The organism is Cytobacillus sp. FSL W8-0315 (assembly GCF_038002905.1).
GTDB classification, from domain to species: Bacteria; Bacillota; Bacilli; order Bacillales; family Cytobacillaceae; genus Cytobacillus; species Cytobacillus pseudoceanisediminis.
On sequence record NZ_JBBOOC010000001.1, the window covers coordinates 57672 to 288357 of the forward strand.

The window sequence follows — 230686 nt, forward strand, 5'->3', positions numbered from 1 at the left end:
ATCTTTTAGAATAGAATATACATAGGTATCGTGTGCTTCCCCATTTTGCTGCATATAACCTCTTAGAATACCCTCTTTTTGAAACCCGGCTTTAGTCAGCAATTTATTAGATGCCTCATTATCCATAAATACAACTGCCCCAATACGAGTAAGATCCAATTCTTGAAATCCATATTGAATAACTTTCGACACAGCTTCGAAAGTATACCCTTTTCTCCAATGTTCAGGATGTATTTCATATCCTATTTCTGCACGCTTATGTTTATGGGACAATGCATTGAAGCCAACAGTCCCGATTATTCCTTTCTTTCCTTTTAATTCAATTCCCCAGCGCATTCCTTTTTTCTCCCTGTAGCTATTTGCAAAAAAGTCAACAAATGCTTCAGCTTGTTCCCTCTTTTCTAATGTTTCCTGCCCATAGTAACGAGTTACATTGTCATTAGAAAAACAAGCGTATATACTCTCGGCATCTTCTTTCACTATTTCTCTCAGCTTTAATCTTCTAGTCTCTAATGTCGGTATCACTTTTCTCTCCCCTTAACTCCTATAGCTATACTCTTTCTTGAAAATATCTGAAGAATATTTCCATCAGGATCTGATATAAAAATGGCATGGAAACCCTTCTCCCTATTGGTCATCACCTTGAAATTTTCTGTTTGCAGCAGTCGATAATAGTAAAATATCTTTAAAGGCTGATGGTTTTTAACTGCTGATGAAAATTCATTTATTATATTGTCATTGTATGGCTGTTTATTAGCATCTGGAGAAGTATTTTTCTTTAATGAAGTTCTTGCTCGGTGAAGGGCTGTTTTAATTGATTCATTACTGACTCTCAGCATTGCGGCGATTTCCTCAGAAGTATATTGGAACACATCTTTTAACGTTATTAGCATAGCCTGACGGAGTGGAAGTGTACTATATAAGATTTCTAATAGACTGTCCCACTCCGTAAAATCCCAACTTTTCTCAAATAACTCATGAGGATCGATCAGCATTTCACTTTTCTTGCGCTTTTCATCAATAAAAATATTTTTGGCAATGGTGTACAAAAAGGTTATGTTAATCACCCGGTCTGGCTCTTTTTCTTTTATTTTGAAAAATTTAATCAGTGTCTCCTGGGTTAAATCCTCGGCCAGCCATTCTGAGGATGATAAGGATAAACAATATTTATACAGCCTCAAAGAAATCTCCTCAATAGTTAAAGATTCTGTAATCATTATATCCCCCCAAAAATTTTCATTATTGTGTAACTTTTCTTTCATTATAATCGTTTGTATAGGAACAAAAAATAAGGAGTGTGATTTTGCATGTTTAAGGTAGGCAGTGTTTTTATTCCGGTAACAGATTTGGAAAGATCTAAAAAATGGTATGAAGTAAACCTTGGTCTAACGAAGGTAGATGAGTGGCAAGAAAATGGGGCTGATCATGGTGTGGGTTATGTTTTTGAGAATGACGTCACAGGTCTTGCTTTAATAAAAACAGAAAAACCTCAGCCAACAGAATTTACTGTCAAAGGAAAAAATAAAAACGTATATTATAATTTCGAAGTAGATAATATCCAGCAAGCTTACGATCGGTTGAAACAAAATGGAGTGGAAACAACAGACATCCATGATTATGGGATTATGAAAGGGTTTGATTTCTTTGACCCTGATGGGAATACCTTCAGTGTGGTAAGCGAAGAAATGAATTCGCCCTATCATAAAGACAATTTGTAAACTTAAATAGTGGAAGCAGCGAATGGTGTGCTTCCACTAACCTGGCCTTTTAGCATGCGAGGATACCTCCTGCTCCATTAACCATGAAGTCTTATACCTTCAGCTTTACATCGCAGTTGATAAAAGAACTGGACGATTTCTTTCTCGCAAAGAATAGACTGCTTCATTTTTTCTAAAGCCCTTTTCCCCACCCGCCTATCTACCAAGGCGAATATTTTAATCAGCATGTTGTTGGATTTTATTGATTCTTCAATAGGCAGCAGAAAGTATTCCTCTACGGCATCAAAGAAATCATACTGAGCAAAAATCCCTTCGTCTAATACCCATTCATGTGCTTCATCCCAAATCACTGATTCCTGGCTCCAATCGGTATAAGGGATATGTTTCTCTCTTTTTATTTCATAAGTTCTTCTGTTTATAGCGGTCTCAGAAGTAATGGTACACATATTGATGACTTCCTTTTTATCAACCGTAATAAAGGCTCTCCCCAATTGATCGTGAGCCCTCCTGTAATTGGTCACTGTAAACTGCAGCCTTTCTTTCAGAGAATCACATTTAAAACTGTCTAATCTTTTCTTTACCTTGCTCCATTGCTGATTCTGCAACATTTAATCCCCCTAAATATTTTCCATTACCAAAATCCCTTCAGATTAATTATCTTAAAGGGTCATTCAATTAACAACCTTTTTATTCCATCTCCAGTAAGCAAGACAAAACCAAAAAGAATTCCTAAATCCCCTTTAGCCAACAACAATTCTAATGTTACACTAGAATTAATGGAATAATTTTGAAATGAGGTTAAGGTGATGGAGGAAGTTATTTTAGAAATTAGTGATTTGAGAAAGAACTATGGTCCGAAGTCCGTGCTGAATGGTGTATCTTTTCAGGTGAAAAGCGGGGAAATCATCGGGTATATCGGCCCGAACGGCGCTGGGAAAAGCACCACTGTCAAAATCATGCTTGGCATTGAAGATGATTATTCAGGACAAGTCAAAATCTTTGGCCAGGATATTTCAGATGGGAATATTGAATATAAAAGAAAGATCGGATATGTGCCGGAAATCGCTGAAGTATACGATAATTTGACCGGCCAGGAATACTTAACCTTTGTTGGCGAATTGTATGGCCTTGATACGGACCTCGCCAGTGATAAGGCAAAAAGCCTGATGGAACTATTCGGCATAGGGGAAGTCTACCATTCCCGGATAGCCTCCTATTCAAAAGGAATGCGTCAAAAGCTCCTCATTATCTCGAGCTTACTGCATAATCCGGAACTTCTGTTCTTTGATGAACCCATCAATGGTCTGGATGCGAACAGTGTTATGATATTCAAAGAAATCATGGCGCAGCTTGCCGAACAGGGAAAAACGATCTTTTATTCTTCTCATATTATGGATGTGGTTGAAAAGATAAGCAGCCGCATTATTCTTCTGCATGACGGCAGAATTGCTGCTGATGGCACCTTTGAAGAGTTACGACAGCAAAATACGGAAGGTTCACTTGAACAGATCTTCAACCAGCTTACGGGATTCAGTGAACATAAGGAACTTGGTGCCAGATTTGTTTCAGTAGTAAGGGAGATGTAGGGATGCAGGACTATCGCACTCTTAAACTATTGGATTGTTTTGAGCGGATTTTCAGCGGCTTTGGCGTAGACTACAAGATAATGAGAAGACTCCTGCAAGTAAAGCTGACGATGGATGGACGGCGTGTGCCCACCATTTTCTCGCAGAATGCAAAAAAGGAAAACAAGGAAAAAAACAATCAGTACATAAAATCTTTATGGATTTATGTATTGTTTGGGCTGTTTTTGATTCCATTTGTGCTTATGGGGGACAATTACCTATTCCAGATGAGCCTCTTTTATGGGATTTTCACCTTTTTCGTTATGACCTCCATGATTTCCGATTTCTCTTCGGTTTTACTGGATATTCGTGATCGTAACATCCTGTTTCCAAAGCCAGTCGACCGAAAAACGATCAGCACGGCAAAAATGGTGCATGTTACGATTTATCTTTCTTTCCTTACCATTGCGCTTGCTGGAATCCCTTTGATAGTGGGACTTATCAAAAATGGGCTCTTATTTTTCCTTATTGCTGCGGTAAACATCATCCTGATTGACCTATTGGTTGTTGGTTTAACCGCACTGATCTATTTAACGATCCTGCGATTTTTTGATGGGGAAAAATTAAAAGATATCATCAACTATGTCCAAATTGGGCTTTCCCTTATGATCATGGTTGGCTATCAATTGCTTATTCGCTCTTTTGAGTTAATTGACTTAACGGTCTCGCTTCAGCCAAAGTGGTGGCAGGTGTTCATCTTTCCAATGTGGTTTGGGGCAAATATCGAAATGATGATGAAGGGCACCTTCCAGCCGTTTTATCTCATTTTTTCAGCATTAGGACTCATTGTTCCGATCCTGTCCATCTGGATTTATATGAAATTTTCCAGCACCTTCGAGCAAAACCTGCAAAAGCTTGCTTATCATGGAAAATCCAAAGAAAAGAAACGAAGTAAAGTAGGGCAATTCCTTCTCAACATCATTTGCCGCTCACCTGAAGAAAGAGCAGTTTTCAGATTTGCCGGCAGCATGATGAGAAATGAACGGGATTTTAAGCTAAAAGCCTATCCGTCTCTGGGTTTTTCTATCGTGATTCCGTTTATTATTATCATGAATACTCTTCGAGAAGATTTTGTACAGGTATCTGACAGCAAGTCCTATTTAACGATTTACTTTAGCTTAATCATCATTCCGACCATCATGATTCTTCTAAAGTATTCAGGGAAATATAAGGGTGCCTTTATTTACCGGGTTGCCCCCCTCAAACAGCTAAAGCCGGTTTTCAGCGGTACCATCAAGGCATTTCTCTTTAAGTTATATTTGCCAGTTTACTTGCTTCTAAGTGCACTATTCCTTTTCCTGTTCGGGGCAAAAATTCTGCCTGATCTTGTCGCTGTATTTATCAGTGCCTGTCTATATGCGGTCATTTGTTTTATGGTCCTAAAGAAAGCTCTTCCCTTTTCGGAGTCTTTTGATGAGTACAATCAAAACGGCAATAGTGCCATTATTTTCGGATTAATGCTGATTGTAGCCTTATTTGCCGGACTTCATTTCGCCAGCACATTATTGCCATATGGAATCTATCTGTATTTGGGGGTTTCGATTATTTGCCTGGGTATTTTTTGGAAGCTGTCTTTCAATATTAGTTGGGAACAGATTGTTGAATAACCCGATTGGCGTTTAACAAAGGATGGTCATTTTGATATCGGGATAACCGCATAAATTCTCCTTCGCAGATTTTAATCTGAATATGTTATATGCTTTAGCTGCCAATATTGGCAGCTCTTTTTTTGCCTCTTTTAGTAGTGTCACCTGATGTTTTACGAATTCCAGTCTTCTTGCAATAAAAATAGACATCCCGCAAAAGGATGCCTGCTAATATAAAAGCATTTTAAGATTTTATTATCTGGACCAAACTAACTTGATAAACGACATCCCAATCATTCTCGCCCCCATAACCAGGCCACCTCCATATTGCCTAAGTTAATAGCTACAACTATAGCTGTTGGGATCGTTTGTGTTTTTCCTGGGATATTTCCGGTAACATTCATAACAACTGGCCCAAAAATCAGCAGCCATTTAATTTATTTAAGGCCTTTAAACCCATACTCTTCAAAAATACTCATTGATTTTTCATTCTGAAGATAATCATAGAATAAATTGGCTTCCTTTGGATGACTTGTATCCTTAACCACTCCCAAAGGATAAATAATGGCATCGTGAGTGTTTTCATCTGCCGTGTCCACGATGTTAACTTTTTCAGATACTAATGCATCCGTTTTATAAACAATTCCAGCATCCACATTATTTGTCTCTACATATGTAAGTACTTGCCGAACATCTTTGGCATACACCACTTTTTCTTCTATGTTTTTCCAAATACCCGTATCTTCTAAAGACTCCTTCGCATATTTCCCTGCAGGAACAGATTCTGGAGTGCCGATAGACACTTTATCTGCTTCAGCAAGATCATTAAATGATTTAATTCCAAATGCTGAATCTTTCGGCACCACTAGTACAAGTTCATTCCCAACTAAATCGATTCCATTCTTTTCCTCGATGAGCCCGTCCTGTACTAATTTATCAAATTTATCCTCTGCTGCTGAAAAGAAAAGATCAACAGGTGCTCCCTGCGAAATTTGCTGCTGAAGAGAGCCTGATGCTCCAAAGTTAAAGTTTACAAGTACATTCGGATGTTCTTTTTCGAAGCTTGCTTCAATATCTATTAAGGCATCCTGGAGGCTTGCTGCTGCCGAAATAGTCAATTCCACTTTCTCTTCGGTTCCTTCCTGCTTCTCCTCTCCTGATTTTTTAGTTTGGTCATTATTTGAACATCCAGCCAATGATAAAAAAAGGACTATTAATGAAAAAAATAACAGGTACTGCTTTTTCATTATAAATCTCCCTTCCCAATTTGTTATTTCTGATTATAACTAATTATAACTGCTAATGCCCTGGTTATCGTCAGATACTCTGGGCAAATACAGTGAAAAAATCAGCCTGCAAGGCGATAAGATCTTTTTACCGGAAGCTTCAACAGCTATATTCTATAAACAGCTGAAAGAAACCGGCTAGTATCCATTATGAAAGAAATTCAATCTTCCACAGTTTCAGTCAGAAGTAAGTTATTAGGGGATTATAATACTTTCCAGACAGGAGTATGAAACATACTAAAAAGGAAGGCACAATGCCTTCCTTTTAATATTTTTGAACCAGCAGTGCTTGCTTAAATGAATCCCGCTAATACAGCTTATTACTGTCCTCTGCAGCTCCTATCGCCTCAGATAATTCCGTTAATGAATGGTATAAAACATTGCTGTTTTCCGTTAATATAATGAAATTCATATTATTATAGAATCGGAATCCAACACCCGTTAGCTAAATAAGAAAAAGCTGGCTCCTTCAGCCAAGATTTCATTTGCACAACAAGCTCATACATAACTTAATAATCGATGGTGATAATAACAAACGAGGTGAAATTTGTGGTTCATAAAATATTGCTTTCATTCATTCACATGTTTTTGCTAATGAATCTAATCGTAGTAAATGCACAAACCAGGCCGAATATTGAACTTCTTGATATTGAAAAAAATGAGATAACAAAGACAGTCCCAACAAATCCTAAGGTACAATTCGAAGCTGAAAAAATAATTAAAGAAATTGATAATGTTGTTAAAAAGTTAAAACCAATTCCAGACAAAGGCTACATGATTAAAATCCCCTTAGAGCCGTCTCATCGAGTAGAAAACAAATGGATATATGCTTTGATTGATGAAATGATCATTATCATTCCAAAAAACGAAAAGCCATATTTACTCTTATTTGATGATGAAAATAAATCTTACTTTTTCACCTTTGACTCAAAAATTGATCCGTTACTAAAAACATTAGATTTTTCTCTTTAACAACCCCTTATCGGTCTTTGTAACATTTTCAACAAATCTGCCTATTTAGTTAAAAAAAGCAGGTCGCAGAAATAGCTCTCTTTAACAAAATTAATAATTCATCTATTTTATTTAAAAATAAATGATTTCGATGTTAAAAATCCATCTAGAAGAACAGTTGTCCCAGAAACCCTGCAAATAGGACTGATATGATAAAAACAGGTATTGAAATGAATATTTTATTTCGTAATTTAATAACCTCGAATCGTCTATATAACTTACTTACAGCGGTAAAAAGAATAAACAGGATAGGCACACTTATACATATGGCGATTAAATCAACACGAGTAAATGGTTTACTGATATATTTATCAAAGTTGATGTTAATAACAAAGAGTGTGGAAAATAAAAAGAATTGATAAAAACAAAATCTAAAATAAATCATAGGTTATTACCTCTATTATGTATTTTTTAATCTGGATCCTTATTAACCTGTATATTAAGGCAGTTCCAAAAAAATAGCGTTAATCCCCTCCTGGATCAACGCCTCAATCATTAAGAGCGCACTACTGCCCCTTTATCTTTTCACTTAGATATTCACCGAAAGTGATTTTTCCCATTTTTCGAGCAGGATTGGTATTTTTCCCATCACAGAAAGATTTATATAGTTTACCAGTTAGAGATAAGCTTAAAACTTTATTTGGTTCATTATTTAGTTTGATTTTCAGTTCAGCCATTTCTCTTAATGTCATTACATCTGGTCCGCCAAAATCCTCCGCTCTTCCTTGTGGTTCTTTATCCACCAAACCTATTAGATGCTCAGCGAATTCACCCGCATCTACACTTTGGCACTTAAATTTATCCGGGACAATATATCTTTTAAGAAAGGATTTGGATAGAAATAAATGATCAATAAAATGGTGGAACTGAGTTGCGCGTACAATTGTATGAGAGATAGAGCTGTTTTTCAGCAATTCTTCTGCTTCTAATTTTAGCTTATAATAGTTAAATGGTATTTCATCAATCCCAACAATTGACGGATAAATAAAATGTTTTACGTGCTGTGCTTTTTTTAATAGCTCCTTAAAGCCTGAAACCTCAACACTTTTTGAATTCTTCATTGGACTTGTTGCTGCGTGAAGGATGACATCTGCATCTTTTACTGCTTCTTCTAACCCTTCACCTGACGATAAATCGCTATAAATCCACTTGAAATCTTCAATTCCATCAGGTTTTCTTCTAGAAGTTAATTTTACTTTATAACCAGACTCCTTTAGTTGATTAAGTAAAGCTGAACCTAGTTGGCCTGTGGAACCGGTGACCAGTATTTTCAAGTACAACACTCCCATTCTAATGGGTTTCCTTTATATTGTATTATTCAGATATTTGGTGCTATATTCAACTAAACTGCCAGTTTTTAAATAAAGAAAAAGCCGCCGTAATGGCAGCGAAATACAAAACCTGTTCATTAAACTGTAGTCTTCAGGAAGTCAGGCCCCCAAATTTCTGCAATGAATCTAAACCCTCAGCGAGCCCCGGAAACCCCTTGCCCCATAGTACGAATCGGCTCCATTGTGATACACAAAAACAGTGTCGTAGCGCCGGTCACAAAAGATCGCCCCGCCAAGTTTTCTGATATTCTCAGGCGTTTGCACCCAGCTAGAGGTTTTCTTATCGACATGTTCAAGCTCCTGAAGCTCCCGGTATTGCTCTTCGGTTAAAAGCTCAATGCCCATGGCAGCTGCCATATCCATAGCACTGTTTTCCGGCTTGTGTTTCTTCCGTGCCTCCAGCGCTTCACGATCGTAACAAACACTTCTCCTGCCTTTTGGACTTTCAGCTGAACAATCATAAAATACGTATTCGCCGGTCTCTTGATCATGGCGTACAACATCCGGTTCGCCTTCAGTTGCTTCCATTTCATTGAGTGACCACAATTTTTCAGGATTAGCCTCGAGCTTAGCTTGTACATCAGCCCACTCCACACCTTCATGACGGTGCATGTTTTTCTCAAAACGCGCTTTCAGAGTTTCCAGCAGTTCTTCACGCTGTTCTGGTGACAGCTCCATATTTCCCATTGTCAAATTAACTCCTCCTAGTTTTTACTCCATTATAATATAATTATGACCCTTAAGGGCGATTTGATAAAAGTGGAACAGCATTAACTTTTCATAAGCCACCTTCGGACTCGCTCAAGTTGATTTCCCGCTTCTCTGTCCGAACCTCCTTCACCTTCGGACTCGCTCACGTTGATTTCTCCCTTTTCTGTCCGAACCTGCTCCACCTTCGGACTCACTCACCGTTGATTTCTCCCCTTTCTGTCCGAACCTGCTCCACCTTCGGACTCCTTCACGTTGGTTTCCCGCTTCTCTGTCCGAACCTCCTTCACCTTCGGACTCGCTCACGTTGATTTCTCCCCTTTCTGTCCGAACCTGCTCCACCTTCGGACTCCTTCACGTTGGTTTCCCGCTTCTCTGTCCGAACCTGCTCCATCATCCTCTCTTTATGGAATAACACAAAGAAACAAAAAAAAACACTAACAAATATGCTGCCATTTGTTAGTGTTTTCCAATCTATTATGAAGCTTGTTGCTCAAATCTTTCTTCTGCTGGAGGGTTAAATTGCCCTTCCCACTTGGCAATAACAATAGCCGCAAGTGAGTTCCCCACCACGTTAACAGCTGTTCGGCCCATATCAAGGATACGGTCGATGCCGGCAATAAAGGCAAGGCCTTCTGCAGGTAATCCAATTGTGCTGAAAGTAGCCAGCAGCACGACAAAGGATACGCCTGGCACGCCCGCCATTCCTTTGGATGTCACCATCAGTACTAACATTAACGTAATTTGCTGTCCTATGCTTAATTCTATGCCAAACATCTGTGCAATAAATAAAGAGGCAATTGCCTGGTATAAAACGGATCCATCCAGGTTAAAAGAATAGCCTGTCGGAATAACGAATGACGAAATATGTTTCGGGCTTCCCGCTTTCTCCATTTTGTCCATGATTCTCGGAAGCACTGTTTCAGAACTTGCAGTTGAGAATGCCAAAATCAATTCTTCTTTAATCATCTTCAATAATTTAAAGATGCTGAACCCGACAACTTTGGCCATTATCCCCAACACAACAAGAACAAAGAAGATCATGGCTCCATATACAGTAAGTGCCAGCTTGCCCAATGGAATCAATGAGGCAAAACCATACTTGGAAATCGTTACACCAATTAAGGCAAATACTCCGATTGGTGCATACTTCATAAATAGGTTTGTCACATAGAACATGGCCTTTGCCGTGCCTTCGAAAAATCTCAGTACTGGCTTTCCCTTTTCCCCAATTGCTGCAATTCCAAGGCCAAATACAACAGCAAAGAAGATAATCGCCAGCATATCGCCTTCAACCATGGCTTGTACAGGATTAGTAGGTACGATATGCAAAAATGTATCTGCTATCGACTTGCCTTCCTGCTCTTTATTGGTTTCAACATAGCTCGAAATGTCACTTTGCTGCAGGCTGTCCATATTCAGGCCGGCACCAGGCTGAATAACATTACCTGCAATGAGGCCCACCACAATAGCAACCAAAGTCATGCCAATAAAGTAAGTCAATGATTTACCGCCAAGCTTCCCGACGGCTTTTAAATCACCCACACCAGCAATGGCAACAATAATTGTTGATAGTACAATAGGAACAACAATCATTTTAATTAAGCGGATAAAAAGATCGCCAAAGGGCTGCAGCACACTTTGCGCCGTTTCACTTCCATAGAAAATACCGCCAATAGCGATTCCTAAAATAAGACCGATGAAAATTTGAGTGGCTAAACTTAATTTAATTTTTTTCATCAATTACCCTACCTTCTTGTTTAGTTTTATACGTGCTGCGCAGGCAAGGGAAACAAAGATGAGATCCTGATAAAAAAGAAAATCGACAAAAATGCTGGGTTTTGTCAATTCACACTATTTCATATTCTCTTATGTTTCCTTAAACGCTGACGAGGTTAGCTTTCGGGTTAGGACTGCGGAAACAGTAAGCCCTTCCATAGTAGGATTCACCCCAAGCGGAAACTCCGCTGTAAATATTGGGTCCCCCGTTCTTAAAATAAGATTAAGCATAAATCACTATATCATTATATTATTTCAAGATATTTTTTGTAAATAGTTAAGTTTTCCCGGCAGTAAACTAAATGGCCTCTTTAATACACCAAAAAAAAGCTGAAATTCAATGAATTTTCAGCTCTATGACTTGTTATGGGAAATCAATATTAATAGCAATAATAAATATAAGGACTATCACGGATAATGCTGTATTTACTGACCACCACCTTATTTCTGCTTTTGTCAGTACACGGTCAATGATGAAAAAAAAGACAGCAGAAACAAGACTAAGTTCTTTTAATACTGAACCGAATAAACAATGGAATAAAAAGGAGGCAATTTCACGATTAGTGTTTGCAATGAAAATCTTCTGGCTCAACCAATCACTGAACATCGAAGTGATTACTCCATAGGCAGCGACAAACATAAGATTTAAATAATATAAATTAACAAATGCATTCATATCAAAGCCTGTTAGCACTGAGAAAATCAGTGCAAATAACACACTGCTAAGAATGGATGTTAAGATCTTTCTCCTCAAAATAATGGACATTTCCCACTTCATCCTTTATAGAGGCTAAATAATAGAAAGTAAATTTATAAATTGAATATAAGCAAAACAAAAAAAGGCATTTGGCTCCGCCTGCGCCAAATACAATGATAGCCACACATGCTATCCCCGCTAAATCTAAATTAGCACCCTTGTATTAAGAAAATTGAACGGGCTTGTAAACTTTTATTAAAATTCAAGGTGATAACACTCACGGTTAGCTTCATAATAATACCTCAATCAATATGCAATAAAAAATCCATGGCTTTGCTAAATGCTTCTTGTTCTGATTCTGCATCATATCTGGAGGAATATGGATCACTGAATCCATGTTTCCCTTTAAATTTATGTACTTTAATTTTCTTTTTTTCTAAAGCTAATAGTAACTCATCAACATTAAAAGACTGCTCTTCTTGTGGAAAGAATAGCATTATGGGACACTGGGGTGTTAACTCTAAATAGTCCCTGATCCTTGAGCCATAGTATCCCACTATACCATCAACACAATCTCCCTCACTGCACAGCCAGGCAACAGTTGCACCTATACTAAATCCAATGATATATATTTTTTCGTATTCATCTTTAACATCCAATAATAGATCTTTTATTTTTTGGGCAGCTCTGTCGAAACCTGCATGTTCCATAAAATGGCGATAAGCGGCTTCCTCATGAGAATATTCAAAAGGTATCTCTCGCTCTAATAAATGGGGGCATGTCACATCAAAACCCTGCTTTGATAATAATTCGCAAAAACTTTTTATATGTTGATTAATTCCATAGATTTCGTGGATTACGAGTATTAAAGAATTAGAATTACTCTGTCTTATCATGATTATGACCCTTTTTCTCCATATTTCTTCTCCCATTCACCGATCCATTTTTACACCTTATTCCATAAGAAAAAGTATTCTATATTTAAATGTTTTATTCCTTCAACATCTAACACCCTATAAATCAGAAAAGCCGCCTATACGGCAGCTAGACTTTAAAAATGCACCATTATGAAATTAAACAAAAGCTTCATATTCAGCTTTAAGGTTATTGATGATCGTCTGAACAGGCAGGATTTCTTTAATTTCATGGACTCTTGCCCCCGCAAATACAAGGCCATTCTCGCAGTCCCCATCCATGGAAGTAATCAAGGAATCCATTGTACAAAAGCGATAAGAGCAGTTTTTCAGGCAATCGATACAGTTCTTTATTTTCACCTTTTTATTGTCAGCTATCTGCTCTGTAAAGTGGTTCTTAATGGCACGGCCTTCCAGCCCTACGGTGGTTTTCACCATGACGATATCTTCCTGTTTGGCCCGGACATACTTTTCTTTAAAAGATAATGGTGCATCACATTCGCGGCTTGCGACAAATCTTGTTCCCATCTGAACACCCGAAGCACCGATACGAATGGCATGAGCGATATCTCTTCCTGTCATGATTCCTCCGGCAGCAATGACAGGAATCTTAACTGCTTCCACGACTTCCTGTAAAATATCGAATAGTGGTCTTTCGGTCCCTAAATGTCCTCCCGCTTCATTGCCCTCTACAACAACGGCAGAAGCACCAAGCCGTTCTGACATTTTGGCCAGCCTTGCAGATGACACAATCGAGATGACCGGTATACCAGATTCTCTGCCCCAGCTGTACATATCTCTTGATATTCCAGCACCTGAAATAATGAAATCAACCTTTTCCTCAATGGCTGTTTTCATTTTTTCAGCAAAATCATTCATGGCAAAAAGAACATTCACCCCAATATAGCCCTCACCCTTGATAGATGCCTTAGCCTTTCTTATATGCAATCTTAAATCTTCGATGCTAATTCCTGTTCCAGAAATAGTTCCAATCCCCCCGGCATTCGCAACAGCTGACGACAGACCACTTAAAGAAATACCTACGCCCATACCACCTTGCATGACTGGAAATTCAGGCTTCATATGACCAATTCTTAATTGCGGAAATCTCAAAAGAATACCCCATTTCATCGTCGAATTATTTCTTCTCCATTATTGTGTGAATGGGGTTAATTGAATAGTGATAAATATAATACCTGATACTAAAATCAAGTGGTAATTTAGCGATCGTCACACAAAGTTCAAGAAAGAACAAAGATGGGGGCTTAATTCTTTTTATCGTATAACTGATATACCAGAAAATCATCACAACTTATCTTTTTCTTTTGCAGTTACTATACTATAAGAAATATTGAGTTTATCCCAAACCCAAGCATGAAAGATTTCGTCTAATTCTTTTTCCAAGGCCATATCATCCAGACTCGCTTCAAGGCCTAATTTCTCAAAAGTGAATGTCTCTGTCGCCTTAGCCCCCTCATACCGGGCACTGCTAAATGAGAAAGTAACTGTTCTGCCCATCGTGTTTCCCCCTATATTAAATCATCAAGTATTCTTTTTATCAGCACTTACTCGCATGAAAAGCTTTTACCTGCGTTTTTGAAATATAAAATGCAATAGGTAAGCTGATCCTAAGAAAGTAATAATGAAAAATACTTTAACTATAGAAAATTGCTCTATTAAAAGGGCGTGCGTTGAACGATCCGATGAGAAGATAGACCACCAGCTTGGTTAGGGAAATAGAAAAGATACTATAACCCAGGTGCAAAATAACACTAGAAACCAATGGAATCTCATAAGTTCTCCCTCTTACACAGTTAATCCAAAAACTAATTCAAAATCCTTACACCATTAGGATCCACTAATGGGTTTGATGAGAAATCCTTTATAACAGCTTCCCTGATTGTAACTGTCTCACCAATTATTGACTTAATAGAATTGACAGGCTTTCCAAACAAAATGGAAAGGTCACCTTCTAACCCTTTTTTCATTATTTCTAATCTTAATTCCCCTATTTTTATGTTATCAGTCACCGAATCTACTAAATCTTTGTTTGTCTGAAGTTCAATCCTAAAAGAATAAGGGGTTGTAATAAACGTTCTTCGTTCCCCCCTATCAACATTCCAATTCAAATTAACTGCATTTTGACATATAAACTCTTGTTCTTTTTCATTTACCAAAAAGCCTATATGGTCAAATATACTCTTCTTTCCATATCCAAAAGTGACATTTATGCACCCTTTTCTTGCTTCAATTATCCGAAAAAGGATATCTTTTTCCCGAAAGTCATCCCATACCAATGGAGGATCAAAGTTCTGGAAATCCCCCTGGTATTTTCCGATACGCTGATATATCCGAAATCCATTATTTGTGTAAAACCTCTCTGTCTCTTCTACATGCGGAGTCCAAAAATGATAATGAAAAAGCACCGAAGTCACCTCTTTATTAAGTTCACTCCCTTACATATTCAATACAAAAGAAAATATTTCCTTTATAGGAGGTTCCCTGACTTTTCACGGCGTGCTGAAACAGGTTTTCCAAGATGGATAGTTAATGATTCAAAGGTGGTATGGATTCTGCTTGTTCATTTTTCATGGAAATATGAAGCTCTTTCTTAGAGTTGATGGAGGCAAAAAATATATCCCCGAACATAGAGACGCCCATTCTGGCCAATTCCCGTTCAAGCCAGGCTCTATCCAAGCCCAACTGATTAAGGACAGTGGTGTAAACTTCTCCTTCAACGACTACTGGAAAGGCAATTTGATCGGAGTGTTCAGTAATTTTTAAATCTCCCAGGGTGACAGGCATCATTGAAGGTTTCAATTGAACACTTAGCATACCGCTCCCTTCCAGTACTCCCAATTCTACATTTTGGACATCGAAGATATTTTTCTCCCTCAGCATTTGAAGAATGTTGTCGATTGAATAATTAGTCCGCTTTAAATTGGCACGAAGCAATTTACCCTTATTAATTACAATCACCGGTTCGAAAGTAATCATTTTTCCAATCTTTCTGTTCGATATTTTTACTTTCCCAATGATTCGCTGAAAGACGCCTATGGCAATAATGGCAAAGCCTGTTTCCAGATGCCTGATAGACGGATCTGCTATATCCGCCCCAGCCACTGCACCCAGTGTAAGAATCACCAGGTAGTCGAAGATTGGAAGCTCCCCAATCGAACGTCTCCCCATATAAAGAGTAATAAAAAGAAATAGAGGCAGAATGGTAATAATTCTTCCTAAAATAAGAAGACAATGATAAAAAAATTCTCCCATATTTTACTCCTCCCGTTGGTTGGTTGGTTGTTCTTATCTTTTCGGTCTCAGGTGGAGATTATACGGCAGATAGGCGCATTCGAAAGGAAGTTGACCACTGCAGCATAACTTTATAAAATGAAATCATCCCAAATTGGAGGTTTTTTGTTTGTTGAACTTATGTTTAGAGCTGGAGGAGTAACACGTTCTTCATGGCTGCATGCATGAGAAAGTGCCATTTATATCGAACTTTATAAATAAGAACGGGAGATTATAAATGGATATTTTAATTCGGCAGGAATTCCCTGCAGACTATCATTCGACGGAAGAAATGATCAGAGAAGCTTTTTTAAATGAAGAATACAGCGACAAGACAGAACATTTCCTTGTTAAAAGGATTAGAAATTCAGATGCTTTTATTCCGGAGCTTTCTTTAGTAGCTTTAACTCAGGCTAAGGAGGTTGTGGGTCACATACTTTTATCAAAAATCACCATAGCTGATGGCGAGAAGGCTGCAGATTCTCTGGCACTTGCCCCCGTTTCGGTTGCTCCCGGTTATCAAGGAAAAGGCATCGGCAGTCAATTGATTCGTTCTGCACTTAACAAGGCAAAAGAGGGCGGATTTCAATCCGTAATCGTTCTAGGTCATAAAGATTACTATCCAAAGTTCGGCTTTAAGCCAGCCAGCCTTTGGAATATCCAGGCCCCGTTTGAAGTGCCTGACGAAGTGTTCATGGCTCTGGAATTGACGGAGAATGCTCTTGAAAAAGCTGCCGGTGTTGTCCATTATTCAAAAGCTTTTTCAGAATAAGAGGCCTGGATGAAAAAAAGAGCAGCCGATCCACATACTGGATCTTCAGCTCTTGTACCTATTTGTTGATAAAGACATTGCAATGGACCTATTCTGTAAGTTCCCAAGCAGGATTCCAAACTACTTCCCACAAATGTCCATCTGGGTCTTGGAAGTATCCAGAATATCCACCCCAAAAGGTGTCGTGAGCTTGAACCGCAATAACAGCCCCTGCACTCTCAGCCTGTTTCATTACCGTATCTACCTCTTCTTTACTCCCAACATTATGCCCAATCGTAAATTCAGTTGGGCTAATCGCTGTCTGGTTCATGCTTGTATCATGAGCAATATCTTTACGTTTCCAAAGTGCCAGTTTTAACCCTGATTGCAAATCAAAAAACGCCACAGCACCATGCTCGAATTCTCTCCCTACTATCCCCTGTGTTGGAAGTCCAAGACCCTTTTCATAGAAATGTAAGGACCTTTCTAGATCATCTACACCTAATGTAATAACTGAAATCCGCGGTTTCATATAAGACCTCCAATAAACTCGTATAAAATAAAACTTTCAAATCTTTGCAAAGAAAAGATCATAAAGCATAATCATTCCTTTATATCGTAAATCAATTGATCGAATAACTCCCCATCCACATAAAGCAAAATGGCCCATTCTCCCTTTTTAGGAATTTTAACAGATGATGGTGTATGCGCATCTGCCCCGTTGTTTGGACCGTAAGCATGGATGGTCCATCCCATTCCATTCGTTAAAATTTGATGGACAGTTTGCGATTCTTTATGAAATCCAACAATCGTCAGATCTGCATCTTCAACTCCCCAAAGATGCCACATCCACTTTTGGCCGTTTAGACTTGGCATGCCAGCGCCTATCACACCGGACTTGTTTTCATTTCCGATAATGCCCCTGTCACCGAACTCCACAGCTTTTCTCTCCCAATCAATAGTGTCAAAATCGCTCTCTTGCACAAAATCTGGTATGTCCTCTGGGAAAGTAATAGGGGCGTCTTTTGCTTTTTCAGCCACACTGACAACTACATCCCCATAGGCTTTGCCATCCAGGTACACTTCATACTTCCACAAGCCTTCGTAAGGAACTGTAAATGTGGTTGTAAAACGCTGCAAACTTGGGTAGCCGGATGATGGTTCTGTTATTTCTTGATGAGGCAAAACTTGTATTCTTTCACCAGTTTCTTTATGAAGGGCAGAAATGGAAAGTTCTTTTCCTTTATAAGTATCAAAAGGCTCTGCGAAACTAAAAATATAGCCATAAGGCGTTCCTGCTTTCAGATTAGGATCGGGTAATATGCTAAATTTTATATTTTGATTCACCTTATATTCATGCCGTATTTCCCATTCATTATTCATGCCTCCATTTATCTTTTCGGGATCGTTCCTGACAAAAAACTCGGTTGAAACGAAGAAGGCCAAGAGACAGATGGCAAAAGTGGAAATAGTGAATATAACGAATTTATTGGGTTTGGCTGGCTTCACTATTCTATCTGTATGGACTGCTTTTCTAATATTCATTTTTTGAAATTCCGTAAAGTGGCCACCTTTGTGAGTCGTCGAGTCCATCGCCCTCCGCAGCTGCTTAAGCTTGCTCTCCATTATATCCCCACCTCTCCATCATTTTTTTCAGCTTCATCCTGCCTCTGCTCAATCTCGTTTTGATCGTATTGTGGTTCACGCCTAATATTCCTTGGATCTCTTCAATTGAGCATTCTTCATAGTAATAAAGCGTAACGACTTCCCGGTACTTCACAGGCAAAGACAATACACACAAGGAAAGAAATTCTTCCTCGCTGCGCTTCAGCAGATCTTTTTCCGGCGACATTTCCTTAGATGAAAAAAGAGCAAACATGCTTGAATTCATCAACACTTTTCGAAACGCATAACTCTTCAAGACATCCTTTGATTTATTAATAGCCAATCGATAAATCCATGATTTAAAGGAGATCACTTCATCGATTTTGTCATAATTTCTGTAGCACGCGATGAATACATCCTGAACAATATCTTCAGCCAGCTTCCAGTCCTTCACATAGTTATAAGCCAGCTTTGTGAGCCGTTCACCATACTCATCCATAATAAACTCCAGCCAAGCATCACGATTTTCTAATGGGCCTTCATCCCTGACCTTTCTCACACACTTCCCACCCCATTTTCACTTTAATGCTAAGACGAATGATTTAGATATAGGTTTCATTTTTTCCATATCTTTTAGAAAAAAGGCCCTTACCCTTTTGCGGATAAGTGCCGGTTTCGTTCCTGTCTATAATAACAATTGCCCGTATTTTTCCCGTCCTCATCTAATAACTTCCTTTCATTCTTCCTCCAAATTTCCATATGATAAAACCTTTTTGATTAACAAGGCCGAATAACATGGAGGACTATTCTTTAATGACTGATTTGTATCTTCTCACCTTACCCATCCAATCACTTGCATCCCGCCATTTAACCTTTTTAGCTGAAATCCAAGTAACTTCTCCATTATAGTCATTAGGTGTCCAATCAGAAGTGTCTGCCCAATATAAGGTACCGTCTTTCAGTATTAGGGTGGCATCATAGATGATTGAATCATAATTTTCCGGACTTGGTTTAAGTTGAAAATGTGTTACTTGTTCAAACAATATTTCTATTGCCGACGGATTATTAAATTGTCTATGAAAAAGCATTTGCATTTTGGTATCAAGCCCTAGTCCAACACTCATTGACCGGTTATGATCTACATAACTGTCAGTCCACATCATCAGCTCTTTCAAGCAGCTATCGTGGAAATAACCAAATAACTCTAGAAGTCCTTTGATATCATCATTTCCTTTTATTTCAACCCACTCCATATTTGCCTCCTCTTAGACAAATTCATAAATATAAGAAAGGTTCGTCATATTATTTTCAATTCCTTCTTTAGCTCACTGCCCTGTTTATTCAAAAAGAAAAAGCCACCTGGATTGGCAGCTTTCGTTTGCTACTCATTTTTCTTCATTGAAGCCAAATAAGCAATTGCAATGAGAACTGCAATGATTGAAGTGATTACAGAATATCGGAAAATAGTAAAAAAGAACTCAGGAAAAGGTGTTATAACACTTGAAGTCATACCATCAACATCAGTTGTGCTTTCTATCCGCTTCATAAAGGCCACTAATAAGAAAAAGGAGACAATAAATGAATATATCCCTGTTTTCACTATTATTTTCTCCATAAAATCCCTCCTAATTTTCCATGACTTACTTTTTCAATTACAGTTACCTGGAAGCAAGGAATCACGAGTTCATAAAATTATTGAAATCCTCCTGAGTCTTTATTTTCTCCCATCAAATAATTTGAGCTCTCTCCTGGTTTTGCATTAGGATTGAATGGGATATGAGGATTATTATTGTTTTTCTTGCGTTTCCAATCAATAAATAAAGCAAATAGTATAATTCCAACAATAAAAATCACTAACCACCACATGGAATCAATCCCCCTTGTTAGAAAGGCCGCCTTTATTGATATACACTTATTTAGCTAAGAAAAGATAAAGAAGCAGCGCAGTCATAATATTTGGCAGACCAATTAAAACGGAGCCGATGCTTGTTCTTTTTCGTTTCTGTCTTTCGTCTGGAGAATCAGGTGCTTCTAGGCCTGCCCTTATTCGGTGGGGGCCAGGTATTGAACCTGACATAAGAACAGACATGGCCAAAAAAAATAAGCCAATTGCTCCTGTCACTAAGTAAGCCTTACTTAATTCCCCAAAACCAAATGATAGTAAAACACCAGTTATTGACAAAACCATTCCGATAATTAGATACTTCAAACCAAACCTCCTTTTTCCTAACTATATACGGTTGAAGCCTTGGATTGTTTCAATTTTAATTTTATTCAGTCTTTTTTGCCGAGGACAATATAGACAGTTGCGAAATGATAAAACCTATGTAACATGCCAGATTCGGCTCCCTCTGAAAAAAAACTTGACCACAATTGATCAAGTTTATGTCAACACACACACCTAGACGATGTTTGTTTAACATTTTATTGGCTTATTCCAGCATACTACGCGACAGTCATCTTTGCATGGTATTTTCTCCTTATGCCAAACAATTTTGCGTCCATCGTTACAGCATTTTTCTTCTTTACGCCAAACTATTCGGTAGCCATTTTTGCAGTGTTCATTATGCTTATGCTGGCAAATGGTTTTGCAGTGCTTCTCGAAACATTCTTTCTTTTTGCAGCAGCAATCATGATGGCAAGTATGATGTTTACACTTGTCATATCTGCATCCACAATCATGATGGCAAGCATGATGATTGCATCTGTTCTGTTTATTTCTGCAATCATAATGGCAATCATGGGGTTTGCACTTATCCTGTCTACATCGATCATAATAGTAACCATGATGATCGTACTGGTCCTGCATATATCCATCATGATGATAGTAGTCATTCTGATTATAGCTATAACCACTATGATAAATTGTTCTTCCTTCAGAATGCCAAGATGAACTCAACATAATCCACTCCTTTCTTGATAGATTACTATATCTTTATTCAAATTTATTACCTTTGCTTGTGTAATTATCTATTAAACATATTTATTATTTAATGACCAAATACAAATCTGCCCCGTCTGGCCGAAGAAAAAAAAGGAGCTGCTATCCCTACTGGATTTGCAACTCTTTCACTCGTTTAAAATAAGTACAAAGGAGATGGAGGCAACCTGCTCGTTAGTGCCAAAAATTACTTCATATACTTTGCAACCAACAAATAACACCTTTCTCTTGTAAGACTTGCTTGTGTAGCCACATATTCCAATGGCTCCATCGAACCGCCTTTGTATTTCAGAGAAGACTTTTTCGCAGCTTCATCTCTTTGTTGGATCCAGATCCGCTGTTCTTCTCTTAACTGGTCCATCTGCCCTTTATCAAGCTGATCTTCTAGCAGACCATAAATTTTGTTTAATTCCTCATCCCAATTTCTATATCTTTCCGCCTCTTGCTCCACCAATTCTGCGGTGGTTGTCTTGGCTTCTTCATATCTGTCCGCTTCTTCCATTTTGTTTAGTTTCTTTAGATATTCATCCTTATTACTTTCATGATTTTCATTTTGATTACTGGACTCCACTGACTCTCCATCATTTGAGGCTGCAGATGAATTGTCTGTATTTTCTTGTTCATTGAGCTGTGTGTTGTCACTGCTGCCAGAAGAGTTTTCTTCCTCATTTTCCTCTGAATCTGCAGAATCCCTATCAGTTGAGCCGCCATCTTCATTTTGAGCCGAGCTGTTATTAGCTGGCTGGCTGCTCGATTCTTCAGATGAGTCTCCACAAGCAGCCAGTACACCTGATAATGCTACTGTTATCAGTACCGTCAAAAACTTCTTGTTTTTTTCCATATTCCAACTTCCTTTTTATATTTAGTAACGAAATTTATACTATTAAATTTTTGAACAAATCCTTCAGTATCGAGCATAATTAGATGATCTATGTCTTCGAAAATGATTATTTCTGCCCTCCCTCCTTCTAAATTAATCTTATCATTTTCTTCATAGAAAATTATCCCAATTCCATTATTTTCTGTTTTTCAGCGAAGAAAAAAGAGCTCCGGTTGGGAACTCCTTCTTAAATAGAATTAATATAATCCTCAATCACTTTACGATCTGGAGGGCTTATATTTGAGGGAATATCATGAACATGATAAAAGCGTAAATCATTAACCTCTTCGTTATCGATTGTAAGTTCTCCATCATAGTCGGTGCAGATATAGGAGGCAATGACATTATATACTTCATCACCGTGAGGATATTTATAGTAAAATTCATCTCCTGAATAGATATTAAACAACCGCAGATCATTTGCTGTTAACCCAGTTTCTTCAAGCAGCTCTCTCTTAGCCACCTCTTCCAATGTCTCTCCGGGCTCCAGAGAACCTCCCGCCAATCCCCAGCAGTTATTATCCTTCCTTAATTGTAATAACAGCCTATTATTCTTATCCAAAACGATTACACTCGCTCCAGTAATAACAAGAGGACGGCTTCCAACTATTTTTCTTAACTCCATGACATACCCCATAGTAATCTCCTAAATATAAGATTTCCCTATATAATTCGATATTTGGAAGATAAATCCTTTTGAAAGATATTAATGGGATTTTATGTTAATATGTAGATATATGTTATTTAACTAACAGACAGTTATTAAGATTAATCGAAAGGAGGATTTTATGAACACTCAAAATAAACACACCACAAAAGCAATAGGAATTTCATTGTTAATAACTATATTTGCCTTTTTCAATGTGGATATTCCTAAACCTTATACAGTAATTTATTTACTCTTCGTATCTGTTGCTTCATTCATAAGCATTTATTTAATTTCAATGATTACTGCAAAAGCATACCAAAAGTTTGTTAAGCACATTGGCTGTAATTAAAATCCTTTTAACCTAATGCCATAATTGTGAAGGAATGAGAGCATATTGCTATTCCTCTGCATTTAATTTCCTTGCTTCCCCAGACCAAACAAGTGCTTTTTTCTCCATTTCCTTCACAAATGCCTTTTTTGCTTGGCTATACTCACTTGTGTCATCAAACCTTTTTGCTAATTCTTCCTTGAATTTAGTGTACCTTGCTGCTTCAGCAGGATGGGACCGCAGATAATCTCTAAATATTAGGTGCCGTTCTATTTGGGGGTTATCAAATTGATAGAAATGCAAATGATGAGATCGGTTTTCCCCGCCTTTTCGAAATAATCGTCTTCCTGTAATTCCCCATTCGCCAGCAGCCTCATATCCTAGGTTTTTCATTTCTTCATTAAAACTGTCTATCTTTTCGATGTCCTTCACAATAAATATCATATCGATTACAGGCTTTGCCTTCATCCCCTGGACCGCAGTACTGCCAAAATGTTCACATTTTATGATGTCATCTTTAAAGATGGTTTTGAGAAACTGTGCCTCTACTTCATACATTAAAGCCCAATTATCGCTAAATTCCGTAAGCCGAATCTTCATTTGGAGACCTCCATTATAAAACTTACATTGGGTAATTCATCCACAATTAGTTGTTGCTCCAAACCCTTTCAACCACACCCATTCCTGCCCATTAAATTCCATTCTGCATCTACTCTAATTAATTGATTAACTTCAAACCTGCTTTCATATGTAAATCAGCCTCTGTATTTGTTGCTTCCTGGCAGTTTTTATAAAACATTCCAGGCTTTAATGGCCTCTTCTCGATTACTGCCTTTGTTTTTTGGGTCTGCAAAATAATCTCTGGTGAACTGATTATATTCGAATTGAGACCCTATTTGTTTTTTATAAGACGGATTCTTTTTTCTTTCTTCCTCTTCATACCAAGCATGAACCACATCACGATATGTTTTGCCTGCATTTTCTTTAAAATAATTTTGAATATAAGTCGAAAAATGAAATTTAGGGATAATTGATTTGAAGAAGGCTCTTACAGTCTGGCTGCAGCGGTGATTTTCTGTGATGACAGTATCTAAATTTAATTCTGACAAAACATCTTTAGAAGGGGACTTTTTTTTCTTTGCTGGCTTGTTTATTTCTCCTGTCTGAAGAAATGCTGCTATTCTATCCGTAATCTCCATTTTAGAGCCAGCAGCACTCATTCCATTCTCTCTGCAAAAAACTCGCAGCTCTTCTTTTAACCAATAATAGCTGAGGAAATCTTTTACTTCCAAATCCTTTCTTAGTTCCGGCCTCAAGTATTCTACCTCCATTTTAAGATAATAATATTATAAAACACATGTTCGTAAATGTAAATTTTACCAATATATTTTGGCTATTCCAATCTTTTTAGATATTCCTATTCTTGCCGCCCAAATGATTTGTGATATAACAAGATTAGAAGACTTTTAGAATGAAGGATGTGTTACAGGTTGAATGAACGTCATCATCTAATACTTTGGTTTATGATCATCCTGGTGCCGATTATTGTCTTTATGAATACGAACAATTGGGAAAATGCATTTCTGACTTTTTTGGGAGAGGTGATTTTCTATCTCGTTTACGGATTGTTTTGGTTTCGCCGTGATCAGAAAAGTCAGGCGGATTCCGAAATCTGGCTGATCAGCAAACTTTCAGATGAGCAATTAGAGGATTTCTCCATCTCTCTATTATCCAAACTTGGTTATATAGTTACAAAACCGATTGATGAGAATCCGGATATAAGTTTTTTACTTGCCTCTCCATCGGGGTATCAAGTGATTGTTAAAGTCAAAAGCCATAAAAGAGAAGTCGGAATACGCCTAGTCCAAAAAACTTTAAGGCAAATGGATATTTTTGATGCTGCTGAATGCTGGGTCATCACAAATGAGCGTTTCACCCGTCAAGCAATTGAATTTGCCGAAGCAAACAATATGCGTTTATATGACAGGCAACAGTTTATAAAATGGATTCTAAAAGCGAAAAAAGGGGAAAAAATACGGGGGCAGCATTCTTGATGTTCAGGAAATTCCTGTATACCTCTACTTTCATGAATGCCTATCTTTCACAAATTAAATATCCCAATTTCACAGTAAGAAATTGGGAATCTATTGTTAATAAGGAATATCTCTATACTATAAATTCAATTCACCTATATGAATCATGTATCGGATGAAACAAGTCTTCCGCTGCATTTCTGACAACTGAAAAATGTTCCACATTGTAATGGCCGTGAAGAGTATCATTATGATGCTTGATAATTTGTTCTGCACTTAAAGCATCGCTGTCCGTTGTTGAATGTCCATCACCTACTAATGTTACATCCAATCCACTAATAGTTGCGGTTCTAACTGCACTGTCTATACAGTGCTGGGTTTTACACCCCATTATAACAACATGCTTGACCTTTTGAGATTTAAGGTGATCCAGCAGTCCTGTTCCATGGAAGGAATTCGTCGCAGCTTTATCAAAGAACTTCGTTTCCGCAGGCACATTAATTTCTTCGTGAACCTGAAATCCTTTGCCTTTCCCTTCAGCAACATCTAAATCCCTAACAAAGACAACTGGAATACTGGATTGCTTTGCCTTTTCGATCACTAAATTGATATTCCCAATAAGCCGCTCTTTATTAAAAACTTTACTTTCTTTTATATTCCCATCAATTAACTCCTGTTGGGCATCAATAATTAATAATGTTTGATTCAAATGATTTTCCCCTTTCAATACCTATAAAGTTATTTGAGATCTGTTCCCCATAGTATTTTCATGCCAATATATTGATTGTCATAATAACATTGTCCGAAAATGTTATCTAAATTTTTAGACATTTTTGATTTTAACATATTAATCAGTTCAATAAAATATGTTTAAGTTCCTTATTCGAATGCTTTACTGTGAAACCTGGACGTTCATTCAATCATCTTTAAGAAAAAAGTCCGCCTGAGTGAGGCGGACCTAAATAATTGACCCTGAAAGATCACGTAATATTTCACATTCAAGCTTAATAAGCTCGCGCAAACCAAACCGTATGCTTCGCTTCTTTACCACAATGGATGCATGTGTCCTTAGTTGCCGGCGGATTGAACGGAATGTTCCTTGTTGTGAATTTTGTTTTTTCTTTGACACTTTCTTCACAGGCGTCTTCTCCGCACCAGCCAGCCAATATCCAGCCAGGAATGGTTTCATTTAATTCGGATTCTGCTATGTGCTGTTCTAACTGGTCCATTGTATCAATATGTGTGTGTGAATTCTCCGAGCGGAACGCTTTTGCATTTTCGAATAGACGATTCTGCATGGTTTCAAGCTCTTTTTTAATGCTGTCAATAATGGCTTCAAGCGGTACCGCAACTTTGTCTCCAAGATCACGGGCCTTCATTAAACATTGATTTTGGTCTAAATCACGTGGACCGAGTTCTATGCGGACAGGTACACCTTTCAGTTCCCACTCATTAAATTTATAGCCTGGTGATTGATCAGAATCATCTAGGCGGACGCGGATTCCTTCTGCCTTTAATGCTGCAAAGATTTCATCTAACTTCTCCATAATGGCCGGGTTCTTTTTCCATGGCCCGACTGGAATCAGTACAACTTGAGTCGGTGCTATTTTTGGAGGCAGCACAAGGCCTTGCTCATCTCCATGAACCATGATGACGGAGCCAATTAACCTTGTAGACGTACCCCAGGATGTTGTATGGACAAAGGTGTGTTTATTTTCTTTATTCAAATATTTGATATCGAAAGCTTCGGCAAATTTTGTACCTAAGTAATGGGAGGTACCTGCCTGCACCGCTTTTCCATCTTTCATCATCGCTTCAATGGAAAAAGTATCAACCGCACCGGCAAAGCGTTCTGATGGTGTTTTTTGGCCATCATAAACTGGAATCGCAAGTAATCCTTCTACAACCTCTTTATAAATGGAAAGCATTTGCATTGTTTCCTTACGCGCATCTTCTTCATCCACATGAGCCGTATGGCCTTCCTGCCATAAAAATTCAGAAGTGCGGATAAATGGAAGAGTCTTCTTCTCCCACCGGAATACATTTGCCCATTGATTTATTAATACAGGCAGATCCCGATAACTCTTAATCCAATCTGAATACAAATGTCCAATCATTGTTTCAGAAGTTGGGCGCAGTGCCAGACGTTCCTCCAGTTTCTCACCTGCCGCTTCTGTTATCCATGGAAGCTCTGGCGAGAATCCTTCAATATGATCCTTTTCCTTCTGAAAGAAGGATTCTGGAATTAACATGGGGAAATATGCATTGCGATGACCGGTTTCTTTAAAACGCTTATCCATCTCTTCCTGAATATGTTCCCATATTTCATAGCCATCCGGCTTAAAGGCAATACAGCCGCGAACTGGGGTGTAATCAAATAAATCGGCTTTTTGAATCGTATCAAGATACCATTTTGAAAAGTTGTTTGGCTTTTGTTGAGACATCTTCTTTTCCTCCTTGGAAAATGAAATTTGTTTAAAAAATAAAAAAGCATAAAGAGTCCTTCAAAAGGACGTCTTTACGCTAATAGACGTGGTACCACCTTAGTTCGACTTTAATTTAAAATCTAAAGTCCTCTAAACGTTTGTAACGAAACGACCCGGTTAGCTTTACTAACAATCTCCGTGGCAGGGTTCAATAAGGAGGGGTGATATAGCTTTCAGCCCAGGCTATATTTTCTGTTTCACAATCCTTATTTACTTGATCACATCATTGATTTCATATATATAAGTTAATATATCAACTTGTCACAGGCAATTCAATATTTACAGTAGTTTATTTTCCATTTTAAACAGCCTGCCCCAAAAGACTTTAAAAAAGACCCTCAGCTGATCAATTTTAAATGTTATGATAAACAAGTATGTTAACTATACATTTTTTAAGTTAACATTCAAACGTAAACGAACCATTTCAATTGGGGGGATTTTATGTATAAGCTGCGAGGCCATCATCTTTTTTGCCTTCTGGGATATCGGGGAATGGGCTACTCTCAGGAATACGTGGAAAATATGACACGTTTGCACCAAGCCTTGAGAGACAACCCCAGGACATGGATACAGCTTGTAAAAGGGCCAGATCAACTGTGTAAAAAGTATCCCAACTCAGGTGAATACCACTGTGAACACAACGATATTTATGAAAGAGATGCCGTTATTTTAGAAAAACTTGGACTTAAGATCGGGCAAATCCTGTATTGGAAGGACATTGAGTCGAACATTCAAAAATATGCCCTTCCCTCAGATATTCAAACTGTTTGCGAAACGTGTTCCTGGCGTTCATACGGCGTTTGTGAAGAAGGTATTCAAGATATTCTTGAAGGGAAGGGCTTAAGGGAAGTAAAGTGACCCTCCCCTGTTAAATACCCATTCTTAAACTTGCTTGAGAACTGTTTTAAATCTGCAACAACCATTAAATTATTATCCTGTTTATACAGGAATTAATCGAGTCCTTTCAGAATATATGTAAAAAAAAGGTAATGGAGGGATTAACATGGCATTTGTGGCTATTTTGACGGTTGGACGGCTGAAGCACTCAGAAGAACATCCTGCCTCCCGGGAGTTTTTTGAAGCGGGAATTGAAGTCATGCGAGAGGCTGCTAAAACAGGGCACCTCATAAAAGAATTCTCACCAACTAGAGCTAAGTTCCCTGAAGAAACGATTAAAGGAGAGGGTACCCCCATTCTCACCTTAACAGTATGGACAAACCTTCAATCTTTATATCAGTTTACCTATTCTGGCCTGCATAGGCAGGCATTGCAGGACAGGAATAAGTGGTTTGGGCCTCTTCCAGAGAGACAGCCAAATTATGTGGTGTGGTGGACGGATATGTTATCGGATGTATCCTGGAAGGAAGCTTTCAATAGATATGATTTTTATATCCAGCATGGACCTGATTCTTTTGCATTTGACTTTAGACATGCATTTGATCAATTTGGGAAACCGATCCTGCTTAAATAGCTGGGGTTAATTCTCCTGCACAGCGTTTTTCCTATCAGCACTTTACTGCGGCCTCACCTTATACATTAAATGAATTTCATTAGCCATATAATCGGAACTAAAATGAAGTCCCTTCTTTAGCCACCACATGATGATGCCTACCAATGAGGCTGTTTTAATATCTATAGAAACATATTCGCCGGGCAATTCCTTCTGTGTATTCTTTCTTCTTATTTCTACTAACTGTTTTAATAATACGAATAGTTTTTCCTCGAATTGATTCATCTTGAATAAGATCAGCAAATACTTTCTGTGGATATATAAATAATCAAGCAATTGGGTCAGCTGCTGCTTTTCTGATAGATCTTCCGATTGTATCAATGCTGCAATTTTATCAGATAGCCCGCTTAAAATTTCTCCGGTAATTTGCGTTAGAAAATCTTGAATATCCTGATAGTGCAAGTAAAATGTTGTCCGGTTTAATCCTGCTTCGGCCGCAACTTTCTGAACGGTCAGTTTTGAAATATCGGATTCCTCTGATAGCAGGGAAAAAGCTGCTGTTTTGAACATTTCCTTTGAACGGATTGTACGGGGATCTTCCTTTTTCGGCGCAGACATTCTAACCCTCCTTTATAGATTTTCATGGACTTTCTCAACAGCCCCTATTCATGCTGTCGATTAGTGAACACACACAAGAAAACTGTTCATGGTCAAGAATAGATGGTTTTGTTACTATGAATTTTATCGACAACATGTTGAGAATACAAGTTCAGAACGAAGGAGTTTATGAATGAGCAATGAAATAACAGAAAGCAATAAAAAAATATTATTAATCGTTCTGATTGCCGGCTGTTTCTTATCCACCTTGAATCAGACTTTATTAAATGTGGCATTGAGCAGTTTCATGGAGGAATTCAACGTAAAAGCAGCAACGGTCCAATGGTTATCAACCGGATTTATGCTTGTAAATGGGGTATTAGTCCCCATCACAGCATTTCTGATGCAGCGGTTTACAACAAGGCAGCTGTTCATTAGTTCAATGTTCTTTTTACTCATCGGATCTGTCATTAGCGCCTGTGCACTGAACTTTGGCATGCTGCTGGCAGGGAGGATGATTCAGGCAATCGGCGCCGGAATTATCATGCCCCTGATGATGACCGTCATTCTATATTTATACCCCGCCGAGCATCGCGGAAGTGTAATGGGGAAAATTGGCTTTGCAGTAATCTTTGCACCGGCCATTGCTCCTACCCTATCCGGTTTTATTATTGAATTTGTTTCATGGAGATGGCTGTTTATTGGGTTAATTCCCTTTTTAATCATCGTCATCGTTCTGGCTTTCAAATATTTGATGAATGTATCGGAAACATCAAAAGCGAGATTGGATCTCCCAAGTGTTATTTTGTCCACGATTGGCTTTGGATGCATTTTATTCGGATTTAGTGCCGCGGGAAGCAAAGGATGGCAAAATCCTATAGTCCTTACAACGATCATTGCAGGAATATTCTTTACAGCTCTATTCTGCTTGCGGCAGATGAAATCAAAGGAGCCTTTACTGAATTTATCTGTATTTAAGTACAAAATCTTCACTCTCACATCGCTTATCAATGTCCTAATTACGATGATTATGTATGCGGATTTAATCCTTCTGCCTATTTACCTGCAGGACGGGCGCGAGTTCACGGCTTTCGAAGCAGGATTGCTTTTATTGCCCGGAGCTATCATCAACGCGTTCTTATCTCCAGTTACTGGAAGAATGTATGATAAATACGGTGCAAAACCACTCTTTATTACAGGATTAGTATTTGTAAATATTTCCATGTGGGGAGTAATCGATTTGAACGAATCGACTACTTATATGTATTTAATGGTCCGCACCATTATTTTGAGAATAGGACTAAGCTTTATTACTATGCCTTTAAATACAGCAGGATTGAATGCTCTGCCAAGAGAGCTGGGATCTCACGGTTCAGCCGTTAACAACACCATTCGCCAATTGTCAGGTGCGATTGGAACTTCAGTTGTCATCACTTTATATACGATCCAGGCAACATCATATGCTTCGGAGTTGTCCAAAGAAAACATGACAGCAGGCAAACTGGAGAGCTTAGCTTCGATCTTTGGTTCAAGTTCTGCCTATGTCTTTATGTTAGTCCTATCCCTTGCAACACTGATTTTAGTTTTCTTTGTGCCTAAAAAATCGCCAAAAAACACCCATGATAAAGGATTGGCTCAACAAAGCCAGAGTTAATAACACGAGCATACCTAAGATTTCTTGGGTATGCTTTGCTATTTCTCGATTATAAAAAATGGGTGCTTAAGCGCAGTCTCTTGATTTTTAGTCTGTATAATTGGACCCTTCTTCCAAAAGTAAATCTGCCAGCCCCTCTTCTGATACTACGTTAATGCCATTCCTTTTAAGCAAGGCCGACGTGACTCCATCTCCAGGAATTTTGTTGCCCTTAAACTCGCCGTTATAAATCATTGAACTTCCACAGGAGGGACTATATTCTTTTAGCACGACTGCAGTAACTTGCAGCTCTTGGGCCTTTTTTAACGTGATATAGGCTCCTTCTATGTACAAATCGGTAACATCTCTGCCTGATTTTTCAATTACCTTAGCTTTGCCATCAAGAACATCTGCTCCGTCACCGTCTATTATCTCAGCAGGTTCTCTTGGTGTTGAAAAACCTCCAAGCAACTCAGGACAAACAGTAATTGCCTTCTTCTGCTCCAGCATTTGACGGATTTTTTGATTTAAGCAATGAGTGCCGTTATATCTTACTTCCAACCCTGCTAAACAAGAACTGACTAATATCATTAGTGACACCTCAATCTAATAGTTATTCTTCCACTAAGCGAAAATAAAAAAGAGTCCTTAATTGTCTAACCGGACTTTACTGCAATTATTGTTAGTAACTATACACATCGAATTGCCATAAAGGCAGGGAATTACCGGTTCTTCCTAAACAAATCTATTAAATAGTAAAGCTGTGAAATTATAAATGATAGCAGTAATACAATTATGGTTCCAAATATATAAACCGCTTCTTCTGCCGGATTGCCTCCACCCATAAATACGGATCCAAACATAAAAAAGAGTAAGACACTTACGATTGCAAATAAGAAAAAAATACTAATATACTTTGACATAGACTCCCCCATAAAATCCATTCTTTCTTTAATTTCATTCGTTTCTTCTTTAGTATTTCCTTCTTTCATTGCCTTGTTATGCTTTTTATTTGTTCTTAAACATACTATTCATTTCCAATAAGAAAAGTTTAAGTTAAAGAAAACAAAAAAGGAACGGAAAAAATCCATTCCTTCATGAAAAGATGCTGCTCTTATTTAATGTTTTTATTTAGTGAATTTCGGTTTAAAATCACCCTTATAAGGTTCATGTTCAACAAACACAGTTATATCTTTGCCATCTTTGTCTTTACCCGTTCTTTTATAAGTAAATTTATTCTTATTAAGTTCGGTAAGTTCAAGCGCTGCACCATACTTATTAGCCCCAATTGAAACATGGGCTCTTATTTTATTTTCGTTCACAATATCGAAGTAGCCAAAATCACCGCGGCTTTTCCCTGTTTCAAGATTGAAAAATTCGTATTGATTCGTTTTGTCATCAAACTTTGCCAGACTTATAAACATCGTATTATACTTTGTTACATCATTGCCGTCTTCATCTAATACCTTTGTTCCGTTCCAGAGGGTACTGCCTAAAATTTTATCTCCATCTATATCTTTAACGATATCCCCCGTAACAGCGTCCAGCTGCTTGTTGGGATCAGTAAAAGAAAGCTCATTTTCTTTATAGGGAATATGTTCAACAAATACCTCTACGTCGTTGCCTTTAGCATCTTTCCCTATTCTTTTATAAGTAAAAATATCTTTATTTAGTTTTGTCATTTCGACAACAGCTTGATAATTCATTGATTCTGAAATTAATATTCTTTTCTTCCCATCATTGGTAATAAAGAAGGTTCCCTTGTCGCCACGGCTTTCGCCTGTCTCCGCATCGAAAAATTCATATCTTCCTGATTTCACATCATATTTCGCAAGACCTATGAAGTTTGCATTCTCTTTTGTTAAGTCGTTCTTATTTTTGTCATACACTCTTGTACCTTGCCAATTTGTGCCGCTGAGAATGTTAGCCATTTCCTGTCCTTTGGTTAATTTATGATCCTTTTTAGTCTCTTTAACCACTTGTTCTTGCTTCTGCTTACTATGATTTTCCTGGGCATTTGCACCAGCGCTGCACCCCGTTGCTACTAATGTAAATCCAAGAAGTATGGATGTTATTGCTTTTGCTTTTTTGTTCATTTATATCGTCTCCTCATTCTCATTTTTGCCTATTTTGCTCCTGCTCTTAACAAAATCTGTTCAATCTCTTTAAACCCTTTCTCACGTGCATGCTGCAGAGGAGTAACATTCTTTCTATCCGGAGTATTCACATCCGCCCCGTGATCGATTAGTAATTGCACAGTTTGCTGCTGTTTTACATTTCCATTATTCAAAATAATTGCTTCTAATAAAGCTGTCCAGCCGAGATCATTTACATGACTTACATCAATATCAGTCTTGTTGAGAAGTTCCTTGATGGCATCTATATGGCCATGTTCTGCAGCAGGGATCAATGCAGTTCCACCATACCGGTTAATTATCACCGGATCCGCACCTGCTTCGATCGTAAGCTTAAGAATTTCAACGTATCCTTCTGCGCCTGCATATAAGAAAGGGTTGTTTTTCATGTTATCCTGAATATTGACGTCAGCCCCCGCTTTAATCAGGATTTTGGCGGTTTCGACATCATTATTGTAAGTTGCAATCATAGTAGCAGTTCGTCCGTCTGAGTCCTTTTTATTTAGATCAGCACCTTCCTCAATCAATCTCTTTATTGTTTCTGTTTCCCTGCGCTCTGCAGCTTGAAGCAATGGTTCACTCATATCCATATCTTCCCGTACCTCTTTTTCCTGTGTTTTTGTATCTGCATTATTATCTGAGACACAGCCTTGAAGGAGAATAACGCCTCCAATCACTATTGTTAGCCACCTCCTCATCTACTTCACCTGCCTATCTTCTTTAAATAAAATGACTCAGACTAGTTACTGCTTCTATTATGTTAGTATCAAAATGTGAACTCCCTCTAAAAAAATTCTTAAAGAAAGTTAAACTTAATCTTAAAATTTCTTCATATATAAAAAAAATAGCCGTCACCTTTGTGACGGATCAAATTAAACACAGATTAATTTAAACATTGAATCGATAACCGGCTCCCCAAACGGTTTCCAGGAATTTCGGCTGTGCAGGGTCTCCTTCAATTTTCCCTCGTATTTTTCTAATATGAACGGTGACTGTTGAAACATCTGCAGCTGACTCCAGCCCCCAAATCTTTTCATAAAGCTGTTCTTTGCTCAATACTTGATTTGGATGCATTAGAAGAAATACTAATAAATCAAATTCCTTTGTTGTAAACGGAGTTTCTTCTCCGTCAATATAAACTTTACGTGCTGACTTATCAATTGTGATCCCATGTACGAAAATTGTATTTGTTTGAGTCTGTTTTCCTGCTAAACGTTCATATCGCTCTAAATGTGCTTTCACTCTGGCTACCAGTTCACTCGGACTAAAAGGCTTGGTAATATAATCGTCTGCCCCTAAGCCGAGACCCCGAATTTTATCGATATCTTCCTTTTTGGCTGACACAAACAAGATAGGAATGTTTTTAACTGCGCGTATTTGTTTACATATTTCAAACCCATTTACTCCTGGAAGCATGATGTCCAAAATAATTAAATCATAGTGTTCTTGAAGAGCCTTTTGGAGTCCTTCCTCACCAGAATGTTGAATATCGACACGAAACTTATTTATTTCTAAATAATCTCTTTGCAATTCTGCAATACTAATGTCATCTTCAATAAGCAATATTTTTTTCATATTTTTTCACCTTTCTTTAGGGAAAAGAATACACTTGTACCTTTACCCATCTCGCTTGAAGCCCAGATTTCCCCTCTATGCTCCAAAATTATTTGTTTCGCGATCGCAAGTCCTAAGCCGCTTCCGCCTGTCTCGGAACTTCTTGATTGTTCTGCACGGTAAAAACGTTCAAAAATATTTGGCAAGGCAGAAGGTTCTATCCCTTGCCCATTGTCTTCGACTTTAACAATTACATCGCCTAATCGATCATGAAGAGAAATAGAAATCTTCTTCCTGTCTTTATTCATATATTTAACACAATTACTTATTAAGTTGGCCAATACTCGTTTCAATTTCTCTCTATCCACTTTCACGAAGATTGGTTTATTCAAAAGATGAAGCTCCAAATGGATTCCTTGCTGAAGTAAATCCAAATAAAGTTCTTCTGCATAGTCTTTCATATATTTATCCAGTTCGACAGTTTCGAAATGGAATGGTTCTTTTTTCAAATCCAGCTTGGAAAATAAGAAAAGCTCATCAATTAATGAATCCATGTCTTTTGCTTTAAAGTGAACAGTCGACAAATACTTTTCCATCTTCTGAGGGGTATTGGCTACACCATCTTTTATCCCCTCAACATATCCAATAATCGATGTGATAGGTGTCTTCAAATCATGCGAAATATTGGCCAGAAGCTCTTTTCGATTTTCTTCATACCGAAGCTGGAGGTCTATCGATTCTTTTAGTTTAATTCTCATTTCCTCAAATGCTCTATTTAATTGTCCGATTTCATCATTTGAAACAGCTCCGATTTCAAAATTTAAATCTCCTGATTTTATTCTTTCAGCACCTTCTTTAAGAACTGAGATAGGTTTAATAATGCTTCGTGAGACTAAATAATTTAATATACCAATAATCATAATAAACAGAAACAGTAAAAGTCCTGATAAAATAGGAAACAATTCTCTAATGACCTCAGCATAGGAACTGGCCTTCCTTAATACGAAAACACTTCCTTCACTTTTATCCGGAAAATAAAAATCAAACTTTACATAGGTAAAAAAATAGTCGTTGAGTTTAATCGTATCTCGAGTATTGATATTTGTTTCTTCAAAACCTGGAAGGGATTTAACCAATGCCTGTTTGTCAAGAGCATGGGAAGCGTACTCAACTTTTGTGCCTTTTCTAACAACAATGTCGATATCCTCTTTCTCAATCTTTTTAAGCTCCTTTTCATTTAGGAGCTGTTTCGGATTATTTTTAGCAAAAAGCTTTAAATCGAGAAACACACTTTCTTCAACTGTTGTCAAAGGTTTTTGTATATATGTTTTTTTGTAAAGATGCTCTATAGATCTTACATCACCTGTTATGGCAAAAATAATTAAAAAACCTGCTGCCAATAATAAAGTGATCGAAAAAAGAATCACTCCAATATAAGACAGCAGAAACCTCATTTTAATGGACATCTGTTTCACTCACTCTGTTATAAAAATTTTCATTAGATCATACCTTATTCTTAGCATTCAAGATAATTTTATAAACCCTATTATCCAGATTAAGAAATTAAAAGAACTATATCACATAAATCTTAAAACTTTCTAAAATATGTATGAAATATTTCTAAACAGCTTAGCAAAAGTGATTTCCATAGAATTATGCCCGAAATGTTTTCCCCAGATGTTCTCCTAGTCCATAGTAGTGCCTGAAATTATAAATGAGGGGACTCCATTCATGAGGGTTCACATGATGATCATCCTTAAGGATGGATGTATGCGCATGGACCTTTAATGCCGTTACTTCCACAATGGCAAAGTGAGAGTCATGTTCCGGAACTCGAATGTGCTCCACCCTGCTCTCGATCTGAAGTGGACATTCCAGGATTCTAAAGGGCTTTACAATTTCTGCTTCCTTCTTCGTAAGGGAGGCTGCAGAGAATTTATCTTTTTCAAAGCGGAATGAATTAACCCGTTTGTATTCCGGTACTGGGCACTTGCCAGTCAGTGGCGCTAATGCCTCTACATTCTCCCAAAGGCCAGGGCCAGGAACGTTTACGACACATTCGGGATGATTGCGAAGATTTTCCAAAGCCTTTCCCCCCTCCCCGATTCCAAGGACAATGCATTCCCCTAATGCCCATGACGAGGATAAGGGGCTGATGTTGGATGTCCCATCCTCATTAAGTGTTGTTAACGATATCACCGGAGTTCCATAGTATAAGATTTTAGGCTGAATCGACTTGGTGATTATTTGGTTTTCTTCCTTTTTCATTGCAGTTTCCTCCTGAACTTTTTTACAAATATCATTGTAAGGGGTAGATATTTCAATTATCATCGAAATATGGATTACATGGAGGAATAAGATATGAATATGAATTCAAATGTAGCAAAAGTCGCTTCTCTGGTCAGTGAACCAAGTCGGGCAGCCATACTGACCGCCTTATTGGATGGCCGGTATCACACTGTAAATGAACTGGCCCATATGGCACGGATTAAACCGCAAACGGCCAGCTTTCATCTCAAAAAAATGCTGGATGCTCAAGTGGTGTCAGCAGAAAAACAGGGAAGGCACCGGTATTATGGCATCATGAATCAAGAGGTTGCCCAAGTGATGGAATCCTTTCTATCCATTGCCCCTGCTGCAGAAATTAAATCTTTTAAACATGCCTCTGAAGATAAAGCGATCCGCTTTGCCAGGACGTGCTATGATCATCTCGCTGGAAATTTAGGAGTGCAAATAACTGAATCACTAAAAAGAAAAGGATTTATTGCTGAAGAAAATGACACATTCAGTGTTACGGAAGATGGAATAGCATTCTTTCACTCTATGCAAATCGACCTGACCTCTTTGAAAAAGAAGCGTCGTTCTTTTTCCCACAAATGTCTCGACTGGAGCGAAAGACGCCATCATCTTGCAGGCGCACTGGGGAATGCCATCCTGGAAAAATTCCTAGAGCGAAATTGGATACAGCGCATCCCCAAAACACGTGCCATCAAAATAACCCCTCAGGGAATGAAGGGCTTCAAGGAAAACTTTGCTATTGATTTGGATAGAAAATAAGAATGGTTCTCACACATTCTAGGTGTGAGAACCATTAGCAGTCCTATTGTCACACTTAATTTACAGCAGCAACGTTCTTTTTTAGCCGGACTATGATTTCAACCAAGCCACTGAAAATTGTAAGCAACAATTCGGAAGACCCTTTACTATTTGGATGGGAAATGGGCAGCTTTCCCACTGAAGCCAATAGCTTTTCAGATTCAATGAACAGATCTGACCAAGCGTTATATAAGGCAAAGAGGAGGGAAGAAACAGAGTGGTTATCGCAGATGAAGACTAACAACTTTACTAAAAAATAAAGAAGGCAAGCTTTGACATATCTCTCAAAACTCGCCCTCCATTTATGCTACATCTCTAAATCCGTAAATGCATACGGCAATAAATCCTTTAATGTCAATTCTAATATTTCTTTTTTCTCATTTGTTAAATAAACCGGCATTTCCGGCAAACAGAATTCGGCTAAAACTTGTCTGCAGATGCTGCAAGGCGGAAGAAAATCTGCCGTATCTCCTGCTACAGCTATAGCCTGGAAATCACCTTTTTTGTAACCATTCGCAATTGCAGTGAAAATAGCTGTTCTCTCGGCACAGTTCGTCGCACCAAACGATACATTCTCCACATTCACTCCATTAATGACAGTGCCGTCTTTCAGTAATAAAGCGGCTCCAACCGGAAATTTGGAATACGGAGCATAAGCTCTTTCCCTCATACTGCGTGCACTTTCCATCAATTGCTCTTTATTCATAGTTACCCATCCTTTTCAAAGAAGAATGAACTTTTCACAGTCCCCTTAGGCCAATGTAAAATTGGCAGGATTTTTAATATATATTTTTTGAAATGTTTGTCAATAAAGACTTGATATTTTCATACATGAATAGAGGAAGGGGCTCAATATATCATATTCCATAATGAATCATATATTTTCTGCCTTCATATGCCTCTTTAATCTTTTGTGCTAGTTCATAAAGTTCAAGGGAGTTTTCATACAAGTTCAATGAAATAACCACATCATAGAATAATGATAATGATTCTGGCGGAATGATCGTGATGCCGCTAAATGCCAATCCAAACTCTGGGCGGTCAAGTGAATGAAAATAGGTTTTTACAATAAGTAATCTCTCATATATAGTATCAATTATTTCATCATCAACAGAAATACAATCATATTTTACCGGTTCATACGCATTTCCAATTCTACTATTATTTATATCTTCAATTATGCCAAATTCGTGGACAGGCACTGTGTTTAACTCCTAAAGCAAAGGGTGCCCCATCTAATTCCTTGGATTCCCGCATGTAGCTTATTTTATTTTTACCAATTCCTTATCAACAGAAATAACCTCTTCTTCAGCATAAATCACATATGCACACCCGCTCTCATATTTCTGTGAACTGAATTCACCCAGTATCTGGACAGGGCCTTTTTTCAAATGGTAAATAAGCTGATGATCATTCTCTTCACTATCAAATGCTGTTAAATCATTTACCAAAAAGCCGTTAATGGCTTGTTTATATATGTTAATCATATTTATTCTCCTATGCATATAAATCTATTTGACAAGCACCAAGGGGGGGATGGATATGCACTGGAGAAAATACTTTATTCTGTTTATTCCAGCCCTTTTGATATTTATAACCTCCATTATTGTGGTTCCAGATTATAAATTTTATCTCGTATCAATAGTTCCCTTCGTTTTTGGATGAGCTACTACTCATGGGTTTATTTAGAGGAAAGGCAAAAGAAGCAGTAATTTCTTTTTCTTCCGCTTTACAGCCCATCATCAACATATTTCACTTCTATAATTCTTACATCTCTTTCCATGAACAGCGAGCCAGAATTAAATAAAAAAATGAAAATGATTAAAATGAAAATAAAAAAGATTCCACCCTTATATTCCTGGGATTCATTTATGCTGCTCATTTTTTCCCGATATTTTCGCTGGACTTTTCTTCTTTTCTCTTCAGCGTTCACTTTGAATCCCCTCACAAAGTTGTTCCAATCTAACACAAAACACGGACATCCTTTAATTTCCATTTTAACACAAAAAAGAAATACCTTTAATTGAGGATTCTGAATTTTCTTTGCATATAAAAAAAGCCGCCTGCACTGGCAGCTGATTTCATAATAGTAACTCCATCTCAGAATCCTTATCAATAAAACCCATTTTCTTATAAAGATGATAGCCATCCTGTGAAGAATGCAGCCAAATACGTCCTACCCCCAAACTCCTGCAATTATTAATACATTCGTTTAAAAGTGAACGACCTAGCCCATATCCTCTATATTCCGGTTTAGTATACATATTCATTATATATGCTTCTAATCCGCTTATATTTTCCCCATGCGGTGGTCTTTCAAAAAACACTAAGCCGCTTATGGCAACAACTGTCCCCCTAACATCAGCTACCCAAGCAGAATAACCGCCCTTAGACAGCTTTTCTTGAAAATATCTCCTGTTTGCATCAAATACTATTGCTCTGTTTCCTTCAATAACGTCTCCTACCGCCTTTAGGAGCTCTATTCTTAATCCAGTAATTGCATCAACATCCTTAAGTGCAGCTTTTCTGATATTCCAATCCATTTTACCCTCTCCCAGCTTTTTATTCTTCTCATCCAGAACAGTTTACCAAATCAATCCATAATGTCTTCTCCTCCTTTAGACCCAAAAGTAATTACTCACGCCTTTTTGGTTTTACACATTTTTTTTATAGGGGTAGAATTGTTGTGCACTGAGATTCTGAATATATTTAACCGATTATTCACAAAATCTATAGGAAGACAAGCAGATTGGACTGAACAGCATGTGGAAAATTTACAAAATGGATATTAGAAGTATTTTTACTAATTGGGTTGCGGCAGTATTAATCGGAGGCTTGACGTTACTGCCTTCTTTATATGCCTGGTTTAACATCGAGGCTTCTTGGGATCCCTATAGTCAAACGGATCAGCTTCCAGTAGGAATCGTGAATGAAGATGCCGGAGCAGTGGTTCGTGATAAGGACATACATATTGGAGATGACATCGTCAAGGAATTAAAGAAGAACGATGATATGGACTGGCACTTTGATAACCGTAAAGACGCGATGGATAAGGTGGAATACGGCGACTATTTTGCTGTCATTGTGATTCCGGATAATTTCTCCCAGAAGCTGGGAACCGTCATTGAAAACCAGCCCGAAAAAGCGAAAATCGAGTATTATGTGAATGAAAAAATCAATGCCATTGCACCTAAAATCACAGAAAAAGGTGCAGGCGGGATAGTCGATACGGTTACAAGCAATTTCATCTCAACCGTTAACGGCACTATTTTTGAGAAGTTTAATGAATTGGGTCTGGAGATTGAAAAAGACCTTCCGGATATAAAGCGGTTCGAAGAGTATGTTTTTCAAATGGAGGAAAAGCTTCCTGAAATCCATTCCTTATTAAGCAGCTCCCTGTCAGATGCAGAAAATGCCCAAAAAATGATTGATAAGGCACAAGCACTCGTTCCTGATGCCAAACGCGCAACAGGAAACGGTCTGCAGACCATTAATGAAACGATGAAATTTATAAATGAGGCTGAGAATCGCCTGAATGCAATGGAGCCCCAGATTCAGGAGAATCTGGAGAAGGTCCAGAATATGGCGGTAAAGGTGAACGATTTTATCTCCTCGGTTCAATCCTCTGATTTGAACCTGAACCAGGGAAAGGAAATAGGCAATCAAATCAATGAGCAGATAGCAGGTTCGCTTCAGAATATCGAGACTATCGAAACAGCGCTAAAGCAGCTGCAGGAATCCAATAAGGAACAAGGCACAAGCCAAAATCAGGAACAAATCAATCAGGCTCTGGAACAAATAGCCTTATTAAAACAGGAACTGCAGACTATCCAGGAAAACGGACAAAAGATCAATGCCTTTCTTTCAGACAAGCAGAAGGAAGCAGATGATTTAATCACCCGGCTTCAGGAAAATTCAGCTGTAACCGCAGGCAGGATCGACGCATTCGTTAAAGAATATAATGAAAACATCCGGCCAGCCATCAAACAGGAAGTGGCCAGCGCCAAGGAAACATTGAGTAATGCCCGGAATATCCTGACTGAAATACAATCCGCCATGCCTGAGATCGAAAAAATCCTTGCGAATACAGAGGGGAACTTAGGTGAAGGAGAAAAAACGCTTAAGCACATTATCGGAGAGTTTCCATATATAAGCGAAAAGATTAATCAATTAGCCGATCGGATTCGGGACATCAAGGGCGAGACAGACATCAACGAGATCATTGAGCTGCTGCAAAATGATCCCGAAGCAGAGAAGGGTTTCTTCGAGGAACCTGTTCAGCTTAATAAAAACAGCCTATTCCCAATCCAAAATTACGGAACAGGAATGACTCCCTTTTATACCGTACTTGCGATATGGGTAGGTGCCCTTCTATTAATTTCCCTTTTGGCTACAGATGTTCATCATCATGAAGAATTTACGGGAAAACAAATCTATTTCGGCAAACTGCTGACCTTCCTAAGCATTGGATTTGCACAGACCCTCGTAGTGACAATAGGGAATATCTTAATTCTCGGAGTGGATGCAGCTGAACCAGTATGGTTTATCCTGTTTGGACTGATAAGCAGTTTAGTGTTTATATTAATTGTTTATACATTAGTATCTGTATTTGGCGATGTAGGAAAAGCCATGGCGATTGTCTTGCTGGTGCTTCAGATTGCAGGTGCTGGCGGAACCTATCCGACCGCCTTGCTTCCTGAATTTTTCCAAACCATCCACCCCTTCCTGCCCTTCTCTTATGCCATTGATTTAATGAGAGAAGCTGTTGGAGGCATTGTTTGGGAAAGAGTTTACAGAGACCTTCTGGTCCTGACGCTATTCGGTTTCATTGCACTATTAATTGGAACCTTCCTGAAAGAGCCATTAAGCAGAAAAACAAAAGCGCTAATGAAAAAATCAAAGGAATCGGGGTTGTTTCATTAGGATTTAAAAGTTTTATTAACCCTCTTGACCTTTTCCAAAATGTGTAATAAAATCAGTAAAAATATAAATATGAGCTATGATAAGGATACGAATCTTTCTTTGTTTTCTTTCCAGAGATCAGGGCCATTTGGCTGCAAGCCCTGAAGAAAAGGGAATGATTTACCGCCTTGGAGCTATTATGGGGAATTGATCTATACCAGAGTATCCATAATCGGGGAATCCGTTATCTTTTTGAGCATAAAGCAGTCTTTCGGCATGCTTTATGGAATTAGGGTGGAACCACGGCCGCACTCGTCCCTTTTGCTGGGATGAGTGCGGCTTTTTATTTTAATTAAAACTATATAATTAGCGTTGATAAGGACATGAATCATTCTTTATTTTCTTTCCAGAGATCAGGGTCACCGGCTGCAAGCCCTGAAGAAAAGGGAATGATTTACCGCCTTGGAGCTATTATGGGGAAATGATCTATATCAGAGTATCCATAATCGGGGAATCCGTTATCTTTTTGAGCATAAAGCAGTCTTTCGGCATGCTTTATGGAATTAGGGTGGAACCACGGCCGCACTCGTCCCTTTTGCTGGGATGAGTGCGGCTTTTTATTTTAATTAAAACTATATAATTAGCGTTGATAAGGACATGAATCATTCTTTATTTTCTTTCCAGAGATCAGGGTCACCGGCTGCAAGCCCTGAAGAAAAGGGAATGATTTACCGCCTTGGAGCTATTATGGGGAAATGATCTATATCAGAGTATCCATAATCGGGGAATCCGTTATCTTTTTGAGCATAAAACAGTCTTTCGATTGCTTTATGGAATTAGGGTGGCACCACGACCACACTCGTCCCTATGTTTGGGAGGAGTGTGGTCTTTTTTTTATAACTAAAAATCAGGAGGAATTGAAATGGAAGCAGAAAAAATAAATCATAGAAAGTTAGGTCAAGAGCTGGAGCTTTTCACATCCATGGAGGAAGCCCCAGGAATGCCTTTTTTCCTGCCAAATGGAATGGTGATGCGAAATGAACTTGAAAGTTATTGGAGACGAAAACACCAGCGGGCAGGCTATCAGGAAATTAAGACACCGATTATGATGAAACAGGAACTTTGGGAACAATCCGGCCATTGGAATCATTATCATGAAAATATGTATTTCTCAAATGTGGATGAGCAAAATTATGCGATAAAGCCCATGAACTGCCCGGGTGCGATATTGGTTTTCAATAGCAAACGGAGAAGCTACCGGGAATTGCCTATCCGCTATGCGGAGCTGGGATTAGTCCACAGACACGAACTCTCGGGTTCTTTGAATGGACTGTTAAGAGTCCGGTCGTTCACTCAAGATGACGCCCATTTATTTGTGATGGCTGATCAGATTGAGGCCGAGATTGATAAAATACTTGTCCTAATTGATGAGTTCTACTCCCATTTCGGTTTTGACTATAAAGTTGAACTTTCAACACGCCCGGAGGAATACATGGGATCACAAGAAATGTGGGAACGTGCTGAAGGAGCTTTGGAATCTGTTTTGAAAAACAAAGGAGTAAACTATCAGATTAATCCTGGTGATGGGGCGTTTTACGGGCCGAAAATTGACTTTCATATATTGGATTCGCTCGGCAGAAGCTGGCAATGCGGTACTGTCCAGCTGGATTTTCAAATGCCGCAAAAGTTTAATTGTGCATATGTTGGTGAAGATAACAAACTTCACCTTCCCATTATGATTCACAGGGCAATTTTTGGTTCAGTTGAACGTTTCATGGCTATTCTAATTGAACATTTTGCAGGCGATTTCCCACTGTGGCTGTCACCCGTTCAAGCAAAGATCATTCCAATCTCTGACTCGCATGCTGAATATGCAGACTATGTGAAATCACAATTGGAAGAAGCAGGCATCCGTGCTGAAGCCGACTTTAGAACAGAGAAAATGGGACTCAAGATCAGGGAAGCCGCAAAACAGAAAGTTCCCTACATGCTGGTGATTGGTGATAAAGAAATGGAGCAGCAATCCCTGTCACTGAGAAAACGTAAAGAGGGAAATATCGGTGTGATGAGCATTGAGGAAGTAATTGAGCGGTTTATTAATGAAACAAACGGCGGCAGATAAATCTTTCAAGCTCAGAAGGAATTTATTCCTTTTGGGCTTTCCTCTTTTACAAATAATCTATCTCTCCGAATTTTCTCCAGTTAACAATATCTTAATTTTCAAAATAATGTTATTATTTAAATGTAATAATTTTACACTTAGGGGAGGATTATTTTGAAAACCACTGCAATTGAGAAAGCCATTATTAATGAGACAACAATCAATTCACCACTCAATCTGGTATGGCTCGCTTGGACAATCTCTGATAGGGTATCTGAATGGTTTGCACCTGAAGCGAAAGTAGAAGCTAAGGAAGGCGGAGCTTATGAGCTTTATTTTATTCCCGGAAATAGTACGGGCATGAATACGAAGGGATGTAAAATTACTAAGCTTATTACTGAAAATGAGCTTGAGTTCACATGGAAAGGCCCAGACCAATTTGAGGATTTAATGAATAATGAGGATGAATTAACAACTGTTCATGTAAGTTTCCAGGCAATCCATGAAAATTCATCAAAGGTGATTGTTGAACATAGAGGATTTAAGAATCATGAAGATTGGATTGAAGCAATAAACTGGCATCAAATGGCCTGGTCAGGTGTACTGGACAGTTTAAAATCAGCTCTTGAAAAGGGCGAAGGAAACCTCTGCTGCCAGCCTTGAAAGCAAATACCTGCGGACACTCTTTTTTAAAACCGCAGCCAATTTTCTTCCAATTAATCCCTCTTCGGTATCTTTACTTACATATGTATGTTACAATGAAAGGTGAATCAAACCCTTAGGGTCAACTTGACTTTTCTTAGTCACCCCTTCGAAAGGGGGATAAAATTGGAGAAAATAAGCGTATTCCTGGATGATTATCGGAAAGCGCCTGATGGTCATGTATTAGTTGAGACCATTGATGAGTGTATCCATTTGCTTCAGACCTTTGAAATTGACCACTTGTCTTTAGACCATGATTTAGTAAGTAAATCGAGAAATGGTCTTATGCTCGTTCATTTAATGGTTCAAAAACAGTTATTTGCGGATCGCATAACTGTTCACTCTGCCAATTCCGCAGGCGGGAAAGCTATGTATCATTATTTAAAACAAGCACAGCAGGATTTTGAAATGCCCACTGATATTAAAGTAATCTTAAGGCCACTGCCCCTAAACTTCATTCCGCCAAATCATCTGCAAAAATAGTAGAATTCACCATACCTATTCCCCTTGATCACAGGATATATATATGTCACCAGTATATGGGAAGCAGAGTTTATTAACTGCTTCCTTTTTTCATGACTTTAAAAATGATATGAATAACTGGAACCAGGCAAAAATAAATCCGCTTCTCCATATAGAGGAGCGGATTTAGCTTTAAGATTTTACTCCTATACGTTCAAATATGCCCAGGCATATTGTGCATATAGCTCTGCGCCTGTCGATAAGGCGTCTTCGTCAATATTGAATTTGCCGTGGTGATGAGCCCATTCGGTGTCTTTCTCTGGATTGCCGCTGCCGACTAGGGCGAAGCTGCCAGGTGCTTTGTCCAGGTAAAAACTGAAATCCTCCGCCCCCATTGTTGGATTTTCATTATATAGAAAATCTTCCCCGAAAGCTTCAGAAGCAACTTTTTGCACAAGGTTTGCACTGTATTCCTCATTAATTACCGCTTGGGAACCCCGAATGTATTCCACTTTTGCACCAGCACCATAGATCGATGCCGTCTTCTCAGCATAATTCTCAAGCTGTTTTTCAATATGATCCCTTGTTTCAGGATCGAAGCAGCGGACTGTTCCCTCGATGACTGCATTTTCAGCGATGATGTTAAACCTTGTGCCCACCATCATTTTTCCAATGGTGAGTACGGCAGGCTGCTGGGCATCAATGGTTCTGGACACAACACTCTGGACATTCATGACAAAGGATGAGGCCACTATAGCAGCATCAATGCAGTCATGCGGCATCGCCCCGTGCCCGCCTTTTCCTTTGAATGTCACCTTGAATATATCAGCTGATGCGAAGGATGGCCCAGGTGTACAGGACACTTTATGCGTCGGCATTTGCGACCAGATGTGGATGCCAAAGACATTGTCCACACCTTCCATCGCTCCCTGTTCCACCATCATCTTCGCCCCTTCCGCTACTTCTTCGGCTGGCTGGAACAGCAGGCGGACATTCCCCGGCAATTCTTCTTTTATCTCATTTAATGCCTTGGCGGCAATCAGCAGCATCGCGGTATGGGCATCATGTCCGCATGCATGCATTTTTCCATTTTCCAGGGAGGCATAAGGCAGATCCTTATTCAATTCCTCCACCTGCAGCGCATCCATGTCTCCCCTTAAAGCTACCGTCTTTCCGGGCTTCCCGCCTGCTATTTCAGCAATAACACCTGTTGGTTCCGTTCTTTTAAAGGGAATGCCCAGTCTATCAAGGTACTCACAAATAAATTGGGTGGTTTTAAACTCCTCCCATGACACCTCTGGTTCACGATGCAATTTTCTTCGCAGCTTCGTTAATTCATCACTATATGCTCCAATTAATTCTTTTAGCCCATTATGAATCATCTCTTACTCCGCCTCCGTTAACTCTATTGCTGCCTCAAACAGGATTTGAACAGCTTCGGCAATATGCCTGGAATCCGACCATTCTTCCGGACAATGGCTCAGGCCATTTTTACTTGGAATAAACAGCATCCCAGTACTTGTGTAATCAGCGAAAACCATTGCATCGTGCCCGGCGCCGCTATTCATGGGGCATGAAGTGAAACCCAGTTCACTGCTTTTCTTCTTTAACAGACTCACAATCTCTTTATTCATCTCTTTTGGCTGAATATATAAAAGCTGTTCAACCGTTATTTCTACTCCGCTATCACGATAGATCTCTGCTAATTCTTTCACTTTTTGAATAACATTCTGGACATGTTCTTCCTTGCCGGAGCGAATGTCTACAGAAAAGACCGTTTGATCCGGAATTACATTGGCTCCATTTGGATAGACCTGCAATTGCCCAGTGGTTACTACCGTTCCTTCTCCTTCAGCCGCCGCCAACTCGGGAAATTGGGCTATCATCCCGGCGGCCGCAACCAGCGCATCAGACCGCCTGTCCATTGGAGTGGTCCCGGCATGCCCGGCCTGTCCTTTTACGGTTACTTCCAATTGCGTTAAGCCGACAATCGCTTCGACTACCCCTATTGGGATATTCTTTTCTTCTAAGATAGGTCCCTGTTCAATGTGCAATTCCAGATAAGCCTTTACTGACTGCTGGTCTCTTGTTTTCGGAAGAGACGGATCGAGCCCGATTTTCTTCATGGCTTCAACGGTCGTAATGCCATCGTTATCCTTCAATGATTTAAAGTCTTCCTCAGCCAGCAAACCGACCATTCCGCGTGAACCCATTAAGCCGCCGCCAAATCTGGAGCCTTCCTCTTCGATAAGGGCGATAACCTCCAGAGGATATTTTGGCGTTAATCCGTTCTCAGTGAAAAGTGCAGCGACTTCAAGTCCTGCTACAACTCCGGCAGGCCCATCATAGGATCCCCCATTCGGGACGGAATCAAAGTGAGAACCGATTAGAACACTTGGTGCATCTTTTAGGGACCCTTCAAGCTTTCCAAAGATATTGCCCAATCCATCTTCACGGACAGCCAAGCCCGCTTCCTTCATTTTCCCCTTAATATACTGCCGTGCAAGAAAATCCTCCTGACTATACGTCAGCCGGGTTGTTCCTTTGCCTGGAGTCGCTGTATAAGTGCTTAATGTGTCAATATGGTTTTCGATTCGCCCCTGTACTTTTTCCAGATTCACATTTTTCCCTGTTTGAACTTCACTCATTTCGATCCAATCCCTTTCTTATAATAGTCCGACAAAAATTCCGGCTAATACCACCGACACAATCGTCACCGTGATGAATCCCCCGACAAGCATAGGCGGAAGCATGTTGCTGGTCAGCATTTCCCTCTCTTTTTCATCTTCTGTCAATGATTTAATCACTTCATTTGTAATAATGTAGTCAGCCGGGAAACCATATAGTGCCGTCAGCGAAACCGCGAAAGCCATTTCCTTGCTCACCTTTAAAATTTTCCCTGCGATGAATGAGAAGATATACATTCCTATTACGCCTAGAATAATGCTTCCTGCCAGCGGATAAATAATCTCAAGCATCATCCCGGGTGTAGCCTGCTTTAAGCCGTCAAAAATAAAGAGCATCAGGGCCATGATCGCAAAGCCAAAACCATTTGCTTTCTGCAGTACCTGCTTCTCAAGAAAGCCAATACTTGTGGCAATAACCCCGAACAATAGACAAAGTACAAATGGACTGACACTCGCAACTGGAGCCAGCAGTGTTGATGTCAGATAAGCAAGGTAGGATACTGCCGCCAATCTTAAAAATTTGAAGAAATCTGTATTATATTTCTCCGGCATATTTCTAAAAAGCTTAAGCTCAGGTTTTGGAGCTGCCTCTGCTGCTGCAGCCGTCTCTTCACTCGCCATGCCCTGTGTCTTATAAGCAAGCTTTCCGCTTCGGTACTGCTGTAAAAGCCGCTTTCCTTCTTTTTTCAGGACAATGGAGGTGAGCGGATATCCAGCAAATCCCTGCATAACATAAATCACGATTGCAAAGACAGATAAAGAAGCCAGTCCCGCTTCTTTCGCTCCTTCGGACATAATCAGGGCAGATACAACGCCTCCAACCAATGGCGGAATGGCGACAACCACCGTTTTAAATCCAAAGATAAAGGTACCGATTCCAAGTAATATCGCGATAATTCCCAAAATCCCTGACAAAGCAATCACAATCGTCTTCCACTGATTTTTCAATTCCTGAATCGATAGCAAAGTCCCCATATTGGTAATCAATAAGTACATCATCATCGTAGCCACAACCGGCGGAACTCCTGCCAAAGCTACGATGTCCTGCGGAAAAAAAGTCCAATAGCCGGCAAGGAACAGTACGGCACAGACGAAAATGGACGGCACCCATGCCTTCGTGCGAACCGCAACCAAATCTCCAATAAATAAAATAAACAAAAGAATTACTAACGCTAACAGCTGTGACATAAACCCTTCCCCCCTCTATGTTGAATACCTATTCATTCGTGTTGCGAAAAATATATATTGTTAGAATAATAATACAATTATACTTTTCAGTCAATTTAAATTATTGAAAATTTTATGTAAGCGATGTCATTCCAGTTTTTGTATGGAGCTTAATTCTTTATATAGTTTGGTAAAATAATATTATTATTTTATAAGTTCATGAGAGCTGGAGAAAAATAAAAACTCGTCAATATGACGAGTTTTCTGGATTAGAATTTAATTAATACATCCCCAATGTTATTCCATTCATATATAAGAAGATTCAATTCAGCACCTGCAATAGTAATCTTTTCTGTTTTATATAATTCTGCACCATAATACTCATAGAAATGGCGGGTTTTATTATCTTCAAGTACCTCAACAAAAATTCTATTAAAGCCAAGTTCTTCAAATTGCAGGAAAACCTTCCTTAATAGCCTCTTGCCAACTCCCTTACCTTGATATTCCTCTAGGAGGTAAATGGCAGTTAAGTCACCGGATTCCGGAACATGATTACTTTCTCTCTTGCCGCAATCAGCAAATCCGATGATTTTACCATTGCTATTTTCCGCAACAAATACATAATTTCCCTTTTTTATAATATTTTCATTCCATAATTCCGTACGCCTGTCATAGGATAGCTTCTTCAAAAATTCATCAGGAATGATATTTTTATAGGTTGTTCTCCAGCTATCAACATGTACCTTCGCAATACCCTTTGAATCAGCTAAAACAGCTTTTCTTATGTTCATGAGCTTCACCTCTGAAAAAGGATAAGGTTTATATTCCATAGAAACACAAATAATCCCTTTCCCAATTCAGCAAAAAAAAGGAGCAGCAGCTGCTCCCTTTCCTGATATTAGTTTCTAGGATCAACATAATCCGGATAATCGGTAATAATGGCGTCAACATCCATTTCGAACAGGAAGTCGGCGGCATCCTGGCTGCGCACTGTCCATGATCCAATTTGCATGCCAAGAGAGTGAACCTGATTCACTAATTCTTTTGTGACAATTCCATAGCTTGGATTAAACCAATCTGCATAGGCTGAAAATTCCTGTAAAGCTTCCGCTGTAGTATCCGCACGATTAGATGTCAGTACACCAATGGGAACATTAGGCAGAAGCTGATCCATTGTTTTCATGGATTCAAAGTTAAAAGATTGGATAATGATTTTTTCATTTTGCGGTTTATCAAGATTTCGTTCTTTTATTTTATCCGCCACTTGTTCTTCAATGCCAGGGTAAAGCTCTGGAGCCTTCAATTCTATTAATATTCCAACCTTACCATGGTAGCGATCCAGAATCTCTTCAAATGTCGGGATTGGTTCCCCGGCAAATTGTTCCCCTTTCCAGCTGCCGGCATCGAGACTTCTTAAATAGTCAAACGTTAAATCCCCCACTTTTCCGGTTCCATCTGTTGTACGATCCACAGATGTATCGTGAATTACCACTAATTCGCCATCCTTGCTTCTTTGAACATCAATTTCGATATAATCAGCTTTCATGTCTACAGCCAGATCAAAGCCGGCTACTGTATTCTCCGGTGCATACCCTGTGGCACCGCGATGCGCTATATTATCCACTTGTTTCCTTTCTCCTGTTGTCGGTTCTGCTGCGAACGCCTGGCTGATTGGGCTGAACAGCAGTGACAAAGCCACCCCTGTACCAATTAATAATTTTTTGTTCATGCTCTCCATCTCCTATCTAAATATGTATTCAACCATATTCTAAAAAAGAGATGTTGATCTAGTGTGTTGATGTCTTTATAGATAAATAAAGATAGTATGAAAAAAAACCAGCCTTTCTCCCTAGTTTTTTTTACAATTACACTTATACAATTTAGTGAAAATGCTTTATCAGTCAATTTTACCTGTATCCAGGAAATAGTATTTGATGTTTGGGGATGGTTGAAAACCAGCATGGCTATTATCAGCATCCAATGTTTAATACACAGCAAACTGCAAAAATGGAAAACATTTCTTCCAGAAAAGGAACGACGTGCATCATACATTATCCATATACAGGGCAGCCTGCAATATAGTCAAGGCGGAGGGGAAATGTCCTCCACTCACTTTTTGCTGCTTATTCCCCATAAAAATTAACAGTAACGATTCGAAAAAGAATACATAACATAATTTAGTTTTTAATATTAAATGGTTAAGACTCATCCATTCATAAAAATAGCCTGAAAATTATCAGTTAGGGTTTCAGTCTTGTTTTCCAAAAAATTTGGAGGTGATTAAAATACCTAAGACATTAGTCATTCCAAGAGGTGGATACAAACCTATACTTAATGTAATGAATACAGAAATTGCTGTTAATGAATTAAAAAAGCATTTTGAAGCCAGGCTTTCAGAGAACTTAAACCTGATAAAGGTATCACCACCTTTATTAGTAAGTGAAGGCAATGGAATAAACGATAACTTAAGCGGAAGCGAACGAGTTGTTTCATTTGATGCTTTAGATATTAAAGATCATCAAATTGAAATCGTTCAATCTTTAGCAAAGTGGAAAAGAGTCGCTTTAGGCAGATATGGGTTTACTATTGGTGAGGGACTTTACACAAATATGAATGCCGTTAGAAGAGATGAGGTATTAGACAACCTTCACTCAATGTATGTGGATCAATGGGACTGGGAAAAAATAATCTCAAAAGATCAGCGAAATCTGAAAACACTCAAAGCCGAGGTAAGGAATATCTATCAGGCAATGAAGTCGACGGAAAAACACATGTATGAGTTTCACCCCGCCCTTAAGCCGGTATTGCCAGAGGATATTTATTTTATCACAGCACAGGAGCTGGAGGACCTCTATCCCCACCTGACCCCAAAGGAGCGAGAGGATTCCGTTTCAAAGGAATACGGCGCTGTTTTTCTAATGCAAATCGGTGGAGCTCTGCGGTCTGGAACAAAGCACGACAGCCGTTCTCCAGACTATGATGACTGGTCATTTAACGGAGATATTTTATTTTGGAGCCCACTGCTGGAAAGGTCTATTGAAATCTCTTCTATGGGTATCCGGGTAGATGAAAATACGCTGCTAAAACAATTAAAGCTTGAAAATAATGAGGAACGAATCTTACTGGAGTTTCATAAATCTCTTCTTAATGGAGAACTTCCTTATACACTTGGAGGAGGTATAGGGCAGTCCAGATTATGCATGTTTTTATTAAAGAAAGCACATATTGGGGAAGTCCAGGCTTCAGTTTGGAATGTAGAAATACTAAGATACTGCCAAGAAAATAATATTAACCTGCTGTGAATTACCCCTTTTTGATTTATAAACAATACTGCTGATAGCTTCCTGCCAAGTTATCAGCTCTTTATTTTCCTCCAAATGTCTAGTGTAGGCTTGACTACACAGTATCCCATATTAAAAGATGAAAATTCCCTGCTTTTCATACGAAAAGTCAGGGAGTAGTTTTATGAAAGACTGGGAGGAATTTGATCCTGCCTCATAACTGAAGGCGGTGTATTATATATATATGGAGGAGCTGGCTTAAGCTTAGGTTTTTTTGCAAATGGCTGCGGATTTTTAACATATTGGAATGTTCCCTGGCCATCCATGCTTGGCCCGCTTGCCCAGCGCCCCTTGGCACTTTGATCGCCATCTGAAAAATTGAATAAAACATATGAGACTTCCTGTTTTTCTAAGTGTTTAGGGAATGTACTCGGAACCACGATATTTTCTTTTGATTCCAATTCCCGAATCGCTGCGATCCACTGATTTTGGTGCATAGTGTCCCTTGCAAGGAGCCAGGCCAGCATGTCTCTTACACCTGGATCAGTAGTTTCATTATAAAGTCTGGCTACCTGAAGACGCCCTTGGGATTCTGCTGTAAGATTCGCCCGGAAATCAGCTAATAGGTTTCCGCTCGCAATAATATAATCCGCTGTCCACCTATTGCCGACACTATCAGCAGGCATTGCCCCCAATCCAGAAACGATTACATGCTGAGGGTTCATCCCTCCTAAAATTGCTTCCAAAACAGGATCTTTGGCTGCCTCCTCCTGTGCCCCCACCGGTGCTCCATCAAGCAATCTTGCTATCATCGTTGAAAGCATTTCGATATGTGCCAATTCTTCTGTCCCTGTGTCCATTAAAAGATCGCGGTATTTCCCATCCCCCCGGGTATTCCAGCCTTGAAACAGATATTGCATCGCTACAGAAATTTCGCCGAATTGGCCACCAAGTACCTCTTGAAGTTTCTTCGCATAAACAGGATCAGGTCTTTCAGGTTTGGCATGATATTGTAATTCTTTGATGTGATAAAACATATAAGCCCTCCCTAATTTTTCTCATACCATATAACTTTATGAATGCCTGCTTTCGTTTATGCTCAGTACCTTGGATTAATGAAAAAGGAATATATAGAGACGCGCAGTGGTTACTACATGGTGATGCTTAACTTTAGAGCTAGTTATGAAAGCAGCGCTAAAGTGAACTCATAAATTGCTTGGCTGCCTATTTATATACAAAATAATGAAAATGCTTGGTAAGACTCAATTGAGTCAAATAGTACCTTTCGCTATAAACCGATGAAAATTCGGATTTAATATCCATCATCCTAACACCATGAAGATACTCCTCCCCCATAACTCTTTCCACTCAAGGACTTTCCATTCACCTAGTTTAAGTCCCGCTGTTGAAACAGTAGAACTCCTCCAATAGTGCCCCCATCATATTTATCAATTCGGATATGTTCTAAATCGAAACTATCAATTTCATGTCTATTTTTCTCAGATTTCGAATATAAAATCTGGCGGGAGGAGGAGGAAAACATAATCTTTGTCCTTCCCCAATCATTCAAGCTTCATCATCCAAAGCCTTTATTGCCATCTCCGCTGCCTCTGCAATCAGAGCGTTATCATATTCGGCATCCTTTGAATCCCGGCTGGAAAGGATCGTCATGATAATCGGCTCCCTGTTCGGCGGCCAGACAATCGCAATGTCATTACGTGTTCCGAAGCCTGCTGCACCGCTCTTATCAGCTACTTCCCAGCCGCTTGGCACACCAGCACGGATTAATGGATCCCCAGTAACGTTACCCCGCATCCACTCGGTTAAAATGTTCCGCTTTTCTTCAGTCAGAAAATCGCCAATTAAAACTTTCTGAAGGCTTGCTGCAAGTGCTTCAGGTGTACTTGTATCCCGAATGTCCCCTGGCTCTGCCTCGTTCAAATCCGTCTCGAACCGCTCAGGCTTTGTAACAGTATCCCCCATTTCTTTCAAAGCTGCTTCGAATCCTTCAGGCCCTCCTAATTCCTCTAAAATTAAGTTGCCTGCTGTATTGTCGCTAAACCGGATTGCCGCTTCACAGAGTTCCCTTAAAGTCATGCCAGTCTTTACATGCTTTTCTGTAACAGGAGAATATGTCACCAGGTCATCACTTGTGTATGTAATGATTTCATTCATTTCCTCCAGTGATTTTCTCTGCAGCAATATTGCAGCTGCCAGCGGCTTGAATGTAGATGCGTAGGCAAATCTCTCATTAGACCTGTAAGTAATTGTCTTTTTCGTTCCTGTGTCATATGCATACACACCAAGCCGTGCGTCAAATTCCTTCTCCAGCTTTTTGAATTTTTGTTTTGTATTTACAGAAGTTTCTTTGGAGTTTTCTGCCGCACTGACATCTGATTGATAACTGCCATTTGCACAGCCAGTCAGGGCAAGAAGCAGAACCAAACTGACTAGCCGGACTGCTTTTAACCTATTCTTACTAAAAACAGAATGATATTGTTTCCTCATATTATTACCTCTCTCCATAAAAATTTTAAGCTTTTTACTTTTAAACAACGCATATAGACTACAAGTGTAATACAATACTACATTTGTAGTCTTGTTTTGTCAACCGCTAGAAACCCATGATATTATGGTGTTTCACAAGATCACCATGATTTGATAAAGTAAAAATAGAATGCTAGCAGGATTGGTATTCATTTTATCCAGGGAATTAAAACTAGATGTAAAATTTTAGAAGGAAGGTCTGAGGATGATAACAAGCTCACAGTTCTTATCTGTTTTTTTGGAATGTCTGCTGGTGTCTTCTTTTGCAATCGGAGTCATTCTTCTGTTAAAAAGACTTTTAAAGAAACATTTAACAGCCCAAGCTCACTATAATCTTTGGTTTCTAGTATTGCTTGCTCTGCCACTGCCTCTTATTCCATTACAATTCATGCCATTTGCGGATTCATTATCCTTTTGGAATAGCAATAGCAGCCTTCAATCCCAAACTGCGCCATCTGCAGAGGTTCCATTAAGGCAAAATAATTGGATGGAGGACATAACCGTCTCGGTGGAACGCTATGATTTAACATTATTAAATAATGCTTTATTCTTTATTTGGATTTCAGGAGTGGCTATTTTAACTGTATTTACGCTGCTCGCAATGCTTAAGATCAGTAAAATAAAGAAACACACAAACAGCCTGAGAAATAACGGGCTTTTATCATTATTCGAGGACTGCAAACACAAACTGAAGATTACTGGATGTATTATTGTCGGAGAGTCATCTCTCGTTAAAACCCCAATGACGTTTGGCCTTTTAAAGACTTATGTGGTGCTTCCCCGCCATTTTGACGAGTGGCTTTCTGAAAAGGATATAGAATATATCTTTTTACATGAACTGAGCCACTATAAAAATAAAGATTTTTCAGTCAATTATTTTATGGTGATTCTTCAAGTTTTATATTGGTTTAATCCTCTAGTTTGGCTTGCGTTTAGGAGAATGAGGCTGGATCGCGAAATCGCCTGTGATGCTAAGGTTTTAAATTCTTTGGATGAGAAGGCTTATATGGAGTATGGAAACAGCATTATTCATTTTGCCCATAAAGCCTCAAGGGCAGTGACTGTCGATTTGGCAAACCATTTAAACGGGTCAAAGAAACAGATCAAAACGAGAATCGAAAAAATTGCCTGTTTTAAACCGGAATCAAAACTGCTGAGATGGAAAAGTGCGGCAGTACTCCTTTTTGCGGGGATATTTATTGCAGGCCAAGCTCCATTTATCTCTGTAATGGCTCATGAAAATAGCAGCTATAAATTTAAGGATGATAACATTATTTATGAGGATTTAGGCAATTATTTTGCAGGGTTTGATGGAAGCTTTGTGTTGTATGATAAAGAAGCAGACCAATATCTTATTCATAATCGGAATAAAAGCACATTAAGGGTTTCACCAAATTCCACTTATAAGATTTATAGTGCTCTGCTTGGTTTAGAATCAGGCACCATAACGGTTGAAAACTCGTCGGCCAAATGGAACGGACTTAAGTATCCTATTGATTCCTGGAATGCGGATCAGGATTTAACTTCTGCAATAAGAAATTCTGTTACATGGTATTTTCAATCGTTAGACCAGCAGGTGCAGCCCGGTACTATTCAAACCTTCTTAGACCGAATCAAGTACGGGAATCGTGATCTAACTGGTGGAATAGACGAATATTGGCTGGAATCTTCCCTTAAAATTTCTCCAGTGGAACAAGTTCAGCTGCTTAAAAAATTTTATGCAAATCAATTTGGATTTAAAGAAAAGAATATCCAAACAGTGAAGGATTCCATTAAACTAGAGAGAAAAGAGGGAGCCCTCCTTTCAGGAAAAACAGGTACAGGCACTGTAAATGGAGAAAACATCAATGGATGGTTCATTGGATATGTTGAGTCAGGGCAGGACACATACTTTTTTGCAACGAATATACAGAATGAAGATGACTCTAATGGAAGTAAAGCAGCTGAAATTACATTATCCATTTTGAAGCAGAAAGGCATTTATTAATTGCTTCATCTCATTAAAGAAGGAGGGCGGTAATATGACTGATAGGATTCCCAGCATCTCAGAATCCGAGTGGGAAGTCATGACTGTTCTTTGGCACGGCGCACCCAAAACGGCTAATGAAGTCATTCTATCCTTACAAGAGAGTACAGACTGGAAGCCCAAAACAATCCGTACTCTTCTGGATAGGCTTGTCCATAAGAATGTAGTCGGCGTAAATAAAAACCAGAGAATCTATACCTTTTTCCCGCTCTATTCACAGGATGAATGCCAGCGGGCTGAAGCTCAATCCTTTATCAAGCGAATCTATGGCGGAACGGTGAAATCCATGCTAGTCCAATTCATCCAGGAAGACTCCCTGTCTGATGAGGAAATTAACGAACTGCGGACGATTTTGGCAAAGAAACAAGAGAAGGATCAATAACCTACATGCGTGGCCCTCTACAATGGCTGGGGTTTTTAGCTTCTTCTATCCTTGCTGGAACCTAAATACCTGTTACCGGATTACCTTAACAATAATACTAAAAAAGAAGAAGAGCATTGTGCAAATCCATTGCTCTCCTTCTTCTTTATACTTTGTAATTCATGCTTACTATTTCATTCGGTCTTTACCTGTTCACTTTGTATGTTTATTGCTAAATCGCAGCCTTCCTTTTGAATGCCTGTTTCAGATCAATCCCAAACACTAGGCCATTACCCTATAACTCTCCACAATTGGGCGGTGTATCCTTTTCCCCCTCAGCGAAATCACAGCCTTCAGCAACTGATTCAAGTCCGTATTCAGTATTGCTTATTTCATATAAATCCTGAGCATTTTTTTGGATATTCTCGAGCTGCTTTTCTTTCTTTTCTCTCATGTCTTTCCTCCAATGTTTTTATTTAAAAGTTTTATCTTAGATGAGCAATATTATTCGTGTTGAGGAGATTCATGGGAGCAGCACTTCTAATGAGCAATAACGCCATATTCATGCAAAAACCACTGTAGTAACGGAAGCTTGAAAAATAAAGTCAGTTTCCCTGCACCTTGAAACATAAGAAAAGCCAATTCCGCAATGGGAATTGGCTTTTCTTTTTATTGATGCTTTAGGAGAATTCAAAGCTCAATTTGTTTAATTATCTTAGCTGGATTTCCGCCAACTACTACATTATCAGGCACATCTTTCGTAACAACTGCACCTGAAGCGATAACAACATTGTCCCCAATTGTTACACCTGGATTGATTACGGCACTTCCGCCAATCAATACATTGTTTCCAAACATGATCGGCTTTGCGTATTCTCTGCCTGAATTGCGATCAGCAGGATGAAGCGGGTGTGTTGCCGTATAAATTTGCACTCCGGGTGCAAGCATGCAATTATCTCCAAAACGAACTTCACTGACATCTAAAATAGTGCAGTCGAAGTTCGCGAAAAAGTTTTCTCCTACATGCGTATTATAACCGTAATCAAATCTGATATTTGGCTCCATATAAACGTTTTTCCCGGTTGAACCGAGCAGTTCCTTTAATAATTTTGTCCTTTTTTCTCCTTCAGTCTCCAGAGTTTGATTATAAATTCTGACCTTTCCCCTTGCTTCTTCGCGCTCCTTTAGTAATACCGGATCAGCAGGATCATACATTTCTCCAGCCAGCATTTTCTCTTTTTCTGTTTTCATTTTAATGGCCTACTTTCAAATTTATCTATTTGTGCTAAAGGTAACATCCTCAGAGCTATTAATCTCTTTCTTATTCAGCAGGCGGTTCAGTTTTTCAGAACTTAAGAACATTGCTGCAGCAAGAAGAACAATACATAACGGGAAAATCCCAATTGTTGAATGAGAGGCAATGAAGCCTAGAACAGGCGGCAGAAAGGTACTGCCTGTATATGCAACAGCCATTTGATAACCCATGATGGTCTGGGAATGCTTCTTCCCAAAACGCGCTGGCGTTTCGTGCAGCATACACGGAAAGATTGGTGCCAATCCTAATCCAACCAAAACAAAGCCTGCAAGCGCGAAAACGGATGTAAATGGCAGGAAAAGAAGGATGGCACCAGCAAGTGCAAGAATTTGCCCCATCCGAATGAGAGTACGATTATTCACTTTAAACGTAATGAAACCAGTAATAAATCTGCCAATTGTAATGCCTGCGAAATAAAAGGAAACCCATTGGGCAGCCTCCGCTGCCGGCAGGCCCTTCATGCTTACCAGAAAGCTGCTTCCCCAGAGCCCCATCGTGGCTTCTGCCCCGCAATAAAACAAGAAGGATAATAAAGCTAATTTAACTCCTTTGATTTGGAGCGGTTTTACAATTTCAGCATGATCCACTCTTTCTTCTGATTCCTCCGCCTCTCCAACTAAAGCTTTATTATTTTTCTTTCCTTTATTCCATAAAGGCAAAGTCAGCAAAAGGATGATTGCCAGCACAAATTGTATTCCTGCAATGGCAAAATACCCATTGCTCCAGGAGTTCCCCCCTGCTATATACTGGGCCATGATGATCGGGCCAATAGTGGCTCCGACTCCCCAGAAACTGTGCAGCCAGCTCATGTGATGTGCTTTATAATGCGCAGCAACATAATCGTTTAATCCTGCATCAATTGCACCTGCCCCCAATCCGAGAGGTATGGCACATAGAAACAGCCAATAAACCGATGGAGCAAAATAAAAGCCAAGTAACGCGGCAGCAGTCATTAACGTACTGAAAAAAGATACCTTCCCAGTTCCAAACCGTTTGAGTATTCTTCCGCTACCTAAGCTCGAGATGATTGTACCGCCAGCTATTGTCATAAAAAGCCATCCGGCAGTCTCCAGCGGGGCGCCTAAGTCTGCCTGCATGACAGGCCATACCGCCCCTAACACTGAATCCGGCAGACCCAGACTAATAAAAGCCAAATATATGATCACCAAAAGGATTGTTGCCATGCTTCAGCCTCACCTATTTTCTGATATATTTTTCAGGCGACTCAAGCATAAGCGCCAGCCCCAGACTCTGCAATCCGTATAAATAGTCCTGTTTCCAATCACTTATTGCCAGAATGGGCAGATGTTCTGCCGGGATGTATTCTGAGCTTGCTGCTGCAATTTTTTCTACCAGGGTCTCTTCCACTTCATCTTTGCAGAAGATGAACGTATGAGGATTAATGATAGCCGTAATTGAGGCTACTAATCTGCTGATAGCATCAACCTGATTATCTCTGGATATCAGCACCTCTTTATGACTGAATCCATTTTCCAAGGCTTCGCGGAAGTTTCGGTCATCATATTGAGGAACAAATGAAACTTCCCCGGCAAAAAAAGTGTTTCCCCGCACAACATCCCCGTTGATCATAAATCCCGCACCAGGACCATTTTGACCGGAATATAAATACACAAGGGATTGATGATCTTTTATCCCCTTAGAATGGTGATATCCAAGAACTGCAGCATTCATGTCGTTCTCTACAACAACTGGCATCGAAAAGAAATTCTCAAAATATCCTTTAATATCGAAGTCTTGAAACTGTTCATAGCCGGGTATATAAAAGATCCGCCCATTCTTAACGGAACCCGGCACCCCAATGGCAAGCGACCGGATTGCTTGTTTATCCGCCAATAATTTTTCAATCGAGCCCGTTAATAAATTCAGCCCGCCGTCAGTCAATACACTTTGAAGGGTTCCTTGTTCCTTCACTTCTCCCGCACAATTAAAAATGGCATAATTCGTCTCTGTCTTCTCTAAGAAAATTGCCAGGCCCAGCATATAGTCAGGATTGTATGTATATCTTTTCGCTCTTCTCCCGCCGCTGGATTCATCCAGTCCCGACGACAGAATTTCCCCATCCTTCTCCATCTGTGAAAGGAACTTGCTTATCGTCGGAAAACTGATTCCCAATTTATCACTTAGTTCAACTTTGGTTGCACTTCCCAGGTCTAAAAGTGATCTGCGAATACCAGAAAGGATGCCCAGGCTTAAAGCTTTTGGAGCAGTCTTCATTATTCTCACCACCTGCAAATCATACTTATTAAACAGATTTAAAAAGTATTCAATAATAAACTTATTAAAGGTCTTTAATAAGTTTATTATTGGAAATATATCATTAAAATTAACCGAAAACAACCTTCCCTTTATCAGAGATGTAATTTTTCAGCAGACTGTCTTTACAAGGTTCCTCGTTGAGCTTGAATACTAATTTTATTTACCTTTCTAGACGCCCCTGAGAGTCAAGGAGAAAGCTATTCCTTCCAATATATTACTCCCGACTATATAATAATACTAAGAACGAATCTATTAAAGGAGCAGATTCAGGCATGCAAAAACTTACCCTGGCTGAAGCAGTAAAATTAAAAAGTGTTCTGGCTAAACGAATTCACGAGTTAGAAGAAGAAATGGACCGTGTAGCATTTGCCGATATTGAAAAAGGCAGCAAGCTTCCTGAAATGCCAAGATCGCTTGGTATGGTGGAAAAAGAGATGGATGAAGTCCGTAAAGACATGAGACTGCTGGATAAGCTTGTATATAAAGCCAATATTGAAAATGACATCACCTTTAACAATGAATCATTGCCAATCGTAGAAGCAATTGAGCTTGCCACCCAATATCGGGCAAAGGCCCGCAAATTCAAGGAATATGGCACAGCAGCCAGAGAGGAATTCCTTTATACAGTGTCGGAAAACGTGTCGATGGTGAAAATGGCGCTATTTGATCCGGAGCAGTACCGATTAAAGGGCCTGGAAGCCGAACGCCAGGCGAATCGTCTGTCCAACTTAATCAATAACAAGAATTATTTGATAGAATTAGAGTTTGACAGCGAAAAGTATTTCTAGACCTTGAAGTGGTGAGACTCTGCTTCAAGGCATAGAAGGAACACCCTCCTATTGTGTACAAAGGTACCTTGTAATGGCAATGGCAAACCGATTATCCATGACCCATTACAACTTCATCCGTAACCAATAACCAACCATGGCTACTGGAGGCCGACGGCCATTCATCCGTAATCCCGGTTCCTTCTATGAGCCTCCATTCAATTTGAATGGAGGCTTTTTATTAATCCAATGACCTGAGGGGGACACAATTTCTCTGAAAGATCAGCAAAAGGGACAGTGTACCTGTCCCCGTGTCCCTTAAAGCAGCAGTTCCCACGTTTCTCCAACTAATTCGTGCCCAAAGCTATGATGTTCTTCCTCCTTAACAAGCTGAAATCCCTTTTTCTGATAGATATGCCGCGCTTCTTTAAGAACACTGTTTGTCCATAGAACGAGTTTCTTATATCCTGCTTGTTTGGAAAAGTTTATGCATTCTTCAACCAATTGTGAACCAAGGCCCATTCCTCTCGCCTTTGGGTCTACTATTAATAGACGAAGCTTAGCTGTATCCTCACTTCCTTCTACAACAAAAATAGAACCCACTATTTCTCCGTTCATTTCGGCAATCCAGCAGCGTTCCCGCTTAGGATTATAGTTGATTATAAAGTCCGCTGCAATTTGAGATACAAGAGCTTCAAATCTCTCATCCCATCCAAATTCTTGTGAATACAAAAGACCATGCTTGTGTACAACCCACCCCATATCACCAGGTTCATGCTGACGAAGAAAATACGGGCCTGAAAATTTTAGGCTTTCATTCTTGCTGATCAGTCCTTCAACGGTTTTCATAGCGTTAATTAATTGCTGCTGTTCACTTTCCGATAATTTCCCAAGAAGATCCGCTATTTCATTGTATGAACGTTCATTTAGTTTAGAAAAAGCTTTTTCTCCCTCTGGCGTAAGCTTTAAAATGCGCTGCCTGGCATCTTTAGCAGAACGTTCTTTCTTTATAAGGCCTTTCTCTTCAAATCGGGCTAATATTCGACTTAAATAGCCTGCATCTAAACCCAGCTCTTGAGTTAAATTTGATGCTGCAGGGTCCTCGTTAGTGGCGATTTCAAACAGGATTCTGGATTCTGTCAGTGAATAGGGGCTATGTAGTAACCCTTCCCGCAAAGCTCCTATTTGTCTGGTCATAAAACGGTTAAAATGGCGAACAGCACTGATTCTTTCCTCAAACGGGATCATGGACAAAGAAATCACTCCTCGGAATATAGTTGCCTTTGTCAAATATAATAATTAATTTACTTGCTTCAGTCAACTTCTTTCCGGAACAAAGAGGAAGCTTGTTAAAAGAAAAAGCGCCAATTTCTTTAAATTGAAATCGGCACTTCGTTTATTTCCTTATATTCGTTTAGCGTGATGCTTTAGGCGGCTGGCACACATCACATTTACGCTGGTGATTATTTTTAAATTTCGTAAATGTTTTTTCAAACTCACTGCCGCATGCACATTTAAAAAGCAGTTTTTGAGAAAAACCATGATATTCCGTCGATAACAGCTTACTATCTGAATTTTTCTCAACAAATTCATTAATTTTACTGATTGTCCATCGTTTATTCATACTACACACCTCCATATTTAATCACTAGACGGAGGCTTTTCTGGGCATCCGTTCCACCATGAGCACTACTCATAATTCCTAAGTTCCTCATTATAACATGGTCTGGGGACAAAGGAACAGGTTCATTGCCCCATCCATTCCAGTATCACTGATTGTTTAACATCTTACATATTTTCGTTTAAAGCCAAGCTTCCCTCTATCTACTTCCTTCTGGATATTTTCTGAGGCGTGCAGGAAACTGCTTTTTTTCTTGTCCCGCTTCATTTCTACCGGCCCGATGGCTTTCGCTGTCTCAACTGCTTTTTCATGGAGCGGCAAATAAGAAACACCCACTGTATAGACAAAATTATTCATGGCGGATTTTGTACGCTCCGGAGAATCGTGGATGGTGTCTTTCACTTTATCAAGCATTTTGGCCAGTTTCTCTTCGGAAAATTCAGCGTCCGGACGATTCCCCAAAAGCCAGCAGTAGCAGCTCCAGCCCCCTGACATCCGCAGCTCTTCCCCGCTTTCGATCCATTTATCGGCAACAGCCTGTGCAATATCTGCTTCAGCTAATGTAACGGCCACCACATAATCGGACAGCATATAAAAATATGCATCATCCATCCAGCGGTCAAAATCCGCTTCGGTCATGGCTTCTGGATCTGCAATGATGCCTGCAAAGTACATGGCATCGTAGTTCCCTGTAGCGTATAGCTCCTCTGCCAAAGGCTGATTTCTTTTAATTTTTTTGGCGATTGGCTTCATTGCACCTGTTGCCACTCCAAAAAGCGGCTCGCGCGCGCCGTTTGATATGTACATTTTCTTGGTCCGTTCCTTGCTGAGAGCTTCGAGCTCCTGCATAACCGTTTGTAAATCCATCTTTAAGCACTTCCTTCCATTTTAATAATGTTAACTTCACTTGTGCGCCTCAAGACCCCAAGTATTCTGTTTTCAGTTCAATCTCTTTTACTTCTTTATCGTAATAGACCTTATAGGCCCTGGCGTTGGGTCTTGAACTTACGATTCGGCTGACCTCTTCCTCAATAAAGTGGATAGCCACTCCATCATCCGCTGCAATTCCAGGCTTTATTTTATCAGAAGCCAAAAGCTCATGATAGGCAGGCCTTCTTTCCGCTTCCCCATCGTAATGAGGGCAATTGCTTCCTTTTAAGAAGCCCAGGCATGTTAAGGGCTCCAGTTTATCGCCATATGAATCCGTAACCCCTTCTTCAAACCAGCAAATGGATCCTGCGCTGATGCCGGCTAATACGATCCCTTGGCCCCATGCCTTTCTTAAAATCTTATCTAGTCCCCATTCTTTCCATAAAGCCAATAAATTCTTCGTATTTCCGCCTCCAACATAGATGATATCTTTATCCAGTATAAACCCCTCTATATCTCTTGTTGGCGGCTTAAATAAAGATAAGTGGGACGGCTGGCACTTCTGATTTTCAAAAAAGTCATAAAACCACTTGATGCAAATGTCGGAATCTCCTGTAGCCGTAGGAATATAACAGATTTTAGGATTTTCTTTTCCTGACTGCCGCAAAATATATTCATCTAATAATGGATTCTCCGGTTCCATAGAGAATCCCCCGCCTCCAAGAGCGATTATTTGTCTCATATTCCAGCTCCCCCCAAACATGTTTAGTATAAATATTCTCCTTCATGACTGACGTTCCTTGTTCAACTAACTAAAAAAATGGAGCTGCCCATATGACAGCTCCATTATAAAAGATATCTTACGATTCACTCAGCGCTGGCTTCCCCGCTTCAAGAAGCACCTGATCCCGCCCTAATATGAATGCTAATAGGATAATGAATGCCCCTGTTCCAGCAAGAAGCCATTCGACGGCAATGATATCTGCAATTGGTCCAAATATCAGCATGCCGATCGGCATCATGGAGGTGGAGATCATCCCCATGACTCCAAACACCCTGCCTAAATAGTTCTCTTCAATTTTTTCCTGCAGCATGACAGTAGTTGGCGTGTTGAATATTGGCATCGCCACACCGAACAAGGCCATGAACACTAAATAGATCCAGAAGACCGGGACAATGCCAAGCGCCAAAGTGCATATTCCCATGATGAGACTGGCGAGGGTCATCGTTTTAATTTTATTTGGATAGCCTCCCCAGGAAGCAATGATTCCTCCGCCAATCATCATGCCGACTGAAAAAGCAATTTCAATGGCTGTCAGCTTCCATACATCTCCGCCAAAGGTGCGGGTAACCTGCAGCGGCGTCAAAAAGGCGGCAGGCGCCATCAGCACGAAGAAGACAGCAAAGAACAGGAAGAACTTTTTCAGAAATGGATTGCTGTTTACATATTGCAGACCTTCTTTAAAGTCGCTGAAGTAGCTCGTAGTCTGTTTGGCCGTGGCCTTTTCGTGCACAGCAATTTTGACAAAAGTCATCAGTGTAACAATGGCAATCGCTGCTGTGATGACATCGATGAAAAAGATGATTTCAAGTGATGACATTGCCAGCAGAGCAGCACTGACCATTGGCGAGACAAACATGATAACGGCTTGAATGCTTCCGTTTGCTCCGTTTACCTTTGTGAGCTTATCCTTCGGGACAATCTGAGGCAGAATCGCCCCGACAGCAGGAGTCTGAATCCCTGTTCCAAGGGCACGGATCGCTGCCATGACAAATAGAAGCCAAATGGATTCATAACCCATAAAAAAGAGGATAGCGAGAATCAGTGTTGAAAAGGCAATAAGACCATCTGCTAAAATAATCAGCATTTTCCGGTTATACCGGTCTGCCCAGACACCCGCGACCGGTGATAAAAAGAAGGTCGGAATAAAACCGCATATGATGTAGAGCGTCATCATCAAACCAGATTCTGTCGTTAAGGTAATATGCCACATAATGGCGTATTGAACGAGGGACGATCCAAACAGCGAGATCGTCTGACTGCTTAAAAAGAGAATAATATTCTTAAGCCAATTCTCCTGCAGATTAGGATTTTTTGTACTCATTGTCTAATCACTCATTTCTATATTAGTTAATAAAAACAAGCTTTGCCTATATTCAGTTGATTAATCCGCTCTATACATTCTATTTCTAAAGACAGCAAAAAAGAGGAGAAATTCATCTCCTCTTTAAAAATAACCGTTAAATTTAGGTTTCCTTAAATAGACAGACCAATCCCGTTGCTCTGAACATAGGCAGAGCCTTCAAACGTATTCAATTAACGATTGAAAAGCGGGTTTCTTAATCTCATTGATGCTGTCAACAGGAAAACCTCCATTTCATTTTAATTATATTAATCATACCAGCGCAGACCCGTTCATGCAATAGGGACATTAGGACAGGTTCCTCGTCCCAGTTGGGGCCGGGAATGTGTACATGTCCTATCGTCCCTACTTATAAACTTCTTCTCTGGAATGAAACCCATCTGCAATAATGGTACGATCCATATTGTGTTTATCGACAGCAATTGGCGAAAGAAGGACCGAGGGCACCTCGATTTTTCCATTATTAATTTTTCGGCTTGCTTCTATATTTTCTCCCTTCGCCATCCTGACCGCTAGTTCAGCAGCTTCTTTGGTGAGCGTGCCGATAGGTTTGTATACCGTCATCGTCTGGGTACCTCTGATGATCCGCTGGGCAGCGGCAAGCTCAGCATCCTGTCCTGCTACAGGAATTTTCCCTGCCAGCCCTTGCACTGCCAGTGCCTGGATGGCTCCGCCTGCGGTAGCATCGTTGGCTGCGATCACGGCATCTATTTGATTTTGGTTGGCTTTAAGAGCCTCTTCCATATTTACAAATGCATTCGCAGGCGTCCAATCTCTGGACCACTGATCATATACAATCTGTATATCGCCTTTTTCAATTAAAGGCTGAAGCACGTTAAAGACTCCTCGTTTAAATAAATGGGCATTATGGTCAGTGATTGCTCCGCCAATGTACACATACTTCCCTTTAGGAACCAGTTTGGTGATGGCCCTTGCCTGCAGCTCTCCAACCTTTTCATTATCAAAGGATATATATAAGTCGATATCGGCATTTTTCACTAGCCGGTCATATGAGATGACTTTGATGCCTGCCTCGTGAGCTTTTTTGACGATCGAAGCGGTGGCTTCAGCATTATGTGGAACGACAACCAGCAGGTCGACCCCCTGTTTAATCAATGTTTCTGCCTGTGATATTTGGACCGCATCATCCCCATTCGCAGCCATGATCTCCACTTCGGCTCCGAGTTCTTCTACGGCCTCTTTGAACAAATCTCTATCCTTCAGCCAGCGCTCTTCCAATAAAGTATCCATTGAAAAGCCGATCTTAACGGCTTTCTCCCCATCCCCTCTTACTTGCACTTCGCCTGCAGAAGGAATTGCTTTCCTGGGATTTTTTTTGAGTGCTGTTTCCGTTTGGCAGGCTGACAGGAGGCAAACCAGAAACAGCGCAGCCAGAGTCAGCTTCCATTGAATCCTATCCATCTGTTTTGCCCCTTTTTCTTCCATCATTCTTTTTTTCCCAGAAGGGTTTTGCGGAATTCCGTCGGTGACTGGCCGCACATTTTTTTGAAAACCTTGCTGAAATAGTTCGGTTCATGATAGCCCACTTCAAAGGTGATTTCTTTCAGGCTTTTTCCGTGATCCGCCATCAGCTTCTTTGCTTTTTCAATACGGCATTCAGTCAGGAAATCGATATAATTTATCCCGAGTTTCTCCTTGAACATTTTACTGATATAGATCGGGCTTAGCTCCACTTTCCTACCCAATGCTTCAAGAGAAATATCCTCGTGGGAATGTTCGGTAATATATTGTTTCAGCTGGTGGATAGTATCCGCTTCCAGCCTGTCGTAATGCTCCATATACGCCTTCTTCATTTGCTTTACCAATTGACTCGTTTCAGCGCGCAGCTGCCGGAAATCCTGGGTTTGATACGCAAACAATGGCGCAGGAGCTTCAACCCCTATCTCACTCATTACACGTGAAGCAATCCAGAGCAGCTGCAGCACCCGCTGCTGCGCTTGAATCACCCCTTCCCTTTCTGTTTCACATCGCTGGATCATTTCCATTACACTTAAGCTGATTTGCTGCCATTTACCAAGCCTGACTTGATCGAAAAACTGTTTTTCCCGCTCTTTGGTCAGCTGCAGATCTTCCCCTGCGCTAAGCACTGGCACATCGGAATAAAATCGGTATTTAACAGGGAGGGTTGAATCCAGGGTGGCAATAAGAGATTCCTGATAGGACTGACGGATGGACTGCATTGATCCACAAGCGTTCCCAATCCCGACGAACCAGCCTTCTGATAAGCCTTTTTTCGCAAGAGACAGAATTTCTCCGGCTATAAATATGGCCTGTGAACGGAATGATTGCTGTTTTTTCCTAAAAACGATGATGGGAAGCTGGCGGCCATATAGTGCACCTACCCATGCACTGCCTGCTAGCCTGACCTTCTCTTTGACCGAGGTATAGAGGTGTTCTTGTCCATCAGGGAGCAGGATGCTCATGACAAACTGTTCATCTGTTGAGCGAATATCGAGCATTTCCACCAGCATATCCAGATGAACTTCATGGACATGATCGAACAGCAGCTGTGTCACTACATCCGTCTCAATGACCGGAAGAGCCTTTTGCAGCGCATCCTGCTGAAGCTTCGTCATTTCACGGAATCTCCGCTCTTCCTCAATCTGTTCAAGCACCTTCCCAACTGTTGCTTCAATTTCCGTTATCTTGCTTGGCTTCAGTAAATAATCCTTGACCCCAAGCTTTATCGCCTGCCGGGCATAATCGAATGTATCGAATGCTGTAATCATAATAAATTTAATATGCGGATCGGCTTCACTGATTTGCTTAATAGCTTCCAGGCCATTCAGCCCTGGCATCTGAATGTCCATCAGGATTAAATCAGGGTTAAACGCTTTAGCCAATTGAACGGCCATCTTTCCATTTTTGGCCTGGATGATTTCAACGCCAGGAAAGGCCTTTTGCAGAATCACTTCCAGTCCTTCCCGTTCAATTTGTTCATCATCCGCGATCAGGAGTCTTGTCATGCTGCCCCCCTCCTATCTTTCGGTATTGTTATTACTACTTTTGTGCCGGCAGCACTGCTCTCAATGTTCATGACATCTTCATTGCCGTAAAAAAGGCGCAAACGCCTGACAACATTGGTAAACCCTATGCCCGTAGAGTTTCCATCTTTTTGAATGAACTGCCCTTGAAGAATCTGTTTAATTTTAAATTCCTCAATACCTGGACCATCGTCTTCCACTTCTATAATCACACAGTCATTTCCGTCCTGAATGCGAAACCAGATAATTCCCCCATCTTCTCTTGGCTCGACTGCATAGTTGACGGCATTCTCGATGATCGGCTGCAGTGTGAGACCCGGAATGTCCACATTCAGACACGTTTCATCTATTGACATTTTCAAATGCAGGCGATCTGTAAATCTGGCTTTTTGAATATCCATGTATTGCTGCAGGACCATCACTTCTTCTCTAAGTGTTACTGGCCTATCAAGCCTTTTTAAGTTATAGCGCAGCAGGCCGGCAACACTAACAAGCAGGTCGCTGGTTTCATGAGAGCCTTCCAGATAGGCTTTCTTGGAAAGGGTATTTAATGTGTTAAATAAAAAATGAGGATTAATCTGGCTTTGCAGGTTCAAGAGCTGGCTTTCCTTCAGCAATAACTTGCTTTCCTGCAGCTCATGCTCCAGCTGCGCCTTATGCTGGATCTCTGAAATTAGGTTATTGATATTAATCCGCATCCGGTCAAAGGTCTGGGCAAGAAAAGCAATTTCATCATTCGAATCAACCTTTATCGGCAAGTGAAATCTGCCCCTCGATAACTCATTGGCTGCCTGGGTCAGCTTCTGTACAGGCTTCGTAATGCTTAAGGAAAAGCCATAGGTTAAGAACATTAAGAGGCAGGTGATCATCAGCATCAGCCAAATCCCCAGTTTTTTGATTTCTTCGGACTGGTCAATAATCCCCCGGTAAAGCCGTTCATACGTATTCAGTTCACTATCAATCAGCGTCAGCGTCATCTCGGAGATATACATCGAGATGCGCGTCGCTTTTGAGAATTCCTTTGCCGAATCCTCTGTCTCCTTTTCATTAAAATAAAGAAGGGAGCGGTCAGTTGTCTCAACCAGGCTGTCAATCAAATTCATATAATTTGTCAAAGCGAAATCATTTTCTGAATTTCGAAGATATGAAACTTCCCTTTTTGCATTTTCTATTTTTCTCCTACTTTTGTTCAGTTTGTCCAGATTTTCGGGAATAGGCGTGATGAAGTAGTTATTCAAGTCTGCAATCATCTGCTGGCTTGTTCTTGTAACTTCATTCATTCGAAGGTACCGCTGAAGAATTTCATTATATTGATTCTGAGTTTTCTGATTATAATAGGTGAGTGTGATCCATATGGCTGCCATAATCAATAGAATCACAGTCGTGAGTGTCCAGATTTTCTTATGAATTTTGTTCATTGCTTTTCCATCGCCTTTAATATCCTGATATCGGTAAGATAGCCTTCAGATTTCAGCGGCACTTCTTCATCCCTAAGCCATTTCAAAATCAGCTCTACACTGAGGCTTCCCATCTTTTCAGGAGACTGTTCAATGATTCCATCAAGTTTCCCCTGAGTAAGCAAAGATATTGAATCCGGACCATCGTCAAAAGAATAGATATAATAAGGTTCTACCTGTGATCGCCTTCCAATTTCCTGAATCATCGCTCCGGCTATATTTGCCTTAATAGCTATAAAACTATCAGTATCCGGATTTTGATTCAGCATGTTCTGAGTGGCAGCGATAATTTCCTCCCTAACATCAGTCGTTTCCGCATAGACTGTCTGGATATTTGGATAATCCTTCAGTACTTCATGAATGCCATCAAGGCGCTGCCGCTGATAAAACTCTTTATGCTTGTCACCCATGAGAATGACTTTTCCTTTATGGCCCATATCGTCAAGAAGCTGTTTCGCAATTAACTGCCCGGCCAGATATTGATCCGAGCCGACGTACGTTTTTCTCAAACTTTCAGATTTGGCCACGTCATTGGCCACCGTAATAATCGGGATTCCATAAAAAGCTGCTTTTATCTTTGTTAAATCTTTGAATTCCTGAGTGTCCAGACCCTGAACAATGATGCCGTCCACTTTTGATTGAATGGCTATCTCTAACTTTTTCAAAAATTCCTCTTGATTCTTTCCATAACTTCCCCAGACTTCCAGGCTTGCCCCATCCTTCCGTGCTTGTTCCTGTGCAGCAATACCTGCCTTATCCCAGAAAGGGGTCTCTAATTCCTGCGTTATCAGGACAAGCCGATATTTCGCTTCCTGGCCATCTGATGCAGCTGGGAGGTCCCACTCGGATGTAAACGCTTTCTTTGATAGCGTAAATGTAAAATAACCAAGGACGATACATGTAAGACAAAATACTAAAATACCCGTTTTACGCAAGGCTGTATCTCCGTTTCCTAAGTATGAACAGCTAAATAATTTTAATCATATCACCTTTTTAAGGCTTATAGAAGAGTTAGAAAGAGAGAGGATTTTCTGCTGTTAACAGGAGGATAATCGGTGCTTTAGGAAATGCTGCCCACCTGCATTTTAAGGGCATCCTTTTGCCGGATGCCCCATTTTCGAAACTGCTAATGCAGGAAACTGGTAATCTACCCTCTCTTCTTCCGGGTCATGACATCAAAAATCACAGCACCCGCCAATACGCCTCCGCGGATCATATACTGGAGGGAAACCCCTACCCCGAGCAGATTCATGCCGCTTGATAAAGAGGCCATGACTACAGCACCGATAATGGCACCAGTGATTTTGCCCACGCCCCCTGCAGAAGAAACCCCGCCGACATAAGCAGCTGCAATGGCATCGAGTTCAAATAATGTCCCAGCTGTTGTAGTCGCTGACTGAAGACGTGAGGTGAATAATATGCCGGAAAGAGCTGCCAGCATCCCCATTGAACCGAATACTATATACGTAATTTTATTTACATTGATTCCGCTCAGATGTGCCGCTTCCGGATTGCTTCCCACAGCATATATATGTCTGCCAAGAACGGTTTTCGTTGTCAGAAAGTGATAGATGACAACCACTAAAAGCATAATGACAACCGTCCAGGAAAATCCATTGTAGCCTGCCAGGATCCAGGTAATATAGGAAATGATTGCAGAAACAAAAACTAATTTGACAATAAAAATCCCTTTTGACACTACCTCGAATTGATAGTTGATCTTGTTTTTCCGCGTGGAAATTTCACTGTATATATACAGCAATATGGCCAGTACACCCAGAATCAGTGTCAGGAGATGCAGTCCATTCACTTGCATAATCGAAGGAATGAATCCGTTTCCGATTGCATTAAATCCATCATCCTTGACGATAATGGTCCCGGTCTTCTCTGTTACCTGAAGGAGTGCACCTCTAAAGATCAGCATTCCTGCAAGAGTAGCTACGAAGGATGGGATACCAAACTTTGCAACTAAAAGGCCATTGAATAGCCCGACAAAAATACCCATCACCAGGATAATCGGAATGGTGATATAAAACGCTACTCCCATTCCCGTCAGGAGAATCGCAGCAATCGCTCCCAAAAATCCAGCGACGAACCCGACTGAGAGGTCAATGTGCCGGATCACGATAACCAGCGTCATCCCCACTGCAAGGACAGCGATATATCCCGTTGAATCCAGCAGATTGCTTATATTTCGCGAAGACATAAACAGACCGTCAGTCATCATGGTGAAGGTGAGCATAATCACGAATAAGGCAATGTACATGCCATAGTCACGGATATTATCTTTAAATAGCGTTTTCGCTTCGTTAATAAATTCCATTAGTTTAACCTCCTATTGCGTAGCAAGCTGCATGATGCTTTCCTGATTTGCTTCTTCAATCGACAGCTCGCCTTTAATTTGGCCTTCCGCCATGACATAGACACGATCGCTCATCCCCAGAACCTCACCCAGTTCTGAAGAAATCATAATGATGCTCATACCTTCCTCGATCAATTGATTCATAATCGTATAAATCTCGAATTTAGCGCCAACGTCAATGCCCCGCGTCGGCTCGTCCAGGATCAGCAATTTCGGCCCGACAAATAGCCATTTGCCCAGGGACACTTTCTGCTGGTTCCCCCCGCTCAAATTGCCGACAACCTGTTCAAGGGAAGATGCTTTAATATACATGGACTTTTTATATTCCATTGTTTCCTTTACTTCTTCGTTATCATTAATCACTCCATTTACAGCAATCCGTTTGAGGTTTGCCGCAGAAATGTTGTTTTTAATATCCTGTATTAAAAACAGGCCGTCCCCTTTTCGGTCTTCCGTCACGTACGCAATCCCTGACCTGATGGCGTCACTCGGATGCTTCAGCGTTTTTGGAACGCCATCCACCAATAGTTCGCCGTGTAGTTTATAAGATTTTGGATTTCCGAAAATACTCAGGGCAAGTTCTGTCCTGCCTGACCCCATCAAGCCCGCAATCCCGACAATTTCTCCTTTCTTAACATGAAAATTAACATCTTTTACAACCTGCCTGCCCAAATGCACAGCATACGCGGACCAGCTGCGAAGCTCAAGAACAGGATCGCCAAATGTTTTGTTCGGCCTCTTTGGATAAATATCTTCAATCTCCCTGCCGACCATGTTTTTAATAATGACATTTTCAGAGATTTCTCCTTTTGAGGCGTCCAGGGTACAAATGGTTTGGCCGTCACGAAGCACAGTCGCTTTATCTGCAATCGAGATGACTTCTTTCAGCTTATGGGAGATCATGATGCAGGTAATTCCCTGCTCTTTCAGCTCCCCTAACAAATCTAGAAGATTTTCGCTGTCATCCTCATTAAGTGCTGCAGTCGGCTCATCCAGGATAAGCATTTTCACGTCCTTGCTTAAAGCTTTGGCAATTTCAACTAATTGCTGTTTTCCAACGCTCAGGTCTTTTACGAGCGTTTCTGGATTCACATCGAGCTTAACCTTATCCAGCATTTTATTAGCTTCAGCAATGGTCCGGTTCCAATCGACAATTCCACCTTGCTTAATTTCATTGCCCGCGAAGATATTTTCATAGACTGTGAGATCCGGAAACAATGCAAGTTCCTGGTAGATAATGACGATTCCTGCTTTTACACTGTCACTGATCTTGTTGAATTGCTGCACACTGCCCTCAAATACAATGTCACCCTCATATGTGCCATATGGATATACGCCGCTGAGCACCTTCATCAGTGTGGATTTACCTGCTCCGTTTTCACCAATCAAGCAGTGGATCTCACCTTTCTCCACTTTGAAATTGACATTGCTGAGCGCTTTGACACCTGTAAATTCCTTGGAAATCCCGTGCATTTCCAAAATATTATCGTTCATTATGATTCCCCCTAGCCAAACAGCTATCAGAAGGAGAAATAGTGATAGAAGCATCTATCACTATTTCTCCTCCTTTATTGATTAAAGTCCTGTAAATTCATCCGCTTTATAGTATTCAGAATCAATCAGTTCTTTTTTCACGTTATCTTTGTCGACAACGATTACATCTGTTTGCTTTGCTTTTACTTCAATCTTGCCGTTGTCGTAAGAACCAGTTGTCTCAGGGTCTTTGTCTTCAAGGATATCGATCGCCATGCCCATTGCATCTTTCACGAGAGTACGAACATCCTTGAATACTGTCATGGATTGCTTTTCATCAATAACGTATTGAATGGAAGCCTTCTCTGCATCCTGACCTGTTACAAGATAGCTGGATACTGCACTGTCAGTTCCAAAAACATCTGCAATGGAACGGGCCGTTCCGTCGTTCGGAGCAAGAATTGCCACATCGCCCTTCATATCGTCAGAAGCTGCAGTCAAATGCGTTTGTGCCTTGTTCTTCGCTTCGTTTGGATCCCAGTTCGTTGTCACCTGGCCAATGATTTTGCTTAGCTGGTCACGGGACAGATCAGCTGTCTCTTTCAAAGCTTCGGCTTCGCTTGAATTAGCAATCTTGAATGTGCCATCTGCAATCTTAGGCTGAAGCACACTCCATGCTCCCTGGAAGAATAGGAAAGCATTGTTATCAGAAGCAGCGCCTGCGTATAGATACAGAGGCACGTCCTTGCCCGTTGCGTTATCTGCCAGGTATTGTGCCTGTGCAGCTCCTACAGCAAGGCTGTCAAATGTTACATAATAATCAATTGCATCTGTATTGGTAATTAAACGGTCATAGGATATGACTTTTACCCCATCTTTCTTCGCAGCCTCAACCGCTGCAGCAGCTGCATCGCCATCTTGCGGACAGATAATCAGCACATCAATCCCTTTGTTCAGCAATGTCTCTACATTTTCTTTTTCCTTAGCCGAAGATCCCTGGCTAAACAAAATCTCAGTTGTATATTCCGTTCCTTTTAACGCATCTTTAAATCTTTGCTCATCCTGAACCCATCTGGGCTCATCTTTCGTTGGCAAAACGATTCCGACACTTACCTCACTGCTTCCGCCGCCAGTGCCCTGGCTGCATCCTGCTGCAATAAACGCAAACATCATAACCGTCAGCATAAGAGAAATGACTTTCCACTTTCTTTTCATTCTTTTTCCCCCTTTATAATGGATAAAAATTACCTGCCTACAGGAAAAATTATAACTTTATTACCAGCCCGTGAAAGCGTTATCACTAGCACTCTTTTAATATCACCTGTAATTTTTTATACTTAATTCAATCTCAAATTTTTTTCCACAATAAAAAAAAGACAGCTGCACTAGCTGCATTTTTTATGTCCATAAAAAAATGCGTTAATCCAAAGATCAACGCATTTCTCTTTATAAAGCTTCACCCTCAGTTTGCTTCTTACCCGGCGCAAACCAGCCAAACAGGGCAATGGCCACCAATACGCCATAAAAGACCAATGTCCAGCCTGTACTATGAGGAAAATGATGATCAAGGACACCGATATCCTCATGGGCAAGTGTAATAACAGCAAGCTTGACACCAACCCAGGCGACAATCGCATAAGCAGTTGTTTCTAATGCCGGCCGTTTAGCAAGGAGTTTAACAAACCAGGTAGCCGCGAACTTAATCAGGATCAGTCCGGCAATCCCGCCTAGAACCACTACAATAAACTGGCCGCCATCCATGCCGCCGAAATCGTCAAGCGGTGAATCCGGCAGACCTAGTGCCAGCGCAACAGCAGCAAGAATCGAATCGATGGCAAAGGCAAGATCGGCTAATGCAATCTTCCCTACAGTTGGCCAAAATCCTTTCCCTGCCGCTTCTTCCTTCACATCCTCACGAATATTTTCGTTTTCTTTTCCGAACTTGGCCTTAATTACATGTTTTAAGCCAAGGTACAATAGATAGGCTGCTCCAATCGCCTGGATCTGCCAGACGTTTGCAATAAATGAAATGGCAAAAAGCGCACCAAACCGGAAAACGAAAGCCATAATGATTCCATAATTAATTGCCTTTTTCTTCTGATCTTCCGGTAAATGCTTCGCTATGACGGCTAAGACAAGAGCATTGTCAGCCGACAGCAATCCTTCCAGACCAATTAATATCAATAATGCCCAGGCATACTCGAGCCAAATGGACTCCATCCGCGACACTCCTTTCTGCAGCAAAAATGTTCTTCATTGATTCGATAACTATAGATTCCCCAAAATTGCTGAAGGAAACCTTAAAAATATATAATAAAATGGCGTCCTATATTCAGGACGCCAGAAGAAAAAAACTAATTATTCAAATCAAAAAGACCCGGGGCATGCTCATTTGGCATATCAGGCATTTCAGGAACAGGATAGCCTTTTGGCGGTTCTACCACGGCAAGGTCTCCGCCATTTCTGCTTGGAGTGGTCCCCTGGAAAACCTCACCGATCCGGGTATCATCAAGCCTGAAATTAAACTGGGCATTGTGGAAGCCCATTTCCACATATTTTCGGCATTCAGGGTATTTATTTAAATCGTAATTAGGAATCGGGAATATTTTGCCCCAATCCACTCCTAACGTTTCCAGTGCTTTTGCGAATGCATTTTGATGGGCATTATCCCGGACAATCAGGAAGGCAATCGTCTCTCTTAGCGTCTTATTGCTGCTCATCTCGTAAATCCTTGATTTCTGGAGAACACCTGTCGATTCAAGAACGACATTATTCAGGAGGTTGGCCACCAGGTTGCCGTGGTCATATACCCAGGATCCGTTCCACGGGTTACCGCCAGCATCGACAGGAAGAGATGCCTTTGCCCCCATAATAAAATGATGAGGGTTAGCTCCTCCTTGAATCACATCGTCCAATGGAGCCCCATCTTCAGCCTGATTGCCTGGCATACTTCCGCCAGCATCATTTAGAAGCTGATTAATCGTAGTTTGAACGAGTTCAACATGACTTAGCTCTTCCAAAAACACACCTCTGATCAGATCACGATATTGCTTCGCTTTTCCTCTGAAATTTGCACTCTGGAATGAAAACTGCATCAGCGTCCTCATTTCGCCAAACTGCCCGCCCAACGCCTCCTGCAGCACTTTCGCCGCATGCGGATCCGGCTTATCCGGCACAATCATATTAATTAAATCTTCTTTATAAAAGTACATGTTCATCATTCTCCTTTTTCCAGCATTCTTAATTAGAATGCCTTGCCTAAAGGAGCCTATTCATAAAATAAGCAGGAGGCTTAACCTTTCTGCAAAACATGATGCCGTCATAGTGCTTTTGCGGATATATGGCAATAGGCAACAGCCCTATCATGCCAGCTTCGAGGAGCCGCCACCTCCGATTCAGCCAGTTCCGCTTTGGAAGCCCCTTTTCACATAAAGGCACAAAACTGTCATGCCTACAGGCTTCCAGAAGTAAACTTTCTAACTGTTTTTTAGACAAATTAATGGGAAAGTTCACTCTAAGCAGGGAGGCAAGCTCACCTTCTCCGGCATAATAACCTATGGAGTAAACTTGATCGCCATAGCATTTTGATAGCTGCTGTCCGACATTCGTGATACCAAACAGCTTAGAAGTGACTGTTTTGCTTTTTCTAATATGAAAATTATGAGCCCACACAATGACCTTTTCACCCTTGTAATACTCTTCCAATAACCACTGCAGATTTCTGAACATATACGTTCCCCGCATGACTCCTGAAGCAATCCAGCTTTTTGTATTGATTTCCAGCCACTTCAAACGGTTCTTGAGTCCCCGCCCTATAACCTTAAGGTTCCTTTCTTTTTCTATATCATCTTCCTTCAATCTGCTCTCAAAAAGCTCCAGACTGGACTGATATAGATCCATACACATTTGAATCTTTTCTTTAGCCTTCTTAGCTATTTTCGTTTGTCCCCTTATCTCCTCATCAATATTGAAAAATACTGTTTCTGCCTGATGAATGGAAGCATATACTTCTTCATCTGTATTAAACTTGAGCCATTCCAGCATATTTTGCGATATCAGCGGGTATGCGGGCTGTATATCCATACCGGCGATATGCAGGCGGTTCGCCCAGGATTCCTGAAATAAAGGGAGCATTTCTTCATTATGAAAAATATCCAGAAGGCCATGCTGAATTTTCTCCTCAGCAGGGAGGTCTTTCAAAAGCTTTCTGCAAAATACCGCTTCAAGCAGACCGCTCTCCATGACAACCACATTAAATCCATGGACACTATGCAAATACTTAATCATATTTATTTTGCCTGTGTAAAAATCCCCGACTCCATGGCTGCTCTCTCCCAGCATCACAACCCTTTTCCCCTCAACATATGGATCCATACAGGTAAAATCAGATGGAACCGTTATTTCACAGCTCTTGCTGGCTATTTGATCTATCCAAAGTGATCTTGTTTTTCTTGTTATGAAATTCATGAACAAACCTCCATCACAAAACCGGGGAGATCTCCCTATAAGATAACTATGATTACGAATTGGAAATTAATTGGTTTCACTTTTTCTTTCATTCATATACTTGGCAAAGAGAACCTTCGAAAAGGTAAAATAAATTGAATCCATTCGGAGAAGAATTGGGGAGATATTATGAATGCCTATTTACTTTTAGCATTAGCCATTGTAAGTGAAGTGTTTGGCAGTTCCATGCTTAAAGCAACAAACGGATTCAAAAAACTACTGCCATCCCTTGGTGTAATCATTGGATACGGTGTAGCTTTTTATTCGTTATCATTATCGTTAAAAACACTGCCGCTTGGTGTGGCTTATGCGATTTGGGCTGGCCTCGGGACCGTGCTGACAGCCTTGGTCGGAATCACCATCTATAAAGAGAATGTAAATGACAAAAAGATTCTGGGACTGGCTTTAATAGTTGGAGGAGTTATTTTATTAAATAGCGGTGGAGGCCATTAATATGAGAGGATACTTTTATTTAACAGTCTCAATCGCAGGAGAGATTTTTGCCACCACCATGCTTAAGCTGTCGGATGGCTTTACGGTGCCGCTGCCATCTGCAGGAGTCTTGTTTGGCTATGCACTTTCATTTTATTGCCTATCATTATGTCTTAAAACCATTCCATTAAGTCTGGCTTATGCCATTTGGTCAGGAGCAGGAACAGCGTTAACTGCGTTAATCGGTGCCGTACTATGGGGAGAAGCATTCAGCAGCCTCAAGATACTGGGAATCATACTGATTATCGGCGGAATAATCGCATTGAATTCTTCCAGTAATGAAGAGACTGCAAAAGAGCCTTCACGTTAGGGCTCTTTTATGTTTCCATGACTTATCTTCATTTATGCCTTTTCCCTTATTAGATATCCTTCAAGGCCCTTAATGTCTTATCCCGAATCTGAACACGATTGATATAGTCCTTCGCCACAAGTTCTGTGTAAAGCAAGTCAAAGAGCAGGAAGAGCGGCAGTGTTGGAGAGATGTTCTGGCCCATATGCATACTGTTTTTACTAGTAACCAGAAGGGATAGATCTGCCAGCCGGGAGAGTTCGGATGTTTTATCACTTGAGATAGCAAGGACTGACGCACCTTGTCTCTTGGAAATTTTGACAGCATCGATTATTTCTTTTGTTTTCCCTGAAACAGAAATGCCAATGACAAGGCTTCTGTCTGAGCTTAATGCTGCATCCATCACAGCTTGATGAGGGTCTGTAATCGACTCAACCTGGATTCCGATCCGAAAAAACTTCCATTTAAACTCCTGTGCTGCAATCCCTGAGTTGCCGATGCCGTATACATGCACTCTCTCCGCTTTCGTTAACAGGGTAATAGCTTGCTGAATATCAAAATAAGTCATGTTCCGGAAAGTCGTTTCGATGATCTCTAAATGGTTTTGATAGAGATTGGAAAAATAATCAATCTCTTTGATGTCACTGGACGCTGCCGGCTTATTTCTTAAGTCGATATATCTCTTTAATTCGTGCTTGAATTCATTAAACCCTGAAAAAGAGATTTTCTGACAGAATCGGGTAATCGTAGCAGGAGAAATATGAATTTTTTTCGCGATTTGATTGATTGACAATTGGCTGATTTCATCAGGATTTCCGATTATATATTTTGCTAATTCCGACTCCGAGCTTGTGAACTTTTCCATCGAGCAGGCTATGCCATGAAGAAGGTTCTCACCGAGATATTCCATATTCCATCTCCTTTTTATATCCTTAGGTTCATTATACAAGATGATAACCATATTTTTGTTCAAAGGGCAGAAAACTATGAAATATCTATAACTAGCCTCACTAAAGCAAAAAGCTGAAAACAACAGTCAGAAGACTGAGTTGTTTTCAGCTGATCCTTATTTTTTAATAGCCTCTACAAATCTTTTCGTGATGATCTGCGGTCTTGTTATTGCACCGCCTACCACAACCGAGTGAACATGAAAGTCCAGTACTGAACGGGCAATCTCCGGAGTGGAGACATTTCCTTCAGCTATAACCTTTGCATGCTTCACTTCTTTGACGATTTGTTTGATCACGGAGTAGTCATGATCATCGATTTTCAATCCTTTTGTCTCTTCTGTATATCCGTATAATGTTGGTGCGACAATATCAAATCCAAGCTCATCGGCCAAAATGGCTTCTTCTACTGAAGAGACATCGCCCATCAGCAGTATATGAGGATACTTTGATCTTACCTCCTGATAAAACGATTCCAGATCGTTTCCATCCGGCCGGATCCGGGTCGTTGCATCTGTTGCAATGATTTCGGCACCCGTCTCAGCTAAGGCATCGATCTCTTTCATCGTTGGTGTAATAAAGACAGGATGGTCCTTGTATACTTGTTTGATGATGCCAATCACAGGAAGATCAACTTGTTCTTTTATTTCCTTAATATCAGGGACAGAGTTGGCACGAATGCCAACAGCCCCTCCCTCCTTTGCAGCCAATGCCATACGTCCCATAATGAACGAGCTGTGAAGCGGTTCTCCTTCTAAAGCCTGGCAGGAAACAATTAGCCCATTTTTGATTTGTTCCAGCACTTGATGCATTTAAAAACACGTCCTTATTATTTATTACTGACCCAGATACTCTTCTATCTCGTTTTTAACAATGGTGACTTGAGGTCCATAAATAATTTGAACTCCCGTTCCCTTTTTCACAATCCCTTTTGATCCGGTCTGTTTAATGATTTCATCTTTTACCATGGATTCATCCTTTACGGTTACCCGCAGACGAGTCGCACAGCAATCAACAATATCAATATTATTTGTTCCGCCTAATCCTTCTACAATCGTTTTAGCACGATCTGTAGCTGCAACTTGCTCCGCAGCCTGTTCTTCATCTTCACGTCCCAGAACTTTGAAATTCTTTTTTCTGATTAAGAATTTAAATGTAAAGTAGTATAGGAAGAACCATGGAATACCTACCATCAATACATATGGCCAGTTTGTTTTATCTGTCCCTTGAAGAATTCCAAATAAAATAAAATCAATAAATCCGCCTGAGAAGGTTTGGCCGACAGTAATATTGAAAATGTCCGCCATCATAAAAGCAAAACCATCGAAAATGGCATGTACTAAATAAAGAAGAGGTGCCACGAACAAGAAACTAAATTCAAGCGGCTCTGTGATGCCTGTCAAAAATGAGGTTAATGCTGCGGATAACAAAATTCCAGCAACCACTTTTCTGTTTTTCTTTTTAGAGCAATGATAAATGGCCAATGCTGCACCCGGCAACCCAAACATCATCGTAATAAAACGGCCTGACATAAATCGTGATACCCCTTCGTAATATTGTTCAGTCGAAGGATCACCCAGCTGGGCAAAAAAGATATTTTGTGTACCGCTGATTAGCTTCCCGCCAATCTCCAGTGTTCCTCCAAGAGCCGTTTGCCAGAATGGAAGATAAAAAATATGGTGCAGACCAAGCGGTCCAAGCATACGTAAAATAAATCCGTAGAATAGAGTTCCGATTTCCCCGGTGCCAGTAACAACTGATCCAAGCCCATTGATTACTGCCTGGAAATATGGCCAGATCACAAATAGAATGGCTCCAACAAAAATCGAAGCAAATGAAACGACAATAGGAATAAAGCGGGATCCTCCAAAGAATCCTAACACTTGAGGCAGCTGAATTTTATTGTATTTATTATGCAGGGCAGCTGCCGCTATCCCGACGATAATCCCCCCAAAAACACCGGTTTCCAAAGTTTGAATCCCGACAGCCATCCCTTGGCCGGCTCCTGCCAGGTTATCCTTCGCCAGATCTCCGGTTAAAGAAAGCAGCGCACTAATGGTGCTGTTCATAACAAAATAACCAATCATGGCTGCTAAACCAGCCGTTGCTTTATCTGAACGGGCTAAACCGATCGCTACCCCTACCGCAAATATGATCGGCAAGTTGGCAAATACAATCGATCCAGCAGCACTCATGATCGTAAAAATGGCCTGAAGCCAGGTGATATCTAAAAATGGATAAGCTGAAACCGTATTCGGATTAGACAGCGCTCCGCCAATCCCTAATAACAAACCCGCTGCCGGCAAAACCGCAATAGGCAGCATGAACGATTTACCAAATTGCTGAGCTTTTTCAAAAGCTTTTTTCATTGAATAAACCCCCTTTATCTTGCTGAGTAACCTGATGCTTTAACCTTCTATCCGTATCATATATTCCCAGCTGCAGCAGTTCAATGGGATTGAAATCGTTTTCAATCCTTTTCATCATTCTGCCGGCAACGCTGAAAATACGTTCAGTTGCTAAGGTGCCTAAAAAACATAAAGCGACATTTGTATGCCGTTAAAAGGAAAAATAGTTAAAAATAAACTTACTTGATTAATATATTTACGTTAAATCTTCATTTACAATACTGGACCAGCCAGAAAATATCTGGCTGGTCTTTTGAAATTGGAATATCGCTAACAGAACCTTCCTTATTAAGGATAGAGTGACATTTAGCCATTAACCTGCAAAAGGAGATGTCAAATAAACAGCTAGGCAAGATTATTTAATAGAATTAACCTTGATTCGCCAAATCATATGATGAGACCCTTCTCCCCAATAATCCTTTAATAAATAATCCGGTTCTCCAAACTTCCTTCTCCAGATCTTTTGTGAATGTTTATATCCTGAATCTAAACAGAATTCTTCTACTCCTTTATTCCTTAAGGTCAAATACATAGCTGCTAATAATTGATTGCCTATGCCCTTTTTCTGATAATCAGGATGTACAAAGACTGTACCCACTTCATAAAAGCCATTAAGTGCCTGATCCGAACCTCTAATTATCAGCTCATTGGCTGCTCCGTATTCTATTGAACCAACGATTTTATCGCCAAGTAGAGCGATTAGAAAATACCGTTCTTTACCGCCGCTTTTCATATCCATATTCAAATAGTTTTTCTTGGCTATAATTTCTTCTTCCATGTCTTCCAGCAAATCACCAATGCCTTCTTTAAGAAACGTATCGGTTATAACCATTCGAAAGAAATGGTTTAGATCTTTTGCATCCTCAGCAGCTGGCCTTCTTATCATGACATTATTCACTATTAATCTGCCCCTTTTATAGTTACTCCTTTGGATACTTCCTTCCATTTTGTTTCTCTCATTCTACTATACCCAGGAAAAGACTTAGTAAAAAAATGTATCCTTAAGGTTTCCTGCTTATTCATCGATCAGGCCGCAGTCAGCCATTAAAAAAGTGCGTTAATCGAGGATTAACGCACTTCTGCTCACTTACTTCGATATTTCTTGAATAACTTAATAGTAAAAGCCGTTTTCCCTGGTGCACTCTCCACATCTATGTACCCGCTATGAAGATCGACGATGCTTTTGGAAATCGCCAGTCCCAAACCCGAACCACCTGTATACTGGGATCGTGACTTCTCAACGCGGTAGAAGCGATCAAAGATATGTGGAAGATCAATGCGAGGTATGGCCTGGCCATAGTTAGCAATTTCGATCTCAATCATGTCTTTTCTATCATGTAGCGCAGCATCCAGATACCTGCCATCACTTCCATAGCGGATTGCATTTTGTATAAGATTTTCGAATACACGGGCCAGCTTTACACCATCCCCCTCTACAACAGGATCATCAACAGATGAAAATAATCGGAACTCCATTCCTGCTGCTTCCAATTGCACCTTTGTCTGTACGGCTATCTGATTAAGCATTTCCTCGATATTAATAGCTTCCTTATGCAGCTTGATCTGCTGGTTCTGCATATAAGTGTATTCAAAGATATCATTAATTAACGCATATAAGCTTGATGTCTTTGCATGAATGATTTGAACATAGTGGCGAAGCTCGACCTCATTACTGTACCGGTCATTATTAATAAGATCCAGGTATCCTATAATGGACGTAAGCGGAGACCTTAAGTCGTGCGCTACACTCGTTACAAGCTCATTTTTCAGCTGCTCTGTCCTTTTGACTTCCTTAATTGCCTCCTCCGATTTTTCAATTATCTTTTGTATGCCATCTGCGAGTGCCTGAAATTCCGGCTGCACGTAAAAACCTTCTGAAGCATTCTCCTGCCTTACCCATCGCTGAACATCCTCTGTCACTTTAATAAGATTAAGTGCAAGATATCGTTTCCGCTCAAACTGATAAAATATCAGCAAAAATAACCCGGTGGCCAAAAGATAGAAAACAAGGAAGAAGAATTCACGAAAATAGGATAGGATGAAAAACAGGCTCTCAAAAAATCTGGAATTGTCCTCTAAAAACCATACTGCCGGCAGGAGAACAGCTCCCATAACCACCGCCAGGAAAAGTGACAGCAGGATATACATCATGACTTTCCACTTAGGCAGATATCGGAGCAGATTCATAATATTATTTTTCAATTTTATACCCCACTCCCCAGACGGTCTGAATGACCGATTCACCTGGCAGCGCCGCTTCCAGCTTTTCGCGAATATTGCTGATATGAACCATGACAGTCTTGTTTGACCCTTCACCAGGTTCATTCCAGACCTTTTCAAAAATCTCCTCCGATGCATACACACGGCCGCGATTCTTAGCCAGCAAATATAAAATCTCAAATTCCCGTGCTGTTAGCTTTATTTCGCTTCCCTCAGCGGTAACGCCATGGCTCCGCTTATCGATGGCGACAGATCCGATATATAATACATCATCAGCTTTTCCAGTTGTTTTATAATTTGCCCTGCGGAGCAATGCCTTTACTCTCGCAGCCAGCTCCAGGGGATTAAACGGCTTAATCATATAGTCATCGGCACCAGTCATTAAACCCATGATTTTGTCCATATCCTCTGCCTTGGCACTGACCATCAGGATCGGCACCTGATTGTTTTTTCTGACATATTTGCAAAACTCAAGTCCATCCATCTTCGGCATCATGATATCTAAAACAATCAGGTCAGGAGGATCCTGCTCCAGTTTCTTAAGTGCTTCCATTCCATCCCCGGCTTTATCAATGATATAGCCATCATTCTTCAGATATACTTCTATCAAATCAGCAATTTGCCGATCATCATCAACGATCAGGATTCTTGTCATTGCCTGTCTCCTCCCATCAGCTAAAGCTGAAACTGTTTGAGCATACTATTTAAAGGAGTTACCTTAAACATGCGCTTAACAATCAGATATCCAATAACTGCTCCCAGAGTATTCGCAAGCAAGTCATTGATATCTGTGCTTCTTCCGCTTCCCAGCGTCACTCGAATGATCAGCTGCAGAAGCTCAAAGGAAGCACTCAGCAGAAATCCAAGCTTTGCAGCTTTCTTAGAACTGTCTTTCGACTTCATTATAAACGGTAAATACATGCCAAAAGGAATCAGCATAATAATATTTAACAAAAACGTTTTCAGATCGATTGTCAAAATGGGAATAAAATTGATTGCCTTATACCAGGGCGTCCGATTTGCATACATCCCTATATTCACATCGATTGGGAAAAAGACCAGATGCAGGACGCAAAGCAAGTAGATCCCGAAGGAAATCAGAACGGCAAGTTGTAACGGCCTTATCTTTTCCTTACGGTGCCTCATCCAGATCCAGAGCCCTATTAATCCCAGTAAAGCAGCTGGCAGAAGTACATACCATGATGGAATGGAAAACATTATCGACATTGTTTCTTTCAATTTAACTTCCTCCTTATCTTTCAATAAACATAGTATAGGAAGAAGTTCTAAAGAGTTTTTAAAGAAGAGATTAAGAATCAGTAAAAAGTTAGTACATAAATAAAACCCGCCCTGATTGGCGGGTTTTGTATTATGGAATTTAACACAATCTTTAAATTTTGCATACAGATGTTAAAAAAAACAAATGACTAATCGCCTCCCCCGCAGCCTCCGCCATCTCCGCCAAAGCCCCCTCCAAAACTATCACAATTATGCGAACTGCTATAATCTCCTGTATGGTGATAGGAAGAATGATTTTTTCCGCTGCCATAAGAACGATTCGATGGTCTGGAATCACCAATAGCGATCATGATAATAAGAAGTAAACCAATAATAATGAATCCTGACATTTCCATCACCCCTTATTTTTATATACGGATGATGGTTTATTTAGTTTCAGAAAATTAAAACAAAACAACCGATCCATTTATAAAGTTAATAACAGGCAAGTTCTGCCGAAAAAACTATTAAGATGCCTTTGAATAAATAGAAAGAAAGAGGACTTTAAAATGAAAGAAATGCTGGTTTACAGGTATGAAGATGTAATTCATGCCCCAATAGATTTGGTTTTTAAGTACGTCGATGATGATGAAAAAATAAAGCTCTGGAATACCATGCTGATCGAAAACATCTATGACAATGAGGAAAATAAACCAGTCCCAGTGCCTGGCACTAAGTTTGTCACCGTTCAGAAACTTGATAAAAAAATCATCAAAATCGATTCCGAATTAATTGAATATAAAGCTCCCCATAAAGTTGTTATGCACTCTCATTCCAAAGAAGGCTTAAGTATTTCAAAGTATCTCTTATCAAGAGAACACAACGGCACGCGCCTGATCGTGGAAGCAAGCCTTGTACCAAGCAACTTCTTCTATAAACTGACAACCAGACTATTAGGATGGACGGCTAAATTTGTGTTTGAAGAGCAATATCAGAACTTGAAGAGATATGTGGAAAATGAAGCGGTTGATGATGAATAACAAAAGGTGTCCTGGAACGGGACACCTTTTACTGTAAAAGCATATTTACTCTTCCTTCTTCACCCATTTATCATCATCATTCTTCTCATATTTCTTCTTCACTGCACTCCAGGCAACCTTAAAGGCCGTTTCTTCCTCGCCATATTCTTCGCTTGCAGAATTAAACGCTTCCTTAAAGATCTCCTGTGCGTGATGCGGAAGATTATCTTTGACGGAATCAGGCAGATCGCTTAGTTTATCATAAGGCATTTTTGCTTCCTCCCCTGCACATGTTCTTTTATGTATTTTTCCTAATTATGTGTGTTTTAAACACATCCCAGGAAGTCCCCATGTCCAGGAATAGCCACTCAGCTGCCCGTCATCACTCGGAAGGATTATTAATTAGTTCATCATAATACGCCTTCGGATTATAAATATGGTTATCAATGAAAAACTTCGCCTGATCTTTGAACATATCAATGTAAGACTCTCTGCTAATGGCTAAATCCCCTAAATCAGCAGTGTCTCCTTGAACTTGTACTGTATCTGCCTTTACGTCAACAACAACAGTCATATATATTTTATCCTTGTAAAGAACAGTTCCCGTCACTTGTTGTTTCACCAAGTCGACAAGAGGAAATTCATGGCGTACACCTGTTGGTTTAAACAGTGTATACCCTGCATTAGGTTTATCTTTATGATCATTCATTCTTCCACCTCATCATGTCACAATTCCCTTTCCATCGAGCCAAACTTCAGCAGAGTCAATAAAGTCAGGTCTTTTCCATGCAGTGATGGCATGTCTTTCTTCCATCCGTTCAACAAGGCTTTGGAAAAACATATCCCCCAAAAAATATCCCAATCGGCTATATCCAAATCTTTCACCGCCACGGATGGAAAACCATTCAAGAAATATCGCATCCGCTGTTTTAGATACATAATCTTCAGCAAATTCCAGCTTGATATCATGCTGTTTGGATATTGCGAATTCCAGCCACTCGTCCCCTCCATCATCGAAGGAAAAATAGACAGACGTGTTTAAACCAGGCTCTGTCATTCTGGAAAAATGGGTAGCCGCTCCTTCCTGATAAAGCAGCTGCGCATAAAAAACGGAAATGTATCAATAATTTTCATCGATTAGATCCAATCTTTCACATAAGCCACTAATCCGATCACAGAACCAATTACAGCGCCAAAAAGCACATAATAACGTGTTTCGAGCTGCTCGAGCTTTTTTGTCAAACTAATCCCTCCTGACCTTTGTTCCTGCTTTCTACGATAATTATTGGAAAAGGTTTCAAGGCATTCGTTAAAGACTCTAATCCTGTATTGGCAGCACCGTCGAATCCTTAATCTCCCTCAATGCCAGGCTGGTCTGAATCTTCGTGATTCCCAATTCATTCAGCTTCCTGATAAACATCTCCAGCCCCTTGCGATCCTTGCAGGCTACTTTCAGCAGATAATCATACTCCCCTGTTAAACAATGACATTCTAAAACTTCCTTCATTGATTCCAGCGTTTTTTCAAGAGATTCCAGTTTTTCAGCCTGGTGCATATTGGTGCTCATGAACACGAAGCATAATAAATCAAAGCCCAGCTTCTCATGGCTTAAAATAGCCACATGCTTCTGGATATACCCTTCCGCTTCCAAACGCTTAATCCTTGCATGTACAGCTGGAGCAGAAAGATTCACCTTTTTCGACAGTTCCAGATTGCTAATCCGAGCATCCTTTTGAAGCAAATCCAGGATTTTTATATCCAGGTGATCTAATACCTTGCTTACAATTGATTCCACTATCCATCAGCCCTTTTCAATTATTCAAAATACGGATCAAATCACACACTCAAACTGAATATTCTACAATTATAATCTTATATACTTTTAATTATTTTGAATTAATTTCATTATACAAAATTATCTTTTGTTTTTTTAAATAAATGTTAAAATTATTCATATAAATAATGTCATTGTGCACAATGGCTCTGAAAAGGAGCTTAATGACGTGAACTATTATCTTCTCCTTCTTTTAACAAGTCTTCTCTGGGGCGGAAATTTCATTGTAGGAAAAACGCTTGTGGATCATGCATCTCCTATTACCTTAACCATTTTAAGATGGGCCATCGCCATTATCTGTCTCGTTCCTCTTGTCTGGCATAAAGAGAAACGGCTGCTGCCGCCGAAAAATGCAATCCTGCCATTACTGCTAATGGGCATCACGGGAGTAGCTTTGTTCCAGGCCCTGCAATTCATGGCACTGGAAAAAACATCGGCCACCAGCGTTGGCTTAATCTCTACATTAAATATGTTTTCCATTGCTGCCTTCTCTTTCATTTTTCTAAAAGAAAAAATAAACATACTGCAGCTCATGTCCATGTTCATTTCATTGTTTGGCGTACTGCTGGTCCTTTCAAAAGGTAGCCTGGAGTTACTGGTCTCTCTTCAGTTTAATAATGGGGACCTTTATATGATGGCCGCGGTGGGCATGTGGGGAATCTATTCGGTCTGCAGCAAATGGGCCATGTCTTTCGTTACACCTATGATGTCCATCTTATACTCAGGCATATTTGGCCTTCTCGTGCTTTTGCCGTTCAACACTGCTGGTTTCACCGTTACAGATGTCAGTGCTTCCTTTCTTTTATCCATTCTGTATACGGGTCTGATTTCAACAGTCCTATGCATGGTACTCTGGAACATCGGGGTCAACCAGCTGGGACCAAGCACTTCCGGCCTGTTCCTAAACTTTAATCCCATTTTCACAGCCATCTTAGCTTTTATCTTCTTAGGAGAGGTCTTGAACTGGATACAAGCGGTCGGAAGCATCATTGTCATTGCGGGGTGTTTCTTATTCTCTGCACTTAAAACCAGGACTGGAAAAACAACAATGGGGATTCCTGCACCAGTATTTATAAGTGAGCCGGTTAAGGAGAGATAAAAAGCAGTGCCTGCCCCTTTATATGGAGCAGGCACTTTAGACTGTCGACAAACTCGATGAAAATCGTGCTTGTCTGCAGTCTTTTTTATTTTAAAATAGAAGTAATACAAAGCTTGAGGTGATTTAAATGCTTTCAAAACATAATCCAATTCAACGGGATCAAATTGAAATGGTTGCTTTAGACGAACTTGTACCGGCGGACCATTTGGTCCGCAAAATTGAAGCGGCGATTAATTTCTCATTCATCTATGACTTGGTAAAAGATAAGTATTCAGAAAAAGGCCGCCCAAGTATTGACCCTGTAATATTAATTAAACTCACATTTATTCAATATACCTTCGGTATTCGCTCCATGCGTCAAACAATTGAAGAATTGAAAACGAATATGGCTTATCGATGGTTTTTAGGATATGGCTTTCACGATAAAGTTCCTCACTTCTCAACTTTCGGTAAAAATTATGAGCGCCGATTTAAAGACAGCGATCTCTTTGAACAAATATTTTACCGAATCTTAAAAACCGCAGCTGAAAAGAATTTAATTAGTGCTGAACACGTTTTTGTAGATTCTACTCATGTAAAAGCGAGTGCAAATAAACGCAAATTTGAAAAGAAAGTTGTTCGAAAAGAAACCCGTGCTTATCAAGAACGCCTTCAAGAGGAGATTAACCAAGACCGCGAGGATCATGGAAAAAAGCCGTTTCCACCTGATAAGTTTGATAAAGAAGAATACAAAGAAATCAAGGAAAGTACAACAGATCCAGAGAGTGGCTACTATGTAAAAGATGAGCGTACAAAACAGTTCGCTTATTCTTTCCATGCGGCTGCAGACCGCAACGGCTTCGTGTTAGGCGCAATTGTAACCCCTGGTAACACGCATGATAGTCATATTTTAGAGCCATTGGTAGAACAAGTCATTGAGAAAGTTAGTAAACCAAAAGCTGTTGCGGCAGACGCAGCCTATAAAACACCTGCTATCACGAGCTACTTATTGAAAAACGACATCACACCTGCTTTACCTTACACACGACCTCGCACAAAAGAGGGTTTCTTCAGAAAACATGAGTATGTTTATGATGAGCATTTTGACTGTTACATTTGCCCAACTGGTGAGATATTAAAATATACTACAACTACAAAGGAAGGCTATCGTCAATATAAATCAGATCCTCGAATTTGTGCTGGATGCCCTTTCTTGTCTCAATGCACACAGAGTCAAGCACATCAAAAACTGATTCAACGTCATGTGTGGGAGGAACATGTGGAAGAAGCAGATCATCTTCGCCACCATCAAGACGTCAAACCGATCTATGAAAAACGCAAAGAAACAATTGAACGAGTATTCGCAGATGCAAAAGAAAAGCATGGCATGCGTTGGACAACCCTCAGGGGACTTAAAAAAATGTCGATGCAGGCGATGCTTACTTTCGCTGCCATGAATTTGAAGAAAATGGCCAACTGGACTTGGCAAGGTCCAGAAATGGCCTAAATGATAACCTCGGAGAGGTCTGCAATTCTCTGTAATTACTTGAAGTCCTACAAAAAATCAAAAAAAGAGTTCGGAATGAGACTATTCCGAACTCTTTTTGTCTACAAACTGCAGTGCCTGCCCCTTTATAGGGAGCAGGCACTTTGATTCCTTCTAATCTTTTGAGTAATTAGGGACAGTGTACCTGTCCCATTGTCCCCGCTTATGCCTTTTTGGCAACAGCTTTCTTTCTTATACTTTTAACGATAGGCTCATCTTGATTCCGGCTTTCACTCATCGCTTTTAGCTCATCTTTTAAGCCCTTATAAGTGGAGTAACACATGAAAAGCATGAGAATGGCTAACGGGATGGATGTGGCAACCAGGGCTGACTGTAAGCCGGATAGGCCTCCTGTCATAATTAATACAGCAGAGACCCCAGCAATTACAATCCCCCATATAACTTTTGTTGAGTGAGATGGATTAGGGTTTCCATTTTCACTGATCATCCCTAATACAAAAACAGCAGAATTCGCAGAGGTTATAAAGAAAACAAGTACAAGTACCATAGCTAAAATACTTAAAAAGACACTCATTGGAAAATAATCGAAAAACTTAAATAAAGCAGAGGTTACATCGGTGGAAACCGCCGTTGCAATCGCTGTTTCGCCCATGTTCTGAATGAGATCAATGGCCGAACCGCCCATCACGGCAAACCAGAAGAATGCTCCTGCAACAGGGATAAAGATGGCCCCGATCATAAACTCTTTGATGGTTCTGCCCTTTGAAATTCTGGCTACGAAACTGCCGACAAGCGGAGCCCAGGCGATCCACCAGCCAAAATAAAACAGTGTCCAGCTTGCAATCCAGGTTCCATCACTATAGGGCTCAGTCCTAAACGACATCCCAATGAAATTCTGGGCGTAATCCCCTATCCCTTGAAAAAAGATCTTTAAGATGGATTGGGTTGGTCCAAGAAACAATACGAATGCCAATAGTGCAAATGCCAGCAGCATATTAAGGTTGGACAAATGCTTCATCGCTCCCTGAAGGCCTGAAACAGTGGAACCGACATAAATAAAACTTACAACGAGAATAATAGCAACTTGGGTATAAAAGCTTACCGGAAGACCCCACAGATAATTCATACCGCTATTCACTTGAAGCGTTCCAAATCCCAGCGATGTGGCTATGCCAATGACAATGGAAAGAATGACAACGACATCAATCAGTTTGCCAAAAGGGCCCCTAATTTTGTCTCCTATTAATGGATAAAAAACAGAACTCAGTGAGGCCGGCAGCTTTTTGCGGAATTGGAAAAATGCTAAGGAGACTCCTACAACTGCATAACACGCCCATGCAGAGACCCCCCAATGCAGGTAAACAAATTGCATTGCCAGCTTTGCGGATTCTTCTGAAGATCCTTTCCCAAAGGGAGGATCAATATAGTATGAAACTGGTTCTGCCACACCCCAAAATACAAGACTTATCCCAATAGAGGCACTGAACAGCATCCCTACCCATGTAGCTGTTTTGTATTCTGGCCGATCATGATCGTCCCCCAGCCTGATTTTCCCGAATCTTGAAAGCCCAATATACATACAAAAAGCAAAGAAGAAAAAGACACTGCCCAGAATAAACCAGCCCAAGTTATTATAGATAAATTCCAGTGAATGATTTGAAAAGCTTTCCATTTGCTTTGGGGCAAAGACCCCTATACTTATTAAAACCAAACTTATGGCTAACGAGGAAAAAAAGACAGTTTTTTTACCGTTCATGCCAACACTCCTCTTTCCAGAATATTGAATTTTCAGTATTTTAAATGTAAGCGGTTTCCTGTTATTCCAAAAAATAAATGAGAGAAAAGGTAAATCGGACTAGCGCATAAAAAATAGTACTCTTCCTTTTCACCTTCACAATTATTTTGATCGTTAGCAGATTCCCTGACCCATAACGGTCACTTTATCTATTTATCAGACTTTGCGGTGCATTAGTATTCTTCCCATCTAAAAAGTGGAAACAGGTTTATAACGACCGCCGCTAATAAAAGTTAAGTATAAAAGAAATGGAAGAAAAATCAACCTATACCATAGGAAGAATCAATTCTTCCTATGATATCCGCTGACTTTTAAACCTTTAGTTTACCAGATACAAGCCGGGTCTCCATGATGTCAATAATCCGATTACCCACTTCCGCGGTAGATGCGGTTCCTCCCATATCCGGTGTAAGTGTCTCATCCTCGATCAGCAAATCCTCAATGGCTCCAAGCACTTGTTTTCCATATTCCTCATAACCAAAAAAGTCAAGCATCTGACTGGCTGACCAAATGGAAGCAAGCGGATTGGCAATCCCCTTACCTGCAATATCAGGAGCAGAGCCATGAATAGGTTCAAACATGGAAGGATACTTTCTTTCAGGATTAATGTTGGCACCAGCGGCAAGCCCTATTCCTCCTGCAATAGCAGCACCCAGGTCTGTTAATATATCGCCAAATAAATTGGAAGTGACGACCACTTCAAACCTCTTTGGATCCTTAACCATCAGCATGGCAGCGGCATCTACAAGGTAGGAGGCTGTTTCCACATCAGGGTATTCAGAGCTTATTTCTTCAAAAACCTGATCCCAGAAAACCATTGAATAATTTAATGCGTTCGCCTTTGATATGCTTGTGAGAGACCTTCCTTCCTTACGAGCTGCTTCAAATGCATACCGAATGATTCTTTCCGTTCCTTTTCGGGAAAACACACTATTTTGCAGGACAACTTCATTTTGCTGCCCCTTAAACAGCCATTCACCAGCACCCGCATACTCTCCTTCGGTATTCTCACGGATAAAAAGCATATTTATCTCTTCCCGTTTTACATCCACTAAGGAAGTTTTTGCCCCTTTCAGTAAATGAACAGGCCGGATATTCACATATTGATCAAAATCTTTGCGGATTCTTAAAAGCAGATCCCATAAAGAGATATGGTCAGGGACGCCGGGAAACCCGACTGCCCCCAAATAAATGGCATCAAACTTCTTTAATTCTTCCATGCCATTTTCATCCATCATCTTTCCGTGTTTCGCATAAAATTCACAGCCCCAAGGGAAATAAGTAAAATCAAAGCGGAAACCTGAATCCATCGCCGCCACTTTATTTAGTACTTTGATCCCTTCGCCAATCACTTCAGGTCCAATTCCATCACCTGCTATAACCGCAACTTTATAAATTTTCACAAAAATCTCCCTTTACCTTTAGTTATTATTCCAGACAATTAATTTCATCTCGGTCATTTCTTCAACTGCATATTTGATGCCTTCCCGTCCGGTGCCGCTTTCCTTTACACCGCCATACGGCATCTGGTCAACACGGTAGGTTGGAACATCATTGATTATAACTCCGCCAACATGAAGTTCCTGCGAAGCAAAGAGGGCATGCTTCACATTATTTGTGTATATTCCCGCCTGCAGGCCAAACCGCGAGTTGTTGACATGCTTTATGGCATCCTCAATGGAACTGAATTTGTTTACGACGACAACGGGAGCAAAGGCTTCCTGGCAGGATACTTTTAAATCATGCTCCGCATTGATAATAATCGTAGGCTCAAGCACCCCATTTCGAAGGCTTCCTCCGGCTGCAATAGATGCATTCGTGCTTTTTGTTTCCTCAATCCATCCTAGTACTCTATCAGCCTCTCCTTTTGAAATTAGAGAAGAAATATACGTATCCGGTGCAAGCGGATCGCCAACTTTCAGCTGCTTTGCTGCCTGAATAAATTTTTCTGTGAATTCTTCATATACCTCTTCATGTGCATAGATGCGCTGAAGCGAAATACAAACCTGACCCTGATTCGAAAAAGCCCCCATTATGCAGCGGTCAATAATCTGGTCGACATCTGTATCTTTATCAATGATTAAGGCTGAATTCGATCCCAGCTCCAATGTTGTTTTCTTTAAGCCTGCTCTGCTGCGTATCCCAATCCCAACTTCCGGACTTCCTGTAAAGGTGACCATGCTGACCAGGTCATTTCTGACAATTTCTTCCCCTACTACACTTCCAGGACCGGTTATAACGTTTAACACACCCGGCGGCAGGCCTGCCTCTTCAAATAATTCGGCTATAAACAGTGCCGAGAGCGGTGTCTGTGAGGCTGGCTTCAAGACAACTGTATTCCCTGCGGCAATTGCCGGTCCTACCTTATGAGCTACAAGATTCATAGGGAAATTAAAAGGAGTTATGGCTCCTATGACCCCAATCGGCTCTCTCAATGTATATCCAATACGGCCAACCCCGCCTGAAGCAGCATCAAAAGGAATCGTTTCCCCATGAATGCGCTTAGCTTCCTCAGCCGAAAATTTATACGTTTCGACCGTTCTGGCAACTTCCGCTTTTGAGAACATAATAGGTTTGGACGACTCTCGGGTAATGATCTCTGCAGCCTGATCCGCTTTTTCAATCAAAAGCGAAACGACTTTTTCTAAAATCTCAGCTCTCTTGTAAGCTGGCATTTTTGCCATCAAATGCCTGGATTCGTAAGCAGCTTCAATGGCCATTTCAGTCTGTTCTTTATTCGCCATCGCGATTTGGGCAATTTCTTCCCCGGAATAAGGTGAAAAAAGAGATGCGTATCGATCTGTTTCTACTTTTTTTCCATTAATCATTAAATACTTTTTTGCTGGCTGAACTCCGGTTATTTTACTCATTTAGGGCCTCCAATACCATTTCATGAAATTGAACAATTGCTTTTTCTGAGGATGAATATCTGCCTTTGCTGAAAGCTCGGGAGCGAAAACCAATTTGTTCCAATTCTACCAATTCAATATCTTCCGAGCGGACTTGCTCCGCAAACGTCATTAAATCCTTTTCCGCCTGGGACAGGTTCTCATCACGGAAATAATATGTGTAGACAGCCATGGATGTTTCATGATCAATCGGAATAATTTGAATGGTCGCCATATTGCCTGGCCCCGGATAAATGGTCAGCATCAGATTTGGCCATAGCCAGTAGAATTGGCCGCCTTGCATTTCGGCATCATTTAAATCAACTGTTCCATATTTTTTATCTGGCTTGACAATTGTCCCTTGCATGGAATAATTCTCACACGTAATAATCTGATAATCATTCATATCAAGTGCAGCAACGAAGCTTGGATGTGCAACATGGCAGTGGTCACACTCCAGGTAGTTATCCATAAAAGCCTTCCAGTTCGCTTTAAATGTACGTGTTTTTTGGCTGGTTCTTTTTAGTTCGCTTAAAAAGGAATTCTTGCTCAACCTTTCAAAGAAATCTCCATATGACTCACTTAATGGCTTTGCATTGTCATCCAAATTTACAAAGATAAGTGATTCCAAAATTTCCATCCGCACCGAACGCAGACAGGCATCCTTTACACAAGCCTCGTCTTCCCCTCTAAAGTTAGGCGCTTTATTCAGCTGGCCATCAAGCTTAAATGTCCATCCATGATAAGAACATTGGAGAATCTTTTTATTCCCGGCTGCATTTTTTTCAAGCTTTGTTGCCCGATGTGGACAAACATTGTAAAAGGCACGGACTACTTCATCTTTACCGCGGTTTACGATAATAGGCTCGCCGGCCACTTCTGCAGTAAAGAAATCTCCAGCCTTTTCCACCTGACTAACATGTCCTACGAGCTGCCAGGACCTTGAAAACACAAGGTCCATCTCTTTTTCCAGAACTTTGGGATCTGTGTATTTGTCATAGGTTAAGGTTCTTTCAAATGTACGATTTGTTGCATTTTGCACTTTATTGTAAGCAGTCATGATTTGTCTCCTTCTTAAATGAATTTTTCCTTTAGATTGCTGAACCGGTTTTTTCCTTATCTGCCATAATGCTTGTACTATGGAGCGGCTGGACCTTTGAACCTGGATCAATATAAACCTTTGCATTGCTGACAGCTGTCGGCGCTTCCCCAAATCCGCTGGCTATAAGCTTTACTTTGCCTTCATAGGTACAGATGTCACCTGCCGCATAGATTCCTGGAATATTCGTTTCCATTTTGGAGTTTACCAGGATCGCATTTTTCTCTATTTCCAACCCCCACTCTTTAATGGGGCCTAATGAAGATACAAATCCAAAATTCACTAGTACATCATCTGCCGGGATGAGCATTGTCTCCCCGCTAGCCGTGTTTTCTACCATTACGTTTTCAATTTCTTCTGCACCTGCCAGCTCCACTGGAATATAAGGTGTCAGCATTTCCACACTGGAATGTCTCAATCGTTCCACACTATGCTCATGCGCCCGGAACTTATCTCTCCTATGAATGAGCGTTACCTTGCCGGCAATCGGCTCAAGCATCAGAGCCCAGTCAACCGCTGAATCCCCTCCACCAAAGATCACAACCTTTTTGCCGGCAAACTGATTTAAGTCTTGGACAAAATAATGAAGATTTTTATTTTCAAATTTGTCCTCGCTGCCGATATTTAATTTCCTTGGCTGGAAAGCACCGTTCCCTGCCGTAATAATCACTGCCTTCGTATAATGGGTCCCTTTATTCGTGTGAATCGCAAATGATTGATCAGACAGGCGGACGATGCCTTCCACTGATTCCCCTAAGCAGACAGATGGATTAAATTGATTCATTTGCTTTATCAAATTATCTATCAGTTCCTGAGCTCTTATCTTAGGAAAACCAGCTATGTCATAAATATATTTTTCCGGATATAGTGCTGATAATTGTCCGCCCAGCTGCGGAAGACTCTCAATAATTTTCACCGAAGCCTGGCGCATACCAGTGTAAAAAGCTGTAAAAAGACCAACTGGGCCTCCGCCTATAATGGTGATATCGAAAGCATCTGGATAATTGCCCATTCCTGAACCTCCTTTATATCGTTCTATACACCTTTTTAATGCAAGTACTGTGCCAATAGTGAAAACCCTTAATAATTAAACAAACAATTGAAAATTTACTGAAAAATATCAGATATTGAGTTAAAATATACTCAATATCTGGTATTCTTGAATCAAAAATGACTCAGGAGGGCTTCACCGAATGAAAATGCCAACAAATACAGGCAATGTAGAAATGACATTGGGAACCTTGTTAAAAATTCTTGATTATTCTTCTGATGAAATCTTCGTTTTAGATGGTGAAATGCGGATTCTATATGTGAATAAAGTATGTGAGAGGCACTATGGACTTAAGCCAAGGGATGTAATTGGAAAGTACAATGTGGAACTTTTTGAAAAGGGCTACTGGAAGCCTTCTATTGTTCCTGAGGTATATCGGCGGAAAGAGCCGTGCTACTTAAGACAGCAGACATATATCGGGGCAGAGCTCATGACTACGGCCATCCCGATCTTAAATAACAAAAACGAAATTGAACTGGTTGTCATCACCTCTACGGAAATACAAAAAATTAATATGGTGAATGCAAGGGAGGATAAAATCGAGTCAAAATCGACTCAGCATGAAGAAAAGGAAATAACAATTGTAACCAACAGCGGAGAGATTAAAGAAATATTGGAGTTTTGTAAAAAAGTAGCTCCAACAGATTCAAATATTCTTATTCTGGGAGAATCCGGAACCGGAAAGGGTGCCTTTTCTCAATATATTCACAAAGTCAGCAACCGGAATAAAGGGCCATTTCTTGCCATCAATTGCGCTGCCATTCCGGAAGAACTATTGGAGTCCGAACTATTTGGCTATTCAAAAGGCGCCTTCACCGGGGCAAATAAATTAGGAAAACAAGGATTAATTGAAGCAGCGGACGGCGGCACCCTCTTCCTGGACGAAATCGGAGAAATGCCCCTTTCCGTACAGGCAAAACTGCTTCAGCTCATACAGGAGAAACAGTTCATCCCTGTCGGAAGCAGCGAAATAAAGAAAGTGGATGTCCGCATCATAGCGGCAACTAATCAGAATCTGACCACTATGATTGAAAACAAATCATTTAGAGAAGACTTATTTTATCGTTTAAATGTAATTGATATTCATCTGCCGCCATTGCGGGAAAGAAGGGAAGATATCATTCCGCTCACCTATAATTTCCTGAATAAATTTAACCAAAAATATAAAGAGAATAAAGTCATTTCTGAAGAGTGCCTTAATGTTCTTACTCACTATTCCTGGCCGGGAAATGTGCGCCAGCTCGAAAACCTGATTGAAAGATTAGTCATTATCAGCAATTCCATTATTCAGGTCTCTGATCTCCCTGACATGATCAAGGAAAATACTCATCAAGCAGTATACCCATCTCATTCCACTAGCCTGGACAAAGCTCTGGATGAAACCAAAAGGATTCTGGTAAGAAGATCGTATCAGACCCATAAATCCTCCAGAAAAGTGGCAAACGACCTTGGCATCAGCCAAACGAAAGCAGCCAGGCTGATTAAAGAGTATTGCGGAGCAGAGGGACAGGTTCCTCATCCCTATTGAAAATTGGGGCAGTATTCCTGTCCCCTTCTCAAATTATAAAGGTTTTAATAACTCACTTTTATTCAGTTCTAAGTGATTAATAATCTCAGGAAGCTGAGAGTCATTGCGGTGAATTAATTCTTCATTTAGTACGGGTTTCTCTTGAACAAACTCTTTCCACTCATCCTCGAGCAGTTCTAATTTTTTCCCGTATACAGTATGTATTTCGTTGGTTAAATTCGGCTTATCATAGATTTTAAGGAAACTTTCAATACCATATTCATGAATAAGGAAGCTCGAAAATGAAGCAGATTCAATATAAGCCAGCCACCTTAAAGAATGAGAGTCTTTATTTGGGTTTAAATATGAAAAAATTTCATCCTTCTGCAGAAGTGTTTCCAGAGGCAGCATAACTTCTTGCATCATTAAATAGTTCATGATGCCATGGATATCTCCCTTATAATTAGGAAATACTTTTTCGTCCGAATAGGAATCCTGCATAAAAATCGCCAGACCTTCTTGTGTAACATGGTCATGATTATGGCCAAATAATACATGAGTAAGTTCGTGAACGAGAGGATAATCTCCATCTTTCACCCAATAAAGGTGTATAGTATTCCCGCTTGAATAACTTACCTTTTCCTCTTTATATAGATGTAAATATATTTTAGATGGGGAGAGAATTGAAATATTTTTCTTTTGCAGATGATTGTAGTAATCGAGGGTTTCTTCCTTAATTGCTTTTAATGCATCTTCGGAAAAATTTCCTTTATTAAAAGTAACAATTTCTATTTTTCCATCGTCTGTTTTAAAGTTTTTTAGATTACTCTGTTCAGTTGAAACTGCTTTTTCGGAAGTAACCGGATCTGAATCAGAGTGGCTGCAGCCAGTCATCAAAAACAGCAAAAATACAAAACAGCTGATTTTTATTGATCTGCTCAATTTATCTCCACCTTTCTAAATATTAGTGAGGTATTGAATGTGTTATCAAATAAAAAACCATTAATATACTAAACCCGCATAGCAAAATTAAAATCGCATAAAAAACTTTCCTCCATAATCCGCCTATGAAGTAGACACTTACTAAAAAATAATAGATTAGTACACACCCAAAAATAAACAAAAGAAATTCTTTGGTTGATTCCTTTAAGGCAGCGGCGCCGTCACATTTGTTAAAGCCAATCCCCCGAAAATAAATAGGCCTATACCATATAAAAATTTTTTCAGGCTTACTCCACTTTTATCTTTTTGAGTTTTCAAGATACCCACCCCTCATAAGTAATGGTACGAATTCCCATAGAAAAGGTTTCATTAAACTCCCTTTTTTTGCATATTTCAAACGGAGGCAGCATATAAATTAGGTAGCTTATTTAAATAGAGCTCGAAGCAGTTAAGCCACACTAACTGTTTATATATCCGTAATAAGGGGTGCTGAACACGCAATGCGGTTTGCACCCCCAATTAATATTTCTTCCTTTGAACCCGTTAGCATGTTTACAGGATTTCTTAATACAATTCTTTTAGAGGTGATAAAAAGTGCCAAGAGTACAATATACCGACAGTGACGTGGCTTTAATGGCAAGGATGATGAGGGCAGAAGCCGAAGGTGAAGGAAAACTGGGGATGCTTATGGTCGGAAATGTTATAGTCAATCGAAGAGCGGCTGATTGCCTCGATTTTGTAGGTCTCCGGACAATACCTCAAGTCATATTTCAAGTGCAGGGAGGAAATTACTCTTTTGAAGCCGTACAGAAAGGAAATGTTTTTTACAACAGGGCCAGAGGTGTAGAGAAACGATTGGCTAAACAAACCTTAGACTATTGGAGGCAGCATCCTTCCAAGTTTGCTCTCTGGTATTTCAATCCATATGCTCCATGTCCGCCAACATGGTACGATCAGCCTTTTTCAGGACAATTCAAACAGCATTGCTATTATGAACCCCAAGCTAATACATGTGAAAGTGTTTATAGGTGACCATACCCCCACGTTTAGTGGGGGATATTTGCCTTCCTTTAGTGTATGTAAGTCCCAAAAGAAAGCTCTTAGTTACTATCCACTTTCTCAAGGGCATCCGCATAATAATCATCTATTACCAGCATCGGTTCCTTTATAGATTCCAGGAGTCTTTCTACATTGACAGATTCCTTTTCCAGTTCTTCGCTAACACTGCTATAAACTGTAATAACCGCTTCTATTCTTTCTGTTTCTTCCTTACTCATACGATATGATTGATTTTCAAGAAACTTATCCGTCATGCCATTTATAAACCCATCAACACGAAATAAGCTATATTGAAGCAAGTTCCAATCAGGTGCATCCTCTCCCATATCAAAAACAGACATGGCAGACAAATAGGAATTGATACTTCTGCTCTCTCCGTTCACAACTCTCCATGAATTATATAACTCGTCTTTCCACTCATCCTCTTTCTCAATAGGTATCTGAACAAATTCCTCAAGCCAGTGAGCCGAATTATCGCCTACTGCAGCTATGGACCTCAAATGTGCATAATTCCTTTCCTGGCTTTGTTTTATAAAGTGCCTGTATCCGAGATTTATATAAATGCTATAAACAAAAGCTGACACCAATAATATAAATAACATTCTCTTAAAATACTTTTTCGCATTTGTCTTCTTCATCAAATCCCCCTTTGCATCCATCGTTCCAAAAATAAAAAGCCGCCCTTCTGGCAGCTGACTAACTAGCAAAATTGATTAACACTGCTCCCTAATAAAGAAAACTCATAGTAAGAAAAACGAATGCAAATGTGGACATCGCTTTTGGCAATTTACCGTATGTATAAATGAATATACACCCAATTACAATGTGGATAATAGCAAAAAGGATTAGGTTCATTTTTCCGCCTCTTTACTGAATGGTATTAATAAAAATGGAACGTAACCCCAGATCGAATAAAAATAGCCGCCTTTTTCTCGAAGAACTACTTATCAAAACAATCCATTATTCTTACTATTTCAGTAAGGAAGCAGCCATAACATACACGCCACCCATAAAGACAATCCAAACCAAAACAGGCAATCCTAAAGATTTCAAGGCATTTCTCCAGCTTCCGAATTGTTTACGGCGCAAAATATAATCCGTTATAAAAAATAACACAGCCGCTCCTAAACTTAAACCATACAGAATTGACCCAAAAAGCAAGTGCAGGATTAATGAAATATATAATTCCAGTTTCCTGTTTGTATGGTTCGAAATAAAAAAGGCTAATAAGTCACTAACGGCAGAAGTTAATGTGCCATAAATCAAAATGACCGGGAAGCTGTATAAAAGATAGAAGGGAATGGATATAATAGCTCCCCGAAAGTATTCACCAGCCGAACCAGCTTCTCCAACAAACGGATCCGTTGCAATCAGACCTAACACAACCGCGAACAGTGACCCTGAAATCGATGCAGCTATTACTTTTCTTGCAAACATTTGACTGATGCCCAACTTATTGCCGCTCCTTTTTCATACATACCATCCCTGCTCATTCTTCTTAACCAGACTGATCAACAAAATGTAAAACGGAAAAACAGCTAAAGCTCCAATTGCCATAAGGCCAGAAGCAGTGTTCGGAACATCCCCCTGGTAAGTAATTGGAAAAAGACTTGTTGTCATATATAAAAACAGCACAACATAAGGCAGCCAGAGTATGACATTACAATACCAGGCCTTTGTTTCAGACAGCCAGCGTTTTGTTAAATTAATAAGGAAAACAGAGCAAAGGATAAATCCGCTGATGATAATAACAGACGATACAATATTAACGGTATCAATAGTCCATTCTGTCAGTCTGCTGATTCTGCAGACATTCAGCATAAGCTGAATGGGAATTGCGATCATCACAGCATACAGCATACTTTCTATATTTACCTTTAAGAAAAACACTCCCCTTCTTTAATAGTCTTCAGTCCAATCGCATCGAAATATCAGCTATAATACGGATAACCTCTGGCACGTTGGGCAATTCTTTTTCTAAAGCCTTCGCAAATGTCGTTTTCCCGCTATGCGTTTTGCCGACAGTCATAATCGCTAACCTTTTCACACCTGCAGCTCCGTTCCAAAATCTGCTGTTAACATGAATTTATATTAATACCTTCCTGTACATATTCGAAACCAATATCCATCTTCCTTCAAATAAATTGGAAATTTTTATAGATTCATTATATCGTTTTATGATATATTACTTTTAGATATATCATAAAATGATACAAAGTTGGTGCTGGCATGAAATCTTTAGAACAATTAACAGATTCCGTCTTTTATATAATGGCGGCCTTTACAGAGCCCCGGCATGGCTATGCAGTGATGAGCCTGGTTGAAGAAATAACAAACGGCGAGGTGAATATTGGGCCGGCGTCCCTATATACCATTATCAAAAAGCTGATCAAACAGGAGTATGTTGAGCTATTCGAGGATGCAAACTCGAGGAGGAAGGTTTATGTACTGACAGAAAGAGGCCGTGAAATTCTTCAAGCTGATATTGAAAGGAGAAAAACGATGGTGCAATTTGCGGAAGATGGATTGAATAAAGGGAGAGTACAATGAAGAAAACATATAAAATCTCGAATGGACTCGCTTTTTTTGAACAAAAGGATTTACAGATGCTGCGGGAAAAAGCTGCAGAGGGGTGGATGGTCGAATCCTTTAAAGGCGGCCTGTATACATTTACAAAGTCCAGCCCAGAAGATGTAATATTCAGTATCGACTATCATGAAATGACACCAGAAGACGAAGAAGAATACTGCGATTTATTTGCAGCTGCCGGCTGGACACATGTTTACTCACATACAGGAATTCACCTGTTTAAAGCGGTTCCCGGCACACCGCCTATTTATAGTGATGCTGCGTCCAAAACAGATCAGGTAAAACGAACGGCTAAGCCAGTATACATAGTAACCATTGCTGCCCTCCTGTTCACAATTATTGCTCTAGCATTCATGAAATTAGCAGAGGGATTCCTTAATCAGGCAGGCAAAATAGGATTCTTCATCTCTATTGTTTTATTTATCCCGATGCTTATGACATCCATGGCGCTTTTCATACAGCTGTTAAAAGTAAATAAATCCAGCAAAAATTAAAGGAGATATCTCAATGAGTAAAATTTTTACCCCCTTCTATATATGCTTATTAGGCATTGCTCTCCTAATCGGCTTCTCTTTTACTTCCCATGCAGATAAAGCCTTCTCTATTGGGCTTGTGGCCGCATGTGCTTTCATCGTTCTCTTTATCCATGAACTCGGTCATGTCATCGGCGGAAAGCTTGCCGGCTACACGTTTTTATTTTTGACAGTCGGGCCTATCACAATCGAAAAGAGCCCTGCTTTAAAAATAGTGCCAAACCAAAGCTGGCTTGCCTTTGGCGGACTGGCCAGCTGCATGCCGGACGAAATAAACTTAACGAAGATGGTTAAGAAGCACAAATGGTTTGTGGCAGGCGGTCCTGTATTTACTTTAATTGCATTTGTAATCAGTCTATCCATTTGGGCTATGACAAAGGCCGAAATGGCTATGATGCTTACAGTACTGAACTTAGCCATTTTCTTTGCAACGGCTATTCCCTTTAAAGGAACCTTTAACTCAGATGGCAGTGTTTTTCTGCTTCTGCACAAAGGCGGCAAAGAAGCAGAGACATATCTCGCCGGGCTTATCCTATTAAAAGAAGTGATGTCACCGCGCACCCCAAGCGAGTGGGATGAACAGTTAATCCAGGAATCTTATAAAACAGAAGCTTCCCCAGAGGCCATGACTACCGCATTCCTGCTATTCTACTATCACCTCATGAATATCAATTATGAGCAAGCCTCGGAATCAATTGCAGCCTTCAAAAAACTTCCTATAACCAACAAAACGAAATTCCGTCTGCAGTTTGCTTCACATATCCGGCAAATCGACTCATTCCTGTCCTTAGAACCTGATCTGACTTTAATTAAAACCTTGCATAGCAATATGTATACAATAGATAAGGTCAGCTACAAAAGAAGCGAAGCCATTCTGGCTTATTTAAATAGAGATGCCGAAAAAGCATATTCCCTTCTTGATGAAGTGGAGAGGACCTGCAGAAAAGGAAGCACCCAATACGGTTATTTTCATGCAGAACTAAAGCTGACAGAAATAGTAAGGAATCGTATGGACAGCCAGAATGCACAAGACTGTAAAGCAATATAAAACAAAGTGCCTGCATCTGACTGCTTATAAGCAGACGGACACAGGCACTTCCCCGGTTTTTATTTAATATCCTTCACAAGCTCTCTCATCGAATTCAGCTTCGAGGTCAATTCAAAAAACCATTCTTCATCTCCAGTGGAAAGGGCAAGGTCGATCAGGAAATGGATCTGTTCTTTATTGGCTACCTTTGCCGCCGGCATTTTCTTAACCTGTTTGCTAAGCAGGGGAATGATTTTGCCTTCAATAGTTTTATTATCACTTGAAATAACTTTTGTCTTAATAAATCCTTCTTCAAGAGCTTCGATATAGCCAACGATTAGTTCCCCTTCACGGGATTTCCCCTTAATCCAATCTCCCGCTTTTAAAATGGCCTTATTGTTGGACATCATTTTTTTCACCTTCTTAAATGAGATTTTCAAACTGTAATAATTTTCATTACATTTTAATGAATGGAAAGCTTATTAGCTCCCAATTAATTTTCTTTATAGATCAAATCAACAATATTCTTTAATGTATAGTGCTTTAAATATTCACCTAAATGTTCCTCTGCACCTAAAAAGATGTTGATCAGAACTCTTTGCATATTAGCCCCCACTACACAGGCTTCATTTGAATCCGGACACTTCGGCTGCAGTGCGCCTTCAGAAGTAATCTTATAAATATCCCAAAGATTCACTTCGCTTAAATCCCGGGCAAAAATAAATCCGCCGCCCGTTCCCTCTTTTGATTTAATAAATCCATGTTTTTTTAATAAACTCAGGACTTTTCGGATGCGGACCGGATGGACACCTGCACTTTCAGAAATCGCATCGCTCGTTGACATGCGATCCAGCTGCAGGGCGAGATAAGTTAGACTGTGAATGGCAAGAGTAAAATCGCTATTCATGGCCGGCCTCCTATATTTTCTCATACTGTACTGTAATACTAAGTGTTACAGATCGACTTGTCAACAATTTACAGACTGGTTAGTTAGCCAATCTTTGCAGTTCATTGTATGAAAACGTACGAAACTTCCGTGGAAGGAAGCTGCGAATTTCGTCCTCGTTAAAGCCGACCTGGAGTCTTTTTTCATCGAGAATAATCGGTCTGCGCAGCATTTGAGGATTATCGATAATCAATTGATATAACTCTTTTAGCGGCATGGAATCAATATTCACGTTTAACTCCTGGTAAGCTTTTGATTTAGTTGAAATAATCTCCTCAGTCCCATTTTCTGTAAGGCGCAGAATCGATTTAATTTCATCCACTGTAAGCGGATCTGTTACAATGTTCCGTTCAACATAATCTATTTGATGCTCCTCAAGCCATGCACGGGCTTTCCGGCAGGAACCGCAGCTTGATGATAAGAATAAATTCACCATTTAAAAACACTCCCTCTATTGTTTAGATATTTTTTATAAATGTAATATAATTTCTTACAGTTAACATTCAAAAGTAAATCCTTCTTTCCCCAATCGGGTATACTGTAATGATAATCATTACAGTTAAAAAAGTCAATATTTTCTTTTACTACTCGAATAATCGCCATACAATTCAACACCATAATAAAAAAGGAGGGTTACTCTTGAACGTAAATTTCTTTAGAGTTGTTAACGCAATCCTTTTATGGACCATAACAGTCATTTTCCTCCCAAAGTCGTCCTTTAAAAGATTTCTGCCGGTTACCTTATTTTGCTCATGCATTTTGTTAGTGCAAACCCTTTTAAACCTTCTTTTTAAATGGTGGAAAGTAAAAGGCGGTACAAAATTTATTGTATTGGACGCATTAGCTTTTATTTTCGGTCCCTTTTTCGCAATAAATTTATGGGTATTTCATTTTACTTATGGTAAATACCTGCTATATTTTTTCTTTAATTTCGTGATGGACATCATTTTTGCTTTCCCGCTAAATGCACTATTCCAAAAGATTGGCCATTACAAGCTTAAAAAATTCAAACCCATTACTCTGTTCCTGATTTCCTTCGCACTTGCAAATGTTAATTACGGCTTTCAGAAGTTAATGGAAAAGAACAAACCTTAAAAGCCATATATCTGCTTTTTTTTACGCTTTTAAACCCTCTCCATCCATTATTTTAGAAAAAGGCTGTTATAATAATTTTAAAGTTTCACTTCGAAAAGGATGTTTCAATTGGATTGGAAACCTGATAGAAAATCAAAAACACCTATTTATAAGCAGCTGGCGATGTATATAGAAAACGGAATAGCAGATGGCACATTCCCTCCCGACAAACCGCTGCCTTCAGAAAGAGGGTTAGCAAAACAGTTTGATATCAATAGAAGCACGGTTGTTGCTGCATATGATGAACTGGAGTCAAACGGGATTGTTGAACGAAATCGGGGAAGCGGTACGATGGTCAGCAAAGATATTTGGGGAATGGCCAAAAGGCGCATTCCAAGCTGGAACCGGTATATAGAAGCAGGCTCCTTTTTGCCCAATTTGCCAGTCACACAAAGGATTCATAAAGAACTGGCAGAGACAAAACTGATCAACCTGGCCAGCGGGGAACTCTCTCAGGACCTCTTTCCTTTGGCTTCGCTAAGAGAGATTACTTCCAATCGCTCTTTTATCGGGACACTGGGGTACGATCACCCTCAGGGAAATGAAATCCTGAGAAAAACACTGACTGACCATGTAAAAAAGTTCCGGGACATCGAGACCAGCCCTTCTTCCATACTTATTACTTCCGGTGCCCAACAGGCCCTGCACCTTGTCGTCCAATGCCTCTTAAAGCCCGGGGACTCTGTTGCCATCGAGGATCCCTCTTACCACTACAGCCTGCCAATCTTTAAATCAGCCGGAGTCAAAACTTATTATTTAAAAACAGGCAAGGATGGAATAAATCCTGATGATATTATAGCTTTATATAAAAAGCATCGAATTAAGATGATCTTTTTAAATCCCATTTTTCAGAACCCAACAGGCACATTGCTTCCTGAAGACAGGCGCAGAAAAATCCTTGAATTGTCCTCTGAATACGGAATTCCGCTGGTGGAAGATGATCCTTACAGCCTGACACCCTTTACCTGCGGAAAAATGAAGACACTCAAATCCCTCGACCGTAACGGCATTGTTTTATATATAAGCTCCCTGACCAAAATTGTCGCTTCCGGCCTCAGAATCGGCTGGATCATCGGTCCGAGATCAGTAATTGAGCGGTTATCAGATGCTAAGCAGCAGGTGGATTTCGGTCATGGAAGCTTTTCGCAATGGATTGCGAATGATTTTATTGAGTCCGCAGGCTTTGAGTCACATTTAAAATTTCTAACCAGACATTTGGAACAGCGGAGAAACTCCATTGTTTCAAGCCTGAATCATTTCCTGAAAGACCAAGTGGAATTCAGCACTCCGCAAGGCGGAATCCATCTTTGGTGCAGAATCAAAAAAGAGCATAATGAAAATCAGCTGCTTGAAGAATCAATTAAACGGGGTGTCATCTACGTTCCCGGAACCACCATGGGCGCTGAGAAGGGATTCGTGCGTTTTACGTTTGGCAGGGAAAATGAAGAAAGAATCCATGAAGGTATTAAGCGGTTTGCTGAGGCTCTGAAAACTCTAGAATAATGAAAAAACGCCTGGTTTTCAGGCGTTTTTTCATTAAGGTAATGCAAAATTCTACAACAAATTGAATCTTCCATCATTGAAAAATCAGCATATCTGCTTATCTAATTCACATATCCACAGGGTTATACATTACGATGTCACAGATCTAAAGAACTCAAAGAGTCTGTGGTATTGGGCCCCCTGCAAAGAGAGAGCCTTCAGAACCTATTGCAAATTACTTAAATCCAGATAATACAAACAGAAAAATTTATAAAAAACCATAAATATTATTCATTTGATATTTAAATGGATCCAAGAGTACGGAAAATCCATTCCTTTTTAAAGAATCCATTAAATACTCAATTCATAATGGTAAAATTGCTCATCCCGCTTAAACCCGATTTTTTCATAGAGTCTTTGTGCAGAAAAATTATCAGGAGCCGTACTGAGGCTGATACTTACCGCACCTGTTTCAGCAGCGAGCTCTTTCGCTTTGTCTATGAGCTTTTCCCCTATTCCCTCTTTCCTTGCCTCTGCATCCACATACAAATCATTCAGGATCCAGGCTCTTTTCATAGATATAGATGAAAAAGTTGGATAAAGCTGAGTAAATCCAAGATACTTTCCTTCCTTCTTCACCACATATATGACAGAATCCTTCTTCTCTAATCGTTCTTTTACGTAATCGGCTGCTGCTTCCAAATCGGGTGCTTGTTTGTAAAATACGCGATATAAATTAAATAATGCAGAAACTCCTTCCAGATCCTCCATTGAAGCTTGATAGATTTCCATATTCATAACCACCTTTATAACATGAATTAAGTAATTATATAAATATTAACAAATATTTGTAAACTCAATATGTCTTTATGCAATGAAAAAGCCCCAATCTCTTAGGGCTTACTTTCCGCTCCACCGAAAGAATCGCACAGCAAGTACAACAGACACAATCGCAATCCCAATCAGAACAGCAGCTTCAAATCCATATTCCGTAATCGGCGCTTCAGTCCAGGTACCCCTCAGCAATTGAATCACATAATAAAGCGGAAGGATTTTAGCTGCGTATTGAAGGACTGATGGCATCATCTCAAGAGGAAAGGTCGCACCTGAGAGGAACAGCATCAGGTTCAGGAATAAGGAACTGATGGCTGCTGCAGACTGTGCATTTTTAGCTAAGGATGTCAGGAATAAAGCAAACGGGAAAAAGGCCAGGATGCTGATCAGCAGAGAAAGCAGCGTACTGCCAATATAAGCCGGCAGAGTCAGGTCATACAGAAGCATCCCAAAGATCATAAGCAGCAAGGCAGATATGGCAAAGATGACGGTCCCTTGAAAGGTATGGGCGGCGAGGATTTTCCATGGCTGAAGCGGAGTTGACTGATACCTCCTTAAAACACCCGTTTCCCGGTAATTGGTTAAAACGGTTCCCAGTGTAAAAAAGGAAGTGGTTACTATGTTGACGCCAATCCATGAAGGAACAAAGTATTCTGCAAAAACCTTTTGGCTCATGTTGTCTCCTACAAACATGGAACCGAACAGCCAAATCATGACAACTGGAAACAGGAACGTCCAGAACGTGCTTAACCGGTCCCTAAAAAACATTTTCGTTTCAAGGGCGGCGAGCTTTACAATAGCATTCATCCGATTTTCTCCTTTTCTAAGTACTGGACAAATAAATCATCGAGTGAGCCCTTCTCAAACTTAAAGTCTGCCAGACGTATCCCCTTTTCCTGGCAGTGAGCGAAAATGTGAAAAGCTGTTGTCTGCTGATCATCGCAGTACACTTTGAATTCGTCCAGGTTATTTTCCACTCGTTCAACACCAGGAAGGGAGAGTAAATATTCACGGCTAAGGCCGGCACTCGTAAAGGCCAGACAGTCAGCAGCCCCTTCATTCAACAATTCATGCGGTGTATTCAGTGCTTTCAATTGGCCGCTATAGATCATTGCCACCCGATCACAAAGCTGCTCAGCTTCTTCCATATAGTGCGTGGTCACGACAATGGTGCTGCCCCGGTCCCTTAACAGCCGTATTAATGACCACATTTCCCGCCTTGCAGAAGGATCCAGCCCCATACTCGGTTCATCGAGGAAAAGAATTTCAGGTTCATGCAGGGTGGCTAAGGCGAGCGTTACCCGCTGTTTCCAGCCCCCGGATAGGTCATCAAACGTTACGTTCAATTTTTCTTTTAAGCCCAGCAAGTCTATTAAATAATCTTTTTGCGCCGGGCCTTCGTAAAAGGAAGAAAAGAGGTCCAGCGCTTCTTTTACTTTCATTTTCTTCTGAATGGATGTGGCTTGAAACTGCACGCCGATTTTTTTGTTTAATTCACGCAGCTGCTTGCTTGGAACAGGGCAAGCACTTCAACCTCCCCTCCGCTCGGAACAGAGATCCCCTCAAGTATTTCAAGTGTTGTTGTTTTTCCTGCTCCGTTCGGCCCTATAATTCCGAAGATTTCCCCTTTATAAACAGTAAAGGAAAGATTGTTTACTGCCCGGGCGGCACCAAAATTTTTAGATAAATTTTTTACAGAAATGACACTTTCCATCCGAATCCTCCTTCAATTCTATTCGATACATTCCAGATCCTCATTCATCTTCTTCGATTCGTTTTTAAAGTAAAGATAAAAGCCGATCCAGGCAATCGCGTAAACCAATAGTGAGATTCCAAGGTAGATGAAAAAGTTCTTTACTCCGATCGGAATCCAGCCAATCCAAAGACCTAATGTGAAATAAACAATCGTGACGGTAAGATAGTGCAGGGCAGTCTGCATGGGCAGGCGAAGTGAGCGGATTTCAAAATAAAGCGGAGTAACCGTAAACAGCCAGCCGCTGATAATAAAGCCCAATGCATTTATGATAAATGTTTGCCCATCTAACGTGGGTTGACCGCCGAAATAAATTAAGGCTATAGTTGCCGCTGTAGAAATGAATCCCCCAAAGAATATGCCGATCATGCTTCTGTACAAAAATGTCCTCACTTCGTCTCCCTCCTGTTCATTCTCAAAATTTCCTTTATCCGTCCGACATAATGGCGTGAAGCATACTCCTTCTCCCCCGATTTAAAGTGCACACAGAGTGTCCCGTTAAAGGATGGCTCAAAATGGCTCATGGCGTAAAGGTTCGCTATGACTGATTTGGATATCCTGATAAACCGGTGGGGAGGGAGGGATTGTTCAAGTTCATAAAGTTTTTGCTTTACTTTAAAAATTCCTTCAGGGGTGGCGGCTGTCACTGTGTCGCCTTCTGAACGGAAAAATTGAACTTCATCAGGCTTTATTAAGTGCTGGTTCTCTCCATCCTTTCCGACAATCAGGCCGGTTTCATTCTTCCTAAGGTACTCTAGGATTTCCTGGATATCCGGGGTGATTTCTTTGCAATGAATTGTCACGGAGGTTTCCTCGTTGCGCGGGTCGATGTTAAGCAGGATTTTCATGAAGGGCGCCCCTCCTTTCCATCAGCTTTATAGATTCAGTATAGATGGCTAATTTCCAATTGTCACCAGAATTAAGGCAACACGCATGATCAGCAGGGTAAGCTGCAGTAATTCCCCTCCCTCCTGCAGACATAAAAAAGCCTAAATCACGAAGGATCTAGGCGTCTATTTGATGCTCTTAGTTTAACTGGCCTTGATTGCCAGTGAACTGCTTTGCAGGCTATCAGAAATCAAGCTGTATGCGATGACCTTTTTTCTGCACTGTTTGACCACATCAATTCGGTCCTTATAGCTATATACGAACAGCTTGTCATCTCTTTCCAGAAACTCAATAACTATAGGTGTTCCACTGATCTCCGGCCGTAAAAAAAGCTGTTCGTTGCCCGGGTGGATATAGTGTTTCTTAATAAATATTCCTTCATTGAACTGATTGATAAACTGAAATTTCTCCTCATCTTTCAGCCTAGTATCACCAATTGTGACTGTAACCTCTTTTTCATCAAGCTTGGAATGAGTTTCAAATTTCCGGATCAGCCAATTAACCGTGCCGGTCGGCATACAGGTCAGCACGATTTTCAGCAGACTAACGAGAATAATAGGAACCACTACTGCCCATGTCATCTTTTTTCATCTCCATTTGTATTTAGAACCGCCAAATATAAACTCCAAGAGAAGCTAATCCGATAAAAATAATTACCACATATATTAAGGTTAAATTGGTTGTGTTCCGTTTTGTTGAACTTCCATAGTTTTCATCAGCCTTGCCTGTCAGCAGCAAAGTCGAAACCACAGCAAAAATTAAGATAATTAGAACCAGCCCAAGCATTATTCCCATGCTGCGCACCTCTTCTTTTACATTTTAATAAACTTCTATAACTAAATAATACCGTAAACCAGTCAATAGATAACCATCCAATTCGATATAAAATTAACCATCCACTTTTCACCAAAAAAAATGCCGCTCCCATCTTAATAGGTACGGCAAATATTATTGAACTCTACATATCAGGCACAGAAAAGGCCGTTGAACCTCTTGCTTCACCCTCTAATTTTTTATGAATCTGTTTGACCACATCCATTGCTCTTTCATGAGAGTCATATTCACCCAGGACCCTGCTCCAATATACAAAGAAACTCCTGCTGATTATTCCTTCCACGGTTTTTCCTTTAACAGTTACCTCTTTCACATTGACTAAGCTTCTCTTATTTTGCGTCAGTACCCACAGCATTAATTTCCTCCTATCGGCTCCTCTTTAAATCTATAAAACCCGCCTTTTCACCTGCTTTTCCTCTTTCCTCCCATACAATGAAAAAAAGAAGTTCATCTTTCTGGTCATAATAACCACAGTCACTGCATGCCCAATAATAGTTTCCTTTATTATCAAAATCCGGATATCCCCCTTCATAATCATCCGGGAAAATTCTATAATCTGCACGCTCAACGGTACCTGACCCTTTATAGCGGATCTTTATGGAGTGACTTCCTTCAAGACCAGCCAGCTTAGCATTAATTTCAACTGACCAATCCCCGTTTTCGCCCGTATAACGAACCGTTTTGGTTTTTAACATTACTTCATAAAACGTAAAAATCAAGACTGTAACTACACACAGCCATATTAGTTTCTTTTTCAAAATAAACACCTCTGTATAAAAGATGTCCCTATCTACTAAAATATGACTATTAATCTATTGAGGCAATTTCATAAAACACTCCCTCAATTCATCTGGCAGTTCTTCCACGGCAAGTACTTTTAACTTTTCAGTGCCCGGGGATGTCATGATCACAAAGGTCTTGCCCTCATATTCCAATAGAGTAAAATGGCTTATTCGATCAGGCAATGTATTCAAAATCCTCTTCCTTGAAATTGCTTTCAAATTCCTCCAGAACAATTTTTCGAGCCTCTTTGTAGTTTTCTGCTAAGGCAATCTCCTGATACAGCTCAAGTGAATTCTTTGGACAAAAAAGAATTCATAATAGGTTATTGCACTTATAATAATGAATGCCATAGCCATCATTCTAATCCAATCCTTTTTCATAACATCCCCCTTATGCATTGCATTAGTTTTATTATAATAGCAGGCAGTTAAGTTTATTGGGTGAAAATTGGAAAAATTATGTTATTATTATCAAAGACTATTTTTAAGCGGGGATAATAATGAAAAAGATCATAAGATTGATCATGGGAATTAGCTTTCTTTCTTACCTAGGTGCCTTAACAGTATTACTCTTCTTTATATCGAGAGGATTTTGGTCAGACATGCCGTTAATGGAATATATGAAGCTTTCCTCAAACTTTGTGCCTTTTAAAACAATTAATGGGTATGTACTAGCTATTTCAAATGGAAGTATGAATTTAATCATTCCTATAAAAAACCTTGCCGGCAATGTGGCTGCATTTTTGCCAATGGGAATTTTTCTGCCCTATTTTATAAGAACGCTAAACAGAATTAAATCATTTGCAGTTACCATGACTGTTATGATTCTTAGTGTGGAAATTATACAGCTGGTCACAAGAAGAGGAAGTTTAGATATAGATGACTTTATTCTAAATATCATTGGAGCGTTAATAGGGTTTGGATTATGGAAAGCGATGACAGCCCGGAAAACAAGGAAAAATGCAGTGAACATATAAAAAATTGCCTGTCTAACGGATGTAGACAGGCATTTCCATTACCTTGCTTTATTAAAAATTAATCTAAATAGCAGCAGCCCATTTATTGCTAGTAGAATTACACCCAAAATCGTTAAAAGGGCAATATCAGGTGCAAAGACAGAGATGGAATGCCAAGGTGAAGATGTACTAGCTGTGAAAACAGGGATTAGTCCAGCTGACAGGCCAATAAAAATCAGCCCTAAGAAAAGTTCCATTCCCTTTTTTAGAAACTTCCGGGTTCTGAATCTTTTCCATAAATAGATTGAAAGTATTATTAGCAGCAGGACGCATCCCAGCAGAATGGATTGTATCACCAAACTATGATTAGGTACTTGTTCTGTCTCATCGCCATTTAAAAGGCTAATAATATGATTCTTAAGATAATAAAGCCCATCTTCCTCTAAAATATGATTCTTATTTGTCAGAATAACGCCGCCCCAGCCAGTTTCCGGGATATAAAAGACTTCTGCATGCGAATCAGGTGTAGAACCAGAATGCCAGATCATTTCTCTGGAAGTATCCGGGCCTGATATGCGTATTCCTAAACCATAATATCGGTTCTCACCTGTTTGAACCTGAGGAGTCATAAATAAATCCAATGTTTTGTCACTGATAAAATGATCTGGCCCTTTCCCGCTCAATAATTTTACAAATTGGACCATATCTGCAGAACTGGCCGCAATGTATCCGTATGGTGCCCCGGCATTATCGTAGGCTACAGAACTTTTCACCGGAAATCCAAACCAGGCTTGATAACCGCTAAGGTATCCTTTCTTATAAGCTCCCTCTTTATTGGCTGCAGCATTTTTCATTCCTAAAGGCTCAAAAATCTGCTGATCCCTATACTCTGCATAGGGCATTCCTGTTAGTTCTTCAATCATCGCACCCAGAATTAAGAAATTGGCATTGCTGTATTGATGTTTCTCACCAGGTTCAGCAGTCAGTTCAACTTCTGACATTTTCTTGACTTGATTCTTAATAGCCTTACTGCCTGTTAACTCTTTATCAGATAGTGCAAGCCCTTCGTAGGTACTCAACCCGCTTGTCTGCGTGAGCAATTGCTTTACTGTTATTTCGGCAGCTTTCCCATTTTTCAGTGTAAACCAGGGAAGATATTCCTGAATGCTGGCTTCCAGGCGGATGGTTCCATTATCAGCTAATTTCATTATGGCCATTCCCGTTAATGATTTGCTTATGGAGCCAATCGTGAAAGGAGTTTGTTCTGTAACCTCCTCCTCTGATTCTCCAGTAACGCCCCATGACCTTGAAAAAAACAGCTCATTATTATGAACGATGGCAACTGAAGCTCCTGGAACTTGATATTCTTCCAGGTAATCCTTAATTGCCTTCTCTATTTTTGCTTCGATGTCTTCCTCAGCTGAAGCAGAATTTTCAAGCAAATCATGACTAAATGAAGTGAGCAAGAAAAGAACCAATATTATCTTTAAAGAACTGGACGGCAATACTGCCATATAACCTCTCCCTTTACCAATGTTCTTAATCAACGGTTTGTCCCGTTGTCGGGATGCTAAAAAATATCTATAGGCACATTCCCTTTCTTGATCTCATCTTACCTGTATTTGGAAATATCTATAATGAGCCTCAGCTTTATTTTCAAATAGGACTTGAGACGCAGAAGAAGATCGGACTCTTTCATCAAGAAAGATAATTTGGAAAATAATGCAGGTTATATAGAAAGATAGAGGTACACATGGGGCCGGCAAACAAATAATGAATACTGTAGCGATTAGTTTTCTTAAGCCTATAGAACTTTTGGTCTCTTTTTAGTAATGGTGATTTTACCTTTCATACCAGTCGAGAACCTTATGCCTTTTTTCTTCATTTATTGCTCTCCTTCTTTTTCAAACACAACCACGTTATTTAGGTACATGCACCGATTGTAGGCATATGCATACTTTATCTGAGAAAATCATTTCCCAAAAGGACTGAGCAGAAATGGTTAAATATTTGGATTACAGCTCTCCGTCTTTAAATTACTTTTTTGATGTGAACAAAAGCAATCTAATGAAAAAAGATAACAGAAATTTAATAAATGTATTGGGCATTCAGCAATTAAACACGCTGGAAGATGTCTCACTTCTGGACATCTATCTAAGCAAAAATAATGTGATAGAACCTCATTATCACCAAAACGCTGCAGAATTGGTTTATTGTATTTCAGGTACAGCGACTGTTTCATTACTTAATCCATTTACAAAACAAATCCAGAACTATTACATTACACCTGGGCAAGTAGCCAATGTCCCTCAGGGCTGGTGGCATTATGAGATAGCCAATACCGACAGCACTCATCTGCTGGCCATCTTTAATGCTCCTACTCCGGAAGTCATCCTGGGATCAGACATTCTCAAATTAACGCCTTCAAATATAATGGCGCACACTTATTGTATGGATGAAAAGCAATGGCAGAAGACCGTATCACCTGTCCAACCTTCAACCTTTATCGGCCCGACAAAAGACTGCAGCAGAAATGTTCATAGGCCGGAACCAAACCAGCAATATCAATACACCCAACAATATTTCCCTCAACATATGTATTATTATTGAGGGTTTCACAGGCATGGATATTACCATGCCTGTCTTCTTAGATTCTCTTAGCATATGCATGTCTTCCGCTTAACCCCAACCCGTTCCTTCGATTCCACCTTTTCAATATTTTCCTTTGCCAAAGGCACTTTACAGGCAGAGTTTCCGACATCCACATGCACTTTTCCGATTTGTACAGCAACATTCTTCGCTTCCACATTCAGCTCCGGTACATATGACCCCACAGAGATGACAAAACCGTTCATCACATACCTTACTCGGTTTTTTTCTTCATGAATGGTATTTTTAACTTTAGTCAATAATGCTTTTATTTCATTGACATCCAGCTCATTATCAGATGTGATTGAAACATAATTGGAGTAAGTGCTCCAGCCGCAGACTGAAACCATTTCTTCCTCCGATTTAATCCACTCCCGGACCAATTCAAGAGCATAATCACTTTCAGCGGCCACCTGGGCAACTGTATATTCCGCAGGCATATACCAATAAGCCTTCTCAGCCCAATCCTGTAAAGTCTCCTTTGTCATTAGCTTCGGATTAACAGATAGTCCTGCCAAATACATCGCATCATGATTTCCTGATTCATATAATTGCAGTGCCAGCTCATGATTCTTCTTTACATGCTTCACCAGCTTTTTCAAATCTCCAACCTTCACGCCAAAAAAAGCTCCTTCGCCCCGTGATTCATAAAGATCCGCTTCGTCTGATCAGAGCCAAGCTCCTCAAGCCTTTTCATGATTTCTTCATAATTCAATCTCTCTCACCCCTTCAAACAACAGCCGCCATTACATTATCAGCCGTATTCATTTACTTTAAGTCAATTTCTCCTTAAAAAGCTCTTGTCACCAAGCTATATATTGTGGTTAAGCCGAGCTTTCCAGCAGCCGTCATCAATTTTCTTTTAACAAACGGATTAATTTCGTCACTTTCAAGAAGAGCAGGATGGTGAAGAACAGGGAAACCAATAGACTCCCGTATAAGTTATAAGAACAATACAACCGAAGAAGTGATGCTAATTAAGTTCATTAACGAGGAGACATCTCCTGATGCTTCATAAACGCATCCATATCTCCAGGTCTGTGGGCTTCTTCTTGAAAGGAGTTTTATACTCTTTGAAAAAAAACTCCAGCCCAGATATTTGTTCAGGCAGAGGCGGGGATACAACAAAATTGTGGTTAAGATGTCCGTCTGTTCCACTTCCACCCGTTATTCTTGTATCATATCCTTCACCAATCTCTAACTCCCAGAAACTATGCCGGTGAAGCCGATCTCTTCTATTTTCTTCGTCAGTTTCCCAATCGATATTAAAATTCACGACACTTGCATTTTCATATTGCCTAATAAAGTTCACTGAGTAAATAGCTTTTTCTTTCTCAACTGACTTCAAAATCGGTATATACTTTTGAAAATTAACGGGCTCGACCTGCGGGCGGAAATGCTCATCATTTTCCAGCAAGCCAAATAGTGACCTTAAATAATCCTCATAAAGGCCATTCACTTTTGCCCATTTCGAAATCACATCAAGGTGCGGATACCCTGGGTTATCAGATAATTCCTTCCGCCTCTTCAGCAAAGTGCATATCTGCTCATCAATGGATAACAGTCTTTCATCATAATGCTCTGCAGGTCTTTCAAACGGCATTCTTTTCACCATTACTCCTCCTCAGCGCTACTGATAATTTTTTAAATACTGCCCCTCTTGAAAAATCTCTTCCGCACTCAAGGCTGTCCACTCTTCCGGAGTAGTATCCGGATGCAGTTTGAGATAAGAATCTACCATTTTGTAGCCTTCACTGTAGCCATAATGACGTGGAAGGGCCTGACCGCCCATTAAAATCTCCAGAGAACGATTTAGATCATATGTATCTAAATCTCCTTCAACTTTTGCCCAGAAGGTTTTATTAAAACTTGGGTCCACTTGAGAAAAGGTGATATTTGGATAAATGAGCTTTTCAAACATCACAGCTTTACCTTCAAAAATGAGGTTATCCAGCACAGAAAAAGATATATACTTTTCTAAGTGTTGTTCAGTCCAAATACTGTGATGATATTCATGAGCTATGCCGGCCCTAATCATATCTTCTGTGTAAAATTCATTGTAAAAAACAATAATCTTTCCAGCTCCTGCTGCAACCATTGTATTCTCATTTCCGGGATGTGAAGGAAAAACGCAAACTGCTGTTTCTTCCTCCGAAGGTAAAAAATCTGAGGATTTTAGAAGTGCATCCTTAATGGCAACATTTGTTTTTTCTTCATCGATTTCGTTCAGAACTTTCTTAATTGAATCAGAGTTTTCAGGGGACCATTTCAGCAGGTTATCTACCATGTGGAGGTATTCCCCGCCCTCAAAGCATGTGTTGTAGACTTTTTTTATTATTTTATTCTGATAAACTTCACCGGCATCTTCTTGGTTTTTTTCGAGCTGATCAATCAGAGAAGTATATAGCTTATAAGCGTGTACGACTTTGTATTTTTGTTTTGTCTCCGGATGTTCAAATGAATAAGCAATCTTTTCTTCAACTTGTTTTTCTTTGCTCGACTTTTCCTCTTCAGAACAGGCAGCCAATGTGAACAGTATCGTCAGCATCAGCATAATTTTTGAAAACCGCAAAACTCTCTTCATACCAACCATCCCTTGCCCAAATATATCTTTTAAATTAACATTACCATAATTTGGACATTCGCTAGGTGACACCCATAAAAAATCCTGCCCTCATTTTTAAGAGGACAGGCAGTATAATCCCTAGATTTCTCTCATCTTTCTGCAAACATAAACCATCTCATAGCTATCAGATCTGACAGGTGTCTCCTGCCAATCACTAAATACATGGACAATCTCCATTCCGTTATTCAATAGAAGCCGGTCCATTTCTCTTGGAAAAACATACCGCAGGTTTATACTTGTTCTTTTTTCATTGGTCTGCATTCCTTCACTATCGTAAAATTTTCTTATAGTGATATAATGCTGAATCTGACTTAGTGAGTCGTACGTACTGATTGTATATACATCCACTTTGTTTTGACTGACAGGGTCTATATACGTTTTCCAATATTCTTCTTCTGCAGGCTGCAGCAGCTCTTCCACACTCGGAAACCTTGATCCAAAGACAAAGATGCCGCCGCGTTCCAGATGTTTATTAACAGATGATAAGAAATCATCCTGATCTTCATTCGTTAAAAAATGCTGAAAAGAATTTCCGACTGAGAACATGAACGGACTCTTCACATTCAGACTGAGACCTCGGCAATCCTGTTCCACCCATTCAATTTGCAGGCCCAGCCCAGCTGATTTCTCCCTTGCAAGGTTTAACATTCCGCTATGGGCATCTACTCCAATCAAACGATGCCCTTTACTTGCCAGCGGAATGGCCGCTCTCCCTGTCCCGCAGGCTAAATCAATAATTGGCCCACCCGTTTTTGAAGCCCATTTCAGCAGATAGGAAACATCCTCCTGGTAGGAGTCATTCTCTTTATCATATAAAATCGGATCATTGTATTCTTCTGTAAATTTCATAGTATCCAGATTTAATTCTCCTTTCTATCTTCAAATGAAGTTTCACTTCTAGCTTCAATTTTATGAGGTTCCTTGCTGCTTTTCCTGATCAGCCCATTATCCAAGTCATCAATTGGGGTAAAGTTATTGCCTGATACGTCTCTTCTGGACTTAAACATCCGAAAAAGAATATAAATCAGCAAACCTATTACTGCGATTAATAAAATATAGCGCACTTTGCCACCTCATATCGGTTATTTCTTAAACAGCCGGTAAACAAAAAATATTCCACTTGCTATCAGCAGTAAAAGTAAAACAGAATCAGTCCCGGAACACTATATTCGCTAACAAATCTTTACCTCCTTTCAGCCAATAAAAAAATACCAGCTTTAGATTCTCTCTTTATTTAAACCTTTTTACACAAACATATCTTCTAAATAGGTGAATTTTCAACGAAAATTAAAAACAGTAGAAAACTCACATGATTTTATGTTGCATTTTTTTACAAAAAAGGATAATTTTAAGTCATAAAGAATAAAATGTTACATCTGCTGTATTAGATGTAAACCTTACAGCACTGCAAGGGGAAACCGAGAAAATTTGTTATGGAAAAAGGGGATTGAAACACATGCAAAAGTATAGAAGGAGAAACACGCCAGCTTTTACATTTTTAGCATACTTTACACTGATCGCCGGCGTTGGCCTGTTTCTGATTGGGCTTTACAATGCTGATATGGAGCTTAATGAAAAAGGGTATTATATTGCGGTCATGCTCCTGGTGGCAGTTGGATCCATTCTGACTCAGAAAGTAACACGGGACAATGCCGAAGATGCGGAAATCATGGCAGAGCAGGAGCGCAGATCAGCTAAAATTGAACAATAATACACAAGCTCAGAAATGCTTCTGGGCTTTTTCTTTTTATTAAATAAAATGTGTTGACTTTAACACTTAAAAGCGTTTAAGATATAAAGCATCCTAATACTTAAATGCTTTGAAGGAATTGAAGTAGTGGTATCCTCCCTGTTACAGAGAGCTGGTGGTGCTGAAAACCAGTACAAAGGAGATCATGAATTACGTTTCTGGAGCTTCTTATTTCTTTTCTGAAATAAGACGGTTTAGCCGTTATTCTGTGAAGTGGTAAGTTATATACTTACAATCAGGGTGGTACCGCGAATAAATTCGTCCCTGCTGAATGAAAATTCAGCAGGGACTTTTTATATCCATTTACTTTCGCACTAAAAAGCGTTTAAGCATGAAAACTAATAAAAGGAGACATACCAAATGAAGAAATCGATTCCCCTGCACTTACGCCCTTTTACAGCCCAGCAGCATTACAATGCTTACAGTCCCATTGACCATGCGGTTTGGAGATATGTGATGAGGCAAAATCATCATTTCCTTGAGGACATAGCCCATGATGCATTCACTTCAGGTCTGAAGTCATCCGGCATTTCCATCGACAGCATTCCACGGGTAAGTGAAATGAACGATCATTTAGATAAAATCGGCTGGGGGGCTGTCATTGTCGACGGATTGATTCCGGGCACAGCGTTTTTTGATTTTCAAGCGCATGGCATCCTTCCTATCGCAACGGATATACGCCAGAAGACCAATATCGAATACACACCCGCTCCTGACATTCTCCATGAAGCGGCGGGGCATGCACCGATTTTATTTGATGAAACCTACTCAGAGTTTGTTAAATTAATAGGGAATATCGGCGCCAACGCTTTTGCGACAAAAGAAGAACATGAGGTGTTTGAAGCAATCAGGCATTTATCGATTGTCATGGAAAGTCCTGCTTCAACAGAAGAAGAAATTGAAGCAGCCAAACAGCGGTTAAAGGAAAAACAGCATCTCGTAAAAGGACTTTCTGAAGCTGAGCAAATCTCCCGGATTTTTTGGTGGACAGTTGAATTTGGACTGATTGGCGATCTGCAGAAGCCCAAGATCTTCGGTGCAGGACTGCTGTCATCTGTAGGAGAAAGTAAACATAGCCTGTCCGATCAGGTGAAGAAACGCCTGTTTACAATTGAAGATGCGATTAACACCAGCTATGACGTTACATCTATGCAGACTCAGCTATTTGTTTGCGAAAGCTTTGAACAATTGATTGAGGAAGTGACGAGGTTCGGCGAGTCGATGGCCTTCAGGCAAGGCGGTACAGTGGCTATCGAAAAAGCGATCGCTTCAAGCAAGGTTGCGCACATCGAGTTCAATTCCGGAATTCAGATTACTGGTCTTTTCACCGATATCATGAAGGATGCAGAAGGGGAAGCCATCTATGTCAAAACCTCAGGTCCAAGTGCCCTTTCGATTCAAAATGAACAAATTAATCATCATGGTCCTGATATTCACAATGACGGCTTTGGAGCGCCTATCGGAAAACTTGCTGGAGGCATTAAGCTGGAGAATCAATCTGAACAGAGCCTGAAAAAACTTGGCATCGAAATAAATAAAATGATGCAAATCACATTCGAAAGCGGAGTAGAAATTTCCGGCCATGTGACGAATCTATTATTTAATCATGATACCCTTGTTTTAATATCACTTGAAGAATGTCTCGTCAAAAAGGGAGAAGAAATCTTGTTCCATCCCACTTGGGGCACATATGATTTAGCTGTGGGCAGTCAGATTGTTTCTGCACGGCCCATCGCAGCAGATTACGCTGCATACCACGGGGAATCTGTTATAAACGAAGAAGAAAGTCCAAAAGAAGGAACAACCCTTACGCCTCTGGAAGAGCTATATGCGGAAGTAAGGCAAATCCGAGACACAAATTTCTCTCAGGATGTCCTTCTTCACAGTGTTATCGGAAAAATTCTCGACGAGTTCCCGGAAGAATGGCTGCTTCAGCTGGAAGTATTGGAACTGCTTGAAAAGCATGACAAAGAATCCCCTTTGAAAAAACTGCTCCTGGACCAGCTTGAAAAGTTAAGCAGGGAAGAACGCTATGTCCGGCTGATTCAAAACGGACTCGATGTCATTTTTGGCAGGAGGCATGCCACAGTATGAAAAGATTAAGTGAAGAAGAAATAGCCCGGCAACTATCCACGCTGTCGGACTGGAAAAGAAAAGACAGCAAATGGATTGAACGACGTTACCGTTTCAAAGAATACCTCGATGGAATCGCATTCGTAAATAAAATAGCATCGCTTGCCGAAAAAGAAAACCATCATCCTTTTATCACCATTCAATACAAAATGGTGATCATCTCCCTCACTTCCTGGAGTGAGAATGGGCTGACAGGTCTGGATTTTAAGCTAGCCAGGAAGATTGATGACCTTTATCTTGCAGACCATCATTAGGAAAATAAGTGCCTGTTGAGGTGACAGGCACTTATTTTTCCATTGTATCAAGCGGAATCTCATATTCCGGAAGCACTTCGTAAAACGCCCTTCTCTTTGCATACCAGTCTGAATGAAGATTCAGCAAAATTTTCTTGTCATCCTCTAATGCAATTTCAAGCTGAGCCGGCAGCCCCCTCTTGTTTAGCTGAGTGACCGATTTCACCTCTTCCCACTGATAGCTTTCAACTGCCTTTATAGTGGATGCGCAATTAATATGAATCCCGTTTTCATCCAAATAGGCATACACATCAAAAGACATATAGAATATGAAAAGAGACAGTCCGAACAAGAAAACAGCTGTTAAAGTCAGCCGTTTTGAAGAATTCATTTCCCTGGAATACAGAAAAGTCCCAGCCACAGCGAACAAAAGAAAAAATCCTGTACTAAAGATCACATAAGAAAGTTTATAGGTGCTAAATGCTAAGAAGAATTGAGGATAAAAGTAGAATTTATGAATGAAGTTAACGCAAATGATGCTGATGGGGATTACACTTAAAATGTAAATCAGACTTAGGCTGAATAACTTAGGTATTAAACCCTTTTCATGGGCAAGCTTGATGTGACATCACCTCCCCTTTATTTACCTTATATTACCACATTAACCATATATATAACTTAAAATTTGTACTAATATAAATGGGGCAGGACAATGAGTGGCTATTTGATCAGCCCAGCCTCATTTATGTGAATATCCAGGATGTTGATCATCCAATCAATTTTGCAAGGAAAGTCAGAAGAGCGTTAAGAAGTTAATCATTTTCAAATAAAAAAATACGCAAGCCCCATTTAGAATTTGAACTAAATGGGGCTTTTCCTTATAGCGCTGACTCCAAATCCTCAATCAAGTCTTCGGCATCTTCCAGACCAACCGATATGCGGATCAGGCCGTCTGTTATTCCCAATTCCAGACGGCGATCTCTCGGTATCGATGCATGTGTCATTTTGGCTGGAAGGGAAATTAGACTTTCCACCGCGCCTAAACTTTCTGCCAGGGTAAAGTATTTTACTTTTTTAAGGACCTCTTCTGCCTTTTCACCGGTTCCGGCATCAAAGGAAATCATTCCGCCAAAGCCCCGTGCCTGCTGCAAGTGAATGTCATGGCCTTTATGATCTTTAAATCCTGGATAATAAATCTTTGAAACCTGTGGATGATTGGCAAGAAAATGTGCCACCCTTTTCGCATTTTCTTCAATTTCCTCCATCCGAATGGCCAGTGTCCGAATTCCCCTGATTAATAGCCAGCTGTCCTGCGGTCCCAGAACAGCACCGGTTGAATTTTGGATGAAGTGCATATCTCTAGCAAGCTGTTCGGAATTCACCACAACCAGCCCAGCAACCACATCACTATGTCCGCCTATATATTTGGTGGCACTATGGAGGACTATATCAGCACCCAGTTCTATCGGATTTTGCCAATATGGTGTACTGAAGGTGTTATCTACAATCATTAGCAGATTCTTTGATTTTGCCAGTTTGGAGATACCGGCCAAGTCTGTAATCTTCAGCAATGGATTTGTTGGCGTTTCAACATAAATGGCTTTTGTATTTTCCTGGATCGCCGCTTCCACAGCAGCCAAATCACTTGTATCCACAAAGGTTACATCTACATTATATTTCGTCAGAACCTTTGTCACTAATCGATAGGACCCGCCATATACATCATCTGTGAAAATAACATGATCTCCTGTTGAAAATAAGTGCATTACAGAAGAGATAGCCGCCATGCCGGAACCGAAAGCAAACCCGCGGTATCCGCCTTCCAAATCCTTTATTAATTCCTCCAGTGCATGCCTTGTCGGATTTCCGGTTCTTGCATACTCATAAATGAAATTGCCCACACCATCTTGTTTAAAGGTACTGGCATGGTGGACAGGAATGGAGACGGCACCTGTATGTTCATCCCTGGAGATGCCGCCGTGAATCATTTGTGTTTTCTTTCTCATTGTTTATCCTCCTCATAAATAGATTTACTTAAATACCGCTCACTGCTGTCAGGAAAAATCGTGAGAATATTCGTGCCAGGCGCAGCGTTCTCAGCTTCTCTCAATACTGCTTCGAAAGCAGCTCCTGACGAACTTCCAACTAAGTATCCTTGCAATAATGCCAGCTCCTTAACTCGTTTAAAGGCATCTTTATCTGAAATGGTATGAATGGCGTCAAATAAACCTATTTCCATATACGGCGGCAAAAACTCCATCCCGATTCCCTCTGTTCGGTGCGGCCCTGCCTTTCCGCCATTTAAAATGGATCCTTCAGGTTCAACGATAACTGTCTTTATCTTTGGATTCTTTTCTTTAAAATATCTGGCGCAGCCCATGAATGTACCGCCAGTCCCTGCTCCTGCTGCAAAAATATCGATCTTCCCATCTAACGCTTGGAAAATCTCAGGTCCCAATGTTTCATAATACGTTTGCGGGTTATTTTCATTGCTGAATTGCTGAGGACTATAGGAATTAGGAATCTTTAGCAGCAGTTCCTCAGCCTTCTTAATAGCGCCTTCCATGCCCTCTTCAGTCGGCGTATTAATAACTTCTGCCCCTAACGCCTTCATTAGTTCCTGTTTTTCAACGCTGAATTTTTGAGGTACGACACAGATGATTTTGATCTTCGTTCCAATAGCAGCCAGCGCTAAGCCGATCCCGGTATTCCCTGCAGTCGGTTCAATTACAGCCCCATCTTCCGGAAGCAGCCCATCCTCAATCGCTGTCTGAATCAGCTTTTGTCCTAACCGATCCTTTACACTGCCGCCGGGGTTAAAATATTCAAGCTTAGCGAAAACATTTACTCCATGCGGAACAGCGTAGTGTTTGATTTTCACAAGAGGGGTATGCCCAATCAGTTCCTTCACACTGCTGTAATAATTCATCGTCAGCACCTCTGTTTTTCAGAAAGAATGGTTACTCTTCTCCATAGCGTTTTTTGGATTTTACTTATGTTTCCTTTAATTCTTATTATTCCTACTTGTATAGTATGTTTTAAATGTTTTTTTGTCAATTATCAGCTGAAAAATCAGCTGGCAACTGAGAAATAAGGCAAGTTGCAAAGTTGCCAAGTTAGATATTTATTCATACTATACCAATAAGTATTATAAGAATTAAAAGGAGTGATTTTTACAATGGGCCGTGAATTTGTAGATTTGTTTGACCACTGGGCAGAATCCTATGATCAGGCTGTAACGGGTAAAGACCTTGAATATCAAGAGGTGTTTTTGAATTATGAACATATCCTTCAAGAGGTTGCCAATCATGTGAACGGGAATGTAATTGAATTTGGTGTAGGCACTGGCAATTTAACACAGAAACTCTTGGAAAAAGGAGCTAATGTAACTGGAATTGAACCTTCTGCAGCCATGAGGGATATAGCAGGGAAAAAATTGCCAAATGTTCCGTTATTAAATGGTGATTTTCTGGACTTCCAAATAATTGGTCCCGTAGATGCCTTCGTTTGTACTTACGCTTTTCATCATTTAAAGGACACCGAAAAAGCTGAAGCCATCACAAAATACAGTTCTTTGCTTTCAACTGGCGGCAAAGTGATTTTTGCAGATACCGTCTTTAAAAGTAATGAGAATAAACAGGCTGTCATCGAAGAAGCAAAAAGGATGCATTTTCTCAGCCTAGCACAGGATCTGGAAACGGAATATTACACAACGATCCCAGTATTGGATGAAATCTTTCAATCCAATGGGTTTACTGTCGAGTTTAAGCAGCTCAATCGGTTTGTATGGCTCATACACGCAATTAAATTATAATCCTATCACCGCGCCAAAAATCCTACTTGACAAATAGGAAATATCAGAATTATGATTGAATTATCAAAAATATATTGCCGATCAGTCTGCTGAAGGCCCTGCGGAATAGCTGTTTGCTATTCCGCAGGGCCTTTGTTGTTTATCGGTGTAAAAAAGGGGGGTGAGATTAAACAAATCGGGTTTAAGACTTAAAACATTTAGGGGGATTGAAAAATGAATAGCTGGAAGTATGTAAAATCTTTTGTTGTTTTTGTATTCCTGATCGGATGGCTGGCCGGATGCCAGGAACAATCGGCAAGCACAAGAAGCGATTCTGATGGTAAAAAAAATGAAGACGGCCTAACCGTTACAATAGGAATCCAGCAAAGCATCTGGCCTATTCTATTAGCCAAGCACAAAGGCTGGTTTGAAGAAGAGTTTGAGAAAACAGGAGTAAAAATAAAATGGGCGGAATTCCAAAGCGGTCCTTCTTACTTTGAAGCAATTGCATCTAACCGCATAGACTTTGGCCGTGTTGGAAATATTCCGGTGCTTGCCGGACAAAGTGGCGGGATTGATTTTAAAGAGATTGCCGTTGCCAGCACCGGAGAAAGAGGGGATGCTCTTCTGGTTCCTAAAGACAGCCCTATTACATCTGTAAAGGATTTAAAAGGAAAAAAAGTGGCGGTTGCAAAAGGAAGCAGTGCATTTGGCCTACTCTACCGCCTTCTGGAAAAGGAAAACATCAGGCCGTCAGAATTGGAAATCATCCAGCTTCAGCCTGATGAAGCACAGCCTGCTTTTGAAACCGGGAAAGTGGATGCATGGGCAATCTGGGAACCTTATCAGTCCATTCAAGTGGTCAAAAACGGCGCAAAAGTCATCGCAAATGGTGAAACAGTCGGAACCTTCAGTCCCGGATTTCAAATTGTCCGCACACAATTCGCAAAAGAACATCCTGAACTAGTGGAACTTTATCTTAAGGTAACGGAAAAAGCAACAAGATGGCAGCTTGAGAACAAAGAGGAGGCAATCGAAATATATGCAGATCTGAAGAATACGGATAAAGAAGTTATTGCGAGAGTGCTGGAAAACTCCGTTCCGGCCAATACACCAATCAGTCCGGAAATTGTGGGGACCCAGCAGGAGTCTGCTGCACTTCTATTAGAATTGGGAGGAATCAACAAAGAAATCAATGTTTCTGAAGTTGTTGATAACTCCTATATTGAAAAAGTCTTAAAAGAATACAAATAACTATTCATTAAAACAAAGAAAAGAACCCCGCTTCATTTAATCTGAGCGGGATTCTTCTTTAGCTTATCCTGCTGGATCAACATTTTGAACTAAGTCAGGAAAGGGCAGCCCAAGATTGCCTCGCAGGGTATCACTTGTATATTCTGTTCTAAAAAGGCCTCTATTTTGAAGAAGCGGAATAACGTATTGAACAAAATCTGAAAAGCCTTCACTCATTAGCTGAGGCATGATGTTAAATCCATCAGCACCCCCATTTTCAAACCATAGCTGAAGTTCATCCGCTATCTGCTCAGCTGTCCCGGCAATCGTATAATGACCCCTGCCTCCAGCAAGCCTGAGAAGCAATTGTCTAATGGTCAGATTCTCTTTTTTAGCCAGATCCTGGATAAGTTTGGTTCGGCTCTGATGCCCTTGAATCTGCTGGATTTCAGGCAGTTCGGGCAGCGGTCCATCCAATGGATAGCCTGTTAAGTCAATGCCAATACGATTGGAAAGCTGCAATAGACTATACTCAGGATTGGTCAAATTATGAAGCTCTGTTTCTTTTTCTCTCGCTTCTTCTTCTGTTGCACCTATTATAGGGCAAATGCCCGGAAGGATGATGACATTCTCCGGATTTCGTCCAAACTCAGCAGCCCTCGTTTTTAATGCTTTGTAAAATGCTTGTGCTTCAGAAAGGGACTGCTGTGCTGTAAAAACCACTTCTGCGAATTGAGCGGCGAAATCAATGCCAGTTTTCGATGAGCCGGCCTGTACAATGACAGGTTGCCCCTGCGGAGATCTTGGGCTGTTTAACGGTCCCTTTACCGAATAATAGCTGCCCTTGTGGCCGATTTCATGCACTTTATCACTCAAGGAATAAATCCCCGCTTCTTTGTCCCTTACTAACGCCCCTTCTTCCCAGCTGTCCCATAATTTTTTAGTCACTTCCACAAATTCTTTGGCACGCTTATAGCGCTCCCTGTGTTCTGGTATTTTTTCGAGATTAAAGTTATTTGCTTCTGCATCCGTTCCTGACGTGATCACATTCCAGCCTGCACGGCCTTTGCTTAAATGATCCAGAGAAGAAAATCTTCTGGCCACATTGAAGGGCTCATTAAAAGTAGTCGAGACCGTTGCGATCAGTCCGATTTTTTTGGTTGCAGCGGACAAGGCGGATAATAGAGTGAGAGGCTCAAAACCTCCACCGCCCAACTCTCCGTACTTGACAGCACTTGTCGATACCGAATATCTGTCTGACAGAAAAATAGAATCCAGCTTTGCTTCTTCCGCTTTTTGAACAATCTCCAGATAATAAGAGATATCATATGCCCGCTCTGGATCTGATGAAGGGTGCCTCCATGCGGCCTCATGGTGTCCCATGCTTGTTAAAAATAAATTCAGGTTCATTTTACGATTTCCCATTCTATCCCGCCTCCATTTTTTAGCCTTTATAGCTCTCCCGCCATTTAAGCCATTTTCTTTCAAAGTATCTTACAAACGAATCCGAAGCCTTTCCAAATACAGCGAAAATAATAATTCCTGCAAATACAACCGTTGTCTGTGAAAATTGTCTGGCATCCGTAATTAAATATCCGATACCTTCACTTGACCCCATGAGTTCCGCAGCGACCAGCGCCAGCCATGCTGCACCTAATGCAAGGCGAAACCCCAGCAGGATATTAGGTAGGGCCGAAGGAAGGATCAAATTCGTGATTTGCTTCCATCTGCTGAATTCAAGCACCCTTGCAACATCAAACAATTTTGCATCCACACTGCGTATGCCAAGGAAAGCATTGACATAGAGCGGAAAGAAAGCTCCTTTTGCGATAAGAAGCACCTTGGAGACTTCACCAAAACCAAACCACAAGATAAACAGCGGAATGACTGCCAGAGTCGGAATGGTCCGAAGCATTTGCAGCGTCGGATCCAGCGTATGCTCCACCTTGCTGGAAAAGCCGACAGCTAAACCAGCAAGCAATCCAAGGGTTCCTCCAATGAGAAAGCCTCCCAATGCCCGCAGAAAGCTGACTTTAAAATGGTAAAGAAGATTGCCTGCAGTCAGCAGCTCAATAAATGAGCTGAAAATGCTGCTTGGCCTTGGCAGGAGTGCTTCCGAGATTAGATGATAATAGCCGGCAAATTCCCAGATGAGCAGTACAAGAAACGGAAATATCATCCCTCTTAAGAACACGCCCAATTTTTTATCACTACTTCCCTTTAATTCTTTTATTCTCAATTTCTCTTTGCCCTGTTCTAATGCCGTCGGGTGTGCCCAGTCTGCTTTATTATTCAATCCATACACCTCCGCTAGATTCCTGCTCGATCTATTAATTCAAGTTCATCTGTCTTTTCAAATTCATTTAAAATAAGCTGGCGAAATTCCTGAAACGATTTATTTGATTTTTTCCTTGGATGAGGCAAACCAATTTTTACCGCTTTTTGAATGGATCCCGGTCTTGCATTCATGATTACTACCCGGTCTGCAAGATAAATAGCTTCATCTATATCATGGGTAACAAAAAGCATGGTGGTTCTATTTTTTTGCCAAATATCCAGAAGAACATCCTGCATATGGGACCTGGTAAACGCATCAAGAGCACCAAACGGTTCATCCAGAAGCAATACCTTAGGGTTACGCAAAAGGGCACGGGCTATAGCAGCTCTTTGCGCCATTCCCCCGGAAAGCTCTCTTGGATAGGCCTTGGCGAACTCATCCAATTTAACCAGTTCAATTAATTCTTTTACCTTTTCCTTCACTTCCTTATTTCTTAATGTGAAATTAGATGCAATATTCTTCTCAACCGTATGCCAGGGAAACAGCCTTGGCTCCTGAAATATAAAGCCCTTATCAATACTGGGGCCCTTTACTTCCTTCCCGTCAATCTTCACAATACCTGCCACATCATTATCCAGACCGGCAATGATTTGCAGCAATGTGCTTTTCCCGCACCCGCTGGGCCCTATAATCGTAATCAATTCACCATTTTCAACATCTAAATGAATATCCTTTAATGCCTGAACTTCTCCTTTTTCTGAATGAAACGTCTTGTCTAAATGACTGATCTCTAAAAAAGCCATTTGAAATTTCCCTCCTTTAAAATTTCCACCTGCCAGTTTAAATAAAAAAAGACACGTTCTATGAAAATAGAAATCGTGTCTTCTCCGGGAGTCCGGTCGAATGACTGTTTGCTATAATACAGCTTTTTTATTTTGGGAGATGTTTACTAACTGCTTAAGCTGATCTGTAACTTTTTCAAGCACCTCCTCATTTTTTATCGGATTTTCGAAATCTTCTTTATCCACATATTGATCGGTGAGATACACCCCTTTTAAGATCGTCTGGGCGCTTAGGGCAGCCAATAAAGGCTTTAAGGAATAATCAATTGCCAGCAGATGGGCAGGACTTCCTCCAACCATTAATGGAAAAACAGGCTTATTTTTAAAAGAGTCTTGAGGAAGACTATCCAGCAATGCTTTCAGTGCACCTGTATAAGCAGCTTTATATACTGGAGATACAATAATGATGCCGCTTGCTTCCTTTATTTCTTCAGAAAGCTTTTTAATGGAAGAATGGTCATACCGTCCTTCAATCAGGACATTGGCAGGAAAATCAAGTACAGAGTATTCCTTTACAGAAATCCCTTGTTTAGCAGATTCTTTCAGCAAATAGTTTACAAGTATGGAAGACCTTGATACGGAAGATGGACTTCCCGATATGGCAATATAATAGCTCATAACCGCCGCCATCCTTTCTTTGATTTATTTCTACACAACAATATCCTACAATACCTATAAACAAACTAGGAATAAATCCAAAAATAAACATCATCTCTTCCCATTATTAGACTCTACACGTATTTTTTCAGTTATTTCCACTTGCGCCACTTTCCCTGCATGAAGGGTAATGACGACTGACCCATATTCAATATCCTTAATAGAAGATAAAATATACTTTTCATACTCAGGCGTGATTTTTGCCATTGTACATACTCCCTTCCTTAAATAAATTAAATGATAAATCTTCAGGTGTGAAGATTTTGAGCTGCTTTGGTTTAATGAATACTTCTTCTCCTGCATTCAATCCCAGCCTGCGATACTTTTCTTTTGGAATTTCGGCCTCCAGATAATCATTGGTGTCTTTCCTGATAAGTTCTATTTGCACAATTGGCCCAACGATATGCAAATGGGATATGGTAGCAAGCACTGCATCATCATTTGATCCTTCTCTGCTGATGCTGATATCATGCGGCCTTGCGTAGCCTACTGCCTCCAGGTTATCTAAGCCTTCCCAATCTGGAATTTCCAAAGCCACATCACCTTGGTTCAGCTTTCCATTTTTCAGCCTTCCCCTGAATAAATTGACGCTCCCTAAAAAGTCATATACGAAGGGAGTCTGAGGATTATCATATACTTCCTCCGGTGTCCCAATTTGCTCGATTTTCCCCTGATTCATCACGACAATCTTGTCAGCAACATCCAATGCCTCTTCCTGATCATGTGTAACAAATATGCTTGAAATCTGGAATTCATCATGGAGTCTTCTCAGCCACCTTCTCAACTCTTTTCTGACCTTTGCATCAAGAGCTCCAAACGGTTCATCCAATAAAAGCACCTTAGGTTCAACCGCCAAAGCTCTTGCAAGAGCAACCCTCTGTCGCTGTCCTCCTGACAGCTGGGCAGGATAACGATTTGCCAAGTCCTTCAGCTTTACAAGCTCCAGCAGCTCATGAATTTTAATCTCAATTTCTTTTTTGCCCGGCCGTTCTTTCCTTGGCCTTACTTTCAGCCCATAAGCGACATTATCAAATACCGTCATATGGCGAAACAGTGCATAATGCTGGAAGACAAATCCGACTTTTCGTTCTTTAGCATTAATGCCGGTAATGTTCTCACTATCAAAAAATATAGAACCCTTGTCAGCTGCCTCTAAACCGGCAATAACCCGCAGCAGGGAGGTCTTCCCTGAACCCGAGGGGCCTAATAAGGCAACCAGCTCTCCTGTATGGATTTCAAGATTGATTTTTTCCAATGCCTGAAAAGTCCCAAAAGCTTTGGAAACGGAATTTATAACGATACTCATTCTGAAATCCCCCTACCTTCTATGATTTCTATGCTCTTCTGTTTTTTCCATGCCATTCCAGAATGTTTTTTATAATAAGTGTGAATATGGCCATTATCGACATTAAAGAAGCAACAGCAAACGCAGCAGCGAATTGGTATTCGCCATATAGGATTTCGATATGCAGGGGCATTGAGTTGGTTAGCCCCCTTATATGGCCGGATACGACCGAAACCGCTCCAAACTCTCCAATGGCACGCGCATTGCAGAGAATCATGCCGTAAAGAAGAGCCCATTTGATATTAGGCAGGGTCACATGCCAAAATGTCTTCCACCCTCCTGCCCCAAGAGTGATCGATGCTTCCTCCTCTGCCGTTCCCTGCGCTTGCATAAGCGGGATCAATTCCCTGGCAATAAAGGGAATCGTTACAAAGATCGTCGCAAGTACAATACCAGGCACAGCAAAAATTATTTTGATATCCCTCTCAAAAAGCCATTCCCCGAAAATTCCCTGGGAGCCAAACAGCAAGACGAAAATTAAGCCGGCAATTACGGGAGAAACAGCGAACGGAAGATCAATTAGCGTGATAAGCAGGTTCTTTCCTTTAAAATGAAACTTGGTTATTGCCCAGGCTGCCATGATTCCAAAGACGGCATTCAGCGGAACAGCAATAATCGCTACCAAAAGGGTAAGCTTAATCGCGGATAATGCTTCCGGATTCGTAATTGCCTCCAGATAAACCGCAAATCCCTTTTCAAAAGCCTGAACAAAAACCGTGACCAGCGGCAAGATCAGAAACAACCCCAAAAATGTTAAGGCAAAGCTGATTAACAGCCATTGAACCCACCTGGGATCCTTTGCTTCTCTAGGACTCCCAAGCGGAGTACTCGGAAAATTCAATGGTATATTCCCGCCCATTTCACCACCCCTTTCTTTTAAAAAAATCAAAACGGCAGCAGCCGGAAAGTCACTTAAAACGGTCGTCTTCTATACCTAATGCGAAATAAACTTTCTGTTCGTCCACCATTGAATAAAGTTGATAATAAATAACAGCATAAACGACACGACCAGCATGACAGCAGCAATGGCTGTAGCACCTGCATAATCATATTGCTCAAGTTTCGTCATAATCAGCAGTGGCGTGATTTCGGTTTTCATGGGCATGTTTCCCGAAATAAAAACGACTGACCCATATTCCCCAAGAGACCTTGCAAAGGCAAGGGTGAACCCTGCAAGTGCAGCCGGCAGCAATTCCGGGAAAATGATTTTTCTGAAAGTCTGGAAGCGGCTTGCTCCAAGGGAGGCAGAAGCTTCCTCCACCTCTTTTTCAAGACTTTGCAGGACAGGCTGCACCATTCTTACTACGAATGGAAGCCCAATAAATGTCAGGGCAATTACCACCCCGACTGGCGTAAAAACCACCTTAAATCCCAGCAGACTTCCAATCCATCCATTAGGTGCATATACAGTTGTCAGGGCGATACCTGCAACTGCCGTCGGAAGAGCAAAGGGCAAATCTACAAGACCATCAATGATCTTTTTGCCTGGAAAAGAATATCTGACCAGAACCCAGGCCAGGAGAACACCAAATACCATATTAATTAAACCAGCTGCCAAAGACGCACCAAAACTCAGCTTGTAGGAGGCCACTACTCTTGGATCCAGCACCGTGTTCCAAAATTTAGTCCAGCCCATTTGCGAACTATAAAAGATGATCATGGACAGCGGCAATAAAACTAAAATACTAAGATAAAGCATGGTGTAGCCCATTGTTAAGCCGAAGCCCGGCAGTACGCTATATTTTTTGAAGTCTGTTCTTTTTGATATTCTCAACCCCATCACCTGAATCCTCTCATTCTCATGCTGTTTATTGGAGATAGATCTCATCAAATGTCCCGCCATCATTAAAGTGGGTTTCCTGTGCTTTTTGCCAGCCTCCAAATTCTTCATCTACGGTAACGAATTCAATATCAGCAAACTGATCGCCATATTTCTTCAGCACTTCAGTATTTCTCGGTCTGTAATAGTTCTTTGCTGCAATTTCCTGTCCGGTTTCACTGTATAAATACTTTAAATAAGCTTCGGCTGCTTCAGCCGTTCCTTTTTTCTCGGCTATTTTATCCACGATTGCTACTGGAGGCTCCGCAAGAATACTGATCGATGGATTCACAATTTCAAATTTGTCTTTTCCAAGCTCATTGATGGATAAATAGGCTTCATTTTCCCAAGCTATAAGAACATCTCCTATTTCCCGCTGAACAAATGTATTCGTTGAATCACGTGCCCCTGAATCAAGAACCTCAACATTCTGATATAAATTCTTCACAAAGTCTTTGATCTGCTTTTCGTCTCCATTAAACTGCTTGCTCGCATAGGCCCATGCCGCAAGATAATTCCATCTTGCTCCTCCTGATGTTTTCGGATTAGGTGTAATAACCGAAACATCTTCCCTAATCAGGTCATCCCAATCTTGAATATTTTTTGGATTCCCTTTTCTGACCAAAAAGACAATTGTGGATGTGTAAGGAGTAGAATTATCATTCAGCCTTTTCTGCCAGTCTTTTTCGATGATTCCCCGCTTATTGGCAATTTCATCAATATCATAGGCAAGCGCCAAAGTTACCACATCCGCTTCCAGCCCGTCAATGACCGATCTTGCCTGCTTTCCGGAACCGCCATGTGACTGTTGAATCGTCACGTCCTGCCCGGTTTCTTCCTTCCAATACTTGATAAACTCCTGATTGAATTCCTGATAAAGCTCTCGTGTCGGATCGTAGGAAACATTCAAAAGTTCTATCGGATCCTTGCCTGAGCTGCCTTCACTCTCTGCTTTTCCACCGCTTTCCTGACTGCATCCTGTAATAAAAGTCAAAACCAGCAAACCTGCTGCCAATAAACCTATAAAAGAATTCTTCATACCCATCCAGATCTCCCCTTTTGATTGTCCTTATAAAAAAAGACCGCATGCTTAGTTCACTAAGCACCGGCCTTCAGTTTATCTGATCAGCTCCATATTCTCTTCGGCATCACTCTTTCTCTCCCTGATTGGCCAGGTTATTGGCGTATTCCCGCTCAAGGTCAGTTAAGGTTAACGCAAACAATTGGTGCTCACCTTTCTTAAAGACTCCCGCACTTATCAGACTGTTAATTAAATATCTCTTTCTGCCTTCAACTGCCTTTCTTAAATGCTTTGACACCTGACTCCCTCCTGATTTACTCAATCAATAGCTGCTGCAAATGCTTTTGGTTGACCAATCAGCGAACAATCCTAATTCTTATTAAACATATAATTCCAATCATATTACTAGGTTTTTATTGCATATGTTACTCATAAAGTTCTTTTTTTCCATTCACCCCCAGAAAGAAAGTAATACCTATAATATACAGCGGATTACTCGGAATAAGGGTGTAAAAAAAGACCCTGCGGTTCCTATGGAACAGAAGGGCCTTTGGTTTTCCAATCGGCTATTGATTTGAAGTTCTTATTAGAAATGAATTTACAATGAATTTTTAGAAAAGTCAATCCTTTTTTTTGCTTTTTCTCAATTTAGCTTTTTTTACTTATAAGTAAGCAGAGGGCATCAGGTTAAAATCCCGAACAGCTAATATATTTGACTTTAAAAATATTTTACATTATAGTAATTGACGTATCAATCATTGACCTATCAATTATACAAAAGGCGGGGATGCTGTGTTCAAATGTTCAAAGGAAGAAGAATTAATTGCCGCCCGGCTGTTTGAGCTTAGTAAGCAGACAATGCCGAAGTTTGAACGCTGTACAGGCATCAGCCAGTCACGGCTTGAGATTCTTCGGGAGCTTTTTGAAGCGGAAGAAATTACGCAGCGGGAGCTTCAGAAAAAAGTGAATATTGATCATGCTGCTGTCACAAGACACCTTAAGCAGCTTGAAGAAAAAGGCATGGTAATCCGCAGGAAAAATCCTGAAGATAATCGCTTTACTTATGTCAGCCTCACAGAGGAAGGCAAAACGAAGATTGCTGCTTACTGCGAAGAAAAGCAGCGATTTATTTCCAAAATCCTGAACGGCTTTTCGGAACTTGAGCGAAGCACACTATTAAATATGCTCACACGCATCCAGGAAAATATTGATAAATTGTAATTTTCACATCCAGAAAAACATAAAGGAGAGTTCTTCATGAATAAAACCGTTATCAATGACTTTAAGGAAATCATCACAGGACGCCGTTCTATCCGTAATTATGACCAAACAGTCAAAATAAGCAGAGAAGAAATGGCAGAAATCCTGGAAGAAGCGTCTTTGGCTCCTTCATCCGTTAACCTGCAGCCATGGCGCTTTGTGGTGATCGATTCAAAAGAAGGCAAAGAAACACTGGCACCGCTTGCAAAATTCAACCAAAGGCAAGTAGAGACATCAGCAGCTGTCATTGCCGTCTTTGTTGATATGAAGAGTGAAATATTCATTGAAAAAATTTATGATACAGCTGTTGAAAAAGGATATATGCCTGCTGATGTAAGAGACAAACAGGTGCCATCCATCAAGGGCTTAGTGGAAAACATGACATTCGAACAAAAGAAAGAAATGAACCTTATTGATGCTGGTCTCGTATCCATGCAGCTAATGCTTGCAGCACGTGCCCACGGCTATGATACAAATCCAATTGGAGGCTATGAAAAAGACCGCATAGCTGATGCATTCCATCTTGACAAGGAACGCTACTATCCTGTCATGCTTATCTCAATCGGCAAAGCCGCTGATCAGGGCTATAAATCTGTCCGCCTGCCTGTTGAAGATATCACGGAGTGGAAATAACTCATAAAGGAGAAATCAAACATGATCATTATTCATGCTGGGTTCCAAATACAAATTGACAAAGAAAATGACTTTCTGACTGAAATCCGTCCGCTGATTGAGGCTTCCAGGGCAGAAGAAGGCAATATCTCTTATGACCTTTTAAAAGATACAGAAAAAGAGGGGTCCTATACGATGGTGGAATTATGGGAGGATATGGATGCTGTAAAGTTTCACAACCAGACAGAACATTTTACCTCCTTTACAGCGAAAGCCCCTCAATATTTTGCCGCACCTCCTCAGGTGAAATTGTTTAACGCACAGCCTGCAGATAAAAAGTAAATTATATGCAAGAAAACGCTTGAGATATAAAATCCCAAGCGTTTTTTAACGATTTTATTTACAATCCCTGCCTGGCTGGTTTGTCTGGCATGGATTTATTTCATTGCAAGTCTTGCAATAGGCCGGGCAATCAATAGCTCAATCCAGAATGCAACACCGAAATTCCGTAACCAGCTGTGGAAAAAATTTCGAAACGGCTCCAGGCTTATTTGTTTCGAACCAACCCAGGTGCCTAGTATGGTTAAAAAAATAGAAAGAATGGTCACATTCAATGAAGTATTCAATAAAATCCGGGCATTAAATCCGTCCGTTTGCCCTGAAAATCTTTGCATAATTCTGCCAGCTAATGGTCCCGCCACTAACCTTACAAGCAAGACCACGATCACCCACATAAACGGAATAATCTTTAAGGTTTCCAAATAGTTTCTTTTCTGAAGCCGCGTTCCACTTCCACAATAATCGGTGCAATCGCGTTTACCGAAATGACAGAAATGATCAACAAAAATAACATGCCTTCTTTTGCATTTTGAGGCAGCCAGTCCTCGTTAACCAATATCTCTACACACTGACTTAATTATTATATTAAATCAAATATGAGGATTTCTAATCTTTTTATTTATTGTTCTCTTTTTGATCATGATAAGCAATAAGAATGACTTCTTCTCCCTTTTCCTCACTTAACTGCTTTTCCAGGTTATGCACCTGCTGCAGATCTCCGTCGGACAATTTGGCAAAATGATATTGTTTATCCATTTTCATCACCTTTTCGTAATAGGATACCTAAAGTTTGTGTTTTCCAAGCATTTTTATACACAAAAGTACCCGGTTTCAATCACTATTTAATCCCCAAAATGGCAATGGAAATGACAGCTAACACCAGGCTCAGCAGCAATGAAATGCCCCAATGCTTCTTTTCAGTCATCTTAAATAAAACATTCATTACTGAACTGATTGCCAAAAAAATAAAGAAAACAAATAAAAAAATCATAAGTTCCATTATCTCTTAACCTGCCTTCTGCCCTGTTTTCGCAAGGAAATAAGAAGAGCTTCCCATTATCATCCCTCCGAAGATCCCCATGAAACTGCCGGCAGCTGCCCAATAGGCCGACAGAAAGATGCCGGACATTAGCAAAATCAGCCCTCCTATAAACAGGGCCATTCCCAATTTCATTCTGCTTCTTCCCTCCTCTTTCTTTAGCCTAAATCTTTCACAACCGCCATTTCCTTCCCAAAACGGTGGCCATGATCCGCAAACCCCAAACTTGCATAAAGCTTGTGTGCCCCAAGATTCTCAGGATGGTAGCCTACTGCAAGTTTTTTCGCATTCGGCAGTTTCGCCATCTCCGCTATCATCAGTTCAGTCGCTTTTTTGCCTATTCCCTTGCATTGGTGCGCCTTATCAACCATAATCCGATAAATCCAGTAAGCATCCAATTCCTCTATACATGCATTAAACATTAAGAAGCCGACAGCTTTATCCTCCAAGTAAATCACATACGGTTTCAGCGCTGTTTCAAATTTAGATTGCGCAATGGAAACAGCATTCGGCTCCATGTAAGCTTTTTGTTCCTCTGAAAGCTCCAATAAACAGCAATCATACCAATTGTCTGCTGTTACTTCTTCAATTCTCACTTTGCCGGTATTCATATAAATTTCCCCTTTTCACATTTTGGGGAAACGCGATTTTAATTAGGCGTTCTCCCCTTATTTTTATCCATGGTAACTAAAGTTTTATTTAGCATAATGAACGCCTCCTTTTACTAAATTGTCAGAAAAATAAACACCCACTCATTATACTATAATATTCCAGTAAATGCGCACTTGGGATTTCAGTTATTTTTTCTATGGAAAGGCCATATATAATATATTGATTCAGTAAAAAAAGGGGAGGATGCGATAATATGCCAGCGAAGCAAATTCGTTTACGAAGAATTCAAAGCCTTGCTCACGACATTATGGTAGAAATGAATTCAAAGGAAGACCATAAGAAGAATGAATCATACAGAACCGTGATTGATGACCTATCACGTGCGATTGGGGAGCTATCTGATCCATCGGGTGATTATTCATTGGATTATGTAGAAGAAAAAGTAGGCACTGCCCATTATAAAATCTTTAAGAACATGAAAAAACTGACGCCTCTTCGAAAAACAAAAGAATCAGCATGGTAAAATTTTTTTGAATGAAACTGATAATTATTATCAATAATAGATAAAGAAGGTAACCAAATCGGTTACCCCTTGCCTTAAACTTCTGGTTCGAACGTTTTACAGTCTGTCTCTTTGCTGTTGGACGCCTGCTTGCCTTTATGGCTGACAACGTAAATAGCTTCTGCACCACACTTATTTCCCTTTTCCCAATAAGTACAGTTATTTACTTCACAAAGAACATCTTTAGCCATGTATATCACCTCCTGGACATTATTTTCTTCCAATCAGGATGGTGATATACTTGCTTGTTCAGTTATCTATGTTCCACTCTTCTTTCAAAATCGCATAATAATATTCATCCCACCACTCATCGCCATGAGGAATGCACTTTTTGAAGCAGCCTTCCCGCCTCATGCCAATTTTCTCCATCACCCGATAAGAAGCCGGATTCTCAGGCTGGCAGGTTGCAATAATCCGGTGAAGCCCAAGTTCTTCAAAGCCATATTTCAGCACGGCATATGCTGCTTCTGATGCATAGCCTTTATTATAAAACTTCGGATTGAACACCCAGCCAATTTCATATGTATGATCGCCAAAATATTTATGGAAAGCTAGATAGCCAATTAGAACATCTCCATTTTTTAAAAGAACGGGAAAATGCTCTGCTTTTTCGGTATTCTCGCAGATAAACTCTTTAGCAGCTTCTTCTGTAAAAATACCTCCTGGAATGTATTTCATTACTTCAGGATTTGAAGTGTACTCATAGACTGCCTGCCAGTCTTCTGACTTGAACTTACGGATTATTAGCCTCTCTGTTTTAAGCTCCATTTCATAACCCCTATTCAGCTGTTTTCATCCTAATGTATGTTCGCTGATTTCAGCCAGATTTCCTTTAAAAATGCTGAACGCACATAAATTTTTTTATCCGCACAGAAATAACGTCTATCCGCACATAAAAAATCTTATGCGCACATATTTATCAGCTATCCGCACACAAATTGCCCGAGGCACCTTTATTTCGAAGAAAAGTGGTCCATTCCTACAAAATTCATTACGGAGACAGGACTTTTCTATCCTTTTCTGCAATTGGCGCAGGTTTTCCAAACAGATATCCCTAAAAAATCTGGTATCCCTTATCCCAGAGCAGATTCAAATGCGCCACATATCATATATCGCGCTAGCAAAGTGAATAAAAACATAACAAATATCATATTTAATTGAATCATTATGTTCACCTCAAACAAAAGACCACCCCCAGCCTCAGCCGAAGATAGCCTCTTTAATAATCACTCATACCGCAAAGATTCAATCGGACTCAGCCTCGAAGCTTTATTGGCCGGCAGCAGTCCAAAAATAATGCCGATCGCCATTGAGAAGAAAAGGGCTCCTGCGACGACCTGCCAGGAAATGAGCGATGGCCATCCGGCAAAGAAAGAAATCAGGGATGCCGAACCCCAGCCAAGCAGGATTCCCAGCACTCCTCCGATTAAGGTCAGCGTGACAGATTCGATTAAAAACTGTCCCATGATTTGCCCCCTGGTCGCTCCGAGTGCTTTACGGATGCCGATTTCCCTCGTTCTTTCCGTTACAGATACGAGCATGATATTCATGACGCCAATTCCGCCGACAAACAGCGAGATGCCGGCGATACTGCCGATGATTAAAGTCATGACCTTTGTAATCTGGCCGATTCCTTCTGCCATTTCTTCCATGTTGATGACCATATAAGATTCTTCTGTATTATGCATCTTGTTAAGTAAGTTGGCGGCCTTCTTTCCGGCCGTCTGAAGCTGATCAGCGGATTCTGCCTGAAGCGTCACTTGGGTATAGTCACTCTTTCCATAAATAGTCTGCCATGTTTTAGTAGGCACATAGATCTCCAGAGCACCGAATGAAAAGAGTCCTGTCGGCTTTTCCATGACGCCAATGATCTCAATCGGCTGGTTCCCAATCCGGATCACTTCGCCAACCGGCGACTTGCCATCAAAGAGCTCCTCCTGCATGGAATTGCTGACAAGCCCCACCCTGCGTCCGCCAAGGAAATCTGCAGCCGTAAAGGACCGCCCTTTCTCCATATCAACATTGTTCAGCTCAAAATAGGCTGGACTTACTCCTGTTGTCGATGTTTCTGCCTTCTTTTCTCCAAAAGAAGCCTGTGAAAACTGTGAGCTTGAAGCAACTACTCTCTTAATCTCTGGAATCTGCTCCAATGCATTGATATCTTCCCCATCAAAAGGAGCTTCATTAAATATGTTTGGGTTTGCCTGAATTTCCTCGTCAGAAGGCTGATAAAACAGCTCCACTGTATTGCCGGGACCTGTCAGCTGCGTCTTCAGCATCGCTTCTCCGCCCTGGCCGATTGCGACTACAATAATGACAGCCCCAACACCAATAATGATCCCAATCATCGTTAAAATCGATCTCATTTTATGCGCCTTCAATGAACTAAGCGCCATTTTGATATTTTCTACAAAACTCATGTAGGCGCCCCCCTGCGGGAAGGTTCTGCCGACACAATCAGCCCATCCCTCACCATAATCGTGTGATGGGCATACTCTGCAACCTCAGGTTCATGTGTAACCATTACAATCGTTGACCCTTCATGGTTCAGCTCACTGAACAGTTCCATAATGGAGGCGCTTGTTTTCGTATCAAGAGCACCTGTTGGTTCATCCGCCAATATGATTTTCGGTTCGTTCACAATCGCTCTGGCAATGGCAACCCGCTGCTTCTGCCCTCCTGATAGGGCATTTGGCAGATGCTCCATCCGATCAGCAAGACCCACTTTGACCAGCGCGGCTTCCGCCCTTTCCAATCGTTCCTTTTTGGCAAGGCCGCTATAAATCATTGGCAGCTCTACATTTTGAATAGCCGTCAGTCTCGGAAGCAGGTGAAACTGCTGAAACACAAACCCGATCGATTGATTTCTGACCTTTGCCAGCTCTGCTTCCGAGTAATGGGATATGTCCTCACCATCCAGTTCATATATTCCTTCTGTCGGCAAATCGAGGCATCCAATAATATTCATAAGCGTCGACTTTCCCGATCCGGATGGCCCCATAATCGCCACAGAATCACCTTGCTCAATGCTAAGATTAATCCCTTTTAAAACTTCAATTCTTTCTTTTCCCGCCTGATAAGACTTGATTATGCCAGTAAGATCAATCATTTCGCATCCACTTCCATGCCATCTTTCAGCTGATCTGATGGATTAGTAATAATCAAATCCTTCTCATTGAGGCCGCTTGTTATCTCGATTTTATTCCCGGAAGCGACACCTGTCTCCACTTCCTGTTTATAGCTTTTCTGATCCCTGACCACGAATACATATACGCTGCTGTCTCCAGTTATAACCGAGTTTGCCGGAACAGTCAGTGCCTTCTTCTTATCCGTTTCGATTTCCATTATGAGCTGAAAGCCTGATCTCAGGGACAATTCCTTCACTGTAACCTCCACCCGATACTGTGGCGCACTTTTTTCGGCAGGATTCATTCCCTGATTCTCTTCTGGCATATCAGCTACTTCGCTGACTTCGCCTTTCCATTCCTTTTCAGGAATTGCATCGGAACGGAGAGTCACCTTTTGTCCCTCCTTCACCTTTAATGAATCGAATTCTGAAAGTAAGCCTGATGCGCCGACTGCTTTTAAATCGCCAACATAAATGACAGGTTTTCCTGCCGTAGCCGGATCAGAGGTGGCTGCCTTGTTCACCTGAAGCACCACTCCATCTATTGTGCTTTTTACCTCTAATTCTCCAAGGCGTTTTTCAATATCTTTCTTCTGCAAAAGCACCTGGCTTAATTCCAGATTCGCCAATCGCTTTTCCAGTTTCAACTGATCCCTTTCAGGCTGTATCTGTTTATCTGCTTCCTTTTCACCAGCTTGTTTGCGCAGCTCTTTTTCCTTATCCCTCAGCTGGTCTTCCTCTTTTTCCAGCTGGTTGATTTTTATATAGCCTGATTCAGCCTGAAGCTTGACTTTTTCCAATTCAAGCTCCAATGCCTGGTCATCAAATTTGGCCAGCACCTCTCCTTTTTTAACAGAATCCCCTTCTTCCACCAGGAATTCCTTAATTTCGCCTTTTTCAGGAGATGCATATATTTTCTGCTCATTCACAAGCTTTGCCGTTCCCGGAATCATGATCTGCTCTTTAATTTCTTCCTGAACTGGATGGGAGGTTTTTACTTCCGGCCCTTTCGCAAACGCCTGCCTGTATACGCTAACGCCAGCCAGCAGCAAAAACACAGCCGTAACTCCGATTGCTATCCAAACTTTCTTTTTCATTTAGACACCAGTCATTCCTGAAAGGGTATTGCTGATTAAAGTGAAGACAACGCCGATGATGAAGAAGGCAATCGCAATGCCCCAAGCCCAGCCTTTTGATAATCCTCCAACCCGATGAAGGCCAATAGCCGTTACAACAGACTGCCAGATGCTGAATAACTCGATAGAACCCAGGACTCCTGGTTTCTCGCTGTTCATCAGTCCTGCTAAACTAGTAATAAATATTTCCGGATTTCCTCCAATAGCTGCTCTTAATGCCATATTGACCAAAAGGCCGATCCCGCCAATAACAAGAATATAAATATTCATGGAAAATATCTGTTTGAACGTTGCATCTGATCCAGCAATTTTAATGAAAATCATATAAATACCACCGGAAATGAGGGCAACCACTACAGGTGTGAAAATTCCTGTTATCGCCACACCCACCCTCGAAAACATCATTACCATCTCTGCCTCGGCCTCACTCATGCCCTCAAGCCCAAGGTAAGAAGCATCCATCGACACGGCCATCAAAAACATTCCTGCAGCATATAGAATACTGACCAAAATCAGCGGCACCCAAATCTTCGGGTTCTGGCGGATGCGGTCAAACTGCTCCCCAGGACTCCAAATCATCCCAAGCATACTTGGTTTTGCACTGCTTGTTTTTACTTCTTGTTCCATTAAGAACACTCCTATTCTATTTAAAATGATTCCACTATAGCTTTACGGAATAATATAGTAAAAGTTTCAAATAATTACATTTTAACCCATGCAAATACCAGGAGATCTCTCTCCTGGTATCCTGTCTACACAGCCTTCCGCTGAAAACAAAAATAGCCGCCCAGATAAAACAATAAAAAGAATCCGCCGATTACAGTCAAAAGCTGTCCCCATGGGATAAAGAAAATATCACCCGTACCTGCCGCAGGATACATCATTGCAAATGGCTGTGCCCATGGGTAATAGGGACCCACTTTCTCGGAATTCATCGCCAGAATGGATGGCAGGGTAAAAACGACGTTGACCGCAAAAGGTGCCGCAAAGCTTTTGAACCAGACGGACATCCACAGCTGCAGAGCGACTAAGGGGAAAGTCGCGACCCAGCCTCCCAATATGCTTTTCCAGATAATCGCTGCCGGAAACGGATCGGCCACACCTTTATACAATCCTGCTCCCAAAATGGCAGCTAAATAAAATAACTGGATAAGCAAAACCAATAGCAGGATTAGCGCATACTTAGCTGCAAACACTTTTCCCCTTGTGACAGGCAGTGCCAAAAGCTGCTTCCAGCCCCCGGCCTGATGCTCATACCGGCAGACAAGGCTTGCCAGAACCCCTGTGACTAACGGCAAAAAGAGGATCGAATAAGGCAAATTCATATAAATCAAAAGCATATACCATTCATTCATCACTCCCGCCGTTTCAGCTGTATTTGCCCCAATCCCGGCACCCAGCCCAATCAGCGGGCCCACTAAAAGAATGCCGAAGATCTTTGATTTTCGCAGTTTAAACCACTCCGACTTCAAAATAGACAGCATCTATTTCACATCCCTTCTCGCAAAATCAATCATGCCGGCTGTGTATAATAAAACGCCGGCTCCAATTCCAAGCAGGACGTTGATGAGCGGTTCATTCCACTCATTCAGCAGCAGCGGCCATTTCCAAATCAGCCAATCCGGCAAAGTAAAACCAGCATATGTCAGAATCACACCCAAAATCCCCATAGTTATGGGCACCCCCTGGTTTACACTCACAGTCGCTGCCCAAAGCTGCAGCGCCAAAACAGGTAATGCCGCAAAAAAAGGGTAAAAGCTATATTTCAGCAGACCGGAATACGGAATCTCCCCGCCCAAATCCAGAAACAATCCAAAAGCGATTGTAAACAGCATCAAAAGCACAGAAGAAACCAGGAGCAGAACCATTAGCACCGTGAACTTCGATAAATACACGCTCATCTTTGAAACTGGCAATGCAATCAGCTGTTTCCAGGCGTTCGTTTCATTTTCAATGCTCGACATAAAAGAGGTCAGGATTACAATGCCCAGTACAATCGCAAGCGGTGTAAACGAATGGATATTGTCCAAATAATATCCCCACCGGTCATCATTCTGCCCGAACAAATAATCCTTGCGCACCCCGTAATTGACCATCTGCATGGCTACTACCCCAACTGGACCCAATACGGTCAGGAACCAGATTCCTTTCCGCTTAATCTTCATAAATTCAGCTGCCAGCAATTTCCCCATCATCCGGCCTGCTCCTCCCTCGTCATCTGAAGGAAAATGTCTTCCAATGATCGCTTTTCTTCTTCAACCCGGTAAACGGAAAATCCATCTGCTACAAGTCCGCGAACAGCCTCAGCCACTTGCTCATCCGATTGCTGCGGCAGCGAAATGATACCACTATCCAAACCAGCTTTCATTCCTCTTCCCAGCAGGGAGCGCCAGGCTTTGTCGCTCTCGCTGACCTTTATTAAAACGGATTGCTGTGCATACATGCGCATCGCTTCAATTGAATCCTGAAAAATCATCTTCCCTTTCGTGACAATACCTACTGTTGTCGCCATCTGATCAATCTCTGAAAGTAAGTGACTGGAGATTAACACAGTCATCCCGCATTCAGATGGCAGGCTTTTTATCAGATTACGGATTTCAATAATCCCCGAAGGATCTAAACCGTTTGTCGGCTCATCCAGAATCAGCAATTCCGGGTTATTCAGCAGCGAAGCAGCGATTCCAAGCCGCTGCTTCATGCCGAGTGAGAAGCCCTTTACTTTCTTATCACCGGCATCTGTTAGCCGGACAATCTCCAGCACCTCAGCGATTCTCTGTTTCGGCACACCAAGTATTTTTCTCATTGCTTCCAGATTTTCTTTTGCCGTTAAATGCGGGTAATATGACGGTGATTCTACAAGCGAGCCTACCCGTCCTAATATATTTAGTCTTTCTTTCTTTAAATCTTTTTGAAAAATTTCAATTCTGCCGGAATCAGGCTTCATCAGCCCCAAAAGCATCCGGATCGTTGTCGTTTTCCCCGCACCATTCGGACCCAGAAATCCGTAGATTTCCCCTTTGGGTATTTTCATTTCCAGACCTGACACAGCTTTCTCCTGACCAAAATGCTTTGATAAATTTTCCGTTCTTACGATATACTCCATTCCTCTCACCTCACTTTCCATCTTAGCCAGTCAAGGTTAAAACAAAGGTAGGGGGAAGTTTAAAATTTGTTTAAATATCTAAACGCTTACTTATGTATTTTGATGTATTCCCACAGCTTTGTTCAAAATCTCAGATTGTGGTTCCACTTGTTCGAGAGGTCTAGTGCCTGTGCAGCCGATCTATTACGACCCAAAGATTATAGTAAGTAATATTAAAAAAGGGATCTTCGGCTGGAAGATCCCTAGGTATAAGGAAAAAAGTGACTCCTTTATTTACTTTTTGATGATACCGTTTTTTCAGTCAGCACTTCCAAAGCATCTCGTACATCATTGGCAAAGCGAATTGGTTTTTCCACTTTTTCAAAATGGATATACATCAGCCTTGGGTCATCAAAGAGCCAATGATTATGAAAAGCAGTCACAATAATATCATGTTTACGAAGCTCACTGATGAATGGGTTTATCTCTTCTTGCAGGATCACCGTTTCTCCACTGCAGAGAGCCCGGCCATCTGCTGTCAATGATTCAAATGCAAACATTTGAGGAATTAATAAAAAGGAATTTCCCCTCCTGCCAAGAACGCGCGGCCTAATATTTGTACGGGATTTCATTACAATACAAACACCATTTTCAAATGTATTCATGCTGCCTTCCAATATTCTGTTGAACTCTTCACAAAGTTCTTCCCCTCGTCTATTTGATGATCTTTGTACCCTGCCAGATCTTCCAACATTGCGGGTAGTTAATAAGTCTAGCGCATTTCTTACTTTTCTGGCAAAACTTAAAGGTTCATCAATGGATTCAAAATGCATATACATTAACCTTGGATTTTCAAAAAGCCAGTGATTATGAAGGGCAGTGACAATGATTCCATCTTCACGCAAACTGGTCATAAATGGGTTAACTTCCTCCTGCAGGAGGACTGTCTCACCAAGACATAATGCCCGGCCGTCCCGATCGAAATTTTCAAATGAATAGGCCTGAGGAACAAACATAAAGGATTCAGCTCTCCGGCCTAATACAACCGGGTGTATATTTGTACGGGAAGTAGTCGCAGTACAAACTCCATTTATGACAGATGGAACTGACCCCAGAATTTCGGCAAATTCCTGACAAAGGTCGTCTGGCTGTGTGTTGTTCATGTTATCCAATTGCAAATCATCTCCTGAACATTATATTCTAGATATAGTATTCTGGAGCGTAAATCGGGAGCCTGACTATTATTTAGGAACACAAGTACAGTATTTTTCTGCTAATACAGTTGGTTAACAAAGTCTTTTCTTAGTCATTTCGTTTAGCTAACCCCCTATATAATTTAAGTTTTAATGGACTAGTTCCAAATAATTAAATTTAGTAATATTTTTTTGATATGCCACTCCCAGTTTGAGTGACTCCCTATTAATTTACTTAATCTATATACTAACTGGCATCATAATTATTCTTAATGTCTTCACCTAATCACTTTCATTTGATTCTCCTGATTCTTATCGCTGTACCTTCATCACCAGATTCCATCTCCCAATCCAGCTTCATCCCCTTTACCATTAAATCGATAATGGATAAGCCAATTCCAGCTCCTTTTTCACCGGAACTGTTTTTCAGCCCCTTCCCATGGTCGATAAAAATAATCTCATCATACTCATCGGTGGATTCAGTCGCCACTTCAAGGTAAAGCCCATCCTTCGCATGCCGCAGCACATTTTGCAGGATGTTATCAAAAATACGGCTCAGCCACACCGGGTCTGCCTGCCATTTCTCTTGAAATGGCTCTAACTCGATGATCACTTCAAAACTTTCTTTCTCAAAAACTGGATACCATGATGCCATACTTTCACGAACAAACCGGACAGCATCCAGCTCGGTCAGCTCCTGCTTATGCTTGCTCGCCATCAAAAGCGTGTAGCTCATTAGGTTCTCAATCAATCTATCAATATTAACAATCGAGGTTTCCAGCGCTTTGACCGCCTGTTTTCCTTCTGGAGACAGCTTCTCCTTTGCAATCGAGTATGTTTGCGCATTGATTTTCGTCAAAGGCGTCCGCAGGTCATGGGACAGATTGGCGATCAGCTCCCTCCGCAGCTGTTCTTCCTCCTGCTCGCGCTGCTTGCTTTCCTTGAGCTCTAAGATCATCTCATTAAAGGTCTGTTCCAGCTGGCCGATTTCATCATTCTTTTGCACATCAATGCCAATCGGGAGATTATCCATATCCCGTCTTTCCATCGCCTCCTGGAGATGAAGCAGTCTTTTGCGGATCCCACGGAAAAATAAAAAGGAGACGATGATAAACAGGGTAATGATCAAAAGCAGACCGGCTCCTAAGAGAAGTCCATATTTCTCTGTTACCTCCACTATCGGTGGAAGAAATAAATTCCTCGGTATTTCAAGAACGATAAAACCGTTCTTTTCATCCCCGCCAATAAAACTTATAACTGTAAACGGGTCTCCGCCATACCGTTCTTTAATAAACTTCGCTGTAAAGGCAGGAGTCCAATTAGCAGGCAGATCCCCCTTCACATCCAGCTGTTCCATCAGGTTTCCATGTTCATCTACCCAAAACATCGAAGCATCAGGATATTTCTTTTTCCATTTGGAGAAATGACTAAGAATGGCTTCCTGTGATGCCCTCTCCAGTTTTTTTGCATCCGCATGCCATTTTTCTTCAATATGATTGGGATCGGATTCATTCTTGCTTTTTTCTCCTGAGATGTCCTCTTGGAGACCCATAGCCAGCATAGCAATGAGTAAGTAAGCTGCCTGAAACAGAAATAAGGCAACCAGAATAATCGTCATATACTTCGCCTGCAGCGATTGGAAAAACCTTTTCATATCTTCACCCTGTAGCCGATTCCGCGGATAGTCTCAATAATCTCAGGACGGGAAGGGTTCTTCTCGAGTTTTTCACGAAGATAGCGAATATGAACCATCAGGGTTTTGTCGCCCTCCATATATTGTTCTCCCCAAACGCCTTCATAAAGCTGCTCTTTTGTTAGTATCTGATTCAGATGGCGAATGAAGTGCTGAAACAGCTGATACTGCTTGCCTGTCAATTGAATTTCATTGTCTGTATCCCGATTGATAATCCGCAAATCCTTTGTATGTACCTGTAAGTGGTGAAGCTCCAGCACCTGATCATTCTTTTGAAATCGCCTTAACAGCACTTCAATCCTCGCAGCAAGCTCATCCGGCTGGAAAGGCTTTGTCAGATAATCATCAGCAAAGCTCAGGCCCTCCAGCTTATCCTCCACCGCCGTCCTTGCCGATAGCATAAGTACTGGCATGTCATTCTTTACTTTCTTAATCCGCTTCCCGATTGAAAACCCGTCAAGCCCCGGAAGCATCACATCCAAAATGGCAATATCGGCATCAGAAAGATAATTTTCCATACCTTCTCCAGACTGCAGCCAGATCACCTCATATCCTCTTTCCTCTAAATCATTTTTCAGCCAGCTGCCAATATCGCTTTCGTCTTCTATGTATAAAATTCGAACCATACTCTCCACCCTTTAATTTATCTTTTACGAATCTGCTTTTGAACATCATCTTATAAGTTCCCGAATCTAACAAATACTTCCTGCTATTCTACGATACTTACTATTGATTGGATTCATTTTTCCCGCCATGATTACTTCTTAATAAACAGGGTACATACTAACTAAGCTTTTCAATACCTTATTGCCTGCCACTAAGAATTCTTCCAGAAAGAGTTTTAGCGGGAGGTGATGAAGTGAGAAAAGTTTACCGAATTGAGGAATTGCTCGCTTATTTAGCATCTATTGGCTATCCTCTCACAGAGGAGAAAATCCATCATCTGATTCAGAATAAAGACATCCCGCATCTCAGACCTTACGGCAATTTGTATGTCTTCAACCTGGATCACATCGACTGGTGGGTCAGCCAGAGGAGATAAAGCATTACCTAGCCCCGCTTTTTAGCGGGGCTTTTACTATGTAAAAAAACATTCGCCATTATCAGCGAATGCTTTTTTCTAAGCTCTTAATTCAGCTTCTCCTTTACATAGTTCCGGAATTCGCTGTTTGTCAGAAATTGAAGCTGAAAACTGTTCATATTCCTTGAAAGCTCCTTAAACTCCGTATTGCTCAGATCATTTGCAAGGAAAGCCATTTCTGTACGATTGCCCTCTTTATCGGTTGCATACATGCTGATGGTAAAAACAAAGGCTGTTGATCCTCCCTTTTGCCCTGCATGCTGAAGCCACTCCCGATTGCGGGGATTTTTCAGCAGCTGCTCCATAACTGGGTCCAGATAAGAATGGACTTCCTTGGAAAAATAGCTTTTACTGTTTAATAGACTCATAAGCTCTGCATAATCACCAGCAGAAGCACGCGGAAGCCTGTCGGACCATACTCTTTGAAAATCCATATCGAGAACCTTTAATATTTCCTTCTTACCCTTTTCGAGTGGCGGATGGCTTTCCCATTTCTGATGGATGTCTATAGCTCTGTTTCGATACTCCTCAAGACTCATGCCCTTCAATTCCTTAAGCGCCTCTTCTTTTGTGAATCCCTTTCCCTCCATCAGCTCCATTGGGATAAAAAGGGCACTGACAATCGGATACATCTTTTCATGACTGGCGAGCTTCAAATCATCAGCAAGTCTATTCACCTTTTCAACTCCCAGGACATTCAGCAGGTAATCGGTGTTTGCATTCGAACTGTAAGCGATCATCCCATTTGCTACTTCGCTTAGAGGAACACCCTCCTCCTTTTCTGAAAGACCATTAATCCACGCCTGGTGGGCTCCGCCATCTGTATTAGGAACATAGTACGTTTCCAAAGTCTTTAAATCGACTTTTTCCTGGGGGTCAATTTCTCCCTCCGCCGCCTGACGCGCATATTCAATTGCCACCATAATTTTAACCGCGCTGGCTAAAGGAAGGGGCACATCCTCATTAATATTAACCCACTCCTCATCATTATGCCGAATAACCAAAGCCATACTGTCTGTGTGCCTGTGTTCCTGCACATACCCGATGACTGACTCAGGATCACCGCTGCTTTTCCCCTTTAGATACATGAATAAGGCCAAAGCTGCTGCTGCCAAAATAAGAACTATTCCAGTGATTACCCACATCATCTTCAAAAAGAAAACCTCCATGATTACGTTGTACTATTTAAATACGAAAGGTAATCACGGAGGTTTCATTGTAATGGTAAAAAGTTCTATTTAATTTGAACTTCCTCCCTGCGGCTCTTATACCAGGAATAGAAAGATGAAGCCACATCGGCTGGCACATTCTCCACACTGGCATACTGAACAGGCTTACCTCGATTCACTGTCTGTATGGAGGCAAGCCCAAACAGCTTTTGCCATCGTGTTGCCGTTACTTCTGCCTCAATAACCTTGCTTCTTTTAGAGATAAATAACCTCGTGCCAACAATGCCGGTTTTGAATTGAATAAAAGGGCCATTGATCAAATAACGGGCATTTGTATACCCAGCGATTCGTACAAAGACAATTAAGGAAAAGAGCAGGATAGAACCTGCCAGCCAGGTTTCTTCAATACCCAGAAATTCAGGCTTGAAATAAACCAGGGCAGCTGTTGATAAAATCCATAACAAGCTTGGCTTTAATAAGCTTGCCCATAGGGCATTTTTCGGAAGCGGATGCATCTTCTGTAAAATTTCATATGCCGGCAATATCTCCTCCGCTATCTTGCAGGCCCGATCAACTGGCAGAAAAGGAAATAGTGAATTTACGCCTTCCTTTTCATCTCCTTCGGCAACATCACCTGCTGTCACCAATTTCACTTCAGCTACCCCGGTCAAACGTTTCATCATATTCTGCTTGATCTCTATTGCCTGGACTCGATCTTTTGAAATAGAAAAGGAGGTCTCTTCTAAGAATCCCTTGCGGATATAAATGCGGGTTTCGTCAGAGAATATTTCATATTTCCCATACTTGATATAGGTCCGCAAGAAACCTGCCAATACTGATATAATCAGAAAAAAGATGATTGCAGCAGCCTGCACCTGCCAGGAGTCAAGGAACCCCTTCAAAAAGCCCATCCCTCTTTCTTCCAGATCAATAAAGTCAGATACTTTTGTATAAATAGAAGCTATTAAAGACAGCAGTACAAAAAAGCTTAGCGATGTAAAGGCCGCTTTTATAAGATCTTTCTTTCCGGGAGAAAAATGCAGTGTTTTTACACTCTCTTCCGGCATTTCCGCTTCCGTTTTCGCTGAAACCATCTCTTCCAGCCAGTTCGCTTCTTTTAAGGAAATTACCTTAAACTCCACCGCAGACTCACTTCCATCCATTCCTGTTTCAAAGGTAAGGGATGTGAATCCAAATAGCCGGTGAAGCAGAGACGCATGTCTCTGGATATTTTGGACTTTAGTAAATGGTACAGTTCTCTTGGAGCGGACAAAGATTCCCTTGGATAAATGGATATAAGCATCGTCCACTTCATACTTATTTGATAGCCAATCTATGAGAACATACAAAGCAGCCAAGGCAATAAAAGGAAGGAAAAGCTTCCGTCCCCATACAATCAGAAAGGATTGGGAGCCGGCTTTCATCACAAATAAAAAGAGGGCAATAAAGGCTGAATTTCTTAGTAATTGAATGAGTCCAAACAATATAAGAAGCGGATGATATCTTCTAGCTTGCTTCATTCGTCCTCTTCCTTTACTTTGGCAAGTTTGGCTATCTTATTTCTTAATGAGACAGCCTCCTCTTTTGGCAATGCCGGTATTACATGAGAGGACCCCATCGTCCCCATGCTTACAGAATATAGGCCGTATTTCCTCATAAGGGGACCTTGCACAGTTTCAACCGATTGTATTTTCGTCATGGGGATCAGCAGATGCTTTTCCTGCCACACCCCTGACTTCAGCTGGACATATTCTTCATCCACATCGTAACGCCAGCTTTTGTACCGAATGTATGGTGATATGAAAGACCAAATTGCCGCTGGTATCGATATAGCCAATAAAATGATCAGGATCCACCCGATCCATTCTTTCCAAGAAAATCGATCATCCAGATAAAACAACAAACCGAGAACCGCAAATCCGATGATATTTTGGATCGCCTCACTGATGATCCATACCCGGATGGCGTTCTGTGATACCATGTTTTGAGGTTCCTTTATATTTACTTGCATATAAATCTCCCATCTATTATTCATTTAAAAAGATTTCTTCGAGCGATGGCTCTTCAACTTCCACCCGCAGAACATCCGCCTTGCATTGTGTGAAAGCCCTTATTATTTCAGCAATCTTATTCTCATCGCTGATTGTGATCACTGTATAAGCATCCCCGTGTTCAAGCAGGCTGCCAGCTGACTCAAGCCATTGCTTCAGCTTAGCTTGTTCCTGCTTTGGCACGGTGGAATGTTTTATTTTGACTCTTATGGTTGACCGGTAAAAGGCCCGCAGCTCTTCCATCGTTCCAATCTTATCAATGACTCCATCCCGCATAATGGCAATCCTTGAGCAAATCTTCTCCACTTCATCCAGATTATGCGAAGTCATAAAAACCGTCTTCCCCTGTTTTTGAAGTTCTTTAATGAGACGGTGAATGAGAATAACAGATTCCGCATCCATGCCTGATGTAGGCTCGTCAAGAAATATCAGTTCCGGATCATGAATAATAGCCTGAGCAATCCCCAGTTTCTTTTTCATGCCAAAGGAGAGCTTGCCTGCTTTCTTATTGGCATGTAATAAAAGATCAACACTTCTCAGAACCTCCAGACATTTCTCTTTTGAAGCCCTGGCGCCCGATAGCTCTGAGAAAAAGCGCAAATGATCCAGAGCGGTCCATGACCCATAGAGAGATGAATAATCCGGCATAACCCCCACTCTTTTCATCACCTTGCTATCAGGACCCTCAACCCCAAGAAGTGAGTATGTTCCGCTGCTGGAGGAAATGATGCCTGTCAGCATATTAATAAAGGTGGATTTACCTGCACCGTTACGTCCGAGAAACCCAAATATCTCGCCTTTCCTTACGGTTAAATCCATTCCCATGACCACCTGATGGGCACCATAGGCTTTTGAAAGCTGTTTCGCTTCGATGGCATTCATCAGCATTCCCTCCTTCTAAAAACAGTATTTGCAGCCAGCAGCATAATACCTGCCAATCCCAGTATGACTAAAAAAGTAAAATCGTCCCGCTCCAAATAGTAAAAAGGAATAAAGTATTTCATCCAGTTTACCCAGCCATTTGGAGACAAAGCTGCCCAAAATCCAAAAGCAGGAAGCACCAGCCCCAGAATATTGCCTAAAAACATGGTATATCCAGGTCTGGGGATAAGCACGGATAATAGGACAGCTAAAGCTGTCTGGTAAGTCACCAGACTCATCGTCTGAGAAAAAATAAACAGATCAAACTTCTTGGAATAGATACTGATCAGCAAAAAAGACACCACAATGCAGAACAGCCAGAATAACCATATTCCAAGGAATTTACCGAATAATATAGTAGAGCGTGATGCCCTTGTCACCAGAAACCTCATTGTACGCTCATGGATTTCTCTGTTTATTGTGTCGTGGGACAAACCGAACACAAATAATTGTCCAAGCAGCAAAATGACACTTAAAAGACCGATCGTGTGGATATCCTCAGCCTCACCTGCCGTCAGTTCCACCCCAGATGATAGTACACTGGAAAACTTCGCTGCATAATACGATACTGCAAATAATATGGCAATCATAATAATGGATTTAATTCCTTTAAAAAGACTTATAAACTCTCTCTTGCACATCACAAACATTTTCCATGCTCCCTTCAGCGTGATTCTGAGTAAAGTATATACCGTCAATCTTAACCACTCTGAAATACTACCTTAATTTTTCCTTAATTCCTATATTTTTGGAAATGGAGTGATATGATAGGTTTGAACAAACTAGATTAGGAGAATAACCATGCAAGATTCAAGATTACTGCTTGTTGATGACGAACAAGCCATTTTGCACATGCTATGCACGATTTTGCAGCGTGAACAATTCAGAAATATCGATACAGCCTCTACTGCTGCACAAGCATTAGAGCGCTGCAGGTCCTATACCTATGATCTTATTCTATTGGATGTGATGCTCCCTGATCGCAGCGGTTTTGATATTTGCCCTTTAATAAGGGAAACGACTGATGCTCCCATCTTCTTTCTTACTGCACGATCCACCGACCTTGATAAACTTTCAGGATTTGCCTTAGGAGCAGATGATTATATTACCAAGCCCTTTAATCCGCTTGAAGTGGCTGCGCGAATTAAAGCACACTTGCGCCGACATAAAGGAAGTCAGCCTGTTCCCGTACAGACAATCTATGATTTTGGCAGAATTAAGATCAATACTTCAGCAGGGGAAGTTACTGTTTCTGGAAAAAGGATAGACCTGCCAGCGCAAGTCTACCAGCTTCTCCTATTCTTAAGCAAACATCCCAATCAGCTTTTCAGCAAAAGCCAGCTATATGAGCATGTATGGGGAGAAGAAGGATTCGGTGAGGATAACACGGTCATGGTGCACATCCGAAAGCTCCGGGAGAAAATTGAAAGCAATCCAAGCAGCCCCTTCCACATTATTACAGTAAGGGGACTTGGCTATAAATTTGTTCCGGAAGGCAGTATTCATGAACATCCATAGACGATTCATCTTTCAATTTTTTGTCCAATTAATTACCGTTTTTGTGCTCTTTTTTATCATTCTGATTTCTTTTTGGGCTTTTCTTGGTTTTTCAATGATGGATTTCGAATCCAAACAGGATCTCTCCAAAGCTGAAGATTATTTTGTATCTGACCATGTTAGCTTTAAAGACGGGAAGGCCTTTTTTAAAGAGGAATTGAAAAGCCTGGCAAAGGAACAGAATGGATGGCTCCTTGCCATTAATGAAACCGGGGATGTTCTGGGCACTTTCAATATGCCGGATAAAGCTCCTAAAAAGTTAAAGAAAAGTGAAATCGCCGCCATTACTTATGGGGAAAGCAGTGAAGCCCATTATACATATTGGAAGATCGGCACTAAACCGCATTTTGTCCTTTTTGGAAAAGCCAAGGCTGAGACTAAACTTCTGAATCAAATATCCCGGCGTGTGGATTGGAAACAACAGAAGCTGAACCTTTCTGAAAACGCAGAGGACGAAATATCCAGGAGAAATGCCTGGGTCCAGCTTATTGCTCCTGAAGGCAATGTATTGGATGAGTATGGAGCCAAAAATCAGCCGAACAAATACTCAGTCAGAAAGCTATTCGCAGAGCAGGATACGGAAGGCAGCACACCAGCAGTATACTTTGACCAAAACACAGAAAGTGCCATCCTGTTAGGGATTCCTGCTGACAATAAGGCATCCACTCTGGAAAAAAGTTTATTTGAAAGCCTAAATAGAAGTCTCATTATCATTTTTGTCATGGCATTTCTGCTGCTTCTGGGCGGAACTCTCTGGTATGCACGCAAATTCGGTGTACCTCTGCTGACATTAATGAAATGGATTCAAAACCTGGGGAGCGGGCTGTATCAGGAGCCGGCAGATGTCCATGGCAATCCGGTAACACTCAGCAGAAAAGGAAAATTGAAAAGAAAGTTCCGTATTTATAAAGAATTGATTACAACCTTAACACAGCTTACCGAAACTCTTCAGCAAAATGAGAAGCAGCAGCGGATGATGGCCAATACTAGAGAAGAATGGATCAGCGGTCTTTCCCATGATTTAAAAACTCCGCTATCCTCTATTTCCGGATATGCTCAAATGCTTGCCTCCAATGATTACACATGGTCCGAAAAGGAAACAAAGGAGTTCGCCCTCATTATGGCTGAAAAATCGGATTACATGATGGACCTGCTGGAGGACTTAACTTTAACTTACCGTCTCAAGAACAATGCTCTCCCAATTGCCAAAATGCGGACCGACTTAAACGAATTCATTCGCCGAATCATCATTCATTACATTAATGATCCAGTCTATCAGGACAGAACATTCCATTTCACTCCGCACCCTGAATCCATTACGGCTTCCATTGACCCCAAATGGTTTCAGCGGATTTTGGATAATATCATAGCCAACGCGATTAAATATAACCCGCCAGGCACAGCCATTTCCGTTAGCCTCTCTTCCATAGAAGAACATCTGATTGTCATTAACATTAAGGATGATGGCATCGGCATGGACAGCGTCACACTCGGAAAGCTCTTCAGCCGCTACTATAGAGGAACCCATACAGGAGAAACAGGAAGCGGATCGGGACTGGGCATGGCCATCACCAAACAGCTTGTCCACCTCCATGGAGGTACCATCAATGTTCAAAGCGAGCCGCAAAACGGCACCCTCATCCGGATTATGCTGCCAGTCAATTAACATAAGAAAAGCGGAAGCTCCTTGCCCATGAAGGAACGCAGACTAAGATCGGCACGTCCTTCCAAAAGCTTCCGCTTTCGGTCGTGCTATGTTTATGCTTTCGAAGCCTTTCCTGTCCTGCGGGCCTCAGGCATAAGACGGTCCTGCAGGAAGGCGTTCTCCCTTTTGAAAGGAAACGGCTTCTTACCCCGAGTCCCTAGGAGCCGCAACAAATTCATGCTTGTGACCTCGAGGGGGCAGGCACTGGAGCTAGACTGTTATCGATGTTCAAAATTATATAAAAAGAATGCCAAAGTGCACTCTTTTTTCTTTCTAATTCAATTCAATCAAACGTTTGATTGAACTAGATAATGTCTCATTTTAGTCCCAGGCTAATACTAATAAAAATCCCAGCGCAAGGCATAGCCTCATAAAAAGAATGCAAACTAAAAACGCAGATGCCTTAATGAATATAAAGGGGGTGAAACTCATGGCAAAGAATAAGAAAAACCAATCAGATCATAAGAATAATGCACTTCCTAAGGATACAGAATTTGCGGATGACAGAGAAAATGGTCTTGAAAGAGTCGCTTTAATAGCCCAAAGAGACAACACCAAGTAAGGACATATGGGACAGTTAAACTGTCCCTATTTATCCCTGTCATTACGGCCAAAATGCATGTGGTATACTTTTCGTGGTTTAGTTTCATCTTCAATATTGCTGATAAATCGTTCTTTAACCTCCTCCATAAGCAGACTCGCAAGCTTTTCAAGCCTTTTTGGCCCGAATCCGGTCAATTTTTCAGAGATTATTACCTTGAATTCACCAGATTGCTTATACACTCGAATACTTCCATGCCCAGTTCTTTTTGTTTTTCCTGCAGTAAAATCAAATTCATACTTTTGCTCAATAAAGGAAGAAACCTCGGGAAGACCCAAATTCTCATATAATGGCGGAAATTGATGATGGACAGGAGGATCGGTGAACCGTATGGAATCTATGTTCATAACCCCTCTCCTCTCAATGTTTACAGTAATTATCTCCAATTAGGGGTGAATTCACGCGAACCTTTCCAATACTGAAATTGTTTTTGCCGGCATGGACTGATAAAATCCTTATATAAGAATGGAAACAAAGGAGTTTTTTTTATGATCAATAAAATTGGAAAAATCACAGTATACGTTGAGGACCAGGAACAGGCAAAGGATTTTTGGCTGAGTAAAATGGGATTTGTTTTAAAGCTCGAGCAGCCTATGGGACCAAATGCTGCCTGGATTGAAGTTGGGCCAAGCAATGATGAATTTACAACTTTAGTTCTTTATTCTAAGGAAGCCATGGAACAGCAAAACCCTTCTGCAGTTGCCCACCCATCCATTCTTTTCAGCACATCTGATATTGAAGCTGCCTATAAACAAATGAAACAAAATGGCGTGGAAGTTGAAGATATGTTAAAAATGCCTTTTGGAACTATGTTTACGTTTAAAGACCAGGATGGAAATAACTACTTATTGAGAGAGGATAAGTAATTCTAAGACGACCTGTCCTTCAAGTGCGGAGTGGACAGGTCTTTTTTCTCTTAGCCTTCAAATGCCTTCTTCAAAGTATTCAAATCAATCTTTTTCTCCATTTGGAGCAATGCCTTCATTACCCGTTCGGTTTTTTCAGAATCATGGCTGCTGATCATTTCGCTTAACTCTGCAGGTACAATTTGCCAGGATACCCCAAACTGATCCTTAAGCCAGCCGCAAGCCTGTGCCTTTACATCCCCGCCTTCAGAAAGCTTTTCCCAATAGTAGTCTATTTCTTCTTGATTCTCACAATTGACTATAAATGAAATTGCCTCGTTAAACCTAAATTTTGGCCCGCCATTAAGAGCAGTAAACTCCTGTCCATCCAGCTGAAATTTCACAGTCATAACCTTTCCCTCTGTCATGCCGCTAAGTTCGTGCCTTTCATTTCCATAGCGGGTTATCTTGCTGATAGCTGAGTTCTTAAAAATAGAAGTATAAAAGTTTGCTGCCTCTTCGGCTTCTGTATTGAACCATAGGTTTGGTGTGATTTTTTGGATTTTATGCTTCATGCCATCAACTCCTGTTTAGATGCTCTTCACCTTCATTTTAGCTTAATTTTGAGTTTGATATTTAAAGTAATTACTATTTGCCTAATAGTCAATAAAGCCTGTCACTCTTAGCGACAGGCATAACTCATTATCCCAGGAAACGATGATACAGATTCTTCGCCCCGATAATGTCTCTTACCCCGTGAATCAGCACTCTTCCATCCTTAAATACAACCACTCTGGCCTGATCGATCGAAAATGAGAGCAAATAAGGATTGCTCTCTACATTGATACCTTGAGAGACCAGGGATTTTTCCAGATAAGCAACATCCATATCTTGAAGGGCTGAAGGCCGGATTTGAACGGTATCCCTCCCGCAAAGCAGGGCTGTTTTTGTCTGATTTCTGTAGTCCAGGAAGGGATAAACTGGATCAGTCCCGCACGATAAGCACTGCGGATTCTTTAATGTAGAAACATTAACAGAACTAAAATGATTTTTCCATACATCAAAAGAAACAAGTGTCCCGCGTAAGGATTCAAAGCCTTCTGCCAATATCTTTAATGCTTCAGCAGACTGGTGAGCCGCAGCCATTTGAATAGCAGGCTGAATAACACCAGCCGTATCGCAGGTAATTCCCCCCAATGGCAATTTGTCCATCAGGCAATTCAGGCACGGTGTCACCCCAGGCAAGATGGTATAGCTTAAACCATAGCTCCCCACACAGCCTCCATATATCCAGGGAATCCGGTGCTTTTGAGATATATCATTGATCAGAAAGCGAATGTCAAAATTATCTGTTGAGTCAATGATTAAATCAACACCCTTAACCAGCTCTTCAATTTCCTGTACTCCTACATCCATAACCCGGGGGATAACTTGCACCTCAGAATTGATGACTTTTAGGCGGTTAGCCGCCGCTATCGCCTTTGGCACTTTTCGTACAGCGTCCTCTTCACAATAAAGCTGCTGGCGCTGCAGGTTGCTCCACTCCACATAATCCCGGTCGGCAATGGTTAATTTGCCGACACCTGCCCTTGTGAGGGTTTCTGCATTCGCAGCCCCTAATGCACCAGCCCCTATGATTAAAACATGTTTTTCCCTAAGCCTTTTCTGGCCTTCTTTGCCAATGGGAGGGAATAACATCTGGCGGGAGTATCGCTCATTCAACTAAAAATCATTCCTTCCGCCGGGCTGCTTGCTGATGCATAACGTTTTTGGGGCATCCTGCCTGCTTCATAGCCCAATCGCCCTGCTTCAATGGCCAGTTTCATTGCTTGTGCCATTTTAACAGGGTCTTTTGCAGAGGAAACAGCCGTATTTAATAAGACTCCATCTGCTCCCAGCTCCATTGCCAATGCCGCATCTGCCGGGCTCCCAATTCCAGCATCCACAATAATCGGGACTGCAGCCTGCTGAATAATAAATTGGAGATTAACAGGGTTGATAATTCCCTGCCCGGAACCAATTGGCGAAGCACAAGGCATGACCGCGTGGCAGCCCAGTTCTTCCAGCTTTCTGGCAAGCACAACATCATCAGAAGTATACGGCAGGACAATAAATCCCTCGTATAATAGGATTTCCGCCGCTTTTAGTGTTTCTACCGGATCAGGCAAAAGTGTTTTTCTGCAGCCGATTACCTCAACCTTTATCATGTCGCACAGCCCGGAAGCTTTGGATAGCCTGGCAATCCGCACAGCTTCCTCGGCTGTCTTTGCTCCGGCCGTATTAGGCAGTAATTTATATTTCTTTAAATCCAGCTTTTCCAAAAAGTTGGGCTGGTTCGCTTCGAAAATGTTCATACGGCGTACAGCAAACGTAAGCACCTCTGTTTCAGAAGCTTCTACAGCTTCCTTTTGCACATCAAAGTTTGGATATTTTCCTGTTCCGAGCAGCAGCCTGGAGTTAAATTCATAAGGTCCAATTTTCAACAAATCATCCGCCTCCTACAAAGTGTACAATTTCGATTCGATCCCCATCTGTCAGAATGGTTTCAGCATGCGTGGATTTATCCAAAATACGCTGGTTTAGTTCGACAATGACTACCTTTTTCTCCAAATGAAAGTGCTCGAGCAGGCGTGAAACAGAATTAACTGTTTCCGGCAGCACCATAGCATCTCCGTTAATGACAATATTCATAAAAGCACCCCTTTTGACGAATGGACTAAACCTTCAAGACGGGACAGCCCAAATGGGTTAGGCTGCTCCGTTTTTCCTTCGAGGATGTCTGCCATCAGTACGCCTGTTGCCGGGGCAAGGAGGATTCCATTCCGAAAATGGCCGGCCGCAATATATAACCCTCTATAAACAGGATGTTCTCCTAAAAAAGGCTGGCCATCAGCCGATTGCGGACGAATTCCTGTCCAGGCCCGCTCCCATTCAGCCTTCGCTATATCCGGAACAAGGTTTTGCGCCTTTTCCATCAGCGAGGATATCCCCTCAAGGGTCACCTTCTCATCAAATGAATTGACCTTAACGGTCGCTCCAACTACTAATCTCCCAGATTGCTTCGGAACGATATAGCATCCATGTGAAAAGATCGTCCCTTGTACAAGCGGTTTTTCAGGTATCACCGAGAAGCACTCGCCTTTAACCGGGATAATGGGCAGCGAAAGGCCCGTTCTTTCAAGAATTCCCCTGCTCCATGCCCCGGAAGCAACAATAACGGAATCTGCCAAAAATTCTCCCTGGCTGGTTCTGACCCCATAAACCTTTTCATCTTTTAAAATAAAATCTGATACATGTGTATACTCATATATTTCTGCGCCAAGGGCTATTGAAGCTTTTGCAAAGGCAAGGGACAATTCATATGCCTGAACCTGTCCGTCATTCGGTATATACATGGCCCCCCTCAATTTATTTGATACGAATGGTTCACGTTTGATCAGGTCATCAATCGAAAACCATTCGGCCTGCTCACCCGCTTTTTGCTGGCTTTCTATCAATCTTTTTAATGTCTGCCCCTCCTCTTTATTAGCCGCCACTTTATATACACCCTTATTTTGATAGCCAATATGCACTTGTGATAAATCTTCCAGTTCAGGAATCAGGATCCGGTACATGGAGCGGCTTTTGCATGCCAGCTGAAATAGCGGGCCGTCTTCAGCCAGTTCCGTTTGGGCTCCTAAAATTCCAGCTGCCGCTCCGGAAGCCTTGCCGGCTATTTTACCCTTATCCAAAACGGCCACTTTATACCCTCTTTTAGCCAATTGAAAAGCAATGGAGCTTCCGTTAATGCCACCGCCAACTATAACGGCGTCATAAATTTTCCTCATTTTTTCCCCTCCTCATTTAACTTTTTTGAAAAGAGCTTCGCTGCCTCTGCAGGGTCCTTTGCCTGCAAAATCCCTGACATTACAGCAATGCCATCTGCCCCCGCCTCCAAGACCTCAGGGACTCTCTCTGGTTTAATGCCTCCAATTGCCATTACCGGAATTTCTACTGCCTTTTTAAGAGCCTCCAGTGACCCAGTGCCCCTTGGCGGGATTCCCTTCTTGGAGTCGGTTTCAAATATGTGCCCAAACAGGATATAATCAGCCCCCTGTTTTGCAGCCTCTTCTGCTTCTTCAGAAGAATGTACGGAACATCCGATGGGCATATCTAGAAAATGCGTTTTGACAACACGGACTGGAAGGCTGTGAAAAGCAAGATGGGCACCTGTTTTACATGCCCATGCAACATCCACCCGATCATTTATAACAATTTTATGAATGGGGATTCCCTCATTACAAAGCAGCTTAACTCCTTCATATAGCTCCCTTGAGGTTCGATGCTTTTCCCTCAAGTGGAACCTGTCTGCAAAGGGTTCCACTTCACCTGCTATCTCAGCAAAAGCCTCTAGAGATAGCTTTCCATCTGATATAACATGCAGCTGTTTCCTCATAGCGATAACTCCCCTGTTTTTTTATGCTTTTAGCAAATTAAAAACCACCTTCTAAATAGAAAGTGGCTGTACGGGGCTTATGAATATAGCCCCGATACTCCACTTCCCTACGCTGGTATGCCAGATCAGGTTCCAAGGGTTTTAAAGCTTTTGCTTTAATCTCAGCCTGCAAACGGCACCCCCAGCAGATATAATTACTATTAAATTTCTAAAATACTATTTTTACTGATAAATACTTCCCCCGGTTTTTTTAAATTCCTCAGCTTTTTCTTCCAAGCCCTTCTGTATCGCTTCGTCCGTGTCAAGCTTATTCTCTTTTGCATAATTCCGGATATCCTGCGAAATTCTCATGCTGCAGAATTTTGGCCCGCACATGGAACAGAAGTGAGCTGTTTTAGCCCCTTCAGCCGGCAATGTCTCATCATGGTATTCCAATGCGCGTTCAGGATCAAGCGACAGATTGAATTGATCCCTCCAGCGGAATTCAAACCGGGCTTTTGACAGGGCATCATCTCTTTTTTGTGCTCCCGGGTGGCCCTTTGCCAGATCTGCAGCATGCGCTGCAATTTTATAAGTAATGACACCCTCGCGTACATCATCTCTATTTGGCAAACCCAAATGTTCTTTAGGAGTAACATAGCAAAGCATTGCCGTACCATACCAGCCTATCATGGCAGCCCCGATTGCAGAGGTAATGTGGTCATATCCTGGAGCTATATCTGTTGTTAGGGGCCCAAGTGTATAAAATGGCGCTTCCTTGCAGATCTCCAATTGTTTATCCATATTCTCTTTAATTAAATGCATTGGAACATGGCCAGGTCCCTCCACCATTACCTGTACATCGTGTTCCCATGCAATTTTCGTCAACTCCCCAAGTGTCTCGAGCTCTGCAAATTGAGCCTCGTCATTGGCATCTGCAATCGATCCCGGGCGCAGCCCATCCCCGAGTGAGAAGGCCACATCATAGGCTTTCATGATCTCGCAGATTTCTTCAAAATGTGTATATAAAAAGTTTTCTTTATGATGATGCAAACACCATTGGGCCATAATGGATCCGCCCCTCGATACAATTCCGGTTAAGCGTTTTGCCGACAGCGGAACATACCTCAAAAGGACACCTGCATGAATGGTAAAGTAGTCAACCCCCTGCTCAGCTTGTTCGATTAAGGTATCTCTGTAAACTTCCCACGTAAGATCCTCGGCAATGCCATTAACTTTTTCAAGTGCCTGATAAATTGGCACGGTGCCGACCGGAACGGCAGAGTTCCTGATAATCCATTCACGTGTGGTATGAATATTTTTGCCTGTAGATAGATCCATGATCGTGTCTGCTCCCCATCGAGTAGCCCAGGTCATTTTTTCTACCTCTTCCTCAATAGAGGATGAAACAGCAGAATTTCCAATGTTCGCATTAATTTTTACGTGGAAATTCCTTCCGATGATCATCGGCTCTGTCTCAGGATGATTGATATTGGAAGGAATGATTGCCCGCCCTCTTGCTACTTCAGACCGCACAAATTCCGGATCCATATTTTCCCGAATGGCTATATACTCCATCTCAGGAGTAATGATCCCCTTTTTTGCATAGTGAAGCTGGGTAACATTCTTTCCTTTTTTTGCTCTCAATGGCTTGCGGGATAAGCCAGGAAAAACTTTATGATTAGCACGCGGATCATGTTCATCGCGGTACCCATTATCCTCGGGCTTTATTTTCCGCCCATCATACTCTTCAACATCCCCGCGTTCATGAATCCACCGGCTTCTCAGAGCAGGAAGCCCTTTTTTTAGATCTGCCGTATATTGAGGATCCGTATAAGGTCCGCTCGTATCATATACTCGAACCGGCTCATTGATTTCCTCTCCAAAAGTTCCGGAAGTAGGACTTAACTCTATCTCACGCATTGGAACCTTTATATCAGGCCTGGATCCCTCCACATAGACTTTTTTGCTGCCAGTAAAGCACGACATAATGGAAATGCTCTTTTGATTTAATGAACTTGCCGTCATTGATCATCTCTCCCTTATAAAAATATAAGGACGAGACCTGGAACCAAGGAAGTGCCAGATATGTAAAAAAGCCGGTCCACATAAAGATGGACCGGCTAACCGAAGATGTCTTTGCACAAAGAAACTTTTGCACATTCTAACTTCCCCACGCTGGTATGATCCAGATCAGGTCCAAAGAGTCAAGAAACTTTAGCGCGTTTCTTTCTCAGCCCAAGCTATTGGGCACCCCTAGTTATTGCTATTAAATTCAATTTTAGTATACAGAATTGCGGAAACAAATGAAAGGAATTATTTCAGAATTCTGTCAGATGAAAAATTTTGCCTTTATTCTGCTCCTTACCCCGTTTTCCTTAATTCAATTTTTTTACTTCTGAATGAATATCAAAAACGCCTGTCAGTGGCAGACGTTTTCCGTGAATTATGCGGGTTAGTTCCCGTCAGACTCCTCATCATTCATATCCATATCACTTTCATCCATACTCTCTTCATCCTGTGGTGATTCTTCATTCATGCCGGGCTCCTCCATATCAGATTCTTCTGATGTGCCAGGATCCTGCATTTCATTATCTTCATTATTGTTTTCTTCCATCTGATTATCTTCCAATTCCACATCTTCCGTTTCCGGCGGCGGATCTTGTTCATCCGTTCCGCATCCTGCCAACAATAATCCTGCACTCAATGGAACTGATAGCCATAGCTTCTTATAATTCATGTATTGTCATCTCCTTTTGCAGTATTATGTTTCTTTAAGACCTTACCCTTTTAGCAGGAGGCCAAACTTTTCTGATCCTTAATAGCCCACCATCCGATTAAATCCCTGATATCTGCAAATACTATCCCTGCCACAAATACTGGAGGATGAATGATGAGAGTACTTTTCACCCTTATTTTATTTAGCTTCCTGGGAATGCCTCTATTCAGCGGACAGCCCGCTGAAAAAGAACAAGGGGATCAGCAGGGTCTTTCGGAAGAATATCACGGCCATGTTGAAGAACGTACAGAAGCACCATACAAGCAAATTCAATTGCTGGGCATTAATGATTTCCATGGGCAGCTGAATGTCACTCGGCAGGTTAACGGCAGACCGGCAGGACGCGCTGATTACCTCGCTGCCTATTTGCGGCAGCGTGCTTCTGAAAATAAAAACACCCTTTTGCTGCATGCTGGCGACATGATTGGAGCTAGCCCGCCAGTATCCGCTCTTCTGCGGGATGAACCGACTATTGAATTTTTGAATAAGATGGGGTTTGATATCGGAACTATCGGTAATCATGAATTTGATCGAGGATCTGATGAACTGCTTCGCCTGCTAAGTGGCAGCAGCCCTTCAGCGGCAAAAGTTTATTCCGGTTCCCATTTCCCATGGATTGCAGCCAATGTCATCAGTCAAAAGTCAGGCAAGCCCTTTCTTCCTCCATATAAAATAGTAAACGTTAGCGGGATCCCAATTGGATTTATCGGAGTCATCACGAAAGAAACATCGGCTATTACCGCGCCAAACAGTGTGAAAGATCTGATCTTCACCGATGAAGCTGAAGCCATCAACAAGTATGCCCGAGAACTTAAAAAACAAGGAGTAAGAGCCATTGTGGTACTAGCGCATGTTCCTGGAAAATCAGAACCAAATGGTGAGCATGCAAGAGGCCCGTTAATAGAGTTGGCCCATCAGGCGGATGACGAAGTGGACATTATTTTCGGAGGCCATAGTCATGCCTATCTGAACAGTGTGGTAGATGGAAAGCTTCTTGTGCAGGCCTACTCATATGGCACTGCCTTTTCTGATGTAGATATAGAAATAGATCCCCAGACAAAGGATATTGTCCGCAAACACGCTGAAATTGTGAATGTTTTTCAAGAGAATATCCAGCCCGCAAGCGACATAACCAGGATGATCGAGAGCTATGAAAGAAAAGTTGAACCCTCGGTGAACAGATATATTGGCACTGCTGCCATTCCAATCACAGCCGAACAAAACAGAAGCGGTGAATCAGCCCTGGGCAATCTTATTGCCGATTCCCAGCGGGCAGTGATGAACACAGATTTCGCTTTCATCAATCCGGGAGGAATCCGGGCAAACATTGACGCCGGCAGAGTTACATGGGGAAACTTATATGTCGTCCTCCCCTTCAGCAATCACCTTGTCAAAATGAACCTAACAGGCAGCCAAATTCGTGATGTCCTTAATCAGCAATGGCAGCCAAATTCAACAAGAATTCTTCAGATTTCCGGCTTCTCTTATTCCTGGTATGACAGCCAGCCTTCCGGTGAAAAAGTAAAAGATATTTATCTTCCTGACGGAACAAAATTGGATTCGGACAAGATCTATTCGGTCACTGTAAATACCTATCTCGCTGATGGCGGAGACAATTTTACAGTATTCCGAAAAGGGACGAACAGAGTGACCGGACCAAGTGATATAGATGCACTAGTGGACTATATACAGAATTCAGCACAGCCATTCAGCTCCGCGATTGAGGGACGCATAAAAAGAATAGACTGAAAAAGGACAGCTCGGGGACTGTCCTTTTTTCTTGTTCATTTAATACTAACAGCAGGATCGACATCATATCCTTCTATTAGGATCAGAAAGAAAGGAATAGGATAATGAAAAAGTATATTTATTTTCTCATGCTGTTCGGCGTCTTTTTTCCATTTTTTCATAAGACAGCCATTGTTTTTGAAAACTGGAGATTGTGTACAAATACATCCAAATTGATAGGGATCCAGCTTTATGGACTGGATTCAATGAGAAACCTTCTAATATCATCACTGGCGGCCCTGGTTGCTTTCTTTTTCACCCAGCTATTTATTGTGTGGGACAAAAAACATAAAAGTTCTTAAACATATGAATTGAAGCCTATTCATAAACCGTAAATTGCGGTTTAGTCGGATGGTCAATGACAAGAGCATCATTTGGAAATTTTAAGAGCTTTTTATACAAAACAAGGTCTCCAAAACATCCAACTGTCAATATCGCCCCTAATATCGATAATCCAGGCATATTCAGTACAATTCCAAGAACAAGGGGCAATAAGCCAGTCGGAATGAATGGCAGCATTAAAACCTTTTTCATTTGCTGAACCGTCACTGGCTGTTTAGCATGAGCATAGGCCACACCCAATTTCAAATTGACTCCCCAGGACATTTCGCTCCATGGGACACCGCCAATATAGCGGAAACCTGCCAAATGGATGGCTTCATGCAAGATAACGATAACGGCCATACCAGCTAAAAATAATAGCATACCTATAAGATCAAAAGACATTTCTCCTCCGCCATATATTACGGCATGTAAAAAGAGCACCCCAAATACCAGCGCAATCGTTGCTATGAATAAATAAACCTGCAATTTCATCATTGAAATGGAAACAACCGTTTGTTTTTTATTTTCCAAATTTTCACCCCGCGAGGAATTGGTCGATTACCTATATTTACGGATCACAAACAGCAAAGTTTCAAAAAATGGCTATTGCCGGCAGCTCCCCATTGCCTTTAGCCCTCCGCTTCTAATGCATTACCTTTACCTTGAAGCTTCAGCTGAATAAAACCAAAAATGGACGAAATGATTAATAATATTCCTGATAAAATGTAAATAAGCCGAACACCGATTAGATCAGTTAAGACCCCTATGCCCAAAATGGAGAAAACGAAAATCAATTCGTTTAAGACAGATTTAGCAGCAAGAATTTTCGTGAGCATTGTTTCATCTGCACTATTTTGATACATAGTGGTTTGCGCAAGATCCCGCAGCTGATAGGCAGGTCCCATCAATATTACAAATAGCAGCGCTAAGAAAGGATTCGAAATAAAACCATACCCCAAGGTAAGAATCCCGAAAGCACTGGATCCAATCAGCATAAAAATAATCAAACGGCCTTGCAGTAAATAAGAAAGCCGATAAATGAGGATTCCTCCAGCAATAGTGCCTAAGTAATATCCTCCGTTGATATAACCCCACCAAGACTCCCCCTTTCCAAGGGCATCCTCCACATAGGTTAACGTAACTGCACCAATCCAAATCGTTCCTGCCCAAGCTTCTATTAAATCCATTATGATCAGGACTCGAAGCCCTTTATCCTGGAGGAGTATTTTCCAGCCAGCCGTTAGACTGGACAGCATCCGGAAGTTTGAGTTCACAGCAGGTGATTCGCTTTTTTTTATCAAAAACAAGCTTAGAATAGAAATAACAAGCAGAATGATCGTAATGATCAATGTGGATTGTTTGCCAAGGAAAGCTAACAGGATACCGCCAAAGGTCCACCCTGCAAACAAGAAAGTCTGGTCAACACTTGAGAGCAGGCTATTCGCTTTGACTCTTTGCTTTTTAGGAACAACAGCTTTTACCATGGACATTTTAATAGGCGAGAAAAAGCCATTGAAAAAGGATATAAGGGCCAACACTAAGAAAATAGCCATTAACATAAAATCCTTCATTTGCTGCAAGAATAATATCATTAATCCAGCAATCAGAACGATCTGGCTTATCTGGGAAAACTTCAATAGATTTACTGGCTGAAATCTATCCGAAATGGATGGAAGCAGTATATTACTGATCATTCTCGATATTACACTAATCAATGTGACGGCTGCAGAAAGTGCTGTGCTCCCTGTTTCATTATACAAATGCAGCACAACAGCCATCGTGTACAGGGCAAACCCAAGATTCGTTGCTGTCTGGCTTACTAGAAGAGCGTAAAATGAACGATTCATCACTATCCCCCTATCTAAAGTCGTTGCAAACCGGCATGATTTCTATAAAGTTAAGCTCTTAATCTAATATTGAAAATCTATCATTTAGCTTAACATATTGAAAAATGCCTGCAGCAGCCAGCTCGGTAATATGTTCTAACAATATAGATCATGGTAGCTTGTTCCTATTTTTCAGAAAAACATATCACGATTTTCATGAATGTCTGTATAATCAACTTAAACTATTAATAGAAAGGAGCTCAACAGAAAACGTGCTTTACATATGGGATATCGAAAAGATTATAAAAAACACCTTGGATGGGTTCCAATTGGATATTAACTATGAGTTCTGCAATACACTTACTGCACCCATGAGCTACAATGTCTCAACGAATACAATTAAATTTAACTACCTGAAAGTGAACGGCTACATTGCAAAAATTAATTTTAAAATTAAAGAAACAGATGAGAACCTGGTTAAATTAATGCTATTCCATGAAATCGGGTATTATCTGGACTTCAAGAAAAACAAACATGACATAAGAACGCTACTGTACGGAGAAGATGACGAAAAAGAACAGCTCATGTCTGAAATAGAAAAAAACTCATGGGATTATGGAAGAAAAATAGTACCTGAACAACTGGTAAATTCCTATGATCATTTACGGGAATTGGATAAAATGTTCAGCTAGAAAAAGAAATGCGCCTCATTAAGAGACGCATTTCTTTATTAATTCGGTTCCACATGGACGTGAACATCATAAACCCCATAATCCCTCATCATCACTTTCTCCACATGTGTCGCAATATCATGGGCTTCCTTAATATCAAGCTTGGAATTAACCAAAATGACCACATCGATCACTTCATTGTTTCCATAGCTTCTGCCTTTAATATCTTTAATGCCTTTTACCCCGTCTACATTTTTGATGACATCCTGATAATGCTTAATCTTTTTTTCATCAAATCCATCAGAAAGCTCATGGGAGGCTTGTACAAAAATATCCCAAGCCGTTTTGCATATTAAAAACCCGACAACTATGGCTGTTAATGGATCAAGCCAAGGCATGTTCAGCTGCGAACCAAAAATTCCGACGGCAGTGCCTATACTCACCCATGCGTCTGAAATATTGTCCTTTGCCGCTGCCATTACGGCCTTGCTGTTAATTTTAATAGCTAATTTTTTATTATATCGGTATACAAAGTACATTGCAGCTCCAGAAAAAACTCCCGTATATGCCGCAATTATATCAGGAGATTCATTAACCCCATCAAACATGGATGAAACAGCATTAAGCAGAACTTGAAGACCTACTGCAGCCATAATGAAGGATGCTACCATGGAAGCAATGGTTTCACTCTTCCAATGGCCATACCCATGATTTTTATCCGGCGGACGCTGAGAAATCCTCAGCCCTATAAGCACTGCAATTGAAGCAATTATATCTGTTGTATTATTCAATCCATCCGCTTTCAAAGCAGCAGAGTCACTCACATATCCAATTGTTAATTTTAGTACAGAAAGACATATATAAGCTGCAATACTAATAAAAGCAGCACGCTCGCCTAACTTAAGGTTATGATACTTTTCCTCTTCCATGCCCCAGCCTCCTACTTTACCCTTGATTATATTACCAAGCGGAATTCGGGTGGGTCTAGAGCAATCTTTTTGTCTTTTATTAAATAAATAAGCAAAGTGCAATTAAGTTGTACTAGTGAAAATTTAAGCCAGCCCCATAAAAGGCTGGCTTGATTTGAATCATCTTAATGTGCATAAAGAAGAAACAGAATTTGTACAGCATGAAAGAAACAGCCCATCTTCCAAGCAAAACTATGCCTTCTTAAGACTCGCCTCAAACAAATCGATAATTTCCAAAAATCTCTCAGCTTCTCTAAACGTATGGTCAGCCAGAAGAGGATGAATATTGCTTTTGATCCGGCATGCCTCTATTAATTCTCTGGCTGTTTTCTTAAAGTCCCTTAACGAAGCAACTGATATTTTATTCTCATTTAAAAAATGGCTAAGTATTGGTTTCGTTTCTGATTCAGGCTGCATAGAGTCAAGATCAACAGCTTGAAAGACCAATTGGTCAAAATCATGGCTAAACTCTCTTGCCTGTTCTACCAGCTTTCTTTCCGAAGGATCTAGTAAATGGCCAATAAACTTAGCATGGTCAGCCATGATCCTTAGAAAGAAGACATTTTCTTCTATAATGGCTTCCGGTTTTGGTGCGAGTATCCCTGAGTTGAGGTCTTTTAATCGATTTGCAAAGTATGCAGCTTCTCTGCTGATATGGTCAATTAATAAAGGAAAATTATTTGAACGGATTTCGCATCTTAATGTCAGCCCCAGCACTTTCCTCTTATAGCTCCAGATGGCAGCAGCTGCTTGATAAACCTCGTTATTAAATGCTTGAACCTGTCTAAGTTCTGAGTTGATTGTAAATCTGGCCAGCTTTTCCTCGATTCTTTCAAATAGAGCGATAAATTGCTGTGCTTCGGCAATTAATTGTTTCTGTTCATAGGTAAACCCCAAACTTAAAAATAGTGCATGTTCTTTCATAATCCTGGACCAAAATTTAATCTCATCCAGCGATCTAACGACTATTGGATCCGCCATGTCATCCCCTCCCCAATTACTCACTCCTTCTCATATATATTTATGATTTCCTGCCATTATTCTATTTTATTGAAGCTGATAAACAAGCTGATAAATGTAAAAACTGCTCCCAAGAACGGCAGCAGTCATTCTTTTACTCATATTTTGAAAAATCCATAACATAGCTATAAATCAAGTATACAACCATTGCAAACGCGGTTGAAATAAAGCCCCAGCCCAGCGTAATCTGCTCGATGACCAAATAGTTATTGCAAAGCTGTACAGGGGACCAGATATATAGCCATCCCAGAGCTAAAAATAAGATAGTAAAGAAAATAATGAGAGCATGCTTCCAAAATGAACTTAGCTTTGGCCAGCTGTCCCGCAATGGCACACCGGCCAAAAATGGAAGGGAGATAAATTTAAAGACTTCTACACTCGTAAGCGTCAATGCTTCATCCATTGTCCTTGGCAGAGACCAATACACCATAATGATTGAAAACAGCAATATACCCGGCACTCCGTTTTCATTCCATTTTGAGAAAAATCCCGTGAAGCGATTCTGAAAGAACTTTGCCATGAATATGCCAGAGATCACCAGTAAAGGCATTTGCATATGCATATGGGTAATCATGATGGACTCCAGAAAATCAGCTGCAGGCGGGAGCATCAATCCAAGAAGCAGGAGTAATCCGTAAACTGATGACTTCATCATTCTTTCCCTCCGCTCTCGAGAATCTCCGTCACCCTTTCAGCCGCTGCTTCTATTAAGGTGTAATCCATGACTTCAACTAAGTGTCCTTTTGGATTCACCAGATAAAAGGCAGAGTTATGGGCAAAATTTCCGTATTCATCAGGAATGACTATGACACCAAATCGATCAAGCAAAGATTTAAGCTCCTGCTGTTTCGGTATCCTCGCCATTCTCCACGTTTCCCCGTCACTGCCAAAAGCCTTGCGGTAAGTATCCAATGTTTCCGGAGTATCCCGCTTTGGATCAAAACTAATGCTCAGGAATTGAATATCATGGCCAATATACTCTTCTGGAATCCGTTTATATACTTCAGACATATTAACCTCCAGTTCAGGACAAACAGTACCGCATGAAGTATATAAAAAGGTAATAAACACATACTTCCCTTCAAATTCTGTGAAAGAATAGGTCCTCCCGTTATTATCTTCAAGTGTTACATCCGGGAACTGAGGCTTTTCATCCATTAACTGATTAACCCTGGCTTTTTCAGCAGTGAAAGCCTGAAAGCCATCTGTGCCAATGTAAAAAAGGAGCACGCCAAACACCAGTACAGCCAAGCTGGAAAAAGCCGTTTTATTTTTTGGAAACATGATTCATCACTTCCTTTTAAAAGAAAGAGACAGCCCTGCATCCGAGCTATCTCTCTTTCCTTACCAGGTTTTATAAGGAGGTGAACCTGGAGGAGCATTGACAATAAAATCGACCAATGGAATGACATAAGCCATGCCGACAAGGACAATCATACACACAATCCATAATCCCCAGCGCTCTGTCCATCTAGGTGTTGGCGCTTCATCCTCTTCCACTTCCGCAACAGGGAATTCTGTGTTTCCTTTTGGCGCAAAGAACATGAGGTAGAATACAGCATATACCTGCATAAGTACACCGATCATCAGAAGGGTACCACCGATAGCCAGGAAGAACAGATAAGGGTCCCAGCTTAAAGCAGTTGCATTGTCAAAGTATGTTGAATAGGAAGTTCTTCTTGGAGAACCCAGCAGACCCACCCAGTGCATCGCACCGGACATGATGATCATACCGAGCGTCCATATGATCGTTTGTATAACCCCAAGTTTATTAATCTGCGGTGTCAGCATTCTTTTTGATACATAAGGAATAAGCCAGTAGCTGATACCGAAGAACGTCATGACCACAGACATGCCAAGTGTTAAGTGGAAATGACCGACAATCCACATTGTGTTATGAACTACCTGGTTCAATTGGTTTGTGCTTTGTACTATTCCGCCGGCTCCGGCAGGAATAAAAGCAGCCATCGCGATAAATGGCGCGAGGAATCGAACATCTCCCCAAGGAAGTTTCTTATACCAGCCGACAAGACCTCTTCCGCCTTTTTTTCTCGCTGTACGCTCAAATACTGCAAACATAGCATAAGCAGTCATTAATGAAGGGAAGCCAATTGCCAAACTCATAAACACGTGCATGTATTTCACAGGTTCAGAAATACCAGGATCAATAATCTGATGATGGAAGCCGCCGGTAATATTCATAATTACAAGTGCAATAACCACAATTCTTGTTAAAAGGTCATTCCACCTACGGCCGCCAATAATCTTCGGCACTATGACATACCAGGCAGAGACCGCTGTTAAATACCAGATGTTTACCAGCGTATGGCCGAACGCCCAGAACAGCGTGCGTGCAACCATGACATTTATTGTCTCCACCCATCCAAAAGCCCAAGGGATAATGGTAAAAACTTCGATGGCTACAGGTATGCTTCCAAAGAATAAGAGAACAAATACACCGGTTGCAAAGAAAGAAAGAATAGGGATATGCTGGCCGGGATTCCTCTTTCGCCAGCTAGCCACATTAATAAAGGCACCAAAGGCGCACATCCATACACCCAATACAATGAAGACTAAACCGATATAGAAAATGGGTGAAGCAGCCATTGGCGGATAGAAGGTATACATAACAGATGCTTCATTCATTAAAATCGGAATCACAGCTAGGACAAATCCGAAAATCTTCATCCAGAAGCCGATCCAAGCCATCTTTCTTACCTTAGGAAGCAGGCCTCCCAGAGTATGAGATAATCCAGCATAAAAGTAACCAATTGTGAAGAAAGCCGACAGTACGACTACCAGCAGCAGACCGTGAGCTGTAAGAACCTGATAATAGTTCAGCCATGCCGGCAATTCCAGCATTCCAGCCCGATTCAGCCCTTGCAATAGTCCAAGTATTCCGCCAAGCAGGATGGCTAAGAAAGCAACAGATAAATATGATTTCGTTATTTTTGCATCCTCCAGGCTAATTCCCATAACTTTATTTGCTTTATCCTTAAATGCTTGTGTTTTTCCTGTTTGCTTAATAACTGTTTCCACTGTTTATCCCCCCCTTTATTTCACCGTAATGGTGGTGCTCATCATCTGATGACCCGCGCCGCAGTACTCATTGCAAAGAACCAAATATTCACCTGGCTTATCAAATTTCTGTGTGATCTTTTGTACATAGCCAGGCACAACCATTGCATTTAGGTTCGTGTCAGCGACTTGAAAGCCATGCACAACATCTTTAGATGTCATGATAAAATGAACTGTCGATCCTGCAGGCACTTCAATTTCATTTGGGGTAAAGCTGAATACCTGAAGAATCATAACTACTTCATACTCATTCTCGCCTATCTTCTTAATCCCAGGATTATCGAACGGCGCTGTTTCATCCACTTTTTGAGGATCAATTCGCTCTCCATAGCTTGGCGGCCCCATCTCCAGGGCGAATGTCTGATAGCCCGTAATCAGCATGAATCCAATAATCATTCCAAAGCTTAATATCAGCCATACCTTCTCCGACCGATGCATCATTTTATATCCCCCCTATAATCTGGCCATGTACAGGCCATACACAATTAAATAAGTAACAAAGATCCCAAGCCCCACAACTGTAACTGAAAAGAACGTACCCCTTAGAGAGTTATGTTCCTTTGAACTGCTCTGGACCACTTTTCGCGTTTCCACCTTCCATCAGCTCCTTAGCTTTGTTACCTACATCATAGTTGAGAAGGGTTTTCATAAAAGTGAAATGAATCACACTTTTTTCATATATCTTCGCAGGCAAAAATGCTGAAATACTAACAAGAACACAGTAATATCAAGGCTTTCTTCCAATGAATTCTGTACTGGCAAGCATAACGATTCACAAATAATTCACAAAAAGTTAATTCACCTGATTTGTAATGAATCTCAAGCTTTAAAAGATTAATGTAAAGAACATAAGGATTTGAAATTTTAAGTTAGAATTTTGATGAAGTATGTAAACTATCGTCTTAAACTAATCGGCAGGTTAATAAAATTTAAGGAAAACTGGGGGCTATTTTGGATGTTTTGTAATTTTGGCTTTTTCATTAACAGCTGGAGCGTTCTTGAAATATTTTCAGATGATAAAGTTAAGGAACTGAATAATAGAGGAAAAGAGTTGGAAGATAAAACAGAATGAAAATCAGGCGCCCGATACTAAACTAACGAGAGATTGAATTTCGTAGAGAAAAGGTGAAAAATCACGGTATGGATAAACTCCATATGTATTAGTATAATTACCAAATACCTCTAGGGATGGGATTTTAACACAGAAATATAAATCGGTCCAATAACCGTTTTATATTTCTCCAATACAAAAAAACTAACTCCTATTGGAATTAGTTTGAAAATGGTATGTATAATGGTGGGCCTAAATGGACTCGAACCATCGACCTCACGCTTATCAGGCGTGCGCTCTAACCAGCTGAGCTATAGGCCCATATGTTGGAGCGGGTGAAGGGAATCGAACCCTCATCATCAGCTTGGAAGGCTGAGGTTTTACCACTAAACTACACCCGCATATGATTATGGTTTGGAGGCAACACCCGGATTTGAACCGGGGATGGAGGTTTTGCAGACCTCTGCCTTACCACTTGGCTATGCTGCCTTAAAAATGGCTGGGCTAGCAGGATTCGAACCTGCGAGTGACGGAGTCAAAGTCCGGTGCCTTACCGCTTGGCTATAGCCCAATAATATTGCTGTCAAAAAGAATAATGGGGCGATTGATGGGAATCGAACCCACGAGTGTCGGAGCCACAATCCGATGCGTTAACCACTTCGCCACAACCGCCACTATCCTACTGGCAGGGGTAGCAGGAATCGAACCCACATCAAAGGTTTTGGAGACCTTCGTTTTACCATTAAACTATACCCCTATATAAATGGTGGAGGGGGGCAGATTCGAACTGCCGAACCCGAAGGAGCGGATTTACAGTCCGCCGCGTTTAGCCACTTCGCTACCCCTCCACGTCTGATAAGACTTAGGAAATGGTGGCTCAGGACGGAATCGAACCGCCGACACAAGGATTTTCAGTCCTTTGCTCTACCGACTGAGCTACTGAGCCACATATTATTTATTTTTTGTAAAAATGGCGGTCCGGACGGGACTCGAACCCGCGACCTCCTGCGTGACAGGCAGGCATTCTAACCAACTGAACTACCGGACCAGATTGCGGGGGCAGGATTTGAACCTGCGACCTTCGGGTTATGAGCCCGACGAGCTACCGGACTGCTCCACCCCGCGATAGTATTATTAATGTGATTATTCTATGCTCACATCTAGCATTTCATCTCGCAGCTTATTCAATGAAGTACCGCCCCGATTTCAGAAAGATTATCCAAGCAGCAACTCAATCGGTGCGCTGAAGTAATTCCTTCGAAGATTATTCGGTCGTGCTCCACCCCGCGATAGTATTATTAAATAAAATATGGAGGAGGAAAGGGGATTCGAACCCCTGCGCGGTTTGACCCGCCTGTCGGTTTTCAAGACCGATCCCTTCAGCCGGACTTGGGTATTCCTCCGATATGATACAAAATAAGCATATTGGTAGCGGCGGAGGGGATCGAACCCCCGACCTCACGGGTATGAACCGTACGCTCTAGCCAGCTGAGCTACACCGCCAATGTGACTAAATATATATGGTGGAGCCTAGCGGGATCGAACCGCTGACCTCCTGCGTGCAAAGCAGGCGCTCTCCCAGCTGAGCTAAGGCCCCATGTAATAAAAGAAGTGTCCCTGGTCGGGAAGACAGGATTCGAACCTGCGACCCCTTGGTCCCAAACCAAGTGCTCTACCAAGCTGAGCTACTCCCCGTAATATGGCGCGCCCGAGAGGAGTCGAACCCCTAACCTTTTGATCCGTAGTCAAACGCTCTATCCAATTGAGCTACGGGCGCAAAATAATGGAGCGGAAGACGGGATTCGAACCCGCGACCCCCACCTTGGCAAGGTGATGTTCTACCACTGAACTACTTCCGCTTAAAATGGTGCGGGTGAAGGGAGTCGAACCCCCACGCCTTGCGGCGCCAGATCCTAAGTCTGGTGCGTCTGCCAATTCCGCCACACCCGCAATATGAAATTAAAATGGTGAGCCATGAAGGACTCGAACCTTCGACCCTCTGATTAAAAGTCAGATGCTCTACCGACTGAGCTAATGGCTCATACTTTTATGAGACTTCCTAAATTCTGATAAGTACAGTCAGATGTTCCAAAGCTAAACCGCTTTGTCACAGATTGCTATTCGGGTGAAGAGTCTCACTGATGCTGCAATCTGCTCTACCGACTGAGCTAATGGCTCATACCTTAAGAGTAGCAAATAGCTTTTTCAAAAGTTATGGTGGAGGATGACGGGATCGAACCGCCGACCCTCTGCTTGTAAGGCAGATGCTCTCCCAGCTGAGCTAATCCTCCAAAATGGTGACCCCTACGGGATTCGAACCCGTGTTACCGCCGTGAAAGGGCGGTGTCTTAACCGCTTGACCAAGGGGCCATATATAATTACCCAATTAGGGTGCCCGGCAGCGTCCTACTCTCACAAGGGGACAGCCCCTAACTACCATCGGCGCTGAGAAGCTTAACTTCCGTGTTCGGTATGGGAACGGGTGTGACCTTCTCGCTATCGCCACCGGACTATTTGGTTGAAGAAACTTCGTTCCCTCAAAACTAGATAATGCATGAAGAAGCATTTGCCGAGTATTCACCAATGACTTGTCTAGCTTCGGCTCCTAACTTCTCGGCCGTTTCGATCCGTCCCTCCAAATCCCAAAACCAGGATTTGAATGGCCGGCTCTCCAACGTCTCTCGAAGTTGAACAGTCGCCTCCGCTTTTCGTTTTGGTTAAGTCCTCGATCGATTAGTATCAGTCAGCTCCACATGTCGCCACGCTTCCACCTCTGACCTATCAACCTGATCATCTTTCAGGGATCTTACTAGCTTGACGCTATGGGAAATCTCATCTCGAGGGGGGCTTCATGCTTAGATGCTTTCAGCACTTATCCCTTCCGCACATAGCTACCCAGCGATGCCTTTGGCAAGACAACTGGTACACCAGCGGTGCGTCCATCCCGGTCCTCTCGTACTAAGGACAGCTCCTCTCAAATTTCCTGCGCCCACGACGGATAGGGACCGAACTGTCTCACGACGTTCTGAACCCAGCTCGCGTACCGCTTTAATGGGCGAACAGCCCAACCCTTGGGACCGACTACAGCCCCAGGATGCGATGAGCCGACATCGAGGTGCCAAACCTCCCCGTCGATGTGGACTCTTGGGGGAGATAAGCCTGTTATCCCCGGGGTAGCTTTTATCCGTTGAGCGATGGCCCTTCCATGCGGAACCACCGGATCACTAAGCCCGACTTTCGTCCCTGCTCGACTTGTAGGTCTCGCAGTCAAGCTCCCTTGTGCCTTTACACTCTGCGAATGATTTCCAACCATTCTGAGGGAACCTTTGGGCGCCTCCGTTACTTTTTAGGAGGCGACCGCCCCAGTCAAACTGCCCACCTGACACTGTCTCCCGCCCCGATAAGGGGCGCGGGTTAGAATTTCAATACAGCCAGGGTAGTATCCCACCGACGCCTCCACCGAAGCTGGCGCTCCGGCTTCTCAGGCTCCTACCTATCCTGTACAAGCTGTACCAAAATTCAATATCAGGCTACAGTAAAGCTCCACGGGGTCTTTCCGTCCTGTCGCGGGTAACCTGCATCTTCACAGGTACTATAATTTCACCGAGTCTCTCGTTGAGACAGTGCCCAGATCGTTACGCCTTTCGTGCGGGTCGGAACTTACCCGACAAGGAATTTCGCTACCTTAGGACCGTTATAGTTACGGCCGCCGTTTACTGGGGCTTCGATTCAAAGCTTCGCTTGCGCTAACCTCTCCTCTTAACCTTCCAGCACCGGGCAGGCGTCAGCCCCTATACTTCGCCTTGCGGCTTCGCAGAGACCTGTGTTTTTGCTAAACAGTCGCCTGGGCCTATTCACTGCGGCTCATCAGGGCTATTCACCCTAATGAGCACCCCTTCTCCCGAAGTTACGGGGTCATTTTGCCGAGTTCCTTAACGAGAGTTCTCTCGCTCACCTTAGGATTCTCTCCTCGCCTACCTGTGTCGGTTTGCGGTACGGGCACCTTTTCCCTCGCTAGAGGCTTTTCTTGGCAGTGTGGAATCAGGAACTTCGGTACTAAATTTCCCTCGCCGTCACAGCTCAGCCTGTGTGGTAACGGGATTTGCCTCGTTACCGGCCTAACTGCTTGGACGCGCTAATCCAGCAGCGCGCTTACCCTATCCTCCTGCGTCCCCCCATTGCTCAAACGGTAAAGAGGTGGTACAGGAATATCAACCTGTTGTCCATCGCCTACGCTTTTCAGCCTCGGCTTAGGTCCCGACTAACCCTGAGCGGACGAGCCTTCCTCAGGAAACCTTAGGCATTCGGTGGATGGGATTCTCACCCATCTTTCGCTACTCATACCGGCATTCTCACTTCTAAGCGCTCCACGGGTCCTTGCGATCCCGCTTCAACGCCCTTAGAACGCTCTCCTACCACTGACATCGGAAGATGTCAATCCACAGCTTCGGTGATACGTTTAGCCCCGGTACATTTTCGGCGCGGAGTCACTCGACCAGTGAGCTATTACGCACTCTTTAAATGGTGGCTGCTTCTAAGCCAACATCCTGGTTGTCTAAGCAACTCCACATCCTTTTCCACTTAACGTATACTTTGGGACCTTAGCTGGTGGTCTGGGCTGTTTCCCTCTTGACTACGGATCTTATCACTCGCAGTCTGACTCCCATGGATAAGTCTTTGGCATTCGGAGTTTGTCTGAATTCGGTAACCCGATGGGGGCCCCTAGTCCAAACAGTGCTCTACCTCCAAGACTCTTACTACATGAGGCTAGCCCTAAAGCTATTTCGGAGAGAACCAGCTATCTCCAAGTTCGATTGGAATTTCTCCGCTACCCACACCTCATCCCCGCACTTTTCAACGTGCGTGGGTTCGGGCCTCCATCCAGTGTTACCTGGACTTCACCCTGGACATGGGTAGATCACCTGGTTTCGGGTCTACGACCACATACTCATTCGCCCTATTCAGACTCGCTTTCGCTGCGGCTCCGTCTCATCAACTTAACCTCGCATGTAATCGTAACTCGCCGGTTCATTCTACAAAAGGCACGCTATCACCCATTAACGGGCTCTAACTACTTGTAGGCACACGGTTTCAGGATCTCTTTCACTCCCCTTCCGGGGTGCTTTTCACCTTTCCCTCACGGTACTGGTTCACTATCGGTCACTAGGGAGTATTTAGCCTTGGGAGATGGTCCTCCCTGCTTCCGACGGGATTTCTCGTGTCCCGCCGTACTCAGGATCCACTCTGGAGGGAACGAAGTTTCAACTACAGGGCTTTTACCTTCTCTGGCCGGCCTTTCCAGACCTGTTCATTTACCTCGTTCCTTTGTAACTCCGTGTAGAGTGTCCTACAACCCCAAGAGGCAAGCCTCTTGGTTTGGGCTAATCCCGTTTCGCTCGCCGCTACTCAGGGAATCGCGTTTGCTTTCTCTTCCTCCGGGTACTTAGATGTTTCAGTTCCCCGGGTCTGCCTTCTATACCCTATGTATTCAGGTAAAGATCCTATCCCATTACGGATAGGGGGTTTCCCCATTCGGAAATCTCCGGATCAAAGCTTACTTACAGCTCCCCGAAGCATATCGGTGTTAGTACCGTCCTTCATCGGCTCCTAGTGCCAAGGCATTCACCGTGCGCCCTTTCTAACTTAACCTACTTCGGCCGCTGATCGACTGCGGATCTCTGCGTCAGCTCTCTCGCTCCGCTCCTCACGTACTGAAGTACGCTCCGGTGCTCACTCGGTCGCTTCCTTGATCTCCTTGCCGCTCATCGTCCTCATGGTTTGTGCTCTTACTTATTTTCAAAATAAGAGAAAAAAACTAAGATGGCGATCACTCGGTTATTGCTTCTTCATTTACATTATCTAGTTTTCAAAGAACGATATCTTGAGAGATTAGTTCCCTCAAAACTAAACAAAAACAGAAAGCGTCACGTTTCATGTAAATATCCTTAGAAAGGAGGTGATCCAGCCGCACCTTCCGATACGGCTACCTTGTTACGACTTCACCCCAATCATCTGTCCCACCTTAGGCGGCTGGCTCCAAAAGGTTACCCCACCGACTTCGGGTGTTACAAACTCTCGTGGTGTGACGGGCGGTGTGTACAAGGCCCGGGAACGTATTCACCGCGGCATGCTGATCCGCGATTACTAGCGATTCCGGCTTCATGCAGGCGAGTTGCAGCCTGCAATCCGAACTGAGAATGGTTTTATGGGATTCGCTTAACCTCGCGGTCTCGCAGCCCTTTGTACCATCCATTGTAGCACGTGTGTAGCCCAGGTCATAAGGGGCATGATGATTTGACGTCATCCCCACCTTCCTCCGGTTTGTCACCGGCAGTCACCTTAGAGTGCCCAACTGAATGCTGGCAACTAAGATCAAGGGTTGCGCTCGTTGCGGGACTTAACCCAACATCTCACGACACGAGCTGACGACAACCATGCACCACCTGTCATCCTGTCCCCCGAAGGGGAACGCCCTATCTCTAGGGTTGTCAGGAGATGTCAAGACCTGGTAAGGTTCTTCGCGTTGCTTCGAATTAAACCACATGCTCCACCGCTTGTGCGGGCCCCCGTCAATTCCTTTGAGTTTCAGCCTTGCGGCCGTACTCCCCAGGCGGAGTGCTTAATGCGTTTGCTGCAGCACTAAAGGGCGGAAACCCTCTAACACTTAGCACTCATCGTTTACGGCGTGGACTACCAGGGTATCTAATCCTGTTTGCTCCCCACGCTTTCGCGCCTCAGCGTCAGTTACAGACCAAAGAGTCGCCTTCGCCACTGGTGTTCCTCCACATCTCTACGCATTTCACCGCTACACGTGGAATTCCACTCTTCTCTTCTGCACTCAAGTTCCCCAGTTTCCAATGACCCTCCCCGGTTGAGCCGGGGGCTTTCACATCAGACTTAAGGAACCGCCTGCGCGCGCTTTACGCCCAATAATTCCGGACAACGCTTGCCACCTACGTATTACCGCGGCTGCTGGCACGTAGTTAGCCGTGGCTTTCTGGTTAGGTACCGTCAAGGTACCGGCAGTTACTCCGGTACTTGTTCTTCCCTAACAACAGAGTTTTACGATCCGAAAACCTTCATCACTCACGCGGCGTTGCTCCGTCAGACTTTCGTCCATTGCGGAAGATTCCCTACTGCTGCCTCCCGTAGGAGTCTGGGCCGTGTCTCAGTCCCAGTGTGGCCGATCACCCTCTCAGGTCGGCTACGCATCGTTGCCTTGGTGAGCCGTTACCTCACCAACTAGCTAATGCGCCGCGGGCCCATCTGTAAGTGATAGCCGAAACCATCTTTCAGCTTTCCCTCATGTGAGGGAAAGAATTATCCGGTATTAGCCCCGGTTTCCCGGAGTTATCCCAGTCTTACAGGCAGGTTGCCCACGTGTTACTCACCCGTCCGCCGCTGACTTCAGGGAGCAAGCTCCCATCTGTCCGCTCGACTTGCATGTATTAGGCACGCCGCCAGCGTTCGTCCTGAGCCAGGATCAAACTCTCCATATAAGAGTTGATTAAGCTCATAAGTTGTCTTTTCAAAAAAGACTAAAGAATTAACGTTGACGTTTCTGTTTTGTTTAGTTTTCAAAGAACTAATGTGCTAACTTCTTTCGAAGTGACAACGAAATTAATCTTACCATCTTCACTTTAAGAAGTCAACAATCTTTTTTATTTTTTTCTGTTTGATGTTCAAACAGTTTAAAAGCTTATATTTGCCGCCGATTTGTGAATACCTCTAAGCGACAAAAACTATCTTACAATAATATAGACGCCGAAGTCAATACTTTATAAAAAAATTTGCATGAACAATAAATTTCCCTACACTGCGCACATGCAGCTTCTCTTCTTTATAGAATATAGCTTTTAGCCCAATTTTCAATTATGTTCAGCATTTCAGCGCTCAATGGCTTTGAAAGACTCCCTTTATAAATTGACTTCAGCTTAACTATGGAAGCTTCTTCTTCCTGGTCCCTAAGGAGATGGTTCATCTTCGGCACATTATAGCTCTCAGCCCGGCCATTCACTTTTTCAGCAAAAAGATGCACATGATCAGGATTTACTTGAACATCTTTCTTCCCGGTAATTGCAAGAACTGGACATGTAATCGCGGCCAAATCTTCTTTTATATTATATTGAAAATGCTCTCGTGCCCATTTTGCATTAATCTTTGTAAATCCTTTTTTCATCACCGTCTTCTCCGATCCCATCAATTCATCGAAAACCTTCTTTTGTTTGGAGACAGCAGTTTTATGAACGTTTAAAGCACGAAGAAGAACACCATTAACTCCCTTCATCTCATTAACTTCCTCTTCCAGCAGTCTTGCTTGTAATTCAGAAGCCTTTCTGACATTATCCGCGTTACCGGCAAGCAGGATTATTCCCGCAGCATCTGCCTGCCTATTAATAGGAGGAATTAAGGAGCATCCTTCGCTATGACCCAGCAGGAAGATTCTTTCAGGATTGATTTCCGGCAGCTCTCGTGCCGCCTTCACGGCGGCTATCCCATCATTAACTAAATCCCACATTCCTGTTTCATAAAAATCACCGCCGCTTATTCCTGCTCCCCGCTTATCATATCTGAGAACTGCCACCCCAATGGAAGCAAAAAACTCAGCAAGCAACTTATAAGCATTCATCTGCATAACCTTTGCATTGCCATCCCGGTCAACTGGACCTGAGCCATGAAATATAACAACAAGAGGAAATTTCCCTTCTGACTTCTTCGGAAGGCTCACTGTTCCCTTGAGGTTTACATCTGTTTTAAAATCAATCTCACGTTCTTTCATTATCAGCACCCCTATGCAGCGACTTTACATATAAGACGCTTACTAATATATAACGTTCAGTTTTTTATTAAATTTTTTAAGGCAATACTAATTGCAAATCTTATTTGCAATAGAAAGGGGTGAATTCATGCCAAAGAAAGCAGCTGCAGAAGGCAGAGATGATGAGAGCAAAAAAGATACTGCAGAATCATCAAGTGCAAATGAAAAAAGTGAAAATGAGGTCAGCAAGCTGAATCGAATGTTAGCTGCTGTATTGAATTATCTGTCGGATGATGAGGTGGAAGAAATCGATATCGAGTATTTGCTTGCAAATACGGAAGGCCTTCGGGAATGGTGGGACCAATACAGGGAAACTAATAAGAAACAAATCGAGGAAGAAATAAAGAAATCACTTGGCTCATTATCGCTTGAGGAGCTTGAGAGCATCCGCGAACAAATAAAGAGTAAATAGCTCCGCCACATAAAAAAGACTCGTTTGCCTTAAGCATACGAGTCCTTGTTTTTTATTGTTCTACAAGCTCTCCGCCTGTTAATTCAATATGTCCTTCCCCCCAATTGCACATTGCATCCAGGATTGGGCGAAGTGACCATCCATAATCTGTTAATGAATAGACAACCTTAGGAGGAACTTGATCAAAAACAGCACGGTTTACAACGCCATCCGCTTCAAGTTCGCGCAGCTGCTGAGTCAGCATTTTTTGTGTAATCCCAGGCATAAGCCGCTTAAGCTCGCTAGTACGCTTTTCACCTTTAATTAAATGACACATGATTACAACTTTCCACTTCCCGCCAATCACATCTAATGTAGCTTCTACCGGAATATTGTAAGCCAACTTCCTTCCCCCTCTGTTTGGTAGGCACTAAAAAGTACCTACATTACTTTAAAGTGCGTACTATTCATTTCGAATCATGCCATCCATAATAGCATAGGGAAGCATAAAACAAAATGGTGAAATTGACCATAGGTTACTTTTTAGTACCTGCATTACTTTAAAGTACGTACTGTTCACCATGTTTGGCATGCTCCATAATATCTTTCATCAAGACTGTATGGCCAAGGCGCCTGGCTATAATGTCTTTGCTCCATCCCATACTTTAAATATAAGGAGGATTCATTGCCAATGAGTTCTATTGCTATAAATGCACAAAAAGAAAAAGGCGGCACTCCTGCCCTGCTTGCACTCGCAATCAGTGCATTCGGTATTGGCACCACAGAGTTTGTGCCTGTTGGGCTGCTGTCGACCATTTCAGGTGATTTAGGAATTTCCATTACATTAGCAGGTTTATTGATTTCGGGCTATGCCATGGGAGTTGCCATTGGAGCACCTGTACTAACTGCTTTGACAAGTAAAATGAACAGAAAGTTTCTTCTCATGTCATTAATGGTTTTGTTTATCATCGGAAATTCTGTCGCAGCCCTGTCTACCTCTTTTTCCCTTTTGCTGGCTGCACGTTTCATTACAGCATTTTCACACGGAATCTTTTTCTCAATAGGCTCGACCATAGCCGCTGATTTAGTTCCAGAGAACAAACGCGCCAGTGCGATAGCCTTTATGTTCACTGGTTTGACTGTTGCAACCGTGACAGGTGTACCGCTCGGAACGTTTATCGGGCAGACATTTGGCTGGAGAGCCACATTTTTGGGAGTTGCACTGCTTGGGGTAATTGGAATTATCGCCAGTGCCATACTTGTTCCCAAAAACCTTAAGCAAGCACCAGCTTCTAAGTTTAGTGAACAGCTGAAAATTCTAAGCAGCGGAAAACTGCTTTTAGCTTTTAGCATTACCGCATTGGGATACGGCGGAACATTCGTTGCTTTTACCTACCTGACTCCGCTTCTCGAAGATGTAACAGGGTTTAGCCCAAAATGGGTCAGTATCATTCTGCTCGCTTACGGAGTGGCCGTGGCAATAGGCAATGTTCTTGGCGGAAAAGCTTCAGACAGGGATCCATTAAAAGCATTGTTTTGGATGTTCGCTCTGCAAGCCTTTATTCTTGTCCTGCTTACCTTTGCAGCACCTTTTAAAATTCTTGGTCTTGCTGCTATTTTCCTAATGGGCTTATTTGCTTTCATGAATGTGCCCGGCCTTCAAATTCTCGTGGTGAACCTGGCAGAGAAATATGTTCCTTCTGCTGTCAATGTTGCTTCTGCATTAAATATCGCTGCCTTTAACATCGGAATTGCTATCGGCTCATTTGCAGGCGGACTGATCGTCGACTCGATTGGCTTAATTCACACACCGTGGATAGGCGGAGTAATGGTGCTTGGGGCCGTATTTCTGACGGGATGGCTAAAAAAACTTGAGAAACAAAACAAACAAACTAACTAATTAAGGAGTGTCTTATATGAATAATCTATCTTTATCAAGTACTGCAGCACTTGCAAACGGAGTTAAAATGCCCATGGTTGGCCTTGGCGTATTTAAAGTAGAAAAGGAAGAAGAACTAATAACCGCTGTAAAAGCGGCAATTGAAATTGGATATAGAAGCATCGACACAGCATCCATCTATGGCAACGAGGAATGGGTGGGAGAAGCCATCCGCCAGTCTGGCATTAATAGAGAGGAACTCTTTATCACTTCAAAAGTCTGGAATTCCGACCAGGGCTATGAAGCAACACTTAAGGCGTTTAACACCTCATTGGAGAAAATGGGACTTGAATATCTTGACCTTTATTTGATCCATTGGCCTGTTGAGGGGAAATACACAGAAACTTGGAGAGCATTGGAAGACTTATATAAAGAAGGTAAAATCAAAACGATTGGCGTCAGCAACTTTCAGATCCGCCATTTAGAAAATCTATTGAAAACAGCTGAGATCAAACCAATGATTAATCAAATTGAATTGCACCCTAAATTTGCTCAAACTGAACTCCGCGCCTTTGCCGCCAAACATGATATGCACATTGAAGCGTGGGCTCCACTAATGCAGGGCGGATTATTTGAAAATGAGATCCTTAAGGAACTGGCTGAAAAACATGGAAAATCCATTGCACAAATTGTCCTAAGGTGGCACCTGCAAAACAGCATTATTGTCATCCCTAAGTCAACAAAGCCTCATCGCATCAAAGAAAATGCAGATTTATTCGATTTTGAACTATCTCAGCAGGACATGGAATTGATTGATTCTTTAGATGAACATTTACGCGTTGGACCAGATCCTGACAACTTTGATTTCTAAATAAAAGAGGCGAGGAGCAGCAGACTCCTCGTCTTTTCTTATTTGTTTAACGAATTTTCTGCCTTAAAAGCGGCAATGTAATCTCTATTAAAGTACCTTCACCAATCTTGCTTTTATATACGATGCTGCCATGATGCTGCTTAATGATTTTATGGCAAATCATAAGTCCCAGACCAGTCCCTTTTTCTTTTAGTGTATAAAAAGGTTCTCCCAGTCTCGGCAGAAATTCGTCAGGTATTCCGCATCCCTGATCCTGAAAGGAGACAATACATTCCCCTTCATTATTATCCTTGAGGGAAATCTCAATATCCCCTCCTTTTTCCATAGCCTCCATGGCGTTTTTTAAGATATTCAAAAAAACCTGCTTGATTTGATTTTTTTCACATGATATCAAAAAGTCACCATCTGCAAAATTCAGCTTGAACTGGATACCGTTCATATTTGCCTGGGGGGATAATAACTCGACTGTATTCTCTATAATATCCGTTAACTTAGCCGTGTCCATTTGAATGGCCTGCGGTTTTCCAAGCGAAAGCATTTCAGTGGTGATATTTTCAATGCGCTCCAGTTCGCTAAGCAGCAATGCATTAATTTGGCTATTGCCGCTCTTATAAAGCTGCAGAAACCCTTTGATGGTTGTAAGCGGGTTTCTGATTTCATGGGCAACCCCGGCTGCAAGCTCCCCGACAATCGATAGTTTCTCAGACTGCAAAAGAAATTCCTCTGCTTTTTTTCGCTCAGAAATATCTCTGCTAATCATGACAACATGCTCGATAACACCATTTTCACCCTCAACCGGCATACACCGTGACTCAAATTCAATCCAATGGCCTCCTCTGTGTTTTAGGCGGAACTCCATTGCCATACGCTCATTATTTTCGAATATCCTTTGCATGCCTGCCTGAAAATACTCCGCTTCATCTGGATGAATAACAAAATCAACTTCCATATTTTGCAATTCTGCTACTTCATATCCTAATACAAGCTCATGAGACGGAGATAAATAACTTAAACTGCGATCCCTGTCCATAACTGCGATTAGGTCTGATGTATTTTCAGCGATTAGCCGGTATTTAGATTCACTTTCTTCCAGCGTCTTTTCCATCCGCTTTTTTTCTGTGATGATTCGAATCAATCGTTCATAGGATTCAATCAGCAAACTCCCAACAATGACACCAAGCCCCACAAACAGAATATATTGCAGGTGAAAAATCGGGCTGTCCCTAAAAACATTAAAAATTATCGGTACCGTTATAATATAAATGGCACAATACACACCATATAATATGGCCGTTTTTCTAACTGCCTTATGTTGGCGGCAATATTTATGTATGACTGTAAAAGCAATCAAAATAAGCAATAACCCTATTATGGCAGGCAGCCAATTCTCACTGATTGCAAGCCTTGTGACAAGAGCAATAATTGCGGTAATAATCCCTGCCCCTGGCCCTAAATAGGAAAATACCAAAATCAGAATGGCATAACGAATATCATAGGAATAACCCTGCTCGTTAAAAGATAACCCCACAAGAATGACAGAAATAATTCCTGCATAAATGCCGCCCAAAAGATGCAGGTCCTTGAGCGGTTTATGACTGATAAACGAGCGGAGAATTAAAGGCACACTGACCAATAATGAAAAAATAGAGAGATTGACAATGTAGTCTAATAGTATCAAGGAGGCTCCCACCTATTTTGAGAAATTCTTAATATTCTTTCTTTATCATAAACCAGAGATGGTGACCTTTCCACTACTATTTTAGTACCCCCAAAAGGATATTTTAAAAGGCCAATCCTGAAAGGATAGGCCTTTTTCGTTACACTTTCTTCACAAACTCCGACTTAAGCTTCATGGCGCCAAAGCCATCGATCTTACATTCAATATCATGATCCCCATCCACGATGCGAATGTTTTTAACCTTGGTTCCAATCTTAATAACAGAAGAAGTGCCTTTCACTTTAAGATCTTTAATGACTGATACCGTATCTCCATCAGTAAGTACATTTCCATTAGAATCCTTAATCAACTTTTCGTCCTCGAAACTATTGATTTCGGATTCAGCTGTCCACTCATGTGCACATACCGGACATACAAAGAGCATCCCGTCCTCGTACGTATACTCTGAACTGCATTTCGGGCAATTAGGCAAGCTAGACATTTCGTTTTCCTCCATTGTTCAGCATTTTTTTCCTTTTAGCCATGAATACGAATATCATGACAGCCGCTATAATAATGAATGCTATAACAGTATATAAGATATATGTTGAATCTTCATTCACGTCCTGAGGAATAAACCGATTGGCAATGGATCCCGCAGACAAAAAAACGGGTAATATAATCGTAAACCATGTTTTTGTATAAATAGCAGATACGATAAATATGACCGCACAAATTGCCACAATAACATTATTCTGATAGGGTGTTGCAGTAAAAATCGGTTCAAATCCCTGTTTCTGATTCCATAGTAAAATTAAGACCATTGAGCCTGTAACAGCCATGCTGGTTACTAAAAGAAGAACCGCTCCCCACTTGGAATGAAGAAATTTAGGAAGCACTCTGAAAATCAGAAGACCATAAGCTCCGACTGCAATTACTCCTGTGATAACAGCGATCCAAAGTGTACCTTTGGATAATGAGAATTTCCCTTCAATTGCAGGACCAATGCTGATATAAGCACCCAGCAAAAGGACCATCAGCGGCACCAGCCCCGCAATCTGACGGTAATCGGTACTCATTGATTCCCCGATGCTTTTCATATATTGCTTTGGGCTATCCCCGATAATATGAGACACATCTTTCCCATCGGCTTCAGCTTCCATTAAATGCACTTCAAGCTCTTCTGTTATTTCATTTATTTCATCATCGTTTTTTCCTTTTGACATCAGGTAAAAACGAAGCTCTGACAAAAACTGTTCAGACTCCTTTGAGACCATTCTTCATATCCCCCTTTTTATTTAATACATTGTCAACAGATGAACTTACCTGTTCCCAGCGCCCGATAAATAACTCCAGCTCCTGCTCGCCTTTTTCAGTTAATGTGTAATATTTTCGTTTAGGTCCAGCTGTTGACTTTCGCAAAGTAGCACTGATCAGTCCTTCTTTTTGCATACGCAGAAGCAGCGGATAAATAGTGCCTTCGCTCAATGAGTGAAATCCATATGACTCCAATTTCGCCGCCAATTCATACCCATAAATCTCCCCTTCTTTAATTATGGCTAATAAACAACCGTCCAGAATTCCTTTTAACATTTGCGTGGTATCTGACATTGACCTTACTCCCTCCACTACCTTGTATTACAAGATAATAACCTGCAGTTAACTACCTTGCAATACAAGATATACTCTTACTATACCTCTCACTATATTGTAATGCAAGGTATTCTTGTAAAAACCAGGTAATTTTTTACTCTAATCAATCAAACGTTTGATTGAACTATTTTTACTGCCATATCGATTGTTTTTACCCAAAGAGGGAATAATAAGTGAATGTGGACCAGCACCTGATCATCGGCCGCCGTTTTTAAACACATTCTCAATTATAAACTTAAATCTCATATTAGTTGAGATTGATTGAGGCAAAAAAAGGGTATTCAAAATAAGGAAGAGTTATACTGTAATTAAGGAGCTTAAGGCTGCTTTAAAAGTTCCATGCCGTACTGATTTCACCCTAAAAAAAGCGCAATTAAACATCGGAGTCTTATCTTGCCACTTAAAGTTTTCGCCCTTCAGCCGAAAAGGAGCAAATTTTCACAGCTTATCCCTTGACAAAAAATATATCGTATATGATAATTATTACCGAATTAGAATTATTATTAAATAGTTCGCTATTTAATTAATAATCATATCACTCAACCATTTAAGGAGGAATTTTATCATGGCATTAATCGGTTCAGAAGTACTACCATTTGCAGCAAAAGCTTACCATAACGGTGATTTCATCGATGTTACTGAAGAAAACTTCAAAGGAAAGTGGAGCGTAGTATGCTTCTACCCAGCAGACTTCACATTCGTATGTCCTACTGAATTAGAAGATCTTCAAAATGAATATGCAACTTTAAAAGATATGGGAGCAGAAGTTTATTCTGTATCAACTGATACTCACTTCACTCATAAAGCATGGCACGATAACTCAGAAACAATCAACAAGATTGAATACGTTATGATTGGTGACCCTAACCAAAGAATTTCCCGCAACTTCGAAGTTCTGAACGAAGAAGATGGATTGGCTGAACGCGGAACATTCATCATCGATCCAGATGGCATCATCCAAACTGTTGAAATCAACGCTGGCGGAATTGGCCGTGACGCAAGCCAGGTTGTAAGCAAGCTTAAAGCAGCTCAATATGTACGCAACAACCCAGGTGAAGTTTGCCCGGCTAAGTGGAAAGAAGGATCTGAAACACTTAAGCCAAGCCTTGATCTAGTAGGTAAAATCTAAGGAGCACGATAATCATGTTACTTGATGCAGATATAAAAGCACAATTAGCTCAATATCTTCAGATGATGGAGGGCGACATCCTTCTAAAAGTCAGCGCTGGATCAGATAAAGTATCCAGCGACATGCTGGCTTTAGTAGATGAGCTAGCCAATATGTCCTCCCGCATTAAAGTTGAGCGCACTGAATTACAAAGGACGCCAAGCTTTAGTGTAAATCGTCCAGGTGAAGATACTGGCATTACCTTTGCCGGCATTCCTCTTGGACATGAATTTACTTCCTTAGTGCTTGCTCTGCTTCAAGTTAGCGGTAGGGCACCTAAGGTTGACCAGAAAGTCATCGACCAGGTGAAGAAGATTGAGGGCGAATATCGTTTTGAAACTTATGTCAGCTTAAGCTGCCACAACTGCCCTGATGTAGTACAGGCTCTTAACGTCATGAGTGTTCTTAACCCTAATATTTCACACACAATGATCGATGGTGCTGCTTACAAAGAAGAAGTAGATGCTAAAGAAATCATGGCAGTGCCGACAGTTCTTCTAAATGGCGAACCATTCGGCAGCGGCCGTATGTCCCTTGAAGAAATTCTGGCGAAAATGGGAACAGGCCCTGACGCATCAGAGTTTGCAGATAAGGATCCTTATGATGTGCTTGTCATTGGCGGCGGCCCTGCGGGATCAAGCGCGGCAATCTATGCTGCACGCAAAGGCATCCGCACCGGCATCGTTGCTGAACGCTTTGGCGGCCAGGTAATGGATACTTTAGGCATCGAAAACTTTATTAGTGTGAAGCATACAGAAGGCCCTAAACTTGTTGCAAGCCTTGAGGAACATGTGAAAGATTATGGCATCGATGTCATGAATCTGCAGCGTGCAAAGAGACTTGAAAAGAAGGACCTTGTTGAAATTGAACTTGAAAATGGTGCTGTACTGAAAAGTAAATCAGTCATCCTTTCAACTGGTGCACGCTGGAGAAATGTCAACGTGCCAGGTGAAGCAGAGTTCAAAAACAAAGGGGTTGCTTACTGCCCTCACTGTGATGGCCCATTATTTGAAGGCAAAGACGTAGCTGTTATCGGCGGAGGCAACTCCGGTGTTGAAGCAGCCATTGACCTTGCAGGGATTGTTAACCATGTAACGGTTATCGAATTCAATCCTGAATTGAAAGCAGATGCCGTTCTGCAGGAACGTCTGAACAGCCTTCCAAACGTAACGGTTGTCACAAATGCTCAGACAACTGAAATTACCGGAACTGATAAAGTAAACGGTATTTCATACATGGATCGTGAGACAGAAAAACAACACCATGTTGAACTGCAAGGTGTATTCGTCCAAATCGGCCTGGTTCCTAACACAGATTGGTTAGGCGACCAGATCGAGCGTACTCGCTTCGGCGAAATCGTCGTGGACAAGCACGGTGCCACAAACATCCCTGGTGTATTTGCTGCAGGAGACTGTACAGACAGTGCCTACAAGCAAATCATCATCTCCATGGGATCTGGTGCAACGGCAGCTTTGGGTGCGTTTGACTATCTGATCCGTAATTAATTTTTAACCTAAAACCGCTTACTGCCTTTGGCAGGAAGCGGTTTTTTATTGAGCACCATGGAATTTGGTTCAGACTCATTCTTTCTTAGTTCCCCTTCCCCTGTCCGAATGAGCACTGAGTTCGGACTCACCAACTCGGTTTTCTTCTTCTCCTGTCCGAATAAGCACTGAGTTCGGACTCACTAGCACGGTTTTCTTCTTCTCCTGTCCGAATGAGCACTATGTTCGGACTCACTAGCTCGGTTTTCTTCTTCCCCTGTCCGAATAAGCACTGAGTTCGGACTCACCAACTCGGTTTTCTTCTTCTCCTGTCCGAATGAACAACACTAAGTTGAAAAGCACCGCCTATAACAACTTCCACCTTTTCAATCAAATGTTTGATTGAAATAGAAAAAGAGCACAGACATAGCCTGTGCCCTTCCATTCTATCAGTGTACCAATGAGCCTTCTTTATATTTCTTCTCAAGTGTTGGCCAATACTCCTTGTTGGCTTCAATCAGATCATCTAAAATCTTTTTAGCAACAATGGCAGATGGAATTGTCTTGTTAAGCGTGAATGCCTGTAATGCTTTTTCATAAGACCCCTCTGTTATGGCTTCCACCAAAATTTTTTCGGATGCCAATTGCTGTTCAATCATGGCTTTGTGGAAATATGGAATTTTCCCGACATACTCAGGAACAGGTCCTTTATTGGTAATAAGTGCAGGCACTTCGATCATGGCATCTGCCGGCAGGTTAGGAATTGTTCTATTGTTTTCTACCATTACAAGATATCGTTTTGCCAGATTCTGTGCAATGGATACAGTAACATCTACAATAAAAATTCCGTGTACACCAACATGAAACGCATCATCCAGGATGCCAGTCTCTTCAAATTTTCTAATTGTTTCAAACAAAGACTTTTCTCTTCCTTCCATAACCTCATTGGCACGGGTATGCTCTTTATTTGAATTCTCCACAATATAATCCGGCAACAGGTAATACTGCAGGTATGGATTAGGAATATAATCCGGGAAGAAATCCATGATCGGCTTAATATTTTTAAATGTCTTAATCCAGGAAGAATCAGCATGGCGATAATCAATTTTAGAGATGTCCTCTGTCAGCAGTCCCCATTTGCTGATATGCTCACGAAGCTCCGGAAGGCGGTCTTCTCCGTCCACTTCTACTTTGGTGAACCAGCCAAAGTGATTTAATCCAAAGTAATCTACCACAAGGTCTTCTCTCTCCACTCCAAGGATGCCCGCCATGTTGCGCATCGTTGCTACAGGCATATCGCAGATGTTAATAACCTTTGCATTAGGGCGCAGCTTCCGCACACCTTCTGCTACGATTGAAGCAGGATTTGAATAGTTGACAATCCAGCACGATTCCTTCGCATATTTTTCTACATAATCAATAAGTTCCACCATAGGGAAAATCGTTCTTAAACCATATGCCAATCCGCCAGGCCCGCACGTTTCCTGACCTACTACATTATGTGACAGAGGTATTTTCTCATCAAGCTCCCTCATCGCATATTTGCCGACACGCATTTGCGCAAATACAAAGTCTGCATCTTCAAATGCTGTTTCCGGATCAGTTGTCTCGGTTATTTTAATAGAATCTGTATATTCTGCAATAACCGCTTTAGCTGCGACTGCTACTTTCGATTGGCGCTCTCCATCAATATCGTAAAATCTAATCTCGGATAATGGCAAATCTTCTAATCTATCCATTAAGCTTCTCACAATTCCTGGTGTATACGTGCTTCCGCCGCCCGCAATCGCTAATTTATACATTTTCATAATTTAGTCCTCCCAGTTTTTGATCAACTTGATCTCGAACAGACTTTACGTTCAGACCATATACAACTTGAACATTGTTGCCTGACTTGATGACTCCTTTTGATCCAGTTTCTTTTAACAGCTGTTCATCTACTGCATTTGGATCCTTTAAAACAAGTCTTAATCTTGTATAACAATTATCTACATTTTCAATATTTCCGCTTCCGCCAAGTGCAGTTACAATCGTTTCACCTAGAGGAGACCCTGCTGCTGCATTCCCTTTTGTCTGAACTTCTGCTGGCTGGACAGTTTCCTCTGTACCTTCTTCACGGCCAGGTGTTTTCAGGTTTAATTTCAGGATCAGGAATCTGAAGATGATAAAATAGGCAGCAAACATAATCAGACCTACGACAATGAACATAGGCCAATTGGACTTTTCTGTACCAAGCGGCAAATTATAAAGCAGGAAATCAATAACGCCATTCGCGCCGATTGCATGAACACCAAAGACATTTAAGAGCATCATTCCTGTACCAGCCAGAACTGCATGGATAAAAAACAGGATTGGAGCAGTAAATAGGAACGCGAATTCAATTGGCTCCGTTACCCCAAGCAGGAATGAAGTGACGGCTGCCGGCAGGAGAATCGCTTTTGCCATCGCTTTTTTATTTTTATCAGCCGTAACGTACATAGCTAAAGCTGCACCAATTAATCCGAACATCTTTGCCAGGCCGCGTGCATCCCAGTTTACTGTGCTGCTTAATACAGCCACACTTGGGTCAGCCATTTCAGCAAAATAAATATTCCTTGCCCCATGGACAACTTCTCCTGCAACAGTTGTCATTCCGCCCAGTTCTGTATATAAGAACGGTGTATAAATAAGGTGATGTAGTCCTGTCGGAATCAGGATTCTTTCCAGGAAGCCATAGATAAGGAAACCAAAGTCCCCTAAGCTTCGGATACCATTAGCCAGCGCTGTAATTCCATTTTGAACAATCGGCCAAAACTCGGCTGCAAGCGCCCCTAGAACCATTGCACTTGGTATTGCTAAAATAGCTACAAAACGATGACCTGAATAGATGGAAAAAACACCTTTGAATTCTGTATCGCAATATTTATTATGAAGAACACCAACTAAAGCTCCGATTAAAATACCTGCAAACACACCCATCTCTAAAACTTGAACATTCAATACCATTGCCTGTCCGGAAATCTGCATCTCCTCTGCAGGAACTAAACGCTCTGAAAGATTCAGGACCTGATGCATCGCATTAATAAAAATGACAAAGGTTACTAGACCTGTTAATGCTGCATAACCTTTATCTTTCTTTGCTAACCCGATCGGAATGCCGACTGCAAAGATCAATGCGAGATTCTGAAGTATCGAAACTGCCGAAGAAGAGATAAACTTTCCGATATTTTGTATTATCGGATTTTCAAGAAGCGGGACGTACTGTGCCAGGTTCCCGTTTCCAAACACATTGCCAAACGCAATGAAAAGACCAATGATCGGCAATATTAAAATCGGGGCAAACAAGGATTTTCCAAATAGCTGGAGACCATTCACCACTTGTTTCATAGATGTCTTCCTTTCTAAATAAAAGTAAACGCTATCATTTCACATCCACAGTATAGCTTGGATTATTAGCGGAAGGAATGGGAATGAAGGAATCTGTACAATGTCACTAAATAAAGTAACATGTTACAGGGCTTAATACTCTTTGATAATCCCCTTTTTAATCGCTAAAATCAGGATAATATCAATGAACATAAACATATTAGACTCAAACGATGTGATCTCAAATTCACGCTGGGATTCAATTGTCGGATCGAGAATAGTAAACACAATATCGGCCAATTTCGCTGTCGTGCTTTTATCATTTCCTGTGAACAGGACGGTCTTTAACCCCTTTTCCTTAGCAATTTGGACTTTTTCAATTACCTTGCTTGTCTCTCCAGATCGCGAAAAGACAATCATCAGCCGATACTTCTGGATATTATTAAAGAAAATCGCCCTGCTGTCACTAGTCGATGTATTTGAAACATAATACCCGAAAAGCTCCAATTTCTTAGCAAGATAATTGGAGAACAGCGTAGAAAAGCCTGCTCCATAAAAATAAATCATCTTATGCTTTTCAATTTCATTTAAAAATTCCTGGATGCTTTCCTCATCTATGTAATCAAATGTAGTTCTGATATTTTTTATAAATTCATTGATGCTCGCTTCCAATGGACGATGGATCTCTTCTACTGATTCAGCATCTGAACTATGCACCTTCTTCACTTTCAGACCAAGATTATATACAAACTCACTGTATCCGCTAAACCCCAGCTTTTTACACAAACGAATGATGGATGTAGTTGAAACAAACAGCTCATCCGCTGCTTTCCGTATACTTAAATGCTGGTCATCTATCTTGCTTTTAATTAAAAAAGAAAGAATCTCTTTCTCTGACTGATTCAAGTCTTTATCAATTGTATAATCTAAATATATCTTCTCTGCATTATCCATTGATTCATCCTCTTTACATCTCATTTTTCTTATTATGACCGGCTGGTTCTATTTACATTGCTTCTATTATTAATATCCTACTATTATATAGGCGACATCAAAAGAATTTACCTTTCTACAGCAAAAAAGGAATGCCGCATTAAAGCAGCTTTCCTTTTAACTTTAATTCACCGCCATCCTCCCCAGCGGCCCATTTTCATCAATAATATCCTGCAGTGCATAAACGGAAATCGGAAACATCGGGAATCCATAAGCATAAGGCGTTATTTCATACAGCTGGAAATAGATGATCAGTGCTTTATCCGCTATATAAAAGTCCTGATCTGGCCTGATTGCTTTAAAGTCTACTAAGAGCGGTATATCACGCTCCTTGATTTGCACCTTAATCAGCTCGGATATTCTTTTTACATAGTCACTTCCCGGCTTGAATAAATCCTTAAGCTCCACCTGCCTTCTCTTCTGAAGGTCAAATGTCAGCGATTTTATAACTGTCATTCCATGGGCAGCATGATAGTGATATACATAATTGTTCAAGGACAAACTCAGTACATCACGCTGATTATTTTTAATCTCATAGTATCCATACAAATCAACCACGGTTGTATCCATATTGCCTGTCTGCTCGTTAATGATCTGCTGGTTTTGTCGGACAATTGTACTGTTAATAAATTGCTGCAGCTGCTTATTTTGCATTCCTTTCACACGGGGATAATAAACCACTTTAGTCGGCCCGCTGCTGATTGTCACCGTTTTGATGCCTACTGGAAAGTTGATTGCCACGGCTATCCATCCTTTTTGGGTTTTTAACATTCTATTCATCGGATAGGCGTTAAGGTGCATAACAGGTAATGGAAGTTTCAATGGTATATAATGATATCGATATATAAGAGACAGGAGCACACAAAGTGGATAAAAAGCAAACCAGCCTAAAACCATTCATTTCACTCATACTATCGACAAAAATACCAAAGGCTGCCCTCATCATTGGTTTAACAGCCAGCATTTTAACAACCTTGACTGGCCTTCTCGTACCGCTGCTGACCAAAAATCTGGTGGACGGTTTTTCTGTTGAATCTTTAAGCGTTCCGCTCATGATCGGAATTGGTGCAGCCTTTATCGTCCAGGCCATCATCAGCGGGATCTCCATCTACCTGCTCAGCTATGTCGGCCAAAAAGTGGTGGCCCGGCTTCGGGACCGGATGTGGATGAAGCTCATACGGCTGCCGGTCAGTTATTTTGACAAGCAATCCAGCGGCCAGACTGTCAGCCGTGTAGTTAATGATACCAGCATTGTCAGGGAGCTGATTACCAATCACTTTCCGCAATTTATTACCGGTATTATCAGTATTATCGGTGCAATTATTATCCTGCTTGTGATGGACTGGAAAATGACACTGCTGATGCTTACTTCTGTTCCTATTACACTGGCAATTATGATTCCACTTGGCCGAAAGATGGCCAAAATATCCCGTGGCCTTCAAGATGAAACTGCTATCTTTACCGGAAACATTACCCAAACACTCGGTGAAATCCGCTTAATGAAGTCTTCTACTGCAGAGCAAAATGAAGAAGAAAAGGGATTGGATGGGATCGACAAACTGCTTGGCTACGGCTTGCGGGAAGCCCGCATTTTTGCGATGATTGGTCCCACTATGTACCTGATCATGATGGTTGTTATTGTCATGATCATCGCCTATGGAGGCATGCGGGTGGCTAGCGGAACGATGTCAACGGGTTCTCTTGTAGCCTTTTTGCTGTATTTGTTCCAGATTATTATGCCAATTACCTCATTTGCGATGTTTTTTACTCAGCTGCAAAAAGCAATAGGCGCAACAGAACGGATCATTGATATTTTAGAGGAGCCTTTGGAAGACGGACAAGACGGCATCGAAATGGATATCAGCAGCAAGCCGATTACAATCAACAATGTCTCCTTCTCCTATAGCGCAGAAGAGAGTGTTCTGGAAAATATCTCTCTTGAAGCCCAGCCAGGTCAGATGATTGCACTGGCGGGTCCAAGCGGAAGCGGAAAAACAACCCTGTTTGGTTTGCTTGAACGATTTTACGAACCAGCTGCTGGTGAAATCAAAATTGGCGATACACCCATCCAGCAGATATCCCTTAAATCCTGGCGCAGCCAGATCGGCTATGTTTCACAGGAAAGCGCCATGATGGCAGGTACAATCCGTGAAAATTTATGCTATGGACTCGAAGATTCCAAAAGCATTGCGGATGAGAAGTTATGGGAAGTGGCGAAAATGGCATACGCCGATCAATTCATTGCCGACTTTCCGAAAGGGCTTGATACAGAAGTTGGTGAGCGGGGTGTGAAGCTATCCGGGGGACAAAGGCAGCGTATTGCTATAGCACGGGCTTTCCTGCGCGACCCTAAAATATTGATGATGGACGAAGCCACTGCCAGTCTGGACAGCCAATCTGAAGGTATCGTCCAGCAGGCCCTTACCCGCTTAATGGAAGGCCGGACAACTTTCGTCATCGCACACCGCCTTTCCACAATTGTCGACGCAGACCAAATTATTTTCATCGAAAAAGGCCAGGTCACAGGCATTGGCACACATTCCGAATTGACTCAATCACATGATCTATACCGTGAATTTGCCGAGCAGCAGCTTGCATAAGAAGTAGCCAGTCTATCAAAGACTGGCCATTTTACTGCAGATTTTGATTCCAGACCCCTCTTAAAACCGAAAACCTGTGATAAAATGTGACAAATTATCCATATAAACAAGAAGGTGAATTCCTTATAATGGAATTAAGATCTCAGTTAGTCATGCCAATCCAAAAGGAGGCTGAAGACTATGTCAATAGATCACACACTTAACATGCTTGAAACATTGAAATATTATTGTGACTCTGAAATCACTCAGACCTTTTCAAATGACAAGCAGCAGGTTTTATCTGTATGTTATTTGAAAAACAATCATTCTTTTGAAATTACCTACACAGAAACTAATATAAAGAAAAATTTCCGACACATAGAATCAGCAGCAGAAGCAATCGAAAAAGCTTTAAGGTGATTAAGACATCCTTAAAGCTTTTTTTGATTGTTCTCCTTCCATGTAATTTACGAGTACAGGATACTGCTCCCTGCATCTGTTCATTTAAGCAGAAATCATACTGCAGCTTAAATCAATCAAACGTTTGAATGACTTTTTTCTGGCTGTTATAAAGCTTTCTCAGCCTGAAGAACTCTCATAATTTCCTTGCTGTCTTTTGTCAGAATGTCTTTCACATTTGGTCCAAACCATTCCAAAGATGCATCCATTTCCATCAAATTCGAAGCCTCTCTTAAAAACATCCTGTAATCTACAGCTCCTTCAAATAATGAAACCATGCCTTCCCTGCTGCCCGCTGCTGCATAGACATTATTAGGAGCAAACACGCCAAGCTGGGAACGGGACTGGATATTTTTAAAATGAAAGTGCGATATATATGGACGCAGCTGTTTTAGCGCAAAGATCGGATCCACTCCTGATTCCCATATATGAAGCACATCAAAATTAACCCTTAACGCTGAATGGTCTGTTTCCTCAATGAGCTGAAGTGTGGAGGATGGGTTATCTGTCAGTGTATTAGGATGAGTTTCAACCAGAAGCATCTGTCCCTCGGCTTCAGCCATTTTGCAGAGCATTTTCATGCGCGAAACCAGTTCGATTCTTTCCAGCCTGCTGATATCCGCACTGCCTTTTGTCCCGGCAAACGTTCTTATTTTCTTCGTTCCCCACCTATGTGCCATTGCACATAATTTTTGCATTTCTGTCATTAAAACTGGAAGAGGAGCATCAAGAGGCAGATAGTCGCTCAGCATGGTCGTTTCAAGATTATAGGAGCTAAGCCACTCACTTCCATAATGAATATCTTCCGCCAGGTTTTTGGCATGTACACCCCATATTTCTATCCCCTGGAATCCATTTGTCTGGGCATAGTGTGCGATTTGGTCAATGGACTGAAGATGATGCCGGAATGAGATGGTGCAGAGAGATAGCTTCATAGAGTTGCCTCCTTCATATTTTGGGATTCCTGCAGTTTAATCCAGGCTTCAAAGCTTTTCTGCAATCCCTGCTTAATTTTAAATTCCAGGATATTTAGTTCATCCAGTTTTAAAGAGATTTCATTTTTCAAACCCAGGTTTCCTGTCATGGCAAGCTTCATCGCCCGATATTGGATAACCGTATATCCTTTTACGAGCTTCTCAATTTCATTACACCAGGCTTCAAAGCCTTCCTCTTCATACCCAAGTGAATCCCAGAAAAACGCAAAAGCATGTTCATAGGCGTATTTTCGGATGGCGAGGACAGGGAGTTCCCTTAATGCGAATGTCAATCCTGATAAAGGGTAGTTATCGCTTCCGGATGTATATAGACCGACAATCTTTCCAACTGCATCAGTCATTGGGTTGCAGTCAAGCTTAATGCATGTATTAAAATATGCCTCCACTGTTTCAGCAGATGGGGGAATGATATTGGCTGCATCAAAGAAATATCCCCCTTCAGCAGAGGGATCCTCAATAGCTGCCAAAATCCTCTCCTTCGGCAAAATTCCTTCCCAGCGGAAGTCCGGATCATACATAAACCATTCCTCTTCGTTTCCTGTCAATTCCAGCATCACATAATGCGGAAATGGACTTTGATGAAACTTATTCTCCCTTTCAGGCAGCTTGGACAAATCAAGCATCACCATTACATACTGGTGGTGCTTCTTGTTCTCAAGCAGGCCCAGAAGCTTGTTTATGTTTTCCTGTTTGCTGCGTTTTTCGTCATACCATCTATATAGCTTAATTCCATACAGCATTTCATACCATTGGTGGAAAAAATCATGGTCGATCCGTTTGGAATGATAGGTCAGAACTCCATTATCCAATACATCGAAATCAGCATCCCATACTCCGAAATAATAAGGTCTGTGATCGGCCCCTTGCGTCTTTTTGACTGCCTCACATACACAGCTCACAAAACAATGGACTTTAATCATAAGAAGCCTCCGCTGTGACAGGCTTCTGCAGGTGATTCAGAAAGTCGGCCAGGCTTCCTACAGTCCTGAAATCTTTAGGCACCAGCATTTCATCCGGGATATCAAAGCCAAGATCCACTTCCAAATGAAGGATAAGCTGCAGGATCATGATGGAATCCATATATAAATCTTCATTTAAACGGGCACCCTCATGAAAGGCCGCCATCGAAGGCAGTTCTATTTGATGCTGCATAATATCTTGTAAAGCCTGTAAAATTTCTTCTCTTGTCATGCCAGCACTCCTTCTCCCAGCCTTTTTCTGCTGATCTTGCCATTCGGGAGCTTTTCTATTTCTTCTGTCTGGATAAATTCCATCGGGATTTGGTAAGGAGCGAGATATTCCCTGCACCACTCCCGCAGTTCCTGCTCCTCTATAGGCTGGGTGCATACATACTGCGCACAGACTCTTTCTCCGGAAAGCGGGTGGATTTTTTTATAAACCACTGCTTCTGCAATTCTTGGTTCTGCCATCAGGACATCTTCCACCTCCTGCGGATATACGTTCAATCCCGCTACATTAATGGTGTCATCCATTCTTGCAAGAAATGACAGGACACCGTCTTCCATAAAGCCAAGGTCCTTAGTAAAGATGGTTTTCTCAGAATCACGGATGATAATTTCATCAGGGTTTTCCTTACTTCCAGCCTCCACTTTTACATGGGGAAGCGGATAGCCCATCTCACGGGGGTCACATACATCCGGGTGAATGGCCACACACCCTGCCTCCGAACATCCATACTGCTGAAGAACCCGGTTTGAAACACTTTTTAAAGATTCCAGCCAGCCCGATGGCATTAAAGTGCCCGATGTCATCACACAATCGAACTGTCCGCCATCACGAACCAGATGTGTTAATGTATGCAAAAGCGCAGGAGCCCCATAGAGAATATGCTTCGGATATTCCTTAATTTTGCTAAGCACATACTTCGGGTTCATATTTGTCAGAATGACCGGTTCCGAACCGCGCCTTAAGCTTGCAAATACGCCGCAGATCAACCCATATGAATGAGTAACCGGACAGGCAACAATAGATGTGGTCTGATGATCTGCCGGCAATACAGAAACATAGCTTTCCAGTTCAAGCTCGATGGAATCCCAGCTGCGTTCAATGCATTTTGGTGCACCAGTCGTACCCGAACTCATTTGGACCAGGACACCTTCACGGGCATTCTTTTGTTTTGACAGTTCGATCGGTGTATGAGTATTTCCGTAAAGCAAGCTATGACTTCCAGCCGATGAAGCTATTCGTATTGCCCCTTCTTTCGGCATGGAAGGATGGATCGGAACAATGGATCCCCCTTTTCTGCGTACAAATAAACAAAGAGCGAGCCACTGAAACACATCCGGAATACAAACAGCTAATCTTCTATTTCCGCAATCTCTTAAATGAGGAATGTTTTCAAATTCTGTATATTGCTGCTCAAGGTTATCTAATGTATAGTAATGATCATTTACAAAAAACATCTCAATTCTCCTTTTGATGGTTATCTTAAAGAGTTTTTGACATAATGGCGAAACCCGCCAGCCTCATCTTTTTGAACTTTTCTCTTCAGCAGTGATTCCGCATAAATTACCGGTGCAGTATGCTGCAGCAAATAATTTCGGAATATCAATTCCGGATAACAGCTCAGGTGCTCCGTTAAAGCTTCTCCTGTCAGCTTCCAAAATCGCTTCTCACTGAAGCCATATTGCTCTTCAAGTACATAGGACAGTTCAGACAGATGAAAAACAAATAATGTATCCATTGCCAGTTCTCTAAGCGATTCAATAGAAGACATCCAATAATACTGATCTTCCCTGCCTTTTTTAAATTGTTCATGAATGCCCGCAAACTCCGGAATACGGTTTGGCTCCTCCAAAAAGTCATGGCAATACTCAACACTGTCATGGAAATCCCTCAGTGCAACACGTGTTGGCCAGCCGTCCTTATGAAGAAGAATCATATTCTGGGCATGCGCCTCAACGGCAATTCCATGCGCGGCCAGCAAATGCCAGACAGGAACCACACATACTTCCACGAGCCTTTTCAGCCATTTTTCAATTCCATAGCGTTTCAGCCATTCGTCAATAAACGGAAATCCGTCCCTCTCCATTAATGGCAATGCCGTACAAGGCACCGCCGCTTCATCTTCTTCCATATAAAGCCGGATGCTCTCTCTCCATATAGCTCCGAACTTTGCGCAAGGTTCTTCCTCCTCGGGATGATAAGAAATCCCTGCGTATTCCTTAAGAATGACCAATGAAGCTTCATCTTTTAAAAATGGATCTCCTTCCACTGTATCTGCTATCCATTTGGAAATATGGGGTGCGGCACAAACCGCGTGTGTGTCCAGAGTTCTTAGCGATGATGTGTTCACCATATTCATCGATAGTTTCACATGAGCTTTTTCTGGATTTGTCATATTCCATAGCGTACGGACGGACTGTGTTGACCGATAAGAATCTCCGCTGCTCCCCAGAAGCACTATGTCTGCATCAGCATTTGCTAACTTCACCTGCCAGGGGTGAATGGGCAGAAATGTGTATTCTTCAAAGGTTTTGCCAATATGCTGCAAATCAGCAAGTAATTGTCCAAACATGGAAGGGCCAAGTTCCCGTTCCCAGAAACTTGTTTCATCCTCAAGCAGTTCGATTCTGGCATATTCACGTCTGACAGCTGCCCATTGCAGCTCGAATGACTGTCTTGCTTCCGGCCCATATGCCGCATGATCCCCAAGTGAAAATCCGCTTCTCGCCTTAAAGCAGGGATGGTAGGGGTGCCCTTCCCATATCTCTGATTCCAATTCTTCATAGCTGAAATTTCTCCTGGACATAGAATGCATTAGATGAGTTTCATTCCACTCACTCAGCAGAATGGTTTGTTCCAGCTCATTAATGAGCTGATTCCTTTTTTCCGGATCTGCAATAAGGTCTTCAGCCAATTCCTCAATCACGGTTTCTGTTCGTGAGCCATCAGGGTGGACTGAGCGAATGCTTCCTTCAATTAAACGCACACGGTCAAACGAAGTAATTTTCCCCTCACAGCAGTATGTTCGCCGATTTCCGAAAATCGTAAAATGTAAGAGCGGATCTTCTGGCCGTTCAGCCGATTTGGCATAATCCATTAATCCTTCAAAAATAATAGCCTCCATGAACTGTCTGAGTACTCTTCTTTCAATTGTTTTAGACAATTGCGGATGCAGCTTCAGCATAGTTTTCCTCCTTCTTCATGGCGGCGAATGGATTGGGCAAATAGGTGTATACCGCTTGTTCGTTCTTTGCCATCAGCTCATCAACATCATGAAATCGGGTTAAAAGATTGGCTTTATAAGATAATTTCTCAGATTGAAGAATATGCCGAATGAAACCTTTCCCCTGTCCAAACAATCCTTTTTCCAGAGAGCTCAGCTGGTTTCGGCACCATTTGATTAAACGGTCCTCACTGATAAGATCATCCTGCCCAAGTCTTGAAATGACTGAAAAAAGCTGATTCATGAACAGATAATACGTAAACCTTTCCTGAATGAGAGCATCCTCATAGAATAATTCCTGGCATTCTTCCAATTCAGGCAGCAGTTTGCAAAGTTTCTCTCTATGAAGATTTGATAGATAATATCCTTGATTATCCCTGTAAAAATAAGTTTCCGGGTAGCCGGAAGAAAGATCCAGAACGCTATTTTGCTGATGAGCCTCTAATGCCATCCCATGTTCATCATATAAACGAATGAGAGGCTCTATTGCACATTTCCAATATTTCCGGAACCATTCCATGCTGACATCTTGGATATTACGAGATTCTTCCAATGCTATTCTCTCAATGGTTCGGCGCAGCCTTGAACGCATGCCAGGCAAAGGATCCTGAACCAATGCAGCTATGGAAGTAATTCCTCTCTGTTTTTTTCCCTGAAATGGATTGGATCGCAGTATAACTTCAAAGCCTGATTCCTTCTGACCAGGGAATATGGCAGTAATATAGGCCGGATCATCAATCATCCTGAAAACCGGGTGTTCTTCTGTAAATCGGATTTTCTTGATTAACTCCGCCATAGCCGTGCCTGCCCTTAACTCATGGAAGCGATTTTTCCTTAGCGAATTTGTTATTTTTACCGGGACCGAAAACTTATACATCCACTCCTCTTCAGGATTGTAAACTGTCCTGATCGAAGAAGTAGCTGAATAATAAGGCCCCATACTGCCAAGGTCCTTTATAAGGCCCTTCTCTATTGCCTCTCTGACATAGTCCTGCTGCAGAAGCCATTGGGCCTGTAGAGGGTGCATTGGAATGAGGCATTCCTTTTCCGGAACAGTAAGGTGCGGCAGTGATTTTTTTATCGATTGAAGAATAATTTGACTTGCAGTTTCCTTGTCATTAGAGGATTCTTTTACCATCTCCCTTTCAAATTGGAAATAATGGAGCTGAAACTGTCCTTTTAATTCTGGCGCATAGCTTGGCTGCTGCCATCCAGTCATTCCTTGTCTGCTTTTCGGTGTAGGGTGAAGCCAGTGCCCAAACAGGAGCGATTGTTCTGCTTCAATGAAAGTACAATCCTCTGAATACAGGCTGTCCTCATCATTCATTCTCGCTTCAATATATGCCGCCATTGTCTGGTAGCTCTCAATCATCCTTAGCACAAGTTCATCAAAATGGGATGCAAGCTCATGACAGCCATTAGCTTTGGCCATCAAATGCATCTCATGGATTAGTGTAATCATCATCGGAAGTCTATCCTGGTGAATCCATTCCCGCCGATTTGAACAATATTTAAGTGCATGGCCGATTATATGTCTTCCTGTACGTGAACGATAAAGGACTTCGACAGCGAATTTAACGGACTGGCCAGATAATTCGATTTCTGCTACCGCCACCCCTGAAAGAGGGATGGATACCTGTTGTTCCTCAATCCACTCCCTGCTTTCCATCCAATGCCCGCTGTCCACTTCCCGCAAATAACTATTAATAAAAGCTTGAAACGTTGCATTTTCTGCAATTTGTTTGGCTGAATGATGCATAATTCCATCCTTTCACCGAGTCTTTAGACCTAGTAATTGATAACCATTCTCAATAACAGTTAAAAAATTTGATTCTTTTCCAATAAAAGAATCAAGATACTGGAGAGAACGGGTGCAAATGCGTCCCGGCCTCCCGCTGTAAGTTATTCGCTTAATAGAAGCGATTCAATTTCTTTCAAACCCTTTTGACGCTCAATCGGATCCCAGAACCCCCATGTAGTGGAAAGAGTATGTACCTTGTCATTTTGAACAGCCTTCAGGCTTTTCCAAACTTCACCCTGAGTCACTGAATCGTAAAATTCACCGCTGTTAAAGAAAGTAAGGTCAATAATATTGTCAGGATTATATTTTGCTAGCCCTTCAATTGAAATATTCTCGCCAAAATCCTCTGGAAGGTTCTCAGCAGGTGTTAATTTCAAATCATCAAATAATAATGAGTTGGTTGCATGGTTTGTCAGTCCAAAAACACGAATATCTTTTTTATTGATTGCCACTGCCATGAAAGTTTCTTCTCCTGTTTTCTCACGGACACGTGTTCCGATATCCTCTGCTTTCTTCTCCAGGTCTTCAATGACTTTCTTTCCTTCATCAAGCTTGCCTACAGCTTCTGCAACTTTCAGGTGATCTTCCTTCCAGTCACCGCCCACTTCAACAACAACTGTTGGGATAGTTTCAGAAAGCTGATCATAGAGCGGCTTATAGCGATCACTGATGATAAGAAGATCCGGATCAAGCTTCACGATTTCTTCTGAATTCATTTCATCAGCATAAGGGAGCGCCTTAACACCTTCAAGCTCCTTCGTTAAATGCGGCGGGAACTCATTATCATATGCCATTACCGCATAGGGCTTTACCCCTACTGATACAAGTGATCCTTCCCAGGAAACATGTGAAAGCAAAACTACTTTTTTCGGTTCTGCGGGCACTTCTGCTTTTCCTAAAAGATGTTCAACCGTTCTGGTTTCCTCTGTCTTTTCTTTCTCTTTCTTTTCAGATGCTTCTGTAGAGGCCTCTTCACCTTTACCGCATCCTGTTAAAATTATTAAAAATAACATGAAAACAATGCTCCATGGAGCACAAAACTTCTTCATGGATGATTCCTCCTAAGCAATAATGAAATTCATTCTCAATGATAATCATTATCACAGCGGCTTAACATGGACTTTTGCAACTTCTTGCATGGACAAAACATACAAAACCTGCAATCCACTAAAAATAGGGTCCAGCGGAAAAAACAGCTGGACCCTTGTTCGCATTAATTAAGCCTTAAGTTTTGCTTTCAGCAAATCGTCCAGAAACGCCTCCAGCATTTTCTTTCTCCCAAGCGGTCCCCAAGGATCCCACTCATGGCTGTCAGGATAATATACCTCACCTGTTTGGACAGCACGGATCTTATTCCATTCGGGAGAATGCGCAGTTCTCCAAACATCTCTTTCATGGCTCCATAAGATGAGTAGCTTATCGGGATTAAGATCAGCCACATCCTTCAGGCCAGCAGTCCGGTATCCTTCAAAATGCAAATCAGGATGAGGCTCGAAACCCAAATTCTGAAAGAACAGATTGAGCAGAGCATGCCCGCCCTGTCCATAAAGACGGATTTCCTCCGGGCGGATCCAAATGACTGCCCATCTGCCTTTTTTCGTTATTGGACATAGCTTATCTCTTACTTTACATTCAAGGCAGCGGATGTCTTTTTCTATGCATTCTGCCCGGCTTGTACATCCTATCATAGAAGCGATTTCGTAAAGATACTGCCGCCAATCCGGCTGCAGCTGAATATGATGGACCTTCTCCTGCTGTGAAAGAAGTACATTTTGGAGCTGATAATTATGCAGAGGCGTCTTTATGATTCGATCAGGCTGTGTTATGAGAATAGCCTCTGGCTGAAAGGGCTTTTCTGCATTAAGGAGCATGGTGCCCTCCAATTCTTTTTGAAGATAGCTCGGCACTCCATTGCTGGCAGGATAAACAGTTGGATAGGATGGCGCTGCAACAGGCTGTACACCCAGCGAAAGGAGATGGTCCTGCAAAAAGAGCTGACTGACTACCGCAATTCTTTCCTTAGCCCTTTTCATAAATACAGATGGCGGCAAGCCTGCTTTCATTTTAAAAAGACGGCTGAAATAAAACTCATCCTGCATACCGATTTGCTGCGCCACTTCTTTTGCCGTAATCCCTTTCTTCTGCAGCATAAGCTGTTTGGCTGCTCTCATTCTTTCTCCATTCAGGAATTCCTTCGGTGCCATCCCGGTTCGTTTTCGAAAGGCCCTGGTAAACGATACTGGGCTCATGTTTGCTTTAGATGCCAGCTCTGCCACCGTAACCGGCTGGGACAGATTATTTCTGATCAGGTCCACTGCCTCTTCAATCCCGTCTACTTCTGTCCTGTCTGTCAGAATTGACATCATATTCCACAGCTGGGACTGAAATCGGCACTCAGCCGATATCGATTTATCTTTGTTCCATTTCCTCAGCTCTTCCCACAAGGGCACCATCTTTGATGGCTCCTGATTAGCCAGTATCCCGGAAAGAAACCTGGAAAACACATCTTTATCCTTTGACCAGGTGAGTATATAAACCGTTAACAGGTCTGCAGATGCGGAAGTAATTATGCCGGTTTCCGAGAAAAAGCAGCTCTTCCCCGCCTCTATCTTCAGCTGGCGATTGCGAGTTTCGATTGTGCCTTTCCCTGCTGAAATATATATAAGTGTAAAATCATTGCTATTTTCATTGATGGTTTTCGACAATCCCCCTCTCAAGCTTGAAACTGCAATTTTATACGGTTCAAATTGTTTGCCGCTCAGCATATACAAAAAATACTCCCTTCTTTTTCCTTAAATAAGAATTGACAAAAGCTGTGAAAGGATAGTAGATTAATTACGATTATTTAGAACGATAACGATTATCATTTTCACTTAAAATTTACATAGAAAAGGACTGAATGTAATGGCCAGAACCGCAGCTGACATAACAGAGCACAGGCAGCCTGTACACCAAAAATCTATAAAATGGGGCCTGGCAGGAATTGTGCTGGTGCTTATCGGGCTGCTTGCATCGATTGGGCTGGGTGCAATCTGGATTCCCCCTTCCGTGGTGTGGGAGTCATTTGTCTCCTTTCAGGGAGGCCAAATTGAACATCAGCTTATCAGAGAAGTCAGGCTTCCCCGGGCATTGACCGGGGCACTTATTGGGGCAGCTCTTGCTGTAGCCGGCACCATTATGCAGGGAATTACACGCAACCCGCTGGCAGATCCCTCCATAATCGGCATTACACATGGAGCGGGCCTGGCCATCGCAATTGCACTTGCATTTCTTTCCGGCGGTTCATACTGGGTTCTGCTCATCTGGTCATTTGCAGGTTCCGCTGCTGGAGCCTTGCTTGTATTATCTTTCTCCATGCTGTCAAAAGAGCGGATATCACCTGTCACTTTGACACTGGCAGGAGCAGCATTAAGCACTTTGTTCAGCGCTCTTTCAACCGGCATCGCCCTTTATTTTCAGACTGCACAGGACCTGAGCTTCTGGTTTGCCGGAGGTCTTTCAGGAACACAATGGCGCCATGTGTATATTTTGCTTCCCGCCGTATTTTTAGGCTTGCTCCTGTCCCTTTGGATCAGCCGCTCCCTGACAATCCTGGCATTGGGAGAAGAAGTGGCTGCAGGGCTTGGTCAATCTCAGCAGAAAGTCCGCTGGATCGGGCTTGCAGCGGTTATATTATTATCTGGAGCGGCCGTTTCCATTGCTGGAGCTATAGGCTTTATCGGACTGGTGGTTCCCCATATGGTCAGGCTTTTGATTGGGTCTGACTACCGCTGGCTTATCCCGCTTAGTGCCATTGCAGGTGCACTGCTTCTAATAGCAGCAGATATCGGGGCACGGATGATCAACCCGCCGTTTGAGACTCCTGTCAGTGCTGTTACTGCACTAATCGGTGTTCCATTTTTCTTATATTTGTCCAGAAGGAAAAGGGGGTATATGTAATGGATTGGAAACAGGCTTTACTCCAATCGCGGGGCTGGATGGCAGCCTTTATATTCCTTATCCTGGTTACTTTTGTACTAAGTCTCTCGACTGGTGTGATGCCAGTAGGAATGAATGAAATTTTGGCTGTTCTTTCAGGCAGCGGCACTCCGAAACAGGAGCTCGTACTGCTTCATTTAAGATTGCCAAGAATGATCATTGCCCTTCTAATAGGAGCAGGCCTGGCTCTTTCCGGCAGCATCCTTCAGGGGCTATCCCGGAATTCACTGGCTGATCCCGGCATTCTCGGCATTAATGCCGGGGCCGGATTAGCAGTTGTTCTCTCAATCTACCTGTTCGGGCAATCGGGAGGAAGCCTTCTAGCAAAACCGTTCTTCCTTCCCGTATTTGCTTTCGCCGGAGCACTCGCCATAGCAGCTCTGATCTATCGATTTTCGTGGAAAGGCGGAATAGACCCGGAACGGCTTCTCCTCGTTGGCCTTGGATTTAATGCACTATGTGGTGCCTTGCTGCTGATCCTGCAGCTGAAAATGGATCCAAAGGATTTTCAGCAGGCAGCCATTTGGCTGACTGGCAGCATCTGGGGTATTCAGTGGCCATATGTGTGGGCACTCCTTCCCTGGATTCTTGTTCTGATGCCAGTCGCCTTTATAAAAGCAAGAACAATGAATATCCTTCAATTCAAACAGGAAGTTCCTGTTGCACTCGGCTTAAGAGTCGAATCCGAACGCCGGCTTCTTCTCTGTCTTTCAGCCGCTCTTGCCGGAGCATGTGTAGCAGCTGGCGGCGGAATTGCTTTCATTGGACTCCTGGCGCCACATCTGGCACGCCGCCTTTGCGGCCCCAACTATTTCAGCAACTTGCCTTTAGCTGCACTAATAGGCGCGGCACTTGTTCTCATTGCAGATATGATAGGAAAAAATCTCCTTGCACCTGCAGATATTCCGGTTGGGATCGTCATCTCCGTAATCGGAGCTCCCTATCTGATTTTCATGCTTCTCACCCGGAAAGGCACGGGACTGAAAGCTTAATAGATAACAATCACATAAAAAATGCCCATTCAAAAATCCCTTTATGAATGGGCATTGCACTTTATTTAATTTCAGCTGGCTCACGGTACTGCTTCTGGCCCAATGAATGATAGACATCCTGACGGCTATCAATAATATATTCTGGCTTCGGCTTGCCGCGGTTTGCCTTGTGCCCGGCAATATGGACATCACTTGTTTCCCACGCCTTCCAGGCTCCTTCCGATTCCCAGCGAATCATAATAGCCACTTCTTCGTCCCCGCTGCGCTGCTTCTTCTTTAAAACATTCAAATCAATGAAGCCCGGCTGCTCTTCGATTATTCCTTCCCCTGCAAAGCGCTCGACTAGCTTATTTGAATGGCCTTCTTTCACAGTAATCGTTTTTAATTGAATAAACATATCTGTTCCTCCCCTGCTTCTTTTCTGTTATTATAATTGATAACGATTTTCATTTTCAACTATTTTAAAAAATAGATTCATTATTTCCTTGGTTTATAGTATCTTTAGATTATCGAACTAATCAGAAAACGGGGCCTGAGTATGTGGAAAAATAAAAATGTTTGGATTTTATTAACCGGGGAGTTTATAGCAGGGCTGGGCTTGTGGCTCGGTATAATAGGGAATCTGGAATTTATGCAGGAAAAGGTTCCCTCAGATTTTCTAAAGTCGCTTATTTTGGCTGGCGGATTGCTGGCAGGGATTGCTGTTGGACCCTGGGCAGGAAGAATAACTGACCAAATCAGCAAGAAGACAGTCATGCTGGCATCTGGCTTCGCCCGGGCATTGAGCGTTGTTTTTATGTTAATTGCCATACAAACCGGGTCAGTCTGGTGGATGGTTATTTTTCTGGTATTCCTGCAAATCTCGGCAGCCTTCTATTTTCCAGCTCTGCAGGCTGCCATTCCTCTGGTTGTGGAAGATAAGGACCTGCTGCAGCTGAATGGAGTCCATATGAATGTGTCCACACTTTCCAGAATATTAGGTACTGCTTTAGCTGGCGTTTTGTTAGTTATCTTGCCATTATCAATGCTTTACATCGCTTCGCTTGTCGCTTATCTGATTCTCTTTATAATCACCTTTTTTATGGATTTTGAAGAATCCTTCTCAAAGGAAAGCAGGGGAAGAAACTCAAGCAGTGGCAGCGGAGGCTTCAAGGAAGTATTCCCGATTATTCAAGGTCTGCCCATTGTGTTTATGACATTGATCCTAACCTTGGTTCCGCTTCTGTTCCTTGGCGGATTTAACTTAATGGTCATTAATATCAGTGAGCTTCAGGAAAGCTCATCCATTAAAGGCTTGATCTATACGGCAGAAGGACTCGGCTTCATGCTTGGCGCATTCATTGTCAAACAAATCAGCCAAAAACGTTCGCCTTATGCGATCCTGTTTTTCTTCTCATTCATCATCGGACTATCCCAGCTGCTTCTGTACTTTGCAGATGTGCCTGTTCTATCCATACTGGCTTTTTTTATTTTTGGGTTTGCCGTCGGCTGTTTCTTCCCTACTGCCGCTACCATTTTCCAAACAAGAGTGCCAAAGGAATTTCACGGAAGATTCTTCTCCTTCCGAAACATGCTTGACCGTGTAACTTTTCAGATTGTCCTGCTCCTGACTGGATTCCTTCTGGACGCAGTCGGCCTTCAGATAATGGTCGTGATCTTTGGAATACTGTCGCTGATTATGACGGCAGCATTCTTTGCTAAATTCAGGCAGCTTAGGACAGAAGCTCAAGTAAAAGAAAAGATCAGTACGTAAGAAAAGCGGAAGCGCCTTGCCCACGAAGGAACGCAGACTAAGAACGCCACGTCCTGTGGCAACGTCTGCATGACCCCCATCCTGGGGGCCTCAAGCACAAGACGAGCCTCACGGAAAGGCGTTCTTTGCCTTTTTGGGAGGCTTGTCCGAAATGTGGAGGCGACTGCCCAGGGACGACAAGCATAATACGAGCCCTTCCAGAAGGTGTTCTTCCCTTCTGGAAGGGCTTGACTAGTCTTTCGTCCCTAGGAGCCGCAACTAGACAGGCTTGTGACCTCGAGAGGGTAGGCGCTGGAACTAGAAAGTTGTCAGACTTCAGATTGTATAAATCTTACCTTAAAAAACCGGTCCACATCGTGTGGGCCGGTTTTTCACTGCTAGTTCGCCTTAATTCCAGGCGTTTTTTCAATTTATGTGCGGATAGAATTTTTTCTGTGCGCATAACCAAGTTTTATGTGCGAATAAAAAAATTTATGTGCGTTTAGTTTTTATCCTAGTGGACCAGCTGCTTCACCAATTCCCGATTCCGTTTTTTAAAAACATCATTATGAGATGAAACCATCGCAGCTGCGGCAGCATCCGGTTCAATGTACTGCTTCGCTTTGTTTACTGCATTGGCAGCATCCTGGAATGCCCCGGCAATTAAGTGAAGTTTGCCGTCATGCTTTAGGATATCCCCTGCAGCATATAGCCCTTCAACCGATGTTTCGCTGTTTGCATTGCCTGCAATATAGAAATCTTCGAGCATTTCAATATTCAGATTGCTATTTTTTAAGAGTTCCGTATCCTGTTCATAGCCATGATTAATTACTACTTCATCAATCTGCAGATAAGAAACTTCGCCAGTTTCATTATTGGTCAATTCCACCTGTTCAATTTCCTCGTGATTTCCGCCGGCAATTAATTTTGTGATGGACGTATGGTTAATGCAGATAACCGAACTATTCATCAGCTGTGAAACCTGAGCTTCATGGCCAGTCAAAGCATCTCTCCTGCAAGTGATGTATACCTGCTTGGCAACGGGCTCCAATTCATTTGCCCAGTCTACTGCAGAATTTCCTCCGCCTGAAACAATTACAGTCTTATCTTTAAAGTGTTTAAGGGATTTGACTGTATAATTCAGATTGGAAACTTCAAAACGCTCTGCCCCTTCTATCTTCAGTTTCTGCGGCTTTAAAATTCCGCTGCCAACAGCCACAATGACGGTTTTCGTATAGTGCTCTTCTCCAGAAGAACCTTTTAAAACAAATAAACCATCTTCATTTTTGGCAATGGATTCTACCTTTTCATTGAGAACAACCGTTGGATTAAACGTTAGCCCCTGCTCCACCAGCTGTTCAATCAGTTTTGCCCCAGGAGTCGGAGTCAGGCCGCCCACATCCCAGATCATTTTCTCCGGATATACATGTATTTTACCGCCAAGCATCGGCTGAAACTCGATCAGCTTTGTTTTCATTTTCCTTAATCCGCTGTAGAAAGTGGAATAAAGACCAGCAGGTCCGCCTCCAATGACCGTCACATCAAACACTTCAGCATTTTTCATTTACCGTTCACTCCTATAACCAATTACTATTGATTATCATTCTCACTTCAACTATACGACCTTTCTTCTCCTTTGACAATGAAATTTTTTCTGAATACTTTTCCTTTAAATACTATTGACATAAAAATCAGATAGACTTATAGTAAAAAAGAACCGATACTGATAATCATTATCACTAAAATATATTCTCAACTAAACGGAGGTTACATAATGGTCCGCCTATATACAGATGGCTTGAACATTGGATATAGTGAACGCTTGATTGTGAAAGACCTTAGTGTCCAGATTCCCGATAAGAAGATCACGACTATAATCGGCCCGAATGGCTGCGGAAAATCAACCCTTTTAAAAGCGATTACACGAATCATTTCTCATCAATCAGGCACTGTCATTTTGGACGGCGAGAACATTTCAAAGGAAAATACAAAGATCCTTGCCAAGAAAATGGCAATTTTGCCGCAAACACCTGAAAGTGCAAGCGGTTTAACAGTTGGCGAACTGGTCTCATACGGTCGCTTTCCTTATCAGAAAGGATTTGGCAGATTAACGAAAAAGGACTATGAAGTCATTGATTGGGCTCTTGACGTTACTGGGATCAAGGATTTCAAATTTCGTCCGGTTGACGCCCTTTCCGGCGGCCAGCGTCAAAGGGTCTGGATTGCAATGGCTCTGGCACAGGAAACAGACATCATTTTCCTTGATGAACCGACCACTTACTTGGATATGGCCCATCAGCTTGAAGTTCTCGAGCTTCTCCAAAAGCTGAACCAGGAGCAGGAACGCACCATTGTAATGGTCCTTCATGATTTAAACCAGGCAGCCCGTTTTGCTGACCATATCGTTGCATTAAAAGATGGTGAAATTGTTAAATCAGGAAGCTATGAGGAAGTCATTACACAGGATGTCTTAAGGAAAGTGTTCAATATTGATGCAGTCATCGGGCGCGATCCCCGCACAAACAAGCCAATGTGTATTACTTATAATTTACTAAAAGGAGAAAATCAACATGAAGAAACTATTGATCCCGTTTACGATCTTGCTGCTTCTGCTTATTAGCGCCTGCGGCAATACAGAGCAAGGAGAATCAAAAGAAGGAGAACCAAAAGAAGATAAGAAATCAGGCACCTTTACTTATGAATCTGAAACCGGGCCGGTTGAAGTCCCGGCTGATCCTAAGAGAGTTGTTCTCCTTTCCGGGTTTACAGGAAATGTAATGCAATTAGGCGTAAATATCGTCGGTGTGGACACATGGTCCAAGAATAATCCTCGTTTTGAAGAAGAATTGAAAGATGCTGAAGAAGTATCTGAAGATAACCTGGAAAAAATAATTGAATTAGAACCAGACTTGATCATTGCATTATCTACTGTAAAAAACTACGATAAACTTAAGGAAATTGCACCAACTGTAACTTATACATGGGGTAAATTAGATTATCTGTCACAGCATGAAGAAATCGGCAAGCTTCTTAATAAAGAAGAAGAAGCAAAGAAATGGGTGGCAGACTTTAAACAGCGTGCTGAAACAGCTGGTGAAGACATCCGTGCAAAAATTGGAGAAGATGCAACCGTTTCTGTATTTGAAATCTTTGATAAACAGCTTTATGTGTTTGGCGATAACTGGGCACGCGGAACTGAAATCCTCTATCAGGCAATGGACTTAAAAATGCCTGAAAAGGTTAAGGAAATGGCTCTTAAAGATGGTTATTACGCTATTTCAACAGAAGTGCTTCCAGAATATTCCGGAGATTACATTATTCTGAGCAAATACTCTGATGCTGACCATTCTTTCCAGGAAACTGATACGTACAAAAACATCCCTGCTGTAAAAAATAACCGCGTCTTTGAAATGGAAGGCAATGGTGCTTCCTTCAGTGATCCTATCACACTTGATGCACAGCTGGAGTTCTTTAAAGAATCATTTTTAGGAAAGTAATACTGCAGGAGGGATTCTTATTTTGGGAATTCCTCTTTCCTATTTAGAAAAGCGGAAGCGCCTTATCTACGAAAAGAATCAATTCTGTTATTATAAGAACAGCGAAAAGTTCCCGCATGTCAGCTGGAACTAGACAGTTTTCGAAGTTTAAGGCAGTTCTGATCCCATAAAGAAAGATGAGAGTACAATGACAAAAGATGCTCAACCCTTTATTCCATTTATCTATAAACTCGCCGCAGGCTTTGTTATCTTTGCCGGCATGTTTGTGGCTGCATGTGTGTTTGGAGCTGCGGATGTAACGGTCAAAGATGTTTGGCTGGCGCTTACTTCCAATGCTTCTGGAGAAAAAATTTCGATTATTCGTGAAATCCGTCTTCCTCGTGAAATTGCTGCAGTCTTCGTTGGAGCTGCGCTTAGCATTTCCGGTGCCATTATGCAGGGAATGACAAGAAACCCTCTTGCTGATCCAGGCTTGCTCGGATTAACGGCTGGAGCAAATGCCGCACTTGCATTAACTCTTGTGGTCATTCCTTCAGCAAATTACATAGGGATTCTCTTCGCCTGTTTTATCGGTGCAGCGGTTGGAGCTTCGCTGGTTTTCGGCATTGGCGCCATGAAAAAAGGAGGTTTTTCTCCTATTCGGATCGTATTGGCCGGAGCCGCGGTGTCCGCCTTCCTTTTCGCAATAGCCGAAGGAGTCGGCATTTATTTTAAAATTTCAAAAGATGTCAGCATGTGGACTGCAGGCGGAATCATCGGCACATCCTGGAGCCAGCTGCAAGTGATTGTCCCGGTTATTTCCATTGGCATTCTTGTTTCTCTTTTTCTGTCCAAGCAGCTGACTATCTTAAGCTTAAATGAGGAAGTGGCAGTAGGTCTGGGGCAAAATACAACTCAGATTAAGACCATCCTTTTCATCTTAGTGACCCTGCTTGCTGGCGCATCAGTGGCACTGGTAGGCAATATGGCTTTTATCGGGCTGATGGTGCCTCATATTGTCCGTGCTATTGTAGGTACAGACTACCGTTTTATTCTTCCCATGTCTGCCCTGACAGGAGCTTCTTTTATGCTTCTGGCCGATACATTAGGGAGAACCATCAACGCTCCTTACGAAACACCGGCAGCTGCTATTATCGCCGTTATGGGGCTTCCTTTCTTCCTGTTTATTGTTCATAAAGGAGGTAAGGCGTTCTCATGATTCAGCCAGAGTTAGTAAAAAAACAGCGAATTTTAATGGCCGTGTTATCAGCACTCATTATTGTTACCATTGTGATTGGAATGGGATTAGGCTATGCCTCCCTTTCATATGACCGATTGCTCCCGACTATTATGGGACAGGGCACATTTAAAGAAGAATTTGTGTTATTTTCCATTCGGCTGCCGCGGGTATTTATCACTGTCTTGGCCGGCATGGCACTCGCATTATCCGGTGCCATTTTACAAGGGATTACACGCAATGACCTGGCAGATCCAGGCATCATTGGCATAAACTCCGGTGCCGGAGTTGCTATAGCGGTTTTCTTTCTGTTCTTTCCGATTGAAGCTGGCACTTTCATATACATGCTGCCTTTATGCGCATTTTTCGGCGCTTTACTTACTGCAATCCTTATCTATGCTTTTTCCTATAAAAAAAGCGAGGGGCTTCAGCCTGTAAAGATGGTGCTGGTCGGGGTCGGATTTTCCATGGCGCTTTCCGGTGTCATGATTGTCCTGATTTCTTCAGCGGAAAGAGAGAAAGTCGATTTTATAGCTAAATGGCTATCAGGGAATATCTGGGGAACGGATTGGCCGTTCATTTGGGCACTCCTCCCCTGGCTTCTTCTGCTGATTCCATTTACTTTATATAAAGCAAATCGCTTGAATCTATTAAGCTTAAGCGAGCCTGTCGCCATCGGGATAGGGGTATCCATTGAAAGAGAACGGATCGTCCTTCTGCTTACAGCCGTTGCATTGGCCGCTTCAGCTGTGTCGGTAACCGGCGGAATTGCTTTTATCGGCTTAATTGCACCGCACATGGCTAAAGCGCTTGTTGGACCGCGGAATCAGCTTTTCATTCCGATTGCTATCCTTTTAGGAGGATGGCTTCTCTTATTCGCCGATACGCTTGGCCGGAACCTGGTTGATCCTGACGGCCTGCCAGCCGGCATTATGGTTGCACTGATCGGTGCTCCTTATTTCATGTATTTACTGCTAAAAAAATAGCCGATTAAAAAGACGTGTTCGCACGTCTTTTTATCTTTTTGAAATGTATATTAATATATTAATTTCTTAAAAACATGTTTCTTCCTGCTTTTTTCAGGGCAATAGATACAGTGTATATTTGGAAATCTATAGCATAGGAGGAATTTAGATGTTTTTTCATGTAAAAGAATTGCAATTTGAAGCTAAGCCGGAACGTCCGGATCCCGTTTTTGCCAAAAAGCTTCAGGAATTGATTGGCGGCCAATATGGTGAAATGACGGTTGCCATGCAGTACATGTTTCAGGGTTGGGCAACTCGTGGGAATGAAAAATATCGCGACCTTCTGCTGGATATTGGGACTGAAGAAATTGGACATGTGGAAATGCTCGCAACAATGGTTGCCAGACTAATGGACGACGCCCCTGTTAATCAGCAGCAAGAAGCAGCAAAGGACCCAGTGGTTGGAGCGATTATGGGCGGAATGAATCCGCAGCATGCCATTGTCTCCGGACTTGGTGCACGTCCGACTGACAGTGTAGGGAACCCTTGGATGGGTACCTATATTACAGCCAGCGGAAACCTATTAGCAGACTTTCGTTCAAACTTGAATGCAGAGTCACAGGGCCGGCTGCAGGCTGCACGTCTCTATGAAATGACTGATGATAAGGGCATTAAAGAGCTGCTTTCAGTTCTGATTGCCAGAGATGCCTACCACCAAAACCAATGGGCTGCTGCGATTGCGGAGCTTGAAGAAAAAGAAGGCCTGCTCGTCCCTAGCACCTTCCCTCGTGAGAAAGAACGCACAGATATCTCTTACACTCTCTACAACCTATCAGCAGGCGAAGAAAGCAGCACAGGCAGATGGGCACAGGGCCCTGCTCTGGATGGCCAGGGAGAATACAAATATGTAGGCAATCCAAAGCCTGAAGGGGACAAGCCTATGCTCAAGCCTGCACCTCCAAACCTTCATAACACATTACCGATGGATTAATAATAGAACTAACAAAACAGGCTGAAGCATCAGCTTGTTTTGTTAGTTCAATCAAACGTTTGATTGAATTGGACATCGCTTTCCTCTTTAATATCCATCCTCTCCATTGACTTCCTTCAGATTTTTTATATGATAAAACCATCCCACCCTTTTGAGATGACTGGAATAATGAATCTAAATTCTATTTTCATTACATTCACTATGAACATTAAGGTTACCCTCACTATAAAAGGGGAATGAAAATAAGTGATACACCGCCGGAAAGGATCTAGTTTGCATGATTTATTTTTTTACCGCCGCACTGATTATATTTATTAGTTACGCAGTTCTGCCCACTGTACTCATACGATCGCTGAATTGGGGAATTGTAAAAGAAATAACCGAACCCAATTCCATTGCTTTAACCTTTGATGATGGCCCGGATCCACAATATACAGCGAGGCTTCTGGATGTCTTAAAAAAGCATGAAGCAAAGGCAGCCTTTTTTGTTGTCGGGGAAAAAGCAGCCAAGCATCCGCTGCTGCTTAAAAGAATGCAGGCGGATGGTCATACAATTGGCATCCATCATTATAGGCATGTCTCAAGCTGGATCCTTTCACCGGGATCTTTAAAAAAACAGCTGGAGCAAACAAAACAAGTTATTGAAGAAACGATTAATGAAGAAGTCTATTTTTATCGTCCGCCATGGGGACACTTCAATTTATTTACCCTCTGGATGGCAAGAAAGTATAAGATTATTATGTGGTCGGGCATTTTTAAGGATTGGAAGATCCAGCATATCAGGAACACCCTTTCAAAGTCGCTGGCAAAAGAAACCGTGCCTGGCCGGATTTTTCTTCTCCACGACAGCGGTGAAACTCTTGGCGCAGACTCCAATGCACCTGAATATATGATCGGCCATCTGGACCAGTATTTGCAGCAGTCAGCACTAAAAGGGATCCATTTTGTTTCTTTAAAAGAAGGATATCAGGGGCATCGCACATGAGTACTGAAACAATTATTGAATTTATTTCGTCCTACGGGTATTGGATTATCTTTTTATTTTTATTTTTCGGGATTGTCGGCATTCCTGCTCCGGAAGAATCGCTATTATTCCTGATTGGCGTGTTAATTGGAAATCATCAACTAAGCTTTGCCGAATCCGCTGTCTGTGCAGAAGCAGGTGTGCTGCTTGGGATGCTTTCAGCGTATTGGATCGGTAAAAAAGCAGGTACGCCCTTTCTCAAAAAATATGGCAGATATATTGGGATCACGGAACAGAGATGGAATACCGCCCAGAAAAAGTACATGGAGAATCATCGATTCATGATCTTTGCTGGTTTTTATATGCCGGGAATACGTCAGATAAGCCCTTACTTTGCCGGCATTTCAAAAGTTCCTTTTCATCAGTACCTTCTATATTCTGCTGCAGGCTCCCTTAGCTGGGTGCTCCCTATAATTGCCGCGGGATACTTTGCAGGAAGCCTATTTGATATAAATCCTGAATATGTTCCATATCTCGGGGTTTTATTATTAGTTATATTCGCAATCTACATGCTCTTTAAGTATGCAAAAAATAAATCCAAGTGACAGAGAGGAGGGTATTATGAAAGTTCTGCTGCTCCCATTATTTCAATTCCCCACGGGACATTCAAAAGTTGCCAAAACAATTCAGGATAATATTCAAAGCCAATATCCTGATGCTGAAATCAAAATAGTCGACTTTCTTTCCTATTGCAGTGATAAGCTTGAGAAGCTGGTATCAGGGATATATTTAAAAGGTTTCCTGGGTGCCCCTTTCCTTTACAGGGCATTATATTACACCATTATGTATAAGCAGCACCCTTTTAAATTGCAGCCTGATTTACAGGTTCTATCCTATTATTTTGAACGAAAAATGCAGAAGTTCCTTGATGAAGAAAATCCGGATTTAATATTTTGCACTCATTCTTTTCCATCTGGAATCATCAGTTCACTAAAGCAAAAGGGACGATACCGGGACGTCACGGCGGTGAATGTTTACACGGATTTTTTTATTAATGATATATGGGGAAAACGGGGAATTGATTTTCATTTCGTACCTCATCCCGAGGCGAAGGAAAAGCTTATTAAAAAGCACAATATTCCTGATGAGCAAATTTTTGTAACAGGCATACCGGTTCATTCTGCGTATCACCTTCAGGTTCCATTTAAGAAAGATAACCGGATACGCCATATTCTGGTTGCAGGAGGAAACAGCGGCTTAGTAAACTGTGATTTTATAGTCGCTATGCAGAAGGTTCCTCATATTCGATTTCTGATCCTTTGCGGAAATAATGACGAATTATATAGCTCACTCCAAGCACTCGATTCAAAGCATATCGAGCCCATTGGATATATTGAAGACCCTTTTGAAATGAACCAGCTATATAATAAAGCCGATGCTATTTTGACCAAACCAGGCGGAGTTACAATTAGTGAAGCACTGCAAAAGAAACTTCCGATTCTGGTCCATACCTCACTCCCCGGACAAGAGGAAATCAATTTGGACTATTTGCTTGAGAAAAATCTGGTGCTTGTCATTAATGACAAGCACATTGCTGAACAGCTTAATAATGAAGAAGCTATACTTAGTCTAAGAAAACACATTGATTCCTATCTGGCAAAAGTCAATTGCCCATTGGACTATGCCATGTTCATGTCAATTAAAAGCACCGGCAGAAAAACGCCTGAAACTGTACATTCCATAAGAGCTATCCCCACTTTAAAGTGAAACTTCGCTCAGCTGGGCTCTGGAAGTAAGACTGCGATAAATAATTAACAGCCTGGAATCTTCAGGCTGTTTTCCATTTCAATCAAACGTTTGATTAATCAAACCCTCTTCATAAAGAATATCCTCAATCCCAGGGCTAGTTCCTTGATCATCCATGTTCTCATCACAGCCAACCGAAAAATAGGTATACG

At 41.5% G+C, this 230686-nt stretch carries 246 protein-coding genes, 20 tRNA genes, 3 rRNA genes, 5 pseudogenes, 3 riboswitches and 5 other annotated features (2 of these 282 only partly in view); of the genes and pseudogenes, 68 read left to right on the forward strand and 206 right to left on the reverse strand.

The window, feature by feature from the left end:
- Both MKY20_RS00340 and MKY20_RS00345 read right to left on the reverse strand, forming a co-directional pair.
- Window positions 1-525 carry the 5' portion of a GNAT family N-acetyltransferase gene (locus MKY20_RS00340; RefSeq protein ID WP_009335327.1) on the reverse strand. The gene continues 33 nt to the left of window position 1, outside the view, so 525 of the gene's 558 nt are visible here — the first part of the coding sequence; its start codon is at window positions 523-525; its stop codon lies beyond the left edge, outside the window.
- Window positions 522-1217, reverse strand: a complete 696-nt coding sequence (locus MKY20_RS00345) for an RNA polymerase sigma factor (RefSeq protein ID WP_252245883.1) — start codon at window positions 1215-1217, stop codon at window positions 522-524. The genes MKY20_RS00340 and MKY20_RS00345 overlap by 4 nt, the downstream gene beginning before the upstream one ends.
- Before the next feature lie 90 nt (window positions 1218-1307).
- Between MKY20_RS00345 and MKY20_RS00350 the strand changes: the two genes are divergently transcribed.
- Complete coding sequence (locus MKY20_RS00350; protein WP_009335329.1) at window positions 1308-1718, forward strand: VOC family protein; 411 nt, start codon at window positions 1308-1310, stop codon at window positions 1716-1718.
- Between the two features lie 77 nt (window positions 1719-1795).
- Here MKY20_RS00350 and MKY20_RS00355 read toward each other — a convergent pair whose 3' ends face one another.
- Window positions 1796-2326, reverse strand: a complete 531-nt coding sequence (locus MKY20_RS00355) for an SF0329 family protein (protein WP_251267361.1) — start codon at window positions 2324-2326, stop codon at window positions 1796-1798.
- A 198-nt stretch (window positions 2327-2524) separates the two neighbouring features.
- Here MKY20_RS00355 and MKY20_RS00360 point away from each other — a divergent pair, with 198 nt between their 5' ends.
- Both MKY20_RS00360 and MKY20_RS00365 read left to right on the forward strand, forming a co-directional pair.
- Window positions 2525-3304, forward strand: a complete 780-nt coding sequence (locus MKY20_RS00360) for an ABC transporter ATP-binding protein (protein WP_019379552.1) — start codon at window positions 2525-2527, stop codon at window positions 3302-3304.
- A 2-nt stretch (window positions 3305-3306) separates the two neighbouring features.
- Window positions 3307-4950, forward strand: coding sequence for a hypothetical protein (locus MKY20_RS00365; protein WP_252245882.1), 1644 nt, complete (start codon window positions 3307-3309; stop codon window positions 4948-4950).
- A 234-nt stretch (window positions 4951-5184) separates the two neighbouring features.
- Here MKY20_RS00365 and MKY20_RS00370 read toward each other — a convergent pair.
- Window positions 5185-5327: pseudogene (locus tag MKY20_RS00370) on the reverse strand (molybdate ABC transporter permease subunit); the annotation flags it as partial.
- A gap of 39 nt (window positions 5328-5366) precedes the next feature.
- Window positions 5367-6176, reverse strand: a complete 810-nt coding sequence (gene modA, locus MKY20_RS00375; RefSeq protein ID WP_251267359.1) for a molybdate ABC transporter substrate-binding protein — start codon at window positions 6174-6176, stop codon at window positions 5367-5369.
- A 588-nt stretch (window positions 6177-6764) separates the two neighbouring features.
- On the opposite strand from modA, the gene MKY20_RS00380 reads away from it, so the two are divergent.
- Window positions 6765-7187 (forward strand): hypothetical protein, encoded by a 423-nt coding sequence (locus tag MKY20_RS00380; RefSeq protein ID WP_251267358.1) that lies wholly within the window; start codon window positions 6765-6767, stop codon window positions 7185-7187.
- 545 nt (window positions 7188-7732) lie between these two features.
- On the opposite strand, the gene MKY20_RS00385 is transcribed toward MKY20_RS00380, so the two are convergent.
- The 10 genes from MKY20_RS00385 to MKY20_RS00430 all read right to left on the reverse strand — a co-directional run bounded on the left by MKY20_RS00385 (window position 7733) and on the right by MKY20_RS00430 (window position 15928).
- A complete protein-coding gene (locus tag MKY20_RS00385; RefSeq protein ID WP_009335335.1) occupies window positions 7733-8500 on the reverse strand; it encodes an SDR family oxidoreductase in 768 nt (255 codons plus the stop codon).
- A 183-nt stretch (window positions 8501-8683) separates the two neighbouring features.
- Entirely contained in the window at window positions 8684-9244 is a 561-nt protein-coding gene (locus tag MKY20_RS00390; RefSeq protein ID WP_034297489.1) for a DUF4256 domain-containing protein, read from the reverse strand.
- A gap of 150 nt (window positions 9245-9394) precedes the next feature.
- A complete protein-coding gene (locus tag MKY20_RS00395) occupies window positions 9395-9607 on the reverse strand; it encodes a hypothetical protein (protein ID WP_251174126.1) in 213 nt (70 codons plus the stop codon).
- Between the two features lie 135 nt (window positions 9608-9742).
- Window positions 9743-11005 (reverse strand): cation:dicarboxylate symporter family transporter, encoded by a 1263-nt coding sequence (locus MKY20_RS00400; protein WP_009335337.1) that lies wholly within the window; start codon window positions 11003-11005, stop codon window positions 9743-9745.
- Between the two features lie 129 nt (window positions 11006-11134).
- Window positions 11135-11284, reverse strand: a riboswitch (cyclic di-AMP (ydaO/yuaA leader).
- A gap of 124 nt (window positions 11285-11408) precedes the next feature.
- Complete coding sequence (locus MKY20_RS00405) at window positions 11409-11810, reverse strand: hypothetical protein (RefSeq protein ID WP_251174127.1); 402 nt, start codon at window positions 11808-11810, stop codon at window positions 11409-11411.
- 233 nt (window positions 11811-12043) lie between these two features.
- Window positions 12044-12673: a dienelactone hydrolase family protein gene (locus MKY20_RS00410; protein ID WP_019379563.1), complete on the reverse strand. Its 630-nt coding sequence runs from the start codon at window positions 12671-12673 to the stop codon at window positions 12044-12046.
- A gap of 141 nt (window positions 12674-12814) precedes the next feature.
- Entirely contained in the window at window positions 12815-13786 is a 972-nt protein-coding gene (locus MKY20_RS00415) for an NAD(P)H-dependent flavin oxidoreductase (RefSeq protein ID WP_198286730.1), read from the reverse strand.
- A gap of 174 nt (window positions 13787-13960) precedes the next feature.
- Window positions 13961-14173, reverse strand: coding sequence for a hypothetical protein (locus MKY20_RS00420; RefSeq protein WP_009335341.1), 213 nt, complete (start codon window positions 14171-14173; stop codon window positions 13961-13963).
- A 308-nt stretch (window positions 14174-14481) separates the two neighbouring features.
- Window positions 14482-15081, reverse strand: a complete 600-nt coding sequence (locus MKY20_RS00425; protein WP_009335342.1) for a hypothetical protein — start codon at window positions 15079-15081, stop codon at window positions 14482-14484.
- A 121-nt stretch (window positions 15082-15202) separates the two neighbouring features.
- Window positions 15203-15928, reverse strand: coding sequence for a DUF421 domain-containing protein (locus tag MKY20_RS00430; protein ID WP_009335343.1), 726 nt, complete (start codon window positions 15926-15928; stop codon window positions 15203-15205).
- 256 nt (window positions 15929-16184) lie between these two features.
- Between MKY20_RS00430 and MKY20_RS00435 the strand changes: the two genes are divergently transcribed.
- Complete coding sequence (locus tag MKY20_RS00435) at window positions 16185-16718, forward strand: GNAT family N-acetyltransferase (RefSeq protein ID WP_009335344.1); 534 nt, start codon at window positions 16185-16187, stop codon at window positions 16716-16718.
- Window positions 16719-16806: 88 nt separating this feature from the next.
- On the opposite strand, the gene MKY20_RS00440 is transcribed toward MKY20_RS00435, so the two are convergent.
- From MKY20_RS00440 to MKY20_RS00485, 10 genes are all read right to left on the reverse strand, one after another.
- Window positions 16807-17229, reverse strand: a complete 423-nt coding sequence (locus tag MKY20_RS00440) for a VOC family protein (protein WP_009335345.1) — start codon at window positions 17227-17229, stop codon at window positions 16807-16809.
- Window positions 17230-17300: 71 nt separating this feature from the next.
- On the reverse strand, window positions 17301-18323 hold the full coding sequence (locus MKY20_RS00445; RefSeq protein WP_009335346.1) for a hypothetical protein: 1023 nt from the start codon (window positions 18321-18323) through the stop codon (window positions 17301-17303).
- Window positions 18307-18861, reverse strand: a complete 555-nt coding sequence (locus MKY20_RS00450) for a sigma-70 family RNA polymerase sigma factor (RefSeq protein WP_009335347.1) — start codon at window positions 18859-18861, stop codon at window positions 18307-18309. The genes MKY20_RS00445 and MKY20_RS00450 overlap by 17 nt, the downstream gene beginning before the upstream one ends.
- Window positions 18862-19105: 244 nt before the next feature.
- Complete coding sequence (locus tag MKY20_RS00455; protein WP_071157405.1) at window positions 19106-19555, reverse strand: hypothetical protein; 450 nt, start codon at window positions 19553-19555, stop codon at window positions 19106-19108.
- Between the two features lie 128 nt (window positions 19556-19683).
- Window positions 19684-19917: a hypothetical protein gene (locus tag MKY20_RS00460; protein WP_009335349.1), complete on the reverse strand. Its 234-nt coding sequence runs from the start codon at window positions 19915-19917 to the stop codon at window positions 19684-19686.
- Window positions 19918-19994: 77 nt separating this feature from the next.
- A complete protein-coding gene (locus MKY20_RS00465) occupies window positions 19995-20168 on the reverse strand; it encodes a hypothetical protein (protein WP_175502172.1) in 174 nt (57 codons plus the stop codon).
- Window positions 20169-20214: 46 nt separating this feature from the next.
- The gene (locus MKY20_RS00470; RefSeq protein WP_071157403.1) at window positions 20215-20511 is read right to left on the reverse strand and encodes a DUF5316 family protein; all 297 of its coding nucleotides are present in this window, start codon (window positions 20509-20511) and stop codon (window positions 20215-20217) included.
- A gap of 326 nt (window positions 20512-20837) precedes the next feature.
- Complete coding sequence (locus MKY20_RS00475) at window positions 20838-21158, reverse strand: hypothetical protein (RefSeq protein ID WP_251157273.1); 321 nt, start codon at window positions 21156-21158, stop codon at window positions 20838-20840.
- A gap of 272 nt (window positions 21159-21430) precedes the next feature.
- Window positions 21431-22084, reverse strand: coding sequence for a lysozyme inhibitor LprI family protein (locus MKY20_RS00480; RefSeq protein ID WP_251157272.1), 654 nt, complete (start codon window positions 22082-22084; stop codon window positions 21431-21433).
- A 226-nt stretch (window positions 22085-22310) separates the two neighbouring features.
- A complete protein-coding gene (locus MKY20_RS00485) occupies window positions 22311-22760 on the reverse strand; it encodes an NUDIX hydrolase (RefSeq protein ID WP_009335354.1) in 450 nt (149 codons plus the stop codon).
- Between the two features lie 151 nt (window positions 22761-22911).
- Between MKY20_RS00485 and MKY20_RS00490 the strand changes: the two genes are divergently transcribed.
- Entirely contained in the window at window positions 22912-23121 is a 210-nt protein-coding gene (locus MKY20_RS00490; RefSeq protein WP_019379571.1) for a hypothetical protein, read from the forward strand.
- A gap of 48 nt (window positions 23122-23169) precedes the next feature.
- Here the strand turns inward: MKY20_RS00490 and MKY20_RS00495 are convergent, their stop codons facing one another.
- Complete coding sequence (locus MKY20_RS00495; RefSeq protein WP_009335355.1) at window positions 23170-23700, reverse strand: GrpB family protein; 531 nt, start codon at window positions 23698-23700, stop codon at window positions 23170-23172.
- Between the two features lie 188 nt (window positions 23701-23888).
- On the reverse strand, window positions 23889-24416 hold the full coding sequence (locus tag MKY20_RS00500) for a DUF6434 domain-containing protein (protein ID WP_251174129.1): 528 nt from the start codon (window positions 24414-24416) through the stop codon (window positions 23889-23891).
- A gap of 174 nt (window positions 24417-24590) precedes the next feature.
- Between MKY20_RS00500 and MKY20_RS00505 the strand changes: the two genes are divergently transcribed.
- A complete protein-coding gene (locus tag MKY20_RS00505; RefSeq protein ID WP_019379573.1) occupies window positions 24591-25154 on the forward strand; it encodes a restriction endonuclease in 564 nt (187 codons plus the stop codon).
- Window positions 25155-25284: 130 nt separating this feature from the next.
- On the opposite strand, the gene MKY20_RS00510 is transcribed toward MKY20_RS00505, so the two are convergent.
- Both MKY20_RS00510 and proS read right to left on the reverse strand, forming a co-directional pair.
- Complete coding sequence (locus MKY20_RS00510; protein WP_009335358.1) at window positions 25285-25842, reverse strand: cysteine hydrolase family protein; 558 nt, start codon at window positions 25840-25842, stop codon at window positions 25285-25287.
- Window positions 25843-26137: 295 nt separating this feature from the next.
- A complete protein-coding gene (proS, locus tag MKY20_RS00515; RefSeq protein ID WP_071157399.1) occupies window positions 26138-27577 on the reverse strand; it encodes a proline--tRNA ligase in 1440 nt (479 codons plus the stop codon).
- Window positions 27578-27638: 61 nt separating this feature from the next.
- Window positions 27639-27855, reverse strand: a binding site (T-box leader).
- A 205-nt stretch (window positions 27856-28060) separates the two neighbouring features.
- On the opposite strand from proS, the gene MKY20_RS00520 reads away from it, so the two are divergent.
- Both MKY20_RS00520 and MKY20_RS00525 read left to right on the forward strand, forming a co-directional pair.
- The gene (locus MKY20_RS00520; protein WP_251174130.1) at window positions 28061-28477 is read left to right on the forward strand and encodes a DUF1284 domain-containing protein; all 417 of its coding nucleotides are present in this window, start codon (window positions 28061-28063) and stop codon (window positions 28475-28477) included.
- 145 nt (window positions 28478-28622) lie between these two features.
- Window positions 28623-29090 carry a DUF3291 domain-containing protein gene (locus tag MKY20_RS00525; RefSeq protein ID WP_009335361.1) on the forward strand — a complete coding sequence of 156 codons (468 nt, stop codon included), beginning with the start codon at window positions 28623-28625 and terminating at the stop codon, window positions 29088-29090.
- Between the two features lie 42 nt (window positions 29091-29132).
- Here the strand turns inward: MKY20_RS00525 and MKY20_RS00530 are convergent, their stop codons facing one another.
- Complete coding sequence (locus MKY20_RS00530) at window positions 29133-29687, reverse strand: TetR/AcrR family transcriptional regulator (protein ID WP_009335362.1); 555 nt, start codon at window positions 29685-29687, stop codon at window positions 29133-29135.
- Window positions 29688-29859: 172 nt separating this feature from the next.
- Here MKY20_RS00530 and MKY20_RS00535 point away from each other — a divergent pair, with 172 nt between their 5' ends.
- Window positions 29860-31320 (forward strand): DHA2 family efflux MFS transporter permease subunit, encoded by a 1461-nt coding sequence (locus MKY20_RS00535; RefSeq protein WP_251174131.1) that lies wholly within the window; start codon window positions 29860-29862, stop codon window positions 31318-31320.
- Between the two features lie 87 nt (window positions 31321-31407).
- Here the strand turns inward: MKY20_RS00535 and MKY20_RS00540 are convergent, their stop codons facing one another.
- The 7 genes from MKY20_RS00540 to MKY20_RS00570 form a co-directional block, all read right to left on the reverse strand.
- Entirely contained in the window at window positions 31408-31890 is a 483-nt protein-coding gene (locus tag MKY20_RS00540) for a DUF523 domain-containing protein (protein WP_251157270.1), read from the reverse strand.
- A 131-nt stretch (window positions 31891-32021) separates the two neighbouring features.
- The gene (locus tag MKY20_RS00545; RefSeq protein ID WP_251157269.1) at window positions 32022-32291 is read right to left on the reverse strand and encodes a hypothetical protein; all 270 of its coding nucleotides are present in this window, start codon (window positions 32289-32291) and stop codon (window positions 32022-32024) included.
- 135 nt (window positions 32292-32426) lie between these two features.
- Window positions 32427-33395, reverse strand: coding sequence for a DUF4822 domain-containing protein (locus MKY20_RS00550; RefSeq protein ID WP_009335366.1), 969 nt, complete (start codon window positions 33393-33395; stop codon window positions 32427-32429).
- A 29-nt stretch (window positions 33396-33424) separates the two neighbouring features.
- Window positions 33425-34132, reverse strand: a complete 708-nt coding sequence (locus tag MKY20_RS00555) for an ankyrin repeat domain-containing protein (protein ID WP_340999974.1) — start codon at window positions 34130-34132, stop codon at window positions 33425-33427.
- Window positions 34133-34322: 190 nt separating this feature from the next.
- Window positions 34323-35009, reverse strand: coding sequence for a response regulator transcription factor (locus MKY20_RS00560; RefSeq protein ID WP_009335368.1), 687 nt, complete (start codon window positions 35007-35009; stop codon window positions 34323-34325).
- On the reverse strand, window positions 35006-36454 hold the full coding sequence (locus tag MKY20_RS00565; protein WP_071157390.1) for a sensor histidine kinase: 1449 nt from the start codon (window positions 36452-36454) through the stop codon (window positions 35006-35008). The genes MKY20_RS00560 and MKY20_RS00565 overlap by 4 nt, the downstream gene beginning before the upstream one ends.
- Before the next feature lie 187 nt (window positions 36455-36641).
- Window positions 36642-37256: a flavin reductase family protein gene (locus MKY20_RS00570; protein ID WP_340999975.1), complete on the reverse strand. Its 615-nt coding sequence runs from the start codon at window positions 37254-37256 to the stop codon at window positions 36642-36644.
- Between the two features lie 93 nt (window positions 37257-37349).
- On the opposite strand from MKY20_RS00570, the gene MKY20_RS00575 reads away from it, so the two are divergent.
- On the forward strand, window positions 37350-38045 hold the full coding sequence (locus MKY20_RS00575; protein ID WP_019379576.1) for an ArsR/SmtB family transcription factor: 696 nt from the start codon (window positions 37350-37352) through the stop codon (window positions 38043-38045).
- Window positions 38046-38391: 346 nt separating this feature from the next.
- On the opposite strand, the gene MKY20_RS00580 is transcribed toward MKY20_RS00575, so the two are convergent.
- The 5 genes from MKY20_RS00580 to MKY20_RS00600 all read right to left on the reverse strand — a co-directional run bounded on the left by MKY20_RS00580 (window position 38392) and on the right by MKY20_RS00600 (window position 40627).
- Window positions 38392-38790 carry a cytidine deaminase gene (locus tag MKY20_RS00580; protein ID WP_019379579.1) on the reverse strand — a complete coding sequence of 133 codons (399 nt, stop codon included), beginning with the start codon at window positions 38788-38790 and terminating at the stop codon, window positions 38392-38394.
- Window positions 38791-38941: 151 nt separating this feature from the next.
- Window positions 38942-39286 carry a short-chain dehydrogenase gene (locus tag MKY20_RS00585; RefSeq protein ID WP_071157384.1) on the reverse strand — a complete coding sequence of 115 codons (345 nt, stop codon included), beginning with the start codon at window positions 39284-39286 and terminating at the stop codon, window positions 38942-38944.
- A 60-nt stretch (window positions 39287-39346) separates the two neighbouring features.
- Complete coding sequence (locus MKY20_RS00590; RefSeq protein WP_071157382.1) at window positions 39347-39571, reverse strand: hypothetical protein; 225 nt, start codon at window positions 39569-39571, stop codon at window positions 39347-39349.
- A gap of 242 nt (window positions 39572-39813) precedes the next feature.
- Window positions 39814-40017: a hypothetical protein gene (locus tag MKY20_RS00595; protein ID WP_019379583.1), complete on the reverse strand. Its 204-nt coding sequence runs from the start codon at window positions 40015-40017 to the stop codon at window positions 39814-39816.
- 148 nt (window positions 40018-40165) lie between these two features.
- Window positions 40166-40627 carry a GNAT family N-acetyltransferase gene (locus MKY20_RS00600; RefSeq protein ID WP_071157380.1) on the reverse strand — a complete coding sequence of 154 codons (462 nt, stop codon included), beginning with the start codon at window positions 40625-40627 and terminating at the stop codon, window positions 40166-40168.
- Window positions 40628-40847: 220 nt separating this feature from the next.
- On the opposite strand from MKY20_RS00600, the gene MKY20_RS00605 reads away from it, so the two are divergent.
- The 4 genes from MKY20_RS00605 (at window position 40848) to MKY20_RS00620 (ending at window position 46272) form a co-directional block, all read left to right on the forward strand.
- Window positions 40848-43007 carry a YhgE/Pip domain-containing protein gene (locus tag MKY20_RS00605; RefSeq protein WP_251174133.1) on the forward strand — a complete coding sequence of 720 codons (2160 nt, stop codon included), beginning with the start codon at window positions 40848-40850 and terminating at the stop codon, window positions 43005-43007.
- A 67-nt stretch (window positions 43008-43074) separates the two neighbouring features.
- Window positions 43075-43309, forward strand: a binding site (T-box leader).
- Between the two features lie 40 nt (window positions 43310-43349).
- Window positions 43350-43583, forward strand: a binding site (T-box leader).
- A 40-nt stretch (window positions 43584-43623) separates the two neighbouring features.
- Window positions 43624-43856 (forward strand) — a binding site (T-box leader).
- Between the two features lie 52 nt (window positions 43857-43908).
- Window positions 43909-45108 (forward strand): threonine--tRNA ligase, encoded by a 1200-nt coding sequence (thrS, locus tag MKY20_RS00610; RefSeq protein WP_340999982.1) that lies wholly within the window; start codon window positions 43909-43911, stop codon window positions 45106-45108.
- A gap of 153 nt (window positions 45109-45261) precedes the next feature.
- Window positions 45262-45750, forward strand: a complete 489-nt coding sequence (locus MKY20_RS00615; protein ID WP_009335375.1) for an SRPBCC family protein — start codon at window positions 45262-45264, stop codon at window positions 45748-45750.
- A 165-nt stretch (window positions 45751-45915) separates the two neighbouring features.
- Entirely contained in the window at window positions 45916-46272 is a 357-nt protein-coding gene (locus MKY20_RS00620) for a cyclic-phosphate processing receiver domain-containing protein (protein ID WP_009335376.1), read from the forward strand.
- Window positions 46273-46457: 185 nt separating this feature from the next.
- On the opposite strand, the gene MKY20_RS00625 is transcribed toward MKY20_RS00620, so the two are convergent.
- The 5 genes from MKY20_RS00625 to MKY20_RS00645 form a co-directional block, all read right to left on the reverse strand.
- The gene (locus MKY20_RS00625; RefSeq protein ID WP_071157377.1) at window positions 46458-47633 is read right to left on the reverse strand and encodes a M20 family metallopeptidase; all 1176 of its coding nucleotides are present in this window, start codon (window positions 47631-47633) and stop codon (window positions 46458-46460) included.
- Window positions 47634-47636: 3 nt separating this feature from the next.
- Entirely contained in the window at window positions 47637-48899 is a 1263-nt protein-coding gene (locus tag MKY20_RS00630) for a Zn-dependent hydrolase (protein ID WP_071157375.1), read from the reverse strand.
- Window positions 48900-48917: 18 nt separating this feature from the next.
- Window positions 48918-50126 carry a hypothetical protein gene (locus tag MKY20_RS00635; protein WP_071157374.1) on the reverse strand — a complete coding sequence of 403 codons (1209 nt, stop codon included), beginning with the start codon at window positions 50124-50126 and terminating at the stop codon, window positions 48918-48920.
- A gap of 248 nt (window positions 50127-50374) precedes the next feature.
- Window positions 50375-50896, reverse strand: coding sequence for a GNAT family N-acetyltransferase (locus MKY20_RS00640; RefSeq protein ID WP_009335380.1), 522 nt, complete (start codon window positions 50894-50896; stop codon window positions 50375-50377).
- A 107-nt stretch (window positions 50897-51003) separates the two neighbouring features.
- Window positions 51004-51834 carry a glycerophosphodiester phosphodiesterase gene (locus tag MKY20_RS00645; protein WP_019380248.1) on the reverse strand — a complete coding sequence of 277 codons (831 nt, stop codon included), beginning with the start codon at window positions 51832-51834 and terminating at the stop codon, window positions 51004-51006.
- Between the two features lie 610 nt (window positions 51835-52444).
- Here MKY20_RS00645 and asnA point away from each other — a divergent pair.
- Complete coding sequence (gene asnA, locus MKY20_RS00650; RefSeq protein WP_217026191.1) at window positions 52445-53407, forward strand: aspartate--ammonia ligase; 963 nt, start codon at window positions 52445-52447, stop codon at window positions 53405-53407.
- Between the two features lie 161 nt (window positions 53408-53568).
- Here the strand turns inward: asnA and MKY20_RS00655 are convergent, their stop codons facing one another.
- Together MKY20_RS00655 and bla are read right to left on the reverse strand one after the other, a co-directional pair.
- The gene (locus tag MKY20_RS00655; RefSeq protein ID WP_009335383.1) at window positions 53569-54423 is read right to left on the reverse strand and encodes a manganese catalase family protein; all 855 of its coding nucleotides are present in this window, start codon (window positions 54421-54423) and stop codon (window positions 53569-53571) included.
- Between the two features lie 529 nt (window positions 54424-54952).
- Window positions 54953-55894, reverse strand: coding sequence for a class A beta-lactamase (gene bla, locus MKY20_RS00660; protein ID WP_217026161.1), 942 nt, complete (start codon window positions 55892-55894; stop codon window positions 54953-54955).
- Between the two features lie 244 nt (window positions 55895-56138).
- On the opposite strand from bla, the gene MKY20_RS00665 reads away from it, so the two are divergent.
- Together MKY20_RS00665 and blaI are read left to right on the forward strand one after the other, a co-directional pair.
- Window positions 56139-57920 carry a BlaR1 family beta-lactam sensor/signal transducer gene (locus tag MKY20_RS00665; protein WP_340999990.1) on the forward strand — a complete coding sequence of 594 codons (1782 nt, stop codon included), beginning with the start codon at window positions 56139-56141 and terminating at the stop codon, window positions 57918-57920.
- A gap of 34 nt (window positions 57921-57954) precedes the next feature.
- Entirely contained in the window at window positions 57955-58341 is a 387-nt protein-coding gene (gene blaI, locus MKY20_RS00670) for a penicillinase repressor BlaI (protein WP_009335386.1), read from the forward strand.
- Between the two features lie 274 nt (window positions 58342-58615).
- Here blaI and MKY20_RS00675 read toward each other — a convergent pair whose 3' ends face one another.
- The 4 genes from MKY20_RS00675 to MKY20_RS00690 all read right to left on the reverse strand — a co-directional run bounded on the left by MKY20_RS00675 (window position 58616) and on the right by MKY20_RS00690 (window position 61870).
- The gene (locus MKY20_RS00675) at window positions 58616-58774 is read right to left on the reverse strand and encodes a hypothetical protein (protein WP_175502171.1); all 159 of its coding nucleotides are present in this window, start codon (window positions 58772-58774) and stop codon (window positions 58616-58618) included.
- Window positions 58775-59010: 236 nt separating this feature from the next.
- On the reverse strand, window positions 59011-59571 hold the full coding sequence (locus MKY20_RS00680; RefSeq protein ID WP_340999992.1) for a sugar O-acetyltransferase: 561 nt from the start codon (window positions 59569-59571) through the stop codon (window positions 59011-59013).
- A gap of 21 nt (window positions 59572-59592) precedes the next feature.
- Window positions 59593-60819, reverse strand: coding sequence for an MFS transporter (locus tag MKY20_RS00685; protein WP_071157364.1), 1227 nt, complete (start codon window positions 60817-60819; stop codon window positions 59593-59595).
- A 13-nt stretch (window positions 60820-60832) separates the two neighbouring features.
- A complete protein-coding gene (locus MKY20_RS00690) occupies window positions 60833-61870 on the reverse strand; it encodes an ROK family transcriptional regulator (RefSeq protein ID WP_071157362.1) in 1038 nt (345 codons plus the stop codon).
- Window positions 61871-62184: 314 nt separating this feature from the next.
- Between MKY20_RS00690 and MKY20_RS00695 the strand changes: the two genes are divergently transcribed.
- Complete coding sequence (locus MKY20_RS00695) at window positions 62185-62700, forward strand: hypothetical protein (RefSeq protein WP_009335391.1); 516 nt, start codon at window positions 62185-62187, stop codon at window positions 62698-62700.
- Window positions 62701-62997: 297 nt separating this feature from the next.
- On the opposite strand, the gene MKY20_RS00700 is transcribed toward MKY20_RS00695, so the two are convergent.
- The 15 genes from MKY20_RS00700 to MKY20_RS00770 form a co-directional block, all read right to left on the reverse strand.
- A complete protein-coding gene (locus MKY20_RS00700; RefSeq protein WP_083390488.1) occupies window positions 62998-63927 on the reverse strand; it encodes a bifunctional helix-turn-helix transcriptional regulator/GNAT family N-acetyltransferase in 930 nt (309 codons plus the stop codon).
- Window positions 63928-64093: 166 nt separating this feature from the next.
- Window positions 64094-64303 carry a hypothetical protein gene (locus MKY20_RS00705; RefSeq protein WP_009335393.1) on the reverse strand — a complete coding sequence of 70 codons (210 nt, stop codon included), beginning with the start codon at window positions 64301-64303 and terminating at the stop codon, window positions 64094-64096.
- 156 nt (window positions 64304-64459) lie between these two features.
- Window positions 64460-65167: a DNA alkylation repair protein gene (locus tag MKY20_RS00710; RefSeq protein ID WP_071157360.1), complete on the reverse strand. Its 708-nt coding sequence runs from the start codon at window positions 65165-65167 to the stop codon at window positions 64460-64462.
- A gap of 49 nt (window positions 65168-65216) precedes the next feature.
- Window positions 65217-65912 carry a Type 1 glutamine amidotransferase-like domain-containing protein gene (locus MKY20_RS00715; RefSeq protein WP_019380235.1) on the reverse strand — a complete coding sequence of 232 codons (696 nt, stop codon included), beginning with the start codon at window positions 65910-65912 and terminating at the stop codon, window positions 65217-65219.
- Between the two features lie 118 nt (window positions 65913-66030).
- Window positions 66031-67275: an MFS transporter gene (locus tag MKY20_RS00720; protein WP_071157358.1), complete on the reverse strand. Its 1245-nt coding sequence runs from the start codon at window positions 67273-67275 to the stop codon at window positions 66031-66033.
- A 384-nt stretch (window positions 67276-67659) separates the two neighbouring features.
- Window positions 67660-68763 (reverse strand): D-xylose ABC transporter substrate-binding protein, encoded by a 1104-nt coding sequence (xylF, locus tag MKY20_RS00725; RefSeq protein WP_071157356.1) that lies wholly within the window; start codon window positions 68761-68763, stop codon window positions 67660-67662.
- Complete coding sequence (locus MKY20_RS00730; protein ID WP_251156701.1) at window positions 68760-70301, reverse strand: response regulator; 1542 nt, start codon at window positions 70299-70301, stop codon at window positions 68760-68762. Before MKY20_RS00730 ends, xylF begins: the two co-directional genes overlap by 4 nt.
- Window positions 70298-71737, reverse strand: a complete 1440-nt coding sequence (locus MKY20_RS00735; protein ID WP_071157354.1) for a sensor histidine kinase — start codon at window positions 71735-71737, stop codon at window positions 70298-70300. The genes MKY20_RS00730 and MKY20_RS00735 overlap by 4 nt, the downstream gene beginning before the upstream one ends.
- The gene (locus MKY20_RS00740; RefSeq protein WP_019380231.1) at window positions 71734-72711 is read right to left on the reverse strand and encodes a sugar ABC transporter substrate-binding protein; all 978 of its coding nucleotides are present in this window, start codon (window positions 72709-72711) and stop codon (window positions 71734-71736) included. Before MKY20_RS00740 ends, MKY20_RS00735 begins: the two co-directional genes overlap by 4 nt.
- A 212-nt stretch (window positions 72712-72923) precedes the next feature.
- Window positions 72924-74099 carry a sugar ABC transporter permease gene (locus MKY20_RS00745; RefSeq protein WP_071157352.1) on the reverse strand — a complete coding sequence of 392 codons (1176 nt, stop codon included), beginning with the start codon at window positions 74097-74099 and terminating at the stop codon, window positions 72924-72926.
- A 12-nt stretch (window positions 74100-74111) separates the two neighbouring features.
- Window positions 74112-75632: a sugar ABC transporter ATP-binding protein gene (locus tag MKY20_RS00750; protein ID WP_071157350.1), complete on the reverse strand. Its 1521-nt coding sequence runs from the start codon at window positions 75630-75632 to the stop codon at window positions 74112-74114.
- 81 nt (window positions 75633-75713) lie between these two features.
- Window positions 75714-76826, reverse strand: coding sequence for a sugar ABC transporter substrate-binding protein (locus MKY20_RS00755; RefSeq protein ID WP_071157348.1), 1113 nt, complete (start codon window positions 76824-76826; stop codon window positions 75714-75716).
- Between the two features lie 231 nt (window positions 76827-77057).
- Window positions 77058-77831 (reverse strand): TerC family protein, encoded by a 774-nt coding sequence (locus tag MKY20_RS00760; protein ID WP_019380227.1) that lies wholly within the window; start codon window positions 77829-77831, stop codon window positions 77058-77060.
- 134 nt (window positions 77832-77965) lie between these two features.
- The gene (locus MKY20_RS00765; protein ID WP_009335405.1) at window positions 77966-78823 is read right to left on the reverse strand and encodes a manganese catalase family protein; all 858 of its coding nucleotides are present in this window, start codon (window positions 78821-78823) and stop codon (window positions 77966-77968) included.
- Between the two features lie 46 nt (window positions 78824-78869).
- A complete protein-coding gene (locus tag MKY20_RS00770; protein ID WP_251174134.1) occupies window positions 78870-80078 on the reverse strand; it encodes an erythromycin esterase family protein in 1209 nt (402 codons plus the stop codon).
- A 168-nt stretch (window positions 80079-80246) separates the two neighbouring features.
- On the opposite strand from MKY20_RS00770, the gene MKY20_RS00775 reads away from it, so the two are divergent.
- Window positions 80247-80570: a DMT family transporter gene (locus MKY20_RS00775; protein ID WP_019380225.1), complete on the forward strand. Its 324-nt coding sequence runs from the start codon at window positions 80247-80249 to the stop codon at window positions 80568-80570.
- A 1-nt stretch (window position 80571) separates the two neighbouring features.
- Window positions 80572-80919 (forward strand): DMT family transporter, encoded by a 348-nt coding sequence (locus MKY20_RS00780; protein WP_019380224.1) that lies wholly within the window; start codon window positions 80572-80574, stop codon window positions 80917-80919.
- A 49-nt stretch (window positions 80920-80968) separates the two neighbouring features.
- Here the strand turns inward: MKY20_RS00780 and MKY20_RS00785 are convergent, their stop codons facing one another.
- The 8 genes from MKY20_RS00785 to MKY20_RS00820 form a co-directional block, all read right to left on the reverse strand.
- On the reverse strand, window positions 80969-81808 hold the full coding sequence (locus MKY20_RS00785) for a MurR/RpiR family transcriptional regulator (protein ID WP_217034757.1): 840 nt from the start codon (window positions 81806-81808) through the stop codon (window positions 80969-80971).
- A 156-nt stretch (window positions 81809-81964) separates the two neighbouring features.
- On the reverse strand, window positions 81965-82657 hold the full coding sequence (locus tag MKY20_RS00790) for an N-acetylmannosamine-6-phosphate 2-epimerase (protein ID WP_009335410.1): 693 nt from the start codon (window positions 82655-82657) through the stop codon (window positions 81965-81967).
- Between the two features lie 24 nt (window positions 82658-82681).
- A complete protein-coding gene (locus MKY20_RS00795; protein ID WP_009335411.1) occupies window positions 82682-84214 on the reverse strand; it encodes a maltose/glucose-specific PTS transporter subunit IIC in 1533 nt (510 codons plus the stop codon).
- A gap of 394 nt (window positions 84215-84608) precedes the next feature.
- Entirely contained in the window at window positions 84609-85151 is a 543-nt protein-coding gene (locus tag MKY20_RS00800; protein ID WP_192908118.1) for a GNAT family N-acetyltransferase, read from the reverse strand.
- A gap of 185 nt (window positions 85152-85336) precedes the next feature.
- Window positions 85337-86455 (reverse strand): sensor histidine kinase, encoded by a 1119-nt coding sequence (locus MKY20_RS00805; RefSeq protein ID WP_009335413.1) that lies wholly within the window; start codon window positions 86453-86455, stop codon window positions 85337-85339.
- Complete coding sequence (locus MKY20_RS00810) at window positions 86445-87128, reverse strand: response regulator transcription factor (RefSeq protein WP_009335414.1); 684 nt, start codon at window positions 87126-87128, stop codon at window positions 86445-86447. The genes MKY20_RS00805 and MKY20_RS00810 overlap by 11 nt, the downstream gene beginning before the upstream one ends.
- 20 nt (window positions 87129-87148) lie before the next feature.
- On the reverse strand, window positions 87149-87712 hold the full coding sequence (locus MKY20_RS00815; RefSeq protein ID WP_009335415.1) for a VanZ family protein: 564 nt from the start codon (window positions 87710-87712) through the stop codon (window positions 87149-87151).
- A 188-nt stretch (window positions 87713-87900) separates the two neighbouring features.
- Window positions 87901-88101 carry a hypothetical protein gene (locus tag MKY20_RS00820; RefSeq protein WP_009335416.1) on the reverse strand — a complete coding sequence of 67 codons (201 nt, stop codon included), beginning with the start codon at window positions 88099-88101 and terminating at the stop codon, window positions 87901-87903.
- Between the two features lie 159 nt (window positions 88102-88260).
- Between MKY20_RS00820 and MKY20_RS00825 the strand changes: the two genes are divergently transcribed.
- Window positions 88261-88731 carry an SRPBCC domain-containing protein gene (locus tag MKY20_RS00825; RefSeq protein WP_009335417.1) on the forward strand — a complete coding sequence of 157 codons (471 nt, stop codon included), beginning with the start codon at window positions 88261-88263 and terminating at the stop codon, window positions 88729-88731.
- A 45-nt stretch (window positions 88732-88776) separates the two neighbouring features.
- Here MKY20_RS00825 and MKY20_RS00830 read toward each other — a convergent pair whose 3' ends face one another.
- The 4 genes from MKY20_RS00830 to MKY20_RS00845 all read right to left on the reverse strand — a co-directional run bounded on the left by MKY20_RS00830 (window position 88777) and on the right by MKY20_RS00845 (window position 90505).
- Entirely contained in the window at window positions 88777-88980 is a 204-nt protein-coding gene (locus tag MKY20_RS00830; protein WP_251174135.1) for a ChaB family protein, read from the reverse strand.
- Between the two features lie 112 nt (window positions 88981-89092).
- Window positions 89093-89419 carry a hypothetical protein gene (locus tag MKY20_RS00835; protein ID WP_192908115.1) on the reverse strand — a complete coding sequence of 109 codons (327 nt, stop codon included), beginning with the start codon at window positions 89417-89419 and terminating at the stop codon, window positions 89093-89095.
- Between the two features lie 12 nt (window positions 89420-89431).
- Entirely contained in the window at window positions 89432-89767 is a 336-nt protein-coding gene (locus MKY20_RS00840) for a hypothetical protein (RefSeq protein WP_251174137.1), read from the reverse strand.
- 261 nt (window positions 89768-90028) lie between these two features.
- On the reverse strand, window positions 90029-90505 hold the full coding sequence (locus MKY20_RS00845; RefSeq protein ID WP_009335421.1) for an Lrp/AsnC family transcriptional regulator: 477 nt from the start codon (window positions 90503-90505) through the stop codon (window positions 90029-90031).
- 208 nt (window positions 90506-90713) lie between these two features.
- On the opposite strand from MKY20_RS00845, the gene MKY20_RS00850 reads away from it, so the two are divergent.
- Together MKY20_RS00850 and MKY20_RS00855 are read left to right on the forward strand one after the other, a co-directional pair.
- Entirely contained in the window at window positions 90714-91643 is a 930-nt protein-coding gene (locus MKY20_RS00850; protein WP_019381064.1) for a DMT family transporter, read from the forward strand.
- A gap of 127 nt (window positions 91644-91770) precedes the next feature.
- The gene (locus MKY20_RS00855) at window positions 91771-93129 is read left to right on the forward strand and encodes an IS1182 family transposase (protein ID WP_251266574.1); all 1359 of its coding nucleotides are present in this window, start codon (window positions 91771-91773) and stop codon (window positions 93127-93129) included.
- Between the two features lie 202 nt (window positions 93130-93331).
- On the opposite strand, the gene MKY20_RS00860 is transcribed toward MKY20_RS00855, so the two are convergent.
- The 5 genes from MKY20_RS00860 to MKY20_RS00880 all read right to left on the reverse strand — a co-directional run bounded on the left by MKY20_RS00860 (window position 93332) and on the right by MKY20_RS00880 (window position 99923).
- Entirely contained in the window at window positions 93332-94885 is a 1554-nt protein-coding gene (locus tag MKY20_RS00860; protein ID WP_009335424.1) for a BCCT family transporter, read from the reverse strand.
- A gap of 350 nt (window positions 94886-95235) precedes the next feature.
- Window positions 95236-96327, reverse strand: coding sequence for a tartrate dehydrogenase (locus MKY20_RS00865; protein WP_251175556.1), 1092 nt, complete (start codon window positions 96325-96327; stop codon window positions 95236-95238).
- 18 nt (window positions 96328-96345) lie between these two features.
- Window positions 96346-97794: an aldehyde dehydrogenase family protein gene (locus MKY20_RS00870; RefSeq protein ID WP_019381067.1), complete on the reverse strand. Its 1449-nt coding sequence runs from the start codon at window positions 97792-97794 to the stop codon at window positions 96346-96348.
- Window positions 97787-98872, reverse strand: coding sequence for an aromatic ring-hydroxylating oxygenase subunit alpha (locus MKY20_RS00875; RefSeq protein WP_251175557.1), 1086 nt, complete (start codon window positions 98870-98872; stop codon window positions 97787-97789). The genes MKY20_RS00870 and MKY20_RS00875 overlap by 8 nt, the downstream gene beginning before the upstream one ends.
- A gap of 31 nt (window positions 98873-98903) precedes the next feature.
- A complete protein-coding gene (locus tag MKY20_RS00880) occupies window positions 98904-99923 on the reverse strand; it encodes an NAD(P)/FAD-dependent oxidoreductase (RefSeq protein ID WP_009335442.1) in 1020 nt (339 codons plus the stop codon).
- A gap of 181 nt (window positions 99924-100104) precedes the next feature.
- Between MKY20_RS00880 and MKY20_RS00885 the strand changes: the two genes are divergently transcribed.
- Window positions 100105-101490: a sigma-54 interaction domain-containing protein gene (locus tag MKY20_RS00885; protein ID WP_251175558.1), complete on the forward strand. Its 1386-nt coding sequence runs from the start codon at window positions 100105-100107 to the stop codon at window positions 101488-101490.
- A 33-nt stretch (window positions 101491-101523) separates the two neighbouring features.
- On the opposite strand, the gene MKY20_RS00890 is transcribed toward MKY20_RS00885, so the two are convergent.
- Window positions 101524-102411, reverse strand: a complete 888-nt coding sequence (locus MKY20_RS00890) for a hypothetical protein (RefSeq protein ID WP_251175559.1) — start codon at window positions 102409-102411, stop codon at window positions 101524-101526.
- 594 nt (window positions 102412-103005) lie between these two features.
- Between MKY20_RS00890 and MKY20_RS00895 the strand changes: the two genes are divergently transcribed.
- Window positions 103006-103443 carry a cell wall hydrolase gene (locus MKY20_RS00895; RefSeq protein ID WP_009335446.1) on the forward strand — a complete coding sequence of 146 codons (438 nt, stop codon included), beginning with the start codon at window positions 103006-103008 and terminating at the stop codon, window positions 103441-103443.
- Window positions 103444-103511: 68 nt separating this feature from the next.
- Here MKY20_RS00895 and MKY20_RS00900 read toward each other — a convergent pair whose 3' ends face one another.
- The 4 genes and pseudogenes from MKY20_RS00900 to MKY20_RS00915 form a co-directional block, all read right to left on the reverse strand.
- Window positions 103512-104108: a hypothetical protein gene (locus tag MKY20_RS00900; protein ID WP_251175560.1), complete on the reverse strand. Its 597-nt coding sequence runs from the start codon at window positions 104106-104108 to the stop codon at window positions 103512-103514.
- Between the two features lie 331 nt (window positions 104109-104439).
- A complete protein-coding gene (locus MKY20_RS00905) occupies window positions 104440-104922 on the reverse strand; it encodes a hypothetical protein (protein WP_251175561.1) in 483 nt (160 codons plus the stop codon).
- An 18-nt stretch (window positions 104923-104940) separates the two neighbouring features.
- Window positions 104941-105360: a hypothetical protein gene (locus tag MKY20_RS00910; RefSeq protein WP_251175562.1), complete on the reverse strand. Its 420-nt coding sequence runs from the start codon at window positions 105358-105360 to the stop codon at window positions 104941-104943.
- A 70-nt stretch (window positions 105361-105430) separates the two neighbouring features.
- Window positions 105431-105517: pseudogene (locus tag MKY20_RS00915) on the reverse strand (ATP-binding protein); the annotation flags it as partial.
- Window positions 105518-105699: 182 nt separating this feature from the next.
- Between MKY20_RS00915 and MKY20_RS00920 the strand changes: the two are divergent.
- Genes MKY20_RS00920 through MKY20_RS00930 form a run of 3 tightly spaced genes read left to right on the forward strand, consistent with a single transcriptional unit; the run spans window position 105700 to window position 107640 of the window.
- Window positions 105700-106020, forward strand: a complete 321-nt coding sequence (locus MKY20_RS00920; protein ID WP_217026171.1) for a PadR family transcriptional regulator — start codon at window positions 105700-105702, stop codon at window positions 106018-106020.
- Window positions 106017-106553: a DUF2812 domain-containing protein gene (locus MKY20_RS00925; RefSeq protein ID WP_251266915.1), complete on the forward strand. Its 537-nt coding sequence runs from the start codon at window positions 106017-106019 to the stop codon at window positions 106551-106553. Before MKY20_RS00920 ends, MKY20_RS00925 begins: the two co-directional genes overlap by 4 nt.
- 13 nt (window positions 106554-106566) lie before the next feature.
- Window positions 106567-107640: a hypothetical protein gene (locus MKY20_RS00930; protein ID WP_251266914.1), complete on the forward strand. Its 1074-nt coding sequence runs from the start codon at window positions 106567-106569 to the stop codon at window positions 107638-107640.
- Between the two features lie 59 nt (window positions 107641-107699).
- Here the strand turns inward: MKY20_RS00930 and MKY20_RS00935 are convergent, their stop codons facing one another.
- The 3 genes from MKY20_RS00935 to spxA all read right to left on the reverse strand — a co-directional run bounded on the left by MKY20_RS00935 (window position 107700) and on the right by spxA (window position 109001).
- Window positions 107700-108029 carry an IDEAL domain-containing protein gene (locus tag MKY20_RS00935; protein ID WP_251175565.1) on the reverse strand — a complete coding sequence of 110 codons (330 nt, stop codon included), beginning with the start codon at window positions 108027-108029 and terminating at the stop codon, window positions 107700-107702.
- Window positions 108030-108112: 83 nt separating this feature from the next.
- Window positions 108113-108526 carry an RrF2 family transcriptional regulator gene (locus MKY20_RS00940; RefSeq protein ID WP_009335455.1) on the reverse strand — a complete coding sequence of 138 codons (414 nt, stop codon included), beginning with the start codon at window positions 108524-108526 and terminating at the stop codon, window positions 108113-108115.
- A 79-nt stretch (window positions 108527-108605) separates the two neighbouring features.
- Entirely contained in the window at window positions 108606-109001 is a 396-nt protein-coding gene (gene spxA, locus MKY20_RS00945; protein ID WP_009335456.1) for a transcriptional regulator SpxA, read from the reverse strand.
- Window positions 109002-109768: 767 nt separating this feature from the next.
- Between spxA and pdxR the strand changes: the two genes are divergently transcribed.
- A complete protein-coding gene (gene pdxR / locus MKY20_RS00950; RefSeq protein WP_251175566.1) occupies window positions 109769-111202 on the forward strand; it encodes a MocR-like pyridoxine biosynthesis transcription factor PdxR in 1434 nt (477 codons plus the stop codon).
- 330 nt (window positions 111203-111532) lie between these two features.
- Here pdxR and MKY20_RS00955 read toward each other — a convergent pair whose 3' ends face one another.
- From MKY20_RS00955 to MKY20_RS01000, 10 genes and pseudogenes are all read right to left on the reverse strand, one after another.
- Window positions 111533-111973 carry a GNAT family N-acetyltransferase gene (locus MKY20_RS00955; RefSeq protein ID WP_009335459.1) on the reverse strand — a complete coding sequence of 147 codons (441 nt, stop codon included), beginning with the start codon at window positions 111971-111973 and terminating at the stop codon, window positions 111533-111535.
- 108 nt (window positions 111974-112081) lie between these two features.
- The gene (locus MKY20_RS00960; RefSeq protein ID WP_251175567.1) at window positions 112082-112822 is read right to left on the reverse strand and encodes an ABC transporter permease; all 741 of its coding nucleotides are present in this window, start codon (window positions 112820-112822) and stop codon (window positions 112082-112084) included.
- Window positions 112819-113729, reverse strand: a pseudogene (locus MKY20_RS00965) (ABC transporter ATP-binding protein). Before MKY20_RS00965 ends, MKY20_RS00960 begins: the two are co-directional and overlap by 4 nt.
- An 18-nt stretch (window positions 113730-113747) precedes the next feature.
- Window positions 113748-114161: a DUF3021 domain-containing protein gene (locus tag MKY20_RS00970; RefSeq protein WP_251175570.1), complete on the reverse strand. Its 414-nt coding sequence runs from the start codon at window positions 114159-114161 to the stop codon at window positions 113748-113750.
- Window positions 114158-114616, reverse strand: a complete 459-nt coding sequence (locus tag MKY20_RS00975; protein ID WP_251156692.1) for a LytTR family DNA-binding domain-containing protein — start codon at window positions 114614-114616, stop codon at window positions 114158-114160. The genes MKY20_RS00970 and MKY20_RS00975 overlap by 4 nt, the downstream gene beginning before the upstream one ends.
- Window positions 114617-114799: 183 nt before the next feature.
- Window positions 114800-115237 (reverse strand): YfmQ family protein, encoded by a 438-nt coding sequence (locus MKY20_RS00980; RefSeq protein WP_251175571.1) that lies wholly within the window; start codon window positions 115235-115237, stop codon window positions 114800-114802.
- A 22-nt stretch (window positions 115238-115259) separates the two neighbouring features.
- Entirely contained in the window at window positions 115260-115451 is a 192-nt protein-coding gene (locus tag MKY20_RS00985; RefSeq protein WP_009335464.1) for a hypothetical protein, read from the reverse strand.
- A 163-nt stretch (window positions 115452-115614) separates the two neighbouring features.
- Window positions 115615-115845 carry a hypothetical protein gene (locus MKY20_RS00990; RefSeq protein WP_251156691.1) on the reverse strand — a complete coding sequence of 77 codons (231 nt, stop codon included), beginning with the start codon at window positions 115843-115845 and terminating at the stop codon, window positions 115615-115617.
- Window positions 115846-115855: 10 nt separating this feature from the next.
- The gene (locus MKY20_RS00995) at window positions 115856-116248 is read right to left on the reverse strand and encodes a hypothetical protein (protein ID WP_251175572.1); all 393 of its coding nucleotides are present in this window, start codon (window positions 116246-116248) and stop codon (window positions 115856-115858) included.
- A gap of 54 nt (window positions 116249-116302) precedes the next feature.
- On the reverse strand, window positions 116303-116464 hold the full coding sequence (locus MKY20_RS01000; RefSeq protein ID WP_175502229.1) for a hypothetical protein: 162 nt from the start codon (window positions 116462-116464) through the stop codon (window positions 116303-116305).
- Between the two features lie 308 nt (window positions 116465-116772).
- Here MKY20_RS01000 and MKY20_RS01005 point away from each other — a divergent pair, with 308 nt between their 5' ends.
- Window positions 116773-117249, forward strand: coding sequence for a VanZ family protein (locus MKY20_RS01005; protein WP_251175573.1), 477 nt, complete (start codon window positions 116773-116775; stop codon window positions 117247-117249).
- A 38-nt stretch (window positions 117250-117287) separates the two neighbouring features.
- On the opposite strand, the gene MKY20_RS01010 is transcribed toward MKY20_RS01005, so the two are convergent.
- Entirely contained in the window at window positions 117288-118742 is a 1455-nt protein-coding gene (locus MKY20_RS01010) for a serine hydrolase domain-containing protein (protein ID WP_251266912.1), read from the reverse strand.
- Between the two features lie 484 nt (window positions 118743-119226).
- On the opposite strand from MKY20_RS01010, the gene MKY20_RS01015 reads away from it, so the two are divergent.
- Window positions 119227-119838 carry a cupin domain-containing protein gene (locus MKY20_RS01015; RefSeq protein WP_251175576.1) on the forward strand — a complete coding sequence of 204 codons (612 nt, stop codon included), beginning with the start codon at window positions 119227-119229 and terminating at the stop codon, window positions 119836-119838.
- 47 nt (window positions 119839-119885) lie between these two features.
- Here MKY20_RS01015 and MKY20_RS01020 read toward each other — a convergent pair.
- From MKY20_RS01020 to MKY20_RS01040, 5 genes and pseudogenes are all read right to left on the reverse strand, one after another.
- Window positions 119886-120592: pseudogene (locus tag MKY20_RS01020) on the reverse strand (DNA alkylation repair protein).
- A 297-nt stretch (window positions 120593-120889) separates the two neighbouring features.
- Entirely contained in the window at window positions 120890-121492 is a 603-nt protein-coding gene (locus MKY20_RS01025) for a hypothetical protein (protein ID WP_251175577.1), read from the reverse strand.
- A gap of 15 nt (window positions 121493-121507) precedes the next feature.
- On the reverse strand, window positions 121508-122461 hold the full coding sequence (locus tag MKY20_RS01030) for a DUF2268 domain-containing putative Zn-dependent protease (RefSeq protein WP_251175578.1): 954 nt from the start codon (window positions 122459-122461) through the stop codon (window positions 121508-121510).
- A gap of 120 nt (window positions 122462-122581) precedes the next feature.
- On the reverse strand, window positions 122582-123352 hold the full coding sequence (locus MKY20_RS01035; protein WP_251175579.1) for a class I SAM-dependent methyltransferase: 771 nt from the start codon (window positions 123350-123352) through the stop codon (window positions 122582-122584).
- 11 nt (window positions 123353-123363) lie between these two features.
- A complete protein-coding gene (locus MKY20_RS01040) occupies window positions 123364-123567 on the reverse strand; it encodes a hypothetical protein (protein ID WP_251175580.1) in 204 nt (67 codons plus the stop codon).
- Between the two features lie 392 nt (window positions 123568-123959).
- On the opposite strand from MKY20_RS01040, the gene MKY20_RS01045 reads away from it, so the two are divergent.
- From MKY20_RS01045 to MKY20_RS01055, 3 genes are all read left to right on the forward strand, one after another.
- Window positions 123960-124214, forward strand: a complete 255-nt coding sequence (locus MKY20_RS01045) for a YiaA/YiaB family inner membrane protein (RefSeq protein ID WP_009335475.1) — start codon at window positions 123960-123962, stop codon at window positions 124212-124214.
- 100 nt (window positions 124215-124314) lie between these two features.
- Window positions 124315-124522 (forward strand) — a binding site (T-box leader).
- 91 nt (window positions 124523-124613) lie between these two features.
- On the forward strand, window positions 124614-126347 hold the full coding sequence (locus tag MKY20_RS01050; RefSeq protein WP_251175581.1) for an aromatic amino acid hydroxylase: 1734 nt from the start codon (window positions 124614-124616) through the stop codon (window positions 126345-126347).
- Window positions 126344-126640: a 4a-hydroxytetrahydrobiopterin dehydratase gene (locus MKY20_RS01055; protein WP_251175582.1), complete on the forward strand. Its 297-nt coding sequence runs from the start codon at window positions 126344-126346 to the stop codon at window positions 126638-126640. The genes MKY20_RS01050 and MKY20_RS01055 overlap by 4 nt, the downstream gene beginning before the upstream one ends.
- Before the next feature lie 31 nt (window positions 126641-126671).
- Here MKY20_RS01055 and MKY20_RS01060 read toward each other — a convergent pair whose 3' ends face one another.
- On the reverse strand, window positions 126672-127049 hold the full coding sequence (locus MKY20_RS01060; RefSeq protein WP_251175583.1) for a hypothetical protein: 378 nt from the start codon (window positions 127047-127049) through the stop codon (window positions 126672-126674).
- A 281-nt stretch (window positions 127050-127330) separates the two neighbouring features.
- Between MKY20_RS01060 and MKY20_RS01065 the strand changes: the two are divergent.
- Window positions 127331-127435 (forward strand): annotated as a pseudogene (locus MKY20_RS01065) (DUF1259 domain-containing protein); the annotation flags it as partial.
- Window positions 127436-127497: 62 nt separating this feature from the next.
- Here MKY20_RS01065 and MKY20_RS01070 read toward each other — a convergent pair.
- Complete coding sequence (locus MKY20_RS01070) at window positions 127498-128625, reverse strand: bifunctional cystathionine gamma-lyase/homocysteine desulfhydrase (protein ID WP_009335479.1); 1128 nt, start codon at window positions 128623-128625, stop codon at window positions 127498-127500.
- The gene (locus tag MKY20_RS01075; RefSeq protein WP_192908096.1) at window positions 128622-129548 is read right to left on the reverse strand and encodes a PLP-dependent cysteine synthase family protein; all 927 of its coding nucleotides are present in this window, start codon (window positions 129546-129548) and stop codon (window positions 128622-128624) included. The genes MKY20_RS01070 and MKY20_RS01075 overlap by 4 nt, the downstream gene beginning before the upstream one ends.
- Before the next feature lie 249 nt (window positions 129549-129797).
- On the opposite strand from MKY20_RS01075, the gene MKY20_RS01080 reads away from it, so the two are divergent.
- Both MKY20_RS01080 and MKY20_RS01085 read left to right on the forward strand, forming a co-directional pair.
- Window positions 129798-130433, forward strand: a complete 636-nt coding sequence (locus MKY20_RS01080; protein WP_251175584.1) for a class I SAM-dependent DNA methyltransferase — start codon at window positions 129798-129800, stop codon at window positions 130431-130433.
- 213 nt (window positions 130434-130646) lie between these two features.
- Entirely contained in the window at window positions 130647-131666 is a 1020-nt protein-coding gene (locus MKY20_RS01085; protein WP_251175585.1) for an aliphatic sulfonate ABC transporter substrate-binding protein, read from the forward strand.
- Window positions 131667-131729: 63 nt separating this feature from the next.
- Here MKY20_RS01085 and MKY20_RS01090 read toward each other — a convergent pair whose 3' ends face one another.
- From MKY20_RS01090 to MKY20_RS01135, 10 genes are all read right to left on the reverse strand, one after another.
- On the reverse strand, window positions 131730-133070 hold the full coding sequence (locus MKY20_RS01090; RefSeq protein WP_251175586.1) for an LLM class flavin-dependent oxidoreductase: 1341 nt from the start codon (window positions 133068-133070) through the stop codon (window positions 131730-131732).
- Between the two features lie 19 nt (window positions 133071-133089).
- A complete protein-coding gene (locus tag MKY20_RS01095) occupies window positions 133090-133941 on the reverse strand; it encodes an ABC transporter permease (protein ID WP_251175587.1) in 852 nt (283 codons plus the stop codon).
- A 14-nt stretch (window positions 133942-133955) separates the two neighbouring features.
- A complete protein-coding gene (locus tag MKY20_RS01100) occupies window positions 133956-134726 on the reverse strand; it encodes an ABC transporter ATP-binding protein (protein WP_251175588.1) in 771 nt (256 codons plus the stop codon).
- 111 nt (window positions 134727-134837) lie between these two features.
- Window positions 134838-135383 (reverse strand): NADPH-dependent FMN reductase, encoded by a 546-nt coding sequence (gene ssuE / locus MKY20_RS01105; protein WP_217034814.1) that lies wholly within the window; start codon window positions 135381-135383, stop codon window positions 134838-134840.
- A gap of 90 nt (window positions 135384-135473) precedes the next feature.
- Window positions 135474-135629: a YezD family protein gene (locus tag MKY20_RS01110; RefSeq protein ID WP_197214080.1), complete on the reverse strand. Its 156-nt coding sequence runs from the start codon at window positions 135627-135629 to the stop codon at window positions 135474-135476.
- Window positions 135610-136728, reverse strand: a complete 1119-nt coding sequence (locus tag MKY20_RS01115; protein ID WP_251175589.1) for a sulfate/molybdate ABC transporter ATP-binding protein — start codon at window positions 136726-136728, stop codon at window positions 135610-135612. The genes MKY20_RS01110 and MKY20_RS01115 overlap by 20 nt, the downstream gene beginning before the upstream one ends.
- Before the next feature lie 28 nt (window positions 136729-136756).
- Window positions 136757-137626 (reverse strand): sulfate ABC transporter permease subunit CysW, encoded by an 870-nt coding sequence (cysW, locus tag MKY20_RS01120; RefSeq protein WP_251175590.1) that lies wholly within the window; start codon window positions 137624-137626, stop codon window positions 136757-136759.
- Window positions 137627-137701: 75 nt separating this feature from the next.
- Window positions 137702-138547, reverse strand: coding sequence for a sulfate ABC transporter permease subunit CysT (gene cysT / locus MKY20_RS01125; protein ID WP_251175614.1), 846 nt, complete (start codon window positions 138545-138547; stop codon window positions 137702-137704).
- Between the two features lie 28 nt (window positions 138548-138575).
- Window positions 138576-139625, reverse strand: a complete 1050-nt coding sequence (locus MKY20_RS01130) for a sulfate ABC transporter substrate-binding protein (protein WP_374940711.1) — start codon at window positions 139623-139625, stop codon at window positions 138576-138578.
- Window positions 139626-139734: 109 nt separating this feature from the next.
- Window positions 139735-139905, reverse strand: coding sequence for a Fur-regulated basic protein FbpA (locus MKY20_RS01135; protein ID WP_251175592.1), 171 nt, complete (start codon window positions 139903-139905; stop codon window positions 139735-139737).
- A 494-nt stretch (window positions 139906-140399) separates the two neighbouring features.
- On the opposite strand from MKY20_RS01135, the gene MKY20_RS01140 reads away from it, so the two are divergent.
- Genes MKY20_RS01140 through MKY20_RS01150 form a run of 3 tightly spaced genes read left to right on the forward strand, consistent with a single transcriptional unit; the run spans window position 140400 to window position 141821 of the window.
- Window positions 140400-140828, forward strand: coding sequence for a MarR family winged helix-turn-helix transcriptional regulator (locus MKY20_RS01140; protein ID WP_009335482.1), 429 nt, complete (start codon window positions 140400-140402; stop codon window positions 140826-140828).
- A 36-nt stretch (window positions 140829-140864) separates the two neighbouring features.
- On the forward strand, window positions 140865-141500 hold the full coding sequence (locus tag MKY20_RS01145; RefSeq protein ID WP_251175593.1) for a nitroreductase family protein: 636 nt from the start codon (window positions 140865-140867) through the stop codon (window positions 141498-141500).
- A 21-nt stretch (window positions 141501-141521) separates the two neighbouring features.
- Window positions 141522-141821 (forward strand): putative quinol monooxygenase, encoded by a 300-nt coding sequence (locus tag MKY20_RS01150; RefSeq protein ID WP_071159691.1) that lies wholly within the window; start codon window positions 141522-141524, stop codon window positions 141819-141821.
- Window positions 141822-141916: 95 nt separating this feature from the next.
- Here MKY20_RS01150 and MKY20_RS01155 read toward each other — a convergent pair whose 3' ends face one another.
- The 6 genes from MKY20_RS01155 to MKY20_RS01180 all read right to left on the reverse strand — a co-directional run bounded on the left by MKY20_RS01155 (window position 141917) and on the right by MKY20_RS01180 (window position 143468).
- Entirely contained in the window at window positions 141917-142153 is a 237-nt protein-coding gene (locus tag MKY20_RS01155; RefSeq protein WP_341000078.1) for a hypothetical protein, read from the reverse strand.
- Window positions 142154-142227: 74 nt separating this feature from the next.
- Window positions 142228-142374 (reverse strand): hypothetical protein, encoded by a 147-nt coding sequence (locus MKY20_RS01160; protein WP_306576776.1) that lies wholly within the window; start codon window positions 142372-142374, stop codon window positions 142228-142230.
- A gap of 59 nt (window positions 142375-142433) precedes the next feature.
- Complete coding sequence (locus MKY20_RS01165) at window positions 142434-142574, reverse strand: hypothetical protein (protein WP_019381106.1); 141 nt, start codon at window positions 142572-142574, stop codon at window positions 142434-142436.
- 82 nt (window positions 142575-142656) lie between these two features.
- The gene (locus MKY20_RS01170; protein ID WP_019381107.1) at window positions 142657-142818 is read right to left on the reverse strand and encodes a hypothetical protein; all 162 of its coding nucleotides are present in this window, start codon (window positions 142816-142818) and stop codon (window positions 142657-142659) included.
- A 6-nt stretch (window positions 142819-142824) separates the two neighbouring features.
- The gene (locus MKY20_RS01175) at window positions 142825-142992 is read right to left on the reverse strand and encodes a hypothetical protein (protein ID WP_009335485.1); all 168 of its coding nucleotides are present in this window, start codon (window positions 142990-142992) and stop codon (window positions 142825-142827) included.
- 23 nt (window positions 142993-143015) lie between these two features.
- Window positions 143016-143468: a GNAT family N-acetyltransferase gene (locus tag MKY20_RS01180; RefSeq protein WP_071159689.1), complete on the reverse strand. Its 453-nt coding sequence runs from the start codon at window positions 143466-143468 to the stop codon at window positions 143016-143018.
- Between the two features lie 254 nt (window positions 143469-143722).
- Here MKY20_RS01180 and MKY20_RS01185 point away from each other — a divergent pair, with 254 nt between their 5' ends.
- Window positions 143723-143992, forward strand: a complete 270-nt coding sequence (locus tag MKY20_RS01185) for a hypothetical protein (protein ID WP_009335487.1) — start codon at window positions 143723-143725, stop codon at window positions 143990-143992.
- A 74-nt stretch (window positions 143993-144066) separates the two neighbouring features.
- On the opposite strand, the gene MKY20_RS01190 is transcribed toward MKY20_RS01185, so the two are convergent.
- The 12 genes from MKY20_RS01190 to MKY20_RS01245 form a co-directional block, all read right to left on the reverse strand.
- Window positions 144067-144222, reverse strand: coding sequence for a DUF1540 domain-containing protein (locus MKY20_RS01190; RefSeq protein WP_009335488.1), 156 nt, complete (start codon window positions 144220-144222; stop codon window positions 144067-144069).
- Between the two features lie 58 nt (window positions 144223-144280).
- Window positions 144281-144799, reverse strand: a complete 519-nt coding sequence (locus MKY20_RS01195; protein WP_251175594.1) for a GNAT family N-acetyltransferase — start codon at window positions 144797-144799, stop codon at window positions 144281-144283.
- Window positions 144800-145257: 458 nt separating this feature from the next.
- Window positions 145258-146451 (reverse strand): ABC transporter permease, encoded by a 1194-nt coding sequence (locus MKY20_RS01200; protein ID WP_251175595.1) that lies wholly within the window; start codon window positions 146449-146451, stop codon window positions 145258-145260.
- The gene (locus tag MKY20_RS01205) at window positions 146448-147140 is read right to left on the reverse strand and encodes an ABC transporter ATP-binding protein (protein ID WP_019381112.1); all 693 of its coding nucleotides are present in this window, start codon (window positions 147138-147140) and stop codon (window positions 146448-146450) included. The genes MKY20_RS01200 and MKY20_RS01205 overlap by 4 nt, the downstream gene beginning before the upstream one ends.
- Window positions 147137-148255 carry an efflux RND transporter periplasmic adaptor subunit gene (locus tag MKY20_RS01210; RefSeq protein ID WP_019381113.1) on the reverse strand — a complete coding sequence of 373 codons (1119 nt, stop codon included), beginning with the start codon at window positions 148253-148255 and terminating at the stop codon, window positions 147137-147139. Before MKY20_RS01210 ends, MKY20_RS01205 begins: the two co-directional genes overlap by 4 nt.
- Window positions 148256-148921, reverse strand: coding sequence for a Yip1 family protein (locus tag MKY20_RS01215; RefSeq protein WP_251175596.1), 666 nt, complete (start codon window positions 148919-148921; stop codon window positions 148256-148258).
- 125 nt (window positions 148922-149046) lie between these two features.
- On the reverse strand, window positions 149047-149778 hold the full coding sequence (locus tag MKY20_RS01220) for an ABC transporter permease (protein ID WP_251175597.1): 732 nt from the start codon (window positions 149776-149778) through the stop codon (window positions 149047-149049).
- Entirely contained in the window at window positions 149779-150489 is a 711-nt protein-coding gene (locus MKY20_RS01225) for an ABC transporter permease (RefSeq protein ID WP_192908091.1), read from the reverse strand.
- Window positions 150486-151397: an ABC transporter ATP-binding protein gene (locus MKY20_RS01230; protein ID WP_251175598.1), complete on the reverse strand. Its 912-nt coding sequence runs from the start codon at window positions 151395-151397 to the stop codon at window positions 150486-150488. The genes MKY20_RS01225 and MKY20_RS01230 overlap by 4 nt, the downstream gene beginning before the upstream one ends.
- Window positions 151398-151666: 269 nt before the next feature.
- Entirely contained in the window at window positions 151667-152539 is an 873-nt protein-coding gene (locus tag MKY20_RS01235; protein ID WP_251175615.1) for a DUF1259 domain-containing protein, read from the reverse strand.
- Window positions 152540-152861: 322 nt separating this feature from the next.
- Window positions 152862-154223 carry a sensor histidine kinase gene (locus MKY20_RS01240; RefSeq protein ID WP_251175599.1) on the reverse strand — a complete coding sequence of 454 codons (1362 nt, stop codon included), beginning with the start codon at window positions 154221-154223 and terminating at the stop codon, window positions 152862-152864.
- Complete coding sequence (locus MKY20_RS01245; protein WP_192908089.1) at window positions 154220-154888, reverse strand: response regulator transcription factor; 669 nt, start codon at window positions 154886-154888, stop codon at window positions 154220-154222. Before MKY20_RS01245 ends, MKY20_RS01240 begins: the two co-directional genes overlap by 4 nt.
- Before the next feature lie 233 nt (window positions 154889-155121).
- Between MKY20_RS01245 and MKY20_RS01250 the strand changes: the two genes are divergently transcribed.
- Window positions 155122-155304, forward strand: coding sequence for a hypothetical protein (locus MKY20_RS01250; protein ID WP_019381118.1), 183 nt, complete (start codon window positions 155122-155124; stop codon window positions 155302-155304).
- 86 nt (window positions 155305-155390) lie between these two features.
- Here MKY20_RS01250 and MKY20_RS01255 read toward each other — a convergent pair whose 3' ends face one another.
- The 5 genes from MKY20_RS01255 to MKY20_RS01275 form a co-directional block, all read right to left on the reverse strand.
- Complete coding sequence (locus MKY20_RS01255; protein ID WP_251175600.1) at window positions 155391-156497, reverse strand: serine hydrolase; 1107 nt, start codon at window positions 156495-156497, stop codon at window positions 155391-155393.
- Between the two features lie 80 nt (window positions 156498-156577).
- Entirely contained in the window at window positions 156578-158032 is a 1455-nt protein-coding gene (locus MKY20_RS01260) for a PH domain-containing protein (RefSeq protein ID WP_251175601.1), read from the reverse strand.
- The gene (locus MKY20_RS01265) at window positions 158029-158523 is read right to left on the reverse strand and encodes a PH domain-containing protein (protein WP_251175602.1); all 495 of its coding nucleotides are present in this window, start codon (window positions 158521-158523) and stop codon (window positions 158029-158031) included. The genes MKY20_RS01260 and MKY20_RS01265 overlap by 4 nt, the downstream gene beginning before the upstream one ends.
- A 16-nt stretch (window positions 158524-158539) precedes the next feature.
- Window positions 158540-159445, reverse strand: coding sequence for an ABC transporter ATP-binding protein (locus MKY20_RS01270; RefSeq protein WP_341000095.1), 906 nt, complete (start codon window positions 159443-159445; stop codon window positions 158540-158542).
- Window positions 159445-160134, reverse strand: a complete 690-nt coding sequence (locus tag MKY20_RS01275; protein WP_071159671.1) for an ABC transporter permease — start codon at window positions 160132-160134, stop codon at window positions 159445-159447. The genes MKY20_RS01270 and MKY20_RS01275 overlap by 1 nt, the downstream gene beginning before the upstream one ends.
- A 151-nt stretch (window positions 160135-160285) precedes the next feature.
- On the opposite strand from MKY20_RS01275, the gene MKY20_RS01280 reads away from it, so the two are divergent.
- The 3 genes from MKY20_RS01280 to MKY20_RS01290 all read left to right on the forward strand — a co-directional run bounded on the left by MKY20_RS01280 (window position 160286) and on the right by MKY20_RS01290 (window position 163308).
- A complete protein-coding gene (locus tag MKY20_RS01280) occupies window positions 160286-161002 on the forward strand; it encodes a response regulator transcription factor (RefSeq protein WP_251175603.1) in 717 nt (238 codons plus the stop codon).
- On the forward strand, window positions 160989-162707 hold the full coding sequence (locus MKY20_RS01285) for a sensor histidine kinase (protein WP_251175604.1): 1719 nt from the start codon (window positions 160989-160991) through the stop codon (window positions 162705-162707). Before MKY20_RS01280 ends, MKY20_RS01285 begins: the two co-directional genes overlap by 14 nt.
- A 469-nt stretch (window positions 162708-163176) precedes the next feature.
- Window positions 163177-163308: a hypothetical protein gene (locus tag MKY20_RS01290; protein WP_341000098.1), complete on the forward strand. Its 132-nt coding sequence runs from the start codon at window positions 163177-163179 to the stop codon at window positions 163306-163308.
- 26 nt (window positions 163309-163334) lie between these two features.
- Here the strand turns inward: MKY20_RS01290 and MKY20_RS01295 are convergent, their stop codons facing one another.
- Window positions 163335-163694 carry a hypothetical protein gene (locus MKY20_RS01295; protein ID WP_009335507.1) on the reverse strand — a complete coding sequence of 120 codons (360 nt, stop codon included), beginning with the start codon at window positions 163692-163694 and terminating at the stop codon, window positions 163335-163337.
- Window positions 163695-163835: 141 nt separating this feature from the next.
- Here MKY20_RS01295 and MKY20_RS01300 point away from each other — a divergent pair, with 141 nt between their 5' ends.
- Complete coding sequence (locus MKY20_RS01300; RefSeq protein ID WP_251175605.1) at window positions 163836-164213, forward strand: VOC family protein; 378 nt, start codon at window positions 163836-163838, stop codon at window positions 164211-164213.
- 50 nt (window positions 164214-164263) lie between these two features.
- Here MKY20_RS01300 and MKY20_RS01305 read toward each other — a convergent pair whose 3' ends face one another.
- The 8 genes from MKY20_RS01305 to MKY20_RS01340 form a co-directional block, all read right to left on the reverse strand.
- On the reverse strand, window positions 164264-164767 hold the full coding sequence (locus tag MKY20_RS01305) for a VOC family protein (RefSeq protein WP_251175606.1): 504 nt from the start codon (window positions 164765-164767) through the stop codon (window positions 164264-164266).
- A 127-nt stretch (window positions 164768-164894) separates the two neighbouring features.
- On the reverse strand, window positions 164895-165914 hold the full coding sequence (locus MKY20_RS01310) for a MoeB/ThiF family adenylyltransferase (RefSeq protein ID WP_251175607.1): 1020 nt from the start codon (window positions 165912-165914) through the stop codon (window positions 164895-164897).
- Window positions 165911-166678 (reverse strand): thiazole synthase, encoded by a 768-nt coding sequence (locus tag MKY20_RS01315; protein ID WP_251175608.1) that lies wholly within the window; start codon window positions 166676-166678, stop codon window positions 165911-165913. The genes MKY20_RS01310 and MKY20_RS01315 overlap by 4 nt, the downstream gene beginning before the upstream one ends.
- Before the next feature lies 1 nt (window position 166679).
- The gene (thiS, locus tag MKY20_RS01320) at window positions 166680-166883 is read right to left on the reverse strand and encodes a sulfur carrier protein ThiS (RefSeq protein ID WP_251175609.1); all 204 of its coding nucleotides are present in this window, start codon (window positions 166881-166883) and stop codon (window positions 166680-166682) included.
- Window positions 166880-168019, reverse strand: coding sequence for a glycine oxidase ThiO (thiO, locus tag MKY20_RS01325; protein WP_251175610.1), 1140 nt, complete (start codon window positions 168017-168019; stop codon window positions 166880-166882). Before thiO ends, thiS begins: the two co-directional genes overlap by 4 nt.
- Entirely contained in the window at window positions 168016-168627 is a 612-nt protein-coding gene (locus MKY20_RS01330) for a thiamine phosphate synthase (protein WP_251175611.1), read from the reverse strand. Before MKY20_RS01330 ends, thiO begins: the two co-directional genes overlap by 4 nt.
- Before the next feature lie 87 nt (window positions 168628-168714).
- A riboswitch (TPP riboswitch) is annotated at window positions 168715-168820 on the reverse strand.
- 29 nt (window positions 168821-168849) lie between these two features.
- Complete coding sequence (gene thiC / locus MKY20_RS01335; protein ID WP_009335527.1) at window positions 168850-170634, reverse strand: phosphomethylpyrimidine synthase ThiC; 1785 nt, start codon at window positions 170632-170634, stop codon at window positions 168850-168852.
- A gap of 125 nt (window positions 170635-170759) precedes the next feature.
- A riboswitch (TPP riboswitch) is annotated at window positions 170760-170874 on the reverse strand.
- A gap of 187 nt (window positions 170875-171061) precedes the next feature.
- On the reverse strand, window positions 171062-171346 hold the full coding sequence (locus tag MKY20_RS01340) for a hypothetical protein (RefSeq protein WP_009335528.1): 285 nt from the start codon (window positions 171344-171346) through the stop codon (window positions 171062-171064).
- Between the two features lie 153 nt (window positions 171347-171499).
- On the opposite strand from MKY20_RS01340, the gene MKY20_RS01345 reads away from it, so the two are divergent.
- The gene (locus MKY20_RS01345; RefSeq protein WP_251175612.1) at window positions 171500-173134 is read left to right on the forward strand and encodes a bifunctional metallophosphatase/5'-nucleotidase; all 1635 of its coding nucleotides are present in this window, start codon (window positions 171500-171502) and stop codon (window positions 173132-173134) included.
- 104 nt (window positions 173135-173238) lie between these two features.
- The gene (locus MKY20_RS01350; RefSeq protein ID WP_019381133.1) at window positions 173239-173475 is read left to right on the forward strand and encodes a hypothetical protein; all 237 of its coding nucleotides are present in this window, start codon (window positions 173239-173241) and stop codon (window positions 173473-173475) included.
- 16 nt (window positions 173476-173491) lie between these two features.
- Here the strand turns inward: MKY20_RS01350 and MKY20_RS01355 are convergent, their stop codons facing one another.
- Together MKY20_RS01355 and MKY20_RS01360 are read right to left on the reverse strand one after the other, a co-directional pair.
- Complete coding sequence (locus tag MKY20_RS01355) at window positions 173492-174028, reverse strand: DUF3267 domain-containing protein (RefSeq protein ID WP_009335530.1); 537 nt, start codon at window positions 174026-174028, stop codon at window positions 173492-173494.
- Window positions 174029-174126: 98 nt separating this feature from the next.
- Window positions 174127-175344 (reverse strand): MFS transporter, encoded by a 1218-nt coding sequence (locus tag MKY20_RS01360; RefSeq protein WP_251175613.1) that lies wholly within the window; start codon window positions 175342-175344, stop codon window positions 174127-174129.
- Window positions 175345-175595: 251 nt separating this feature from the next.
- On the opposite strand from MKY20_RS01360, the gene MKY20_RS01365 reads away from it, so the two are divergent.
- Entirely contained in the window at window positions 175596-176015 is a 420-nt protein-coding gene (locus MKY20_RS01365; RefSeq protein ID WP_019381135.1) for a hypothetical protein, read from the forward strand.
- A 38-nt stretch (window positions 176016-176053) separates the two neighbouring features.
- Here the strand turns inward: MKY20_RS01365 and MKY20_RS01370 are convergent, their stop codons facing one another.
- The 30 genes from MKY20_RS01370 to MKY20_RS01515 all read right to left on the reverse strand — a co-directional run bounded on the left by MKY20_RS01370 (window position 176054) and on the right by MKY20_RS01515 (window position 190890).
- Window positions 176054-176923 carry a cation diffusion facilitator family transporter gene (locus MKY20_RS01370; RefSeq protein WP_009335533.1) on the reverse strand — a complete coding sequence of 290 codons (870 nt, stop codon included), beginning with the start codon at window positions 176921-176923 and terminating at the stop codon, window positions 176054-176056.
- 231 nt (window positions 176924-177154) lie between these two features.
- Window positions 177155-177943, reverse strand: a complete 789-nt coding sequence (locus MKY20_RS01375) for a DUF2935 domain-containing protein (protein WP_009335534.1) — start codon at window positions 177941-177943, stop codon at window positions 177155-177157.
- A gap of 133 nt (window positions 177944-178076) precedes the next feature.
- Window positions 178077-178637, reverse strand: a complete 561-nt coding sequence (locus MKY20_RS01380; RefSeq protein ID WP_009335535.1) for a hypothetical protein — start codon at window positions 178635-178637, stop codon at window positions 178077-178079.
- Window positions 178634-179266: an SCO family protein gene (locus MKY20_RS01385; protein ID WP_009335536.1), complete on the reverse strand. Its 633-nt coding sequence runs from the start codon at window positions 179264-179266 to the stop codon at window positions 178634-178636. Before MKY20_RS01385 ends, MKY20_RS01380 begins: the two co-directional genes overlap by 4 nt.
- 60 nt (window positions 179267-179326) lie before the next feature.
- Entirely contained in the window at window positions 179327-181021 is a 1695-nt protein-coding gene (locus MKY20_RS01390) for a cbb3-type cytochrome c oxidase subunit I (RefSeq protein WP_019381136.1), read from the reverse strand.
- A 15-nt stretch (window positions 181022-181036) separates the two neighbouring features.
- On the reverse strand, window positions 181037-181501 hold the full coding sequence (locus MKY20_RS01395; protein WP_019381137.1) for a cytochrome c oxidase subunit II: 465 nt from the start codon (window positions 181499-181501) through the stop codon (window positions 181037-181039).
- An 854-nt stretch (window positions 181502-182355) separates the two neighbouring features.
- Window positions 182356-182432: transfer RNA gene (locus MKY20_RS01400), tRNA-Ile, on the reverse strand.
- A 6-nt stretch (window positions 182433-182438) separates the two neighbouring features.
- A tRNA-Gly gene (locus MKY20_RS01405) sits at window positions 182439-182512 on the reverse strand.
- 14 nt (window positions 182513-182526) lie between these two features.
- Window positions 182527-182600: transfer RNA gene (locus tag MKY20_RS01410), tRNA-Cys, on the reverse strand.
- 7 nt (window positions 182601-182607) lie between these two features.
- Window positions 182608-182682 (reverse strand) — tRNA-Gln (locus MKY20_RS01415).
- Window positions 182683-182707: 25 nt separating this feature from the next.
- A tRNA-His gene (locus MKY20_RS01420) sits at window positions 182708-182783 on the reverse strand.
- A gap of 11 nt (window positions 182784-182794) precedes the next feature.
- A tRNA-Trp gene (locus MKY20_RS01425) sits at window positions 182795-182868 on the reverse strand.
- A 7-nt stretch (window positions 182869-182875) separates the two neighbouring features.
- Window positions 182876-182959: transfer RNA gene (locus MKY20_RS01430), tRNA-Tyr, on the reverse strand.
- A gap of 22 nt (window positions 182960-182981) precedes the next feature.
- A tRNA-Phe gene (locus tag MKY20_RS01435) sits at window positions 182982-183057 on the reverse strand.
- Between the two features lie 25 nt (window positions 183058-183082).
- Window positions 183083-183159 (reverse strand) — tRNA-Asp (locus tag MKY20_RS01440).
- Between the two features lie 3 nt (window positions 183160-183162).
- A tRNA-Met gene (locus tag MKY20_RS01445) sits at window positions 183163-183236 on the reverse strand.
- Between the two features lie 185 nt (window positions 183237-183421).
- Window positions 183422-183514: transfer RNA gene (locus MKY20_RS01450), tRNA-Ser, on the reverse strand.
- Between the two features lie 23 nt (window positions 183515-183537).
- Window positions 183538-183614, reverse strand: a tRNA-Met gene (locus MKY20_RS01455).
- A gap of 18 nt (window positions 183615-183632) precedes the next feature.
- Window positions 183633-183708 (reverse strand) — tRNA-Ala (locus MKY20_RS01460).
- Between the two features lie 21 nt (window positions 183709-183729).
- Window positions 183730-183806 (reverse strand) — tRNA-Pro (locus MKY20_RS01465).
- 5 nt (window positions 183807-183811) lie between these two features.
- Window positions 183812-183888 (reverse strand) — tRNA-Arg (locus MKY20_RS01470).
- A 7-nt stretch (window positions 183889-183895) separates the two neighbouring features.
- Window positions 183896-183970: transfer RNA gene (locus MKY20_RS01475), tRNA-Gly, on the reverse strand.
- Between the two features lie 6 nt (window positions 183971-183976).
- A tRNA-Leu gene (locus MKY20_RS01480) sits at window positions 183977-184061 on the reverse strand.
- Between the two features lie 15 nt (window positions 184062-184076).
- Window positions 184077-184152 (reverse strand) — tRNA-Lys (locus tag MKY20_RS01485).
- A gap of 174 nt (window positions 184153-184326) precedes the next feature.
- Window positions 184327-184402: transfer RNA gene (locus MKY20_RS01490), tRNA-Val, on the reverse strand.
- A 4-nt stretch (window positions 184403-184406) separates the two neighbouring features.
- Window positions 184407-184481 (reverse strand) — tRNA-Glu (locus tag MKY20_RS01495).
- Window positions 184482-184504: 23 nt separating this feature from the next.
- Window positions 184505-184621 (reverse strand): 5S ribosomal RNA (rrf, locus tag MKY20_RS01500).
- A gap of 203 nt (window positions 184622-184824) precedes the next feature.
- A 23S ribosomal RNA gene (locus tag MKY20_RS01505) occupies window positions 184825-187760 on the reverse strand.
- 300 nt (window positions 187761-188060) lie between these two features.
- Window positions 188061-189610: ribosomal RNA gene (locus MKY20_RS01510) — 16S ribosomal RNA — on the reverse strand.
- Together the 16S, 23S and 5S rRNA genes with 20 tRNA genes alongside form the textbook arrangement of a ribosomal RNA operon.
- Window positions 189611-189951: 341 nt before the next feature.
- Window positions 189952-190890, reverse strand: coding sequence for an alpha/beta hydrolase (locus MKY20_RS01515; RefSeq protein ID WP_009335861.1), 939 nt, complete (start codon window positions 190888-190890; stop codon window positions 189952-189954).
- A gap of 127 nt (window positions 190891-191017) precedes the next feature.
- Here MKY20_RS01515 and MKY20_RS01520 point away from each other — a divergent pair, with 127 nt between their 5' ends.
- Window positions 191018-191341, forward strand: a complete 324-nt coding sequence (locus MKY20_RS01520; protein WP_009335862.1) for a hypothetical protein — start codon at window positions 191018-191020, stop codon at window positions 191339-191341.
- Between the two features lie 52 nt (window positions 191342-191393).
- On the opposite strand, the gene MKY20_RS01525 is transcribed toward MKY20_RS01520, so the two are convergent.
- A complete protein-coding gene (locus tag MKY20_RS01525) occupies window positions 191394-191723 on the reverse strand; it encodes a winged helix-turn-helix transcriptional regulator (protein WP_009335863.1) in 330 nt (109 codons plus the stop codon).
- 288 nt (window positions 191724-192011) lie between these two features.
- Between MKY20_RS01525 and MKY20_RS01530 the strand changes: the two genes are divergently transcribed.
- Window positions 192012-193220, forward strand: a complete 1209-nt coding sequence (locus MKY20_RS01530; RefSeq protein WP_019380062.1) for an MFS transporter — start codon at window positions 192012-192014, stop codon at window positions 193218-193220.
- A 16-nt stretch (window positions 193221-193236) separates the two neighbouring features.
- A complete protein-coding gene (locus tag MKY20_RS01535) occupies window positions 193237-194070 on the forward strand; it encodes an aldo/keto reductase (RefSeq protein WP_019380063.1) in 834 nt (277 codons plus the stop codon).
- 46 nt (window positions 194071-194116) lie between these two features.
- On the opposite strand, the gene MKY20_RS01540 is transcribed toward MKY20_RS01535, so the two are convergent.
- The 4 genes from MKY20_RS01540 to MKY20_RS01555 form a co-directional block, all read right to left on the reverse strand.
- Complete coding sequence (locus MKY20_RS01540) at window positions 194117-195748, reverse strand: ATP-binding protein (protein ID WP_009335866.1); 1632 nt, start codon at window positions 195746-195748, stop codon at window positions 194117-194119.
- 139 nt (window positions 195749-195887) lie between these two features.
- Window positions 195888-196229 carry a zinc ribbon domain-containing protein YjdM gene (locus MKY20_RS01545; RefSeq protein WP_009335867.1) on the reverse strand — a complete coding sequence of 114 codons (342 nt, stop codon included), beginning with the start codon at window positions 196227-196229 and terminating at the stop codon, window positions 195888-195890.
- On the reverse strand, window positions 196222-197004 hold the full coding sequence (locus MKY20_RS01550) for a hypothetical protein (RefSeq protein WP_009335868.1): 783 nt from the start codon (window positions 197002-197004) through the stop codon (window positions 196222-196224). Before MKY20_RS01550 ends, MKY20_RS01545 begins: the two co-directional genes overlap by 8 nt.
- On the reverse strand, window positions 196985-197338 hold the full coding sequence (locus MKY20_RS01555; protein ID WP_009335869.1) for a PadR family transcriptional regulator: 354 nt from the start codon (window positions 197336-197338) through the stop codon (window positions 196985-196987). Before MKY20_RS01555 ends, MKY20_RS01550 begins: the two co-directional genes overlap by 20 nt.
- Before the next feature lie 607 nt (window positions 197339-197945).
- On the opposite strand from MKY20_RS01555, the gene ahpC reads away from it, so the two are divergent.
- Window positions 197946-198509: an alkyl hydroperoxide reductase subunit C gene (gene ahpC, locus MKY20_RS01560; RefSeq protein ID WP_009335870.1), complete on the forward strand. Its 564-nt coding sequence runs from the start codon at window positions 197946-197948 to the stop codon at window positions 198507-198509.
- A gap of 14 nt (window positions 198510-198523) precedes the next feature.
- Window positions 198524-200053 (forward strand): alkyl hydroperoxide reductase subunit F, encoded by a 1530-nt coding sequence (gene ahpF / locus MKY20_RS01565; protein ID WP_251175334.1) that lies wholly within the window; start codon window positions 198524-198526, stop codon window positions 200051-200053.
- A 428-nt stretch (window positions 200054-200481) separates the two neighbouring features.
- On the opposite strand, the gene MKY20_RS01570 is transcribed toward ahpF, so the two are convergent.
- The 4 genes from MKY20_RS01570 to MKY20_RS01585 form a co-directional block, all read right to left on the reverse strand.
- A complete protein-coding gene (locus MKY20_RS01570; RefSeq protein WP_251175335.1) occupies window positions 200482-201840 on the reverse strand; it encodes a 6-phospho-alpha-glucosidase in 1359 nt (452 codons plus the stop codon).
- A complete protein-coding gene (locus tag MKY20_RS01575; protein ID WP_251175336.1) occupies window positions 201827-203398 on the reverse strand; it encodes a PTS transporter subunit EIIC in 1572 nt (523 codons plus the stop codon). Before MKY20_RS01575 ends, MKY20_RS01570 begins: the two co-directional genes overlap by 14 nt.
- Window positions 203399-203530: 132 nt before the next feature.
- The gene (locus tag MKY20_RS01580; protein ID WP_019380068.1) at window positions 203531-204331 is read right to left on the reverse strand and encodes a MurR/RpiR family transcriptional regulator; all 801 of its coding nucleotides are present in this window, start codon (window positions 204329-204331) and stop codon (window positions 203531-203533) included.
- Window positions 204332-204493: 162 nt separating this feature from the next.
- Window positions 204494-205111 (reverse strand): DUF3298 and DUF4163 domain-containing protein, encoded by a 618-nt coding sequence (locus MKY20_RS01585; protein ID WP_251175337.1) that lies wholly within the window; start codon window positions 205109-205111, stop codon window positions 204494-204496.
- A 125-nt stretch (window positions 205112-205236) separates the two neighbouring features.
- On the opposite strand from MKY20_RS01585, the gene MKY20_RS01590 reads away from it, so the two are divergent.
- The gene (locus tag MKY20_RS01590; RefSeq protein ID WP_251175338.1) at window positions 205237-206970 is read left to right on the forward strand and encodes an ABC transporter ATP-binding protein; all 1734 of its coding nucleotides are present in this window, start codon (window positions 205237-205239) and stop codon (window positions 206968-206970) included.
- Window positions 206971-207150: 180 nt separating this feature from the next.
- On the forward strand, window positions 207151-207369 hold the full coding sequence (locus tag MKY20_RS01595) for a hypothetical protein (protein WP_009335878.1): 219 nt from the start codon (window positions 207151-207153) through the stop codon (window positions 207367-207369).
- A gap of 146 nt (window positions 207370-207515) precedes the next feature.
- Here MKY20_RS01595 and MKY20_RS01600 read toward each other — a convergent pair whose 3' ends face one another.
- The 8 genes from MKY20_RS01600 to MKY20_RS01635 all read right to left on the reverse strand — a co-directional run bounded on the left by MKY20_RS01600 (window position 207516) and on the right by MKY20_RS01635 (window position 217158).
- Window positions 207516-208343, reverse strand: coding sequence for a sugar phosphate isomerase/epimerase family protein (locus MKY20_RS01600; protein ID WP_251175339.1), 828 nt, complete (start codon window positions 208341-208343; stop codon window positions 207516-207518).
- On the reverse strand, window positions 208340-209323 hold the full coding sequence (locus MKY20_RS01605) for a DUF6005 family protein (protein WP_019380072.1): 984 nt from the start codon (window positions 209321-209323) through the stop codon (window positions 208340-208342). Before MKY20_RS01605 ends, MKY20_RS01600 begins: the two co-directional genes overlap by 4 nt.
- Window positions 209316-209594: a petrobactin biosynthesis protein AsbD gene (gene asbD, locus MKY20_RS01610; protein ID WP_251175340.1), complete on the reverse strand. Its 279-nt coding sequence runs from the start codon at window positions 209592-209594 to the stop codon at window positions 209316-209318. Before asbD ends, MKY20_RS01605 begins: the two co-directional genes overlap by 8 nt.
- Complete coding sequence (locus tag MKY20_RS01615) at window positions 209591-210826, reverse strand: AMP-binding protein (protein WP_251175341.1); 1236 nt, start codon at window positions 210824-210826, stop codon at window positions 209591-209593. The genes asbD and MKY20_RS01615 overlap by 4 nt, the downstream gene beginning before the upstream one ends.
- A 20-nt stretch (window positions 210827-210846) precedes the next feature.
- On the reverse strand, window positions 210847-212553 hold the full coding sequence (locus tag MKY20_RS01620; RefSeq protein WP_009335883.1) for an IucA/IucC family protein: 1707 nt from the start codon (window positions 212551-212553) through the stop codon (window positions 210847-210849).
- Window positions 212525-214351 (reverse strand): IucA/IucC family protein, encoded by a 1827-nt coding sequence (locus MKY20_RS01625; protein ID WP_251175343.1) that lies wholly within the window; start codon window positions 214349-214351, stop codon window positions 212525-212527. Before MKY20_RS01625 ends, MKY20_RS01620 begins: the two co-directional genes overlap by 29 nt.
- 143 nt (window positions 214352-214494) lie before the next feature.
- Window positions 214495-215442 carry an ABC transporter substrate-binding protein gene (locus tag MKY20_RS01630; RefSeq protein ID WP_251175344.1) on the reverse strand — a complete coding sequence of 316 codons (948 nt, stop codon included), beginning with the start codon at window positions 215440-215442 and terminating at the stop codon, window positions 214495-214497.
- Between the two features lie 168 nt (window positions 215443-215610).
- Entirely contained in the window at window positions 215611-217158 is a 1548-nt protein-coding gene (locus MKY20_RS01635) for a helix-turn-helix domain-containing protein (protein ID WP_251175345.1), read from the reverse strand.
- Between the two features lie 139 nt (window positions 217159-217297).
- On the opposite strand from MKY20_RS01635, the gene MKY20_RS01640 reads away from it, so the two are divergent.
- Entirely contained in the window at window positions 217298-218332 is a 1035-nt protein-coding gene (locus MKY20_RS01640) for a FecCD family ABC transporter permease (protein ID WP_009335888.1), read from the forward strand.
- Window positions 218332-219363, forward strand: a complete 1032-nt coding sequence (locus MKY20_RS01645) for a FecCD family ABC transporter permease (RefSeq protein ID WP_009335889.1) — start codon at window positions 218332-218334, stop codon at window positions 219361-219363. Before MKY20_RS01640 ends, MKY20_RS01645 begins: the two co-directional genes overlap by 1 nt.
- A gap of 61 nt (window positions 219364-219424) precedes the next feature.
- Here MKY20_RS01645 and MKY20_RS01650 read toward each other — a convergent pair whose 3' ends face one another.
- A complete protein-coding gene (locus MKY20_RS01650; RefSeq protein ID WP_009335890.1) occupies window positions 219425-219760 on the reverse strand; it encodes an antibiotic biosynthesis monooxygenase family protein in 336 nt (111 codons plus the stop codon).
- Between the two features lie 141 nt (window positions 219761-219901).
- On the opposite strand from MKY20_RS01650, the gene MKY20_RS01655 reads away from it, so the two are divergent.
- Entirely contained in the window at window positions 219902-221116 is a 1215-nt protein-coding gene (locus MKY20_RS01655) for an MFS transporter (RefSeq protein WP_009335891.1), read from the forward strand.
- 493 nt (window positions 221117-221609) lie between these two features.
- Here the strand turns inward: MKY20_RS01655 and MKY20_RS01660 are convergent, their stop codons facing one another.
- Window positions 221610-222659, reverse strand: a complete 1050-nt coding sequence (locus MKY20_RS01660) for an NAD(P)/FAD-dependent oxidoreductase (RefSeq protein WP_009335892.1) — start codon at window positions 222657-222659, stop codon at window positions 221610-221612.
- A gap of 210 nt (window positions 222660-222869) precedes the next feature.
- Between MKY20_RS01660 and MKY20_RS01665 the strand changes: the two genes are divergently transcribed.
- The 8 genes from MKY20_RS01665 to MKY20_RS01700 all read left to right on the forward strand — a co-directional run bounded on the left by MKY20_RS01665 (window position 222870) and on the right by MKY20_RS01700 (window position 230495).
- Window positions 222870-223715, forward strand: coding sequence for an ABC transporter ATP-binding protein (locus tag MKY20_RS01665; protein WP_009335893.1), 846 nt, complete (start codon window positions 222870-222872; stop codon window positions 223713-223715).
- Window positions 223666-224592 (forward strand): iron-hydroxamate ABC transporter substrate-binding protein, encoded by a 927-nt coding sequence (locus MKY20_RS01670; RefSeq protein WP_019380077.1) that lies wholly within the window; start codon window positions 223666-223668, stop codon window positions 224590-224592. Before MKY20_RS01665 ends, MKY20_RS01670 begins: the two co-directional genes overlap by 50 nt.
- A gap of 187 nt (window positions 224593-224779) precedes the next feature.
- Complete coding sequence (locus MKY20_RS01675; RefSeq protein ID WP_009335895.1) at window positions 224780-225790, forward strand: FecCD family ABC transporter permease; 1011 nt, start codon at window positions 224780-224782, stop codon at window positions 225788-225790.
- Window positions 225787-226794 carry a FecCD family ABC transporter permease gene (locus tag MKY20_RS01680; protein ID WP_009335896.1) on the forward strand — a complete coding sequence of 336 codons (1008 nt, stop codon included), beginning with the start codon at window positions 225787-225789 and terminating at the stop codon, window positions 226792-226794. Before MKY20_RS01675 ends, MKY20_RS01680 begins: the two co-directional genes overlap by 4 nt.
- A gap of 148 nt (window positions 226795-226942) precedes the next feature.
- Window positions 226943-227764: a manganese catalase family protein gene (locus MKY20_RS01685; protein WP_009335897.1), complete on the forward strand. Its 822-nt coding sequence runs from the start codon at window positions 226943-226945 to the stop codon at window positions 227762-227764.
- A gap of 277 nt (window positions 227765-228041) precedes the next feature.
- A complete protein-coding gene (locus tag MKY20_RS01690) occupies window positions 228042-228749 on the forward strand; it encodes a polysaccharide deacetylase family protein (RefSeq protein ID WP_009335898.1) in 708 nt (235 codons plus the stop codon).
- Window positions 228746-229333: a DedA family protein gene (locus MKY20_RS01695; protein ID WP_192908073.1), complete on the forward strand. Its 588-nt coding sequence runs from the start codon at window positions 228746-228748 to the stop codon at window positions 229331-229333. The genes MKY20_RS01690 and MKY20_RS01695 overlap by 4 nt, the downstream gene beginning before the upstream one ends.
- Before the next feature lie 16 nt (window positions 229334-229349).
- Complete coding sequence (locus tag MKY20_RS01700; protein ID WP_192908072.1) at window positions 229350-230495, forward strand: MGDG synthase family glycosyltransferase; 1146 nt, start codon at window positions 229350-229352, stop codon at window positions 230493-230495.
- Between the two features lie 78 nt (window positions 230496-230573).
- On the opposite strand, the gene MKY20_RS01705 is transcribed toward MKY20_RS01700, so the two are convergent.
- Window positions 230574-230686: the 3' portion of a DUF6843 domain-containing protein gene (locus MKY20_RS01705; protein WP_251175347.1), read on the reverse strand. The gene runs 358 nt beyond the window's last position; 113 of the gene's 471 nt are visible here — the last part of the coding sequence; the start codon falls outside the window, past its right edge; its stop codon occupies window positions 230574-230576.

Coding starts and splice junctions, on each gene's coding strand:
- MKY20_RS01200 (WP_251175595.1), bottom strand. CDS start 146,451: ATGAGTTTTGTAGAAAATATCAAAATGGCGCTTAGTTCATTGAAGGCG.
- MKY20_RS01530 (WP_019380062.1), top strand. CDS start 192,012: ATGAGTTCTATTGCTATAAATGCACAAAAAGAAAAAGGCGGCACTCCT.
- MKY20_RS01660 (WP_009335892.1), bottom strand. CDS start 222,659: ATGAAAAATGCTGAAGTGTTTGATGTGACGGTCATTGGAGGCGGACCT.
- MKY20_RS01035 (WP_251175579.1), bottom strand. CDS start 123,352: ATGAAATTTACAGAAGAATACAATGATCCGATTTTATATGATAAAGAG.
- MKY20_RS01300 (WP_251175605.1), top strand. CDS start 163,836: ATGATCAATAAAATTGGAAAAATCACAGTATACGTTGAGGACCAGGAA.
- MKY20_RS00435 (WP_009335344.1), top strand. CDS start 16,185: ATGGATATTTTAATTCGGCAGGAATTCCCTGCAGACTATCATTCGACG.
- MKY20_RS01130 (WP_374940711.1), bottom strand. CDS start 139,625: ATGAAGAATTCTTTTATAGGTTTATTGGCAGCAGGTTTGCTGGTTTTG.
- MKY20_RS01700 (WP_192908072.1), top strand. CDS start 229,350: ATGAAAGTTCTGCTGCTCCCATTATTTCAATTCCCCACGGGACATTCA.
- MKY20_RS00400 (WP_009335337.1), bottom strand. CDS start 11,005: ATGAAAAAAATTAAATTAAGTTTAGCCACTCAAATTTTCATCGGTCTT.
- MKY20_RS01005 (WP_251175573.1), top strand. CDS start 116,773: ATGAAAAAGATCATAAGATTGATCATGGGAATTAGCTTTCTTTCTTAC.
- MKY20_RS01340 (WP_009335528.1), bottom strand. CDS start 171,346: ATGAATTATAAGAAGCTATGGCTATCAGTTCCATTGAGTGCAGGATTA.
- MKY20_RS01010 (WP_251266912.1), bottom strand. CDS start 118,742: ATGGCAGTATTGCCGTCCAGTTCTTTAAAGATAATATTGGTTCTTTTC.
- asbD (WP_251175340.1), bottom strand. CDS start 209,594: ATGACAAGAGAAGAAATTTTACAGGCTTTACAAGATATTATGCAGCAT.
- MKY20_RS00960 (WP_251175567.1), bottom strand. CDS start 112,822: ATGAATGCTATTGTAAAGCTCGCCGCCCTTGAAACGAAAATGTTTTTT.
- MKY20_RS01675 (WP_009335895.1), top strand. CDS start 224,780: ATGACAAAAGATGCTCAACCCTTTATTCCATTTATCTATAAACTCGCC.
- MKY20_RS00785 (WP_217034757.1), bottom strand. CDS start 81,808: ATGGAATATCTCGGTGAGAACCTTCTTCATGGCATAGCCTGCTCGATG.
- MKY20_RS01550 (WP_009335868.1), bottom strand. CDS start 197,004: ATGGTCTCAAAGGAGTCTGAACAGTTTTTGTCAGAGCTTCGTTTTTAC.
- MKY20_RS01230 (WP_251175598.1), bottom strand. CDS start 151,397: ATGGAGTATATCGTAAGAACGGAAAATTTATCAAAGCATTTTGGTCAG.
- MKY20_RS01015 (WP_251175576.1), top strand. CDS start 119,227: ATGGTTAAATATTTGGATTACAGCTCTCCGTCTTTAAATTACTTTTTT.
- MKY20_RS00925 (WP_251266915.1), top strand. CDS start 106,017: ATGAAGAAAACATATAAAATCTCGAATGGACTCGCTTTTTTTGAACAA.
- MKY20_RS00415 (WP_198286730.1), bottom strand. CDS start 13,786: ATGAAATGGGGTATTCTTTTGAGATTTCCGCAATTAAGAATTGGTCAT.
- MKY20_RS00445 (WP_009335346.1), bottom strand. CDS start 18,323: ATGGAGAGCAAGCTTAAGCAGCTGCGGAGGGCGATGGACTCGACGACT.
- MKY20_RS01195 (WP_251175594.1), bottom strand. CDS start 144,799: ATGGAGCTTAAAACAGAGAGGCTAATAATCCGTAAGTTCAAGTCAGAA.
- MKY20_RS01085 (WP_251175585.1), top strand. CDS start 130,647: ATGAATAGCTGGAAGTATGTAAAATCTTTTGTTGTTTTTGTATTCCTG.
- MKY20_RS00455 (WP_071157405.1), bottom strand. CDS start 19,555: ATGGAGTGGGTTGAAATAAAAGGAAATGATGATATCAAAGGACTTCTA.
- MKY20_RS00580 (WP_019379579.1), bottom strand. CDS start 38,790: ATGAATAAAGAGCAATTGATGGAAAGTGCACGCAGTATGAGGGAAAGA.
- MKY20_RS01350 (WP_019381133.1), top strand. CDS start 173,239: ATGAAAAAGTATATTTATTTTCTCATGCTGTTCGGCGTCTTTTTTCCA.
- MKY20_RS00495 (WP_009335355.1), bottom strand. CDS start 23,700: ATGAAGATTCGGCTTACGGAATTTAGCGATAATTGGGCTTTAATGTAT.
- MKY20_RS01170 (WP_019381107.1), bottom strand. CDS start 142,818: ATGGAACTTATGATTTTTTTATTTGTTTTCTTTATTTTTTTGGCAATC.
- MKY20_RS01045 (WP_009335475.1), top strand. CDS start 123,960: ATGCAAAAGTATAGAAGGAGAAACACGCCAGCTTTTACATTTTTAGCA.
- MKY20_RS00745 (WP_071157352.1), bottom strand. CDS start 74,099: ATGGAATTTATTAACGAAGCGAAAACGCTATTTAAAGATAATATCCGT.
- MKY20_RS00695 (WP_009335391.1), top strand. CDS start 62,185: ATGCAAAAACTTACCCTGGCTGAAGCAGTAAAATTAAAAAGTGTTCTG.
- thiO (WP_251175610.1), bottom strand. CDS start 168,019: ATGAGGAAAATTTATGACGCCGTTATAGTTGGCGGTGGCATTAACGGA.
- MKY20_RS01600 (WP_251175339.1), bottom strand. CDS start 208,343: ATGAAGCTATCTCTCTGCACCATCTCATTCCGGCATCATCTTCAGTCC.
- MKY20_RS01050 (WP_251175581.1), top strand. CDS start 124,614: ATGAAGAAATCGATTCCCCTGCACTTACGCCCTTTTACAGCCCAGCAG.
- MKY20_RS00935 (WP_251175565.1), bottom strand. CDS start 108,029: ATGATGTCCAACAATAAGGCCATTTTAAAAGCGGGAGATTGGATTAAG.
- MKY20_RS01345 (WP_251175612.1), top strand. CDS start 171,500: ATGAGAGTACTTTTCACCCTTATTTTATTTAGCTTCCTGGGAATGCCT.
- MKY20_RS01030 (WP_251175578.1), bottom strand. CDS start 122,461: ATGAAGAGAGTTTTGCGGTTTTCAAAAATTATGCTGATGCTGACGATA.
- MKY20_RS00985 (WP_009335464.1), bottom strand. CDS start 115,451: ATGGGAATAATGCTTGGGCTGGTTCTAATTATCTTAATTTTTGCTGTG.
- MKY20_RS01275 (WP_071159671.1), bottom strand. CDS start 160,134: ATGTTTGTGATGTGCAAGAGAGAGTTTATAAGTCTTTTTAAAGGAATT.
- MKY20_RS01395 (WP_019381137.1), bottom strand. CDS start 181,501: ATGATGCATCGGTCGGAGAAGGTATGGCTGATATTAAGCTTTGGAATG.
- MKY20_RS00830 (WP_251174135.1), bottom strand. CDS start 88,980: ATGCCTTATGATAAACTAAGCGATCTGCCTGATTCCGTCAAAGATAAT.
- MKY20_RS00655 (WP_009335383.1), bottom strand. CDS start 54,423: ATGTTTTATCACATCAAAGAATTACAATATCATGCCAAACCTGAAAGA.
- MKY20_RS00545 (WP_251157269.1), bottom strand. CDS start 32,291: ATGAAAGAAGGAAATACTAAAGAAGAAACGAATGAAATTAAAGAAAGA.
- MKY20_RS01205 (WP_019381112.1), bottom strand. CDS start 147,140: ATGATTGATCTTACTGGCATAATCAAGTCTTATCAGGCGGGAAAAGAA.
- MKY20_RS00625 (WP_071157377.1), bottom strand. CDS start 47,633: ATGATTCATAATGGGCTAAAAGAATTAATTGGAGCATATAGTGATGAA.
- MKY20_RS00440 (WP_009335345.1), bottom strand. CDS start 17,229: ATGAAACCGCGGATTTCAGTTATTACATTAGGTGTAGATGATCTAGAA.
- modA (WP_251267359.1), bottom strand. CDS start 6,176: ATGAAAAAGCAGTACCTGTTATTTTTTTCATTAATAGTCCTTTTTTTA.
- blaI (WP_009335386.1), top strand. CDS start 57,955: ATGACTGATAGGATTCCCAGCATCTCAGAATCCGAGTGGGAAGTCATG.
- MKY20_RS01385 (WP_009335536.1), bottom strand. CDS start 179,266: ATGTTTCCAAAAAATAAAACGGCTTTTTCCAGCTTGGCTGTACTGGTG.
- MKY20_RS00990 (WP_251156691.1), bottom strand. CDS start 115,845: ATGCTGTGGGTACTGACGCAAAATAAGAGAAGCTTAGTCAATGTGAAA.
- ssuE (WP_217034814.1), bottom strand. CDS start 135,383: ATGAGCTATTATATTGCCATATCGGGAAGTCCATCTTCCGTATCAAGG.
- thiS (WP_251175609.1), bottom strand. CDS start 166,883: ATGAATATTGTCATTAACGGAGATGCTATGGTGCTGCCGGAAACAGTT.
- MKY20_RS01165 (WP_019381106.1), bottom strand. CDS start 142,574: ATGGATAAACAATATCATTTTGCCAAATTGTCCGACGGAGATCTGCAG.
- MKY20_RS01180 (WP_071159689.1), bottom strand. CDS start 143,468: ATGAATACCGGCAAAGTGAGAATTGAAGAAGTAACAGCAGACAATTGG.
- MKY20_RS01575 (WP_251175336.1), bottom strand. CDS start 203,398: ATGAAACAAGTGGTGAATGGTCTCCAGCTATTTGGAAAATCCTTGTTT.
- MKY20_RS00825 (WP_009335417.1), top strand. CDS start 88,261: ATGAAAGAAATGCTGGTTTACAGGTATGAAGATGTAATTCATGCCCCA.
- MKY20_RS00555 (WP_340999974.1), bottom strand. CDS start 34,132: ATGAGGAGGTGGCTAACAATAGTGATTGGAGGCGTTATTCTCCTTCAA.
- MKY20_RS01210 (WP_019381113.1), bottom strand. CDS start 148,255: ATGAAAAAGAAAGTTTGGATAGCAATCGGAGTTACGGCTGTGTTTTTG.
- MKY20_RS00730 (WP_251156701.1), bottom strand. CDS start 70,301: ATGACAAGACTCCTGATCGCGGATGATGAACAAATTGAACGGGAAGGA.
- MKY20_RS01650 (WP_009335890.1), bottom strand. CDS start 219,760: ATGTTTATTCAATTAAAAACGATTACTGTGAAAGAAGGCCATTCAAAT.
- MKY20_RS00490 (WP_019379571.1), top strand. CDS start 22,912: ATGAACACTCAAAATAAACACACCACAAAAGCAATAGGAATTTCATTG.
- MKY20_RS00930 (WP_251266914.1), top strand. CDS start 106,567: ATGAGTAAAATTTTTACCCCCTTCTATATATGCTTATTAGGCATTGCT.
- MKY20_RS00975 (WP_251156692.1), bottom strand. CDS start 114,616: ATGAAAATCCTGCTTAACATCGACCCGCGCAACGAGGAAACCTCCGTG.
- MKY20_RS00750 (WP_071157350.1), bottom strand. CDS start 75,632: ATGAACGATAATATTTTGGAAATGCACGGGATTTCCAAGGAATTTACA.
- MKY20_RS01225 (WP_192908091.1), bottom strand. CDS start 150,489: ATGATGGGGAAATTGCTGGCAGCTGAATTTATGAAGATTAAGCGGAAA.
- MKY20_RS01330 (WP_251175611.1), bottom strand. CDS start 168,627: ATGAGGAAACAGCTGCATGTTATATCAGATGGAAAGCTATCTCTAGAG.
- MKY20_RS01555 (WP_009335869.1), bottom strand. CDS start 197,338: ATGTCAGATACCACGCAAATGTTAAAAGGAATTCTGGACGGTTGTTTA.
- MKY20_RS00685 (WP_071157364.1), bottom strand. CDS start 60,819: ATGGCAACAATCCTTTTGGTGATCATATATTTGGCTTTTATTAGTCTG.
- MKY20_RS00860 (WP_009335424.1), bottom strand. CDS start 94,885: ATGAACGGTAAAAAAACTGTCTTTTTTTCCTCGTTAGCCATAAGTTTG.
- MKY20_RS00410 (WP_019379563.1), bottom strand. CDS start 12,673: ATGGGAGAAGAAATATGGAGAAAAAGGGTCATAATCATGATAAGACAG.
- MKY20_RS00390 (WP_034297489.1), bottom strand. CDS start 9,244: ATGGGAAATATGGAGCTGTCACCAGAACAGCGTGAAGAACTGCTGGAA.
- MKY20_RS00940 (WP_009335455.1), bottom strand. CDS start 108,526: ATGAATAGCGATTTTACTCTTGCCATTCACAGTCTAACTTATCTCGCC.
- MKY20_RS01380 (WP_009335535.1), bottom strand. CDS start 178,637: ATGATGAAGTCATCAGTTTACGGATTACTCCTGCTTCTTGGATTGATG.
- MKY20_RS00665 (WP_340999990.1), top strand. CDS start 56,139: ATGATAACAAGCTCACAGTTCTTATCTGTTTTTTTGGAATGTCTGCTG.
- MKY20_RS00820 (WP_009335416.1), bottom strand. CDS start 88,101: ATGTCAGGATTCATTATTATTGGTTTACTTCTTATTATCATGATCGCT.
- MKY20_RS01090 (WP_251175586.1), bottom strand. CDS start 133,070: ATGGGAAATCGTAAAATGAACCTGAATTTATTTTTAACAAGCATGGGA.
- MKY20_RS01685 (WP_009335897.1), top strand. CDS start 226,943: ATGTTTTTTCATGTAAAAGAATTGCAATTTGAAGCTAAGCCGGAACGT.
- MKY20_RS01285 (WP_251175604.1), top strand. CDS start 160,989: ATGAACATCCATAGACGATTCATCTTTCAATTTTTTGTCCAATTAATT.
- MKY20_RS01280 (WP_251175603.1), top strand. CDS start 160,286: ATGCAAGATTCAAGATTACTGCTTGTTGATGACGAACAAGCCATTTTG.
- MKY20_RS01270 (WP_341000095.1), bottom strand. CDS start 159,445: ATGAATGCCATCGAAGCGAAACAGCTTTCAAAAGCCTATGGTGCCCAT.
- MKY20_RS01375 (WP_009335534.1), bottom strand. CDS start 177,943: ATGGCGGATCCAATAGTCGTTAGATCGCTGGATGAGATTAAATTTTGG.
- MKY20_RS00460 (WP_009335349.1), bottom strand. CDS start 19,917: ATGGAGAAAATAATAGTGAAAACAGGGATATATTCATTTATTGTCTCC.
- MKY20_RS01155 (WP_341000078.1), bottom strand. CDS start 142,153: ATGCAAAGATTTTCAGGGCAAACGGACGGATTTAATGCCCGGATTTTA.
- MKY20_RS00535 (WP_251174131.1), top strand. CDS start 29,860: ATGAGCAATGAAATAACAGAAAGCAATAAAAAAATATTATTAATCGTT.
- MKY20_RS00735 (WP_071157354.1), bottom strand. CDS start 71,737: ATGAACAAAATTCATAAGAAAATCTGGACACTCACGACTGTGATTCTA.
- MKY20_RS00355 (WP_251267361.1), bottom strand. CDS start 2,326: ATGTTGCAGAATCAGCAATGGAGCAAGGTAAAGAAAAGATTAGACAGT.
- MKY20_RS00405 (WP_251174127.1), bottom strand. CDS start 11,810: ATGTCCATTATTTTGAGGAGAAAGATCTTAACATCCATTCTTAGCAGT.
- MKY20_RS01115 (WP_251175589.1), bottom strand. CDS start 136,728: ATGAGTATCGTTATAAATTCCGTTTCCAAAGCTTTTGGGACTTTTCAG.
- MKY20_RS00920 (WP_217026171.1), top strand. CDS start 105,700: ATGAAATCTTTAGAACAATTAACAGATTCCGTCTTTTATATAATGGCG.
- MKY20_RS01360 (WP_251175613.1), bottom strand. CDS start 175,344: ATGAATCGTTCATTTTACGCTCTTCTAGTAAGCCAGACAGCAACGAAT.
- MKY20_RS01620 (WP_009335883.1), bottom strand. CDS start 212,553: ATGCTGAAGCTGCATCCGCAATTGTCTAAAACAATTGAAAGAAGAGTA.
- MKY20_RS01645 (WP_009335889.1), top strand. CDS start 218,332: ATGGATTGGAAACAGGCTTTACTCCAATCGCGGGGCTGGATGGCAGCC.
- MKY20_RS00855 (WP_251266574.1), top strand. CDS start 91,771: ATGCTTTCAAAACATAATCCAATTCAACGGGATCAAATTGAAATGGTT.
- MKY20_RS01635 (WP_251175345.1), bottom strand. CDS start 217,158: ATGCTGAGCGGCAAACAATTTGAACCGTATAAAATTGCAGTTTCAAGC.
- MKY20_RS01215 (WP_251175596.1), bottom strand. CDS start 148,921: ATGGAACAAGAAGTAAAAACAAGCAGTGCAAAACCAAGTATGCTTGGG.
- MKY20_RS01245 (WP_192908089.1), bottom strand. CDS start 154,888: ATGGTTCGAATTTTATACATAGAAGACGAAAGCGATATTGGCAGCTGG.
- MKY20_RS00570 (WP_340999975.1), bottom strand. CDS start 37,256: ATGAAAAAGGAAGAAAACCAAATAATCACCAAGTCGATTCAGCCTAAA.
- MKY20_RS01535 (WP_019380063.1), top strand. CDS start 193,237: ATGAATAATCTATCTTTATCAAGTACTGCAGCACTTGCAAACGGAGTT.
- MKY20_RS00690 (WP_071157362.1), bottom strand. CDS start 61,870: ATGAAGACTGCTCCAAAAGCTTTAAGCCTGGGCATCCTTTCTGGTATT.
- MKY20_RS00590 (WP_071157382.1), bottom strand. CDS start 39,571: ATGATTAACATATATAAACAAGCCATTAACGGCTTTTTGGTAAATGAT.
- MKY20_RS00600 (WP_071157380.1), bottom strand. CDS start 40,627: ATGGATTGGAATATCAGAAAAGCTGCACTTAAGGATGTTGATGCAATT.
- MKY20_RS00635 (WP_071157374.1), bottom strand. CDS start 50,126: ATGTCACAGCTGTTAGCGTTAGTAATTCTTTTGTTTATTTTATTTATT.
- MKY20_RS00875 (WP_251175557.1), bottom strand. CDS start 98,872: ATGACTGCTTACAATAAAGTGCAAAATGCAACAAATCGTACATTTGAA.
- MKY20_RS00810 (WP_009335414.1), bottom strand. CDS start 87,128: ATGACAAGAATCCTGATCGTTGATGATGATCGGCAAATTGCTGATTTG.
- MKY20_RS00605 (WP_251174133.1), top strand. CDS start 40,848: ATGTGGAAAATTTACAAAATGGATATTAGAAGTATTTTTACTAATTGG.
- MKY20_RS01220 (WP_251175597.1), bottom strand. CDS start 149,778: ATGCTGTCTATTTTGAAGTCGGAGTGGTTTAAACTGCGAAAATCAAAG.
- MKY20_RS01655 (WP_009335891.1), top strand. CDS start 219,902: ATGTGGAAAAATAAAAATGTTTGGATTTTATTAACCGGGGAGTTTATA.
- MKY20_RS00770 (WP_251174134.1), bottom strand. CDS start 80,078: ATGAATTTCATAACAAGAAAAACAAGATCACTTTGGATAGATCAAATA.
- MKY20_RS00565 (WP_071157390.1), bottom strand. CDS start 36,454: ATGTCCATTAAAATGAGGTTTCTGCTGTCTTATATTGGAGTGATTCTT.
- MKY20_RS00530 (WP_009335362.1), bottom strand. CDS start 29,687: ATGTCTGCGCCGAAAAAGGAAGATCCCCGTACAATCCGTTCAAAGGAA.
- MKY20_RS01190 (WP_009335488.1), bottom strand. CDS start 144,222: ATGGCTAAAGATGTTCTTTGTGAAGTAAATAACTGTACTTATTGGGAA.
- MKY20_RS00790 (WP_009335410.1), bottom strand. CDS start 82,657: ATGCATCAAGTGCTGGAACAAATCAAAAATGGGCTAATTGTTTCCTGC.
- MKY20_RS00480 (WP_251157272.1), bottom strand. CDS start 22,084: ATGGAAAAAAACAAGAAGTTTTTGACGGTACTGATAACAGTAGCATTA.
- MKY20_RS01670 (WP_019380077.1), top strand. CDS start 223,666: ATGAAGAAACTATTGATCCCGTTTACGATCTTGCTGCTTCTGCTTATT.
- MKY20_RS01260 (WP_251175601.1), bottom strand. CDS start 158,032: ATGAAGCAAGCTAGAAGATATCATCCGCTTCTTATATTGTTTGGACTC.
- MKY20_RS01150 (WP_071159691.1), top strand. CDS start 141,522: ATGATCATTATTCATGCTGGGTTCCAAATACAAATTGACAAAGAAAAT.
- cysT (WP_251175614.1), bottom strand. CDS start 138,547: ATGGGGTTGAGAATATCAAAAAGAACAGACTTCAAAAAATATAGCGTA.
- ahpF (WP_251175334.1), top strand. CDS start 198,524: ATGTTACTTGATGCAGATATAAAAGCACAATTAGCTCAATATCTTCAG.
- bla (WP_217026161.1), bottom strand. CDS start 55,894: ATGAGGAAACAATATCATTCTGTTTTTAGTAAGAATAGGTTAAAAGCA.
- MKY20_RS00760 (WP_019380227.1), bottom strand. CDS start 77,831: ATGGAGTCCATTTGGCTCGAGTATGCCTGGGCATTATTGATATTAATT.
- MKY20_RS00765 (WP_009335405.1), bottom strand. CDS start 78,823: ATGTACTTTTATAAAGAAGATTTAATTAATATGATTGTGCCGGATAAG.
- MKY20_RS01185 (WP_009335487.1), top strand. CDS start 143,723: ATGCCAGCGAAGCAAATTCGTTTACGAAGAATTCAAAGCCTTGCTCAC.
- MKY20_RS00550 (WP_009335366.1), bottom strand. CDS start 33,395: ATGAACAAAAAAGCAAAAGCAATAACATCCATACTTCTTGGATTTACA.
- MKY20_RS00345 (WP_252245883.1), bottom strand. CDS start 1,217: ATGATTACAGAATCTTTAACTATTGAGGAGATTTCTTTGAGGCTGTAT.
- MKY20_RS00955 (WP_009335459.1), bottom strand. CDS start 111,973: ATGGAAATCTATCAAGCTTCAATGGAGGATCTGGAAGGAGTTTCTGCA.
- MKY20_RS00560 (WP_009335368.1), bottom strand. CDS start 35,009: ATGAAAAAAATATTGCTTATTGAAGATGACATTAGTATTGCAGAATTG.
- MKY20_RS01295 (WP_009335507.1), bottom strand. CDS start 163,694: ATGAACATAGATTCCATACGGTTCACCGATCCTCCTGTCCATCATCAA.
- MKY20_RS01080 (WP_251175584.1), top strand. CDS start 129,798: ATGGGCCGTGAATTTGTAGATTTGTTTGACCACTGGGCAGAATCCTAT.
- MKY20_RS00465 (WP_175502172.1), bottom strand. CDS start 20,168: ATGTGGTGGTTAGTGATTTTTATTGTTGGAATTATACTATTTGCTTTA.
- MKY20_RS00640 (WP_009335380.1), bottom strand. CDS start 50,896: ATGAACATAAGAAAAGCTGTTTTAGCTGATTCAAAGGGTATTGCGAAG.
- MKY20_RS01265 (WP_251175602.1), bottom strand. CDS start 158,523: ATGCAAGTAAATATAAAGGAACCTCAAAACATGGTATCACAGAACGCC.
- MKY20_RS01615 (WP_251175341.1), bottom strand. CDS start 210,826: ATGTTTTTTGTAAATGATCATTACTATACATTAGATAACCTTGAGCAG.
- ahpC (WP_009335870.1), top strand. CDS start 197,946: ATGGCATTAATCGGTTCAGAAGTACTACCATTTGCAGCAAAAGCTTAC.
- MKY20_RS01175 (WP_009335485.1), bottom strand. CDS start 142,992: ATGAAATTGGGAATGGCCCTGTTTATAGGAGGGCTGATTTTGCTAATG.
- MKY20_RS01630 (WP_251175344.1), bottom strand. CDS start 215,442: ATGAAGAAGTTTTGTGCTCCATGGAGCATTGTTTTCATGTTATTTTTA.
- MKY20_RS00775 (WP_019380225.1), top strand. CDS start 80,247: ATGAATGCCTATTTACTTTTAGCATTAGCCATTGTAAGTGAAGTGTTT.
- MKY20_RS01070 (WP_009335479.1), bottom strand. CDS start 128,625: ATGAGAAAGAAAACACAAATGATTCACGGCGGCATCTCCAGGGATGAA.
- MKY20_RS00715 (WP_019380235.1), bottom strand. CDS start 65,912: ATGAGACAAATAATCGCTCTTGGAGGCGGGGGATTCTCTATGGAACCG.
- thiC (WP_009335527.1), bottom strand. CDS start 170,634: ATGACGGCAAGTTCATTAAATCAAAAGAGCATTTCCATTATGTCGTGC.
- MKY20_RS01110 (WP_197214080.1), bottom strand. CDS start 135,629: ATGGCAAAAATCACGCCTGAGTATGAAAAGTATATTTTATCTTCTATT.
- spxA (WP_009335456.1), bottom strand. CDS start 109,001: ATGGTGAATTTATTCTTATCATCAAGCTGCGGTTCCTGCCGGAAAGCC.
- MKY20_RS01370 (WP_009335533.1), bottom strand. CDS start 176,923: ATGGAAGAGGAAAAGTATCATAACCTTAAGTTAGGCGAGCGTGCTGCT.
- MKY20_RS01145 (WP_251175593.1), top strand. CDS start 140,865: ATGAATAAAACCGTTATCAATGACTTTAAGGAAATCATCACAGGACGC.
- MKY20_RS00430 (WP_009335343.1), bottom strand. CDS start 15,928: ATGGGAGAATTTTTTTATCATTGTCTTCTTATTTTAGGAAGAATTATT.
- MKY20_RS00900 (WP_251175560.1), bottom strand. CDS start 104,108: ATGAAGAAGACAAATGCGAAAAAGTATTTTAAGAGAATGTTATTTATA.
- MKY20_RS01570 (WP_251175335.1), bottom strand. CDS start 201,840: ATGAAAATGTATAAATTAGCGATTGCGGGCGGCGGAAGCACGTATACA.
- MKY20_RS01595 (WP_009335878.1), top strand. CDS start 207,151: ATGTCAATAGATCACACACTTAACATGCTTGAAACATTGAAATATTAT.
- MKY20_RS01520 (WP_009335862.1), top strand. CDS start 191,018: ATGCCAAAGAAAGCAGCTGCAGAAGGCAGAGATGATGAGAGCAAAAAA.
- MKY20_RS01690 (WP_009335898.1), top strand. CDS start 228,042: ATGATTTATTTTTTTACCGCCGCACTGATTATATTTATTAGTTACGCA.
- MKY20_RS01640 (WP_009335888.1), top strand. CDS start 217,298: ATGGCCAGAACCGCAGCTGACATAACAGAGCACAGGCAGCCTGTACAC.
- MKY20_RS00360 (WP_019379552.1), top strand. CDS start 2,525: ATGGAGGAAGTTATTTTAGAAATTAGTGATTTGAGAAAGAACTATGGT.
- xylF (WP_071157356.1), bottom strand. CDS start 68,763: ATGATGGAAGAAAAAGGGGCAAAACAGATGGATAGGATTCAATGGAAG.
- MKY20_RS00575 (WP_019379576.1), top strand. CDS start 37,350: ATGAATATGAATTCAAATGTAGCAAAAGTCGCTTCTCTGGTCAGTGAA.
- MKY20_RS01075 (WP_192908096.1), bottom strand. CDS start 129,548: ATGAATTATTACAGCAGTGTGAAGGAACTGATTGGGCATACCCCTCTT.
- MKY20_RS01240 (WP_251175599.1), bottom strand. CDS start 154,223: ATGAAAAGGTTTTTCCAATCGCTGCAGGCGAAGTATATGACGATTATT.
- MKY20_RS01625 (WP_251175343.1), bottom strand. CDS start 214,351: ATGCATCATTCAGCCAAACAAATTGCAGAAAATGCAACGTTTCAAGCT.
- proS (WP_071157399.1), bottom strand. CDS start 27,577: ATGTCTCAACAAAAGCCAAACAACTTTTCAAAATGGTATCTTGATACG.
- MKY20_RS00880 (WP_009335442.1), bottom strand. CDS start 99,923: ATGGGCAATTATCCAGATGCTTTCGATATCACCATTATAGGCGGAGGC.
- MKY20_RS01100 (WP_251175588.1), bottom strand. CDS start 134,726: ATGGCTTTTTTAGAGATCAGTCATTTAGACAAGACGTTTCATTCAGAA.
- MKY20_RS00980 (WP_251175571.1), bottom strand. CDS start 115,237: ATGACATGGGCAGTAGTGGTTCCTATTATTCTCGTTAGTCTGCTGAAA.
- MKY20_RS00710 (WP_071157360.1), bottom strand. CDS start 65,167: ATGGATTTACAAACGGTTATGCAGGAGCTCGAAGCTCTCAGCAAGGAA.
- MKY20_RS00420 (WP_009335341.1), bottom strand. CDS start 14,173: ATGGGCAGAACAGTTACTTTCTCATTTAGCAGTGCCCGGTATGAGGGG.
- MKY20_RS00780 (WP_019380224.1), top strand. CDS start 80,572: ATGAGAGGATACTTTTATTTAACAGTCTCAATCGCAGGAGAGATTTTT.
- MKY20_RS00485 (WP_009335354.1), bottom strand. CDS start 22,760: ATGGGGTATGTCATGGAGTTAAGAAAAATAGTTGGAAGCCGTCCTCTT.
- MKY20_RS00870 (WP_019381067.1), bottom strand. CDS start 97,794: ATGAGTAAAATAACCGGAGTTCAGCCAGCAAAAAAGTATTTAATGATT.
- MKY20_RS01680 (WP_009335896.1), top strand. CDS start 225,787: ATGATTCAGCCAGAGTTAGTAAAAAAACAGCGAATTTTAATGGCCGTG.
- MKY20_RS00755 (WP_071157348.1), bottom strand. CDS start 76,826: ATGAAAAGAAAGTGGAAAGTCATTTCTCTTATGCTGACGGTTATGATG.
- MKY20_RS01025 (WP_251175577.1), bottom strand. CDS start 121,492: ATGGTGAAAAGAATGCCGTTTGAAAGACCTGCAGAGCATTATGATGAA.
- MKY20_RS00350 (WP_009335329.1), top strand. CDS start 1,308: ATGTTTAAGGTAGGCAGTGTTTTTATTCCGGTAACAGATTTGGAAAGA.
- MKY20_RS00795 (WP_009335411.1), bottom strand. CDS start 84,214: ATGAAAAAAGCTTTTGAAAAAGCTCAGCAATTTGGTAAATCGTTCATG.
- MKY20_RS00705 (WP_009335393.1), bottom strand. CDS start 64,303: ATGAATAAACGATGGACAATCAGTAAAATTAATGAATTTGTTGAGAAA.
- MKY20_RS00520 (WP_251174130.1), top strand. CDS start 28,061: ATGTATAAGCTGCGAGGCCATCATCTTTTTTGCCTTCTGGGATATCGG.
- MKY20_RS01290 (WP_341000098.1), top strand. CDS start 163,177: ATGGCAAAGAATAAGAAAAACCAATCAGATCATAAGAATAATGCACTT.
- MKY20_RS00675 (WP_175502171.1), bottom strand. CDS start 58,774: ATGAGAGAAAAGAAAGAAAAGCAGCTCGAGAATATCCAAAAAAATGCT.
- asnA (WP_217026191.1), top strand. CDS start 52,445: ATGAATACAGAAATTGCTGTTAATGAATTAAAAAAGCATTTTGAAGCC.
- MKY20_RS00645 (WP_019380248.1), bottom strand. CDS start 51,834: ATGAACAAAAAATTATTAATTGGTACAGGGGTGGCTTTGTCACTGCTG.
- MKY20_RS01305 (WP_251175606.1), bottom strand. CDS start 164,767: ATGAAGCATAAAATCCAAAAAATCACACCAAACCTATGGTTCAATACA.
- MKY20_RS01515 (WP_009335861.1), bottom strand. CDS start 190,890: ATGAAAGAACGTGAGATTGATTTTAAAACAGATGTAAACCTCAAGGGA.
- MKY20_RS00680 (WP_340999992.1), bottom strand. CDS start 59,571: ATGAAAACAGAAAAAGAGAAAATGCTGGCTGGAGAAATGTATGATCCT.
- MKY20_RS01605 (WP_019380072.1), bottom strand. CDS start 209,323: ATGATTAAAGTCCATTGTTTTGTGAGCTGTGTATGTGAGGCAGTCAAA.
- MKY20_RS00365 (WP_252245882.1), top strand. CDS start 3,307: ATGCAGGACTATCGCACTCTTAAACTATTGGATTGTTTTGAGCGGATT.
- thrS (WP_340999982.1), top strand. CDS start 43,909: ATGGAAGCAGAAAAAATAAATCATAGAAAGTTAGGTCAAGAGCTGGAG.
- MKY20_RS00630 (WP_071157375.1), bottom strand. CDS start 48,899: ATGAGTGAAGTTCAAACAGGGAAAAATGTGAATCTGGAAAAAGTACAG.
- MKY20_RS00720 (WP_071157358.1), bottom strand. CDS start 67,275: ATGAGTACAAAAAATCCTAATCTGCAGGAGAATTGGCTTAAGAATATT.
- cysW (WP_251175590.1), bottom strand. CDS start 137,626: ATGGGCGGGAATATACCATTGAATTTTCCGAGTACTCCGCTTGGGAGT.
- MKY20_RS01545 (WP_009335867.1), bottom strand. CDS start 196,229: ATGTCTAGCTTGCCTAATTGCCCGAAATGCAGTTCAGAGTATACGTAC.
- MKY20_RS01580 (WP_019380068.1), bottom strand. CDS start 204,331: ATGGATAATGCAGAGAAGATATATTTAGATTATACAATTGATAAAGAC.
- MKY20_RS01695 (WP_192908073.1), top strand. CDS start 228,746: ATGAGTACTGAAACAATTATTGAATTTATTTCGTCCTACGGGTATTGG.
- MKY20_RS00835 (WP_192908115.1), bottom strand. CDS start 89,419: ATGAATGATCATAAAGATAAACCTAATGCAGGGTATACACTGTTTAAA.
- MKY20_RS00525 (WP_009335361.1), top strand. CDS start 28,623: ATGGCATTTGTGGCTATTTTGACGGTTGGACGGCTGAAGCACTCAGAA.
- MKY20_RS00700 (WP_083390488.1), bottom strand. CDS start 63,927: ATGATCCCGTTTGAGGAAAGAATCAGTGCTGTTCGCCATTTTAACCGT.
- MKY20_RS00840 (WP_251174137.1), bottom strand. CDS start 89,767: ATGACAGAGCCTGGTTTAAACACGTCTGTCTATTTTTCCTTCGATGAT.
- MKY20_RS00885 (WP_251175558.1), top strand. CDS start 100,105: ATGAAAATGCCAACAAATACAGGCAATGTAGAAATGACATTGGGAACC.
- MKY20_RS01055 (WP_251175582.1), top strand. CDS start 126,344: ATGAAAAGATTAAGTGAAGAAGAAATAGCCCGGCAACTATCCACGCTG.
- MKY20_RS00540 (WP_251157270.1), bottom strand. CDS start 31,890: ATGATATTAGTCAGTTCTTGTTTAGCAGGGTTGGAAGTAAGATATAAC.
- MKY20_RS01235 (WP_251175615.1), bottom strand. CDS start 152,539: ATGAACAACACACAGCCAGACGACCTTTGTCAGGAATTTGCCGAAATT.
- MKY20_RS01665 (WP_009335893.1), top strand. CDS start 222,870: ATGGTCCGCCTATATACAGATGGCTTGAACATTGGATATAGTGAACGC.